General features: G+C 48.0%; 200 protein-coding genes and 6 pseudogenes (2 of these 206 only partly in view). 144 read left to right on the top strand and 62 right to left on the bottom strand.

Annotated elements, in window-relative coordinates; all coding sequences use genetic code 11:
• The 8 genes from M1L66_RS30015 to M1L66_RS29980 form a co-directional block, all read left to right on the top strand.
• Positions 1-3,158: the 3' portion of an alpha-mannosidase gene (locus M1L66_RS30015; RefSeq protein WP_434689278.1), read on the top strand. The gene continues 91 nt to the left of window position 1, outside the view; 3,158 of the gene's 3,249 nt are visible here — the last part of the coding sequence; its start codon lies off the left edge, out of view; the stop codon is at positions 3,156-3,158.
• A gap of 19 nt (positions 3,159-3,177) precedes the next feature.
• Entirely contained in the window at positions 3,178-4,065 is an 888-nt protein-coding gene (locus tag M1L66_RS30010) for a LysR family transcriptional regulator (protein ID WP_187020341.1), read from the top strand.
• Positions 4,066-4,262: 197 nt separating this feature from the next.
• Positions 4,263-5,696, top strand: coding sequence for an amidohydrolase (locus tag M1L66_RS30005; RefSeq protein WP_434689276.1), 1,434 nt, complete (start codon positions 4,263-4,265; stop codon positions 5,694-5,696).
• Between the two features lie 59 nt (positions 5,697-5,755).
• A complete protein-coding gene (locus M1L66_RS30000; RefSeq protein WP_002604902.1) occupies positions 5,756-6,475 on the top strand; it encodes a DUF5058 family protein in 720 nt (239 codons plus the stop codon).
• 27 nt (positions 6,476-6,502) lie between these two features.
• On the top strand, positions 6,503-7,225 hold the full coding sequence (locus M1L66_RS29995; RefSeq protein ID WP_187020338.1) for a hypothetical protein: 723 nt from the start codon (positions 6,503-6,505) through the stop codon (positions 7,223-7,225).
• Between the two features lie 235 nt (positions 7,226-7,460).
• Positions 7,461-7,943 carry a nucleoside deaminase gene (locus M1L66_RS29990; protein ID WP_434689273.1) on the top strand — a complete coding sequence of 161 codons (483 nt, stop codon included), beginning with the start codon at positions 7,461-7,463 and terminating at the stop codon, positions 7,941-7,943.
• Positions 7,944-7,957: 14 nt separating this feature from the next.
• A complete protein-coding gene (locus tag M1L66_RS29985; RefSeq protein ID WP_434689272.1) occupies positions 7,958-9,250 on the top strand; it encodes a uracil-xanthine permease family protein in 1,293 nt (430 codons plus the stop codon).
• Positions 9,251-9,350: 100 nt separating this feature from the next.
• Positions 9,351-10,067, top strand: a complete 717-nt coding sequence (locus M1L66_RS29980) for a GntR family transcriptional regulator (RefSeq protein ID WP_434689270.1) — start codon at positions 9,351-9,353, stop codon at positions 10,065-10,067.
• 58 nt (positions 10,068-10,125) lie between these two features.
• Here the strand turns inward: M1L66_RS29980 and M1L66_RS29975 are convergent, their stop codons facing one another.
• The 6 genes from M1L66_RS29975 to M1L66_RS29950 all read right to left on the bottom strand — a co-directional run bounded on the left by M1L66_RS29975 (position 10,126) and on the right by M1L66_RS29950 (position 14,909).
• Complete coding sequence (locus M1L66_RS29975; RefSeq protein WP_110321793.1) at positions 10,126-10,446, bottom strand: DUF1622 domain-containing protein; 321 nt, start codon at positions 10,444-10,446, stop codon at positions 10,126-10,128.
• A gap of 51 nt (positions 10,447-10,497) precedes the next feature.
• Positions 10,498-11,595 (bottom strand): ABC transporter substrate-binding protein, encoded by a 1,098-nt coding sequence (locus tag M1L66_RS29970; protein WP_187020332.1) that lies wholly within the window; start codon positions 11,593-11,595, stop codon positions 10,498-10,500.
• A gap of 36 nt (positions 11,596-11,631) precedes the next feature.
• The gene (locus M1L66_RS29965) at positions 11,632-12,423 is read right to left on the bottom strand and encodes an ABC transporter permease (RefSeq protein WP_187020330.1); all 792 of its coding nucleotides are present in this window, start codon (positions 12,421-12,423) and stop codon (positions 11,632-11,634) included.
• Entirely contained in the window at positions 12,423-13,235 is an 813-nt protein-coding gene (locus M1L66_RS29960; protein ID WP_187020328.1) for an ABC transporter permease, read from the bottom strand. Before M1L66_RS29960 ends, M1L66_RS29965 begins: the two co-directional genes overlap by 1 nt.
• Complete coding sequence (locus M1L66_RS29955) at positions 13,228-14,304, bottom strand: ABC transporter ATP-binding protein (protein ID WP_055653316.1); 1,077 nt, start codon at positions 14,302-14,304, stop codon at positions 13,228-13,230. Before M1L66_RS29955 ends, M1L66_RS29960 begins: the two co-directional genes overlap by 8 nt.
• Before the next feature lie 71 nt (positions 14,305-14,375).
• Positions 14,376-14,909, bottom strand: coding sequence for a helix-turn-helix domain-containing protein (locus tag M1L66_RS29950; RefSeq protein ID WP_187020327.1), 534 nt, complete (start codon positions 14,907-14,909; stop codon positions 14,376-14,378).
• Positions 14,910-15,118: 209 nt separating this feature from the next.
• On the opposite strand from M1L66_RS29950, the gene M1L66_RS29945 reads away from it, so the two are divergent.
• From M1L66_RS29945 to M1L66_RS29900, 10 genes are all read left to right on the top strand, one after another.
• On the top strand, positions 15,119-16,177 hold the full coding sequence (locus tag M1L66_RS29945) for a lactonase family protein (protein WP_002604891.1): 1,059 nt from the start codon (positions 15,119-15,121) through the stop codon (positions 16,175-16,177).
• A 118-nt stretch (positions 16,178-16,295) separates the two neighbouring features.
• A complete protein-coding gene (aroC, locus tag M1L66_RS29940; protein WP_187020325.1) occupies positions 16,296-17,417 on the top strand; it encodes a chorismate synthase in 1,122 nt (373 codons plus the stop codon).
• 32 nt (positions 17,418-17,449) lie between these two features.
• Positions 17,450-17,905, top strand: coding sequence for a ribose 5-phosphate isomerase B (gene rpiB / locus M1L66_RS29935; RefSeq protein WP_055653318.1), 456 nt, complete (start codon positions 17,450-17,452; stop codon positions 17,903-17,905).
• Between the two features lie 21 nt (positions 17,906-17,926).
• Positions 17,927-19,879 carry a helix-turn-helix domain-containing protein gene (locus M1L66_RS29930; RefSeq protein WP_434689265.1) on the top strand — a complete coding sequence of 651 codons (1,953 nt, stop codon included), beginning with the start codon at positions 17,927-17,929 and terminating at the stop codon, positions 19,877-19,879.
• Positions 19,880-19,886: 7 nt separating this feature from the next.
• Positions 19,887-20,147, top strand: a complete 261-nt coding sequence (locus M1L66_RS29925) for a helix-turn-helix domain-containing protein (RefSeq protein WP_434689264.1) — start codon at positions 19,887-19,889, stop codon at positions 20,145-20,147.
• A 224-nt stretch (positions 20,148-20,371) separates the two neighbouring features.
• Positions 20,372-21,724: an ABC transporter substrate-binding protein gene (locus tag M1L66_RS29920; RefSeq protein WP_434689263.1), complete on the top strand. Its 1,353-nt coding sequence runs from the start codon at positions 20,372-20,374 to the stop codon at positions 21,722-21,724.
• Between the two features lie 79 nt (positions 21,725-21,803).
• On the top strand, positions 21,804-22,688 hold the full coding sequence (locus M1L66_RS29915) for a carbohydrate ABC transporter permease (protein ID WP_434689262.1): 885 nt from the start codon (positions 21,804-21,806) through the stop codon (positions 22,686-22,688).
• Positions 22,689-22,740: 52 nt separating this feature from the next.
• Entirely contained in the window at positions 22,741-23,505 is a 765-nt protein-coding gene (locus M1L66_RS29910; protein ID WP_434689261.1) for a carbohydrate ABC transporter permease, read from the top strand.
• A 14-nt stretch (positions 23,506-23,519) separates the two neighbouring features.
• Positions 23,520-25,235, top strand: coding sequence for a DUF4091 domain-containing protein (locus M1L66_RS29905; RefSeq protein ID WP_434689259.1), 1,716 nt, complete (start codon positions 23,520-23,522; stop codon positions 25,233-25,235).
• An 84-nt stretch (positions 25,236-25,319) separates the two neighbouring features.
• The gene (locus M1L66_RS29900) at positions 25,320-26,273 is read left to right on the top strand and encodes a hypothetical protein (RefSeq protein ID WP_434689258.1); all 954 of its coding nucleotides are present in this window, start codon (positions 25,320-25,322) and stop codon (positions 26,271-26,273) included.
• A gap of 106 nt (positions 26,274-26,379) precedes the next feature.
• On the opposite strand, the gene ilvD is transcribed toward M1L66_RS29900, so the two are convergent.
• The 3 genes from ilvD to M1L66_RS29885 form a co-directional block, all read right to left on the bottom strand.
• Positions 26,380-28,101, bottom strand: a complete 1,722-nt coding sequence (gene ilvD / locus M1L66_RS29895; protein ID WP_187020322.1) for a dihydroxy-acid dehydratase — start codon at positions 28,099-28,101, stop codon at positions 26,380-26,382.
• A gap of 256 nt (positions 28,102-28,357) precedes the next feature.
• Complete coding sequence (locus tag M1L66_RS29890) at positions 28,358-28,909, bottom strand: hypothetical protein (RefSeq protein ID WP_434689257.1); 552 nt, start codon at positions 28,907-28,909, stop codon at positions 28,358-28,360.
• 190 nt (positions 28,910-29,099) lie between these two features.
• Positions 29,100-29,810, bottom strand: coding sequence for a FadR/GntR family transcriptional regulator (locus tag M1L66_RS29885; RefSeq protein ID WP_025530666.1), 711 nt, complete (start codon positions 29,808-29,810; stop codon positions 29,100-29,102).
• A gap of 294 nt (positions 29,811-30,104) precedes the next feature.
• Between M1L66_RS29885 and M1L66_RS29880 the strand changes: the two genes are divergently transcribed.
• From M1L66_RS29880 to M1L66_RS29860, 5 genes are all read left to right on the top strand, one after another.
• Entirely contained in the window at positions 30,105-31,469 is a 1,365-nt protein-coding gene (locus M1L66_RS29880; protein WP_434689255.1) for a GntP family permease, read from the top strand.
• A gap of 24 nt (positions 31,470-31,493) precedes the next feature.
• Positions 31,494-32,312 (top strand): alpha/beta hydrolase, encoded by an 819-nt coding sequence (locus M1L66_RS29875; protein ID WP_434689253.1) that lies wholly within the window; start codon positions 31,494-31,496, stop codon positions 32,310-32,312.
• A 79-nt stretch (positions 32,313-32,391) separates the two neighbouring features.
• Positions 32,392-32,652, top strand: a complete 261-nt coding sequence (locus M1L66_RS29870) for a hypothetical protein (protein ID WP_187020317.1) — start codon at positions 32,392-32,394, stop codon at positions 32,650-32,652.
• A gap of 360 nt (positions 32,653-33,012) precedes the next feature.
• Positions 33,013-34,350: a H2O-forming NADH oxidase gene (gene nox, locus M1L66_RS29865; RefSeq protein WP_434689252.1), complete on the top strand. Its 1,338-nt coding sequence runs from the start codon at positions 33,013-33,015 to the stop codon at positions 34,348-34,350.
• 129 nt (positions 34,351-34,479) lie between these two features.
• Complete coding sequence (locus M1L66_RS29860; protein ID WP_187020315.1) at positions 34,480-35,343, top strand: NAD(P)-dependent oxidoreductase; 864 nt, start codon at positions 34,480-34,482, stop codon at positions 35,341-35,343.
• 141 nt (positions 35,344-35,484) lie between these two features.
• Here M1L66_RS29860 and lepB read toward each other — a convergent pair whose 3' ends face one another.
• On the bottom strand, positions 35,485-36,051 hold the full coding sequence (gene lepB, locus M1L66_RS29855; RefSeq protein WP_187020314.1) for a signal peptidase I: 567 nt from the start codon (positions 36,049-36,051) through the stop codon (positions 35,485-35,487).
• Positions 36,052-36,245: 194 nt separating this feature from the next.
• On the opposite strand from lepB, the gene M1L66_RS29850 reads away from it, so the two are divergent.
• From M1L66_RS29850 to M1L66_RS29835, 4 genes are all read left to right on the top strand, one after another.
• Positions 36,246-37,364: a DUF3810 domain-containing protein gene (locus M1L66_RS29850; RefSeq protein ID WP_434689250.1), complete on the top strand. Its 1,119-nt coding sequence runs from the start codon at positions 36,246-36,248 to the stop codon at positions 37,362-37,364.
• A 251-nt stretch (positions 37,365-37,615) separates the two neighbouring features.
• Positions 37,616-40,411, top strand: coding sequence for a 1,4-alpha-glucan branching protein GlgB (glgB, locus tag M1L66_RS29845; RefSeq protein ID WP_434689248.1), 2,796 nt, complete (start codon positions 37,616-37,618; stop codon positions 40,409-40,411).
• A gap of 35 nt (positions 40,412-40,446) precedes the next feature.
• A complete protein-coding gene (locus tag M1L66_RS29840; RefSeq protein WP_434689246.1) occupies positions 40,447-41,373 on the top strand; it encodes a mechanosensitive ion channel family protein in 927 nt (308 codons plus the stop codon).
• Positions 41,374-41,629: 256 nt separating this feature from the next.
• Positions 41,630-44,467 carry an ATP-binding protein gene (locus tag M1L66_RS29835; RefSeq protein WP_434689244.1) on the top strand — a complete coding sequence of 946 codons (2,838 nt, stop codon included), beginning with the start codon at positions 41,630-41,632 and terminating at the stop codon, positions 44,465-44,467.
• Positions 44,468-44,590: 123 nt separating this feature from the next.
• Here the strand turns inward: M1L66_RS29835 and M1L66_RS29830 are convergent, their stop codons facing one another.
• Together M1L66_RS29830 and M1L66_RS29825 are read right to left on the bottom strand one after the other, a co-directional pair.
• The gene (locus M1L66_RS29830; RefSeq protein ID WP_434689242.1) at positions 44,591-46,519 is read right to left on the bottom strand and encodes a family 20 glycosylhydrolase; all 1,929 of its coding nucleotides are present in this window, start codon (positions 46,517-46,519) and stop codon (positions 44,591-44,593) included.
• Between the two features lie 12 nt (positions 46,520-46,531).
• Complete coding sequence (locus tag M1L66_RS29825; RefSeq protein ID WP_434689240.1) at positions 46,532-47,722, bottom strand: GNAT family N-acetyltransferase; 1,191 nt, start codon at positions 47,720-47,722, stop codon at positions 46,532-46,534.
• Positions 47,723-48,018: 296 nt separating this feature from the next.
• Here M1L66_RS29825 and M1L66_RS29820 point away from each other — a divergent pair, with 296 nt between their 5' ends.
• The gene (locus tag M1L66_RS29820; RefSeq protein ID WP_434689238.1) at positions 48,019-49,551 is read left to right on the top strand and encodes a DUF4127 family protein; all 1,533 of its coding nucleotides are present in this window, start codon (positions 48,019-48,021) and stop codon (positions 49,549-49,551) included.
• A gap of 79 nt (positions 49,552-49,630) precedes the next feature.
• On the opposite strand, the pseudogene M1L66_RS29815 reads toward M1L66_RS29820, so the two are convergent.
• The 4 genes and pseudogenes from M1L66_RS29815 to M1L66_RS29800 form a co-directional block, all read right to left on the bottom strand.
• Positions 49,631-50,266 (bottom strand): annotated as a pseudogene (locus M1L66_RS29815) (Fic family protein).
• A gap of 150 nt (positions 50,267-50,416) precedes the next feature.
• Positions 50,417-51,763, bottom strand: coding sequence for an MATE family efflux transporter (locus M1L66_RS29810; RefSeq protein WP_434689236.1), 1,347 nt, complete (start codon positions 51,761-51,763; stop codon positions 50,417-50,419).
• 23 nt (positions 51,764-51,786) lie between these two features.
• Positions 51,787-52,455 (bottom strand): helix-turn-helix transcriptional regulator, encoded by a 669-nt coding sequence (locus tag M1L66_RS29805; protein WP_187020299.1) that lies wholly within the window; start codon positions 52,453-52,455, stop codon positions 51,787-51,789.
• A gap of 137 nt (positions 52,456-52,592) precedes the next feature.
• Positions 52,593-53,633, bottom strand: coding sequence for a LacI family DNA-binding transcriptional regulator (locus tag M1L66_RS29800; protein WP_434689234.1), 1,041 nt, complete (start codon positions 53,631-53,633; stop codon positions 52,593-52,595).
• 220 nt (positions 53,634-53,853) lie between these two features.
• On the opposite strand from M1L66_RS29800, the gene M1L66_RS29795 reads away from it, so the two are divergent.
• From M1L66_RS29795 to M1L66_RS29740, 12 genes are all read left to right on the top strand, one after another.
• A complete protein-coding gene (locus M1L66_RS29795) occupies positions 53,854-54,795 on the top strand; it encodes an ROK family protein (protein WP_187020296.1) in 942 nt (313 codons plus the stop codon).
• Between the two features lie 50 nt (positions 54,796-54,845).
• On the top strand, positions 54,846-55,586 hold the full coding sequence (locus M1L66_RS29790) for a 6-phosphogluconolactonase (RefSeq protein ID WP_434689231.1): 741 nt from the start codon (positions 54,846-54,848) through the stop codon (positions 55,584-55,586).
• A gap of 245 nt (positions 55,587-55,831) precedes the next feature.
• Positions 55,832-58,216: a glycoside hydrolase family 9 protein gene (locus M1L66_RS29785; RefSeq protein WP_434689229.1), complete on the top strand. Its 2,385-nt coding sequence runs from the start codon at positions 55,832-55,834 to the stop codon at positions 58,214-58,216.
• Positions 58,217-58,459: 243 nt separating this feature from the next.
• Entirely contained in the window at positions 58,460-59,821 is a 1,362-nt protein-coding gene (locus M1L66_RS29780) for an ABC transporter substrate-binding protein (protein ID WP_187020291.1), read from the top strand.
• A gap of 152 nt (positions 59,822-59,973) precedes the next feature.
• Positions 59,974-60,918, top strand: coding sequence for a carbohydrate ABC transporter permease (locus M1L66_RS29775; RefSeq protein ID WP_187020290.1), 945 nt, complete (start codon positions 59,974-59,976; stop codon positions 60,916-60,918).
• Positions 60,919-60,920: 2 nt separating this feature from the next.
• Entirely contained in the window at positions 60,921-61,766 is an 846-nt protein-coding gene (locus tag M1L66_RS29770; RefSeq protein ID WP_187020288.1) for a carbohydrate ABC transporter permease, read from the top strand.
• A 12-nt stretch (positions 61,767-61,778) separates the two neighbouring features.
• The gene (locus tag M1L66_RS29765) at positions 61,779-64,265 is read left to right on the top strand and encodes a beta-mannosidase (protein WP_434689226.1); all 2,487 of its coding nucleotides are present in this window, start codon (positions 61,779-61,781) and stop codon (positions 64,263-64,265) included.
• A gap of 15 nt (positions 64,266-64,280) precedes the next feature.
• On the top strand, positions 64,281-65,396 hold the full coding sequence (locus M1L66_RS29760; protein ID WP_434689224.1) for an alanine racemase: 1,116 nt from the start codon (positions 64,281-64,283) through the stop codon (positions 65,394-65,396).
• Positions 65,393-66,988 (top strand): N-acyl-D-amino-acid deacylase family protein, encoded by a 1,596-nt coding sequence (locus M1L66_RS29755; protein ID WP_434689223.1) that lies wholly within the window; start codon positions 65,393-65,395, stop codon positions 66,986-66,988. The genes M1L66_RS29760 and M1L66_RS29755 overlap by 4 nt, the downstream gene beginning before the upstream one ends.
• Before the next feature lie 35 nt (positions 66,989-67,023).
• Entirely contained in the window at positions 67,024-67,488 is a 465-nt protein-coding gene (locus M1L66_RS29750) for a RidA family protein (RefSeq protein WP_187020281.1), read from the top strand.
• 16 nt (positions 67,489-67,504) lie between these two features.
• On the top strand, positions 67,505-69,655 hold the full coding sequence (locus tag M1L66_RS29745) for a glycoside hydrolase family 3 C-terminal domain-containing protein (RefSeq protein ID WP_434689220.1): 2,151 nt from the start codon (positions 67,505-67,507) through the stop codon (positions 69,653-69,655).
• Positions 69,649-70,920 carry a glycoside hydrolase family 125 protein gene (locus M1L66_RS29740; RefSeq protein WP_434689219.1) on the top strand — a complete coding sequence of 424 codons (1,272 nt, stop codon included), beginning with the start codon at positions 69,649-69,651 and terminating at the stop codon, positions 70,918-70,920. Before M1L66_RS29745 ends, M1L66_RS29740 begins: the two co-directional genes overlap by 7 nt.
• A gap of 232 nt (positions 70,921-71,152) precedes the next feature.
• On the opposite strand, the gene M1L66_RS29735 is transcribed toward M1L66_RS29740, so the two are convergent.
• Entirely contained in the window at positions 71,153-71,905 is a 753-nt protein-coding gene (locus M1L66_RS29735) for an SIMPL domain-containing protein (protein ID WP_434689217.1), read from the bottom strand.
• Positions 71,906-71,982: 77 nt separating this feature from the next.
• Positions 71,983-72,879, bottom strand: a complete 897-nt coding sequence (locus tag M1L66_RS29730; protein WP_434689215.1) for a LysR family transcriptional regulator — start codon at positions 72,877-72,879, stop codon at positions 71,983-71,985.
• A gap of 129 nt (positions 72,880-73,008) precedes the next feature.
• On the opposite strand from M1L66_RS29730, the gene M1L66_RS29725 reads away from it, so the two are divergent.
• The 8 genes from M1L66_RS29725 (at position 73,009) to M1L66_RS29690 (ending at position 80,902) form a co-directional block, all read left to right on the top strand.
• Entirely contained in the window at positions 73,009-73,578 is a 570-nt protein-coding gene (locus M1L66_RS29725; protein ID WP_187020268.1) for a chromate transporter, read from the top strand.
• A complete protein-coding gene (locus M1L66_RS29720; RefSeq protein ID WP_002604847.1) occupies positions 73,575-74,156 on the top strand; it encodes a chromate transporter in 582 nt (193 codons plus the stop codon). Before M1L66_RS29725 ends, M1L66_RS29720 begins: the two co-directional genes overlap by 4 nt.
• Positions 74,153-74,677 (top strand): hypothetical protein, encoded by a 525-nt coding sequence (locus tag M1L66_RS29715; protein WP_434689213.1) that lies wholly within the window; start codon positions 74,153-74,155, stop codon positions 74,675-74,677. The genes M1L66_RS29720 and M1L66_RS29715 overlap by 4 nt, the downstream gene beginning before the upstream one ends.
• Before the next feature lie 412 nt (positions 74,678-75,089).
• Complete coding sequence (locus M1L66_RS29710; RefSeq protein WP_187020263.1) at positions 75,090-76,502, top strand: ABC transporter substrate-binding protein; 1,413 nt, start codon at positions 75,090-75,092, stop codon at positions 76,500-76,502.
• 143 nt (positions 76,503-76,645) lie between these two features.
• Positions 76,646-77,488, top strand: coding sequence for a carbohydrate ABC transporter permease (locus M1L66_RS29705; RefSeq protein WP_002604844.1), 843 nt, complete (start codon positions 76,646-76,648; stop codon positions 77,486-77,488).
• A complete protein-coding gene (locus tag M1L66_RS29700) occupies positions 77,488-78,357 on the top strand; it encodes a carbohydrate ABC transporter permease (RefSeq protein WP_187020261.1) in 870 nt (289 codons plus the stop codon). Before M1L66_RS29705 ends, M1L66_RS29700 begins: the two co-directional genes overlap by 1 nt.
• Before the next feature lie 12 nt (positions 78,358-78,369).
• Positions 78,370-79,848 (top strand): 4-alpha-glucanotransferase, encoded by a 1,479-nt coding sequence (gene malQ / locus M1L66_RS29695; protein WP_434689211.1) that lies wholly within the window; start codon positions 78,370-78,372, stop codon positions 79,846-79,848.
• A gap of 19 nt (positions 79,849-79,867) precedes the next feature.
• Positions 79,868-80,902 (top strand): LacI family DNA-binding transcriptional regulator, encoded by a 1,035-nt coding sequence (locus M1L66_RS29690; protein ID WP_434689210.1) that lies wholly within the window; start codon positions 79,868-79,870, stop codon positions 80,900-80,902.
• 184 nt (positions 80,903-81,086) lie between these two features.
• On the opposite strand, the gene M1L66_RS29685 is transcribed toward M1L66_RS29690, so the two are convergent.
• Positions 81,087-81,143 (bottom strand): hypothetical protein, encoded by a 57-nt coding sequence (locus M1L66_RS29685; RefSeq protein ID WP_434694354.1) that lies wholly within the window; start codon positions 81,141-81,143, stop codon positions 81,087-81,089.
• 283 nt (positions 81,144-81,426) lie between these two features.
• Entirely contained in the window at positions 81,427-82,896 is a 1,470-nt protein-coding gene (locus tag M1L66_RS29680; RefSeq protein ID WP_187020256.1) for a glycoside hydrolase family 5 protein, read from the bottom strand.
• 242 nt (positions 82,897-83,138) lie between these two features.
• Between M1L66_RS29680 and M1L66_RS29675 the strand changes: the two genes are divergently transcribed.
• From M1L66_RS29675 to M1L66_RS29635, 9 genes are all read left to right on the top strand, one after another.
• Entirely contained in the window at positions 83,139-84,572 is a 1,434-nt protein-coding gene (locus M1L66_RS29675) for an ABC transporter substrate-binding protein (RefSeq protein ID WP_434689208.1), read from the top strand.
• 68 nt (positions 84,573-84,640) lie between these two features.
• The gene (locus M1L66_RS29670) at positions 84,641-85,510 is read left to right on the top strand and encodes a carbohydrate ABC transporter permease (RefSeq protein WP_243270191.1); all 870 of its coding nucleotides are present in this window, start codon (positions 84,641-84,643) and stop codon (positions 85,508-85,510) included.
• An 8-nt stretch (positions 85,511-85,518) separates the two neighbouring features.
• Positions 85,519-86,367, top strand: coding sequence for a carbohydrate ABC transporter permease (locus tag M1L66_RS29665; RefSeq protein ID WP_434689206.1), 849 nt, complete (start codon positions 85,519-85,521; stop codon positions 86,365-86,367).
• Between the two features lie 38 nt (positions 86,368-86,405).
• On the top strand, positions 86,406-88,037 hold the full coding sequence (locus M1L66_RS29660) for an ATP-binding protein (RefSeq protein ID WP_434689205.1): 1,632 nt from the start codon (positions 86,406-86,408) through the stop codon (positions 88,035-88,037).
• A 13-nt stretch (positions 88,038-88,050) separates the two neighbouring features.
• Positions 88,051-88,722, top strand: coding sequence for a response regulator transcription factor (locus M1L66_RS29655; RefSeq protein ID WP_187020247.1), 672 nt, complete (start codon positions 88,051-88,053; stop codon positions 88,720-88,722).
• Positions 88,723-88,752: 30 nt separating this feature from the next.
• Positions 88,753-89,694: an aldo/keto reductase gene (locus M1L66_RS29650; protein WP_434689204.1), complete on the top strand. Its 942-nt coding sequence runs from the start codon at positions 88,753-88,755 to the stop codon at positions 89,692-89,694.
• 33 nt (positions 89,695-89,727) lie between these two features.
• Complete coding sequence (locus M1L66_RS29645; RefSeq protein WP_434689203.1) at positions 89,728-92,394, top strand: glycosyl hydrolase 2 galactose-binding domain-containing protein; 2,667 nt, start codon at positions 89,728-89,730, stop codon at positions 92,392-92,394.
• A 258-nt stretch (positions 92,395-92,652) separates the two neighbouring features.
• Positions 92,653-93,996, top strand: a complete 1,344-nt coding sequence (locus M1L66_RS29640) for an FAD-dependent oxidoreductase (RefSeq protein ID WP_349768871.1) — start codon at positions 92,653-92,655, stop codon at positions 93,994-93,996.
• 15 nt (positions 93,997-94,011) lie between these two features.
• Positions 94,012-94,968, top strand: coding sequence for a 2-hydroxyacid dehydrogenase (locus M1L66_RS29635; protein WP_434689201.1), 957 nt, complete (start codon positions 94,012-94,014; stop codon positions 94,966-94,968).
• Positions 94,969-95,247: 279 nt separating this feature from the next.
• On the opposite strand, the gene M1L66_RS29630 is transcribed toward M1L66_RS29635, so the two are convergent.
• Positions 95,248-95,304 carry a hypothetical protein gene (locus M1L66_RS29630; protein ID WP_242840590.1) on the bottom strand — a complete coding sequence of 19 codons (57 nt, stop codon included), beginning with the start codon at positions 95,302-95,304 and terminating at the stop codon, positions 95,248-95,250.
• Positions 95,305-96,400: 1,096 nt separating this feature from the next.
• On the opposite strand from M1L66_RS29630, the gene M1L66_RS29625 reads away from it, so the two are divergent.
• From M1L66_RS29625 to metF, 11 genes are all read left to right on the top strand, one after another.
• Positions 96,401-97,264, top strand: coding sequence for a carbohydrate ABC transporter permease (locus M1L66_RS29625; protein ID WP_002604840.1), 864 nt, complete (start codon positions 96,401-96,403; stop codon positions 97,262-97,264).
• A 74-nt stretch (positions 97,265-97,338) separates the two neighbouring features.
• The gene (locus tag M1L66_RS29620) at positions 97,339-98,241 is read left to right on the top strand and encodes a carbohydrate ABC transporter permease (RefSeq protein ID WP_434689200.1); all 903 of its coding nucleotides are present in this window, start codon (positions 97,339-97,341) and stop codon (positions 98,239-98,241) included.
• Positions 98,242-98,291: 50 nt separating this feature from the next.
• Positions 98,292-98,747: a VOC family protein gene (locus M1L66_RS29615; RefSeq protein WP_187020239.1), complete on the top strand. Its 456-nt coding sequence runs from the start codon at positions 98,292-98,294 to the stop codon at positions 98,745-98,747.
• Between the two features lie 16 nt (positions 98,748-98,763).
• On the top strand, positions 98,764-99,228 hold the full coding sequence (locus M1L66_RS29610) for a VOC family protein (protein WP_434689198.1): 465 nt from the start codon (positions 98,764-98,766) through the stop codon (positions 99,226-99,228).
• Between the two features lie 34 nt (positions 99,229-99,262).
• Positions 99,263-100,669 carry an extracellular solute-binding protein gene (locus M1L66_RS29605; protein WP_434689196.1) on the top strand — a complete coding sequence of 469 codons (1,407 nt, stop codon included), beginning with the start codon at positions 99,263-99,265 and terminating at the stop codon, positions 100,667-100,669.
• Positions 100,670-100,759: 90 nt separating this feature from the next.
• On the top strand, positions 100,760-101,392 hold the full coding sequence (locus tag M1L66_RS29600; protein WP_434689194.1) for an SDR family NAD(P)-dependent oxidoreductase: 633 nt from the start codon (positions 100,760-100,762) through the stop codon (positions 101,390-101,392).
• An 87-nt stretch (positions 101,393-101,479) separates the two neighbouring features.
• A complete protein-coding gene (locus M1L66_RS29595) occupies positions 101,480-102,838 on the top strand; it encodes a GH1 family beta-glucosidase (protein ID WP_434689193.1) in 1,359 nt (452 codons plus the stop codon).
• A 69-nt stretch (positions 102,839-102,907) separates the two neighbouring features.
• A complete protein-coding gene (locus M1L66_RS29590; protein WP_187020230.1) occupies positions 102,908-103,966 on the top strand; it encodes a LacI family DNA-binding transcriptional regulator in 1,059 nt (352 codons plus the stop codon).
• 28 nt (positions 103,967-103,994) lie between these two features.
• On the top strand, positions 103,995-105,161 hold the full coding sequence (locus M1L66_RS29585; RefSeq protein ID WP_434689190.1) for a Gfo/Idh/MocA family protein: 1,167 nt from the start codon (positions 103,995-103,997) through the stop codon (positions 105,159-105,161).
• A gap of 9 nt (positions 105,162-105,170) precedes the next feature.
• Positions 105,171-105,995, top strand: a complete 825-nt coding sequence (locus tag M1L66_RS29580; RefSeq protein WP_434689188.1) for a sugar phosphate isomerase/epimerase family protein — start codon at positions 105,171-105,173, stop codon at positions 105,993-105,995.
• Positions 105,996-106,140: 145 nt separating this feature from the next.
• Complete coding sequence (gene metF / locus M1L66_RS29575) at positions 106,141-107,013, top strand: methylenetetrahydrofolate reductase [NAD(P)H] (RefSeq protein WP_187020225.1); 873 nt, start codon at positions 106,141-106,143, stop codon at positions 107,011-107,013.
• A 6-nt stretch (positions 107,014-107,019) separates the two neighbouring features.
• On the opposite strand, the gene M1L66_RS29570 is transcribed toward metF, so the two are convergent.
• Positions 107,020-107,955 (bottom strand): LysR family transcriptional regulator, encoded by a 936-nt coding sequence (locus tag M1L66_RS29570; protein ID WP_434689187.1) that lies wholly within the window; start codon positions 107,953-107,955, stop codon positions 107,020-107,022.
• Between the two features lie 229 nt (positions 107,956-108,184).
• Here M1L66_RS29570 and M1L66_RS29565 point away from each other — a divergent pair, with 229 nt between their 5' ends.
• Positions 108,185-108,430: a LexA family protein gene (locus M1L66_RS29565; protein WP_434689186.1), complete on the top strand. Its 246-nt coding sequence runs from the start codon at positions 108,185-108,187 to the stop codon at positions 108,428-108,430.
• A gap of 103 nt (positions 108,431-108,533) precedes the next feature.
• On the opposite strand, the gene M1L66_RS29560 is transcribed toward M1L66_RS29565, so the two are convergent.
• On the bottom strand, positions 108,534-109,301 hold the full coding sequence (locus M1L66_RS29560; RefSeq protein ID WP_187020221.1) for a hypothetical protein: 768 nt from the start codon (positions 109,299-109,301) through the stop codon (positions 108,534-108,536).
• A 133-nt stretch (positions 109,302-109,434) separates the two neighbouring features.
• On the opposite strand from M1L66_RS29560, the gene M1L66_RS29555 reads away from it, so the two are divergent.
• The 8 genes from M1L66_RS29555 (at position 109,435) to M1L66_RS29520 (ending at position 120,036) form a co-directional block, all read left to right on the top strand.
• Positions 109,435-109,968 (top strand): HD domain-containing protein, encoded by a 534-nt coding sequence (locus tag M1L66_RS29555; protein WP_187020219.1) that lies wholly within the window; start codon positions 109,435-109,437, stop codon positions 109,966-109,968.
• Between the two features lie 15 nt (positions 109,969-109,983).
• On the top strand, positions 109,984-111,816 hold the full coding sequence (locus M1L66_RS29550) for a sensor histidine kinase (protein WP_434689184.1): 1,833 nt from the start codon (positions 109,984-109,986) through the stop codon (positions 111,814-111,816).
• Positions 111,791-113,431 (top strand): response regulator transcription factor, encoded by a 1,641-nt coding sequence (locus M1L66_RS29545; protein ID WP_434689182.1) that lies wholly within the window; start codon positions 111,791-111,793, stop codon positions 113,429-113,431. Before M1L66_RS29550 ends, M1L66_RS29545 begins: the two co-directional genes overlap by 26 nt.
• Positions 113,432-113,610: 179 nt before the next feature.
• Entirely contained in the window at positions 113,611-115,014 is a 1,404-nt protein-coding gene (locus tag M1L66_RS29540; protein ID WP_434694352.1) for an ABC transporter substrate-binding protein, read from the top strand.
• Between the two features lie 105 nt (positions 115,015-115,119).
• The gene (locus M1L66_RS29535; protein WP_243004975.1) at positions 115,120-116,013 is read left to right on the top strand and encodes a carbohydrate ABC transporter permease; all 894 of its coding nucleotides are present in this window, start codon (positions 115,120-115,122) and stop codon (positions 116,011-116,013) included.
• Between the two features lie 16 nt (positions 116,014-116,029).
• Complete coding sequence (locus M1L66_RS29530; RefSeq protein ID WP_117630625.1) at positions 116,030-116,905, top strand: carbohydrate ABC transporter permease; 876 nt, start codon at positions 116,030-116,032, stop codon at positions 116,903-116,905.
• A 9-nt stretch (positions 116,906-116,914) separates the two neighbouring features.
• Entirely contained in the window at positions 116,915-118,222 is a 1,308-nt protein-coding gene (locus tag M1L66_RS29525) for an FAD-dependent oxidoreductase (RefSeq protein WP_434689179.1), read from the top strand.
• A gap of 38 nt (positions 118,223-118,260) precedes the next feature.
• Positions 118,261-120,036 (top strand): FAD-dependent oxidoreductase, encoded by a 1,776-nt coding sequence (locus M1L66_RS29520; protein ID WP_434694351.1) that lies wholly within the window; start codon positions 118,261-118,263, stop codon positions 120,034-120,036.
• Positions 120,037-120,107: 71 nt separating this feature from the next.
• Here the strand turns inward: M1L66_RS29520 and M1L66_RS29515 are convergent, their stop codons facing one another.
• On the bottom strand, positions 120,108-120,581 hold the full coding sequence (locus M1L66_RS29515) for a methylglyoxal synthase (protein WP_002604825.1): 474 nt from the start codon (positions 120,579-120,581) through the stop codon (positions 120,108-120,110).
• A 253-nt stretch (positions 120,582-120,834) separates the two neighbouring features.
• Between M1L66_RS29515 and M1L66_RS29510 the strand changes: the two genes are divergently transcribed.
• Positions 120,835-122,064, top strand: coding sequence for a polysaccharide deacetylase family protein (locus tag M1L66_RS29510; RefSeq protein ID WP_434689178.1), 1,230 nt, complete (start codon positions 120,835-120,837; stop codon positions 122,062-122,064).
• Positions 122,065-122,111: 47 nt separating this feature from the next.
• Here the strand turns inward: M1L66_RS29510 and M1L66_RS29505 are convergent, their stop codons facing one another.
• A complete protein-coding gene (locus M1L66_RS29505) occupies positions 122,112-123,311 on the bottom strand; it encodes a BTAD domain-containing putative transcriptional regulator (protein WP_187020218.1) in 1,200 nt (399 codons plus the stop codon).
• 176 nt (positions 123,312-123,487) lie between these two features.
• On the opposite strand from M1L66_RS29505, the gene srtB reads away from it, so the two are divergent.
• From srtB to leuA, 7 genes and pseudogenes are all read left to right on the top strand, one after another.
• Positions 123,488-124,252, top strand: coding sequence for a class B sortase (srtB, locus tag M1L66_RS29500; protein WP_434689176.1), 765 nt, complete (start codon positions 123,488-123,490; stop codon positions 124,250-124,252).
• Positions 124,253-124,402: 150 nt separating this feature from the next.
• Positions 124,403-125,755 carry a phosphoglucosamine mutase gene (gene glmM / locus M1L66_RS29495; protein ID WP_187020214.1) on the top strand — a complete coding sequence of 451 codons (1,353 nt, stop codon included), beginning with the start codon at positions 124,403-124,405 and terminating at the stop codon, positions 125,753-125,755.
• Positions 125,756-126,022: 267 nt separating this feature from the next.
• Positions 126,023-126,412: pseudogene (gene tnpA, locus M1L66_RS29490) on the top strand (IS200/IS605 family transposase); the annotation flags it as partial.
• 60 nt (positions 126,413-126,472) lie between these two features.
• The gene (locus M1L66_RS29485; RefSeq protein WP_434694350.1) at positions 126,473-126,763 is read left to right on the top strand and encodes an RNA-guided endonuclease InsQ/TnpB family protein; all 291 of its coding nucleotides are present in this window, start codon (positions 126,473-126,475) and stop codon (positions 126,761-126,763) included.
• A 222-nt stretch (positions 126,764-126,985) separates the two neighbouring features.
• On the top strand, positions 126,986-128,494 hold the full coding sequence (locus M1L66_RS29480) for a 5-bromo-4-chloroindolyl phosphate hydrolysis family protein (RefSeq protein WP_434689174.1): 1,509 nt from the start codon (positions 126,986-126,988) through the stop codon (positions 128,492-128,494).
• On the top strand, positions 128,487-129,653 hold the full coding sequence (locus tag M1L66_RS29475; protein WP_434689172.1) for a toxic anion resistance protein: 1,167 nt from the start codon (positions 128,487-128,489) through the stop codon (positions 129,651-129,653). Before M1L66_RS29480 ends, M1L66_RS29475 begins: the two co-directional genes overlap by 8 nt.
• A gap of 240 nt (positions 129,654-129,893) precedes the next feature.
• A complete protein-coding gene (gene leuA, locus M1L66_RS29470; protein WP_187020208.1) occupies positions 129,894-131,558 on the top strand; it encodes a 2-isopropylmalate synthase in 1,665 nt (554 codons plus the stop codon).
• A gap of 163 nt (positions 131,559-131,721) precedes the next feature.
• Here the strand turns inward: leuA and M1L66_RS29465 are convergent, their stop codons facing one another.
• The 4 genes from M1L66_RS29465 to M1L66_RS29450 all read right to left on the bottom strand — a co-directional run bounded on the left by M1L66_RS29465 (position 131,722) and on the right by M1L66_RS29450 (position 134,641).
• A complete protein-coding gene (locus M1L66_RS29465; protein WP_434689170.1) occupies positions 131,722-132,120 on the bottom strand; it encodes a hypothetical protein in 399 nt (132 codons plus the stop codon).
• A 598-nt stretch (positions 132,121-132,718) separates the two neighbouring features.
• The gene (locus M1L66_RS29460; protein ID WP_187020204.1) at positions 132,719-133,804 is read right to left on the bottom strand and encodes a DUF4179 domain-containing protein; all 1,086 of its coding nucleotides are present in this window, start codon (positions 133,802-133,804) and stop codon (positions 132,719-132,721) included.
• Positions 133,797-134,351 (bottom strand): RNA polymerase sigma factor, encoded by a 555-nt coding sequence (locus M1L66_RS29455; protein WP_434689168.1) that lies wholly within the window; start codon positions 134,349-134,351, stop codon positions 133,797-133,799. Before M1L66_RS29455 ends, M1L66_RS29460 begins: the two co-directional genes overlap by 8 nt.
• Before the next feature lie 74 nt (positions 134,352-134,425).
• Positions 134,426-134,641 carry a DUF6783 domain-containing protein gene (locus M1L66_RS29450; RefSeq protein ID WP_349768885.1) on the bottom strand — a complete coding sequence of 72 codons (216 nt, stop codon included), beginning with the start codon at positions 134,639-134,641 and terminating at the stop codon, positions 134,426-134,428.
• Here M1L66_RS29450 and M1L66_RS29445 point away from each other — a divergent pair.
• Positions 134,561-134,737, top strand: a complete 177-nt coding sequence (locus M1L66_RS29445; protein WP_349768884.1) for a DUF6783 domain-containing protein — start codon at positions 134,561-134,563, stop codon at positions 134,735-134,737. The genes M1L66_RS29450 and M1L66_RS29445 overlap by 81 nt on opposite strands.
• On the opposite strand, the gene M1L66_RS29440 is transcribed toward M1L66_RS29445, so the two are convergent.
• Together M1L66_RS29440 and M1L66_RS29435 are read right to left on the bottom strand one after the other, a co-directional pair.
• Entirely contained in the window at positions 134,670-135,008 is a 339-nt protein-coding gene (locus M1L66_RS29440) for a hypothetical protein (RefSeq protein WP_002604815.1), read from the bottom strand. The genes M1L66_RS29445 and M1L66_RS29440 overlap by 68 nt on opposite strands.
• Positions 135,009-135,025: 17 nt before the next feature.
• A complete protein-coding gene (locus M1L66_RS29435) occupies positions 135,026-135,799 on the bottom strand; it encodes an SDR family oxidoreductase (protein ID WP_038259001.1) in 774 nt (257 codons plus the stop codon).
• Between the two features lie 235 nt (positions 135,800-136,034).
• On the opposite strand from M1L66_RS29435, the gene M1L66_RS29430 reads away from it, so the two are divergent.
• Both M1L66_RS29430 and glf read left to right on the top strand, forming a co-directional pair.
• On the top strand, positions 136,035-137,465 hold the full coding sequence (locus M1L66_RS29430) for a glutamate synthase-related protein (protein ID WP_434689165.1): 1,431 nt from the start codon (positions 136,035-136,037) through the stop codon (positions 137,463-137,465).
• A gap of 156 nt (positions 137,466-137,621) precedes the next feature.
• Positions 137,622-138,725: a UDP-galactopyranose mutase gene (glf, locus tag M1L66_RS29425; protein WP_434689164.1), complete on the top strand. Its 1,104-nt coding sequence runs from the start codon at positions 137,622-137,624 to the stop codon at positions 138,723-138,725.
• A gap of 116 nt (positions 138,726-138,841) precedes the next feature.
• On the opposite strand, the gene M1L66_RS29420 is transcribed toward glf, so the two are convergent.
• Positions 138,842-139,255, bottom strand: a complete 414-nt coding sequence (locus M1L66_RS29420; RefSeq protein WP_434689162.1) for a GNAT family N-acetyltransferase — start codon at positions 139,253-139,255, stop codon at positions 138,842-138,844.
• 182 nt (positions 139,256-139,437) lie between these two features.
• Here M1L66_RS29420 and M1L66_RS29415 point away from each other — a divergent pair, with 182 nt between their 5' ends.
• Positions 139,438-139,902, top strand: a complete 465-nt coding sequence (locus M1L66_RS29415) for a hypothetical protein (RefSeq protein ID WP_187020196.1) — start codon at positions 139,438-139,440, stop codon at positions 139,900-139,902.
• A 146-nt stretch (positions 139,903-140,048) separates the two neighbouring features.
• On the opposite strand, the gene M1L66_RS29410 is transcribed toward M1L66_RS29415, so the two are convergent.
• Entirely contained in the window at positions 140,049-141,896 is a 1,848-nt protein-coding gene (locus M1L66_RS29410) for an aminotransferase class I/II-fold pyridoxal phosphate-dependent enzyme (protein WP_434689160.1), read from the bottom strand.
• A 282-nt stretch (positions 141,897-142,178) separates the two neighbouring features.
• On the opposite strand from M1L66_RS29410, the gene M1L66_RS29405 reads away from it, so the two are divergent.
• Positions 142,179-143,573, top strand: coding sequence for a L,D-transpeptidase family protein (locus M1L66_RS29405; protein ID WP_187020193.1), 1,395 nt, complete (start codon positions 142,179-142,181; stop codon positions 143,571-143,573).
• A 60-nt stretch (positions 143,574-143,633) separates the two neighbouring features.
• Here M1L66_RS29405 and M1L66_RS29400 read toward each other — a convergent pair whose 3' ends face one another.
• A complete protein-coding gene (locus M1L66_RS29400) occupies positions 143,634-144,512 on the bottom strand; it encodes a LysR family transcriptional regulator (protein WP_187020191.1) in 879 nt (292 codons plus the stop codon).
• A 169-nt stretch (positions 144,513-144,681) separates the two neighbouring features.
• Here M1L66_RS29400 and sdaAB point away from each other — a divergent pair, with 169 nt between their 5' ends.
• From sdaAB to M1L66_RS29340, 12 genes are all read left to right on the top strand, one after another.
• Positions 144,682-145,350 carry an L-serine ammonia-lyase, iron-sulfur-dependent subunit beta gene (gene sdaAB, locus M1L66_RS29395; protein WP_434689158.1) on the top strand — a complete coding sequence of 223 codons (669 nt, stop codon included), beginning with the start codon at positions 144,682-144,684 and terminating at the stop codon, positions 145,348-145,350.
• Between the two features lie 55 nt (positions 145,351-145,405).
• Positions 145,406-146,275, top strand: a complete 870-nt coding sequence (gene sdaAA, locus M1L66_RS29390) for an L-serine ammonia-lyase, iron-sulfur-dependent, subunit alpha (RefSeq protein WP_434694347.1) — start codon at positions 145,406-145,408, stop codon at positions 146,273-146,275.
• A 73-nt stretch (positions 146,276-146,348) separates the two neighbouring features.
• Complete coding sequence (locus M1L66_RS29385; RefSeq protein ID WP_434689156.1) at positions 146,349-147,245, top strand: LicD family protein; 897 nt, start codon at positions 146,349-146,351, stop codon at positions 147,243-147,245.
• Positions 147,242-148,546, top strand: a complete 1,305-nt coding sequence (locus M1L66_RS29380; RefSeq protein ID WP_434689154.1) for a lipopolysaccharide biosynthesis protein — start codon at positions 147,242-147,244, stop codon at positions 148,544-148,546. The genes M1L66_RS29385 and M1L66_RS29380 overlap by 4 nt, the downstream gene beginning before the upstream one ends.
• Positions 148,547-148,548: 2 nt before the next feature.
• Positions 148,549-149,238 carry a glycosyltransferase family 2 protein gene (locus tag M1L66_RS29375; RefSeq protein WP_110321880.1) on the top strand — a complete coding sequence of 230 codons (690 nt, stop codon included), beginning with the start codon at positions 148,549-148,551 and terminating at the stop codon, positions 149,236-149,238.
• Positions 149,239-149,277: 39 nt separating this feature from the next.
• Entirely contained in the window at positions 149,278-149,697 is a 420-nt protein-coding gene (locus M1L66_RS29370; RefSeq protein ID WP_434689152.1) for a DUF2304 domain-containing protein, read from the top strand.
• On the top strand, positions 149,678-151,330 hold the full coding sequence (locus tag M1L66_RS29365; protein ID WP_187020183.1) for a DUF2142 domain-containing protein: 1,653 nt from the start codon (positions 149,678-149,680) through the stop codon (positions 151,328-151,330). The genes M1L66_RS29370 and M1L66_RS29365 overlap by 20 nt, the downstream gene beginning before the upstream one ends.
• Before the next feature lie 110 nt (positions 151,331-151,440).
• On the top strand, positions 151,441-152,406 hold the full coding sequence (locus M1L66_RS29360; protein WP_187020181.1) for a glycosyltransferase family 2 protein: 966 nt from the start codon (positions 151,441-151,443) through the stop codon (positions 152,404-152,406).
• Positions 152,407-152,992: 586 nt separating this feature from the next.
• Positions 152,993-153,220, top strand: coding sequence for a hypothetical protein (locus M1L66_RS29355; protein ID WP_434689149.1), 228 nt, complete (start codon positions 152,993-152,995; stop codon positions 153,218-153,220).
• Positions 153,221-154,532: 1,312 nt separating this feature from the next.
• Positions 154,533-155,255, top strand: a complete 723-nt coding sequence (locus tag M1L66_RS29350; RefSeq protein ID WP_434689147.1) for a LytR/AlgR family response regulator transcription factor — start codon at positions 154,533-154,535, stop codon at positions 155,253-155,255.
• Entirely contained in the window at positions 155,252-156,529 is a 1,278-nt protein-coding gene (locus tag M1L66_RS29345; protein WP_434689145.1) for a sensor histidine kinase, read from the top strand. Before M1L66_RS29350 ends, M1L66_RS29345 begins: the two co-directional genes overlap by 4 nt.
• Before the next feature lie 85 nt (positions 156,530-156,614).
• A complete protein-coding gene (locus M1L66_RS29340; protein ID WP_434689143.1) occupies positions 156,615-157,205 on the top strand; it encodes an accessory gene regulator B family protein in 591 nt (196 codons plus the stop codon).
• An 86-nt stretch (positions 157,206-157,291) separates the two neighbouring features.
• Here the strand turns inward: M1L66_RS29340 and M1L66_RS29335 are convergent, their stop codons facing one another.
• On the bottom strand, positions 157,292-158,497 hold the full coding sequence (locus M1L66_RS29335; RefSeq protein WP_434694346.1) for an IS110 family transposase: 1,206 nt from the start codon (positions 158,495-158,497) through the stop codon (positions 157,292-157,294).
• 297 nt (positions 158,498-158,794) lie between these two features.
• Here M1L66_RS29335 and M1L66_RS29330 point away from each other — a divergent pair, with 297 nt between their 5' ends.
• The 8 genes from M1L66_RS29330 (at position 158,795) to M1L66_RS29295 (ending at position 167,229) form a co-directional block, all read left to right on the top strand.
• Entirely contained in the window at positions 158,795-158,908 is a 114-nt protein-coding gene (locus M1L66_RS29330) for a cyclic lactone autoinducer peptide (RefSeq protein ID WP_434689141.1), read from the top strand.
• A gap of 536 nt (positions 158,909-159,444) precedes the next feature.
• Positions 159,445-159,891, top strand: coding sequence for a hypothetical protein (locus M1L66_RS29325; RefSeq protein ID WP_434689139.1), 447 nt, complete (start codon positions 159,445-159,447; stop codon positions 159,889-159,891).
• 46 nt (positions 159,892-159,937) lie between these two features.
• Complete coding sequence (locus tag M1L66_RS29320; protein WP_242867857.1) at positions 159,938-160,273, top strand: double zinc ribbon domain-containing protein; 336 nt, start codon at positions 159,938-159,940, stop codon at positions 160,271-160,273.
• 169 nt (positions 160,274-160,442) lie between these two features.
• Positions 160,443-160,997 (top strand): dTDP-4-dehydrorhamnose 3,5-epimerase, encoded by a 555-nt coding sequence (rfbC, locus tag M1L66_RS29315; protein WP_002604796.1) that lies wholly within the window; start codon positions 160,443-160,445, stop codon positions 160,995-160,997.
• A gap of 17 nt (positions 160,998-161,014) precedes the next feature.
• Positions 161,015-161,824 carry an ABC transporter permease gene (locus M1L66_RS29310; RefSeq protein ID WP_187020180.1) on the top strand — a complete coding sequence of 270 codons (810 nt, stop codon included), beginning with the start codon at positions 161,015-161,017 and terminating at the stop codon, positions 161,822-161,824.
• A gap of 27 nt (positions 161,825-161,851) precedes the next feature.
• Positions 161,852-163,225: an ABC transporter ATP-binding protein gene (locus M1L66_RS29305; protein ID WP_187020178.1), complete on the top strand. Its 1,374-nt coding sequence runs from the start codon at positions 161,852-161,854 to the stop codon at positions 163,223-163,225.
• 64 nt (positions 163,226-163,289) lie between these two features.
• Positions 163,290-164,072, top strand: a complete 783-nt coding sequence (locus tag M1L66_RS29300) for a class I SAM-dependent methyltransferase (protein WP_434689137.1) — start codon at positions 163,290-163,292, stop codon at positions 164,070-164,072.
• Positions 164,059-167,229 carry a glycosyltransferase gene (locus tag M1L66_RS29295; protein ID WP_434689135.1) on the top strand — a complete coding sequence of 1,057 codons (3,171 nt, stop codon included), beginning with the start codon at positions 164,059-164,061 and terminating at the stop codon, positions 167,227-167,229. Before M1L66_RS29300 ends, M1L66_RS29295 begins: the two co-directional genes overlap by 14 nt.
• 110 nt (positions 167,230-167,339) lie before the next feature.
• On the opposite strand, the gene M1L66_RS29290 is transcribed toward M1L66_RS29295, so the two are convergent.
• Positions 167,340-169,040 (bottom strand): AAA family ATPase, encoded by a 1,701-nt coding sequence (locus M1L66_RS29290; protein WP_434689133.1) that lies wholly within the window; start codon positions 169,038-169,040, stop codon positions 167,340-167,342.
• A gap of 242 nt (positions 169,041-169,282) precedes the next feature.
• Here M1L66_RS29290 and M1L66_RS29285 point away from each other — a divergent pair, with 242 nt between their 5' ends.
• The 12 genes from M1L66_RS29285 (at position 169,283) to M1L66_RS29230 (ending at position 183,582) form a co-directional block, all read left to right on the top strand.
• Positions 169,283-169,993, top strand: coding sequence for a nucleotidyltransferase family protein (locus M1L66_RS29285; protein ID WP_434689131.1), 711 nt, complete (start codon positions 169,283-169,285; stop codon positions 169,991-169,993).
• On the top strand, positions 169,990-171,060 hold the full coding sequence (locus M1L66_RS29280; protein WP_002604790.1) for a D-glycero-alpha-D-manno-heptose-7-phosphate kinase: 1,071 nt from the start codon (positions 169,990-169,992) through the stop codon (positions 171,058-171,060). Before M1L66_RS29285 ends, M1L66_RS29280 begins: the two co-directional genes overlap by 4 nt.
• A 52-nt stretch (positions 171,061-171,112) precedes the next feature.
• Positions 171,113-171,700, top strand: a complete 588-nt coding sequence (gene gmhB, locus M1L66_RS29275; RefSeq protein ID WP_187020171.1) for a D-glycero-beta-D-manno-heptose 1,7-bisphosphate 7-phosphatase — start codon at positions 171,113-171,115, stop codon at positions 171,698-171,700.
• Between the two features lie 31 nt (positions 171,701-171,731).
• On the top strand, positions 171,732-172,367 hold the full coding sequence (locus tag M1L66_RS29270) for a D-sedoheptulose-7-phosphate isomerase (RefSeq protein WP_187020169.1): 636 nt from the start codon (positions 171,732-171,734) through the stop codon (positions 172,365-172,367).
• Positions 172,368-172,391: 24 nt separating this feature from the next.
• Positions 172,392-174,272: a hypothetical protein gene (locus M1L66_RS29265; RefSeq protein WP_434689128.1), complete on the top strand. Its 1,881-nt coding sequence runs from the start codon at positions 172,392-172,394 to the stop codon at positions 174,270-174,272.
• 60 nt (positions 174,273-174,332) lie between these two features.
• Positions 174,333-175,733, top strand: coding sequence for a hypothetical protein (locus M1L66_RS29260; RefSeq protein WP_434689126.1), 1,401 nt, complete (start codon positions 174,333-174,335; stop codon positions 175,731-175,733).
• A gap of 25 nt (positions 175,734-175,758) precedes the next feature.
• Positions 175,759-178,149 (top strand): glycosyltransferase family 39 protein, encoded by a 2,391-nt coding sequence (locus M1L66_RS29255; protein WP_434689124.1) that lies wholly within the window; start codon positions 175,759-175,761, stop codon positions 178,147-178,149.
• A gap of 21 nt (positions 178,150-178,170) precedes the next feature.
• On the top strand, positions 178,171-179,748 hold the full coding sequence (locus M1L66_RS29250; RefSeq protein ID WP_434689122.1) for a DUF6056 family protein: 1,578 nt from the start codon (positions 178,171-178,173) through the stop codon (positions 179,746-179,748).
• An 18-nt stretch (positions 179,749-179,766) separates the two neighbouring features.
• Complete coding sequence (locus M1L66_RS29245; protein ID WP_434689120.1) at positions 179,767-180,711, top strand: glycosyltransferase family 2 protein; 945 nt, start codon at positions 179,767-179,769, stop codon at positions 180,709-180,711.
• Between the two features lie 59 nt (positions 180,712-180,770).
• On the top strand, positions 180,771-181,814 hold the full coding sequence (locus tag M1L66_RS29240; RefSeq protein ID WP_434689119.1) for a M42 family metallopeptidase: 1,044 nt from the start codon (positions 180,771-180,773) through the stop codon (positions 181,812-181,814).
• 23 nt (positions 181,815-181,837) lie between these two features.
• On the top strand, positions 181,838-183,025 hold the full coding sequence (locus M1L66_RS29235) for a winged helix-turn-helix domain-containing protein (protein ID WP_434689117.1): 1,188 nt from the start codon (positions 181,838-181,840) through the stop codon (positions 183,023-183,025).
• 266 nt (positions 183,026-183,291) lie between these two features.
• Positions 183,292-183,582 (top strand): hypothetical protein, encoded by a 291-nt coding sequence (locus M1L66_RS29230; protein ID WP_434689115.1) that lies wholly within the window; start codon positions 183,292-183,294, stop codon positions 183,580-183,582.
• A 24-nt stretch (positions 183,583-183,606) separates the two neighbouring features.
• On the opposite strand, the gene M1L66_RS29225 is transcribed toward M1L66_RS29230, so the two are convergent.
• The 11 genes from M1L66_RS29225 to M1L66_RS29175 all read right to left on the bottom strand — a co-directional run bounded on the left by M1L66_RS29225 (position 183,607) and on the right by M1L66_RS29175 (position 198,247).
• Positions 183,607-184,788, bottom strand: a complete 1,182-nt coding sequence (locus M1L66_RS29225; RefSeq protein WP_434689113.1) for a VWA domain-containing protein — start codon at positions 184,786-184,788, stop codon at positions 183,607-183,609.
• A gap of 81 nt (positions 184,789-184,869) precedes the next feature.
• Complete coding sequence (locus M1L66_RS29220; RefSeq protein ID WP_434689111.1) at positions 184,870-187,140, bottom strand: DUF5682 family protein; 2,271 nt, start codon at positions 187,138-187,140, stop codon at positions 184,870-184,872.
• Positions 187,141-188,250, bottom strand: coding sequence for an AAA family ATPase (locus M1L66_RS29215; RefSeq protein ID WP_434694344.1), 1,110 nt, complete (start codon positions 188,248-188,250; stop codon positions 187,141-187,143). It lies immediately after the preceding gene.
• Positions 188,251-188,277: 27 nt separating this feature from the next.
• The gene (locus M1L66_RS29210; protein ID WP_434689109.1) at positions 188,278-190,191 is read right to left on the bottom strand and encodes a hypothetical protein; all 1,914 of its coding nucleotides are present in this window, start codon (positions 190,189-190,191) and stop codon (positions 188,278-188,280) included.
• A gap of 17 nt (positions 190,192-190,208) precedes the next feature.
• Positions 190,209-191,684: an SWIM zinc finger family protein gene (locus M1L66_RS29205; protein WP_434689107.1), complete on the bottom strand. Its 1,476-nt coding sequence runs from the start codon at positions 191,682-191,684 to the stop codon at positions 190,209-190,211.
• A gap of 1,301 nt (positions 191,685-192,985) precedes the next feature.
• Positions 192,986-193,153 carry an accessory gene regulator B family protein gene (locus tag M1L66_RS29200; RefSeq protein ID WP_434689105.1) on the bottom strand — a complete coding sequence of 56 codons (168 nt, stop codon included), beginning with the start codon at positions 193,151-193,153 and terminating at the stop codon, positions 192,986-192,988.
• 223 nt (positions 193,154-193,376) lie between these two features.
• Positions 193,377-194,570: a winged helix-turn-helix domain-containing protein gene (locus M1L66_RS29195; RefSeq protein WP_434689104.1), complete on the bottom strand. Its 1,194-nt coding sequence runs from the start codon at positions 194,568-194,570 to the stop codon at positions 193,377-193,379.
• Positions 194,571-194,576: 6 nt separating this feature from the next.
• Positions 194,577-195,470 (bottom strand): tetratricopeptide repeat protein, encoded by an 894-nt coding sequence (locus M1L66_RS29190; protein WP_434689102.1) that lies wholly within the window; start codon positions 195,468-195,470, stop codon positions 194,577-194,579.
• 291 nt (positions 195,471-195,761) lie between these two features.
• A complete protein-coding gene (locus tag M1L66_RS29185; protein ID WP_003127058.1) occupies positions 195,762-196,955 on the bottom strand; it encodes a tyrosine-type recombinase/integrase in 1,194 nt (397 codons plus the stop codon).
• A gap of 78 nt (positions 196,956-197,033) precedes the next feature.
• A complete protein-coding gene (locus M1L66_RS29180; RefSeq protein WP_002610247.1) occupies positions 197,034-197,237 on the bottom strand; it encodes an excisionase in 204 nt (67 codons plus the stop codon).
• A complete protein-coding gene (locus tag M1L66_RS29175) occupies positions 197,237-198,247 on the bottom strand; it encodes a replication initiation factor domain-containing protein (protein ID WP_003127056.1) in 1,011 nt (336 codons plus the stop codon). The genes M1L66_RS29180 and M1L66_RS29175 overlap by 1 nt, the downstream gene beginning before the upstream one ends.
• 537 nt (positions 198,248-198,784) lie before the next feature.
• Here M1L66_RS29175 and M1L66_RS29170 point away from each other — a divergent pair.
• The 6 genes from M1L66_RS29170 (at position 198,785) to M1L66_RS29145 (ending at position 203,282) form a co-directional block, all read left to right on the top strand.
• The gene (locus M1L66_RS29170) at positions 198,785-199,420 is read left to right on the top strand and encodes a helix-turn-helix domain-containing protein (protein ID WP_005946876.1); all 636 of its coding nucleotides are present in this window, start codon (positions 198,785-198,787) and stop codon (positions 199,418-199,420) included.
• Between the two features lie 350 nt (positions 199,421-199,770).
• Entirely contained in the window at positions 199,771-200,382 is a 612-nt protein-coding gene (locus M1L66_RS29165) for a class I SAM-dependent methyltransferase (protein ID WP_008728833.1), read from the top strand.
• 23 nt (positions 200,383-200,405) lie between these two features.
• A complete protein-coding gene (locus M1L66_RS29160; protein WP_008728836.1) occupies positions 200,406-200,966 on the top strand; it encodes a TetR/AcrR family transcriptional regulator in 561 nt (186 codons plus the stop codon).
• 75 nt (positions 200,967-201,041) lie between these two features.
• Positions 201,042-202,427 (top strand): MATE family efflux transporter, encoded by a 1,386-nt coding sequence (locus M1L66_RS29155; protein WP_008728838.1) that lies wholly within the window; start codon positions 201,042-201,044, stop codon positions 202,425-202,427.
• Positions 202,428-202,618: 191 nt separating this feature from the next.
• Positions 202,619-203,038, top strand: coding sequence for an RNA polymerase sigma factor (locus tag M1L66_RS29150; protein WP_008728841.1), 420 nt, complete (start codon positions 202,619-202,621; stop codon positions 203,036-203,038).
• A 4-nt stretch (positions 203,039-203,042) separates the two neighbouring features.
• Positions 203,043-203,282 (top strand): helix-turn-helix domain-containing protein, encoded by a 240-nt coding sequence (locus M1L66_RS29145; protein ID WP_005946862.1) that lies wholly within the window; start codon positions 203,043-203,045, stop codon positions 203,280-203,282.
• Between the two features lie 401 nt (positions 203,283-203,683).
• Here the strand turns inward: M1L66_RS29145 and M1L66_RS29140 are convergent, their stop codons facing one another.
• From M1L66_RS29140 to M1L66_RS29105, 8 genes are all read right to left on the bottom strand, one after another.
• Positions 203,684-205,000, bottom strand: a complete 1,317-nt coding sequence (locus M1L66_RS29140; RefSeq protein ID WP_434689091.1) for an aspartate aminotransferase family protein — start codon at positions 204,998-205,000, stop codon at positions 203,684-203,686.
• Entirely contained in the window at positions 204,990-206,168 is a 1,179-nt protein-coding gene (locus tag M1L66_RS29135; RefSeq protein ID WP_434689090.1) for an MFS transporter, read from the bottom strand. Before M1L66_RS29135 ends, M1L66_RS29140 begins: the two co-directional genes overlap by 11 nt.
• 37 nt (positions 206,169-206,205) lie before the next feature.
• Positions 206,206-206,628: an RpiB/LacA/LacB family sugar-phosphate isomerase gene (locus M1L66_RS29130; protein WP_434689088.1), complete on the bottom strand. Its 423-nt coding sequence runs from the start codon at positions 206,626-206,628 to the stop codon at positions 206,206-206,208.
• 43 nt (positions 206,629-206,671) lie between these two features.
• Entirely contained in the window at positions 206,672-207,697 is a 1,026-nt protein-coding gene (gene queA / locus M1L66_RS29125; RefSeq protein ID WP_434689086.1) for a tRNA preQ1(34) S-adenosylmethionine ribosyltransferase-isomerase QueA, read from the bottom strand.
• Positions 207,698-207,935: 238 nt separating this feature from the next.
• On the bottom strand, positions 207,936-208,202 hold the full coding sequence (locus M1L66_RS29120; protein WP_434689084.1) for a PqqD family protein: 267 nt from the start codon (positions 208,200-208,202) through the stop codon (positions 207,936-207,938).
• 17 nt (positions 208,203-208,219) lie between these two features.
• A complete protein-coding gene (locus tag M1L66_RS29115) occupies positions 208,220-209,263 on the bottom strand; it encodes an S-adenosylmethionine:tRNA ribosyltransferase-isomerase (RefSeq protein WP_434689082.1) in 1,044 nt (347 codons plus the stop codon).
• A 19-nt stretch (positions 209,264-209,282) separates the two neighbouring features.
• Positions 209,283-209,426, bottom strand: a complete 144-nt coding sequence (locus M1L66_RS29110; RefSeq protein WP_434689080.1) for an exodeoxyribonuclease V subunit alpha — start codon at positions 209,424-209,426, stop codon at positions 209,283-209,285.
• Positions 209,404-209,985, bottom strand: a complete 582-nt coding sequence (locus M1L66_RS29105; protein WP_434689079.1) for an accessory gene regulator B family protein — start codon at positions 209,983-209,985, stop codon at positions 209,404-209,406. The genes M1L66_RS29110 and M1L66_RS29105 overlap by 23 nt, the downstream gene beginning before the upstream one ends.
• Positions 209,986-210,180: 195 nt before the next feature.
• On the opposite strand from M1L66_RS29105, the gene M1L66_RS29100 reads away from it, so the two are divergent.
• Together M1L66_RS29100 and M1L66_RS29095 are read left to right on the top strand one after the other, a co-directional pair.
• Positions 210,181-211,497 carry a sensor histidine kinase gene (locus tag M1L66_RS29100; protein ID WP_434689077.1) on the top strand — a complete coding sequence of 439 codons (1,317 nt, stop codon included), beginning with the start codon at positions 210,181-210,183 and terminating at the stop codon, positions 211,495-211,497.
• Between the two features lie 12 nt (positions 211,498-211,509).
• Positions 211,510-212,262, top strand: a complete 753-nt coding sequence (locus tag M1L66_RS29095; protein WP_434689075.1) for a LytR/AlgR family response regulator transcription factor — start codon at positions 211,510-211,512, stop codon at positions 212,260-212,262.
• A gap of 66 nt (positions 212,263-212,328) precedes the next feature.
• On the opposite strand, the gene M1L66_RS29090 is transcribed toward M1L66_RS29095, so the two are convergent.
• The 3 genes from M1L66_RS29090 to M1L66_RS29080 form a co-directional block, all read right to left on the bottom strand.
• Positions 212,329-212,964, bottom strand: a complete 636-nt coding sequence (locus M1L66_RS29090) for a hypothetical protein (RefSeq protein WP_434689073.1) — start codon at positions 212,962-212,964, stop codon at positions 212,329-212,331.
• A gap of 16 nt (positions 212,965-212,980) precedes the next feature.
• Positions 212,981-213,154, bottom strand: coding sequence for a hypothetical protein (locus M1L66_RS29085; RefSeq protein WP_434694343.1), 174 nt, complete (start codon positions 213,152-213,154; stop codon positions 212,981-212,983).
• 126 nt (positions 213,155-213,280) lie between these two features.
• Entirely contained in the window at positions 213,281-214,174 is an 894-nt protein-coding gene (locus M1L66_RS29080; protein ID WP_434689071.1) for a Cof-type HAD-IIB family hydrolase, read from the bottom strand.
• Positions 214,175-214,456: 282 nt separating this feature from the next.
• Here M1L66_RS29080 and rfbC (M1L66_RS29075) point away from each other — a divergent pair.
• The 7 genes and pseudogenes from rfbC (M1L66_RS29075) (at position 214,457) to M1L66_RS29045 (ending at position 220,712) form a co-directional block, all read left to right on the top strand.
• Positions 214,457-215,187, top strand: a pseudogene (gene rfbC / locus M1L66_RS29075) (dTDP-4-dehydrorhamnose 3,5-epimerase).
• 137 nt (positions 215,188-215,324) lie between these two features.
• Entirely contained in the window at positions 215,325-216,110 is a 786-nt protein-coding gene (locus M1L66_RS29070; protein ID WP_434694341.1) for a glycosyltransferase, read from the top strand.
• 91 nt (positions 216,111-216,201) lie between these two features.
• The gene (rfbF, locus tag M1L66_RS29065; protein ID WP_187020143.1) at positions 216,202-216,978 is read left to right on the top strand and encodes a glucose-1-phosphate cytidylyltransferase; all 777 of its coding nucleotides are present in this window, start codon (positions 216,202-216,204) and stop codon (positions 216,976-216,978) included.
• 58 nt (positions 216,979-217,036) lie between these two features.
• Positions 217,037-218,131, top strand: a complete 1,095-nt coding sequence (gene rfbG, locus M1L66_RS29060) for a CDP-glucose 4,6-dehydratase (protein WP_187020141.1) — start codon at positions 217,037-217,039, stop codon at positions 218,129-218,131.
• A complete protein-coding gene (gene rfbH / locus M1L66_RS29055) occupies positions 218,124-219,470 on the top strand; it encodes a lipopolysaccharide biosynthesis protein RfbH (protein ID WP_434689068.1) in 1,347 nt (448 codons plus the stop codon). Before rfbG ends, rfbH begins: the two co-directional genes overlap by 8 nt.
• 46 nt (positions 219,471-219,516) lie before the next feature.
• Positions 219,517-220,356 carry a LicD family protein gene (locus M1L66_RS29050; RefSeq protein WP_434689066.1) on the top strand — a complete coding sequence of 280 codons (840 nt, stop codon included), beginning with the start codon at positions 219,517-219,519 and terminating at the stop codon, positions 220,354-220,356.
• A 116-nt stretch (positions 220,357-220,472) separates the two neighbouring features.
• Positions 220,473-220,712 (top strand): helix-turn-helix domain-containing protein, encoded by a 240-nt coding sequence (locus tag M1L66_RS29045; RefSeq protein ID WP_002604762.1) that lies wholly within the window; start codon positions 220,473-220,475, stop codon positions 220,710-220,712.
• On the opposite strand, the gene M1L66_RS29040 is transcribed toward M1L66_RS29045, so the two are convergent.
• Positions 220,709-222,286 (bottom strand): BCCT family transporter, encoded by a 1,578-nt coding sequence (locus M1L66_RS29040; protein ID WP_434689064.1) that lies wholly within the window; start codon positions 222,284-222,286, stop codon positions 220,709-220,711. The genes M1L66_RS29045 and M1L66_RS29040 overlap by 4 nt on opposite strands.
• Before the next feature lie 423 nt (positions 222,287-222,709).
• Positions 222,710-223,300 (bottom strand): annotated as a pseudogene (locus M1L66_RS29035) (DUF6783 domain-containing protein).
• Here M1L66_RS29035 and M1L66_RS29030 point away from each other — a divergent pair.
• Positions 223,217-223,414, top strand: a pseudogene (locus M1L66_RS29030) (DUF6783 domain-containing protein); the annotation flags it as partial. The pseudogenes M1L66_RS29035 and M1L66_RS29030 sit on opposite strands and share 84 nt — an antisense overlap.
• A 475-nt stretch (positions 223,415-223,889) precedes the next feature.
• Here M1L66_RS29030 and M1L66_RS29025 read toward each other — a convergent pair.
• Positions 223,890-224,285: pseudogene (locus M1L66_RS29025) on the bottom strand (zinc dependent phospholipase C family protein); the annotation flags it as partial.
• A gap of 320 nt (positions 224,286-224,605) precedes the next feature.
• Here M1L66_RS29025 and M1L66_RS29020 point away from each other — a divergent pair.
• From M1L66_RS29020 to M1L66_RS29005, 4 genes are all read left to right on the top strand, one after another.
• Positions 224,606-225,328: a polysaccharide deacetylase family protein gene (locus M1L66_RS29020; RefSeq protein ID WP_434689062.1), complete on the top strand. Its 723-nt coding sequence runs from the start codon at positions 224,606-224,608 to the stop codon at positions 225,326-225,328.
• A gap of 51 nt (positions 225,329-225,379) precedes the next feature.
• Positions 225,380-226,762 (top strand): alanine/glycine:cation symporter family protein, encoded by a 1,383-nt coding sequence (locus M1L66_RS29015; protein WP_187020130.1) that lies wholly within the window; start codon positions 225,380-225,382, stop codon positions 226,760-226,762.
• Positions 226,763-227,122: 360 nt separating this feature from the next.
• Entirely contained in the window at positions 227,123-227,641 is a 519-nt protein-coding gene (locus M1L66_RS29010; protein WP_187020128.1) for a peptidylprolyl isomerase, read from the top strand.
• 47 nt (positions 227,642-227,688) lie between these two features.
• Positions 227,689-228,498, top strand: coding sequence for a GNAT family N-acetyltransferase (locus tag M1L66_RS29005; protein ID WP_187020127.1), 810 nt, complete (start codon positions 227,689-227,691; stop codon positions 228,496-228,498).
• Here M1L66_RS29005 and M1L66_RS29000 read toward each other — a convergent pair.
• Positions 228,434-229,135 carry a hypothetical protein gene (locus tag M1L66_RS29000; protein WP_187020125.1) on the bottom strand — a complete coding sequence of 234 codons (702 nt, stop codon included), beginning with the start codon at positions 229,133-229,135 and terminating at the stop codon, positions 228,434-228,436. The genes M1L66_RS29005 and M1L66_RS29000 overlap by 65 nt on opposite strands.
• A gap of 264 nt (positions 229,136-229,399) precedes the next feature.
• On the opposite strand from M1L66_RS29000, the gene M1L66_RS28995 reads away from it, so the two are divergent.
• On the top strand, positions 229,400-230,143 hold the full coding sequence (locus M1L66_RS28995) for a YesL family protein (protein ID WP_187020123.1): 744 nt from the start codon (positions 229,400-229,402) through the stop codon (positions 230,141-230,143).
• 167 nt (positions 230,144-230,310) lie between these two features.
• Positions 230,311-230,686 carry the 5' portion of a GTP pyrophosphokinase gene (locus M1L66_RS28990; protein WP_002604752.1) on the top strand. It continues 209 nt past the right edge of the window, so 376 of the gene's 585 nt are visible here — the first part of the coding sequence; its start codon is at positions 230,311-230,313; the stop codon falls past the right edge of the window.

Genomic DNA, 230,686 nt, shown 5'->3' with positions numbered 1-230,686 from the left:
ACTGGGAAGTATTTAAGACGATGGAGCAGCTGAGCTTTGAGGAAGCCGGCGAAAGAACGTATGAGAGGGTGGAACCCGGCTATACCTGGGGAGATACCTACGAATATGCGTGGTTCCGCACAAAACTCACGCTGCCGGAAGAAACTGCCGGAAAGAGAATTGTACTGAACTTATGTCCGGGCGGAGAATCTACGGTGTTTGTGAATGGCTCGGTGTTTGGCACGTACCGGGCTGACTGGGTGAAACAGCCCCACCATTTTCTGGTGGATAATACACTGACCCGGGAGGCGAAACCGGGAGACGTATTTGAGATCTGCATGGAGACATACGCCGGCCATTTCTACGCAGAAGCCCAGGACAGCGGCTGTTCCACCGGTCCGGTTCTTCCCGGACTTTACAGGGACGAGCTGGCTGAGGGAGCCAGAAGGACGCTGGGAGAAGGAACCTATGGAATCTGGGATGAAGACGCATACCAGCTTTTTATGGATGTGGAGACACTTTCCAGCCTGCTTAAGACCCTGGATGAGGATTCCCTGCGGGCGGCCAGAGTCGCGGAGGCGCTGGAACAATTCACACGGCTTGTGGATTTTGAGCAGGAGAAGGAGGCCAGGAGCCGGGATTACCGGAAAGCCCGCGCCATGCTGGAGCCGGTGCTTTCCGCTGTCAATGGTTCCACGATGCCGGTATTTTCCGCGATTGGAAACGCCCATCTCGATCTGGCATGGCTGTGGCCCATGGCGGAGACCTACCGGAAGACGGCCAGGACATTTGCGGCACAGCTGCGTCTGATGGAGGAGTATAAAGACTACAAATTTATCCAGAGCCAGCCGGCGTGTTATGAGATGTGCCGGAAATACTACCCGGAGCTGTTTGAGGAGATCCGAAAAGCGGTGAAAAACGGCCAATGGATCGCTGAAGGAGCCATGTGGGTGGAGCCGGATACGAATATGGCGGGCGGTGAGGCGCTGATCCGCCAGCTTCTGTACGGCAAGGCATACTATAAAGAAATGTTTGACGTGGACAGCAGGATGCTCTGGCTGCCGGATACCTTTGGCTACACTGCGGCGCTTCCTCAGATTCTGAGAAAATGCGGCGTCGATTATCTGGTCACGCAGAAGATCTTCTGGTCCTACAACGAAGGCGAGCAGTTCCCCTACCACTATTTTTCATGGAGAGGAATGGACGGAAGCGAGATAGAAGCCTTCCTTCCTACCAACTACACGTATTATACGTCCCCGGAAGAGATGAACACCGTGTGGAAGAAGCGGGTTCAGAAGCGGGATCTGGATACGTTCCTGATTCCGTACGGCTACGGAGACGGGGGCGGCGGTCCGACCAGAGATCACATCGAGTTCATAGAGCGTCAGAAGGATTTAGAGGGCGGTGTCCGCATCGAGATGGAGAACCCGGTCGATTACTTTGAACGCATGGAGAGCCGGGGGGGCCCGGCCAATACGTATGTGGGAGAACTGTATTTTACGGCCCACCGCGGCACCTACACTTCACAGGCCGCCATCAAAAAATGGAACCGGAGAGCAGAACTCACCATGAGAGACTTAGAACTGTGGGCGTCCGCCGCCGTATCCATGGCAGCAGGGCACGGCACAGAGCGCATTTCCGGGAACAATACGGAAAATGCCGCGGGCAGCGCTTACCAGTACCCCGCAGAGCAGACGGAACGCTTATGGAAGGAAACACTGCTGAACCAGTTCCATGATATTCTCCCCGGCTCCAGTATCCACCGGGTATACGAGGAAGCGGAGCGGTCTCTTGGCCGCGTCTGTGAGGAAGCGGAAAAACTCTGTGGAGAAGCGGTTTCAAGTCTTATAAAAGAGGGCGATGGAATTACCGTGTTTAACTCCCTTTCCTTCCCGCGCATCTGCCTGATCGATGTTCCGGAGGAGTATGAAAAAGGGTGCAGGACTCTGGAGGGAGAGACAATCCCTGTGTATACCGATGGAAAAACAGTTACTGCCAGAGTGGCAGTTCCGCCGATGGGAGCGGTTACGGTTGTTCCATGCGAATGCGATGAGACAATACCTGGGGCGGTGAAAGAGACAGCACCCGCGGCGGTGAAAGAGACCGGATCCGTTCCAGCCCCATTCCCAACTCTGGCCGTAGTCATACCACAGGGGGACGGCTTCGTGATGGAAAATGACCGGCTCCGGGTAACCCTTGCCTCCAACGCGGAGATCACCTCCTATGTGCTGAAGGAGAGCGGAAGAGAATTTGCCAGGACACCGATGAACCATTTCCGCCTGTTTAAAGACGTGCCGAGAAAATTCGACGCCTGGGATATCGATTCCAATTATGCGGAACAGGAAATCGAGGGCGCCTTCGATGTGCACGTAGAGATTGTCTGCGCCGCAGGCGCCAGAGCAGTCCTGAGGGCGGCAGGAAAGATTGGCAGTTCTTCGTTCCGCCAGGATATCACTCTGGCAGTGGGAGAAAGCAGGGTAGAATTTGCGACAGAAGTTGACTGGCGTGAACTGCACAGGCTGTTGAAGGTCAGTTTCCCTACTGTTTTATATGGAGAGTATGGGATCAATGAGATGCAGTTTGGCTATGTGGAGCGCCCGATGCACCGGTCCAGGGCGTATGATAAAGACCGGTTCGAGGTGTGCAACCATCGGTACAGCGCCGTGTGTGACGGCGGCAATGGCTTCGCTGTCTTAAATGACTGTAAGTACGGAATCAGCATGGAGGACGGAGCACTGGAGCTGACGCTTCTACGCGCGGGAGCCTGCCCGGATATGCGGGCGGATAACCGGATTCATACCTTTACGTATGGAGCGGCGGCATGGAATGGAAGCTTCCATGAGAGCGATGTGGTCAGACAGGGGTATGAGATGAATGTAGCACCTCTTGTCGTAAACGGAAGAACAGATACTTTCTCATTGGCAGAGACCGGATCAGACCACGTGGTAATCGAGGCCGTGAAGCTTGCAGAGGATGGAAGCGGAGATGTAGTTTTCCGGCTTTATGAATGCAAGAAACGGATGGATTCAGCCGCTGTAAAGATCAATCTTCCGGTGAAATCCGCATGGCTGTGCGATATGCTGGAGAATAAGGAAGAGGAAGCCGCTGTGAGGGACGGCGTCATCAATCTGGACTTCAAGGCATTTGAGATAAAAACAGTGAGAATTGCTTTAAAATAATGGAAACAGGAGGCATCTCATGACGATTCAACAGCTCCAGTACGTATTGGAAATCAGCAGGACAGGTTCCGTATCGAAGGCGGCAAAGACGCTCTACCTTTCCCAGCCCAACTTAAGCAACGCCATTAAGAACCTGGAAAATGAGCTTGGAATTACCATATTTGAACGGACACCCATGGGGATGCAGCTGACGGCCAGCGGGATGAAGCTGGCGAAAAAGGCCACCTCCATCATGTCGGATATTCAGGAGATTACCAGCGGGATAAGCGCGGAAGAGGACTGTCTGTTCCGGCTCGTATATCCCCGTTACGTGCCTGCCTTCGAGGCATTCTGGGATTTGTGCACCGATTACCAGGAGATGGCTCATCTTCATTTTTCCTGTTATATCGGCGACGGGGAAAAGCAGGTTGAGGCGCTCTACAGAAATCTCTGTGACCTGGTAATCTATCTGGAGACAGGATCGTCCAGCTTTGCAAGGCTCTGTTCCGATCTCCACGTGAAATTTGTAAAGCTGAAGGATGTGTGCTTCTATGTGCAGCTGGCCGAAAACCATCCGCTGCTCCAGAAGCCGCATTTTGATATCGAAGAGCTGAAAAACTATCCCTATGTGGCGTTTTCGGATATCTATGAGAGAGATGCCAACTGGATGCCCTGGCAGGATATTGTTAATCCGAACCGGCTGATCTGCGTCCAGTCCACCTCCTCCCGGGTATCGCTGGTCTCCAATTCCCTGGCATTCAGCATCGTACTGCCCCATTCGGAGGAATATAACCGCGCCCATCACGTAGTCAGCATACCCTTTGACAACCGCCAGCTGGAACTGGGATACCTTTATCCCATGGATCGTGGTTTGAGCGATTATGCCAAAGAGTATCTGGAGTATTTTAAGAAGAGAATCAATTTTTAATTATAAAAACGCTGTGCAGAGACTGTCTGCCGGCGTTTTTATTTTATAAATGTGCAGTCTGTAATACAATGATTTTCAACATTATTCAATATCACCATATAGATTGTTTATATATCTCCATAAATGAATCATATTTCCTCCTAAACCCGAGTATCTGATAATATTAACTATAATAAATGCACAGAAGGAGAGGGAAAATGGAAGAAAAACAATTTATTCATGACATTGTGGCAGAAAAGGCAGATATCATTGCCGGAATCAACCGGGCCGTGTGGGATTATGCGGAATTTGGTTATCAGGAAGATCAGAGTGCGGAGAAGATCAAGGCGGTTTTAAGGCAGGAAGGCTTTGAGGTGGAAGAAGGGGTGGCGAAGATCCCTACCGCATTTGTGGGAAGATACGGAAGCGGTAAGCCTGTCATCGGAATTTTGGCCGAGTATGATGCTTTACCGGATTTAAGCCAGAAAGCCGGATGTGCGAAGCCATGTCCCATCGAAGGAAAAAAGTACGGACATGGATGCGGCCACAGCGCCCTGGGGGCAGGGGCTGCAGGGGCGGCGATTGCGGTGAAGGAGTATTTACAGAGGAGCGGGGTGGCGGGAACCGTGGAATTATACGGATGTCCGGCCGAGGAGACTGGATTCGGCAAGGCATTTATGGTAAAGGAGCACTGTTTTGACGGCATCGACGCGGCGTTCAGTTGGCATCCGATGGACGGCAACATGTCCATGTCGGTGAGAACGGTAGCCTATTATAAGGTCCGGTTCGATTTTAAAGGGACGACCGCCCACGCGGGAGCAGCTCCGGAGCTGGGGCGCAGCGCGCTGGATGCCTGTGAACTGATGAATGTGGGTGTGAATTACCTGCGGGAACACATTATTTCCGACGCCCGCGTGCACTATGCGTATTTAGACTGCGGCGGACAGGCTCCCAACATTGTACCGGATCACGCCTCACTTTTATACTTTATCCGTGCACCAAAGCTCGTTCAGAGCGGGGAGATCCTGGAGCGCATGAGAAAGATCGCGGAAGGGGCCGCGCTGATGACAGAGACGAAGGTAAGCATCAAGGTCCTGGGCGGCTTAAGCGACACAATTCCCAATCCAACGCTTTCCAGGCTTTTGTCCGATGCCTACTTAGAAACCGGCGCCCCGGATTTTGGGGAAGAGGAATTCGCCATTGCGAGAGACTTCCTGGCCGCCATGCCGCAGGAGCAGAGAGCGCGGGTGGTGAAAAACGGAGCAAAGCAGAACGGTATCAGCGAGGAAGAATTTGCGCAGCGGCCTCTCAATACCTTTATTATGCCTTACACGCCTGCCATGAGAGACAAAGTTATGACCGGCTCCAGTGACGTGGGAGACGTGAGCTATCAGGTGCCGACCGCTCAGATTACGGCGGCGGCGGGAATACCGGAGACTGGCGCGCATACGTGGCAGATGACGGCACAGGTAGGAACCTCCATCGGTGATAAGGCCAGCCAGGCGGCAGCGCGTGCGATTGCCCTGGCCTGTGCGAAGATCTATGGAAATCCGGAGATCCTCGATACCGCAAAGAAGGAACTGGAGGAGGAAACCGGCGGAGTATACCTTTCACCGATTCCCGAAGGAGTCCAGCCAGGAGCGATTTCCTAACCAGGAGAGAGTTCCTGACCGGGTGATGATCCCTACCATATAAAAAGGAGAAAAGAATCATGACATTTAACGAAATAATGAACAGTCCGCTTCTCTACGCGTTAGTCGGGGCGGGAATCGTATATATCCTGATATTCTGCGTAATTACACTGAGAAAAGCATACCGTCACGGTCTGGAAATCGGCCTGACAAAAGAGAAACTGAAGACGGCTATTACCTCATCGGCCATCTATTCCATCGTCCCCTCCATTTCCATCGTCATCGGTCTGTTCAGTCTTGCGGCTGTTCTGGGGGTCCCGTGGTCATGGTTCCGCTTATCCGTGGTGGGCTCCGTTACGTATGAACTGATGGCGGCCGACATGGTAGCCACGGGAGCCGGCTATGAATCCATCGCTGCGCTTAACGCGGCGGGAGATGCCTCCATTGTTGGTACAGTCATGTTTGTTATGAGTATTTGTATTCTGGGCGGTATTGTCGGCGTCCTGATCTTTGGAAAACGTGTGCAGACCAGTCTTCAGAAGGCGAAAAACACACATGGAGCGATGGGCGCTCTCCTGACAGGCGTACTGTCCCTGGCCATCATCGAAGCATTCCTTCCGATTCAGATCATGAAGGGACCGGTCTATCTGGCGGTAGTCGTCACCTCCTGCGTGATCGTCATGATACATATGGCTGTTATTAAGAAATTTAAGATTCTCTGGCTGCGAAATTTCGTTATGGCAGATACGCTTTTGCTGGGCATGGCGTCGTCCCTTTTGTGGGTCAGGATACTTGGTTAATGGGGAAAGGGAAAGGAAGGTATTATCATGGATAAAAATTACGAGACAAGCATCCACCGGACCGGGCGTATCGGCGTCATCATAGCAATCGGATTTATGCTGGGAATTCCTGCGGTCATATCCACGGTCTATGGCGTATGGCCGGAGAGCATCGGACAGATATTTGCGGTGGGAGGCGGACTGCTGGCGGTCTTTCTGCCCACAAATATAGCAGAGGTACTGAGCTACACGCCGATCCTGGGCTCCTCCGCGTACTTAACCTTTTTAACCGGTAATGTCATGAACTTAAAGATACCGGTAGTCATCAACGCCCAGGTGCTCACAGACACCTCGCAGGGCACGGATGAGGGAGACACGATTGCGACGATCGGCGTTGCGGTTTCCTCCATTGTTACCACACTGATTATTGTGCTGGGAGTTATTCTTCTGGTACCGCTCCGTCCGCTGCTTACGAGTCCGGCGGTTCAGACGGCGACTCAGTACCTGCTTCCTGCACTGTTCGGCGGAATTCTCTTAAGCTTTGTCAACGACGACTGCGGAGAATACGAAGCAAAGGGAAAATCACTCACCATGATCTTTCCGCTGATTCTGGTGTTTGTCATCAATGCATTTTACCCGTTGGGGGGTAAAGAGGGATTCGTAGTACTTTTGTGTATGGGTGTCACAGTCGTCTGTGCCCTGGTGATGTATAAGGCAGGGATCATCAAAATGACACTGAAGAGCGAATTAAAGGCTCGAAAGAAAAAATAATGAAAATGCAGGGGTGTGAATAATACCCTGATTAAAAAAGAGGATTGTCCACTCATTCGATTGAGCGGGCATTCCTCTTTTTTTGGGAGACATACTATATTTTTGTCTAATTTGTACAATTATTACTCTGTATATCGTATATCCTTCACATAGACATCATATCTTCTGCGTGTTATGATAGGTTCAAATAAAAGGTAATACCTATTACCTAATACTATTTACAGGAGGATTTTATATGAGTTACCAGAGCCATGAATACTACTTAAGACGTGCAATTGAGATATCCAAGGAGGCCCGTGCTGCGGGCAACACGCCCTTCGGAGCGCTGTTAGTGAACAAGGACGGAGACATTGTGATGGAGCAAGGGAATATCGAGATCACAGACAAAATCTGTACAGGTCATGCGGAAGCAACTCTGGCCGCACGTGCATCCCATGAATTTACAAAGGATTTTCTCTGGGACTGTACCTTATATACCACAGCGGAACCATGCGCAATGTGTGCCGGCGCCATCTACTGGGCCAATATCGGCCGCGTAGTTTATGGCATGACCGAGCGCCGTTTGCTGGAGCTGACTGGCAGCAATGAGCAGAATCCAACCTTTGACCTTCCCTGCCGTGAAGTATTTGCCCGGGGACAAAAGGCAATTGAGGTGGTGGGGCCTGTTCCGGAAGTGGAAGTAGATGCAGCCAAAGTTCATGAAGGCTATTGGGACTAGCAGGAGGACTCAATATGGATATGTTTTCAGAGAAAATAAGCCCTGGCAAGAACCTGCTGGTAGGATTTCAGCATGTGTTAGCCATGTGCCCCGGAACCATAGCGGTTCCTCTCATTATGGGCGGCGCCATGGGGCTGGATGCCAGGACCACTGCGTTTCTGGTATCAGCCAACCTTTTTACCAGTGGAATTGCCATTCTGATCCAGGTATTTGGTTTGAGCAAATACATAGGCTCCAGATATCCTATCATTCTGGGCTCCTCCTTTGCACCTCTGGCTCCCATGATCATGATTGGCAATACTTACGGCCTTCCCACCCTGTTCGGAGCCATTATGGTATCCGGTGTCCTGATCTTTCTTCTATCCTTTTTCCTGGATAAGATTCTTATGCTGTTTCCGCCGGTGGTCGTTGGTACTTTCGTTACACTGATCGGCGTCAGCCTGGCCCCTACGGCTATCCAGGATCTGGCTGGCGGAACCGGCAGCAGTACTTATGGATCGGTGCAGAATCTTCTGCTGGGATTTGGCGTTTTAATCTTTATCATCCTGGTGGAGAAGTTCGGCAAAGGAATCTGGCGGGCCATGTCTCTTCTGCTGGGTATTATTGGCGGAACGGTAGTCGGGGCTTTCCTGGGAATGGTGGATATAACACCAATTCAGGAGGCAAGTGCATTCCGGCTGGTGACACCCTTTTACTTTGGTGCACCGCAGTTTGAGGCGGGTTCCATATTGATTATGACCATTTTCTGTATCATAAATATGATTCAGTGCATTGGCGTCTTCTCCGTATTGGATGAGATCGCCGGAACGCATACAGACAATGCCACTAAGATTAAAGGCATCAAGGCGCAGGCAGTATCACAGGTTATTACAGGAGCCTTTAACTCCGTCCCTTCCACCATGTTCAATGAAAATGTCAGCCTGATTGACCTCACAAAGATAAAAAGCCGCTCGGTCATTGCGACGGCCGGAGTGATGATGCTTCTTCTTGGCATATTCCCCAAGGTCTCTGCGGTGATAACGGTTGTTCCGAAGGCAGTTCTGGGAGGAGCCACCCTGGCTTTGTTTGGCGTCATTACTTCGTCAGGAATTTCCATACTGTCCAAGCTGAATTTCTTTGAAAACAATAATTTCACGATTGTAGGAACCAGTATTGCCATCGGCGTTGGTGCCACCTTCGCCTCAGATATCTTTGCAGGTCTCCCCTCCACGCTCAGCATGATCTGCAGCAATGGCCTTTTTATGGTAAGTGCCAGCGCCATTCTTCTAAATCTTCTTTTAAATGGAAGCAAGGGCTTGAAACGTTGACAAAGAGCCTCCTACCAACTATGATTATAGAAAAAGGCAGGAGGCTATCACATGGAGTACCAGAAGCTGAACACACTGACACTTTCCGAGCAGGCAAAGCGTGAAATATATATATATCAAGAACATGGATCTTACCCGTAATAATAAGCTTCCCAGAGAAGAGGTGATGGCTGAGATGATCGGTGTCAGCCGCATCACCATACGACAGGCGTTCAATGACCTGGCCTCAGAGGGCATTATCTTTCGCCGCCAGGGAAAAGGTACCTTTGTAAACGTAGATTCTCTCAATATTAAGGTTAAATTCAATCCCTGTATGGAGTTTACTCAAATGATTGAGAACAGTGGCTATACACCTTCTGTCAGACTGCTGAACATTCAGAAAATCGACCGGGATGAAGCCATCTGTCAGCAGCTGCAGATGGAGAGCGGTGAACAGCTCGTAGTAGCGGAGAAGATGTTTTTGGCCGATGATACGGTATGTGCTTTCTGCCGTGATTATTTTAGTTTATCTCTTATCGGAGGGGAAGAGGCATTTCGAGAATTCAGCAAATATGAGAATTCCATTTTTCAATACATCTACAATCTTTCCGGTGAAAAAATCGAATGGGACAAAGTGGAGATCGATACCATTCTGACGACAGAGATCGAAGGGCTGGACCAATATGCAGATATGAACCAGCTGGGCTGCAAACCTTTTTTATACTTGAAGGGAATAAACTACAGTTCATCGGATCGGCCTCTGATTCATGCCAATGAGTATATAAACACAGCTATTATAAAGTTTAATATGATACGGCAGAAGAATATACGGTACTAAAAAAAGAGGAATTTCAACTCAATGAAATGAGCTGAAATTCCTCTTTTCTATTCCATATTTATTCGGATTCCCGTTCCACCTTGATTTCCCAATGGATCAGGAATGTCAGCGCCGCCCTTAGGGCGATAATCGCGGCCACCACGGCCACTTCCGACAGCTGGCGGACCACTACGGTACGCAGGATCTCGCTTCCCAGCTTAAATTCCAGCCCCAGAGCCATGCCCTGGGCCAGATTCAGACGAATGGAGGGGTTCCTTTTCACGTAATCATAAATCCCGCGGAGCCCTGCCGCGATGATCACCAGAACTCCCATAAATTCAAACAGGAGAATGGTGATATCGACCACCTGCTGTAAAATTGTTTCTAATGCGTTTACCACGATACGTCCTCCTGACTCCTGCGGGTACTGTCATGCGTAAGCGATGCAGCCCTAATTCGATTTCACTTCTTTCCAGTATTCATTATAGATAGAATCTACATCGGTTCCAAGATACTGAAAGACTTCGCAGTTTTTCAGAGAATCCGTATCCGGGAATACAGCCTTGTTGTTCTGAAGATCAGAATCAAGCAGATCAAAGGCGCCCTTGTTCGGTGTCGGGTAGGTGATGTATTCAAAATTCTTCTTGGCGATATCCGGGCGGCAGAGGAAATTGATCCATTTCTCTGCATTTTCCTTATTCGGAGCATTGGCCGGGATTACCCAGGAATCCAGCCAGAGATTGGTTCCCTCCTCGGGGATTACGTATTCCAGCGAGTAATCCAGTCCGAGATCGGCCACCTCCTGCTGAATGTAAAGCATTTCACCGGAGTAGATGACGCCCATGGCAGCTTCGCCGCCGATCATTTTGTCGCGGACCTGATCGATCACATACGCCTGAACCAGAGGCTTCTGCTTGATCAGTAAGTCTCTCGCCTCGGCGATTTCCGCCTCATTGGTGGTATTCATCGAGTAGCCCAGCGATTTTAGTGCCACCATGAATGCATCGCGGACGCTGTCCTGCATCAGGATATTGTCCTTAAATTTCTCATCCCATAGATCGGACCACTTCGTCGGTGCATCCTCCGGAGCCACCATGCTGGTGTTATAGAGAATTCCCACGGTACCCCAGCAGTAAGGCACGGAATACTTGTTGTCCGGGTCAAAGCTCCTGGACATATCCATATACTTGGAATCAATTTCCTTAATGTTAGGAACATTGTCAAAATTGATTTCGGCAAGCATGTTATTCTCGATCATCTTCTGAATCATATAATCGGATGGGCAGACTGCGTCGTATTTCACGCCGCCGGCTTCAATGACGGGATACATCTCTTCATTAGTCTCGAACATATCGTAGATGACCTCAATCCCGGTCTCCTCTTTAAACTGGGCGATGACATCCTCATCGATATACTCCCCCCAGTTGTAAACGTAAACTTCTCCGGCGCCTCCTGCTTTTTCGGCAGATTTGCCGCAGCCGCTCATGGTGACGGCGGATAATGCGGCCACGGCTGCAACGGCCATGATGGAACAAAACCTCTTTTTCATAATCTGTCTCCTTTTAAATGACCATAATAAATGGTCTTAATGTTTCTTCCGCTTCGGTGCAAAATTGGTAATCAGTAAGAGAATCAGCACCGTTAAGAAGATAATAGTGGACAGCGCGTACATGGAGGGCTTGATGCCGCGGCGTACTTCGCTGTATATTAACGTGGATAAGGTGTTGATGCCGGCGCCGCGGGTAAAATGGGTGATGATGAAATCATCCAGCGACATGGTGAAGGCCAGCAGAAAACCGGAGAGCACGCCCGGAAGGATATCCGGAAATACAACCTTGAAAAAGGCGTAGACCGGAGTTGCGCCCAAATCCATGGCGGCCTCATAAGTACTCTTATCCGTTTGTTTTAACTTCGGCATGACACTTAAAATGACATACGGAATGTTAAAGGTAATATGTGCAATCAGAATCGTTTTAAACCCGAGGGAGATTCCGAAGGCGATAAATGCCAGCATCAGGGAGATGCCGGTCACAATATCTGCGTTCAGCATGGGAATATTGGTGATTCCCATCACAATACTGCGGGGAACACGCTTCATATTATTAATGGCGATAGCCGCCGCCGTGCCGATGATAACCGCGATGATCGAGGACAGAAAGGCGATCAGCAGCGTATTGTAAAGCGCCGTCATGATGGTATTGCTGGAGAACAGCTCCGTATACCACCGTGTGGTGAAGCCGCCCCACTGAGTCCTGGACTTGGAGCTGTTAAAAGACAGCACCGTCATGGTCGCAATCGGAGCGTACAGAAATACCAGGATGAGGACCAGATAGAAGTCCTGAACAAAACGTTTGAATATACCAGTCTTTTTGCTCATCAAAATGCAGTCCCCTCCCCATTTTTATCGTATTTGGCGATCAGCGCCATACTGATTAAGATAAATATCATCATGACAAGAGAGAGGCCGGAACCCAGGTTCCAGTTGCTTCCCTTGGTAAATTCCTGCTCGATGACATTGCCGATTAAGAGAATCTTGCTTCCGCCCAGTAAATTGGAGATAACGAAGGTGGTAAGCGCCGGCACGAACACCATGGTGATTCCGCTGACGATCCCCGGGATGCTTAACGGGAGCAGAATACGGAACAAGATCTGAAAAAAGTTGGCTCCCAGGTCCTGGGCGGCATTTATGACGTTGTCATCGATCTTGGACAGTACATTATAAATAGGAAGAACCATAAATGGCAGAAAGTTGTATACCATGCCGAGAATAATGGCTCCCGGTGTGTTGATTAAGCCCTGAGCCGGCAGGTGGAGCGCCGATAAAATTCCGTTGATCACTCCGTTCTTCTCCAGAAGCGTCTGCCATGCCAGTGTGCGCAGCAGGAAATTCATCCACATCGGCAGGATGAAGATGAAGACGATAAAGCTGCCCTGGCCGATGCCCCGCGACCGCAGAATGAGGGCCAGCGGATAGGCGAGGATAAAACAGATAATGGTGCTGATTAAGGACAGCCCGAGGGACAGCCACAGAGCCTTACTGTGTTCTGCCGTGGCGATGGATAAGACGTTCGCCAGGGTGAATGCCCCGCTTCTGTCTGTCAGACCGTAAAATACGATCAAAGCCAGCGGAATGATGGTGAAACCGATCATCCACATGAGATAGGGACCGGATAATAATTTCTTACTCATTGACTCCCACGGCCTCCTCATCCTCTGAAGCCGGCTTGTTCATGATCTGGATGTCGAATGGATCCACGTGGATATCCACTTCCTGTCCGACCGGGAACATATCCGTGCTGTGTACGAGCCATTCGAAGCCATCCGGTGTGGTGACTTCCATCTCGTAGTGAACGCCTTTGAAGATTAAATGGGTTACCACGCCTGAGATCGAGCCCTGTCCGGGAGCCACTAAATCGATGTCCTCCGGGCGGATTACCACGTCGACCGGCTTGTTGTTGCCAAAGCCCTTATCGACACAGACAAACTTCGCGCCAAAGATTTCCACCAGCTCATCCCGGATCATGATGCCCGGAACAATGTTGCTTTCCCCGATAAAATCGGCCACGAAGGCGTTTTCCGGTTCATTGTAGATGTTTTCCGGAGATCCCATCTGCTGAATATAACCCTGGTTCATGACGACGATGGTGTCGGACATGGTGAGGGCCTCCTCCTGATCATGGGTCACGTAGATAAAGGTGATTCCCAGCTCATTCTTTAAACGGATCAGCTCATACTGCATATCCTGGCGGAGCTTCAAATCCAGCGCTCCCAGCGGTTCGTCGAGGAGCAGGACACGGGGTTCATTGACGATGGCCCGTGCAATGGCGATTCGCTGCTGCTGGCCGCCGCTTAAAGAGTCCACGGTACGGTTTTCGAAGCCGTCTAAGTTCACCAGTTTTAAGGCGTACTTGATCTTATCCTGAATATACGTCTTCGGTTTGTTTTTGATCTTCAGTCCAAATGCGATATTTTCCGCAATGGACATATGGGTGAACAGCGCGTATTTCTGGAATACGGTGTTCAGCTGGCGTTTATTTGGCGGAAGGCTGGTGATCTCCTGGCCGTCAAAAATGACCGTGCCCTGATCCGGCCGTTCGAATCCGCCGATAATCCGGAGCGTTGTGGTTTTACCGCAGCCGCTGGGTCCAAGCAGTGTGACAAATGTATTTTCCTTTACGGAAAGATTTAAATCGTCCAGCACAACCGTGCCGTCAAATGCCTTCGTAATGTTTTTTAAATCAATTAATGGCTGACCCATGACCCTTTATCCTCCTCGTTATGAGCACTTAGCGGACGTCTTTTGGCCGCTTACGTGCGATACATGTAATTTTAAAAGCTAGGCGGAGAGCTGACCCAGATTAAGACTGCGCCGGCCTTGCTGCTTAAGTAGTGCTTTTTATCTGAAACAAAGTAAAAGGATTCCCCTTTTTTCGCTTTATATGTCTTGCTTCCTATATGAATGGAGATATTGCCCTGCAGGACATAGCCAAACTCTTCTCCCTCATGCGGATTGTCGGGGTACGTTTCCCCGCCCGGCTCCAGTGTCAGAAGAATCGGCTCCATCATGTTCTTCTGTGCGTTGGGAATGATCCATTTGATATCATTTTTCAGTTCCAGATCGTGCTTTTCAAAGTAATCTGTCTTTCCAAAGACGATCTGCTCCTCCGGAGTCTCGTTAAAGAACTCTCCGATGGAGGTCCCAAGGCACTGCAGGATGTCCATGAGAGTTGCGATGGAGGGGGAAGTTAAGTCCCTTTCCAGCTGGGAAATGAATCCCTTTGACAGCTCCGCACGGTCTGCCAGCTCTTCCTGGGTTAGGCCTTTTAAGATCCGCAGTTCTTTTAATTTCGCACCGATATCCATACGCTCCTCCTTTTAATAAATATAAGCCTGGAGTTTAGCTATACTAACTGACTATAATAATAATCTAAAAGTTTAGTAATAATAAACACACGGCAAAATACATTATACCGGATTTTATCCGTATGTCAATAGTTTCTCCTTAACAAAAATACATTTTTATGATATGATATTTTTAGTTTATACAAGGAACAATCCAGGAGGACGCGAATATGAAAGGAAAGTATATGGCATACGTAGGTTCCTACTCCTACAACGGCCAGGCAAAAGGGATTACGGTGTACGATGTGGACGTGGCCAAAGGCCGTTTTATACCGAGATGCGAGATGGAAGTGGACAACTCTTCTTATGTCATCGCATCGAATGACGGAAAGACCCTGTACTCCATCGCGGACGAGGGTGTCGTATCATTCCGGATTCACGAGAACGGGGCGATTACAAGGCTGAATTCCGCTAATATCAAGGGAATGAGGGGCTGCCATCTGTCTACGGACGCAGAGGACAAGTATATATTTGTATCCGGATACCACGATGGGAAGTCCACAGTGCTGAGACTGAACCCGGATGGAACGGTGGGGGACATCGTAGACGGAGTGTTCCACAAGGGGCTGGGCAGCGTGGCGGAGAGAAACTTCCGGCCGCACGTAAGCTGTACGAGAAGGACTCCGGATGGCCGATTCGTAATGGTGGCCGATTTAGGGATCGATCAGGTAAAGATATACCGGTTCGATGAAAAAGAAGAGAAGCTGATGCTGGTGGATGCACTTCGCTGTGAGCTGGAATCTGCGCCCAGATGCTTCCGGTTCAGCTCAGATGGCAGATTCTTCTATCTTTTATATGAGTTAAAGAACGTGATTGACGTATACTCCTATGAGACGGGCGAGCGCCAGCCGAAGATCGAGAAGATACAGACCATATCCACGACGGGGCCAAAGGCGTTATCCCAACTGACCGCGGCCAGCTCCATGCGCTTATCCACTGATGAGAAGCACATGTTCTGCGGCAACGCAGGCGATAACACGGTAACCGTCTATGACCGTGATCCGAAGACGGGCCTTTTGGATTATATCTGCTGTCTGCCCATCAGCGGAAGCTACCCGAAGGACATCTGTGTATTCCCGGATGACAAGCATATCGCTTCCATTAATCATGAGAACGGCAGTATTACTTTCTTTTCCGTGGACTATAAGAAGGGCCTGCTGATCATGAACGGCAAAGAAATCAGAGTCAATGAACCCAACAGCTGCGTGATCGTAAAGGTCGGAGAGTGATTGCAGAAAATGGTATTTGAGAACCGGGGGCCGGTCCGTTTGCACAATGGACGCGGGCCCCGGTTTTGACAAAACAAGCGTGGATTGAAACAAGAATTGAGATAAGGAGAGATCATACATGGCAGGATCAACACTTGGGACCATATTGAAGGTAACAACCTGGGGAGAATCACACGGAAAGGGTATCGGTGTCGTGGTGGACGGATGTCCGGCGGGGCTTCCGCTTGCGGAAGAAGACATTCAGGCGTATTTAGACCGCAGAAAACCGGGGCAGAGCCGTTTCACCACCAAACGCCAGGAGGCGGACCGGGTGGAAATCCTTTCCGGAGTGTTTGAGGGGAAGACGACGGGAACTCCTATCTCCATGGCTGTGATGAATACGGACCAGAGATCGAGGGATTACGGGAATATCATGGAGGTGTACCGTCCCGGCCATGCGGATTATACCTTTGACGAGAAGTACGGATTCCGGGATTACCGGGGCGGCGGCCGCTCCTCGGGCCGGGAGACCATCGGCCGTGTGGCCGCGGGAGCCATAGCGGCCAGGCTTTTAAAGAGTCTGGGTATCACGGTATGCGCCTATACGAAGGCCGTAGGACCGTACGAAGCAGATCCCGCACAGTTCGATCCGGAGGAGATGTACAGAAACCGTCTCTACATGCCGGATGCAGGAGCCGCTGCTTTAGCCGAAGCGTATTTGGACCGTATGATGTCGGAATGCAACTCTGTGGGCGGCGTGGTGGAGTGTGTGATCGACGGACTTCCCGCCGGAGTGGGTGATCCGGTCTTTGAAAAGTACGACGCATCTCTGGCAAAAGCCATTCTGTCCATCGGGGCCGTGAAGGGCTTTGAGATCGGAGACGGATTCCAGGCCGCGAAGTCGGTCGGCTCGGAAAACAACGACGCGTTTCGCATGGACGAATCCGGTAAGATAAAGAAGGAGACGAACCACGCGGGAGGAATCCTGGGCGGCATCAGCGACGGAAGCCGGGTCGTGCTGCGGGCGGCCTTCAAACCGACGCCGTCTATCGCACAGCAGCAGAAGACCGTGACGCGCGGTATGGAGGAGACGGATATCGCGATCAAAGGCCGTCACGACCCGATTATCGTACCGCGGGCCGTGGTGGTGGTGGAAGCGATGGCGGCGCTGACGACGGCGGACTTACTCCTTCTGTCCATGACCTCCAGACTGGACCGGATTCAGGGATTTTTCGGTGTGCATAGCGCGGAGCATTTATAAACCATACATCTATAAAAACAGGAGAGAAGAAAATGAAAATAGCAATAGGAAATGACCATACAGCCCTTGAGATGAAGAATGAGATGAAGAAGTTCCTGGAAGAAAAAGGATACGAGGTAATCGATTACGGCACGAATTCCACGGAGAGCTGCGACTACCCGGTTTACGGAGAAAAGGTGGGCAATGCAGTGGCAAACGGCGAGGCGGATCTGGGGCTCGCCATCTGCGGAACCGGCGTAGGCATATCGCTGGCCTGCAACAAGGTAAAGGGAATCCGCTGCTGCGTCTGCAGTGAGCCGTATACGGCGAAGCTTTCCAGAATGCACAACGATTCCAACGTCCTCGCCTTCGGTGCCAGGGTGATCGGTGTGGAGATGGCGAAGATGATAACGGAAGAATGGCTGAATGCAGAATACGAAGGCGGAAGACACCAGAGACGTGTGGACCAGGTGATGGATATCGAGAGACGTAACCAGAGCGCGCTGTAGTCCGGTGTATGGTATGAACGGATGAAAAAAGGAAAGATTACAAAGAGTCTCTATCTGTGGGTGCGGTCCTTTATCATCGTATCCGTCGTCATGATCGGCATGCTGGTGGCGCTCACGACCTGGATGGTAAAAGAGTTCTCCGGAGAGATTGAAGAGTTGAATCACGGCCTGACATCCGTGCTTCAGACCAGCATCGATATCCGCCTGAATGATATCGACAGTTTTGCCGCCCAGCTGCAGATGAACGCTGTGAACCTGAAGCTGAGCCGCTCAAAGGAGCTGAGTGAAATTGACAAGGATTTTATCGTTCAGTTTTCACGCCAGCTCTATGATTACAAGCTTTCCAATACCTTTATTAAAGAAATATACGTCTATTATCCCCATTTGAACTATGTGGTCGGTGATCTGGGATACTTTGGTGCGGAAAAATACTATCTGCTGAAAAATGAATTAAAGCTGGACGGATATGAGGAGTGGCTGGAGACTGCCGGCGGCCAGAAGAGAGACGGCTACAGTTTCATGCCTCAGAGCGACGGTAGTCTGGAGCTGTGCCTGTTCCGCCAGCTTCCCTACGACTTATCCAGCGATAAAACAGCCATTTTGATGATTCTCATTAATAAATCGGAGGTGGAATCCATTCTCCGGAACGCAAATGAGGGGATGGGAAACACCATGACCGCGGTAGTTACCGAAGATGATTCCGTCTATGCCAGTTTCGGTTCCGGAATTGACCACGCGGACTTAAAGGAAAGCCTGCAGGCAAACGGCGGAAAGCCCTTATTTAAGATGGAGGGCAACTACGGTTCCGTGATGGACTCGGATTATTACGGCATCAGATACGTCACCTTAATCGAACGGCGCAAGCTGCTGGACTCCGGTTACTTCATACGGAATATCGCCTATGTGTCCATCGGTCTGTGCATGATATTCGGTGCGGTCTTATTTGCACTTCTGGGACGACGCAACGCAAAGCCGTTGAAGGACATTCTGGATAAGGTTGTGAATAAGACGGAAGAGGGTGGCCGTTTCCTGGATGATTACGATTTGATTGACAACGGAATCAGCCGGATGCTGAAAATGAATGTGGAGAGCACCCGGAAGCTGGAGGAACAGAGGGAGGCCATAGAGGCCCTGTTCCTGTGCAATCTCTTAAGCAGCGAGGAACGCAATAATTCCGTGATTTTCGCCTCCATGCAGAAATTCGGAATTCAGATGGAATACTCCCTGTTTCAGGCCGGACTGATCCGAAACCCCATGGGATTCAGCCAGGATGAGATTCGCGACGCGGATGTGCGGATCCGTGGGGTGCTGAAGGAAAAAGAGGATATAGCCGTCATGACCGCCGAGTTTGACGGAAGCCTCGCACTGCTGTTCCATATGGAGCCGGAGTACGGAAAGGCGGAGATGCAGGCCATTGCCGCGGAAATATTAGACAGTCTTCACTCGCTGGTGGAATGCAGGGTTATGCTGGGCGGAATCTATGATTCCATGTCTAACATCATAACCAGCTTTCATCAGGCGCAGATGGTTGCGGAATTCTGTGAAAATGACAGGGGCCGTGTGTTCTTCTATGACGAAACAATGGTGGGAAGGCAGGAGAACGCCGCCTATGTAAGCGTGATGCCGGAGTACGAGATGGCCATGCTGGAGGAGAAGTACGAGGAGGCCGACCGGCTGCTGGATCTTCTTTTTAATCAGTATATCGGCACTGACCGCAACGTCTACACGAGCAGGGCGAAAAAATACGCGGTTATCAATCCCATTCTGATGGCTCTGGAAAACCATGCAGGGAGCTGTACCGAGTACCGCATGGAGGAATACACCAGGAATTTATCTGAAGCAAAGGATGGACAGAAGCTGCTGAAGCTCCTTCACGAAGGCTTTGGCTATCTGATCCGGTGGCAGCAGAAGCGCCAGCTGGACCAGAAGGAATATTGCGGAGCGGGCCAGACAGTACATCAACTTAAATTTTGAAGATCCCATGATTGGACTTTACAGTATTTCCGACATGCTTGGCGTGAGCAATACGTACTTATCCACCACCTTCAAGAAGAAATACGGAATCGGAATCGCACAGTACATCAACAGTCTGAGGATTGAAAAGGCCAAACGGCTCATTGTGAATACGGACGAAAATATAAAGGAAATAGCGCTGTCCGTGGGCTTCTCCAGTGACGCCGCCTTTATCCGGGTGTTTAAACAGTTTGAAAATACGACACCGGGCCGTTATAAGAAGAAATAATGCATAAAAAACTGATTAAAATGGAGATATTTTAATCAGTTTTTTTGATTTCCACCTAAAAAATTGAGAATCAGTGAAAGAAATGTATATCACAGTGCCTCGAAATCTCTATATAAAGCATTTGAGAATTAGAAAAACAGCACAAAAATAGAAAATATACAGGGGGTATTTTCGGTGTTATGATAGGGCCATCATCAAACCGATTGGAAAAGGAGGCAAAAACAATGAAAAAAAGAATGAAGAAATGTCTGAGTCTGGCACTTGCAGGGGTGATGGCCGGGATGCTGGCTGCCGGGTGCGGCGCCAATGGACAGAAGGATGCAGCATCAGCCGGGGGCAATGAGACAGGGGGAACACCTGTTAAGGAACATGCGGCTGCCGATAAGAGCACAGAGGGGGAGAAAGCCAGCGGAGAGAAGACGAAGCTGGTGCTCTGGATGCCGCCCTTCGGCACGGAGGAGTCTCTCGACAAGGAAGTATGGGGAGAGATCTTAAAACCGTTCGAAGAGGAAAACAACGCCCAGGTTTCTATAGAAATCATTCCCTGGAGCAATTACGAAGAAAAGTATTTGACCGGAATTTCATCGGGACAGGGGCCTGATGTGGGATACATGTACATGGAGATGATCAACGATTACATAAAAGCAGGCGCCATCGCACCGTTTGACGACTTTTTGACAGCAGAGGACAGAGACAATTTCTACTATCTCGATAAAGGTGTCATTGACGGAAAGCAGTACGCCATGCCGATCGTGGTGGGCAGCGCCCGCGTTATGTTCTATAACAAGGCAATCTTAAAGGAGGCCGGTGTTCAAAGTGTTCCTGAGACCTGGGATGAATTTAAGGATGCCTGCCAGAAGGTGGCGGCAATCGGCAAGACTCCGCTGCTCCAGCAGTGGGGAGACAAATCCAAGGGTGCCATGAACTCCATCTTCTTCCCCTATTTATGGCAGGCAGGCGGAGAGATCTTCAATGCAGACGGCACAAAAGCAGAGTTTGACAGCGAAGCGGGCATAAAAGCGGCCCAGTTCCTGGCAGATTTACGGTTTAAGGATGGAATCATGCCGGAATCCATTACCTCCATGTCGGAAGACCAGGTATTTGCAGAATTCAAGGCAGGCAACACGGCGTTTGTCATGAGCCCGACGAATCAGGGAGCGGGATTTAAGGAGGCCGGTATCGACTGGGGCTTCTTCACTTCCTTGAAGGATCAGAATATGGGGACATTTGCGTCAGCGGATTCTCTTGTCCTGATCAGCGCCAGCAAGAATAAGGACCTGGCAGTGAAAATGGTGAAATACATGCTGAGCGGCCCTTCCATGACGAAGTTCCATGAGATGGCGGCATTTCCGCCGATCGCCAGGGATGAGGAGTATCACGATGACCCGGCGTTTAAGGCTGTATATGAGGACAACAAGGACGCTCTTATTACCCTTCCTGCCGTACAGGGTTCCGCAGCGGTCTACGATAACCTGTATAAGAACCTTCAGCTTATGATGCTTGGACAGATGACGCCCGAGGAGGCCTTGAAGAATGCGGCCGACTATGCAAACAACACGCTGTCACAGAACAAGTAAGGGAAGAAAGAATCTCGGTGTCGCGGAAACATTCGCAGAAAATGTTCCGCGGCATCTTTTTAGAAAGGGGATCATTCGTTTGAAGGCGATATCTGAATTTATCAAAAAAAACAATGGATTTTTGTATGTGCTTCCCAGCTTTCTTCTGCTGGTGCTGTTTTCTCTTCTTCCGCTGTGCATGACCGGATACTTCAGCTTTACGGAATACAGCGTGCTGAAGCCGCCGGTGTGGGTAGGCCTGGACAATTATAAGAGTATGGCCGGCGATCCGTTTTTCCGTCCGGCAATCCGCAACACTGTGATCTACACGCTTGTGACGGTTCCGGTTCAGACTGTTCTGTCGCTGGTGATAGCCAATCTGCTGGCCTCCCGGTTTCGGGGAAGAGTCGGCAATTTTTTCAAGAGCGCCCTGTTCATCCCGGTGATCTCCTCCATGGTCCTGGTCGGAACCGTGTGGAAGTTCATGCTTGCCACGGAAGGCGGAATCATCAATAACATCCTGGGGCTCGTCGGCATCGGCAAGGTAAACTGGCTGGGCCGGTATAATCTGGCTCTGATCAGCGTGAGCATTGTAGCAATCTGGAAAAATGTTGGGTACTTCCTGGTAATCTATTACGCTGGACTCATGGACGTGCCGAAGAGCCTTTACGAGGCGGCGAAGGTGGACGGCGCGTCTCCACTGCAGCAGTTTCTCTATATTACGGTTCCGGCTCTGAAGCCGATTACGTATCTGGTCATCACGCTGGGGACGATCTGGTCCTTCCAGGTGTTCGATCTGGTCTATACGATGACCGGAGGCGGCCCGGGAACAGCGACAATTACCATGGTAATGTCCATCTATCAGTCCGGCTTTAAACAGTATAAGATGGGGTATGCCAGCGCCATGGCGTTCGTTCTGTTTTTGATTGTCATTGTGATCTCGATCCTTCAGAAGAAGGTATTCAGCGGAAAAGGAGGGGAATAAGATGGAAAAGAAGGTACAGCCCGTTCTCTGAGCGGAAGCGGTTCTCCTTGCAGTGCTGGCACTGGCGGCGTTATTTCCGTTTGTCTATATGGTATTAACCTCCATGCGGCAGACGTATTCGATGGAACTGAATTTCGGTCTGACTGGATTGAATCTTAGAAACTATTCAACCATTTTCAAAAATTTCGAATTTGGCAAATATTTATTCAACAGTGTCTCTGTGGTGGTGATTGCCTGCTTCTTCAACGCCGTGATCTCCTCGACCGCGGCCTACGGCTTCGAAAAAAAGAAATTTGTGGGAAGCGAGCTTCTCTTTGCGGTCTATTTAGCCACGCTCATGGTGCCGTCCCAGGTGATCTTAATTCCGCTGTTTCGGATTGCGCAGAAGCTTCATCTGCTGAACACCTACTTAATCCTGGCGCTTCCGGTGGTCAATGCCTTTGGCGTGTTCCTGATCCGCCAGTTTATCACCAGTGTGCCGGATGATCTGATCGAGGCGGCACGGATTGACGGCTGCAGGGAATTCCGGATCTTTTATTCCATCGTCGTTCCGCTCATCAAGCCGGTCCTGGTGTCGCTGACCGTGTTTACGTTTATCACTACCTGGAACGACTTCGTGTGGCCGTTAATTGCCATCACGAATACGAACCGGAGCACCCTGACGCTGGCCCTGGCCTCTCTCCAGGGAAATTACGCCACGAATTACGGCTTGGTCATGGCGGGCGCTACTCTGACATTTATGCCGCCCTTCATCCTGTACATTTTCCTTCAGAAGGAGTTTGTGGAAGGAATCGCCTTGAGCGGCGTGAAGGGCTGAGAAAGGAAGAAAGTATGGCCAATTATGAATTTATGCTGACAGACAGTCTGGAGAAGGTGTTCCCGGACAAACGGCCGGAGCGGCGCCTAGGCAAAACCATCACGGCCCTGGGTGGAGAGAGAATCTCCATGCAGCTGGCCTATTATATGGAGTATGGCGGCTGCGAACTGAATGAACAGGAGATCACGGTAACCTTTGACTGCCACGGTGACTTGTGCGCAGAGCGCGCGAGTGATCGTTCGGAGATTGCGGACCGCATCCGCATGCGAAAGGTGGAGCTGGTTCCGGCGGCCATGGCGGCGTACCGGGAACAGCTGGATGACAATTACTTATTCACAGAACCGTGCCTCTGCCCCGACCTTCTGACACCGGTGCGCGGCGGAATCCTGCGGCCCTATGCATCACAGTGGAGAGCCGCATGGATCGATCTTTTGGTAACGCCGGAAATGTGCGGCGGCTCTTATCCGGTAACTGTCTCAGTAAAAAGAGGGACAGAGCTTTTATGGTCTGAAACAGTTACGATTTCAGTAGTTCACAGCGTTCTGCCGGAGCAGAGGCTGATCTATACGGAATGGCTGCATGCGGACTGTCTGGCCGATTATTATAAGGTGGAACCATTTTCGGAAAGATACTGGGAGATTCTGGAGCAGTTTGTGCACACGGCGGCGGAGCATGGCGTGAACATGCTTCTGACCCCGGTCTTTACCCCGCCTTTAGATACGCAGGTGGGCGGTGAGAGAACTACGGTACAGCTGGTGGGCGTGAAGAAAGAGGAGGGCGGCTATACCTTTGATTTCTCGCTTCTGCGCCGGTGGATAGCCATGTGCAGGAGAAACGGGATCAAATATCTGGAGATTTCCCACCTGTTCACCCAGTGGGGGGCAAAGCATGCACCGAAGGTGATGGCCCTTGTGAAAGGGGAGAAAAAACAGATATTTGGCTGGGACACAGAGGCGGCAGGTGAGGCGTACCGCGGATTCCTGAGTGCTTTTCTGCCGGAGCTGAAAGGTGTTCTTAAAGAAGAGGGGATGTTTGAACAGACGTATTTTCATATCTCAGACGAACCTCATGGGGAACAGATGGAGACCTACCGCGCGGCGAAGGAGAGTATCTGGCCGCTCCTGGCGGACTGCCATGTGATTGATGCACTGAGCAGCTTTACCATCTATCAGGCCGGAGTGGTGGAACATCCCATTGTCTGCAACGACTTCCTGGAACCATTTCTTGAGGCGGGAGTGGAGGATCTCTGGACGTATTACTGCTGCGTTCAGGGCCGTGAGGTGAGCAATCAATTTATGGCCATGCCGTCCGCCAGAAACAGGATTCTGGGAGTTCAGCTGTACTTGTACCGCATGAAGGGATTTCTGCACTGGGGATACAATTTTTATAATTCCCAGCACTCCGTTTCCGCAGTGAATCCGTATCTGGTCACAGACGCAGGGGGCGGTTTCCCGTCGGGGGACCCATTCGTCGTCTACCCGGCAGAAGACGGGACCCCTTATGAATCGCTGCGCTTTATGGTTTTTACGGAGGCAATGTATGATCTGAGAGCCTTCGAAAGGCTGGAGGAGCTGGCCGGGCGGGAATACGTGGAACGCCTGATTCATGAGGGGCTGGAGTATCAGATTACCTTTAAGAAGTATCCGAAGGACGCGGAGTATCTGCTGCGTCTGAGAGAAAAGGTGAACTGGGAGATACGCATTATTTCCATGCGCTCGGAATTGTGGTAGAATAAAAATATCAAAAAACAAAACCGCATGGGCAGATCCAGCGAGGGCTGAAATCATTTCCTGGATTGCGGAGAGGGTTTGGATATGTGTTCTTATGGACTTGATATGATGAAAATTAGAAAAAGAAACTTTTTAGTGGTGTTTTTTCTAGCTTTAATACCACTGACATTGTTGACTGGTTATCGGTTGTTTTCGCTTATTATAGAGTTAGCAGGCTCGATGAAAGATGGGGATATTATTTCAGGCGTAATAGCTTTTCTTTTGAGGATATTTGTTGAAACGATTGTATTGATAATCATCTCTGTGATATGGATTGCAATCTGTTGCTACATCCCATTAAAAAAGCTGCATAATTTTTATTGTGAAAATATTTTTACGCAGGCGGTTTTGCGCAACTCCGATTACTCCTATGTGCGCTATACTGAGCGATTGTTGAATACAGCGGAACTGGTGAAAGCGAAGATTATACCTCCGTATACCGACTATAAGCAAAAAGAAGCGGAATATCTGGTGGGCAGATACAAGGACGTCGATTTTGAAATCGCGCCGCTCACCTTATCCTATGGAAAAGGTCCCAATGAGGAGATTAACGGCTGCATCGTTGTGTTTACCGGGTTGGCAAGTCTGTTTCATAACGAAGATTTTGTGCAGGTATCTTGCAGCACAGATGAGGATGTCTTTGCCGAATACCTCCCCCAAAAGCGAGGGCTGGAGGTTAAAAAGAAGATTGCCATCAATCATAATAGAAACTGCTTGTTTATCGCACCAAAAAATCAGAGGATTTCCGAGGAACAATTTGTATTGCTGGAGCATCTTGTGGGGGAACTTTCCGAACAGGTGAGAACACATTTTTATATAATATTTGCACAAAGTCAGGTGTACTTTATCAACAATGATAAAACTCTTATTATTAATCTTCCTTTGTGGCACAGCATAGAAAAAGAGATTCAGGAGGTGGAGAAAAACGGGATTGTTAACATAAATCTGTTTGTCAACACATTTATCCGTGCAAAAGACGGGCTATCAGCTTATCGCTGATAGTCCGTCTTTTGGTGTCATATCCCGCTTGCTGGCTGCACAATTTGTATGTTCTTAAATATTGCCTCATTGGGGGCGGCCTTTATGAGGTAATATTTTTCGCATTTTACTCCATATATCCGCCCTTCATAGGCGAAACGGCATGTTCAGAAAAGATCTTCAGCACGCCGGAGGTGTATTTGGCCGGTTTTGGTGTCCAGTTCTTCAGACGCACGGCCAGTATGGCGTCCATTTCCTCCGGTGTTTTCTTCTCGCCTCTGACTCCGATTATCCGGAGAATTCTGGCGGGAATATCGATCTCGATTAAGTCATCCTCTTCGATCAGGGCGATCGGTCCGCCCTCCGCGGCTTCGGGGGATACGTGGCCGATGGCCGGTCCCCTGGAAGCGCCGGAAAAACGTCCGTCGGTGATGAGCGCAATGCTCTTAGACAGCTCTTCATCGGAGGAAATAGCCTCCGTGGTGTAGAACATCTCCGGCATACCGCTTCCCTTCGGGCCTTCATAACGGATGATGACGGCATCTCCTGGCCGTATGGTTTTGTCTAATACGGCGGCGATGGCCTCCTCCTCACAGTCGAAGGGTTTTGCCTTTAACACGGCCTGAAACATCTCTTTCGGAACAGCGGAATGCTTCACCTCCGCACCCTCGGGCGCCAGATTGCCGCGAAGGATTGCTATGGTGCCGTTGTCCCCAATGGGATTTTGGAAGCTTCGGATAATGTCGGTGCGTTTCCTTCCGACCTTCGCCAGGTATTCATCACATTTCTCATAGTAACCGTTTTTCTTTAAGTCTTCCAGATTCTCACCCAGCGTCTTGCCTGTGACGGTTAAGACATCGAGGTGAAGCATACTCTTAATCTCCTCCATGATCCTGGGAACACCGCCGGCATAATAGAAATACTGGGCCGGCCATTTGCCTGCGGGGCGGATATCCAGGAGATAGTGGGCGTTCCGGTGCATACGGTCGAAATAGTCTGCGTCGAGTTCATAACCGAACTCATGGGCCGCGGCCGGTATGTGAAGCAGGGAGTTGCTGGAACCGGATATGGCGGCGTGCACCATGATGGCATTTTCAAAGGACTTCATCGTTACGATATCAGTGGATTTAAGCCCGGTCTCTGCCAGCTTTACCGCCTGTACTCCGGCATCGTAGGCCGCCTTCTTCAAATCTTCACAGGTAGCAGGCATCAGGGCGGTGCCAGGAAGCATGAGACCCAGCGCTTCGGCCATTACCTGCATGGTGGAAGCCGTTCCCATGAAGGAGCAGGCGCCGCAGGAGGGACAGGCGTGCTGCTTGTACCAGGTCAGCTGGTCCTCTGTGATTTCCCCTCTCTGGCATTTGGCGCTGTACATTCCGATCTGCTCCAGCGTGAGGAGGTCGGGACCGGCGTCCATAACGCCTCCGGTTACGACGATAGACGGAAATTTCAGCCTCCCAATCGCCATCAGATGAGCCGGAACCGCCTTGTCACAGCTGGCTATGAAGACACCCGCGTCGAATGTCGTGGCGTTTGCATGGATTTCGATCATGTTGCAGATGGTGTCCCGGGAAGCGAGAGAGTAGTTAATCCCGTCGTGTCCCTGTGCCATGCCGTCGCAGATATCGGTGGCAAAATACCGTGCTCCCTTGCCTCCGCTGTGACCTATTCCCTTCACGGACTCTTCCACAAGTTCCAATAAATGAGCGCTGCCCGGGTGGCTGTCTCCAAATGTACTCTCTACTATAATCTGAGGCTTCGACAAGTCATCCACCTTCCAGCCCATTCCCATGCGCAGCGGATCCATCTCCGGCGCCAATGCACGGACTTCCTGACTCTTTAGTTTCATAGCGTTTCCTCCTGAATTCTATGTTTTTCCTGGCAAAGGCATAATACGTATGATGTATTTTATAAAACCAAAATACCATACTCGCAGGACAAAGTCAACAAGGCGTTGGAAAAATATATGAAGTGCTTAAAATAATAATTCTGTGAAGGAAACTACGCGGGCTTTGACATAAGGGACTTTTGCGGAAACACAGACAAAAAGAGCAGCTGCTGAAGCCAGAAATCTGTGCTTTGGCAGCTGCTCTTTTATACTGGGATCAATTTTTAAGATCTATTAATTCCTTAGCCATGGCCAATAAATCATCTTTGGAAACAGTTTTGTTAATATCCATCAAAATATAATGAATGTCACCATCTGTCCATGAAACAGAATTGGCCTGCTCATTGTTATAGAACAGCTCATGTTCACCGTATTTTGTGACAGAAGCGTTTTCAGGTCCGGAGTAGTATTCGGCCGGCTCGGCTGACAGGCTCACCGTTTTTTCAACGCCATTTTGGGTCTTGACGTATTTGAAACTGATGCCTTTGCGGCGATTGACTGCGGAGCCGTTGCTGTCAATACTAAAGGTTTCTGTTATAGACCCGCTGCTGAACTTATACTCCAATGCAAAACTGTCAATGAGTTTTGGTACAAAGCCCACATCTTCCTTAAGGGTGTCACCGGTTGGAAGACTGGTATAATCTGCGGCAGCAGAGGCTGAGGGAACGCTGACTTTAAAGCTGGGGGCTGATTGGGCGGCATAACAGGGAATGGCGTTCAAAAGCAGCGCGGCTGCAATGAATAGAACAGCGAGTTTTTTCTTTTTCATATAATATCCTTTCTTTTCTGAAGGCTTATAATGAGTTCCTAAATAAAAGTATAGAGAATAAATCTCTAAAAGTCCTCAAAAAACAGGAATATATTGGAATTTGATAAAAAAAGGAAGGTGGATCTTGCTATGCTGCCACGAGCCTTTTTCCTGAATCCCCTGAGCAGGAGTCTGCGTACCTCCCTCCCCTTTATCGAAGAGGCTTCTCTTCTTTTTCTAACTGCCGGAATACTCTCCGGTTGTAGATCAGATGCATGTACATCGCGCATTTTGCGCCTTCTGCATCACGTTCTGCGATGCAGTTTACGATTTCACGGTGAGTCTCGATGGTCTCCTGGCCCAGAGCGCGGTTGGTTACATCGACAAACACGGCGATGGAGGAATTGATGACCGGAATCAGTTTTTCTACTACACTGTTGCCGCTGCAGGAGGCGATCATCGTGTGAAGACGGATATCGGCCTCCATGTGGTCACGGCCGGATTTGATCAGCTCTTCGATCTGATCGCACTGGAGCTTCATCTCCCCGATCTGTTCCGGTGTCGCGTGATCGGCCGCCATCATGGCGATCTCAGGTTCCAGCATCAGACGTACGCTGACTAAGTCCAGCGCCAGCTTGGTCTTGTCTTTTACAAAGGTAAGTCCCAGCGGATCGTCGGTGATTCCCTGCCTCTCGGAGACGAAAGTGCCGGCGCCGCGCCTGATCTCCAGGATCTGCCGGGATACCAGGATCTTGATAGCCTCGCGAATCGTAGTACGACTGACGTTTATCATCTTGCCGAGTTCGAATTCGTTGGGGATCTTAGCCCCTACTTCCAGATTGTTATCTATAATATAGTTTAATATGTAGTCGGCTACCTGCTCTGCCAACGGTTTCCCATTATAAAATTCTAAGCTGCTCACCCATTTTACCTCCCTGTTGAATTGAGTTTATTTTAACATAGAACCGGCGTTTTGTCACCTGATGGCCGTTGAATTTAAGGCGTTGAGGGTTCAGAATGCGTCAAATCGATATCTAATGAAGAGATCATACGTATTTGAAGAAAATATGCACAAAATAGATTGGGATAATTTGTGTAAAAAGTAAAATTATATGAAAATACTTGACATATTTATCCGGTAATGATATTTTATAGAGGCAAAGACATCATACGTATTATGAAAAAAGATAAAATGAAACAGGGAGGTATTTTTATTATGGATTATGTAGCAAATCCGGCGCAGCTGATAACTGCCACACTGGTGGGGTTCGTGGTACTCTTGTTCCTGATTATTAAACTGAAGCTTCATGCGCTTCTGTCGGTTCTCATAGCGGGAGTCATTATCGGAGTTGGAAGCGGTATGCCGTTTTCACTGGTTACTCAGGCTGTCACGGATGGTATGGGAAACACCCTAAAGGGGATCGCGCTGATCGTCGGACTTGGTTCCATGTTTGGCGGCATTCTGGAAGTCAGCGGCGCGGCGCAGGCGATTGCCGACAAGCTGGTTAAGGTATTCGGTGAGAAGAATTCTGCGTTTGCACTGGGGCTAGCGGGCGTTATCATCGGTATTCCGGTATTCTTTGATCCGGCTTTCATTATTCTTATGCCAATCGTTTATTCCATTGCAAAGAAGACGAACAAATCCTTACTATATTATGTTCTTCCGATGACGGCGGGGCTCGGTATCGGATCGGCGATTCCGCCCACGCCGGCTCCCATGCTGATTACGGGAAGCCTTCCTGTGGATCTGGGAACGGTCACGATCCTGGCGCTTGTACTTGTTATTCCGAAATATTTAATCAGCTATGCGGTAGCTGTTCCGTTTGCAAAGAAAATGTATGTACCGGTTCCTGAAAATGCCGTTATGGCTCCTGAAAAGAAAGAGGGCACCGCAGGTGGGCCGTCCTTCGGCCTGGTTATCTCCATCGTGCTTCTGCCGATACTCCTGATTTTAATCAGCGCCTCCGCAGGCATGATGACTGCGGAGGGGGCCGGAATGCAGAGATTCCTGGATTTCTGCGTATTTATCGGCCAGCCGTATCTGGCATTGATCATCGCCAATGTGGCCGGAATCATCTTCCTGTGTGTGCGTAAAGGGATTACCATGGAGACGGTGGAGTCCGTTCTTGCAAAATCCCTTCAGCCTGTGGCCATGATTGTCCTGGTTACCTCGGCCGGCGGCGTGCTGCGTTACGTTCTGGATTATTCCGGGATGGGAACCCTGATTGGCAATGCCCTGCAGAATGCCAACCTTTCCGTTATCCTTGTAGCCTATATTATTTCTACTCTGATGAGAATCGGAGTGGGCTCCACCACGGTGGCGCTGACTATGACACTGGGAATTGTTGCATCGTTTCCGCAGATTTCCACCTACTCTCCAATGTATCTTGCCTGTATCGGTATGTCCGCCATGTTCGGAGCGACCAGCTTCTCTCATGTCAATGATTCCGGTTTCTGGCTGACAAAGGAGTATATGGGAATTGATTTGAAGACAGCGTTTAAATCCTGGACCCTGTATGGAGGCTTCTGCTCCATCCTGTCATTTATCGTATTGTATGCCATCAGCTTTATCTGGGCATAGACGCAGAAAGAAGGGAGAATACATATGGCACTTTTAAATGTAGATTTTTACTCATACTACCTCGGAATGGATTCACCGCTGACTGTTCTTCTTCCTGAAAAAAGGGGGAGGAAGCCGGAGGCGGCTCCTGATAAAAAGTATCCCGTCCTGTATCTTCTGCACGGCCATGTAGACGACAACACTGCGTGGATCAGAAAGAGCGATTTGGAGCTGCTGGTCCGGGATCACGATGTCATCGTGGTTATGCCTTCAGCACACAGAAGCTTTTACACAAATGGAAAACACGGGCACCTGTACTTCGATTACATCACAAAGGAGCTTCCCGTCGTTGTGAGCAATTTCTTCCCGGCATCCACCAGGAGAGAGGATACGTTTATCGGCGGTCTCTCCATGGGCGGTTACGGTGCCTTAAAGGCGGCGCTGTCCTGCCCGGAACAGTACGCAGGTGTCGCTGCAATGTCGGCGGCCAACAGTCCCTTCGAGGCTATGAAGACAGCCGGAACCATGTTCTTAGTTTCTGATTTTATGGACAATGTTTACCGCATTTTTGGCGACGAGGAGGAGTATAAGGGATCGAAGGACGATCTGGAGTATCTGGCGAAACAGACAGCCGCATCCACAGGACCCAAGCCGAAAATCTACCACAGCTGTGGACAACAGGATCCCCTTTACGGTCTGAATGTGGAATTTAAGCAGTTTATGGAAACAAATTGCCCGGAACTGGATTACCATTACTGCGAATGTGAAGGGAACCACAACTGGGGCTTCTGGAATCCACAGCTGAAATGCATACTGGAATATTTCGGACTGATTCCGGCCAGCCGGGAGAAGCCCGGTACGTGAGAGCAGAAAATCGGGAGCCGGTCCGCTGCTTTTGACGAATGAGGCAGCCCGTGGTACAATCGCAGTATGGAGGGGCGCTATGATACATACAATCGATTTTTTATACGAGGTAAGAAAGTCAAAAGAGCTGGAGCGGAGACTGCTGGATAATATGAAAAACCGAAAAGAAGCGCATCTGCTGATTGGCGATTTCTCGCTGAAATTCGATTTCGACAGACGCATGGTGAATATTTCCTGCATGAATCCACAACACCCCTTTTTCCATAAATGCCCTCCGTTAGACTGGACGTTTGAAGAAATGGAAGAGGCTGTGAAGGTTGTTGTGGGAGATAAAAAATAATGAAAAGTTTTTTTGAGAGTATTTAAAATGCTCCTGCCGGATATGGCGGCGACAGGCATTTTGATACTCTCATTTTTGATTCATATGCAGCGGCGGCTTATAAAAAAGAAATTCCCCGGGAAGGTGTACTTTGTCTACCTGAATTTCGATGCAAAAGCCCGGACGGCCGTACGATTCTTTACAGACATCATGGGTTCTAATTACCATTGTGAAAAAAATATTAAAATATTTAATAATAGTTATTGTTATTATTTTAACGGCGTGATATAATGAGACCATATTGGAGATACTCTAATTATCTGAAACATTTTTTAGAACTAAGGTTTTACTCATTTAAATCATGAACAGGAGGATATTCACATGAAAGAAACTATTGTAGTAATCGGGGCAAATCATGCGGGAACGGCGGCGCTCAACACAATCCTGGATAATTATAAGGATAAAGAGGTGATCGCCTTTGATTCCAACAGCAACATCAGTTTCCTGGGCTGCGGTATGGCGCTCTGGATCGGCAAACAGATATCGGGACCGGAGGGACTGTTTTACTCGGATAAGGCGGCGTTTGAGGCAAAGGGCGCCAAAATATACATGGAGACTCCGGTGACCTCTGTCGATTACGATAAAAAGATCGTCTATGCGGCCGACCGCGAGGGCAACACGTATGAGCAGCATTTCGACAAGCTGATCCTGGCGACCGGTTCACTCCCGATTCGTCCGGCCATCGAGGGAATGGAGCTAGAAAATGTACAGTTCGTAAAGCTGTTCCAGAATGCTCAGGATGTGATTGAGCGTTTGAAGGATGAGAGTGTAAAGCGCGTCGCAGTGGTCGGCGCCGGTTATATCGGCGTGGAGCTGGCGGAGGCATTTAAGAGAAACGGCAGGGAAGTGGTTCTGATCGACTGTGCGGAGACCTGTCTGGCCGGATATTATGACAGAGAATTTTCCGATCAGATGGCGGATAATTTGAAGGAGCACGGAGTTACGCTGGCCTTTGGAGAGACTGTGAAAAAGCTGGAAGGTTCCGTTCGCGTGCAGAAGGTAGTCACGGACAAGGGAAGCTACGATGCCGATATGGTAGTGTTCGGAATCGGCTTCAAGCCCAATACTGCACTGGGCGGAGAACAGATCAGGCTGTTTAAGAACGGCGCGTTCTTGACGGATTTATGTCAGGAGACCAGCATTCCGGGCGTCTACGCGGTTGGAGACTGTGCAACGGTTTACAACAACGCGATTCAGGCCACAGACTACATTGCGCTGGCGACAAATGCGGTCCGCTCCGGAATTATAGCGGCTCACAATGCCTGCGGCACGAAGCTGGAATCCGTGGGCGTTCAGGGTTCTAACGGCATCAGTATCTGGGGCCTTAACATGGTGAGCACGGGAATCAGCCTGGCAAAAGCCGAGAAGCTGGGAATCGAGGCGCTCACCACGGATTTTGAGGACTGGCAGAGAGCGGAATTTATGGAAAATGGAAACTATAAGGTAAAGCTGCGCATCGTCTATGACAAAAACACGAGAGTGATTCTGGGCGCGCAGATCAGCTCGGACTACGATATTTCCATGGTGATCCATCTCTTCTCGATGGTTATCGAGGAGCAGGTGACCATCGATAAGCTGAAACTGTTCGATGCGTTTTTCCTTCCTCACTTTAACAAACCTTACAACTATATCACCATGGCTGCGCTGAGCGCGAAGTAAGATGGCCGGGAACGGCAACCGGGAATCCCGAATGACTCCAAAAAGTTTCCGCCGGTAATTTACAACCGCCATGGCTCGTGTTAAAATCGGAATAGAAGATGGACAATACGAGAAGGAGGATAAGGATACATGAAAAAGGTGGGATTTATCGGAATTGGGATCATGGGGAAATCCATGGTGCGCAACCTGATGAAGGCTGGTTTTGAGGTGGCGGTTTACACGAGAACAAAGGAAAAAGCAGAGGAAGTGATCGCAGAGGGCGCAGTTTGGTGTGAGGACGTGAAGACCTGTGCCGCCGGGCGTGACGCGGTGATTACCATCGTGGGATATCCGAAGGATGTGGAAGAAGTATACTTCGGGGACGATGGAATCGTCGCCAGTGCAGATCCGGGCACGTTTCTGATTGATATGACGACGACGAGCCCGAAGCTGGCGGTCAGGATATACGAGGATGCCGCAAAAGCGGGGCTGAAGGCCCTGGATGCGCCTGTAACCGGCGGAGACACAGGGGCGAGAGAGGGAACGCTGACGATCCTGGCCGGCGGAGATGAAGCGGACTTTAACGCGTGCATGCCGCTCTTTGAGGCCATGGGAAAGAACATCAAGTATGAAGGAAAAGCGGGAAATGGCCAGCATACGAAGATGTGCAACCAGATTGCCATAGCCGGCGCGATCTCCGGCGTATGCGAGGCCATGGTCTATGCGAAGGCCACCGGACTCGATGTGGCCCGGATGGTGGATTCGATCGGAACGGGAGCGGCGGGCAGCGCACAGCTCAAGACGGTAGCGCCCCGTATCCTTGTTGGCGATTTTGATCCCGGCTTCTTTATCCGGCATTTTATTAAGGATATGAAGCTTGCCTCCGAGGAAGCGGAGAACGCAGGCGTTCATCTGGGAGTGCTGGATTACGTGCTTTCCATGTATGAAGATATGGAGGCGCAGGGAAAAGGAAGTCTGGGGACTCAGGCGCTGGTTCAGTACTACCAGTGGTAGAGGAAAATGAAGATATAGCAGAAAATGCGGAGGTCTGCCGGGAACAACCGGCGGACTTCCGCATTTTCCATTACTTATTTAGAAAGAGTTCAGCCTTCGCATACGGCAGCCGCCGCCGTATGTGAAGGCTGAACTCTTTCCTTATTCGATTTTTCCGATGCCTGGATAATACCGGAACAGTACTTTTGCAATGATTTTATCACGCTTTACGTATTTATTCTCCCAGCGCCTGGCGTCTGCGGAGAAATTACGGTTATCGCCCATCATAAAGTAGGAATCCTCCGGCACTTCGAAGCGGGCCGGTGGTTCCGGGTCCATGGGCTCCCGAATGTAAGATTCGTCGAGAGGCGTCTCCGATCCGTTTAAATAGACCTTTCCATCGATGATATCTACGGTGTCTCCGGGCAGACCGATAATCCGCTTTACATAGTAAATGGTACCGGTCGGATCATCCGGAAAGTGAAAGATAACGATGTCGCCGCGCTTTGGATCGCTGAATCTGTAAGACAGCCTGGAACCGATGACACGGTCTCCGGTCATGATTGTATTTTCCATGGAGCCGCTTGGAACCTTGCTGTTTGCGATGATGAAGTTGTTCAGAACAAAGGCGATGACGGCCGCCGCTATAATAATTTTAATCCAGCTTATGATCTCGGCCTTCCAGTCAAATGCCTCGCTCTTCTCCAGTCTGTTATCTTCCTTTTTCATTGAAACCTTCTTTTCTATCCATATATTTTGTCCATAACAGAGTTTAAATGAGTTTCCGGGATTCCGCAAGGGGTTTTCTTAAATGGTAAGAAAATATTCACAAACATTCCACGAAATGTCCATAAAAATATGGTACCGTTATTTTAAACAATCCGCTGTGTGGGGCATGGCGGAAGACTTCGGGGGGAAGACGTATGGGAGAGACAATTAAGCAAAAGAGTATGAACAGCGGCGCAGAGGGGAATCCTGCACAGAAGCGGCGGGAGATACGGCTGCTTCTGGCATCTGGCGTCCTGTTTGCGTTATCACTGCTTTTTCAGCTTCTGGCCCGTCTTGTACCGGGATTTGGAGAATGGTATGCAGTAACCGTTTATCCGGTTATCGTGGGAACACTGGGACGATTATCCGGGATTTTTCCATTTTCCGTAGTAGAGTCAGCCGTTTATTTCCTTATAGCATCAGCGGTCTGGTATACGGCCACTCATATCAAACGGATTAAAATGGTGCTTGTGAGGGCGCTGTTTCTGCTGACGGGGATTTTTTTTCTGTTTACATTTAACTGTGGTATCAATTATTATAGAAAACCGTTCTCCAGCTACACCGGTCTGGAAGTCAAAAAGTCTTCAAAGGACGAACTTACGGAACTGTGCGCTGCGCTGACAAAGACCGTGAATCAGTACTGTGAAGACGGCGTCGGTGCGGCCATGGAGATGAAGGATGCCAACCGGGAAGGCGTGGCAGCCATGAGACGGTTGGGAGAACGGTATCCTCAGCTTGCAGGCTACTATCCCAGGCCGAAGCCGCTGGCGTGGTCATATTTCTTTTCCGTTCAGCAGCTGTGCGGCCGGTATTCACCCTTTACCGTAGAGGCGAATTACAACCGGGAGATGCCGGATTACAACATTCCCCACACGATCTGCCATGAGCTGTCCCATCTGCGGGGATTTATGAGGGAGGACGAGGCGAATTTTATCGGTTATCTGGCCTGTATTGGTTCCGATTCTCCCTCCTACCGTTACAGCGGATACTTAACCGGATGGGTCTATGCGACCAACGCCCTGGCGAAGACCGATATGGAGGCGTATCTGGAGCTGTGCGGCGCTCTGGACGAGCGGGCCTGGGTGGATCTGAGAGGAAATAATGAATTCTGGGCAAGATACGACGGGAAGGCGGCGGAAGTGTCCAACCAGCTGAATGATACGTATTTAAAAATAAACAGTCAGGCAGATGGTGTGAAGAGCTATGGCCGCGTTGTTGACTTAATGCTGGCTTATGCCAGGAAACAGGCGGATTCCCTGGAGGAAGAACAATAGGAAAACGTGTAGATTTCGGAGGTTTTTTGTCGGAAAAATACGGAAAGTGCTGTTGGATTCTATTGTAAAATACGCATATGAATGCTAAAATAGACTCAGTCGCAAACCCCGCCGCAGACAGCGGGGAATCAAAAATGCAGCGTCGTGAGCGGCGGGGGTTCCGACCCTCGCGGCAGTCGCCGGATGGACCCGCAAGCGCGTCCGCCCGGCTCGTTGCACGCGGGAATAAACAGGGACCAGGAGGATATTGTATGGACAAAAAGTTGTATGATTTGATGGATTGGGCCGGGATTGAAGAGATTGTATATTCAGAAGCGGCGGACCCCCACAAGCTGCTGGGACCGCATATCACGGACGATGGACTGCTGATCTCCGCATTCATACCGACGGCAGTCATGGTGACGGTCAGACTTGCCTCCTCGGGAAAGGAATTTCCGATGGAACTGGCAGACGAGGCGGGCTTTTTCGCAGCGCTGATTCCGAGAAAGAATATTCCGGAATACACCCTGCTTGTGGTTTACGATAATGGCACGTCGGAGGAGCTTTACGATCCGTACGCATTTTCACCGCTGTACACAGAGTCGGACTTAAAGAAGTTTGAAGCGGGCGTTCATTATACAATCTATGAGAAGATGGGCGCACATCCGATGAGTGTGAATGGTGTGGAAGGTGTCTATTTCTCCGTGTGGGCGCCGTGTGCCATGCGCGTCAGTGTTGTCGGAGATTTTAACTTATGGGATGGAAGACGTCATCAGATGAGGCGCCTGGGCGATTCCGGGATTTTTGAATTGTTTATACCGGGTCTGGCATCGGGACTGATTTATAAATATGAGATTAAGAACAGCCATGGAGAGCCGCAGTTAAAGGCGGATCCATATGGTAATTTCTGCGAGCTGCGTCCGAACACGGCTTCTGTCGTATGGGATACGGGCCGATATGAGTGGCAGGATAACGTGTGGATGGAAAAACGCGCGAAGATGGATTCTAAAAATCAGGCTATGTCCATATATGAGATCCACCTCGGATCGTGGATCAGGAAAGAGACGGAGCGGGATGAGAACGGGAACGATATCACCGGTTCTGAATTCTATAATTACCGTGAGATCGCGGTAAAACTGGCGGAGTACGTGAAGATGATGGGTTACACCCATGTCGAGCTGCTTCCGGTCATGGAGCATCCGCTGGACGCATCCTGGGGCTATCAGGTGACCGGGTATTACGCGCCGACCAGCCGGTATGGCACGCCTGATGATTTCATGTATTTTATGGATTATATGCATGGACAGGGCATTGGCGTGATCCTCGACTGGGTTCCGGCACATTTCCCGAGGGACAGCTTCGGACTGGCTAACTTTGATGGGACATGCGTCTATGAACATAAGGACCCGAGACAGGGAGCTCATCCGCACTGGGGCACGCTGATCTATAACTATGGCCGTCCGGGAGTATCCAACTTCCTGATCGCCAACGCGCTGTTTTGGGCGGACAAGTATCACGCGGATGGAATCCGTATGGATGCTGTGGCTTCCATGCTGTACCTGGATTACGGAAAGAATCCGGGGGAGTGGGTTCCTAATATTTACGGCGGCCACGAGAACCTGGAGGCCGTGGAATTCTTAAAACATTTGAATTCTGTATTTAAAGGAAGGGCAGACGGAGCCGTTCTGATCGCTGAGGAGTCGACCGCATGGCCGGAGATCACCGGCGATATCAAGGAAGGCGCCCTGGGCTTCGATTATAAATGGAACATGGGCTGGATGAATGATTTTACGGGATACATGCAGTGCGATCCCTATTTCAGAAAGCACCATTACGGAGAATTGACATTCAGCATGCTTTACGCATACAGCGAAGATTTTATTCTTGTGTTCTCACACGACGAGGTGGTCCACGGAAAGGGATCCATGATCGGTAAGATGCCGGGAGAGGAACTGGAGACCAAGGCTGCGAACCTGCGTGCTGCGTACGGTTTTATGATGAGCCATCCGGGTAAGAAGCTGCTGTTCATGGGACAGGAGTTTGCACAGGTTCATGAATGGAATGAGAATGCGGAACTGGATTGGGGGATTACAGAACAACCGGTTCACAAACAGATGCAGGAGTATGTGAAGTCCTTAAATGAAATTTATGTAAACTATCCGGCGCTGCACCAGATGGATTATGAGCCCGAAGGCTTTGAGTGGGTGAACTGTACGGATTCGGAAGAAAGCATTGTGGTATTCCTGAGAAGGACGAAAAAGAAGGAGGAGACACTTTTGATTGTCTGCAACTTCGATACAGTACTGCATGAGAAATTCCGGGTTGGCGTTCCGTTTGCCGGAAAATATAAAGAGATTTCCAACAGCGACGCGGAAAGCTATGGCGGCGAAGGACGCACCAATCCGCGTGTGAAGAGCTCGAAAAAGGCAGAGAAGGACGAGAGGCCGGATTCCATCGAAATTACGGTGGCACCGCTCTCTGTGATGATCTTTACCTGCACGCCGGTGGAAGAAAAAGTGGTTAAGAAAGCTGCCGGAGCGAAGGCTACCGCTGCAAAAACCTCCGGAGTAAAGACGGCTGGAACAAAAGCAGCTGTGAAGAAGGCACCGGCGAAAAAAAACGCTGTAACAAAGGCAGTGGAGGTGAAGCCTGCGGCAGAAAAGATCGAGGACAAGAAGCCGGAAACTAAGAAAATCGCAGATAAAAAGGTCATGGCGGAGAAGCTTGAGGATAAGAAGCCCGAGACAAAGAAAATCGCGGATAAAAAGGTTGTGGCGGAAAGAATCGAGGATAAGAAGCCCGAGACAAAGAAAATCGCGGATAAAAAGGTCGTGACGGAGAAGCTTGAGGATAAGAAGCCAGAGACAAAGAAAATCGCGGATAAAAAGGTCGTGGCGGAGAAGCTTGAGGATAAGAAGCCAGAGACAAAGAAAATCGCGGATAAAAAGGTCGTGGCGGAGAAGCTTGAGGATAAGAAGCCAGAGACAAAGAAAATTGCGGACAAAAAAACAGGGGTGAAAAAGATCGAGGATAAGAAGCCTGAGACGAAAACGGCTGAGGACAGGTAACATAAGAATTGATTTGATTGGAGAGATATAAGAATATGATCACTGGCAGTTCAAACGCGAGCATTCCGGAAGAATCTCTGGCGGCCCTGCAGCAGGAGGTTCAGCAGAATTTAGAACAGCTGAAGCCTAACGTTATGCTGGAGACGATGAAAGGCTGGATTCCGGGACTGATCGCATTTGGAATCAAGCTGTTGATTGCACTGGCGATCTTTGCCGTTGGTTCCAGAGTTATTAAAGTTATTTACCACATGCTGAATCGTTCCTTTACAAGGATGGATATGGAGATCAGCTTAAGGAAGTTCCTGCTGTCCGTGCTGAACGCGACCATGTACTGCCTGCTGGGCTTCATCATTGCCGGGCAGATCGGTGTGAACTCCGCTTCCATTGTGGCTCTGCTGGGATCGGCCAGTATCGCCATAGGTCTTGCCGTCCAGGGAAGCCTGGCGAACTTTGCAGGCGGGGTATTGATCCTGATGATGAAACCATTTCGGGTAGGTGACTATATTGTCTCTAAAGACGGAGAGGGAACGGTGCATACCATTGGTCTTGTCTATACAGTGTTGAATACGGTTGACAACAAGCAGGTGGTAATTCCCAACGGAACACTGTCCAACTCGCCTTTAACCAATGTGACAGCCATGGACAAGCGGCGTGTCGATATTAAAATCGGCATTGGTTACAGTTCGGATCTGAAACGGGCAAAGGAGATTTTAGAGCAGATTTATGTAAATCATCCGTCCGTCTTAAAAGAGGAGTCTATTGATGTCTATGTGGACGATCTGGGGGCCAGTTCTGTTACGATCGGCGGCCGCGGATGGGTTGCCGCGGAGGACTACTGGTCTACGAGATGGGATATGATGGAGCAGATTAAGCTTCGCTTTGATGAAGCGGGAATCGAGATTCCCTTTAATCAGCTTGATGTGCATATAAAAAAGGGAAATGTGGAGACGCGGGACAGTTAGATGCGGGATTCGGATTTCTTTTAAGAAAGTAACAGCAGGGGCGCTTCCCGAACGGTGCAGAACCGGCGGGCAGTGCCTCTTTTCTGCATTTACTATGGTGTCCGGGGCGGGAACTGAACTGTTACCGGAGAGTGAACTGTAACCTTCAAAAGATTGCTTTTTCCAGTGCACTTTGTTATACTCGACATAGTATGTTTTTTAATGATTAAATAATTACAGATACTGTCCGGAAGGAAGTTCCGGCGAAGGAGTGCGGATGATGAAACGAGCATCGGTCGTGAAACGGTTCCGGCTTTGTGCTGTGGTAAGCTTTGTGATCATGATAATGACAGCGCTTTGCATTACCTCAATGGCCGCGGAGAGTCAACCGCGGGTGCTTCGGGTAGCATTTAGTGAAGCAAAAGGGATTACGGAAAAAGATGCGGATGGAAGCCGCCATGGACTGGTGGTGGATTACCTTAATGAGATAGCCAAATATACAGGATGGGAGTATGAATATATCGATACAGTTCCGGAGACTATGCTTGAAGAATTTGCCAACGGTGAGTATGAACTGATGGGCGGTAATTATTATCTTCCAGGAATGGAGGAGTATTATGCCTATCCGGATTATAACATTGGTTACAGCAAGTCGGTGATTTTCGCACGGGAAAACGATGATTCTGTACAGAACCATAATCTGAGATCGCTGAATGGGAAAACTATAGGAGTTTATGACCGCGCTGCAGAAAACATCCGTCGGTTAAAAGAATATCTGTCCATGAATGATCTGGACTGTACCTTGATCTACTATTCCTACGACCAGCTGGTGGATGGGAATCTTTATCCGTATTTGATAGAGGGAGAGGTGGACTTACTGCTGGGAAACAGTGTGGAACAGAGACTGGGCATCCGTGCGGTAGCTTCTTATGATTCGCAGCCATACTATATTGTGACGAATGTGGGAAACCAGGAGGTTCTGGATGGCCTTAATATGGCCATGGCGAAAATTGCGGATTCAAATCCTGATTTTGCAGCAAGCCGCTATGCCGCCAATTTTATGAATCAATCTCCTGTTGATATACATCTCACCCGGGAGGAGACAGACTACATTCGGCTGAAGGGCATCGTAACAGTGGCCATGCCGCATAATTTTCATCCATTGGCCTGCGAAAATCCGGATGATATGCATGATGGACTGTCATATGATATTCTAAAAGAGGTCGCTGAATTTACCGGGTTGGAGTTTAAATATGTTTCTGCTGAATCTTATATAGAAGCGCTGGACCTGGTGCGGCAGGGGAAGGCGGATATACTCGGATTTTATCTGGGGGACGAAGCGGATTCGCTGAATCAGAAAATGGTGCTTACGGCTCCGTTTGCCAGTATGAACAGTATTATCGTGCGCAACAAAGCGTCCGGCTTTCCGGGAAGCGAGCTTGTGGGGGCGGTGATTGAAGGAAGGGCGCTGCCAAAGAGCATACGGGCTGCCGAGGTAAAAAGCTATCGCAATATCAATGAGGCGTTAAAGGCGGTGAACCGTGGGGAGGCAGATTTTGCTTACGGTCTGGCCACGTACATGGAACATGAAATTCAGAAGAGTCATTTTGCCAACGTCGTACCTGTGACGCTGATTAATGACCGCATGGATATCTGTTTGGCAATGGCAAGACCGGCGGACCCGGAGCTTCTGACGATTATGAATAAGGCAATCAACAGCATACCCAGCGACAGAAGCGCAGAACTGCTGGATCACAATATGGTTTCCGCGGGGACGGGCGTGCTTTCCATAACAGAACTGATTTATGCCAATCCCATGATGTTTGTGGGGATTTTAACAGCTGTCCTTCTGATTCTGGTTATTGTCATTCTGTGGGTTAACCGTGTCCATGTGAAGGCCGCAGTTATGCAGAGTGAATTAAAAAAGGCTGAGGCAGAGAGCCGGGCGAAGGGCGAGTTTCTCTCCCGCATGAGCCATGAACTCAGAACCCCTATGAATGCTGTGGTAGGGCTGGCGGATCTGGCCGTAATGACAGAAGGGGTGCCACAGAATATCCGGGAAATGCTTGTGAAGCTTCGGGCTTCTTCCCATTATCTGTTGGATCTGATCAATGATATTCTGGATATGAGCCGCCTGGACAGCGGGAGGCTGACCATTGCCAGCGAGCCCTTCTCTCTGGAACGTATGCTGAATGAGCTGCGGACAATGATGGAGACAGACGCGAACAGGCGTGGCCTGAATTATCGTATCGAGACATATATTTCTCATGGCGGAGTGACCGGTGATGTCATCCGCCTGAGACAGGTTCTGACGAATCTGCTTTCCAATGCGTTTAAATTTACTCCGGAGGGGGGCACTGTGATTCTCCGGGTGACGGAGAAGAGGGACCCCGGTGAGCATGTGGACAGTGAGAATGCACTTTATGAATTCCGGGTGCTTGATACTGGAGTGGGCATTGATCTGAAAGACCAGACGCGTATTTTTGATACCTTTGAACAGGTGGGGACGAATTATGCCAAGAGCCAGGGAACCGGGCTCGGGCTGCCGATCAGCCACAATATTGTGCAGCTGATGGGCGGAGAACTGCGGGTGAAGAGCGAACCGGGCCGCGGCAGTGAATTTTACTTTACGCTTACGCTGCCTGTTGGCAGCCCTGTATACGATAGCGTGAGTGTGAACGAACCCCATATCGGAGAAGCGCTGTTGAAGGAAGTCAGGATTCTGCTTGCGGAAGACAATGATCTAAACGCCGAGATCGCCATTCAGCTTCTGGAACTGAAGGGAGCGGTGGTGATCCGGAGTGAAAACGGCAGGCTTGCGGTGGAGCGGTTTAAAGAGAGTGAGCCGGGAGAAATCCAGGTGATTCTCATGGACATTCAGATGCCGGAGATGAACGGCCTGGAGGCGACGCGGGCCATACGGGCCATGGACAGGCCGGACGCAGCCGCCATTCCCATCATAGCCATGACTGCGAATGTATTCAAAGAGGATGTGGACGCAGCCATGGAAGCCGGTATGAGTGGATTTGAAGGCAAGCCATTGGATGTGGAACATCTTTATCTCCAGATTTGCCGGCTTCTGGGACTCGAGGCAGGCGGATTAAAGAGTGAATAGAAGAAAGAACTGAGGCTGGAAAACAGTAAAAAACCCCCGTTTTGGAATGTTGAATTCCCAAACGGGGGTTTTGTTGATTGGAACGTTAGACGGTATCCTCTTTTTACGGACGGTATTTCCCATCTATTTGGCGGAGATTCCGCTTTCTTTCTGCATCTTTTTGTAAAAGAACAGCAGGTGGTTCATGTGAGCTGTGCTTCTCTGGAATCCGCCGCTTCGGTTTCTGGCTGTCCAGAGAGAGTAATGAATCTTCAGTATTTCGTCCAGGTCATCGAAGAGTACCGCCATCTCCCGGGAAAATGCTTCCGGATCGTCCCGGAGTGCGGTCATCGTATGATACAGATGCAGTCCATGGCGAACCATACGCAGGCCATTTGTCATCTCTGCGCGAATCAGTGCGGCATCGGCGCAGCATAGGGAAATATCGGAAATTTCCGTCTCCACCCGGTCCAAATACTCTTTCATAGCTGTAAAATCAATTCGAATAGCCGGTTCTCTCGGCGGAATGGAGTTCGTCCGCGCAATGTTGGCGGAAAGTGTCAGGAGCCGCTCCATTTTTGCATCAAATTCCTCTATGGATTCAAAGGTGTATTTGCTGGACATGACTGCGAACGCCAGCGTCGTGTTGTACAGCGGCGCATGTTCCAGGTGGTAATAATTGCCCAGATCCCAGGCGGCCTGGAAGGCGTTTTCAGCGGGGCTCTCATAGATGAAACGGTTGCAGAACCAGGCCGTTAAATCGGAATCACTTTCGGGGCCAGTCCAGGAGCAGGCAGCAGTATAGGCGAATCCTGGATAGCTGGCACTTAAGTACTGCCAGTGGCCGAGATCGCCCCAGTCAGTTGTGATAATACCGCGCCCGCCATATTGGATGGCACAGGAGGCAGCATCCCGGATATTTTTCGCCATATTGTCGGAACGGCCTGTTAAGGAACCCCAGGAGCTGGTTCCGGGGCAGAGGCAGTAGTTTAAGCCGGTTTTCTGCATCAGTTTGGCGTGGTCCTCAAAATGGGCGTCACCCTCATAGATCCAGTCCAACAGGACCGCATCCTTTGGAAAACGGGATACACAGTCCGGGTGATGAAGAATTTCATCGCCCCACATGAGCATCTTCCTGCCCTGTGAGGTGCAGTAATCATGAAGCTTTTCCACATATTCAAAGTACAGGCTCAGACGGCCTTCCTTTTCTGCGGCCTCCTTGTTTTTTCCCATGCCCAGTTCGAAGGGCTCATCCATGTTGACGTTGATGTAGTTGGAGACGGAGGCCTCCATCAGCGTGCCCAGGAGCGTTTCCGCCAGTTCAAAGCTTCGGCTGTCACGGACATCCAGGGTCATCGGCGGGCGCCAGAAGAGATTTTCAAAGATATAGCCGTCCTCGCATTCAGCCAGGCTGCGAAACTGCGGTTTCTCCAGCCATTTCTCCATGTGTCCCAGAACATTCTGATTGGGGACGAGATCGATAAAATGTGCCCTGGCATACAGGGAGAGTTCCCGGAATTCCGCTGGAGTCATGGGTGTTTCGTTGGTGAAGAGGTAGTGGAAATCCTCGTAATCGAAACTGAATCCCTCCATATACATCTGAAGATGGTTGATTCTCATGGAGGCAAATAAATCGATCAATCCACGAAGTGTCTCCATGGAAGGTATCTTGTCACGACCAATATCCAGCATGATACCCCGGACAGAAAGGACAGGCTCATCTGCAATCTCTGCACATGGAAGGGTACCGCCTGCCTGGGCAGCCAGCTGAACCAGCACACCCAGTGCGTAGAAGAATCCGGCGCCGTCTCCACAGGAGATCCGTATACCGGAAGGAGCGATGTTCAGTTGAAAGCCTTCCGGCGCACACGATACGTACTCGGCTGTCAGTGTGATCCCTTCCGGCGAAAAACCACCTGGAAATACAGAAGCCAGTAGCGGGGCTGGATCGAAGCCGGCAGCCTGGCAGGATTCCTCGATTTCAGGCGCTGTTGTCACGGCGCCGCAGCTGGTGCAGGACAGCGTATTGTGATAAAACGTGCATCGCTTCGGTGATGGGAAAATTCGGTACATTGTAAATACCTCCTAACATTTATCAAGGTGAGAGACGGATAGCGGCAGCGGGAACCAGTTTACGGAAAAAAGTGGGGAGGACGGATCTCGGCCATAGAACGAGGCCGGAGAAAACAGGAGATCCACTGCTTCCACATCGTTCAAACAGAGATCCGGCGTGTCACAGCATGGCTCTATGGTGATAACTCCGGAAGAGACTGCTATGGCAAATGCAGGCCTGCCGCCGATTTTCAGTGCGAGACGGCCGTCAGTTAAAGGCTCTGTCTCCGATTTGATGGAAAGGAAGAACCGAATCGCGTCGCTGTAGTTGAAAATCCGGTAATTATCTTCTTCCCGCACCGAAAAACGCTCATAGAAACCGGACACTCCCCGGATTCGTTCCGTATCATAGGAAGGGACCGCCAGCGTAAATGATTCGCAGCCTTGGAGTGAGGACCATGCTTTCAGAGTCGGGAAGAGCAGTGTTTCATCCGATAGAACCAGTTCGTAGACATGGTCCTTTGTGCCGCAAATGTAACCGGCTGTGGGCTGTGCGGATTTTTGCAGACCCGAGGCGTCTGCCGGATTCTCAGTTTCTTCCATATCCACTGCGTACAGGTTGCTGCCCCAGCTGGTGCAGATATTAAAGAAATCCTGGACGGAGCGGGAGGTGTGTACGGGAAGCTCGGAATACATGCGGCTCAGTACCCCAATCCGTTCGGTATCCCCGGCCGCGACCGGGCGCAGTGTGAGTGGGGGATCAGGATAACGGGCCGCACAGTGGCGGAAGTTATCCTCGTTGAAACGGTATTCCAGATAGTGGCCGCCGGGCTCATAGCCGTAATACTGATAGCGGTGGCGCCTGCCGTCCAGAATGCTTAGGGTGATGCCCTGGCGTTCCATATCTTCGGCAGCCATAGCCATCAGCTGCTTCATATAGCCTTTTCCGCGGCTGTAAGGATGGACCGAGACGCTGCCCACGGTGGCGCAGGTGATCGTATGGCCGCCATGCTCCAGGGTGATGGGGAGAACGCAGACGACGGCCCTTATCTTGCCGTCCTCTTTTGCCAGATAGTGGCACCATTCAGTCTGGCGGTCCGCACCGTAAAGTTTGGGTAAGAGGGTCCGGAAGTTATGAGGGGCCTGGTGCATGCTGAATACCATGTTAATAAAGTCCAGAATCTCCGGAAGTTCTCCCGGCTGGCCCTTGCAATAGACTGTCATGAGGCAAATCTCCTTTCTTGACTGCTGTTATCCTGTTGCTGTTATCAGGTTACACCAAAAGAAAAATATTCCTAAAAGTATGAAAAAAGACATAAAAACAGATTAAAATTTAGATATCATCCATGTTAGCACAATTTAGGATGTAACACAATATAAAAGTAAAAAAATCAAAAATATTAGGAATATTCCATAAGATGAGGCGGGTAAATACGGCATATTGACTATATTGACAGAAACTGGAGAAACGTGTACGATAAAGAAAAATATTAAAAAAAGTATGAAAAAGGAGATGCAATATGTCAAAGATTGTATTTATCCCTTTGGACGAGCGGCCCTGCAATTACATTTATCCGGACTATATTGGAAGAATGAGCGGGCTGGAGCTGAGTATGCCGCCAAAGGAGATTCTGGGAGACTTTAAAAAGGAGGCTGACGTAGAGGCTGTCTGGGAATGGACCAAAGGACAGGTAAAAGGAGCTTCCCATCTCGTGGTATCCATGGATATGCTGTTGTACGGAGGGATTGTGCCGTCGAGGCTCCATCACCTGCCGGACGCGGTCTGTGCTAAACGGCTGGAGCGTTTAAAGGAGATCAAGAGGCTGGAGCCGGGGATTCAGATATACGGTTTTCAACTGATTACCCGGGCGCCGGCCAGGGACGGCAGCGGGGAAGAACCGGATTATTATGAGGATTATGGCTACCGCATTTTCCGTTACGGCGTGATCCGGGATAAGGAGTCGGTGAAGGCGGCGTCTCCGGAGGAACTGAAAGAACTGGAGACCATCTGCCGGGAAGTGCCGGAGGAATACTTAAACGATTTCTTAGAGCGCCGCCGCATCAATTTTAACAACCATATCCGTTCCATCGAACTGGTGGAGGAGGGCGTCATCGATTATATGATTATTCCTCTGGACGACTGCCGGGAGTACGGTTACGCTCCCTCTGAACGGAAAAAACTCAGCTCCGTTATGGCAAAGAAAAATCTGCTTTCCCGTATTGCCATGTATCCGGGGGCTGATGAGATCGGCTGTACGCTGCTTGCCCGGGCGGTCAATGGGCAGAGCGGTCTGGCGCCTGCCGTTTACGTCGATTACTCCTCCCTGCGCGGAAAGACACAGATTCCATCGTATGAGGACCGCAGTATCGGTGAGACGGTTTTGTCCCACCTGCTGGCAGCCGGATGCGGCGAGGCAGAGACGTCTGCGGAGGTGGATTTCGTACTGGCGGTCAATCCGCCTACACCATTCAGCTTAAAGCTGGAAAAGGAAATCCTTACCGACGATATTATTCTGGAGAGTGAGCGAAACCTGTCCGCATTTCTTGCAAGAATCAGGAAATACAGGAAAAAAGGGCTGGCAGTGGGAATTGCCGACTGCGCGATTCCCAATGGGGCCGACCGGGCGCTGATGCAGTTTCTATATGAGCAGGACATGCTGAAGGAGTTGGCCGCCTACGGCGGATGGAACACCTCATCCAATACCCTTGGAACGGTGCTGTCCCATCTGTGCGCGTGGAACGCGGCGGAGAAGCTGGGGCGCTTATCGGAGGCGGTGCGGGAAGCGTCCGAAGAATTCCTGTTCTTCCGGTATCTGGAGGACTGGGGCTATATGGCGGAGGTGCGCAGAGATGTGACCAATCATCTGACGGATATTGATCCGGCTCTGAACCGTCTCGATTTAAGAGATAAGGAGCCGGTCGTTCGGGAAATTGTGAAGAAACGGCTGGAAGAGTTCCAGGCGAAGTATTTTCCGCAGGAACCGTACCGGTTTGACCTTTGGATGCCATGGAACCGGATGTTTGAGGTTGAGATTCAAATATATTATGTATAATTGATATGAAAAGAAGATGCGGTATTTAAGGGAGAGCTGCCCTGGCAGTCAAATCGCAAAAATACGCATCTTCCATCATTTATTTCAATCGAATGTAGCAGGTTGCTTTTCCTGCGCCTTCACGTTTTAATTCACCGTACTTTACCAGCTTTCACAAAGAACCCTCAATGGAACTGATGCTTAGGGACGGGCACAGCTCCCGGATATCCTGCTTATTAAATCTTCCGATTTTGTTTTGAGTTGCTTTTCTTACCATGTCAATCGCAGGTAATTCTGTGCAATTTTAGACTCCAGTGAGATGTACTTTCCAACATAAAAACCATTTCGGTATAAAAGCAGTGTCGTGAGTAAGCGGCTCATTCGGCCATTTCCGTCATTAAAGGGATGGATGCATAAAAAGTCATGAATAAATACCGGTATTGCAATCAAGGGCTCAACTTCCATGTTTCCGATGACTCGATTATATTCTTCGCAAATTCTATCAAGGGCTTCCGGCGTTTCGAAGGGAGCAAGTGGAGTAAATAAAATTTCTGTGTGTCCTGCAATCGGGTTATTCATGTGGCTGTACATGATTTTGTGCAGCTGCAGAATGCAGTTTCTGGAATTCGGAATAACATCAAAACTCTCATGATTCTTTATAGATGGCTGCTATATATCCAAGGATGTCAGAGTCCCATTTTTGTTCTCTGATTTGTGAGTAGTTGAATTCTCTCATTCCCTTAGTCTCCTTTCAATTCCCTTAAATACTAATATAAAATAAGGGAAAGATCAATCTACAAGGATTGCTTTCCCTTAAATCAGGTAAATAAATTTATGCCCCGAGAATTATAAACGGATTCATTCGGGGAGTTTTACGAAAGAAAAATCAGGGCAGCCCGAGGCGCGGTTTGATTTTTTTGCGGTAGTAGATTCCCATACAGACCGCGGCGGTTCCCCAGGTGACGGGATAGCCGAGATACAGTGTGTAGATAGATGGGAAGAGGGGGATCATGATGGTCAGCCACAGGATTCTGAGTCCGCATAAGTTCAGGATAGACAGAAGCATGGTGCTGAACGTATTCCCTGCGCCCCTGGCGGTTCCGATCAGGATCTGGCATGTAATCAGCAGAATATAACCCGGTCCGAGAACCTGTCCCATCATAGCTCCGAAATGGACGACCTCCGGGTCGGAGGTGAAGAGCCGGAGCGGGCCTGCGCTGAAGAAGCAGAGCAGGATTCCCATGACGACTGCGTAGAGGTTGCCGAGCCACAGAAAGCTTTTAAAGCCCTTCTTCACACGGTCAAACTTTCTTGCCCCCATGTTCTGAGCAATGTAGGTGGTCGTGGTCAGGGACAGGCAGTTGGCGGGGAGCAGAGCAAAGCTGTCTACCTTCCCGTAAATGTTGCTGCCAGCCATGGCCAGGGAACCAAAGCCGTTCAAATAACTCTGTACAATGACATTGGACAAGGAGGTGATGGCGGTCTGAAGCCCGGTGGGAATGCCGAATTTTAATATCTTTACCAGCATGGCCCGGTCGGAACGTATCTGTGAAGGTACCAGACGGTATATATCATCGGTATGAGTCAGCTTCCATAACACACAGACAGCCGAGACCAGCTGGGCGATTAAAGTGGCCAGAGCAACCCCAGGCACCGCCATGTGGAAGACGGTGACGAAGAGTATGTCCAGCACCACATTGACTACAGAGGAAAGGCAGAGATAGTAGAGCGGATGCTTCGTATCTCCCGTCGCCTGCAGCGTACCGGCTCCCATATTGTAAAGGATATTGAAGAGTGCCCCGAGGAAATAGATGCGCAAATAGATGGCTGCGTCGGGAATGACCTCGGCCGGGGTGTTCATGGCAGTTAAAATAAGGGGGGAGAGAAGACAGCCTGCGATAGAAACCAGAATTCCTCCCAGGATACAGAACCAGAAGGACGTATGGACGGCTGAGTGAAGACGGGTGCCATCCCCTGCGCCGTAATACTGTGCGATGATGATTCCCGCACCGGTGGTCAGGCCAATGATGAAACCGATGAACAGATTGATAATCTGGGCGCTGGCGCCGATGGCGGCCAGCGCACCGCTGCCTACGAAATTGCCTACGATAAAGGAATCCGTGGTGTTGTAAAGCTGCTGGAACAGGTTCCCGATGATGAGGGGGCCTGTAAACAGCAGAATCGACCGGGTGATGGGCCCTTCAGTCAGTGAAGTTGATGAGCGCTCCTTCATATTACAGTCTCCCGCATGTCCTGTCAGGTCTGGTCGCTGTCAGAAGAATCGGACTGGCTGCGGCTGATTTCGAGGTAATTATAAAAAGTGAATTTGCTGATTCCCAAAAGTTCGCAGATCTGTTCCCCGGATTTTGTGATGAGGAACGCGCCCTTTCGGTCGAGAAAACGGATAAATTCGATCTTCTCGTTTTTGTTCATCTCCAGGGCAGGCTTTCCGATCTGTTCCTGTCCCATCTGAATCAGATGGCTGAGAAGATTGTTCACGTCGGGAGCGAAAATCTCCTCGTCGTTGGAGGTAAAGTTATCAAATTGGTTGAACTGGCGTAAATAGCCTTCAAACTGAAGCGTCTCCGTGATATCCAGATTCACACAGATCGATCCGATGACGTCTCCCTGATCATTTTTAAGATAAATGGATGAGGAGCGCAGGATCTTTCCATCCTGTGTGGTGGTAACATAGTTAAAACGGTCCCCGTCCAGCACGGTGCCCCGAAGGACCTCCAGTCCTAAGTTGCTTCCGCAGCCGCCTATGGAACGGTGCGTAATGTCTCCGTTGCGGATATCGACAATAGTATGGTTGTAATCCTTCGTGAGATCGTGGAGCACGACTTCACATTTGTTGCCAAAGTGCTGTTCCACTAATGTGAGGAGCTGCTGAAGTACTGGCATAATTTCATCAAGGGTTTTCATCGTATCACCTCTCAAATATGAAAAAAAATAAGAATATAGTTCCAAATACTGTTTGTAAATTCAGTATATCATATTAAAAGTTTTCTAACAACAGAAAAATCAGAAAAAAAGTATGAAGGTTACACCGAAACCTAATGCTACAGATGTGACCCGCAGCTTTCACCGATAATCAGTTCCGGGGGGAAGGTGATGCGGGCGTTTTCGGTGGAGCCCTGGACGGCCTGGATCAGGGTGCGGACGACCATCTGTCCCCAGCGGCGGCTGTGATGATGGATGCTGGTGAGGCGGGGGATCGTATAGTCGGCGAAGTAGAAACGGTCGCAGCTGATGAGGGCCACGTCGCGCGGGACTGAGAGACCGTGGTCGGCGAATGCGCGGATGGCGCCGAGGGCCACATTGTCGTTCATGGTGATTACGGCGGTAAATGGCGCATTTCTGGATATAAGGGCTTCGGCGGCCTGGTATCCATCCGGGAGATAGTAGTCGGAGAGGGATATCAAATCCTCACGTACCCCGCGGCCTGATGCGGCAGCAGCTTTTTTGTATGATTCCAGGCGGGTCTCTGTAATGGTGACGCCGGGCTGGCCTCCGACGAAGGCGATATCTTTATGTCCCAGTGAGGATAGGTAGTTGTAGGCAGTCGTGACGCCGCTTCCGTTCTCTGAGTCAATAAAGATGCAGCCGGCGCCGGGAATCTCCCGGCCTGCCGCCACGACGGGGAGCGAGGCTGAAAGCTTGTTCAGTGCCTCTTTATAGGCGGGAGTGATTTCGACCATGTCCAGCTGTCCGCCGATGATCAGAATTCCATCCACCTTTTTATCCATCATCATACGGAAATATCCGGTCTCGTCGATTGGGGCATCTCCGTGGTGAAAACGGGTGTTGCACAGATAGACGGAGTATCCCTCCTCAGCGGCGCATCTCTGGACTTCCTGAAAAATGGTCGCAAAATAAGGATTGGTGATATCCGGCAAAATGACACCCAGCGTCATGGTTCTCTTCGATATTAACCCGCGTGCCAGTGCGTTGGGCGTAAAATCATATTTCCTGACAACCGCTTCGATCCGGGCTTTTTTATCAGCGGAGACCGGTACTTTTCCATTTAAAAAACGGGAGACGGTGGCGACCGAGACGCCGCTTTCCTGGGCGATCTGGGTAATTGTAATCGTTGATTTCATAATCTGCCCCTCCTAAAGATCTGATTGTTTCCCACGAATAAAGAACCGGGGGTCCTCCCAGTATATCACGAACGAAATGAAATTGCAATGAAACCCTTTTCACAAAAATACGGGATCAAATTTATGTGATATCACGAATTGACAAGCGGATAACCGGATGGTATTGTAAAAATATGAAAACCTTTTCATAAAATTCAAGCTTAGAGAGGGAGTAACGGTAATGAATACGTATCTGGGAATGGATTATGGGGGAACGAAGCTCATCATCGGAGAGGTCCGGGAGGATGGAGAGCTTCTGCGCTACAGGAGATATCCGACCGGGCTGACCGGGCAGGAGGAAATAGCGGCTCATCTGCTTCAGTGTCTCGATAACTATGTGGCAGAGGAAGCCCCGGGGGACAGAATCCGGGGAGCGGGTATCGGCATAGTAGGGATCAGCGATTTTAGAAATGGAATCTGGCATTCTGTGAATCATGAAAAAGGAATTCCAATTCCTTTGGCGCAAATGGCTGCCGATCGGCTGGGAGTGCCGGCGGGAATTGATAACGATGTCAGGAGTGCGGCAACGGCGGAGCTTCTGTGGGGCGAGGGAAAGAACTGTTCCGATTTTATCTATGTGAATGCGGGAACGGGGCTGGCTGCCGGATTCGTGATAGACGGAAAGGTGCTGCATGGGGCCCACTGTGATGCCGGGGAAATCGGGCACATGGTTGTGGATTACAGGAGCAGCAGAGAGTGTGTCTGTGGACGAAGGGGCTGCTGCGAACTCACGGCTTCCGGAATCGGAATTCACAAAATGGTCAAAGAGAGGCAGGCGGAGGCTCCGGCGGAACTCCTGGAGCTGGGACGGAACGGGAGATATCCGGCGGCGGCCGTATTCCGGCTGGCCCGGGAGGGCAATGATTTCTGCCTTTCCATTGCGGAGGAAGCCGCTGCGGTGCTCAGCTGTACCATTATGAATCTGGTGCGCATGTCAGATCCCGATATGGTGGTGGCCGGAGGCGGCCTGATGTCAGATCCGTGGTTTTTTAAACGTGTGGAAAATCTCCTGGAGAAAGTGACCATGCGCCACGTATCAAAAGGATTCCGGGTATCCGGCTTCGATGCAGCCTTTTCCGGTGTAATCGGTGCGGCGGCCGTAGGGTGCCTGAAGGCAGAATAGTTGGAAGAAAGGGAACGAATAAACAGCATTTAATGACAGGAGAATAAATCATGAAGATAACTATTGCAGAAAATGAAAAACAATTTGACGAAATCGCTGCCTGGAGAATTATCGGACAGATTCTGAAGAAGAAGAATTCCGTAATCGGCCTTTCCACAGGGCAGACGACTACAAATATGCACAGAATTGTCAGCGAGCTGTATGAGCTCCATCCCTTTGACGTCTCGAAAGCCGTGTTCTTTAACGTAGATGAACTGACGAATCTCCCGCGGAGCTATGCGGGCAGCTGCTATGCCATGATACGCAGCCAGCTGCTGGACCATTTAGGCGTGCCGGATGAGCGCTTTTTAATGCCGCTCACAGAGAGTGATGATTTTGAACTGGAAAGCAGAAAATTCGAGGACAGTATCAGAGAACACGGCGGTGCGGATCTGCAGATACTGGGCATCGGCTGGAATGGCCATATCGGGATCAATCAGCCGGGAACACCGTTTGGCAGCGATACCTGGGTATCTCCTATGGACGAGATATTCGAGGCAAGGGTGAGAAGAGAGACGGGAGTGCCCGACGGGCACGAGCTGGGCGGCCTGACACTGGGGATCAGGACGATCATGCAAAGCAGGCGGATTATTCTGGCGGCAAAGGGAGCACATAAGGCGGAGATTATAAGACAGGCCCTGCAAGGACCTGTGACTGAAGCGGTACCGGCCTCCATTCTTCAGCTGCATCCGAACTGCGAGGTGCTTTTGGATCGTGAGGCAGCCAGTACAGCGTTGCGCAAGTTCCAGTGAATTCTGCACTCGCTATTCACGCCAGGACCACGCCCGCGAAGCTAGACGTAGGGTCCACTACGCCGTCGCTTCGCGGACGCGCCCCTGACGCCAATATCAAGTGCATAATTCACCGAAACTTACGCAATGCTGTACTGGTACAGCATTAGCTTTATAAGTGTTACCAGATTTTAAGCTTTACAGAAATATAAATCCCGGATTCCCGGCGAATTGCGGAGTGATGACAGAAAGGACGGAATATGCGGATGAATGCAAAGTTTCAGCAGGAACTGATGGAGAGTGGTTACATACACAGACCGCTGCCTCTCCACGAGGAAGCATCTCTGGAACAGACGGAGAGAGAAAAAAAGGTGACAGCGAGGCGGGCCGTGTGGAGCGGAGGCGGGGAGGGCTGCTGCGGCAATCCTGTGTCCATGGAGCGCGGAACGGTGGAAACTGTCCGGATAGAAGCGGAAAATATGCTGGCTATGGAGGCCCCTCTCCTGTGCCCGTGCTGGCCCGAAGGGATGCCGCAGGATGGCGACTGCGCATATTACGGCCATATTCATGCGGCATTTCCGGTGAAGGAGGCGGACTGGACGTCGTTTCACCGCGTACGCGCCCTGATCAGGCCGGAGTGCGACGGATCGAGAACGGTCAGTCTCTCCATGTATCTGGAAAATGACGGAGAGCGCAAAGTGCCGGACCGGTACCGTCGACAGGGTTTTCATATGATGAACTTAAATAACCACCAGTGGAACGACTGTATATGGGAGTTCCCGTCTCTGCCGCGGGACTGCGTGAGCGGATTTGGATTTCGCTACCGGATCAATGGCCGGGATACCGCCAGCGGCGAGAACGCTGTCTTCTATGTAAAGGAAATCTGGCTGGAGGCTGTGGAAAATCCGGGAAAGGAAAGCGGCTGGCTCCCGGAGTCAAATCGATTCTGCTATTCCACCTGCGGCTATGAGTCAGGTGCATCTAAGAAGGCGGTGCTGGCTGCGGGAGCGGATACGGATACATTTACAATTGAGGACCGAAAGGGACAGATTTGTCTGGAGAAACGTCTGGAAAATGTGGCCTGGAAGGGAGAAAACTTCCAGATCGCGGACTTTTCAGAGCTGATACAGGAGGGGGAATACCGAATCTGTGCAGGCGGCATGGCCGGAGACTGGTTCCCGATAAGGGACGGTGTTCTGGAGGACGTAACGTGGAAAGGAATAAACTTCCTGTTCTGCGAGCGGTGCGGTTATCCGGTTCCAGGCAAGCATGGCCTCTGTCACATGGACACATACGCGGAGCATAAAGGCCTGAAGCTTCCCTACTGCGGCGGATGGCACGACGCGGGCGACATGTCCCAGCAGACGGTCCAGACCGCGGAGACTGTAGAGAGCCTTCTGGAGCTGGCTGCAGAGCGAAGAGAGAGCACGCTGCTCTGCCAGAGACTGATGGAAGAGGCCATGTGGGGACTTGAATTCATCTTCCGGACGAGATTCGGAGACGGTTACCGGGCCACCAGCCTCGGCCTGATCCGGTGGACCGATGGAAAAATAGGCAATGACGATGACGCTTCCAACGTGCGGGTTCATAACCACGCCCTTGAGAATTTTATCTGCGCCGGAGTCTTTGCGTTGGCCGCCGAGTGTCTGGGCGATTACGACCGGGAGCTGGCCTGGCGGTGTGCGGGGGCGGCAGAGGAGGACTTCGGATTTGCACAGGAACGCTACCGGACCCATGGCATGGAACTGCCTCTTCCGTGGGAGCACACATACTCTTCCTCTGCGGCGCTTTATTATGGAGAGATTGTGACCGCCGCCGCCAGAATCTGGAAAGTGACGGAGAAGGAGGCGTACGCGGAGGCGGCGGCAGAGTATGGAAGGAAACTCCTGGACTGTCAGGAAAAGGATTCCTCAAAGACGGGAATGCGCGGCTTTTTCTACAGGGACGAGACCCATCAGGATATCATCCACTACAATCACCAGGCCAGGGAACACGTTCCGGCCACGGCCCTTGTACTGCTGTGCCGTGTGCTGGAACACCATCCCGACAAGATCTTGTGGGAAGAGGGAATCCGCCTGTACGGAGAATATCTAAAGAATCTGCTGGGGTATGCCTCCCCCTATGAAATGTTTCCGGCCGGACTCTATTCGGAGACAGCGGAGGATCCGGATATTTTCCACCTGCTTCATTTGCAGGCGGATTATGAGACAGAGAAAGATAATCACACGCTTCAGGTGAAAGCGGGAACACGAGTGAAAACGGGCTATGGAGTGCGCCAGTTCCCGGTATGGTTTTCCTTTCGGGGAAATACGGCGGTGATGCTGTCCGCGGCCAAAGGCGCGGCTGCTGTGGGCGGATATCTAAAGGATACATTTCTGATGAAGGCCGCGGCCTCCCAGACGGACTGGCTGTTCGGCAAGAATCCATTCGGCCGCTCTCTTATGTACGGTGCAGGCAGGGGATATCAGCAGCTTTTCTCCACATTTCCGGGTACCTGTGTGGGACAGCTGCCCGTGGGAATCGAGACGGACGGCAATTCCGATGTCCCTTACTGGCCCGGCGGCAACCAGTCTACCTACAAAGAAGTCTGGGTCACATCAGTTGCCAAATTGTTTGGAATAATTGCGGAAATATACAAAAATCAGACATAAAGTATGAAATAGCAAACTAAAAAACATATAAAAAAAGAGGAGGAATTAAAAAAAGTAAGCGGTTAATTAAAAAAAGTGATAAAAAAGCTGAATAAAAAGAAAAAAAATACTTGAAAACTAACAAAAAGTATGATATTCTAAAACCACCAAAAGAAAAAATGATTTGAAAAAGCATAAAAAAAGTTTGAAAAATATGAAGAATATTAATAACTGCTTTTATGCAAAGAAAAGGAGGAGAATTAAATGAAGAAGAGATTTATGTCCTGCCTGCTGGCGACTGCTATGGTGATTACCTCACTGACAGCGTGCGGAGGCGGAAAGAGCACCACAACTGACACCACTGCGGCTGCAGGCGGAGACGCAAAAGAGACAACAGCCGGAGAGGCAGCGGGGGATACAAAGGCAGAGAGTGGTGACAGAAAGAAAGTTGTTTTCTGGTATTCCCATACAGGTGATGAGGCAACCTGTTTTGAGAATGCGATTAAGGCTTATAATGAGAGCCAGGATAAGTACTTTGTAGAGGGGTTAAGCGTATCCGATAAGCAGAAGATCATCGTTTCCATTTCCGGCAATGAGGCGCCTGACGTTATTGAGGTATCCAACCAGGATGTTCTTTCCTACGCCACCAACGGTCTGGTAGAATCCATCTCCGATCTGGCGGCGGCTGATAATTACGATTTGCCGGGCGTATTTTCAAACCAATCCCTGGAAGCCAACACTCTTGACGGCACCGTATACGGCGCCCCGCTGGCATCCATGATTATTCAGATGTTCTATAATAAGGACATTCTTGAGGAGATCGGCTACACAGAGCCTCCGAAGACCATGGAAGAACTGTATGAGATGGCGATAAAGGCCACTGAGGTTGACGATAAGGGGACCATTACAAGACTCGGCTATCCGTTATTCCCGCTGGCAAGTGCAAGACAGGAACTGATTTACGCTTTCGGCGGAAAGTGGTGGTCAGATGACGGATTAACCTTAACACCGGATGATCCGGCGATCCTCGACAGTCTTAAGATGAACATCGACTTCAGAAGCCAGTACGGAATTGAGAAGGTTCAGGAATTCGTAGCAACCGCCAATACCAACCGTTATACAGAGAACGATATGTTCTTCGCCGGAAAGCAGTTATTCCGTTTTGACGGAACCTGGATGGCAGCCATGATGAAGAATTTCAACTCCGATGTGAACTATGGCGTAGCGCTGATCCCTGGAACCGAAGCACATCCGGAGATCGCAGGAACCAGCCGTTATGAGACCAACTCCTTAAGCATTCCGGTCGTAGCGAATGAAAAAGAGGGAGCATGGGACTTCGTTAAGTACTTCACAAACTCTGAGGCGACAAAAGAACTGTTAATCGGTATGGCAAACCTGCCGACACAGCTTGCATTATATGATGATCCGGATATTCTGGCACAGCCGAACTTCGATATGTTTATTGAAGCGCTTAAGACAGAAAACGGCATTCAGTATGCGAAGATTGAAGATCTTGCAAAATATACTTCCTTAATTGAAGAGTATCTTGACTATGCTTACAACGGTATGCAGACGCCGGAGGAGGCCATGAAGGGCCTTGCCGATCAGGCAAAGATGCTTCAGTAACCCATAACTCAGCGGGTCACCGTGACAATCAGAATATCACATATGATGCCGCAGCACATATGTGATATTCGTATTTATTCAGCTATACAGCTGAATAAGTACTGATATCCGGATCGTTTTTGCGATCTCACACATCAGAAAGGAGTAGTCCAATGTCAAAACCGACTGCCAAGAAAATGAGCAAATCAGAACGGCGGGACAATATCAATGGATTTCTGTTTGCACTTCCATGGATTATTGGATTCGTATGTTTCAGCCTGATACCGCTGCTCACCTCGTTTTACTACAGCTTCACGTCCTTTAACCCGGTGAAGCCGCCGGAATGGATCGGCCTTGAGAACTTCAAGTATATTTTCCAGGACCCGCTGGTTTTCAAGAGCCTGAGAAATACTCTGTTCATGGCCTTTGTATCCACTCCCATCAACTTATTCATTGCAATGCTCCTTGCTTCCTTATTAAATAGTAAGTTTAAGGGCAGGGGTGTGGCGAGAACCATTTTCTTCATGCCTTCCATTATCCCGATGGTTGCGGCTACCATGGTATGGATCTGGATGTTCGACCCTACATACGGCTATATCAACCGTGTCCTGGAGATGGTCGGCATCAACGGGCCGTCCTGGCTGGTTAATCCGGCCTACACGAAGTGGGCGCTGGTATTAATGGGTACCTGGTGTACCGGTACGACCATGCTGATCTGCCTTGCGGCGCTTCAGGATGTGCCGAACAGCTATTATGAAGCTGCCGAGATTGACGGAGCCAATGCCTTTGACAAGTTTTTCCGGATTACGATGCCGTGTGTGGCGCCGGTTCTGGTTTATCAGGGGATTTTGAATATCATCAACTCGTTCCAGTATTTTACACAGGTATATGTTATTATTAATGCAAGCTCCGGCGGCGGCGCCAGCAATGCCAGCGGCGGGCCGGCCAACTCGATTTTAATGTATCCTCTGTATCTGTTTAATACGGCTTTCTCCTATATGAAGATGGGGCGGGCTTCTGCGATGGCATGGCTGTTGTTTGTCATTGTATTTGTACTGACGCTGGTAATGACCAGGATCACGAAGAAGGTATCCGAGAATGGCGTAGGGGGTGAATAAGAATGAAAAACAATAGTGCGTATTATAAAAAACGTTTAAAACCGATTCCGAAGTATGTACTTGTCATCGTGCTGAGTCTCGTCTTCTTTTCACCGTTTTTAATTATGGTGACGACGGCCCTTAAGACAAACGCGGACGCCTTTCAGCTGCCGGTCAGACTGTTCCCGAGAGAGATCATCTGGAACAATTTCCCGGAGGCCATGGCGAAGATTCCTTATGTCAGATATATGATGAATACCATTTTTATCACGCTGCTTTCCGTAGTGGGACAAATGATAGCTACCCCTCTGGTAGCCTACTCTCTTGCCAAGATCAAATGGAAAGGCGCTCCCATCATATCCGCTCTGATTATGGGAACGATGATGATCCCCTATACGGTAACCATGATCCCGTTATATAAAATCTGGTCCAGACTGGGCTTCACCAATACATATGTACCGCTGATTCTGCCGACATTCTTTGGCAGCCCGTTCTACATCATTATTATGAGACAGTTTTTTGCGGGTCTTCCCAACTCCTTAATGGAGGCGGCAAAGATTGACGGCGCAGGTGAATTTAAACGCTACATCGCCATTGCACTTCCGCTTTCAAGACCTGCGCTGACAACCGTCGGTATCTATGCGTTTATCAATGCCTGGTCCGATTACCTGGCGCCGCTTATTTATATCAACAAGACAGAAAAACTGACGCTGTCCTTAGGTCTTCAGGGTTTCCTAAACCAATACTCGGTTGACTGGACGCACCTTATGGCGGCGGCGACTATTTTCGTAATTCCGGTCGTAATCTTCTTCCTGTTCTTCCAGAGGAACTTCGTAGAAGGTATTGCAACGTCCGGTATCAAGGGCTAGTAGGAGCAGATTATGGAACATAGAATTACACTGAATGGCACCTGGAACTGGTGCGATATGGAATCGAAGGAATGGCATAAAGGAACTGTACCGGGAACTGTTTTGACCGATATGATGGATGGCGGTCTCATAGAAGATCCCTATTGGCGGACGAATGAGTATGAGACCAGGGAGCTTTCCCGCAGGGATTACCGATATGAAAGAGAGTTTGAAGTGCCGGAAAGCTTTTTCCGGGAAGAAGAACAGTGCCTTGTGTTCGAGGGACTTGATACGATCGCGGACATTTATTTGAACGACGAACTGCTCCTCGCGGTAAATGATATGCACCGCACCTGGAGAATTGATGTAAAGGGAAAGTTAAAGGCTGTAAATCGGCTGGCTGTTGCGTTCCATTCCCCCACCGCCTTTATCGAAAAGGCGGACCGGGAGGGCGATATCTTTTATGCGTCTACCGGCTGTATGAAAGGAAACGGAGCGCTCAGAAAGGCTCATTATATGTTCGGATGGGATTGGGGTCCTCAGCTTCCCGATGCCGGAATCTTCAGAAATGTCTATCTATCCGGCTTTTCAACCGCCCGTCTCGATGATGTGAGAATTCGCCAGGAACACGGAGCCGGCGGGGTGAAGCTGTCGGTTGAAAGCAGTGTAAGGAAGCTCAGCGAAAGTGACACGGCTGGAAGTGGTACGCTTGCATGTAAAATCACAGCACCGGACGGAACCGTGATATCCGTGGAAAAAGAGTTATGCATAAATGATACCATCGAAGCCCTGATCGAAGCCCCGCAGCTGTGGTGGCCGAACGGATACGGCGCGCAGCCGCTGTACGCGGTCCGTGTGGAGTTAAGGACGTCGGATTCTATTCTCGATGTGTGGGAGAGAACGATTGGTTTAAGGACCGTCACGGTCTGCACCGACGCGGATGAGTGGGGGAACCAGTTTGCCTTTGTGGTCAATGGCCAGAAGATATTTGCCATGGGTGCCAACTACATACCGGAAGACAATCTCCTCGGCCATTTGAGTGAGGAACGCAGTGAACGGCTGATCCGTGACTGCGCCAGGGCCAATTTTAACTGCATCCGGATCTGGGGAGGCGGTTACTATCCGGAGGACTACGTATATGACGCCTGTGACCGTTACGGAATTCTGGTCTGGCAGGACTTAATGTTCGCCTGCAATGTCTATAATTTAAACGATGAATTTGAAGCTAATATTCTGGCTGAGACGGCCGATAATGTGAAACGAATCCGCCACCATGCATGCCTTGGCTTATGGTGCGGCAACAACGAGATGGAATGGGGCTGGCGTGACTGGGGCCGTCTGGAGGGACACAGACCGAAATACAAGGTGGATTACACGAAGATTTTTGAAATGCTCCTGCCCCGTCTGGTAAAACAGGTGGATGGCCAGACGTATTACTGGCTTTCTTCTCCATCGTCAGGCGGTTCATTCGATGATCCCAATGATTTCAACCGGGGCGACAACCATTACTGGGAAGTGTGGCATTCAAACAAACCGTTTACGGAGTACCGGGATTTTTATTTCCGGTTCTGCTCGGAGTTTGGCTTCCAGTCATTCCCCGGAAAGAAGACGCTGGATAGTTTCAGCCTTCCGGAGGATCAGAACATCTTCAGTGAGGTCATGGAATCTCATCAGAAGAACGGCCTTGCAAATACCAAGATATTCTCCTATATTTCCGGCTATTATAAGTATCCGAAGGATATGGAGAGCATCGCTTATATTTCCCAGATTCTCCAGCTGAAGGCGATTCAGTACGGCGTGGAACACTGGAGAAGGAACTGGGGCCGGTGCATGGGTTCTATCTACTGGCAGCTTAATGACTGCTGGCCGGTGGCTTCCTGGGCCAGCATTGATTACTATGGCCGCTGGAAAGCGCTGCATTACGGAGCGAAACGGTTCTATGCCCGTTTCATGGCTACTGCCTGTGAGAAGGAAGAACTGAGTACAGAGATTGACTATTACATTCATAATGAATCCTTTGAGGAGAGGAAGGCCGTATTAAGGGTCCGCCTCATCGACCGGGATTTCCATACCCTGTATGAGACGGAAACGGAAATCACGGCGGCGGCCTTCGAAGTGAAGAACGTGCTTCCCATGGACTTCGCCCCCTTCCTGGCAGAGGCCGGGATGAAAAAGAGGGCGGTGGCGGAATACAGTCTGATCGAGGATGGCTGTGCAGTAAGCCGCGGAACCACGCTGTTTGTGAAGCCGAAATACTTTGATTTCAAGACTCCGGAGTACCGGATTTCCGTGACAGAGAAGGCGGATGTATTCTGTATTCACGCAGACGCTGATACGTATGTGAGTTATGCGGAACTAAGCCTGGATGGGTATGATGTGGTATTGGAAGACAATTTCTTCGACATAACATCGGAAGAAGGCGTGGATATAAATGTGGATAAAAAGGAATTCCCGAACCAGGTAACGGCGGAGGAAGTGGCGGCTGCACTTCACATCAGGAGTGTGGCAGACAGCTTTTAAAGGGAGGAAGAACGTATGCAGAAAGAATTACTGGATCAGTTGGAGACACCCTGCATTGTCATTGATATGGCCAGGACGGAGAAGAATGTGATCCGGATGCAGGCGGAAGCGGATGTGGCCGGATGCAGGCTGAGACCGCATATCAAGACGCACAAGATGCCGCTTTTTACCAGAATGCAGCTGGCTCACGGGGCCGCCGGCATCACCTGTGCGAAGGTCTCCGAGGCGGAGGTCATGGCAGATGGGGGAGCGGAGGACATTTTTATCGCTTACCCCATGGTTGGTGATTTCCGCATAAAAAGAGCCATCGCACTGGCCGGGCGTTTAAAACGCCTGATTCTGGCGGTGGACAGCATGGAATGCGCGGTGCCGCTTAATGAGGCGGCAAAGGCCGCCGGTATTACCCTGGAGGTCCGGCTGGAAGTGGACACCGGAGCGAAGAGGACCGGCGTCCAGAGAACAAAGGCCGCAGAACTGGCGAAGGAAGTCTATCAGCTTTCCAATTTGAATCTGACTGGTATTTATACCTTTAAGAGTCTGGTTTATCACGATGAGCCAACCGAGGATAAGGTCATCGCGGGAGCCGAGGAAGGCGATATGATGGAGGCTATAGCGGAAGAGATCAGGAAGGCTGGCGTTCCCATTGCCGAGATCAGCGCAGGCTCCACACCTACGGGCGTGGAGGTTGCGAAGACGGGAAAGGTGGATGAGATTCGCCCGGGCACCTATATTTTCAAGGATCACATGCTGTGCAAGGAGGGGGCTGCTGAGCCGGAAGACATTGCTGTCCGGATCTATGCCACAGTGGTCAGTACGCCATGCAGGGAGTATGCGGTGATCGACGGCGGCACGAAGACATTTCCCATGGATATTCTTCTCGATACGGCTCCCTACTATTACCCCGGATACGCACTGGTTGCCGGAAATGATGATCTTCAGCTTCGCCGTATGAATGAGGAACACGGAATTATCACCAGCAAAAAGGGAGACACCGGACTGAAGGTCGGCGACAAGGTGGAACTGATTCCGATTCACGTCTGCACCGCCATCAATATGCAGAATAAAGTTTATCTCTATGACGGGGAGGCGCTGCGTCAGGAAGTGGTGGCTGCGAGAGGGATGCTGGTATGAGAACACTGATAAAAAATGGACTGGTTTATGACGGAAGCGGCGGTACGCCTTTCCGGAAAGATGTGCTTATAAAGGATGGATTTATCGAGGCGGTGACAGAGAGCACGGAAGCGGCCGCAGCGGAAGTCATCGACGCGTCGGGGCTTGTCGTGACGCCGGGCTTTATCGATACCCACAGACACTGTGATATCGATGCCCTGTATAATCCTGAATTCGGCAGACTGGAGATGGCTCAGGGCCTTACGACGGTCATTGGAGGAAACTGTGGTCTGGCGCCGATTCCGGCACCAAAACAGTACCGCCGGGATATTTATGATTTTATCGAGCCGTGTCTCGGTATTGCGCCTGAGGAGATGGCCATCGAACGGTTTGGCGATTATCTGGAGGAACTGGGGAAACGGGAGCTTCCGCTTCATGTGGGCAGCTTGCTTGCGACAGGGACGTTGAAGGCGGCAATCAAGGGATATGGGAAAGGTCCGTTTACCAGACAGGAGATGGACCAGGCGAAAGCCTATATCCGTGAAGGGCTTGAGGCTGGGGCCGCGGGCCTTTCCATGGGCATTATGTACCAGCCGGAATGCTATTCCGCCCGAGCCGAGATGCAGGAGCTGATTAGCGCAGCCGCACCGTTCGGACGCCCTTTGTCCTGTCACATTCGAGGTGAGGGGGATAACCTGGTCTCTTCTGTGAAGGAGATTATCGAGGTCACAAAGGAAGCCGGGGTCCCCTTGAATATCAGCCATTTCAAGGCAACCGGAGTGAAAAACTGGGGCAAAGAGATCTATCAGGCGATCGAACTGATTGACGCGGCCAGAGCGGCCGGCCAGGATGTGACTGTGGATTTCTATCCCTACTGCGGCGGTTCCACCACGCTGATCAGCCTTCTGCCTCCTTCCGTGATGGAAGACAGCGTGGAGCTGACCTTAAAGAAGCTTAAGACAGAAAGCGGAAAGGAAGAACTGAGGCGGGAGATCTACCGGGAGCATACAGGCTGGGACAACATGGTGACCGCCATAGGCTGGGAGCGTATTCTTCTTAGCTCCGTTACGAAGGAGGCGAACCGCAGGTTCACAGGAAAGAATTTCCGGGAAGCCGCATTCCAGGCCGGATACGAAGAGCCGGCTGATTTCTGCAGCGACCTGCTGGCAGAGGAACAGGGAAAGGTGGGAATCATCGTTCTCTCCATGTCCCAGGAGGATGTGGATACGGTAGCCCGGCTTCCATACTCCATGGTAATTTCGGATTCCCTGTACGGCGTGAGCGACTGTCCGCATCCCAGACTTTACGGTTCCTTCCCGAAGATTATCAGGGAATACGTCAGAGAACGCGGCGTTCTGACAATGGAGGAAGCAGTTAAAAAAATGACGCTTCTGCCTGCGAAGAGGCTTTCCCTCGATGGCCGGGGTATGATAAAAGAAGGTTACCATGCGGATATTAACGTGTTTGACCCTGCAAAGGTAAGGGATTACGCGGTTTACGAAAATCCAAAACAGCTGTGCAGCGGATTTCAGATGATTATGGTAGATGGAACGGTTGCCGTTTCAGACGATAGGATATTGAAAAGAAACTGCGGCAGTGTTATAAAATTATAGTATAACGAAAAATCAGAAGAATGAGGGAATGAATCATGAGTGATGTATATGCAAAGTTAAAAGAATTAGGTCTGGAACTGCCGAAGGCACCTGCAAAAGGAGGCGTTTACTCATCCTCCAGAATGTTTGCAGGCAATCTCGTTTATATCTCCGGCTGCGGCCCGGTAATCGACGGTCAGGTGGCTGGCAAGGTTGGCAAGGAATTTACAAAGGAAGAGGCGTACGTATTCTCCAGGAATTCCATGTTAAATGTTCTGGCTGTTTTACAGGACCGCATCGGCGATTTAAACAAGGTAAAACAGGTTGTGAAGATCCTGGTTTATGTGGCAAGCGAGGATGATTTTTATGAGCAGCCATACGTTGCAAACGGAGGTTCCCAGCTTCTGGTGGATTTATTTGGCGAGGAAGCGGGAGCGCCTACCAGATCTGCAGTAGGCATGAACGTGCTGCCGGGGAATATTCCGGTGGAGACAGAGGCTATTTTCGAAATCGAAGAATAGGTAACAGGAATACGAGATGGAAGCGGTATATTTGGATGAGAGCAGGACAGATGAAGAGAGGGTACGGGATCTGGTGTCACAGATGACGCTGGAGGAAAAGGTATCGCAGCTTCGTTACGATGCCCCGGCGGTAAAACGTCTGGGGATTCCAAGCTATAACTGGTGGAACGAGGCGCTGCACGGAGTGGCCAGAGCCGGAGCGGCTACGGTATTTCCGCAGGCCATCGGATTAGCGGCAATGTTTGATGAGGCGCTTTTGCAGAAAATCGGTGATGTGACCGCTCTCGAGGGGCGGGCAAAATATAACGAGGCGGTGAAGAACGAGGACAGGGGACTCTATAAGGGAATCACCTTCTGGTCTCCCAATATCAATATTTTCCGTGATCCGAGATGGGGGCGGGGTCATGAGACGTACGGGGAGGACCCGTGCCTGACAGGACGCATGGGAACAGCCTACATTAAAGGGCTTCAGGGAAATGGAAAGAGGCTGAAGGCGGCTGCCTGTGTGAAGCATTTTGCCGCCCATTCGGGACCGGAAAAGGGACGTCATTCCTTTAACAGCGTGGTGAGTAAAAAGGATCTGGCGGAGACGTATTTTCCGGCGTTTGAGCGTTGCGTGAAGGAGGCCGGAGTCGAAGGAGTGATGGGAGGCTACAACCGTTTGAACGGCGAGGCGGCCTGCGGGAGCCATCATCTGATCACAGAGATTCTGAGGGAAAAATGGGGCTTTGACGGTTATTACGTTTCGGACTGCGGGGCGATCAAAGATTTCCATATGCATCACGGGCTGACGGACACACCCCAGGAATCGGCGGCTCTGGCGCTTAAGAGCGGCTGTGATTTAAACTGCGGCGCCGTCTATCTTCATGTGATGAGTGCCTGTAACCAGGGGCTGGTGTCTGAGGACGATATCGACAGAGCAGTCACCCACTTAATGATGACGAGGATGAGGCTGGGAATGTTTGACCAGCATACGGAATTCGATGAGATACCCTATGAGGTCAATGACTGTGCCGAACATCACAGTCTGGCCCTGAAAGCGGCGGAGGAATCCATGGTGCTTTTAAAGAATGACGGAATTCTCCCTCTCGATAAGGCGAAGCTTAAGACTGTGGCGGTAATCGGACCCAACAGCGACAGCGAAGAGATTCTGAAAGGTAATTATAACGGCACAGCAACGGAGAAATACACGCTTCTGGAGGGAATACGGGCCGTACTGGGGAAAGATACCAGGATTTTCTGCTCGGAAGGCGCCCATCTTTACCGCGACAATGTGGAAAATCTCGCTGAGGCAGATGACAGGATCAAAGAGGCTGTTTCCATGGCAATGCGGAGCGACGTGGTATTCTTATGTCTGGGCTTAAACGGCACACTGGAGGGGGAAGAAGGCGACGCCAACAACAGCTATGCCGGTGCGGACAAGGTGGATTTAAGTCTTCCTGAGTCCCAGAAGAGGCTCTTAAAGGCGGTCTGTGAGACGGGAACGCCGGTGATTCTGCTCCTGTCTACAGGCAGTGCCATGGCGATAAGCGATGCTGATGAACACTGCAGTGCGATTCTGCATGTATGGTATCCCGGACAGATGGGCGGTCTGGCGGCGGCAAGGCTGTTGATGGGAGAAGCAGTGCCTTCGGGCAGACTGCCGGTCACATTTTACCGGACAACGGAAGAACTGCCGGACTTCACAGACTACAGCATGAAGGGCAGGACATACCGCTACATGGAACATGAGGTGCTGTATCCGTTCGGATATGGTTTGAGCTACGGCGATTTTGAATACAGCAATTTGAAGGCAGAACAGATCGAAACGGGACAGGGGGAAGCCAGACATTTAATGCTCTCTGTGGAAATTACGAACCATTCGATGTTTGAATGCGACGAGGTGGCGGAGGTTTACGTCCGGATTACGGATTCGGAACTGGCGGCGCCTGGGGGATCCCTGGCGGACTTTAAGCGGATTCATTTAAAAGCCGGGGAGTCTGCGGCGGCCACGTTTATCCTTTCTGCCAAAGCATTTATGGTGGTAAATGAGGAGGGAGAGTTTGTATTTGACGGAAGTGCGGCGGTTGTCACCTGCGGAGGGAGCCAGCCGGACGGCCGCAGCGTAGAACTGACAGGAAAGACGCCTTTAAAACTGGAATTAAAGCTGGAGGACATAAGATGGTAGAGCAGTACCAGGCCATATTGTCAGCGGAGGCGGCAGAACTGAAAAAACGTCTGCCCGGGGGCAAGCTGGCGGACATGTTTGAACGGTGTTATTTAAATACAATCGATACAACTGTAAAAGAACTGGAAGATGGAAGCCTGTTTGTCATAACCGGCGATATTGAGGCCATGTGGCTGAGAGATTCGGCGGCGCAGGTGCATCACTACTTACCAGCCGCGGCCCGGCATGAGGAAATCTATGATCTGATCAGACGGGTTCTTCAGAAACAGGTCTATTATATGAATAAAGATCCTTATGCCAATGCATTTAACGTCACAGCCAACGGACGTCACTATGCGCCGGACCGGTCAGGCCAGACAGACTGGACCTGGGAACGAAAATACGAGGTGGATTCTCTCTGCTTTCCGATTGCACTGGCCTTTGAACTGTGGAAGACTACAGGGCGTACGGACCATCTGGATCATGCTTTTAAAAGCGCCTGTGAGAAGGTCACAGACCAGTGGGCCGCAGAACAGAACCATGAGGCAGAATCCCATTACCGGTTTGAACGGGATACGGATAAAGAGACAGAGACTTTAAAACGCTCCGGACTGGGAACACCGGTTGCCTATACAGGCATGACCTGGTCAGGATTCCGGCCCAGTGATGACGCCTGTACTTATGGATATCTGATCCCTTCCAACATGTATGCGGCTGTGGCTCTGGAACAGATGTCTGAAATTGCAGAGACGGTATGGCAGGATCATGCGCTGGCCGGCCGGGCAAAGCTTCTTAGCCAGGAGATTCGGGGCGGAATTGAGCGGTACGGAATCGTGGAGCACGGAAAATATGGGCGTGTCTACGCTTACGAGGCGGACGGATTGGGAAATACACTTTTAATGGATGACGCAGGAATCCCGGGGCTTTTGTCTATGCCGTATTTTGGATACTGTGATGCATCCGATCCGGTGTATCAGAATACCAGGAGATTGGCGCTCAGCAGTGAAAATCCGTACTATTTTGAAGGAACCAGACTCACCGGAATTGGAAGCCCCCACACGAAACCAGGCCACGTATGGCCGATGGCTCTGATTATTCAGGCTCTTACAACGGAAGGCAACGCAGAAATTGACCGCTTGATTACTATGCTGGTGGAGAATGATGCGGGCACGGGATATATTCATGAGAGCATTTATAAGGACGATGAGATGATTTATACGAGGCCCTGGTTTGCATGGGTGAATTCGCTGTTCAGTGAGATGCTGATGAAGAAGGTTATTAGATAAAAAGGGGATTTGAGACAGGCTTGCCTGTCTGGTTGACTGAAAGAAGTCTTCCGGGCGGACAAGCCTGTTTTTTGTTTCATAGGAAAGTGTGCGCTATGAAACAAAAACCCTCCGGGGGGATTCGCACTCCGCGCTAAGGAAGTATAGCCGCTAAAGCGCCCGCGCTCCGGCGCGAGAGTCTGCCATGGCAGACTCTTTATTCGCAATGAAATACAATTGGAAGTCATTTCCCTTACTGAATTTCAAACTCCACCGTCACCCGCGCTTCGACGCTTAACTGTCCCGGTTCGACGCTCATGGAGGCCGCGCCTGCAGCCATATCTTCAACGGCTGCATTCTTATAGGTGGAGTAGCGGGCGATCTGGTTGTCGTTATATTCTTCCACGTGGACGACCGGTCCCAGCGTGCAGCCGCCCGCTTCCGCAATGGCTTCAGCCTTGACTTTGGCAGAGGCGATGGCATTCTTAAGCGCCTGCTGGTACGTCTCGTCATACTTGCTGGAAAGGTAGGTGACCTGGCTGATGCTGTTAATTCCGGCTTCAACGCTGGAAGATATCAGGGTTCCTGCCTGATCGATCGGAATATCGGACACGGTAATGGTGGTATTCATCTCGTAGCCTGTGATCGTTCTTCCCGAATTCCAGTCGTAAATCGGGTCAAGCCCATAGTTGGAGGTCTGAATCGAAGTTTCCGCAATACCGGTACCCTTTAAAAAGCTGATTACATTGTCCAAATCTTTGCTGTTCTGTTCCTGGCATGCCTTCGCGTCTGCCGCCTGAGTGGTCACTGAGAAGACCAGCTCCGCCATGTCGGGGACGACCTTTACCTCCTCCGTACTCTGTACGGTGATTACATTATCTTTTACATTTTCAACTTTAATTGTGTCTGGAATGGGAGCGGTAGTGCTGCCCTGTGTGCAGGCCGTAAGGCCTATGGCCGAAACCGCGGCCAGAATAACTGCTGTCTGTGTGAAATGTTTTCTCATAATAAATCTCCTCCTTATTCTGTCGTACCTTCATTTTACACTAAATGCAAGAGTTTACTATTTCTTTTCTCTTAACATTACAGGTCGAATTCTTGAATTATTTCGTCGGTGTGGCACAACCGGATGAACTCCCTGGCAGACGGCGTTAAATACTTATGTTTGTGGTAAATAATAGAAAATTTACGGGAGAGTGAGATACCTTCCACCTTTTTTTCCAGGATAACACCGTTTCTGATGTCATCGGCGACCAGGAGATAGGGGAGAATGGAAATGCCAAGCCCCTCGGCCACTGCCTTGACAATGGCCTGCGTGCTGACGCTCTCCCAGACGGCATTCAAATGAATCTGAAAGCCGGTTAAGAGACTCTCCAATATCTCACGTCCCCCGCTTCCCGGTTCTCTTAAGATAAAATTGTGCTGCTCCAGTTCCGCCAATGGAACCGCGTCTCTCGATGCAAGAGGATGGGCTTTGCCGCAGATCAGGCAGAGACGGCCGTTCATGAAGGGGTCCCTTACAATTTGAGGAGATTCCGGAATTCCTTCGATCAGTGCAAAATCGATCCTGTTGTTTAAAATACAGTCCTCAATATAAGAAGAGTTATGAACCGATACATTTACATTCATCTCCGGGTGTGTGGTCGTAAACTTCTTTACGAGGCCGGGGAGAAGGAAGTTGCCAATGGTGATGCTGGAACCAATGCGTAGCGTACCCATGTGTTCCCAGTTACGGATCCCCAGCTCCATCTCATCGAACAGGGAGACGATGTGGAGCGCGTAATCGTAGAACATCCTTCCCTGTTCTGTGACATAGAGCCTTCTGGAGATACGGTCAAACAGGCGGATTCCGTAGTAATCCTCCAACTCCCGGATAGCCAGGCTGACGGATGGCTGGGCCAGATGGAGTTCTTCAGAAGCCCTGGTAATTCCATTGTTCTGGTAGACTGATACAAAGATTTTCATATGGCGGAGCGTCATAAAAATACCTCCTTTCGATCGGGTAAATTTGCGATACATAAGAAATATGTTATATATTTGATATAATAATACTATTTTACTTATTAATCAAGTGGAAATATACTGTTGGTAAGAGGAGGGAAGCAAAATATGAAACGAGAAAAAGGAATTTTATTAAAGCTGTTTCTATCCATGATATCGCTTGGAACTTTTACTTTTGGAGGCGGCTACGTGATCGTGACTCTGATGAAAAAGAAATTTGCCGATGAATATCACTGGATTGACGAAAAGGAAATGCTGGATCTGATTGCTATTGCACAGTCCGCACCCGGAGCCATCGCGGTCAACGGTTCCATCGTAGTAGGCTATAAGCTGGCAGGCATACCAGGGATGCTGGTGTCCATACTGGGAACGATTCTTCCGCCGTTCGTGATCCTGTCCCTGGTCTCGATGTTTTATATTGCATTCCGCGATAACATCTGGGTCCATTCCATGCTGACGGGAATGCAGGCAGGCGTCGCGGCAGTCATTATCGCCGTGGTAATCGAGATGGGACATGGAATTCTGGTGGAAAAAAACAGGGTGTCCGTACTTATTATGGCAGCGGCATTTATTCTTACGTTTTTCCTGAACATCAATGTGGTATACGTGGTAATCGGCTGTATCGTATTTGGAGCGGTCAGAACCTGGAGAGCGATGAAGAAGGGGGAGGTACAATGAGTTACATTCAGTTGTTTTTAAGCTTTTTGCAGATTGGAGCATTCAGCTTTGGCGGAGGTTACGCGGCAATGCCGCTGATTCAGAATCAGGTGGTTACGCTGCACCACTGGCTGACGGCGGGGGAATTTAATGATCTGGTTACAATCTCCCAGATGACACCGGGACCGATTGCAGTTAATTCTGCTACCTTTGTGGGGCTTCGTATTGCCGGGCTTCCGGGAGCGGTTATAGCAACCGCCGGGTGCATTCTGCCGTCCTGTATTCTGGTGTCGGCTCTGGCATACGTCTATACGAAGTATAAGAAACTCACGATGCTTCAGGGGATTCTGAATACCTTAAGGCCGGCTGTAGTGGCAATGATTGCGACTGCAGGAATGAGCATCATCATCACCTCTTTCTGGGGGGAGGCCGGATTTTCTCTTCCGGCGGTTATATCCGGACTGAAGGTGGACGCGGTACTGATCTTTGCGGCGGCACTGTTTGTGCTTCGCCGGTTTGATATCAATCCCATTTATGTCATGGTACTGGCAGGTGTCTGCCAGACCGTTATTACAGCGGCAGGAGGTATGATAGGATGAAAATCAGGATTAAAGAATGTGTGGGAAATTCCAGAATTTACGGAGAAGATGGAAGTATGGCAGGAACCATAGAGGGATGGCCCAAGAACGGCCCTGCCCGTGAAATATGTGGAACAGACGGCAATGTCCTTTACCGTGTAAGAAAGGAAAAGGGCGGCTGTCTCATAGAAAACAGGACAAAGCCGCAGATGAAACAGGAAGTTCCAATCTCTTATCAATATGAGGAGAGGAGGGAGAACAGCGGAAGCGGTAAGGGATATGGAGCGGCGGTCCTGTTTCGTGCACCGCTGGCCGTGAAGGCGGTGATTCCCCTGACGGCAGGTGATGTGATGGTACGGCAGAACCGGAAACGGGAAATAGTTCTGGAAGATCAGAACGGACGGATCGGGCGCATTACCCAGATCGCCTCCTTGACAGGACATGAGGTGGAATGGGAGAAAACACTTGATGTATACGAAGCGGCTGTGGTGTTTGCGGTGGCGGAATATATGTATCATGATGATGATATTGACATGGTGTAGAATCAGGATACGTGAAGCTCCTCCAAAGAGGCACAACTCTTAGGGGGAGCTTTTGCTCCCTGTGAAGTAAAACAACTCTTAACTTCAAGCTTTTTCTCAACATCTCCATAATCATACAATTCGACGCTTTTACCAACAATCTCCTCTGCGTTTTTAAATAAAAGGAATAATAATTGTGACATATGCATAAAATTATAAAATAATATTGTGGTATAGTGACAAAAATAGAAAGGGAATTAAAAAAACTCTTGCATCTCCTCGTACACTGTGCTATAGTGAAAACAAGGTTATTGGAAACGTTACCGATACCGTTACCGAGAAGGTTCCCGGTAACAGTTCCAAACGTAACGCAACACATAATATGGTAAGTACCTGCGGCAGAGAACGCAGATACGGAAGGAGGATATATATTATGAAACTAAGAAAACTGGCAGCACTTTCACTGGCAGCCGCTATGGCGGCTGGAACACTGGCTGGATGCTCTTCCAAACCGGCGGAGACAAAACCGGCAGAGACCACAGCGGCTCCGGCTGGCGAGACCACCGAGGCGGCAAAGGCGGAGGACACTACTGCAGCACCATCCGATGCGAAGGGACAGATCTATTACTTAAACTTTAAGCCTGAGGTTGCGGATGTATGGGTAGAGCTGGCTGAGAAGTACACGGCTGAGACCGGAGTACCGATGAAGGTTCAGACAGCAGCAGCCGGAACGTATGAGCAGACATTAAAATCCGAAGTAGCAAAGAAAGAACCGCCGACACTGTTCCAGATCAATGGACCGATCGGATATAAATCATGGGCTAAGTACTGCCGTGATTTAAAGGATTCGGATATTTACAGCCATCTGGTTGATAAGAGCATGGCAGTGACAGACGGCGACGGCGTATACGGTATCCCGTATGTAGTAGAAGGCTACGGCATTATTTATAACGATGCGGTTATGCAGAAGTATTTCGCACTGGACGGTGCAAAAGCAAAATCCATGGACGAAATCAAGAATTTTGATACATTGAAGGCAGTTGCCGAGGATATGCAGGCAAGAAAGGCTGATCTGGGCATTGAAGGTGTATTCGCTTCCACATCCTTCGCACCTGGTGAAGACTGGAGATGGCAGACCCACCTTGCAAACCTTCCGATTTATTACGAATACAAAGATGACAATGTAAGCGATAAAGATGCGATCGACTTCAAGTATTCCGATAATTTCAAGAACATTTTCGACTTATATTTAAATAATTCCTGCACAGATCCGAAGATGGTAGGTGCCAAGACCGTAGAGGACTCCATGGCTGAGTTCGCACTGGGCAAGGCTGCCATGGTTCAGAACGGTAACTGGGGATGGAGCCAGGTAGCAGGCGTAGAAGGTAATACCGTGAAGGAAGAAGATGTTAAGTTCCTTCCGATCTATACAGGCGTAGCAGGCGAAGAGAAACAGGGCTTATGTATTGGTACAGAGAACTTCTTCTCCATCAACAGCCAGGCCAAGGAAGAAGATCAGCAGGCATCTCTTGACTTCTTAGCATGGCTCTTCAGCTCTGATACAGGAAAAGACTATGTGACAAATAAGTTAGGCTTTATCGCTCCGTTTGATACTTTCGCAGCAGACGAGAAGCCAACCGACCCGCTGGCAAAAGAAGTTGACAGATACATGAGCAATACCGATTTATATTCCGTATCCTGGAACTTCACATCATTCCCGAGCCAGACCTTTAAGGATAACTTTGGCGCATCCCTGTTACAGTACGCTCAGGGCGGAAAAGAATGGCAGGCCGTTGTGGACGACATGAAGGCCGACTGGGCTAATGAAAAAGCGATGACCAAATAAGACTAAGGCAACAGACATGAGATGGGTGAGCGTAAGGGAACTTCCTCACCCATTTCTTTACTTATCACGGTGACTCGTGCGCGAAGCGTCCGGGTGATCGTCAATAGCTAAGAATCAGTATGAATGTTCAAGGAGGGTGCGCCATGCAAAAATCCATCAAACGGTATTTTCCGATTTTTGTGCTGCCGACGCTGATTGCATTTATCATTGCATTCCTGTATCCGTTTATCATGGGTATTTATCTTTCATTTACGGAATTTACCACGGTAAAGGATGCGACGTGGGTAGGCATTAGCAACTATAAAAAGATATTTCTGGACCAGAACTTTTTAAACGCATTGGTATTCACTGTGAAATTTACCATAGTGTCCGTTGTTACAATTAATGTGTTTGGATTTTTGATGGCGTATGCTCTGACAAGGGGAATCAAGGGGACGAATTTATTCAGAACCGTGTTCTTCATGCCTAACTTAATCGGCGGTATCGTTCTGGGCTATATCTGGCAGCTGTTATTAAACGGTATTTTGGCGAAGTTCGGAGTTACACTGTCCTTCGATGCGAAATACGGCTTCTGGGGTTTGGTTATCCTGATGAACTGGCAGCTCATCGGATATATGATGATCATCTATATCGCTGGCCTTCAGAACGTTTCTCCGGACCTGATCGAAGCGGCCAAGATTGACGGAGCAACGAAGACACAGACGCTGCGGCGTATCATTATCCCGATGGTTATGCCATCTCTTACGATCTGTCTCTTCTTAACCCTGACCAATTCCTTTAAGCTGTTTGACCAGAACCTTGCTCTTACTGCGGGAGGACCGGGCAGACAGACCAGCATGCTGGCACTGGATATCTACAGCACGTTTTACGGCAGAGTCGGATGGGAAGGCGTCGGTCAGGCGAAGGCGGTTGTCTTCTTCCTGATGGTGGCGATTATCTCTCTGACACAGCTGTATCTGACAAGGCGTAAGGAGGTGGAAAACTGATGAGCGGGAAAGCTAAAAAAGTGGAAAATCAGCAGATGGAAGTCAGCAAATCGACTGGCGCTGTGATGACGGCGTTCTTCAGCGTACTTTCACTCGCATTTCTGTTTCCCATTTTCCTGGTACTGGTAAACTCTTTTAAGAGCAAGCTGTATATCAGCGATGCACCGTTTCAGCTGCCTAAAGCGGGAACCTATGTGGCCCTTACGAACTATTTTGAAGGCGTAAGGAAGACCGGATTTTTCCCGGCGTTTGGACGGTCTCTGTTTATCACGGTGTGTTCCGTGGCGGTAATTGTGCTGTTCACCTCCATGACCGCGTGGTACATTACGAGAGTAAAATCGAAATTTAACAGTATTCTCTACTATGTTTTTGTGTTTGCCATGATCGTGCCGTTCCAGATGGTCATGTTTACCATGTCCAAAACGGCCAATGACTTATATTTAAACTCCATGTATGGACTTGTTCTGCTGTACCTGGGATTCGGGGCGGGGCAGGCGGTGTTCTTGTTCTGCGGATTCGTAAAGGCGATTCCGCTGGAGATCGAAGAAGCGGCCATGATTGACGGTTGTTCTCCCATTCAGACTTACTTTAATGTGGTATTTCCGATGCTCCGGCCAACCGCTGTTACAGTAGCGATTTTAAATGCCATGTGGATTTGGAACGATTATCTGCTTCCGAGCTTGATTCTTCCACAGGAAAAGGGTACAATACCCATGGTTATCCAGAACTTAAAGGGCGGCTACGGTTCTATCGACATGGGAGCCATGATGGCCATGCTGGTTCTGGCGATTGTGCCAATTATTATTTTCTATTTAAGCTGTCAGAAATACATCATTAAGGGTGTGGCTGCCGGCGCAGTAAAAGGATAAAGGAGACACACGATGCGGGAATGTGGTATGTTGCTTCCGGTTGCCAGTCTGCCGTCAAAGTACGGAATCGGAGCATTTTCTAAAGAGGCATATGAATTTATTGATACATTGAAAGAGGCGGGGCAGCATTACTGGCAGATTCTGCCATTGGGACCGACCAGCTACGGGGACTCGCCCTACCAGTCATTTTCTGCTTTTGCAGGCAATCCCTATTTCATCGATCTCGACAGGCTGGTGGAGGAAGGTCTCCTTACAGAAGAGGAATGCGACGCCGCGGATTTCGGAGATAATCCGAGGGATATTGATTATGGAAAGATCTATTTTAACCGCTTTCCACTGCTTCGCAGGGCGTATGAACGCTGGCTGAAGGATGGACACACAGCGGCCGAGGCCAGGGAGAAACTCTGGCCGGAGACCGTAGAATACAGCTTTTATATGGCGGTTAAGAACCATTATAAGGGAAAGAGCTGGACGGAGTGGGATGAGGATATCCGCCTTCAGAAGCGGGAAGCTATGGAACAGCTCCAGTATGAACTGGCGGATGAAGCGGGATTTTACGCCTTCCTTCAGATGAAGTTTGAAGAACAGTGGAGCACGCTGAAATCTTACGCGAATGAAAAGGGAATCCGTATCATTGGGGATATTCCCATCTATGTGGCCTTGGACAGCGCGGATACGTGGTACCATCCGGAGCTGTTTCAGTTCGATGAGAACAGGGTGCCGGTGGCGGTAGCAGGATGCCCTCCTGATGGATTTTCAGCCACAGGACAACTTTGGGGGAATCCGCTGTACCAGTGGGAGTACCATGGTAAAACCGGATATCAGTGGTGGATGAGGCGTATGGAATACAGCTTCCGCATGTATGATGTGGTGCGTGTGGATCATTTCCGGGGCTTCGATGAATACTATTCCATACCGGCCGGGAGTGAAAATGCCATTCATGGAACCTGGGAAAAGGGACCCGGAATTGAGGTTTTCCAAAAAATGCAGGAAAAGTTTGGTAAACTCGATATTATTGCGGAAGATCTTGGATTTTTAACGCCATCTGTGTTAAAATTAGTAAAAGATACGGGATTTCCTGGAATGAAGGTTCTGGAATTCGCGTTCGATTCCAGAGAGGAAAGCGATTATCTGCCGCATAACTATACGACTAACTGTGTTGTTTATACGGGGACTCACGATAATAATACCATCCGCGGGTGGTATGAGGAGATGGACGAGGCCGACAGACAGCTTTCCGTGGACTACATGAACAATGCACACACCCCCGGGGGCGAGATTCACTGGGATTTCGTACGCCTTGCACTGTCGAGTGTGGCGAAGCTTGCAGTGATACCGGTTCAGGACTATTTAGGGCTTGGAGGGGAAGCGAGGATTAACACGCCTTCCACTCTGGGGGAGAACTGGAGATGGCGCATGCTTTCCGGGGAAATAACTGACGAGATCGCGGTAAAGTGCCGGAAGATGGCAAAGCTTTACGGCAGGGTATGACAGGGGATGAGTATTTCTTATGGATTCTATCAATATTAAGGACATAGCCAGAATCTGCGGGGTTGGCGTAAGTACGGTATCACGTGCTATTAATAATCATCCGGATATCAATCCGGAGACGAAGAACATGATTATGCAGGCGATTAAGGAACATAATTATATTCCTAATAACAGCGCCCGGAATTTAAAACGCACGGATTCGAAGGCCATTGCGGTATTGATCAAGGGAATCAGTAATCCGTTCTTCAACAAGATGATCCGCGTTTTTGAAGAGGAAATCCAGAAGAAGAAATACTTGTTTATCATGCAGCGTGTGGACGCCAGTGAGGATGAGGTGGACGTGGCGCTGGAACTGATTAAGGAAAAGAAGCCGAGAGGAATCGTGTTCCTGGGCGGATTTTTCTCACACAGCAGGGAGAAGCTGGAGCAGCTGACGGTTCCCTTCGTACTGAGCACCATCGGAATGACGGATTCTCTGGAGGAATCCTCTTCCTACTCCTGGGTTTCCGTGGACGACTACGCGGAAAGCTACAAGATGACGGATTATTTATGTAAACTTGGACATAAAAGAATCCTGATTCTGGCGGCAACACAGGATGACGAGAGTATCGGAAGACTGCGTCTTGAAGGATATAAAAAGGCCCTGGAAGACAATGGGATCGAGCCTGATGAGGAGCTGTGTGTGTTCTCTGATGCAGGCAGGGACTGTTATACCATGGATTACGGATTTGCGTCTATGAGCCGGATTCTGAGGGAGAATATAGTGGATTTTACGGCAGTCTACGCAATATCGGACAGCATCGCCATAGGAGCCTGCAAGGCGATTACCGAGTGCGGCGGGAAGATTCCGGAAGATTATTCCGTGGCCGGATTCGACGGGCTCGATATCGCTCATTACTACAATCCGACGCTGACTACCATAAGACAGCCGGTGGAGGAGATGGCCGAAAGCACTATAAAGATTCTGTTCGATGTAATCCGCGGGAAGGCGGGCCATCAGAAACGGGTGTTTAAGGGTGAACTGGTGGAGGGAGAGTCGACCAGGAGAGTTTGAGGCTGGTGGGAAACGAACTGTAACATTTATTGTGTATGCTGTACACGGATTTTAAATTGTGATTGACATATCATATTTATAAGGTTTATAATAAAGGTACAAAAGGCAGTCCACTCCACAGAGTGGCTTCCAAAAGATTAATTTCTATTAAAAAATAGTCACTTACCTTTGGGTTGGAGGGTGACTATTTTTTTGTACCATTTTTTCTATCTATGTAAACGAGAATAGCAACGATAAGCATCGCTGCATTTATGATAATCATAAATTCTTCATAAGTAGACATATTATAGAACCACCTCCTTTCGGAGATGGAAGTCACCCGGCAGATGGACTGCCTGATTGCATTATATCAAAATACGGTAAAAAAAACAACTAATTAAAGTGATGAATATTGATACGAGTATGATAAGATTGAATTGGGATTATGTGATATTTCATATATTTTACTGAGGGACAGTGGACTTATATAGAACACTGTCCCCACTTTTTTACATTCTTTTGTCTTATTTGCTTTTTTATCAGAATCAACCGGCCAGCCGTCTTCTTAGCAGTTCCAGATACGGCTCGTTTACCTGACAGTTTAAAAGCGCAAAGGATCTCATGATTCTGGCAATGTCATCGGCGGAACAGTTCTGAAATGCCTTGGCGTATTCCGGCTGCAGGACTCCGGCGCAGAAACTGGTGAGAAGGGCGTAGTTCATGCATTTCTGGAAGGTGCCAAAGGTGTAGTTTGACGACTCGCTTAAAAGTGACATGACGTAGCGGGTGAACTGTCCGGTGACCTCCTTGCCGGGGCAGGCGCTTCGCCAGGCGGTGAAGTTTTCTGCGCCAAGCAGACCTTTCATACGCTGCACATCAGAGACCGTTTTCATGTATTCGCTCTCGGGATCTAAAGTGACCCAGCCCATGGTACCGCAGTCCTTGTACGTCCAGGTGGTCCAGTGAAGCCCCAGTTCATTAAATGCACGGAGCTGATCATCCATGGAGGCCAGCCGGTAAGGGATGTCATCGCCTCCGGTGCAGTACTGGGAACCGAATTCCCCTACCCACAGAGGAACCTGGTGGGTCTCGGAAAACTGCCAGCCTTCCGTCTCCTTTATGTGGCGGATCTGTTGTTCATAATCCCAGTAACAGCCGGCTTCGACGCGGTCGTTGTGAAGCATCTCATACTGGCCGGGATAGGCGCCGGGACCGAAGCTGGAGACAATATAGTCGTGGGAAGAGTATACCAGGTTATCGTCAAACGGAGCCTCTAAGCCGTTAAAATTATGGCCGTAGGAGTCCCCTTCTATGAAGATGATGTGGCGTTTGTCTATCTCTCTGATCCGGTCTACGGCAGTGTGAATGATCCGGTTGAAGTTCTGATAATCGGAGGTAAAGTTTTCATACATATTAAAGGGATAATCTCCGCTGCGGCAGCTTGAACTCGGTTCATTGAGAAGCTCATAGCCAGCCACGGCCGGACAGTCTTTAAAGCGGGACGCAATTTCCTGCATCAGGGCGTAATAGCGCCTCTGGTAACAGGCGTCAGACCAGAACAGGGAGATTCCCCGGTCATTATCGCTGTGCCAGTGGGTGTTCTGCCAGCCCTGAACCGCATGCATGTCAAAGATTACGTAAAGACCGTGTTTTTCACAGAGATTCACGGTCTCCCGGAGAAGACGGAAGCCCTCTTCTCTGTAAACAAATGGAGCGTCATCGGTCTCAAAATGACGGTAGTTCAATGCCAGACGCACCACAGTAGCGCCTGTGGAAGCAATAAATGCCAGGTCTTCCTCTGACAGAAAATTGCGAATCATTTCCTGGAAGAAGTAAGTTCCGTTCTCCTCCCCCAGCCTTTTTTTCATATGCTCGCGAAGCGAGATCTCTGTTCCTGGGAATCCGTTGATAAAATTCTCCATGTTCATCCAACCGCCTACACAGGTGCCCCTCAAGTAAACCGGCGTTCCGGATTCCGTTACAATGTTCTTTCCTCTGGTATTAAGGAATTCCATACAGTATAACTCCTTTCTAAAAACAAATATTTATATAATTTTACTATGAAGAAGTGGTTGGGACAAGATGAAAAAACATAAACATTAACAAAAAAATGAATAATAACGAAACAATAAACGGAAATGTTGATAAAAAATCATACTTATTTTTTCAGGAACGATGTGCTAAGATGCAATCATGAAGTTCAGATGACGCCGGCGCTGGCAGCAGAACTTGTAAATAAAAAATGGAGGAGTCTATCATGAAATTAAAAAAGTATTTAGGGGTTTTACTGAGCGGAATAATGGTACTTTCCATGGCGGCCTGCGCCGGTACGGATAAAGGGCAGACGGCAGCCCCGGAGAGTGGACAGACTGGGGGGACAAAAAAGGAACAGGCGAAAGGGGAAGAGGGAAGCGGCGATATAACTAAGATTACCATGTGGTCCAATGACCAGCATGATCAGGCGGTTTATGAAGAAAGAATTAAAGAGTTTAATGAAACCATTGGAAAAGAAAAAGGAATTTCCGTGGAATACACAGTTTATGGGAGTGATTATTATACGACGCTTGATGTGGCTGTAACTGCCGGAGAGGGGCCGGACATTTTCAAATGCAATAAAATCGGCAATTATGCGGAGGCGGGATACATTATGCCGTGGGAGGATGAAGACGGTTTAAAGGGTCTGGTGGATCGTTTTTCGGAGTATAACGCTCCAGGCTATGGAGAATTTGGCCAGAAGACGTATTCTATTCCGATCCGCGTGACGACGTATGGCCTTGCCTGCAACATGGATATTTTTAACAAATACGGACTTAAGACGCCTGAGACATGGGAAGAAATGAGGGCGTGTGCCAAGGCAATCACCGAAGGGAGCAGGGAATCGACTTACGGATATGCACTGGCCATGGGATATACATCATACAACTATTTCTATTTGAATTTACCGAACGCAGCCAGCGTGGGTGATGAATATTTCAATCACACTACAGGCCGGTATGATTTTGAATCCCTTGGCGGTTTCTTTGACCATCTTCAGGGGATCATCGACGACAAGAGTATGTTCCCGGGCTTTGAGACGATGGATGGGGATACTGCAAGAGCTCAGTTTTCGGCAGGAAATGTAGGAATGATCGGTGTTATGTCTTCAGATGTGACGACATTTAAAAATCAGTTTCCATGTGATTTCGAGTGGGTCGTAATTCCGTATCCGGTTCAGGATGCTTCTAACCGTTATAAGGAACCGATTGGAGTTTCCATGTCCTATGTCATTAATTCCAGGGCGGCAAAGGAGGGATATGCGGACAAGGTTGCAGAGTTTGTAAATTACCTGTATTCCGATGAAATGTTTGTTGCTACAAATGATGCACAGGTGGATATCAGTATTCTGGGTGACGAGATTACCAGCCAGTCGAAGGCAGAGAGTCTCGATCCGAACTGGATTAAATTCTCTGATATGGATGTGTATTGTATCAAGTATCCAAATCCGGATGGTGATTTATCAATTGAAGGCGACAGCTATCAGGACGTTTACAATAAGATTTTGACCGGAATTGTCACAGATGTGGATGGTGCGCTGAAGGATTTGACGGAACGCTATAATAAGGCCCTGGATGAAGCCATTGCCTCTGGAAAGGTGAACATCGACGACTATATTGATTCTAATATTGCCGGGAAAATGAAGTGGGGTCAGTAACAAATATGATAAAAACGAAGAAAAAAACGAAAAAACTGCATTCCGCAAACAAAATTCAGGAAATCCTGATGATTACGCCAATGACGATCGGCTTTCTTCTGTTTTCCGTCTATCCGATTATCTGGGTGCTTCGGTGGTCATTCTTTAAGTATAATGGATACAGTGAACCGATTTTTGTGGGGCTGGGTAACTTTATCCGGGTGTTCACACGTGATCCGGCATACTGGGATTCGCTGAAAAATACGTTCCTGATTGCCGGTATGAAGATGGTATTTGAAATTCCGCTGGCCCTGGTTTTAGCGGTATTCCTGAATAATAAGATTAAGGGAAGCTCTTTCTTTCGCGTGGTATTTTTTCTGCCCTCCGTGTTCAGCATTGCTGTAGTAGGTTTGATTTTCTCTATCCTGTTTGGGGCTTACAATGGAATCGTCAACGCGATACTAAAAAATATGGGGCTGATCACGCAGAATATCAGCTGGTTCAGTGACAAAGGACACGCCATGTTCGTCATAATCCTGGTGTCGCTGTGGACTACCTTCGGATTAAATATGATTTATTTTCTGATGGGGCTTCAGAATATCTCCAAATCGTTGTATGAATGCGCTGCCATTGACGGAGCCAATGAAATGCAGCAGTTCTTTTACATTACGCTGCCCCTGGTAGCCCCTATCCTGCAGCTCGTACTTATGCTGAGCGTATTGGGGACCATGAAAATGACGGATTTAATCCTGGTGCTCACGAATGGAGCGCCGGGAGGTTCCACCGAGGTGGTTATGACGTACATCTTTAAGTATTTCTTTTCTTATGGGGAAAGCGCCGCTATGGAAGTGCAGTTCGGTTACGCTTCCTCCATGGCGGTCGTCACGGCGGTGATTCTGGGCATTGTCACGCTGATCTACTTAAAGGTATCGAAAAAAATGCAGGAAGTGGAAGAATAGGAGGCGCTATGAGAACAGTCAGTAAGAGCTTCTGGAAAGCAGTGATCTACGCGTTTCTCCTGGTGATTGCCGCATTTGCACTGTTTCCGGTTATTTACATTTTACTAAGCTCCTTTAAGTCCAATAAGGAGATTCTGGTTGGAGGACTCGGAATCCTTCCGACGGAGTGGCATTTTGAAAACTATATACAGGCATGGAAGCTGGCGGATTTTGGAAGGCTGACCTTTAACAGTTTTTTTTATGCGGTTGTGGTGGTAGGCGGATGTGTCGTTACATCGATTACGGCGGGGTATGTATTTGCCAGGGGGACGACCCGGTTTTCCAAAGTGGTGAACACCATGGTGCTCTGCTCCATGTTCGTATCCATTGGAACTCTGTCGCTCTATCCGCAGCTCAGTCTGGCCAAGGTGTTCGGGCTTAGCGGGACGTTGTGGGGACCCATCATCATCCGCGTGTTTGGCATGAATGCGACACAGGTTTTTATCGCTACCGGTTTTGTGAGGCAGATATCCAGGGAGATCGATGAGGCAGCACAGATTGACGGATGCAGTTTTTTTAAAATATTCTGGAGAATTATTTTTCCGCTCTGCAAGCCGCTGGTGGCAACTACAGGCCTGGTAGCATTTCGGACAGCCTGGAGCGATTATCTCCTGCCTTACGTATTTACCATTGCGGCAAAGGACAAATGGCCGCTGGTCGTCGGTGTTGTCAGTCTGAAATCCAGCGGCGAGGCTGTGTCCTCCTGGAATCTGATGCTGGCGGGAATCAGCATTTCCATTTTACCGATGCTTATTGTATACTTATTTTTAAACAAGTATTTTATTTCAGGTTTGACGGAAGGCGCCATAAAAGGATAGGTGACTGTTAAGCCGGACGGGGATTGTGGGGGAAGAAGATGTTTTATACAATTGGATTGCTGGTGGCGTTTTCTGTCATACTGCTTATTTTTGACCATAAGAGCAGATACTCCTATTTATTTGTTCTTATGGCGACAGGAGCGACCCTGGCCTTCTTCTCCATCATTCTCCATATTAACATGTTTGCCAGTTATGGAGAATACTACGGCAGAAATATTTATTACCGGCTGGACTATATGATCTATAAAGTAATAACCGCCAGGCTGGCGCTTCCCATCGTCATGAACATCCGGCTCATGAACGTGGGGATCGCCCTGTTCCTTCTGGCTGAGACGATTTTTAACTATGAATTTCAGAAAAACCTGGGAAGAGGGAAGACGAAAACAGAAAAGGATAGCTGGACGAAGCGGCCGCGCTCCGGCGCGCGCTTCCGACATGCCGGACTCTTTATTCTGGTCCCCCTACTCTCCCTGATTCTTTATGATCCGGTAACTTCCACAAAAATGTATATTTTGTACCATACCAGCGGGAACAAGCCGCTTGTGTACGCTTTGTTCTGTTTCTTAAATGTTGTATTTAAGCTGGTGGTTCTGCTGTTGCTGCTGCGTCCCATCTGTGTTCTGATCCGGTATGTGATGGTGACGTCAGTGCGGTTTTTGCGCAAACGGATACTCCTGTTTTCCATGGGGCTTCTGCTTGCCGACGCAATCTTTTATGTGTTCTTTTATATCGGGCCGTTCAGCGTGTCTGTGGATAAGGTAATCCGCAGCGGTTTCTGGATTTTTGAAAATGTCCAGGCCCGGATTCAGAAGGTCTATTTGACCGCCCCGTCACTGGTACTGGTGGTGATTTCTTTTTGCATGTTTATCCTGCTGAGTTTCCGGATGGACATGTCGGCGACGCCGTTTGTGAAGCGGAAGATCCAGAAGAATTTAAACATTATGAACGAGGTGCTGGGAGAAACGCTTCACTCTCAGAAAAATCTCTTCTTTTCCCAGCAGATTCTAATCACGAAGATCGAAAATAAGGTGGAGAATAAGGAGGCGATACCGGAAATCGGGCGCATGAGAAAGCTGATCGACGAGTCGCTGGGACGGACGACGCAAATGCTGGATGAATTGAAAGAGATTAAGTACCACTACTTAAATAACAGCGTTACCAGCATCATCGATGAGGCGTTAAATGAGGTTACGCTGCCTTCCTACATCACGGTGGAGTGGAGCAGCGAGGGTTACGAGGATATTTGCGGAATGTACGACCGGTATCATCTGTGCAAGGCGCTTGTTAATATTTTGAATAATTCAGTGGAGGCCATTGAACAGTCGGGAAAGGAAGAGGGGAAAATCGCAATCCGGCTGGAATTTCTGTTCCGGTGGCTGATTATCATGATCCAGGATAATGGGAAAGGAATCCGTTTCCGTGACCGCGGCCGCATATTTTCACCGCACTATTCCGGAAAACAGGGGAAGATGAACTGGGGGTTGGGTCTTCCTTACGTATACAAGGTGATCAGGGCACATCTGGGACAGATTAAGATTGACAGCAGATACGGAGTGTATACGTCGGTGTTTCTTCTCCTGCCCATGAGCAGAGAGGAGAAGGCTGGTCCTGCATTGCAGAATGCAGCGCTAGTGCCTCCGAAGGCATTGGCGCCTGGAGACACCAAGTAAAAGGGGGAGGAAAATGGAGAAGATTAAGCTGGTCATAGCGGATGATATGGAGGAGATCAGAATTCATCTGGCGGAGGAGATTGCCGCCCACTCGGACGATATCGTGGTGGTGGGGCAGGCGGCTACCGGCCATGAGGCGTTTATCATGGTGGAACGGCTGCTTCCCTCTGTTGTTCTCATGGATATTCAAATGGAGACCAGAACATCCGGCATTACGGCGATCGGCAAAATTCACGAGCGTTATCCGGGGGTGAAATGCATCGCGCTGACCATTCATGAGGACGAAGAATTTATATTTCAGGCATATCTGGCCGGAGCGGTCGATTATATCATAAAGACCAGTTCGATTGAAAAGATAGTCAAATCCATTCACGATGTGATTGACAATAAGCTTCTGGTCCGACCGGAGGTGGCGAAGAAACTGATCGACGGGTACCAGAGAGTCTACGAGAAGCAGAGCCGGTTAAAGGAGACCTTTCAGGTCATGCTTCTGATTAACACGACGGAATATGAGATTCTTAAAATGGTATATGAAGGCTTTACTTATAAGGACATTGCATCAAAGCGTTTCGTGGAGGAAACCACGATACGGTCCCAGGTCAACCATATTTTAAAGAAATTCGGCAAGAAGCGGATGAAGGATGTGGTGGCACAGTTAAGGGAACTGAATATTTTTGACGAGTGATTTTACAGATAGAAATGGGGATGGATAACGATGGAATACAATATATTTGGCAGGACCGGCATGAAGGTGTCGGATATCGGATTTGGCGCCTGGGCGATCGGCGGGAAAGGCTGGGGTGATGGAAGCAGTGACAGGGATGCGGTCGAAGCTTTAAATGTTTCATGGGAAAAGGGGGTCAACTTATACGATACGTGCGACGCCTATGGAGATGGGCACAGCGAAATACTGATCGGAGAGTTTTTGAAGGGACGAAGAGAGGCGTCCGTTATCGTGACCAAGGGCGGTACGAACTACCGTCTGCCGGAACGCAGCAAGAATTTTAACAGAGATTATCTCATGATGTGTCTGGAGGAGAGTCTGGGACGGCTTCAGACGGATTATGTGGATGTCTATCTCCTGCATGTCCCGGATGCGGATTGGCAGGACAGAGCCGCGGTAATGGAGACGCTGAAAGAGATGAAGCAGTCGGGTAAGGTGCGGTTTGCAGGACTGGCGATGTGGGGAGCAGGAGATACGATGCACGCTCTGGAACGCGACCATGACCGCGTGATCGATGTGCTGGAATGTCCGTTTAATATCCTGAACAAATCCAATCTGGAGGTCGTGAAGCTGGCAAAGGAGCGGAATATCGCGGTGATGACCAGTCAGCCGCTGGCCAGCGGAATACTGACTGGAAAGTACCGGGAAGGCGCCCGTTTTGCGGAAGGCGACAACCGGAGAGGATTCTGGTCAGAGGAACGTTTCGAGGCGGTAAGACCGGACATGGAGATTGTGGAGGCGTGTACCGCGGAGACGGGACTCTCCATGGGGCATCTGGCGCTGGCGTATAATATGACGTATCCGGGTATCAGTTGTGTGATTCCGGGAGCGAAAAATGCGGCCCAGGCACTGGATAACGCAGCGGCCACAGGACTGCGTCTAAGCAGTGAGATTATGGAGCGCTTAAGCAGTACAAAAGGCTTTGTTTTTTAGTCTGGTGCCGCATAAAGCTTGAGGGAGACTGTCATGAAGAAAATAAATTTGCGGGAGGGCTGGCTCCTGAAGCGCTTTCCCGCGGGAACGGAGTATCGTCCGGAGGAATTGGAAGCTGCTTTTGGAGCGCCTGGCAGCGGGAAGGACCGCAGTTTTTCTGTCAGGGATTTTCCGGAGCAGGTACACGATGTGCTTCTGGATTACGGTGTGATAGAGAATCCCAATGAGACGGGGATTAACCGTGATTTATGGATTGATGAGTACGACTGGGTATACCGGCTTGAATTTACCGGCGGTACTTTTGCGGGAGCAGGGGGATCAGTCTATCTCAATTTGAAGGGAACAGATACCTTTGCTTCGGTCTATTTAAATGGAACGTTAGTTGGCACATGCTGCGATGCATTTCTGGATTACCGGTTTCCTGTGGAGGGAGTGAAGGCGGAAGAAAATGTGCTGCTTATCTGGTTTCGGTCTGCAAAGGAAAAAGTGAACGGGGTCAGGCTTCCGGAACGGTATGAGGGGCGTGTACCCACTATCTCCGCAGTGCGGGCATTCCGCTCTGGTTTTCATGAGTACTGCGGCCCGGTTCCGAGCCTGATCCGGTGCGGGATCTATGGTGATGTGACTCTGGCGCGGGAAGATCCTCTTCTGTTTGATGAGGTGACCGCGGACAGCAGGCTTTCTGAAGACGGGGAAACAGGTATGGTTGCGGTTACAGCCTCTTTTCTGGGGGCTTTGGAGAAGTACCGGGGAGAACTGCTGCGGGCCAGGATTCTTGATGGGGACGGCTGTGTGAGGGCGGAGGAAATACGGCCAATCACGAAGCGGTCAGAGACCGTGGAACTCATGGTACCGCATCCCAAACTCTGGTGGCCGTGGACAATGGGCGAACCGGCGGTATACCGGCTGGAGCTTACGTGCGGCAGCGGGACGGTGGATTCGTGCGGCAGCGGAATGGCGGATTCGGTGGAAAAGGTGATCGGATTCCGCAGAATATCCATGGTGGGGGATATGGATTTCCAGATCAATGGAAAGCCGCTTAAGCTGTGGGGAGCCAATCTCGTCCACCCTGATACACGGAGCAACCGTTACCGCCCGGAGGTGATGGAACGGCTGTTTAATCTGGCGGAGCTGGGGAATTTTAATATTCTGCGGGTCTGGGGGGAGAGCGAACGTTATCCTGAGGCATTTTATGAGGAGTGTGATAGACGGGGGATACTTATCTGGCAGGATTTTTATTTCTGCTATTCGGCATACCCGGAGGAACCGGAGTTTCTGGAACTCTGCCGCAGAGAGGCAGAGCAGATGACGAGACGGCTGAAATCCCATCCGTCCATACTTCTCTGGTGCGGCGGTAATGAGACACTCTTATGGAGAGATTATGATAATCCCGGCGGTCCCTGTTTTGGTGAGGAGATCGTTTGCCGCGTACTTCCACAAGTATGTGCGGAACAGGACCCGGATCGGTACTACCATCCGTCTTCTCCGTGCGGCGGGGACTTTGCCAATGATCCTTCCGCGGGAGATACCCATGGCTACACCCATCTCTGGTTTGTGCCAGGGAGGGAATTCCCCGTCTTCTTAAGTGAAAACTGCCGTGTCTCTACACCATCCATGAAGTCCATGAGACGGATGATGAAGCCGGAAGAACTCTGGCCCCCCGGATATACGGGGTGTGTTAGCCGGAGGCAAAGGAAAGAGTGGCCGGAAAGCTGGGAGCTTCACAACACGAATCAGGGCGTTATAAAGCTTGGGCCTGTGGAACATTATTATGACGCGGAGACGGCAGAGGAACTGGTCTATCGGATCGGCGCCGCTCATGCGGAGTATATTCACGGGCAGGTATGCCGGTTTCGCAGGGGCTTCCGGGGAGATGAAGCGTCTTCCACCGGCACAGTCAGGAGGACGAACGGCCATATACTCTGGAAATTTAACAATAACAGCAATATTATCTCCTATGGAATTGTGGACTACTATCAGGAACCCTACTATCCCTATTACGAGCTGAAACGGTGTTACTCGCCATTTCTTGTGTCGTGTGAGCTGGGGGATCATGGGTACATCTGGGTGACGAATGATACGGGGTGCGCCGTAAGCGGACGTCTGGAAATATTTCTGTTTGACATAGTAAAGAATGAACGGCAGGCGGTATTTTATGAGAACTTTCAGGCGGAACCGGATGAATCGAAACCGGTCTGTACGATTGACCGATTCGGTCAGTTTAAAAAAACCAATCTGGTCTGTGCCGTCGCATATTCCGTGGAAGGCAAAATTCTGGGAATGTGTGCAGAGCCGTGTGAGATTGAACGAAGAATGGAGTACCCGGAACATACGGGGCTTCAGATCAAGCAGGAGGGAGATGACCTTGTCGTCACTGCGAGCCGGTTTGCCAGATGTGTAGAGCTGACCGGGGATGAGGACGGCGATGAATTTGGCTGGCTGTTTGAGGACAATTACTTCGATTTGCTCCCCGGAATGAAAAAAAGAATCCGGGTTCTGGGGCGCCATGAGAGGGGAACGGTGAAGGCGAAAGCCATCTATGATGACGATGAGGGGAAAACAGAATATCAATTACTCATGTCTTCTACCTCAAACGTTGGCTACAATAGGCTGATTGATAGCAGCCTGCCTGCTTCGGACATGCCTGACAGGCCTCTGCAAACAGAGTATTATATCCTCCCCTCCATAGCGGGACTATAGTTTTGGTACGATTACCGGACCAAAAACATACCTGCTCCATACCGTGAGATAAGTGCCTTTGTAACTGTGCAGTTAAAATAAAGTAAATAGCAAGCGAAAATTTTGGAGACTATTATTGTATCATTAGTTGGAAAAGAGAGGAGGCTAAGTGGAGATCACGAAAGAGTCAAGAGGGGTACAATTCCTCTCATGTCTAAAGATATGAATTTCCATGTACATTTTATGAAAAGAGAGATAGAGGAGCACAGGAAGACTCCGGTGAGATATGACTGTGATGTGGTCGTCTGCGGGGGCGGAACTGCAGGCTTTACGGCGGCGCTGGCAGCAGCCAGAAACGGAGCGGATACCATACTGGTGGAACGGTTTGGCCATGTAGGGGGAACTCTTGTGAATGGGGCCGGACCGCTGCACAGCTTTTTTAACCTGTATAAGGCCTATGCGGATGCGGCAAAGACTCAGGTGGTCCAGGGAATTCCGCAGGAAATTGTGACGCGCATGATGGAGGCATCGGGATCGCCGGGGCATCTGGAACAGGATAAGGGCGGGAACTACGATTCTGCTATTACGCTGATAGACTGGGAGATTTTTAAGGATGTCGCATTTACCATGCTGGAAGAGGCAGGTGTGAGGATTCTGCTTCATACGGTGATCGCAGACGTGATAAAAGACGGCGGGCGGCTGGAGGGGATTATCATCGAAGGGAAGTCCGGAAGAGAAGCCATACTTGCCCGCACCGTGATCGATTCCACCGGCGACGGCGATGTGGCGGCGCTGGCTGGAGCAGGATTTGTTAAAAAGCATGATACAACCTCAGTGGGAATGCCCTTTGGCATGACAAATGTGGATATGCCCCGGCTGGTGGAATTCTGCCGGGAGAGGGGCCTTGTCAACCAGCTGATTGAGGGGGATAAGGGGAGCGTGACCGACCATGTGATACGGCTTGGCTTTGAACTGAAAAAGGTGCCTGAATTTACGGAGTTTATGGAGCAGACAGGGATGTGGGGACCCCTTGGGTTTTCTCTTCATGAGGGAGAATTCACCTACATTAATTCGGCGGCGCTGCCCAGTGTGGATACCACCGACACGGAGGCTTATTCAAAGGCGGAGATCGCGCTCCGTCATCAGATTATGAAACTGGCGGCAATGCTGAAACAGTATATTCCAGGCTTTGAACACGCTTATGTGAGTTGGACGCCGGCCAGTATCGGCGTGAGACTTACGAGAATCGTGGAATGTGAGTATGACCTGTCCCTTGAGGAGATTGTATCCGGAAAACGGTTTGGGGATGAGGTGTATTTATATGGATTCCATGACTGCGCCCCAAGAATTACCATTCAGGGAGGCGGATATTACGGCGTTCCATACCGGGCGCTGCTTCCAAAGCATGTGGAGGGACTGCTGGTGGCGGGAAGATGCATTACCAGCACCTGGGAGGCACATATGTCCACGAGAAACACCGTGTCCTGTATGGCTCAGGGCCAGGCAGCAGGAACTGCGGCGGCGATGTGTGTAAAGGAAAATATCCTGCCGAGAGGTCTTAATGCGGAGAAACTGCGAAAAACGCTGAGGTCGCAGGGTGTATTTTTGGGTGATGCTTCATAAGAAAGGAGAACAGGGATGAAAATTAAATTACTGGAGCCTATAGGGGTTCCCGCGGAAACAATCGAGGAATATGCCCGGAAACTGACGGAGATGGGGCATGAGTTTGAGTGGTTTGACACCGTGGCGACAGATCCAAAGGAGCTGGCTGTTCGATCTGCAGGGAGTGATATTGTCATGATAGCCAATCATCCCTACCCGGAATCGGTGATTCTGTCTGATCAGGATTTAAAGATGATATCCGTGGCATTTACGGGAATTGACCATGTAGCAGCGGAGGCTTGCAGGGAAAAAGGAATCATGATCTGCAATGCGGCCGGTTATTCCAATCAAACCGTGGCAGAACTCGTTATCGGGATGGCGGTGAGCGGACTTAGAAATATAAGGAAGGCGGATATCCAGCTTCGCAAAGGCGGGACAAGCGCGGGAATCGGCGGCCGGGAGATCTGCGGCAGAACGGTGGGAATCATCGGTCTGGGACGCATCAGCCTGATGACCGCAAAGCTGTTCCTGGCATTTGGGGCGAGAGTGATCGCCTATGGGAGAAGCCGTTCGGAAGAGGCGGAGAAGATGGGGATTACCTACTGTTCCCTGGAAGAGGTTCTGGCGGAGAGCGACATTGTGTCACTGCACCTTCCGCTCAATGGAGAAACCAGAGGCTTTCTGAATGCGGACTGCATCGCACTTATGAAAAGAGATGCCGTGTTTATCAATTGTGCCAGAGGTCCGATTGTGGATAATCAGGCACTGGCCGACGCACTGAATGAAGGGCGTCTTGGCTATGCGTGCATTGACGTCTACGATATGGAACCGCCGCTTCCGGAAGATTATCCTTTGCTGTCCGCAAAGAATACGCTGCTGACACCTCATCAGGCGTTTATTTCGGAAGAGTCCATGCTTCGGCGGGCGGAGATCGTGTTTGAAAATGTCTTTGCCTGGCTGGAGGGGAAGCCTCAGAATGTTTGTAAGATATAAATTTGCAGGATAATAAAGGGATTATAAAAATGCAGGCTGATGCAGATCGGCCAGATATGTATAATTTTCCGCATATTGACATCTCTTTCAGCGTAGAGAGGATCTCTGCACAGATATATTTCTTATCCAGTTAAGCGCCAGAGCAGAAAAAATTCTAATTGACACGATGGAATAGATAGGTTTATAATAAAGGTACAAAAGGCAGTCCACTCCACAGAGTGGCTTCCATGCGATTAGTTGCTATTAAAAAATAGTCACTTACCTTTGGAGGGAGGGTGACTATTTTTTTGTACCATTTTTTCTATCTATGTAAACGAGAATAGCAATGATAAGCATTGCTGCATTTATGATAATCATAAATTCTTCATATGTAGACATAATATAGAACCACCTCCTTTCGGAGATGGAAGTCACCCGGCAGATGGACTGCCTAAATGAATTATATCAGATGGTAGTTGGAAATACAATAAAAAATGGTGAAAAGTAATTCGCTTGAAGTTACATGGATCAACGATGAGAATATACAGGTTGTATGTGAAACGAAGATGGTAAATGGGAAACAACGCCTGATTTAAGAAATAGTTTTCAATTCTCCATAATCAAGACAGTACTTATTATGTTAACTATATATATCAGATTAACCTCATTCATCAGATGCAGAAAGCCTGACAGGTGAGAAAATGTGTTTGACACATTAATTAGGTCCAGATGGTTTATAATAAAGGTAGAAAAAGGCAGTTCACTCCACAGCGTGGCTTCCAAAGATTCGTTATATTTTAAAGAAAATAGTTGCTGCTTTTGGAATGGTGGGCGACTATTTTTTTGTACCGTTTTTTCTATCTATTTAAACGAGAATAGCAATGATAAGCATTGCTGCATTTATGATAATCATAAATTCTTCATAAGTAGTCATCTTATAGAACCACCACCTTTCGGAGATGGAAGTCACCCGGCAGATAAACGGCCCAATAAAATTATATCAGAGAAAAATTCTGACATAAGGAAAAAGTTGATATAATCCTGTAAAATGATATGGATTTCAATCGTAGCCCAATGTATATACAACTTAACATAGGCGTGACTAAAGACGAAGATAGAAGATAGAATAAAAAAATCGAATGGTACAATACGCATTCATAACGTGGAGACAGCGGTTTATAGAAGCCGCTGTCTCCACGTTTTTTATGTGAAAAATATCATACCACAGCCACCTTACAAAATGTAAGTATATATAAACTTACAAACTTGTGACATGTGTGCAAAACAAAGCGCTTGTGTTTGTGGAAAAGGTAAAATAACATAATAAAGCACCGAAAATGGAAAATTAATATTGCATATTGCATAAAAGTATAGTACCATGTAACTATCAAAGGAAATAAAATGTATGCATACAAAAATGACCGTATCATGAATGAAGTAAGAGGAGGGGCTTATGGAAAAATTAAAGGCAAAGGAGAAGGACAGGCGGATCAAGCGAAGCACGATTGAGGTGGCGGCCGAGTACCTGATTATAGCGATTCTGGCACTGGCGTTTATCGTTCCGTTTATCTGGCTGATTCTGAGTTCTTTTAAGACGAGTCAGGATTTATTCCGGACACCGCCGAAGTGGCTGCCTGAAACATGGACGATAGGGAACTATATCCAGGGATTTACCGGATTTCCATTTCTCAAGTATCTGGGAAATACGCTGTTTATCATTGTATTTAACGTGATCGGCGGACTGTTCTCCAACTCTCTTGTGGCCTATGGATTTTCCAGAATCAAATGGAAAGGAAGAAACGCGGTGTTCTATCTGGTGCTGATGACGATGGTTCTGCCGTTCCAGGTAACCATGATTCCGTTATTCCTGATGTTTCAAAAGCTGGGCTGGATCGGAACCTTTCTTCCGCTGATCGTTCCGTCGTTCTTTGGTAATGCCTTCTTTATCTTTCTGCTGCGGCAGTTTCTGGTCGGGGTGCCGTATGATATCTCGGAATCCGCCAAGATAGACGGGGCAAGCGAATTTACTATTTTTTACCGGATTATTATCCCACTGGCGAAACCGGCGCTGACGACGGTGGCGATCTTTACCTTTATGAACTGCTGGAATGACTTTATCGGACCGCTGGTATTTTTGACGGATAACAAGCTGTATACCCTGTCCATTGGAATTCAACAGCTGATGAGCACGAACGACCCGAGGTGGCCTCTGGTTATTGCGGTTGGAGTGTCGATGACACTGCCGATGCTGGCGATTTTCTTTATCCTTCAGAAATACTTTATCGAGGGAATTTCATTTTCCGGTATCAAGGGGTAATACTGGATTTGATGCGTAAGGTTTGATGCATAAGGTTAGATGCGTGAGAGGTGACACGCAGATAGGAGTGAGATATGAACAGGAAAAAAACGAGGAGCAGATCGAAGGCGGACAGACGGAGTCTTCTGACGGGCCTGGCGTTTATCAGCCCGTGGATCGTGGGATTTTTATGTTTTACTTTATATCCGATCATTAATTCTTTGCGGTATTCGTTTACGAACTATTCCGCACTTAAGGCCCCCAGATTCGTAGGCCTCGATAATTATAAGACGCTGTTTACCAGTGATCCTCTGTTTATCAAGTCCATTTTGAATACAGGGTATATGATGGTGGTGGGCCTTCCCATAATTATCATCGTAACATTTATCATTTCAGCAATTGTAAATGACCGGAGACTGAGAGGCGTTTCTTTTATCAGGACATTATTTTTCATGCCGACGCTGGTGCCGATGGTGGTGCTTTGCATTCTGTGGATCTGGCTCCTTAAGGACAATGGGGCGGTAAACCAGGGGCTGGCACTGATCGGGATCGACGGACCGGGCTGGCTGGCCAGTCCACGGTGGGCGAAGCCGGGCATGATTCTGATGAATTTATGGTGCTCCGGTAATCTGATCATTATATTCCTGGCCGGTCTGCAGGATGTACCGACGAGCCTTTATGAGGCAGTGGAGATCGATGGAGGCAATATCCTACATAAGTTCCGGTACATTACCATTCCTTTTATGAAGCCGATTATTGTGTACAATGTGGTCACTTATATGATCAAGCTGCTGCAGCAGTTCACAGAATCCTTCGTTATGACGAACGGAGGTCCCAATGATTCGACGACCTTCTTCGGATATTATCTGTATAACAATGCGTTCAAGTTTATGAAGATGGGGTATGCATCCGCGATGGCCTGGATCATGCTGGTGGCTGCGATGATTTTGACCTTTGTCATGCTGAAGGTAACCGGTTTTGGCAAAGAAGAGTCTTAACATATTTAATAAGAAGAAAGATAAATTTAAGGAGAAAGCGAGGAAGTAAAATGGGAAGCGTAATAGAAACAAATGTGGTGTGTCAGATTGGACTGGTAGTCAATGATGTGGAGAAGACAGGGCAGGCCTTTGCAGATTTCTTTGGAATCGAGAGGCCGGAGGTTGCGGATTCCGGCCCCGATGAGATTGTAAAGGCGGAAGTCTGCGGGGAACGGTCCACGGCCTCCTGCAAGATGATGTTTTTCGATACGCCAACGGTACAAATTGAGCTTATTGAACCGGATGAGAAGCCCAGCGCTTGGCGGGATATTCTCAATGAAAAGGGGGAGGGACTTCATCACATCGCCTTCCAGGTAAAAGATGCCGAGGGCAAGATAAAGACTCTTGGTGAAAAAGGATTTCCGCTGATGCAAAAGGGCAATTACGGAAATGGTTCGGGAATGTACGCCTATATTGATGCAAGAAAAGATCTAAAACTGATTTTTGAGCTTCTGGAAAGCTTTTAAGAGAAGGAGATACGAGATGGGGAAGAGAAAAGGAATCATTAATCCAAAGACCTGCTGTCAGGTAGGACTGGTCGCCAGAGATATTGAAAAGACGGCGGCGCTGTACGCGGAAGTGTTCGGAGTCCCTATGCCTGAGATCAATTCGATGCCGCCGGTGGAAATAGCGCAGACGAAATTCAGGGGAATCGCTTCAGGCACGCAGGCCAGGCTATGCGGATTTGACATGGGCCAGCTGTTCCTGGAGATCATGGAACCGGATGAATGCGACAGCTCCTGGAAGGAAGCACTGGGGGATAAGGACGTGGTATTCCATCACGTGGGCTTTATGGTCGATGATCTGGAGGAAGCCGTCGCATTTTTCGAAGACAGGGGCTGCCCGGTCAGACACCATGGAAAATATCCGGGGGGCGAGTATCCGCTTCCGGAGTCCATGGAGAAGTATGGAATCCTGTTCAATTTAAAATATGAGCCGGAAGGCTGAAATGAATCATTAAAATAAGAAGGAGGAGCATTTCATGAGAAAAAGAGGAGTAGCACTGGTTCTTACAGCGGCAGTAGCGTGCAATCTGGCCGGATGCGGCGGTACAGCGGCCACAAAGAATGAAACCACAAAGAGTGATACCACACAGAGCGAGACCACGAAGGAGGCCGGAGCACAGACGGAGGAGAGCAAATCGGAAGCAGCGCAGATGCCGGCGGAAGGAGAGGTTGTAATCAAATACTGGTATCCGTGGGGTGGAGATTCGGAGACCTGGGATCTGTGGCGTATCGAGGAATTTGAAAAGAACAATCCGGGCATAAAAGTAGATGCTACGTATGTGCCGCCGGATGCGGGAATTACCAATGGAAAGCTGATGGCGGCCATCGCCTCCGGCAATGTACCGGACGTCATCTGTGCACCGAACCTTCTGACCTATCCTATGGCGGCCCAGGGCGCCTTCGAGGACGTGTCTGCGGCTATGGAGAAGCTTGGCCGATCCAGAGACGACTATCAGCCCAGCGTTCAGAGCCTGATGGATATCGATGGAGCATGGTACATCATGCCGATGGAGACGGACACGCAGATGCTTTTCATTAATAATGAAAAAGCGGCTGCGGCCGGCCTGGACGTGAGCAATCCGCCGAAGAGCATATCGGAACTGGATGAGTGGGCGGATAAGATGACGGTGAAGGAAGGCGACGACTATACGACAATGGGCTTTATCCCATGGATTGACGGCGCGGAGACCGACGTTTACAATCAGGCATGGTACTTTGGCGCTCAGATTTATGAGGATGGGAAGATCAACCTTACCGATCCGGACCTTGTCGAGATGATGAACTGGCAGAGAAAGTATGCAGAAAAATATAACCCGGAGAAGATTAAATCCTTCGCTTCCGGTTTTGGAGGCGCATTCTCGCCGGATCACGCGTTCTTTACGGGAAAAGTGGCCATGACGATGAATGGAAACTGGTTTAACAACGCGATTAAGCAGTATGTGCCGGATATGGACTATACGGTAGTGCCGATGGTAGTAAGCGACAGCCATCCGGAGCTGTACGGCGGTTCCGTTTTGGGCGTCAATACGTACTGCGTGCCTAAGGGGGCAAAGAACATCGATGCGGCTGCCCGGTTTGTCGATTACATTGCCAACGCATATATTGCGGATGACAACAACAAGACATGGTACAGCACACCTACCAGAAAAGACGTTATCGACGAGCTGACTCTGGTAAAGGAGAATGACGAACGCTATTCAGTTATTAAGAATATGGTCTTTAACGAGCACTCCAATACTCCGGCGCTGTGCAGCATTCGAAGCGTCATGGGCCAGGAACTGATCTCCGTCCGTGATAAGTGCCTTTATGAAGATAAGGACCCGGAGCCGCTGCTGGCGGATCTGCAGGGAAGAATGGAAAAGGAATTGCAGAACACGCAGTAGAGCAATGTTTAAATACGCTCTGGTGAAAAACGGGGCTGCTGCACTGAATCAGTGCGGCGGCCCGTTTGTACGCGGATGGAGGTAGAAGCGATGGATGTATTGGTATCGGGGGCGCTTATGGGACTGGGCGCCGCGTTATGCAGAAAATTTTTAAGCGAGGGACACCGGGTTTTCGCAGGTGTGCTGCAGACAGAAGATTTGATGGAGCTGGAAGAACTGAAGGGCAATCCCCGGCTGATTCCCGTCTTGCTGGACATTTCGGATAAAGACAGTATTGAGGCGGCGAGAGCGGCAGTCGGGAAATACACGGACCGTCTGGAAATCCTGATCAATGTGGCCGGAGTGCTCTTAAACAGGGAAGGAACCATTCTGACGGACCGCTATGAGGAGCTGGAGAAGACCTTTAAAGTAAATACCATAGGTCCTGTCTATATTTGCAGCCGCTTTTTCGACCTGCTGACGGAGAGCGGAGGAGGAACCGTGATTAATATTTCGTCTGAGGTGGTCTCGATTGACGGAGTGGGGCCAAAGTACGCCGCCTACTGTATGAGTAAGACGGCAATTGCACAGTATGGCTTTATACTGAAGCAGACGGTTGCTGCGCTGGGTATACCGACCCGCGTCTTTTCCGTTCACCCGGGGCGTATGAAGACGGCCATGGGGGCGGAGAACGGCCAGATTGAGGCGGCTGAGTCGGCCGAGGAATATATCGTCTGGCGGTAGGGGAAGTGCTTGCGGATAACAAGGAAATCTATGTGGATTACCGTGGAACTGCTATGCTGCATCAGGCTGGAAGAAAGGAGTGACAGGATGGGATTTAAGGATGGATTTGTGTGGGGAGCGGCAACGGCTTCCTATCAGGTAGAGGGGGCTGTGACGGAAGGCGGCAGAGGTTTAACCGTATGGGATGAATTTGCCCGCATGCCGGGAAAGACATTTTCCGGGCACACGGGGGATGTGGCGGCGGACCACTATCACCGCTATGCGGAGGACGTGGCGATTATGAAGGCGCTTGGGTTAAAGGCCTACCGCTTCTCCGTGGCCTGGAGCAGGATTCTGCCGCAGGGATACGGGGCGGTGAATGAGGAAGGCCTCCGCTTTTATAAGAACCTGGTGGATGAACTCGTTAAGAATGGGATTGAGCCGTATGTGACACTGTTCCACTGGGATCTGCCATACGGGCTTTACCGGATCGGCGGTTGGCAGAACCCTGCGATCACAGATTATTTTGCAGAGTATGCGCGGATCGTGGCGGAGTATCTGGGCGATAAAGTGAAACACTATATTACGTTTAATGAGCCTCAGTGTTTTATAGGTCTCGGCCACGTGACCGGCGAGCATGCCCCGGGAAATATCATGTCCCGGAGAGCCGTTCTGGAGATGGCTCATCATGTGCTTCTTGCCCATGGAAAAGCCACAAAAGTATTGAGGAAAGTGGCTCCGCATGCTAAAATTGGGTATGCGCCGACGTGCAGCGCCCATTATCCGTATACGCAGAAACAGGAGGATGTGGAGGCTGCGAGAAAGGCAACTTTTGATTTATGTCCGGATCCGGATAATTTTATGTGGAATATTCCCTGGTGGAGCGATCCTGTTCTCTTCGGGAAATACCCAGAGGAAGGGGTTCGCCTGTACCGGGATATTATGCCGGAGATCGGGGCAAAGGACATGGAAGTGATCTCTGAGCCGATCGATTTCTACTGTCAGAATATCTATAACGGGAGCGCGGTACGCGCGGATGGAAACGGCGGATACCGCTATGTCCCGCGTGAGCCGGGATACGCCCGCACATCCATCGGATGGCCGGTGACGCCGGAGAGTCTGTACTGGGGTCCCAGGTTTTTATATGAGAGATATCAGAAGCCGTTTTATATCTCAGAAAATGGGATGGCGGCTCACGACAGTGTTTCGCTGGATGGAAAGGTCCATGATCCGAACCGGATCGATTTTCTGCAGCGGTATCTGCGCTGCTTAAAGAAAACGGCGGAGGAAGGGACTCCTGTTGAGGGATATTTTTTGTGGTCCCTGATGGATAATTATGAATGGTCAAAGGGTTACTCTGAGCGTTTTGGAATCGTTCATGTCGATTACAAAACACAGGTGAGGACTATCAAGGATTCCGGATACTGGTACAGAGACGTAATTGCCGGCAACGGTGTTCATTTGTGATAAAAGGTTACTGTGCACAGCGTGAACCGTAACAATAAAAGAGATTGTCAGAACCCAGGGGGTACGAAGATGAGGACAACACAGCAAGACATAGCAGATTATTTGAAAATATCCAGACTGACTGTTTCCAAGGCGTTAAATTATGCCTCGGGAGTCAGCGAGGAGACGCGGAACCTGATTTTGAGCACGGCAAAACAGCTCGGATACCGGCATATTTCTGAGAGACAGATGCAGGAGGCAGAAGTCCCTTCGGAACAGGAGGGAAATGTGACGATGTCGGATTTAAAACAGATTTGCCTTTTTTCAAACTTAAACTGTACAACGGACTCTTACTGGGCGCCTGTCATCAGCGGAATGGTCAGGACTCTGACGAAACGCGGCTATAATCTGAATCTGTGTTTTCTGGATCTGTCGGAGGATACGGATTTTGAGTTCCCGATTAACTTTAATCCCAGGACGGCCAGCGGAATCATTCAGCTGGGGAATTTTAAGAAACACCATATCCGCCGGATCAGGGAGTGCGGACTTCCGGTGGTGGCTGTGGATACGGTGGAAGACGCGTGGACGGAAGGGCTTTTCTCAGATGTTATCATGGGCGTAAACGAAGAGCCCATGAAGGTGCTGATCGGCCATCTGGCAGATCTGGGACATACGAGAATCGGTTATGCCGGAGCCATAAACGGCCAGCTGACGAATAAGGAGCGGTGGCAGGGCTACCGCCGGGGGCTGGCGGCCGCGGGGTTAAACGTGGGATCGGAGGACTGTTTTATCGGAGAGTTCCAGGAGATCGTACAGAAGATTGAGGCAGAGGAGCGGCTTTCGCATTTGAAGAATTTCCCTACGGCGGTGGTGTGTTTTAATGACGTGCTGGCCATTTCGTTGATGCGGTATTTCCGCGCAGCGGGGGTAAAGGTGCCGGAGATGGTGGCGGTGGCCGGTTTTGATAATCTGAGCGAATCGCTGGCCGCGGATTTGACTACGGTGAGTGTGAACCGGGAGGAGCTGGGGATGAGCGCTGCGGAGACGATCCTGTGGAGAATTGAGAATCCGGAACGCCCGTACCGGGTGATCCGGATATCGGGGGCGGAATTGATCGTTAGAAACAGCACCAGTGCAAAGCTGTACTAGAGCGTGGGGGAAAGAGAAAATAGAACTTATGGATAGAGTGAAAACAGGTATTTTAGGCTGCGGTGTGATCAGCAGTACCTACATAAAGAACATACAGGAGCTGTACCAGCCTCTGGAAATCGTGGCGTGTGCAGACGTGGATACCGGGAAGGCAGAGGCGCGTGCCAGAGAGTTCGGGATAGAAACGTGGTCCGATCCGGACCGTTTGCTTGAAAATAAGGACGTTTCCATGATTATCAATCTGACGCCGCCTAAGTTCCATTATGAATTAAACCGCCGGATTCTGATGGCGGGTAAGAATTTATTCTGCGAGAAGCCATTTGCCTTTACCTGGGAACAGGCGAGGGAGCTGACGAAGCTGGCAGAGGAGCGGGGAGTGCGGATCGGCGGTGCTCCGGATACGTTTTTAGGACCGGGGCTGCAGCGGACCAGACTGCTTCTGGAGCGGGGAGCCATAGGACGGCCGCTCTACTTAAACGCGGCGATGATGTCCTGCGGAGTGGAAACGTGGCATCCGGCGCCGGCTCAGTTTTACCAGGAAGGGGCCGGGCCGCTTTACGATATGGGACCATACTATATAACTGCTGTCGTGGCCTTGTTTGGACCTATTGCGGAGATCAGAGCCATGGCGGCAACCGGATTTGAGAAGCGGAAGATATACAGCCAGCCTTTGGCGTGCGAAGAGCTTACCGTTGAGACTCCCACTTATTATACGGCCCTTTTAAAGCTTACCGGCGGGCTGATTGCCAATCTGACCATCAGCTTCGATATCTGGAAATCTACTCTGCCGATGTTTGAGATATATGGAACAGAGGGGACGCTGTCTGCACCGGATCCCAATATGTCGTCGGGAATGCCGGAGGTCACCAGGAAAGAGACAGTGCTGGCGGACCGTACGGCCGCAGCAGAGCCGTTAAACCGCAGTTTCCCGGATGAAGAGGAACTGAGACGGCTCTATCCCGAGACTGCGGAGTATATAAGAGGAGGCGGGGCGCTGGATTTAGCGATGGCCATAAATGAAAACAGGCCTGCAAGAGCCGGAATGGATTTGGTCTGCCACGTGTTGGAAGCTATAAACGGAATCATGGAAGCTGCGAAGAGCGGCGGGTGCTATTATATGAAGACAACCTGCGGGAGGCCGGAGCCTCTGATGGAGGGGGATTCTGCGGGAGAAGTCAGACAGGACAGAAAGTGAGAATAGAATATGAGGCTGGGATTAGCGTCGCCGCTGAAACATGAGACTCCAAAGGAGTGGGCGGCCAATATGAAAGCCATCGGCTGCGGCTGTGTTGTATTTCCTGTGGATTATATGGCGGGAGAGGCGGTTGTCGGTGCGTATGCCGAAGCCGCAGAGCAGGAAGGGCTTACAATCGCTGAGGTAGGGGCGTGGTCCAATCCGCTGTCACCGGATGAAGATGTGCGGAGTGAGGTTTTCACCCGCTGTGTCCGGCAGCTTCAGCTGGCAGACCGGATTGGCGCGTCATGCTGCGTCAATATAGCTGGAAGCGCGGGAAGCCGGTGGGTTGGGGCTTACAAGGAGAATTTTACAGAGGCGCACTGGAAGAAGACGGTGCGTTCCATTCAGAATATTATTGATGAAGCAATGCCGGAGCGGACGTATTATACGCTGGAACCGATGCCCTGGATGGTACCAGCCGGTCCGGAGCAGTATCTGCGGCTGCTGGAGGATGTGAACCGGGAGCGGTTTGCCGTGCATATGGATCTGGCAAACTGGATTACAAGCCCGGATAAGTATTTTAACAATCATGAATTTATGGAGCAGTGCTTTGCGATGCTGGGAGACCGGATAAAAAGCTGCCATATTAAGGACGTATCCCTGCGGGAGGAATTTACGTTCCAGTTAAAGGAGACGGCCTGCGGAGACGGGACGCTGGATTTAAGGAATTATATCAGGCTGGCAGAACACGTCAATCCGGATATGCCGATTATCATTGAGCACCTCAAAGGGGATGAGGAATACTTAGAAAGCCTGAAGTATGTCAAGTGTTTTGGTTCTGATATCCCATAGGAAATACCTATATAATACAATACAAAATCTATATTTCCCTATGCTTTCGATCTATGCTATGATTATGTTCATAAAATCAGAGCCGCCAAAGGCGAAAGGGGCAGCTGCCCTTTGCATATGGCCCAACCGGCAGGGAGATAGAAACATGAAAACAACAGATATATTTGCAAAGAAACCGGTGCTGTCCTTCGAGGTCTTTCCTCCGAAGAGAACCAATCCGGTCGAGACGATATACGAGACACTGGACAGTTTAAGAAAACTGAATCCGGATTTTATCAGCGTTACATACGGGGCGGGCGGCAGTGAAAACTGTAAGGCGACGACGGAGATTGCCTCCAGGATCAAGAATGAATACGGGATCGAGAGCGTGGCGCATTTGCCATGCATTGGCCTTAAGAGAGACGATGTAATCAGCCTGCTGGGCGGATTTAAGAGAGCAGGAATCGACAATATTCTCGCTCTGCGCGGGGATATCCCCGAGGGAGGCCGCCCGGACGGCGACTTCGAGCATGCCAGTGACCTGATCTCCTTTATAAAAGAACACGATGAGTTCAGGGAATTCAATGTGCTGGCGGCCTGCTATCCGGAAGGCCATACGGAATCGGAAAACATCCTGACTGATATCCGCAGCTTAAAGACCAAGGTGGACGCAGGCGCCGACCATTTGATTACACAGCTCTTCTTTGACAATGACTGTTTCTACCGGTTCCGGGAACGCGCTTCTCTGGCGGGAATTCACGTCCCGGTGGAGGCGGGGATCATGCCGGTTACCAACAAAAAGCAGATCGAGCGTATGGTATCTCTCTGCGGCGTAAGCCTGCCTTCAAAATTTACCGCAATGATGGAACGGTATGAGCATAATCCCGAGGCTATGCGTGACGCCGGTATCGCCTACGCGGTGGACCAGATCGTGGATCTGATTGCGCGTGGCGTCGACGGCATTCACCTTTATACCATGAACAATCCTTACGTTGCGGCAAAGATTCACGAGGCTGTCTGCCGCCTGCTGGCCGCATAAGTAATCTTACCGGCCGGCCTCCGGCAGAATGGTGAAACCTTCTTCCAGAATCAGCTTCTTCAGTTCGCTGATATAGGAAAGTGAAATCGGGCTTAAGGGGAATTTATCGCTGCAAATATAGCCCACCCGCATCCATTCCTCCGTTTGAAGCGGTACGGACACGATGTTATCACCATTTAGATTGCTGTTTAGTATTCCGCTGCAGATCGTGTAGCCGTTCAGACCAATCAGCAGGTTAAACAGAGTCGCCCGGTCGCTTAAGTGAATGGTCTTCTTATGCGGGGCGGTGCTTAAGATCTCCTCTGAGAAATAAAAGGAATTATAGGTTCCCTGTTCAAATGCAAGAAACGGATAGTCCTCTAAGTCATCGAGAGTGACCGCCTCCCGTTTGGCGAGCGGATGGGCGGAACTGATAAACACGTGGGGAGCCGCCTCGAACAGGGGCACAAAGGCCAGATGATGCTCCTTCAGCAGCTTTTTCAGCACCTTTTCATTAAACTGGCTGAAGTAGAGAATCCCCACCTCACTTCGGAAATTTGCCACATCTTCTATGATCTCGTACGTTCGTGTTTCCCTTAATGTAAACTCATACTCATCCGTATCGATCCGGGAAATTAAGTTGACAAAGGCGTTGACCGCAAATGCATAGTGCTGCGTGGATACGGAGCAGAGCCGCTTCGCCGGCTTTCCATTTGTATAGCGCTGCTCTAAAAGCTGCGTCTGCTCAATGATCTGGCGCGCATACGATAAAAATTCCGTGCCTTCGGCTGTCAAGGATATCCCTTTCGCTGTCCGGTAGAAAAGTTCAATTCCAAATTCTGATTCCAGTTCTTTTAAAGCCGCGGAAAGGCTGGGCTGCGATATGTACATCTGCCTCGCCGCCTCCGTGATCGATCCGCATTCTACGATTTTTATGATGTATTTCAGCTGCTGAATCGTCATAGGACACCTCCCATAGTTTTTTTCTATAATATACTGTATTTTTACCAAAAGTGCAAATAGTAACGTAAAAATGAGCTTTCCGGGCGATTTTTCGACCCATCAAAACTGTAGAATCCGTCCGTCGGTCCCAAATTCCGACAAAAAATGACTCTGGAAAAAATTACCATTTTTGGAAATTACCAAAATATGGTATGATGAAATAAGGTTTTTAAATTCAGGAGGAGAAAAATTGAGAGGCTTACGATGGGATTATGACTTGCAGGAGAGAATTTATCAATTTATCGTGTACTTTGTTTCTGAAAATCTGTATTCTCCCACCATCCGCGAAATCTGTGACGGTGTGGGAAAAAACTCAACGGCTACGATCAGTCTTTATCTGGAAGGACTGGAGGATATCGGGAGGATTATTCTCGGCCATGGACCGCGGACGATTAAGCTGGTAGGATTTAAGGTCGTGGAGGAGTGTGAGCATTAAAACTGTATGAGAACTGAGGGGGGAGTCAAAAACCCGGGAGAGTATTTCAACTGATGGATTCAGCTGAAATGCTCTCCCGGGTTTTTGTATGGCAGTTATGTTGTTATTCTGCTGTTTCCAGATTGGCGTCGTTCTCAGCGCTGTCACCGGCATCCGCATCACTGGCCTGGGCTGCTTCCTGGCTGGCCTGGGCAGCCGCTTCCTCCGGGTCCAGATTCTCGCCCTGAGGTGTGATCGTTACACGGGCCTCGTTGCCGATTAAGTCCTTTACACAGATGGTCAGATTCTCCTTCTGCATATCGAACGTGACGAGTCCGGTGCTGCGGTCGATAGAGAGCGGAAGAATCTCCGGCGTGTCATCATCGTATGCGTATATGGTGTCATAATTCACTCCGGACTGGGTATCCTCCAGACGGAAGGAAAGAACGCCGTCCTCGATGATGGAATCCTTTATGCTTGGCGGAGTGTCGTCCAGGACATTGACCTGTTCGGAAAATATATTTTTCATGCCGTTAAAGGCAGTTAAACTCACTTTTACGGTTCCGTTGGAGCCGAGCGTCGCCGCGTAGGTCTTGGAGGCGGTTTTGGTGAGCTCCACTGCGTTGCCGTCCAGCGTCACAGTCAACTCCTTGATGGGAAGCAGTGATTTTATCTTTAATTCCATGGTCGTTGTCGTAAAATTGGTGGCCTCCCCGATGGTCAGATCGCCCTTCGGAGCCGCGGTGACGAGAATAAAGATAATGGAATTGACGACAATAAATGGAAGCACGTAAAACAGGAGGACCGTCATAAAGTCACTCCGTCCGGAATCGTGCCGGTTGGAGCCTCCTCTCCCTCGGTTCTGCCTGGAATTGTTGGTATATGGACTCATATTGATTAAGGTTCCTCCTCATGTTTTTTACGTTTCCTAGCATAACAGAAAAAAGCGTTTCTTACAAGATGATCTGTTAAATCGTAATAAATTGTGGTAATATATTAAGAAAGAGCTTAGAAGGAGATGCCATATGGTTGACGAGGCCGTTGCATTTGCGATGAAGGCCCATGAGGGGGCCTTCAGGAAAGGAACCAGAGTTCCTTATATCGTCCATCCGCTGGAGACGGCAGTGATCGTTTCCATGATGTCGGAGGACGAAGAACTGATTTGTGCGGCGCTTCTCCATGATGTAGTGGAGGATGCGGGAGTATCGGAGCAGCAGCTGGAGACCTTATTTGGTCCGCGGGTAGCGGCGCTCGTGATGGCGGAGACGGAGGACAAGACGAAGTCCTGGAAGGAACGCAAGGCGGCGACCCTTGATCATCTGGATACGGCTCCGAGGGAGAGCAAGATCCTGATTCTGGGGGATAAGTTAAGCAACCTGCGGTGCACGGCCAGAGATTATATGGTAATGGGCGAAGCAATCTGGGACAGGTTCAATGAAAAGAGGAAGTCGGAGCACGCCTGGTATTATAACGGAGTGGCGGAACGGATCAGGGAACTGGCCGGGTATCCGCTGTGTCAGGAGTATTTTGAACTGTGCCGGAAGGTGTTTGGAAGCTAGTGAGTGGTAGCGGGGATGAAAAGACTGTTTGGGGGAATATCAAAGTTTTCGGTTAAGATGTTTTTGCTGATTGTGATCTGCGTGGTGATCCCGTTCGCGGGCGTATGTCTCTATATACGGATTAACATGGAGAACTTTATTCAGGAAAAACTGAGCGAAAGGATTATTCAGGATATATCGAGAGGAGAGCGCAATATTACAGAGGGGCTGGAGGAACTGGCCTCTCTTTCTGATGTCTTCGTATTCGATAAGGAACTGATCGAACGCATAGGGGATGAAAACAGAACGGAATTTGAAAATGTAGTCTATTTCAACCAGCTTCTGGATCAGCTCAGCATTTACAGAGGAAGAGCCGGCATGGAGGATGTAAAGGTCATTCTGTTTGACAACTATGGGCGTGTCTATTCCAACTGGAGCCTAAACTATAGAAATTATGAATTCCTTCTGAAGCAGGACTGGGTTGCCGAGAGTATGAACCAGTGGGGCCATGTGACGTGGTCCATGTTCAGTCCGCCGTATATTGCGGAGGAAAAGGATAAGGGAGAGACGTACATATCGCTTGCAAGATCCCTGATGGAAGACGGAACGACAGGGGACCGGGCAGGTACACTGATACTCAGTATGGAACAGTCCCGGTTCAGCGAGATGATGATGACCTATGCCTATGAGGATGATGTCGCTTACGTATGTGTGGATGACGGCCAGATTCTGCTGAACAATGACAAGGAGAGAAAGATTGGTGAGGACGCTTTAGATGCGCTGTACCGGCAGACCACTGGTAAAAAAAGCGGGAATTTACGATGCAGCGCCAATGGAACAGAGTATCTGCTGAATTTTTATACAATACCGAGGCCCTGGGTATTTAACGGGCAGCAGATGAAGGTTTTTCATTTTACCGGGTATCAGGAAGTGCTGAGTGAGGTCAGCATGGTGACGAAGCGGATTAATGCCGTAATTTTAGTCATGCTGGTGTTGATAACAGCAATCTCTTATGCCGCGGTGCGGCTCCTGGTGAGGCCAATCGTGGTTCTGACGAAGAAGATGGGAGACTATACGATCGAGAGCGAGATTTCCGGGATTGATACGGAGCGGAAGGATGAGATCGGCCATTTAAACCAGGCATTCTGCCGTCTGGATGGCAACATTAAGCAGTTGTTCGCCCGCCTGCAGGAGGAAAACAAGATCAAAGAGCAGTACCGCTATGAATCGTTGAGAGCGCAGTTGAATCCGCATTTTCTGTTTAATACCCTGACCACAATCCGTTGGATGGCGATGATACGCGGCGCTCATAATATTGTGGAAAGCATCGACGCCCTGGCCAGCGTGCTGAATTACAGCATGAGCCGGGATGACCGCCTGGTGACATTGGAAGACGAGCTGGACAATATCCGTAACTTTGTATACATTCACAATTACCGGTATCAGGACTATTGCAGTCTTGACATTGATATTCCGGATGAGATGAAACAGCTTCGAATGATGAAATTTATTCTTCAGCCTGTGGTGGAAAACGCGCTGATTCACGGGTATGACAAACAGCGGGAACAGATCACCATCCGGATATACGGATACACGGAGGATCAGATACTCTATCTGTTCGTAGAGGATGACGGCATCGGAATATCAGACGAGGTGATTGAGCAGTTTGAGACGTTTCGCCAGACTGCTGGAAAGGGAGATAGTCTGACGGGGATTGGCCTGACTAATGTAGACTCCTGTATCCGCATCACCTTTGGCGCGCAGTACGGACTGACACTGGAGCGCGTGGCGACACATGGAACATCGGTAACATTTACACTGCCGGTCATAGAGGGGGAAGACGATGAAAAAGGTCATGATTGTGGATGATGAGGTACTGGTGAGAATCGGCATAAAGTCCATGACATCCTGGGAACAGTATGGATATACGATTGTAGCAGATGCCTCAGATGGAGAAGAGGCGCTTAAAAAGATCCGGCAGTATGAGCCGCATATTATTTTGACAGATTTGAAAATGCAGCCTATGGATGGATTTGACCTGATCGCCAAATGTGCGGCGGACTATCCAAGAATACGGTTTATCGTTCTGAGCAATTACAATGATTTTGAAAATGTCAGAAAAGCAATGAAGCTGGGGGCTTATGATTACATTTTTAAACTGACAATTCATGTAGATGAACTGCTTAAGATTATGGATGAAGCCAGTATGGACCTGGATGAGGAGGAGATGAAGCCGAGGAGCGATACGAGCGAGGTGGTTTATAAGAACCTGGATGCCATCAAAAATAATCTTGTCAGGCAGGCATTAACGAAGAAAGACGGCTTTCTCGGCGGTGTGCAGAAGGGCTTCGATGATATTCACTTAAAGATCGATTTCCGCAGACCATACTGTGCTGTGACAATACAGCCGGACAGTCTTGAGATTGTTAGAAAAAGAGGAGATTTTCTGGAAAATGATCTCTTTGTGTTCTCCATGGAAAATATTATCACCGAAATTTTAGGCCGGGGCGGCCGGGCCGAGGTGTTTCTGGATCCGGACCAGGACTTTCTGGTGGTGATAAACCAGGGAGAGGCCCAGGACTGGAAGGGATTTTTTGAGATCCTGGAGCTTAAATTCGGCACGCTTGTAAAATATATTAAGCAGTATTACGGGATAGGAATCAGCGGCGCCGTGAGCGGAGAACTGTGCGGCATCGAGAAGCTGAAAGCAGCGGCAAAGCGGAACAAAAAGCTTCTGGGAGAGCGGTTTTTCCGGCAGACAGGAGAACTGGCCGCCGGACCAGTACGCGAATATGAAGATATGGTACTTCCGGAGGAGTACCGGACCGCCCCGCTGGAGCAGCTGCTCTTAAATGGTGATTTCCATGGAATGGAAGATTATATGGAAAAACTGCTGCTGTTTTTTGAGGACAAGGGCTGCTGGCGCCCGGAGGATATTCGAAGACGACTGATGAAGGCGTATAAAAAGCTGAACCTGGGACTGTCAAGGTATGGGATTGACGTAGAGAGCATCAGAGATGAAAACGGGGCGAATCTGGAAGATGCCATCGGCGGCTATGCGTGTTATGGAGATATTGAGTGCGCGGTGCGTGAGCTGCTTACACTCTATCGGAAGGAATATGAGAGTATGACAGGCAAGCCGTGCAGACGGGAGATTGCCCGGGTCAAGAGCTATGTCTGTGATCATCTGTCGGAGGAACTGTCCATTATCAGGATTGGGGAGGTGGCCGGAATGAGCGAGAGCCGTTTTTCCCACGTATTTAAAGAGGAGACGGGAATCAGCTTCATGGAATATGTCGGCATGGTACGGATGGAGAAGGCGAGAAAGCTTTTGCAGAATACGGATTTGAGAATCAATGAGATCGCAGAGCAAATCGGTATTTCCAATCCCAATTATTTCAGCGCCCAGTATAAAAAAAGGACGGGACAGTCACCGAATGAGTTCCGTAGATCCCTGATGGAGCAGAATATGAAAGAAAAATAGCAGGATATGAGAGAACGTGGGAGAAGAAACACGTCTTAGATTTGCCGGATGGCAGAAATCGGTAGAAAGACAGCAGGCAGGAATATGGTTCCTGCCTGCCTTTTTTGTTATAGTATAGACAGAAACAAAAGGCCGGCCAGAGTATGATAATAAACAAGGAGGACGTAATCGTGAGAAATATGAAAAAAGTATGGGCGTTGGTTTTAACTACAGCAATGGCACTGTCCGTATTATCGGGCTGCTCCGGTTCCCAGAAGCCGGAGGATGCAGCAGCATCCGGATCCCAGGAACAAAAAACAGAGGAACAGAAGACAGAAGGAGAGAAAACGGAGGCTGCGGGAAACAGCGAGAAGGAGACGGTCATTCTGAGAATGTGGGGCGGCGTTCCTGCCGAGGCAGGTCCTCAGGCGGCCTGTGATAATTTCAATGAGCTGTATAAAGACAAGGGAATCCAGGTGGAGTACGAGCGGTTTGTGAATGACGACACCGGAAACCTGAAGCTGGAGACAAACTTACTGTCCGGCACTGGCGTGGACCTTTATATGACCTATGCCACAGACGTTCTGGCCAAAAGAGCAGGCGGCAATATGGCGCTGGATCTCACCGATCTGATGGCGAGAGACGGATTTGATTTGAAACAGTATTTCGGCAATATGGCGGAAGCGTACTTTGTGGACGGCAAGCCTTACTCCATCCCGACGAAACTGGACCAGTATGGAATCGTTATCAACAAAGACATGTTTGATGCGGCCGGCATTGAGATTCCGACCGAATGGACATATGAAGAATTTGCAGAGACCGCCAGAAAGCTGACTCATGGAGAGGGACAGGATAAAGTGTATGGAATGTTCTGGAATTCCCAGCAGGATCTCACATATTTGTTTACCTATCTGGTAGCGCAGACGAACGGCGGGGATCCGATGTATTTAAGCGGGACGGAAACCAGCTTTACCGATCCGGTCGTTGTTAAATCAGTGGATTTAATCAACAGCATGATGAATGTCGATAAGACATCCCCGACCCATACGGATTCCGTGACACAGAAGCTTTCTCAGGAGGGAATGTTCCTTACCGGAAAATCGGCTATGACAGTCGGCCCGTGGATGGTCCGGAGCATTAAAGACACTGCCACGTATCCTCATGATTTTACCACGGCATTCGCACCGTATCCGGTGGTGGAAAAAGGACAGAGAAACTATACCCAGGGCGGTTACGGCGATCATTTATGCATCAATCCGAAGTCGGAGAATATTGACGCGGCATGGGAATTTGCGAAATGGTACGCAACGAAAGGCATGATTCCGGTCGTGGAAGGCGGAAGAGTACCCGCAGCCAATACGTATAATCCGGAAGAGGTAGCAAAAGCATTTTTAAATGGAGCCGAAGATCACATTGACTTAGATTCCGCCATGAAGATTTTAATTACACCGGCCGATAATTACGCGGTTCCCTCTATTACGAACCATATCGCCGAAGTGAAGAAGGTTGCAACGGAAGAGCTTGAGAAGATCTTTATCGGACAGCAGACTGTAGAAGAAGGAATGGCAAAGGCCAAGGAACGCGCGGATGCCCTCTTGAAGTAGAGGCGGACTACGCAGATTTCTGAAAGCGGCCGGAGGCTGGAAAGCCGGTCTCCGGCCATTCTGCGCAAAAAATCAGAGAAAGTGAAGGAAAGGAGGAAGGAAACCGTGAAAAGAAAGATGAGCAGACAGTTAAAAACAGATCTGGTGGGATATTCCTTTATCCTTCCCAATATTATCGGTGTTCTGTTGTTTACGCTGATTCCCATGGTATTTTCACTGGTGATCAGCTTTACGGACTGGGATTACACGCAGGGCCTGGGAAACTGGACATTTGTTGGAATTCAGAACTTTATCGATATGTGGAAGGATGAGTGGTTTATCAGTTCTCTGATCAATACGATCATCTTTGCGGTTACAGTCGTTCCGCTGACCATTTTCCTGGCATTAATACTGGCTGTTGTGATCGACAAGTACTGTGTCGGCAAGCTTCCAATACGACTGGCCCTGTTTATGCCTTATATATCCAATATTGTGGCGGTTGCCATTGTATGGGTGATGATGTATTCTCCCTGGGGACCATTTACCCAGCTGGTTAAATTCTTCGGAGTGGAGAATCCGCCGCAGTGGCTGGGAGACCCGAAGTGGGCGCTGCCCGCGTTAATCATAATGACCATATGGTCGGGTGTAGGCTATGCCAACATGATTTATACCTCCGCGATCCAGGGGCTTCCGAAGGATGTCTACGAGGCGGCCGATATAGACGGTGCGGGGGAGATTACCAAGTTTTTTAAACTGACGGTACCGTTTCTGTCTCCAACCACATTTTTCCTGGTAATTACGACGTTTGTCACGTCTTTCCAGGTATTCGCACCCATTCAGATCATGACGAGAGGCGGCCCGGGAACGGCTACGAATGTGCTCGTATATTATATCTACACGTCTGCGTTTACCTTTTATAAAATGGGATATGCGGCGGCCATGTCATGGATTCTCTTCCTTATCCTGTTTGCAATCACCATCATACAGTGGAAGGGGCAGAAGAAATGGGTAAGTTATTAAGAGGGGAGGCGGAAATATGGAAAAACAGGTACAGTTTAACCGGGATAAAATGAAACGGACCGCTGTGAAAATCTTTTTCACCGTGTTGATTGGACTGGTGGCGCTATCCATGGTCACTCCGTTTATCTGGATGGTGTCCGCTTCCATGAAGCTGCCGCTGGATGTTATGAAGCTGCCGATCAAATGGATACCAGAGTATTTTTATCCGGATAACTATAAAAAAGTATGGAACATAGGAGGAGTTGCTGCGCGGGATTACCATTTCGGACTGGCGTATTTCAACTCGATCAAAATCGCTGTCATCAACCTGACGGGCTCTGTCATCACAAGCACTCTGGCCGGATATGCGTTTGCAAAAATTAAATTCCGCGGAAGCAACGTGTTGTTTCTCCTGTATTTAGCGACGATGATGATTCCGAGTCAGGTGACGCTGATCCCCAAATTTGTGCTCTTTAACAAAATGGGGCTGACGGGCACGCATCTGACCCTGATTCTTCCCGGACTCATTACGATCACGGGAACCTTCCTGATGCGTCAGTACTTCATGCAGATTCCGGATGAACTCCGGGAGTCCGCACGGGTAGACGGGGCAAATGAGTATGTAATATGGGCGCGGATCATGGTGCCGATCGCAAAGCCGAGTATGGCGTCACTCGCCATGGTGGTATTTTTATGGAACTGGAACAGCTATCTGGAGCCGCTGGTATTTTTAAGCGACTGGAGATTGTATACAATTCCGATCGCATTGACGAACTTTATTGAAGAAAGCGTAACAGAATATAATCTGGTAATGGCAGCGGCCTCCTCCGCCCTGATACCGGCGTTTCTGGTGTTTGTTCTGGGTCAGAAATTCCTGGTAAAGGGGCTGGTGGCAGGGGCCGTTAAGGGATAGGAGGTATCCATGAACTACATAGAAGAACCGAAGAGAGAGATTCCGGTCGCTTGGGAAACACAGGTGCTGGTGCTGGGGGCAGGACCGGCCGGAGTGGCGGCGGCCATAACGGCAGCCAGAGAAGGTGCCCGCACTGTACTGATTGAACAGACCGGGGATGTGGGCGGAATTGCCACCGCAGGACTGATGAGTCACTGGACGGGCAATACAGAGGGCGGTATTTATGAGGAAATTCTGGACCGTTCTGCGGAGTGTATGGAGCGGGAAGGCCATCTTTTCAACGGCGGAGCCAGGCAGATCATCAATCCCGAGAGGCTTAAGACTGTGCTTCTGGAAATGCTTGTGGAAGCCGGAGCCAAATTGCTCCTATACACCTTTGTCAGTGATGTGGTCATGGAAGGCGATATAATTAAGGGCGTTATTGTGGAGAGCAAATCGGGCCGTCAGGCAATTCTTGCAGATATCGTGATTGATGCCACCGGAGACGGTGATGCAGCAGTGAAGGCAGGAGTCCCCTGCTTTAAGGGCCGCGAGACGGATGGAAAGATGCAGCCCGCCTCTATCATGTTTAAGGTAGCTGGCGTCGATGTGGAACGGGGAGTATTTCCCGGTGGCTTTGAAGAGACGTTCCAGATTCCCGCCGGGGACTTACAGACGCTGGGCCGTCAGTATCTGCCGGAGCCGGCCGGCCACGTACTGCTTTACAAAACCACTCTTCCTGGAGTAGTCACCTGTAACATGACAAACTGTACCGGAATTGACGGAACGAAGGCAGAGGATTTGACCAGGGCCACATTCGTTTGCAGGGAGCAGATGGACCGTATCGTCGAATTTTTGAGGATGATCGTTCCGGGGTTTGAAAACTGCTATTTGATCAGCTCCGCCTCGCTGATCGGAATCCGGGAGACGCGGCATTTTGAAGGCGAAAGCACCATCACGGAGCAGGATATTCTGGAGGCCAGAGTATTTGACGATTGGGTGGTGGCAAGGGCGAGCTTTAACTTCGACGTTCACAATTTGACGGGGAACGGCCTGGATGAAACGGGAAGCCAGAAGACATTTAAGCAGAAAAAGGGATATACCATTCCCTATGGCTGCTTTGTTCCGAAGAAGGTGGACGGTCTGTATCTGGCAGGGCGTGATATATCGGGCACACATATGGCGCATTCCAATTACCGTGTCATGCCAATTTGTGCCAATATGGGGCAGGCAGTGGGAATCGCAGCAGCGCTCTGTGTAAAAAATAAAAAACTGCCCAGGGAGCTGAAGGCGGCACAGGTACAGGAACGACTGTTGGAGCTTGGAGTGAGACCGTGACCGCGCGGAAACTATAAGGAGGGAAAGCTTTGGAACGGATGCTTGAAAAACAGTATGATTTCGTCGTCGTTGGGGGCGGACTCGGTGGAATCTGCGCCGCCATAGCGGCGGCCAGAGGCGGAATACGGACTGCACTCGTACATAACCGGCCGGTACTGGGCGGAAATGCCAGTTCGGAGATGCGTATGCATATCTGCGGGGCGGACCACCATATGAGCCGCCCTGATGCCAGGGAAACCGGCATTTTAGAAGAAATCCTTTTGGAAAACAAACGGCGGAATCCGGAGATGATCTACCCGATCTTCGATGCGGTTCTGTGGGAAAAAGTCCATTATCAGGAGAAGCTGGAACTCTATCTGAATACACAGATGACGGATGTGGTCTGTGACGGGGAGAAAATTACGGCCATCTGCGCGGAGCAGCTGACGACCGAAAAGAAGTTTTATATAAAAGCGAATATGTTTATGGACGGAACGGGTGACGGTGTTCTCGGAGCGAAGGCCGGAGCTGAGTACCGGATCGGCAGGGAAGCAAAGGGGCAGTACGGTGAGGAATTGGCGCCGGAGGAGGGGGATCACTGTACCATGGGAAATTCCCTGATGTTCTCCGCACGTGATATGGGCCATCCCGTCCCATTTGTCAAGCCGTTCTGGGCGAACACCTATACAGAAGAACAGTTGAAATTCAGGGATCACTGCGATGTGACCTCCGGATACTGGTGGATCGAGCTGGGAGGCGGTGTGAAACGTACAATTGAAGATGCAGAACTGCTCCGCGATGAGCTGTTAAAGGCTGTCTACGGTGTGTGGGACCACATAAAAAACGGCGGCAGCCACGGCGCGGAATGTATGGAACTGGAATGGGTTGGCTTCCTTCCTGGAAAGCGGGAGAGCCGCCGCCTCATTGGTGATTACGTGCTGACAGAGCATGACTGCCTGGGGGAACAGGATTTTCCCGATACCGTTGCATACGGCGGGTGGCCCATGGATATCCATACTGTCGAGGGCTTTTTAAATGAAGAGGATGATCCGACGGTCTGGAACAAGGTAAACGGGATCTATCCGATTCCATACAGATGCCTGTATTCCAGGAACATAAAGAATCTGTTTCTGGGCGGAAGGGCCATAAGCTGTACCCATGTGGCATTTTCTTCGACCCGGGTGATGGCTACCTGCGCTGTAGCAGGCCAGGCGGCGGGAGTGGCGGCAGCGATAGCTTTGAAAAGGGGCTGTACTCCATCCGGTGTTCTGGAGTTTATAGATGAACTGCAGCAGGAACTGTTAAAGCAGGACTGCTATCTGCCTGGGGTGAGGAACACAGACCCCAAAGATCTGGCAAGAACGATGAAGGTGAGTGCTTCGAATCAGACAGAGGGCTGTCCGCCGGAGAATGTGGTAAATGGAACTGCAAGAAGTGAAGGCGGGGCTTCCAATTGCTGGAGAGCGCCTATAGAAGGAAAGCCGGTCATCACGCTCACGGCAGAACAGCCGATGCTGGTGAAACAGATCAGGTTGACACTGGATTCCAATTTAAGCAGGGAGATCACACCTTCGATTAACCGTGCGGTCCTGGGAAGACAGGAGATGAATCCGCCGTCGGAGCTGATCAGGAAATTTACTGTGGAATTTTTTCTAAACGGAAATTTCGTTAAAAGGCTCAGCAGGGAATCCATGGGCCAACGGCTTCAGATCATCGGATTAGAAGACGAAATACGGTGTGACAGCGTCAGTATCAGAGCGGAGTCGACGTACGGAAGCCCTCTGGCCTGTATTTTTGAAATTCGCCTGTATGACGGGGAAGAATGCGAAAAATAACAAAATGGTATGGTCTGCCCTGAAACTGTGATATCAGGACGGCACCATACCATTTTTTTTCGGTGGAACCATTACAGCGTGTTCGCTCGATCTGCGACATTTTTGTTGAAATTAATCACCTGATGCTCATAGGTTGCGCCCATCAGCGGAGAGGTGATAATAAAATCCGCGGTCGCCCTGGTATTGGCGATGGGAATATCATAAACCTGAGCGATACGGAGCAGGGCCTTCACATCGGGGTCGTGGGGCTGTGCGGTCAATGGATCGGAGAAGAAGATGACCAGGTCAATTCTTCCCTCCACGATTTTTGCGCCGATCTGCTGGTCACCGCCTAAAGGACCGCTGTTGTAGCCCTTCACCGACAGGCCCGTCTGGTCTGTGATCATGCGCGCTGTGGTGCCGGTTCCGCATAAGGTGTGCTGGCTTAAGATGTCTTTATGTTCCTTGCACCACTCGATGAGGGAATGCTTTTCATTGTCATGGGCGATGAGAGCAATATTTTTCTGTTTCTCCAGTGTCAGTGTGATAAAATCTTCCTGTATCATAAGATTCCTCCTGTAAAATATAGATTCTGATGTCTTATCTGGTGGTATTTTCCTTTTTCAAACTCCCTTTTATCATAAATGATTTTTAAACAATTGAATAGTGTAAAATGGTAAAATTCTTTAAAAGAATGGAATTGTAAGGGGATATCAACCGGTATTGTAGGAAAGATTTAAGGAATTCAGGAGTTATTTGCCCGGAATCTATGCTATACTTAATATATCAAAATTGAAGATGCTTGCGGAGGTGGGAGAAATGAAGAGTATTAAATGGAAGATTCTGAGAAGAATCGGGGCGTTTGTTCTGGCAGCCGCGCTGGTGGCCGGTGGACAGCCCTTCTGTTCCTGTGCGGACGAGGCTGCGGCAGAAGAAGAGATCGGACCGGGAATCATCCCAAAGGTGAATCCGGAGGATTTGACGCTTCTGGTGGTGAACTACAGCGCCTATCAGGACAGCGTGGGCTGGAGTGAGGTTAAGGCCGACAACGACCCGCTGAAGGTTCAGACGGGAAGCTTTGCCAGCGCCATCCGCATGACGGTCTCCGGACAGCCGGAGGTCCTGAAGGGAACGCTCGCCTATCAGGTGAATATCATCGGCAAGGGCTGGCTTGACTGGGAAGAGAATGATGTGGAGATCGGAGCGGCTCCGGAACAGCTTCCGATTGAGGCGGTTGCCATGAAGTTTACCGACAGACTGGCTGAGTATTACGATATCTATTATTCCGTATGGGAAAATGGCGCATGGACCGAATGGGCCATGAACGGCGCAGCGGCGGGAGCGGAAGGCTCCGGTATCCGTGTGGAAGGCTTAAGGGCCGCGGCTGTGATCAAGGGGGCCGCTCCGCCGGAGATAAAACCGGAGGGAATCGATCCTGCGAAGCCCATGGTGGCCCTTACTTTTGACGACGGGCCAAGCACGCCTGTGACCACGAGGATCTTAAACAGCCTGGAAGCGAATGGAGGCCGGGCCACCTTTTTCATGGTGGGCAACCGTGTCCCCGGAACGCAGGCGGTGGTTCAGCGCATGAATGCCCTGGGCTGCGAGGTGGCAAACCATACATATGAACACAAGTACTTAACAAAGGTGGGGGACTCAGGAATCCGTTCTCAGGTAGGGCTGACGAATCAGAAGATCGCCGAGGCATGCGGCGTGACTCCGACTCTGGTAAGACCGCCGGGTGGCTTTTATAATCAGGCGTCACTGGACACACTGGGCTCCATGGGAATGGCGGCTATTATGTGGGACATCGATACGCTGGACTGGAAGACGAGAAACGCGCAGAACACGATCAATGTTGTATTGAATCAGGTAAAGGATGGGGATATTGTGCTGATGCATGATATTTACAGCACTTCGGCGGATGCCGCGGAGGTGATTATTCCGGAACTGGTGAACCGGGGATATCAGCTGGTGACAGTCAGTGAGATGGCCCAGTACCGGGGCGGAATTCAGGCCGGACACGTATATAATCGTTTCCGGCCCTGAGAATTTAGTACTAGTACAGCATTCACTGGAACTTGCGCAACGCTGTACTAGCTTGGTATAATGCTCTGAAGTGAATACGTAATGGATAAGTCTTTTCTGGAATACGCTTTTTTAAAATTCTGGATAATCCGCTTTAATACCATCTCTCCGTTTTCATAGGTGGCTGTCGGAAGCAGCATAAGGTACTGGCTGACGCTGTACCGGCTGTAGATGTCGCCCCGGCGGAGAGAGGTGCGGATGGACTCACCCAGCTCATCCATGGCCCTCGTCTGTACGGAGGGCTTTAATAATTCTCCCTTTAAGTTGCTGATGGTGATCAGGCATAAGAAGATGGAGTCGCCGGTACGCTCGATGGCGCGGGTCTCCAGCTGATAGACATCCCGGAATACGGAAGGTTCACAGCAGAATGCGCCTTTTTCCTTGGCTCCTTCCATCAGTGTCTCCTGGATCGTGCTTAAATCCATGGTGATGCCGTGCTTCTTGTCGCTGATCAGCTTATAAAGCTCTTTAAACCGCGCGGACGGAGTGATGGCGAACTCATTATAAAACATGTCATTGACATGCTGATAGTGTTCCATGGCCATATACTGATTGCCGCTCTGGTAGAGGGCGTAGATCAGATAGTAATGGGCATCCTCCTCATACTGGTCGATCGCGATGGCCTGCTGGCAGACGTCGATGATCGTCGGATAATCCTTCTGCTCATCAAGCAGCAGCAGTGTGCGGTGAATCAGGTTCTGATAGAGGGTATGGTAATACGTATGGATCGGTACGACCCAGGATTCCCACTCAGATTTTGGAAGAAAATTACCCTTATAGATGGCTACCGCCTCCAGACAGAGGGAGAGGCATTCCTCGCTGTTTATATCCGTCGCTTCGGAACGAAGGCATAAATCCTCAAAACGATCCGTGTCGGTGATGGTAGTCAGTTCTTTGGTCCAGCCGTAGGCCTTCCTGTTCTGAGTAATTAAGTCCTGAGGCGGAACTCCCAATGGCTCTAAAAGCTTCCTGACACGGAACATCAGGGTCTTCAAAGCGCCGGCCGGGTTATTGCTGGCCTCATCCTTCCAGAATAAATCGATCAGTTCCTCAACCGGGATGTTTCGGTCGCGGAAGGTAATTAAATACTCTAACAGGCTCCAGGGCTTTTTGGACTGATTGTTCCGGTCCATGATCGTCTGGCTGCCTATCGTTATGGAGAATTCCCCCAACATATTTACATATATGATTTCATTCTTGTTATTCATGAGTATCTCACACTCCCATTTTCTAATATTAGTATAAAGAATAAAAGGAAAAATGTCCAGTACTGCTTGTGAAACATTTTAAATATGAAGGGTGGGAGCGGAAAAAAGATTGAGATTTCACCAGAAATCATATATACTGTAGGAAAAAATACATAAAACCGAAGGAATGTGACAGTATGAAGAAAAAACGTATTGCATCGGTCCTCCTACTGCTGGCCGTGGTGCTGGCGGCGGTAGCGGGAATAAAAACTTATGTGGATTACCAGGTGCGGGCTGCGGCTGAGCGTGAGTATGAGAGTCTTGCGGAAATGGCCAGAGAGACAGAAGCACCGACCGAGATTTCGACCGAGGCCGAGACGGAAGAGACAGAGGCGCCTTACGTGTCGCCCATCCAGTTTGACGAGCTGCGAAAGATCAATCCGGACATCGTAGGTTGGCTTAAAGTCGAGGGGACTGAGATCGATTACCCTATCGTCCAGACCGGAAATAACGAAACTTACTTAAATACGGACTTCGAGGGCAAAAAAAGTGTGGCCGGAGCCATATATCTTGATTATGAGAGTGAACCTGATTTTTCCGGCAGGCATAATATAATTTATGGGCACAATATGAAAAATGGAAGCATGTTCAAAGACATCGTAAAGTATAAGGACGAGGAATATTTCAAGGAACATCAGGATATCACCGTCTATACTCCGGAGCGCGAATACCATTTACGCCCCATGTCTGTGCTTTACACGGAACCGACCGGCATGAGACGGAAGACGAAGTTTGCCACGGAGGAGAGTTTCCAGGCGTATGTGGAAGAGATGACGAAGGGCTGTGATTTTGCACAGATCCCGGAGAAACCGCTGGAGCAGCTCTGGTCCTTCATCACCTGCAGTTATGAATTTAACGACGCCAGAACGATTCTGTACGCATATGAGGTCGCGGAAGAATAGTCTCAGCGGCGGTCTGTAAAATTATAACAGTTCAGACGTGGATCGAAATAAGAGAAACTTAATTGAAAAATGGGAACATGTGTGCTATAGTACATTCTGATTCTGGAAAATCAGTTAGCAGTACTCGTATTGAAAAGAGGAGATAAAAATATGGGCAAGTATTTTGGAACTGACGGTTTCCGAGGGGAAGCCAACGTAACGCTGACAGTAGAAGATGCTTTTAAGGTAGGACGGTTTCTGGGCTGGTACTACGGACAGAGGAAGAAGAGCGATGTATGCAGGATCGTCATCGGAAAAGACACGAGAAGAAGCAGCTACATGTTCGAGTATTCCCTGGTGGCGGGATTAACCGCATCCGGAGCGGATGCCTATCTGCTTCACGTAACGACGACTCCCAGTGTGTCTTATGTGGTCCGCACAGAGGATTTCGACTGCGGCATCATGATCTCAGCAAGCCATAATCCTTATTACGACAATGGAATTAAGGTAATTAATGGAAACGGAGAGAAGCTGGAAGAGAGCGTAATCGTTGAGATCGAGAAATATCTGGATGGGGAGACTCCTGAGGTTCCGCTGGCTAAACGGGATAAGATTGGAAGAACCGTTGATTTTGCCGCTGGCAGAAACCGCTATATCGGATACTTAATTTCCATTGCTACCCGTTCTTTTAAGAATAAGAAGGTGGCGTTAGACTGTGCCAACGGCAGCGCTTCTGCTATTGCCAAGAACGTGTTCGACGCTCTGGGAGCGGAGACTCATGTAATCAGCAACAGTCCCGACGGCCTGAATATCAATACAAACTGTGGTTCTACCCATATCGAGGTACTGCAGGAGTTCGTGAAGGAGATCGGAGCCGATGTGGGATTTGCCTACGACGGCGATGCGGACCGCTGTATCGCGGTAGATGAGAACGGAAATGTCGTGGATGGCGATGTGATCATGTTCGTCTGCGGCAAGTACATGAAGGAGCAGGGCGCGTTAAAGAATAACAAGGTGGTTACCACCATCATGTCCAACTTCGGCCTATACAAGGCGCTGGACCGCGAGGGAATCGGCTATGAAAAGACGGCGGTCGGTGACAAGTATGTTTACGAGAACATGGTAACTTATGGAAACTGTCTGGGCGGCGAGCAGTCCGGCCATATCATATTCAGCAAGCATGCCACCACGGGCGACGGCATCTTAACGTCCTTAAAGGTGATGGAAGTCATGCTGGAGAAGAAGGAGAGCCTGGCGAAGCTGGCTTCTGAGATTGAGATTTATCCGCAGGTGCTTAAAAATGTCCGCGTGAAGGATAAAGCAGCGGCTCAGGACGACTCCGTGGTGAAGGCAGAAGTTTCCAGGGTGACGGAAGCTCTCGGAGACAGCGGAAGAATCCTGCTTCGCCAGTCCGGCACGGAGCCGGTAGTCCGTGTCATGGTCGAGGCGGCCGATTTGGAGACGTGTGAGAAGCACGTGGATCAGGTGATCGAAGTGATGAAACAGCAGGGGCACATCCTGTAAGCGCATGTGACCGGAGGGGCGGTGCCCCGGAGGCCCGCGGCCCGGGGGAGAGGAAGAAAAAGTTTGTTCCTCTCTTCCGGGCCGCGGGCTTTCTGTTTTTCCGGGAAGTGGCCTGATTTTAACAGATTTTAGCCGAGAACTCCCCCGTCCTCTTAGGCGGTGGGGTGAATCGGCTTCGGTTGTAAGGTGTGGTTACGTTCTTTGTAACTATATCGCAACAGCCGATAAACAAAGCTTGAATAGAACGGATAAAAAAGGTATTATATAATGGAGTTGGACAATAATGCGCACTCAGTATTCTTGCGGCATTATCACCCGGTTCTTGTTGTAAAATAGCGGAGAAAAGTCTTTGATGATATTGTTTACGAAAGAACAAAATCCATTTTTGAGTATATTGCTCCTAAATATCATAACACATTGATGGAATGGAATCATGACCATGTGCATGTGCTTGTGCTTTTCCGGGCACATCCTAAATCTGAAATCAGCAAATTCATCAATGCCTGTAAAAGTACATGCGGCAGGCTGATTAAGAAAGTGTTTCCGAGCATAAAGACAAAGCAGTGGAAAGAGTATTTCCGGAGCCAGAGTTTTTGCCTTATTACAGCAGGCGGTGTACCGCTTTCTGTCATAAAGCAATCCATAGAATCGCAGGGAGGTAAGCAGAGCCGGCAGATAACCAATGCTTACGATGCCGTTGTGGTGGAAAATCTTAACATGAAAGAAATGTATGAGGCATTACGGTTTGGAAAATCTGTTCACGATAATGGATGGGGGAGGTTTATCCGGTTCCTGCAGTACAAGCTGACAGAAGCAGGAAAACAGCTTGTAAAAGTAGATAAATGGTTTCCGTCAAGCAAAACCTGTTGTGTGTGTGGAAAGAAAAAAGATGAACTTGCCTTGTCAGAACGAGTGTATCTATGCGAGTGCGGGAACATCATGGACAGAGACCAGAATGCAGCAATAAACATAAGGCAGGAGGGGCTAAGAGTGTTAGGCATAGCCTGAAACCTTATAGCAACCGTGGGACACACGGGGATAGCTTGTTGATACTGTCGGGATTACCCGGCTTGAACAGGAAGCCCCCACTTCAAGAGAAAATCATCCAGTGAATGATTTTCTCTAAGTGGGGGGAGTATGTCACATTGTAAACGGGCTCAATTCATGATATGATAGGTAGTGCTATGAAGGATGCAAATGTTGAATGCATATGGAGAAAGGCCATTGTTTATGGATAATAAAGACTTTTTAAATTTAGGAGATCAAATCAGGGATTCTGTGCAGGATGCCATAGATTCCATGGATTTTAAACAATTGAACAGAACGATTTCGGACACGGTGAATTTCGCGCTCGATGAGGCCAGAAGCCAGATGCGGGGAGGGATGGACGCAGCCCGAAGGATGGATACCGGCAGCAACGGACGAAAAGGACAGGGCACAGGGCCGGATACAAACGCAGGCGCTTATGATACGGCCGCAGCTGCGGACGCAGGAAGATATGCGGGGAGAGACCGCGGCAGCTGGACGGGATCGGCAGCCGGCAGCGGCCGTACCGGGGAAAGAAGGCGGACAGGCTATGAGAGCCGCCGCTACACCACGGAGAGAACCACCACACGCGCGGAAAGTCCGGGGTACCGCGCCTTTCAGACCAGCGAGACGGCAGGAGAAGACCAGAGGGCATACCGCGTTAGAAAAATGGCTCCCAGCCCGGTTGCCATAAAACTGAATCAACCCGGGCGCATTTCCGGGATTCTGTTTACTGTGTTCGGTGGAATCGGGCTGGGCGTGGTTGGAATCCTGTTTCTCGTGACATGGATTCTCGCCCTCGTGGTAAAACCATTTTGGGGAGCTATTCTGGGATCGTCAGGACTTCTTCTGGTGCTGGGCTGTGTCTTCGGCACCATGCTGGGGACCGGCATCTCAACGAGAGGCCGTTTAAAACGGGCCGGCCTCTATTTAAAGCAGGCGGGCAGCAGGATGTTCTGCGATATCGAGGAGCTGGCGCGCAGCATTGGGAAGTCAAAAAGATTCGTTGTCCGTGATTTACAGAAGATGATTGAAAAGGGGATTCTGCCGGAGGCCCATATCGATGAGCAGAAGACCTGTCTGATGTTAAACGAAGAGACGTACAAACAGTATTTAAGCGCCCAGCAGTCCTTAAAACAGAGGGAGAAGGAGATGGCTCTTCTGGCTGAATCGGAAAAGAAGCAGAAGAAGAGTACAGCGGCTCCTGAAGGAAAGAAAAAGGTAGAGGAAGATGAAAAACAACTTCCGGAGGGCTTAAGAGAGATGATGGCCCAGGGCCATGAGTATTTAAGAATTCTGCGGGAAGCCAACGATGCGATTCCGGGAGAGGCGATATCCGGGAAGATATCCAGGCTGGAGAATGTCATCAGAAGAATCTTCGAGACAGTGGAGCGTCAGCCGGACCAGATGGAGGAGATGGAGCGTTTTATGGAGTATTATCTCCCAACCACGGTGAAGCTGGTAACTGCGTACCGCGATTTCGACAGAATTGAGATAGAGGGCGACAACATCGTCTCGGCGAAGCATGAGATTGAGGAGACTCTGGATACGATCAATACGGCGTTTGAGCGCCTTCTGGATGATTTATACCAGGACGCGGCGATTGACATCACCACTGACGCATCCGTGCTTCAGACGATGCTGAAAAAAGATGGATTCGCAGAAAGCGATTTTAGTAAAAGCGACTTAACAGGAGGGAAGAATCATGAGTAAAGACATCGAAACGATGATAAACGAGGCGCCGGTGCTGACCCTGGACCCATTCAGCACATCGGCGCTTCCGGCGGAGAGCAGCCAGGCGGTGCCTGCGGAGATGAAGGAAGAGAGCTTGACAGAGTCCATTCCCGAGGCGGAGCTGACACCGGAGGAGCGAAAGATGATCGACAGTTTCGCGGCGAGAATTGATTTGACGGATTCCAACCTCGTGCTTCAGTACGGAGCGGGAGCCCAGAAAAAGATCGCCGATTTCTCTGAGGCGGCGCTGGATAACGTTAAGACAAAGGATTTGGGCGAGATCGGCCAGATGTTAAGCAGCGTGGTGACGGAGCTTAAAAGCTTCGAGGCGGAGGACGAGGATAAGGGCTTCTTCGGCTTCTTTAAGAAGAGCTCAAACAAGCTGGAAAGCATGAAGGCAAAATACAACAAGGCTGAGATCAATGTGAATCAGATCTGCAAGATTCTTGAGAACCATCAGATTCAGCTTTTAAAGGATATTGCGCTGCTGGACAAGATGTACGACTTAAACACGACTTACTTTAAGGAACTGAGCATGTACATTCTGGCGGGCAAGAAGAAACTGAATGAGGTTCGCGGAAGCGAGCTGCCGGCTCTCATGGACAAGGCTCATAAGACCGGCCTTCCGGAGGATGCGCAGGCGGTCAACAATATGGCGTCTCTCTGCAACCGGTTTGAGAAGAAGATCCATGATCTGGAGCTGACACGTATGATCTCCATTCAGATGGCTCCTCAGATCCGTCTGGTGCAGAATAATGATACACTGATGTCGGAGAAGATCCAGTCGACCATCGTCAATACGATCCCGCTCTGGAAGAGCCAGATGGTTCTGGCTATCGGAATCAACCATTCCGAACAGGCAGCCAGAGCCCAGAGAGAAGTCACCGACATGACGAATGAGCTGCTGAGAAAGAACGCGGAGGTCTTAAAGACGGCTACCATCGAGACGGCCAAGGAGTCGGAACGCGGAATCGTGGATATGGAGACCCTTAAGATTACCAATGAATCCCTGATCACCACGCTGGACGAAGTGGTCCGTATACAGACGGAAGGCCGCCAGAAGAGGAGAGAGGCGGAGACGGAGCTGGCCCGTATGGAAGGCGAATTAAAGCAGAAGCTTCTGCAGCTGAGCAATTAAACTTAACGAAGATTTTTGTTGTAACTCAATTCTGAACGTGCTATAATAGTATAACACTTTACCTCGGCAAATTCCGGGAGGGTGATTCTTATAGTAAAGGAATGATGAAGATGGGGTTAGACCTGTAAAAACCACGTTGTTCATTGTCAAGAAGTATAGCGTGATTTATCGACTCCAAAGCCCTGGATGAAGATAAAAGGGAATGAATCGAATAAAAATTATAATTTGGAGGAGAAAGACATGTTAAACTATCAGAGATATAAGCGGGTACCAGTAATCAATTATCCGGAGAGACAATGGCCGTACAAAGAGATTGAAAAAGCACCGATCTGGTGCAGCGTTGACTTAAGAGATGGAAACCAGGCGCTCATTGAGCCCATGGTTGTGGAAGAGAAGATTGAGATGTTCAACCTTCTTGTGAAGCTTGGTTTTAAGGAGATTGAGATCGGATTTCCGGCCGCTTCCCAGATTGAGTTTGATTTCTTAAGACAGCTCGTAGAAAGGAAACTGATTCCTGATGATGTGGTAGTCCAGGTTCTGGTTCAGTGCCGTGAGCATCTGATTAAAAGGACATTTGAGGCTATTCAGGGAATTAAGAAGGCGATTGTACATATTTATAACTCCACCTCTACTCTGCAGAGGGATGTGGTATTTCACAAGAGCAAAGAGGAGATCAAGGACATTGCCGTAGAAGGCACAGAGATGGTAAAGAAGTACATGGACGGGTTTGACGGGGAAGTGATCCTCGAATATTCACCGGAAAGCTTTACCGGAACGGAACTTGATTTCGCGCTTGATATCTGTACGGCAGTACAGGATACATGGGGAGCGACTCCCGAGAAGAAGATCATTATCAATCTTCCTTCGACCGTGGAGATGACGACTCCTAACGTTTACGCAGACCAGATTGAGTGGATGGATCGTCACTTCAAGAACCGTGACAGCATCATTTTAAGTGTTCATCCCCATAACGACCGCGGTACCGGTATCGCGGCCACGGAGCTTGCGCTCCTGGCAGGCGCTGACAGGGTGGAGGGAACTCTGCTCGGCAACGGCGAACGGACCGGCAACGTGGATATTCTGACCGTGGCATATAATATGTTCTCCCAGGGCATCAATCCGGAGTTAAATCTGGAGAATATCCGCGAGATCGTGGACGTATGTGAGCGGTGCACCAAGATGGAGGTCGAACCGAGACATCCGTACGCAGGAAAGCTCGTCTTTACCGCGTTCTCCGGTTCCCATCAGGATGCCATCAACAAGGGCATGCAGGCCATGCACGAGAGAAACCAGGAACACTGGGAGGTTCCGTACCTTCCGATCGATCCGGCGGATATCGGCAGACAGTACGAACCAATCGTGCGCATCAACAGCCAGTCCGGCAAGGGCGGCGTGGCGTTCGTCATGGATACATTCTATGGTTTCAGGCTTCCGAAGGGAATGCACAAGGAATTTGCCGATGTCATTCAGGCAATTTCTGAGAAGCAGGGTGAGGTTGCACCTGAGCAGATCATGGATGAGTTCAAGAGAAACTACAGCGAGCGCAAGGAACCGATCCATTTCCGTAAGTGCCAGATTACAGAGGCCGAGGATGATACCGAGTTCTCAACACTTGCCAAGGTCCGTTATACCGACCACGGCGTGGAGAAGGTCTTTGAAGGCGTCGGAAATGGTCCTATCGATGCGGTACAGAAGGGACTTGAGAAAGAGCTGGGAATTGAAATCCGGGTACTGGATTACAACGAGCACGCACTTACTTCCGGTTCAGGAGCACAGGCGGCTTCCTATATCCACCTGCTGGATGTGAAGTCCGGACGCGCCACATACGGCGTGGGTATCAGCTCCAACATCACCAGAGCCTCAATCAGAGGTATCTTTAGTGCGGTGAACCGTCTGTTTTATTAAAAAGAAACGAAATAGCAGCAGGGTTGCTGCAGAATGGCTGAGTGATCAGTTGTTTTGCAGTAGCCCTGCGAGACTTTAAGAGTAAGCGATAGCCGTCGCTTCGCAGACGCATATCTGACGCGGATATCAGGCACTATTACTCAGTTATTTATGCAATGCTGTACTAGCCGGATTTAGCGCGCAGTTCGCTATGGGTCGGATATGCATGGAGGGCAGAGCTGCCCTTATAATCCAGGTCAGGAGTCACCAGGAGAAGCTTTGATTCGTACTCCATCCATTCATGCAGAGGAGAAGGAACCAGAATATCGGAAAATTTGCTTCCATCCTCCGTAATCAGTGTGATCCACACGATTGTGCTGGCCTTTGACCGGAAGTAACGTTCTTCTTTTTTCCAGACACAGATGGCATTCTGTACGTACAGCATGTTCTTCAGAAGCCGGCATTTTTGCAGATATGCATTACAGCAATACAGGCCATAAAAGATCGATATAGAAAGGTTGCCAAATATGTAGGGAGATACGGCAGGTGCGGTACTGCCCGCCATGATTAAAGAATTTATCAAAAGAAAGGCTGCAAAAGCCCAGTACAATCCCATGACATATCTGTGTTTCAGTATTTGTTCTTCCATCCTGCATATATGATAATATTCATTTCGATGGATAGGTCTCCACATATCACTTACCCCCAAGAATGGGAATCATATCAACAGTATTCTTTCGCATAATAAGGTCTCCTTAATAGTTAATAAGTTTATTATGCAATAAAATGGCTAATAATGGAAGCATTAATGTTATTACAGATGGAAAATGCAGCAAATGATAAAACTTTTGGAATTGAAGTAAAGCTGGCAGGTCCGAAGGTAAAACAGCACAGTTGCTGTTGGCTGACGGAAAAGTAGAGGCTGTATATTTCCTAAAGGGAGATGCTTATGGGGGGATAGCGGGCAGAAAAATCACAGTGTCTGTTTATCTGGCTAACAGAGTGAAGTTTGATTATCAGAGAGATGATAAAAACCAGAAGCAAGGCGGATATTAAAGCTGAGGATCAGAGTACCGGAGAATTGGAATGAAATATAATGCAGAGACTGCGGCAGCCTGTTAGGAAAGGCGCCGCAGTCTTGCTGTTATTGCTCTGGAATATGATCCAAGGTGTATGTTTGTTTACTTTAACGGATACTCTGTACCGTTGACTGAAATGGACTGTATCTCGGATACCAGGATAATCCGGCCGAATTCACCGGCTATTGCAAGCTTTCCGCTGGGATTTCTCTGCCCGTATGTGGTGGTGACAAGCGGTCCGGTCATAGGATCTTCTCCGATGACAACGCCGCCGCCTCCGGTTATTGTACCGCCTTCGCCGGAGTCGAAGGACATGGGCGTGATTAAATCTTCCTGTGATCCGTCCTTAAAGGTAAGGCTGATGGAAGGCGTGGGAAGCCCACCGGAGGCAGCGCCTTCACTTCCAATTACCAGGAAGCCTAAGGGGGAGATCTGGAGCGTCTCAATCGTCAGACTGTTGTCGATGGCCTGATTGATGGTAAGCTCTGCAGCGGCCGCTGAGCCTTTGATATCCGATTCCAGAGTCAGGTTTCCCAGACTTTCGGACAGGGAGACTTTGATATTCCAACCGGTACAGTCGGTTAGGGAATCCAGCTGAATGTGGTAATAATGCTGGCTTTTCGATGAAAATTCCGTCAGTTCCGTGCAGGTAAAGGCCATGGTTTGTTCCTCCTGCTCAGAACCGGAGACGGGAGGCTGAAGCTCTACCTGGAACAGATTGAAAGGATCTGTTTTTTCGATGTCTTTGTCGGCCTTGCCGGATACGGTCTTCAGCGATACAATAAGGTTGATCTTGTAGCCGTCTGTCAGCATGCTGTCCAGCGCCATTTGCCGGGTGCCGTCCGTGACGGTGATTTCAGGTGTCAGAATATCCTGTCTGGCATTGTCAACCGTGTCTCCGTAGATGGAGCGGAAATACTCGAATCCTCCTGCCATGGCAAACGCAGTCGTTGCAAACAGGCAGAAGACAGCGGCGATCGCCGCAATTTTCCATGCCTTCTTTTTCATATTTACTCTTTTCCCGGCTGGTGCGGCCGTTTTCTGTTCTGGATGCAGCTTCTGAAATACGATATCTTCTATTCGCTGCTCCGAGGGGTGTAAGTCTGTCATATTGGTCACTTCCAGGTCTTCCATATATTGCGGGTTCATCCGGGAACATAAATCACTGATTTTTATCTTTTTATTCATATTGATATCCCCTTTCTTCAAAGATCCCTTTTATCCGTTTGCGGCACCGGTGCAGCTTTGTGCGGATTGTCGACTGGTTCATGGCCAGCCGTCTGCCGATGGCCTCGATGCGCTCACCCAGAAAGTAAAAACGGATAAAGATTTCCCTGTCTGGCTCGCCGAAGGCCTCCACTGCCGAATTGATAATCTGTGTCTGTTCCCGTTTGATGGCCAGTTCATCGGGATTTTCCCCGGCCTGCAATGTGATGATGTCATCGTCGAAGGGAAGGGCAGCTTCTCCGCGCTTTCGCAGTCTGCTGATCGCTGTATTGCGGGCGGCCTGAGCCAGATAGGGGCGCAGCGGCCTGTCCTCCATGAGGCCGGCCGCATGGTTCCAGACGGACAGAAACACATCGGCGGACAGTTCCTCCACATCCTCCACGCTCAGAATCCCCTGGGAAATGTTGCAGACAATAGCCGCTACATAGCCGGAATACTGCTTCATTAACTCCCGGAGGCCGTCCTCCTCCCTGCGCTTTAGCTTTTGGATGATTTCGTAGTCATTCATGATATCCTCCTTTTTATGTATCTCACCTATCAGTACGCAGTCTGTCAGAAAATGTTTCAGTTTATTCAAATTTTTTATTTCCGCGCAAGGCAGAAACGCAGAGACCGCGGCAGCCTTCCGAGAAAGGTGCCGCGGTCTCCAAATGGGTTAGCTGATCCAGGGCCTGTTTGATAATTCATTTCTGCCATCTGCACGCCCCATTTTGCGGTATATTTACCCCTCATTCGGTCAACGTAGCCCACTACGCGTCCCTTATTCGGGGCAAATCTCCCACAAAATGTGACGCACATCTGACAGAAAGCAATTTTCAAACATGCCCTATAGCGGATAGATGTTCAGCCGTTTTATTTTGCCGTTCTCATCCGTCTCGGATAAGAAGGCGGTAACCGGTACGACGTGATCGTGGTAGGTAATAAAGTACCATACGGTATTATCCCCCACGTATTTTACACTGTGAATGGGAAATGGTCCCCCGTTGAATCCGAATTTGTGGTGGAACATCATTTCCACGGCCATCCTTCCTTCCAGGTGGATGGTGTCCATGCCGGCCTTTATAACGGACGAATCGTGAAGAACACCGTACTCATTAAACAGATCGGCCAGTGCCACTTCATCGCCCTTTTTCATGCATTCAATATACTGCTCTAAGATTGTCATCGCTTTATCCTCCTTATTTAAATCTGCTCTGAACGAAGCAGGGCGTCAATACCGCCGTCAACGAACAGAATGACTCCGTTGATGCCGCTTGCCAGCGGAGAAGCCAGGAACACAATTCCATTGGCGATCTCCTGGGCGTCCAGGAATTCCCTGCGCCCGTAGCGGGTCGGTATCGGGATTAATAAGGCGGCTTCCATCTGGGCGTCTGTCATACCCTGGGTCATCGGTGTCGTCGTGTTGCCGGGGGCCACAGAGTTGATTCTCAGTCCGTCTACGGCCCAGGAAGGAGAAATCCGGCGGACCCAGCGGGCGAGTGCGTGTTTGGAGGAGCTGTAGCAGGACGGTGTCTGATTCCTGGGGATATCGTCCGCCAGTTCCAGAATTCGGTCTTCATCCATGACATTGGAAAGCATATCAACCCAGTCCATACGCACTGTCATGTTGGTGATGGAGTTGGAGGAGGTGATGACACAGTTGCCGCGTTTCTTCTTAAGTAATGGTCTTAAGCCTTCCGCCAACTGAATGCTGGCAAAGAAGTTCAGGGCAAATATCATCTTGGGCGGCGCGGTCGGGCCGACGCCTGCATTACAGATCAGAACGTCGATTCCATCGGGATACTTCTCAAAGACCGCCTCGATGGCGCCCTGGCGTCCCTCCTTCGTGGACAGATCGGCCAGGTAGTCTCCGCCCTTATAATCAATGTTAAATACCTCATGGCCCTGGTCCAGTAATGTCTTTCGTACCGCTGCTCCGATTCCGGTTGTTCCGCCGGTAATTACATATGTACTCACTGTTCTTACCTCTCTTTCTCCCATCTGTTTCATGGTGATACCTAAATAATAGTAATTATTATTAACTTATGAAAATAGCATATCATGTCATGAATTGATTGTCAATTAAAATAAATATTTCACAATCTACGGTTAAAAAAAGGACAAATAGGTATTGTTGTTGCACAAAAATGGTGGTAAACTGGGACTATAAAAAATCCTGCATAAGAAAAGCGGGAAAGAAAGGAGACAGAATATGGTGAGATTTCAGTGTGGTGTGTGCGGATTTGTTTATGATGAGGAAAAAGAAGGGAAACCTTTTGAAGATCTGAAAGAATGTCCGGTGTGCAGGCAGCCGGCCTCCGTGTTTGCCCCGTTAAAGGAAGCAGAGGAGGAAGCTGCATTGACGAAGGAGGAGGCAGTATCCGCGGAATCTGTGGATATCGGTGAAAATCGGCCAAAGGGCCTGGAATACGATCCAAAGTATGCGAGACAGGACAGCACCTGCCGCTATATGAAAGAGATCCATGAGATGGCGGTGAGCGGGAAGACGATTATCGATGCCATGGGCACAAAGATGGCCATGCCAAATTGGGATGATATCCTGATTCTGGGTGCGCAGCTGAATCCGCCGCCTTTGATGGAGCACGATCCGGTGAATATCACTACGGTGATTGGCAAGCGCGCGAAAAAGCCCATGGTGCTGGACGGACCGGTCTACATATCCCATATGTCCTTCGGAGCGATGTCAAAGGAGATGAAGGTGGCGCTGGCAGAGGGAAGCGCTATAGCCAGGACTGCCATGTGCAGCGGCGAGGGCGGAATACTGCCGGAGGAGAAGGCCGCGGCTTACAAGTATATCTTCGAGTACGTACCCAATAAATACAGCGTGACGCCTGAGAATCTCCAGGAGGCGGACGCCATCGAAATCAAGATTGGCCAGGGAACGAAGCCCGGGATGGGCGGCCATCTGCCGGGAGAAAAGGTAACTCCCGAGATTGCTGCGATCCGTAATAAGCCGCTGGGCAAGGACGTGATCAGCCCTTCCAAATTTGAAGATATCCGTAGCAAAGAGGATCTTAAGGACCTGGTAACCCAGCTGCGCCTTGCGTCTGACGGACGGCCCATCGGGATCAAGATCGCGGCGGGAAGAATTGAAAAGGATTTGGAGTACTGTGTGTTCGCAGAACCTGATTTTATCACCATAGACGGCAGAGGAGGCGCTACGGGAGCCAGTCCGAAGCTGGTACGGGATTCCACCAGCGTTCCCACGGTCTTCGCCCTGTCGCGGGCGAGAAGGTATTTAGATGAGGCAGGAGCCGACATTGATCTGGTGATCACAGGCGGACTGCGGGTCTCCTCCGATTTTGCAAAGGCCATTGCCATGGGCGCGGATGCCGTGGCGGTAGCGTCTGCGGGCCTGATTGCGGCGGCATGTCAGCAGTACCGGATCTGCGGAAGCGGAAACTGTCCGGTGGGAGCGGCCACGCAGGACCCGGAACTGAGAAAAAGGTTTAATGTCTGCGCTGCGTCTGCACGTGTCGGAAACTTTTTAAAATGCAGCTTTGAGGAACTGAAAACATATGCGCGGATTACCGGTCATGAAGATATCCATGATATGACGGTGGACGATCTGTGCACGATTAACCGGGAGATTTCGGAATTTACGGATATCCGGCATGCATAAGCCGGAAGACACATGAGATACATAAGATACGGTGACACGATACGGCCGCCGGGGCAGGGAACTGAAAGGACTCTGCTCCGGCGGCCGTTGTTTACATTTCCGGGCAGATATAGTACAATGATGGGCAGATGATTACAGAACAGGAGAACACAAAACATGAAAAAGTATGATTACGTCCTGGTAGGCAGCGGACTCTATTCCGGAGTCTTCGCATATCTGGCGGGAAAAAAGGGCAAGAAGTGTCTGGTGGTGGAAAAACGGGATCATATCGGCGGCAATATTTACTGTGAGGACGTGGAAGGCATCCATGTTCATCGTTACGGCGCGCACATTTTCCATACCAGCAACCGGGAGGTCTGGAAATTTGTGAATGAACTGGCAGAGTTCAACCGCTACACCAACAGCCCGGTGGCAAATTATAAGGGTGAAATGTACAATATGCCCTTCAATATGAATACCTTCAGCAGGATGTGGGGCGTATCCACTCCGGCGGAGGCGAAAAAGAAGATTGAGGAACAGAAGGCTTCCGTAAAGGGAGAACCGAAGAATCTGGAAGAACAGGCCATCAGTCTGGTGGGCATGGATTTATACCAGAAGCTGATCAAGGGCTATACGGAGAAACAGTGGGGCCGTGACTGCAAGGACTTACCGTCCTTTATCATCAAGCGGATTCCGGTGCGTTTTACGTATGATAATAATTATTTTAATGACTTGTTTCAGGGAATTCCGGTAGGCGGCTATAACGTAATTATAGACAGGCTGTTTGAGGGATGCGACATCGAGACGGGAGTGGATTACCTGGAGAATAAGGAGCGGTATGACGGTCTGGGCGAGACGGTAGTCTATACGGGGACCATCGACGCTTACTTCGGATACCGTTACGGAAAGCTGGAGTACAGAAGCCTGCGATTTGAGAGCGAAACGGTGGACACCGATAATTATCAGGGTGTCGCTGTGGTAAACTACACAGACAGGGAGACTCCGTATACCCGGATTATCGAGCATAAGCATTTTGAATTCGGAACCCAGCCTAAATCGGTGATCACCCGGGAGTATCCGGTGACCTGGAGTGAGGGCATGGAACCGTACTATCCGGTCAACGATGAGAAAAATCAGGAGCTGTTCCAGAAATATGCGTCCCTGGCAGAGGGCGAAAAGAACGTGATCTTCGGCGGCCGGCTGGGCGAATACAAGTATTACGATATGGATAAGGTGATTGAATCGGCGATGAAAAAGGCCGGAGAGGTGCTGGGAGTATAAATGGAATCTCGGCGGAATAATATAGAACGTGATAAAAATTCAGAGTGGAGGCCGCAGGAAACTGCTGCCTCCATTTGACACATTCGGGCAGGAAGCAGTTTCGATCCGCCTCCATTTTAAAGAGTTTTGGTAAGATAATACCGTTTTCCCGTGAGTGGATATTCTTCCAGCGCAAACACTTCACGATAACCGTGTTTTTTATAAAAATCCGGCGCCTGGAAGCTGAACGTATCCAGAAAGGCGTATTTGCAGCCCCTTTTCCTGGCTTCTATTTCTGCTTCCTCCAGAATCCGGCTGCCGATATGCCGGCCTCTCAAGGATTCAGCCACCCATAAAAACTTAACCATAAGCCAGTTGCCATGGGTCTCTCCAATCAGCCCCGCCTGTTTCCTGCCCTGCTCATCTTCCAGATAGATGCCCAGTTCCTTTGGATTTCTGTCCTCGATTCTGTCCAGATTATATTCCAGCAGTCCCTGAAAGATTTCCGATCTGTCCTTTTCTTCTATCTTTTCTGTTATTTTAAAATTCATTCTAATCCCCTTTTCTGATGTATGCTCCGCCTTCTGTGAGGCGGAATGGAAGTGCGGTGTGGGAGGTACCCTTACAGTATAGGGGAAAGCCGGGCGGAGTGCAATGGTCTTTCTAAAGAATTCATGACATTTCCAGATGGCTATGGTAAACTGTATATATCAGCGGAAATGGAGGTGAGGCCATGCCTGAGAAAGGACCATTGCATGCAGCCGCGATACCAATTGAGTACTCAGCAGTAAGGGGGGAAACGATGAAAAGAAATAAAAACTGTTTCATAATTTTTTACACGGTTGTAAACATAGCTCCAGTTGTATTAACGATTCTTACAGATATGATACTCAGAGCATACAAACGGTATGCTTTTCCCGCTATGCCTGTCTATTACATGTATATTTTTACTCCAATCGTAATTTCAATTCTGTCTTTTATAAAGATAAAAATGCAAAGCGGAATGCCGGTTAAGCTTAGCAGACTTCTTAATATCATAGTCATTATATTTTTTGTTATTGCGGTAAAGCTTTTTTATCATACGCTGGGATTCATGCATTTTATCAGCACGTACGTCTTCACTTCATTTGTCTTTTATTTACATTTGTGTTCCCTGGCCTTTGATATTTTCATTCGAAAAAGTGAAGATAATAAATGAATTGATTATTTGTATTCGACGTAATGAAAGAGAGCAGTATCTTTCCTGCCGGAGGCCCAGCCCGGCAAGAAGATTCCCTGCATAAAACGGCCGGCGGCATGGAACCATTGAGTTCATATGCCGCCGGCCGTTTTATTCCTTGCAATTTACAAGGCTTCTGCACCGTCTGCCATCGTCTTAAGCGCCGTGATAAGCCTTAAGTTATCTTCTCCATTTCTGACTGCGATCCGCACATACTGTCTTCCGTTATGCAGCTTTGAGGTCAGATCCTTGATGAAAATATCGTGTTTCAACAGTTCGCAGGCAATCTCCCTGCTGGTACGGCCTTCCATGACCTCACACATCACATAGTTGGCCTGAGAAGGGATCGGCCGGAGAAATGAAACAGAGCTTAACTCCTTCATCAGCCTTCTTCGATCTGCAGCCAGTTTTTTTAAGGATTCCCGGTAGTCTTTTTTATACTTTTCGCTGTTCTGCATAAAGAATTCGCCAAAAGAGTTGATGTTCCAGATCGGCGCCTCTTTCTTTAACAATGCGATCGCGGCCTCGTCGGAACTTGCCAGAACACCGAGGCGGATTCCGGGAACTCCATAGGATTTGGAGATGCTCTTTACGACAAAAAGACCGCTGTAGGACTGCAGCACCTCCTCGTTAAGCAGGGATAAGTCCAGAGCCTGCGTGTCTCCCGGCAGCTCTGCAAAGTCAGAAAAGCTTTCATCGATAACGAGGCGTATGGAACTTGTCCTTGCCCAGTCAATCAGCTTTTTAAGGCCTTCGCAGTCGATGTAATTGCCGCTGGGATTATCAGGGTTTATGAGAACCAGCGTACCGACCGTGTGGCCAGGACTGTCGTAATACCGGATTAAATCTTCCGCCGTGTAGGAGAAATCTTCATTATCCGGTGTAAAGACAACCGATAAAGCGCTGTCATAGCGATTGGGATATTCTTCAAAGGTCGGGCGGATAAAGCCTACAGGACCTTCCGTGTGTTCCATGAGTACCTTAATCAGTTCCGCGGCACCATTGCCGATCACGATGTGCTCCGGCCGTACGCCGAAGTTTCTGGAGGCCAGCAGGCTGTTGATCCGCATGCCGGAGGGATATTCCGAGATCAGGATCTCAAAATTGGATTTCATCTCGTCGAGCATCTTCTGAGGCGGAAAATAGGGATTGACGAGATAGCAGAAGTCCAGCAGCTTCGGATAACGCCAGTGGCCGCCGTAGCGGGAGGCAATGGCGTCATACCGCTCCTGGATGGTGCCGGCAAAAAGGCTTTCCGCAATATCCAGATCCTGAATGTCGTCGATCTCATACCAGACCTCGCCGCTCAGCCTTTTAGCCTTGATCTCCTTTGTCTCCAGAAGAGCGATGAGTTTGATGACGGATTCGTAGTATTCGTTGTTGCCCATGGCTTTCGCATACGCTTCCAGGAAGGGAACGTAGGTGTTGGCGGAAAAATGCTGACTGAATTTATAGATATTGACGGTCTTATAGTAACCGCCCTTGTCTTCGAACTTTAAGTATTTGCCCGGGATAAAATCCTTGATGGAATCGTCGTTATCCAGCACCATACAGGTTCCGTCCATCCAGCTGGCGAACTTGTCCACCAGAGCCAGGGTCTCTCTGGAGTCTTCCATCAGAATATCTACCAGGGCTTCCTCAAAAATGATATCGGATTCAAAGAGCAGCGTATCCTCGGATACGAGATACTGTTTGGCCAGAGCCAGGGAGTAGATATTGTTCGTTTTGTCATAGACCTCATTATTGATAAAGCAGACGGGAGTCTGTATGGCCAGCGTACCGATATAGTCCATGAGCTTCCGGCCTTCATAGCCTGCCACAATGACAATTCTGGAAAGCTGTTTTTTATCGAGAATGCGCAGCGCGCGTTCAATTAAAGTGGTTCCATTCACCTTTACCATACATTTTGTATTTTCCGCGGTATATTCCTTCAGTCTCTTTCCCATACCTGCGGCCAGGATGATTGCCTGCATCGCGTTCCTCCAATCTGCGCCCGTCGCGGGCACTTCAAAATTCAGCTTCATTTTATCACAGGCAAGAGATGATTACAATGCGGAAACGCTGGGAGTGGGCTGAACTGTTACATGAATGCATCTTAAGATATTAAGAATTCTTACGATTTTCTTATAAAATTACGATTTTTCCGGATGCTTTACTTTTAAAAATCGCTATAGTATAATGATACTATCTGCTTTTTAGAGTATGGAAAGCCCGTTTCTTTCGGGAAAAAACGGATGTATCAGGAGGATAAGGATATGTTACAGGCATTGAAAAAGGTAGCAGGTGCCGTAGCGCTTGCCGCTTTCATGGTGTTAGGATGCATGACGGCATTTGCCGACGATGAGGTACAAAATCCACCGTCTCCACATGTTGTATATCAGGTATTTACCGATGGTCAGTGGAAGAGTGAAGCCATGGACAAGCAGTCGGCATCAGATTCAGCATCGCCGGTGGAGGGCCTTAAGGTATGGCTCACCGGTGTGGACGGGAGTATTTCCTACCGCGTATACTTACACGACGGCGGCTGGCAGGGCTGGGTTTCTGACGGCGCTGTGGCAGGCGGAGAGAATACCGGGAATCAGATTGAAGCGATTCAGATGAAGCTTTCAGGATACGCAGGACAGGTATTGGATGTCTGGTACCGGGCTACTGTTTCAGGCAAAGAAAAACTTGGCCTGGCCATGACAGGAAGTCCGGCCGGAACCGTAGGAGAGGGAAAACCCTTGACGAGCCTGGAGGCGTACCTGACAGAAGTGAATCATAACGAGAGCGACGGGACACCGTCTGTCAGAACGAATCTTCCATTTGGATTCTATGATGACAACGGCGTAACACGCTACACGGATGTTCCGGGCGGTATTTATACCGGTTGGATTGATCATGACGGAGCACGTTACTATGTCCGGGACAACTCCTTCTTAACGGGCTGGCAGTATATAGACGGACTGAAGTTTTACTTTGATGAACAGGGAAAACTGGTTCAGGATCTGGATCCGATTATTGGAATTCAGAGCTCTTACGTGATTAAGATCAACAAGCAGTTAAATACACTGGTTCCATACGCCAAGGATGGCGATAACGGATACATAATTCCGGTTAAAACGATGTTATGCTCCGTGGGAGACGATACTCCGCTGGGGACCTTCCACACACCGGAAAAATACCGCTGGCGTCTTATGGTGAATGATACTTATACACAGTATGCGACCAGAATTACCGCTGGACAGGGATTCCTGATCCATTCGGTCTGCTATGACAAACCTGATATTTACACGATGCAGTCCGTCGGATATAACGGACTGGGCGTGGTACGCTCTCTTGGCTGTATCCGTCTGACCGCGGAGAATGCCAAGTGGGTATATGACAACTGCGCGATCGGCACTACGATCGAGATTTTCGAGGACCCGGTAAATGTAGGACCCTACTATAAACCAACCATTACTCCGATTCCGGTTGAACAGACATGGGACCCGACCGATCCGCTGGTAAGCGATGAGGTAAAGAATCAGGCCGCAGCGCAGCAGCAGGAAGAAGCTGCACGCCGTCAGGCGGAAGAGCAGGCAGCGGCACAGGCCGCAGCCGAGCAGAAGGCAGCAGAAGAAGCCGCAGTGAAGGAAAGACAGGAAGTCGGACCGGGCTTTGGACTGTAAAAGATGAAAGAAGTGCAGCATCAGAATCTGTTTAAGGCAGATTCTGATGCTGCTTTTTCGTTACTCCATCATGGCCAGCCGTATAAATTCGTCCATTTCCCGCGTCTTCCATTTATCCTTGTGGTAGAAGATCTGGCGGTACATGGAGGCGTGAAAATCGGTGACATCGAGGACACAGGTCTGCCCCTTTGCGGCGCTTTCCATAACGGCGAAGCGTGGAAGGAAGGAGAGACCCTTGTTCTCCTCGATCATTTTAATGATAAATTCGGTATTGCTGATCTCCAGAAATGGGGTCAGCAGTATATTCTTCGTTGCCAGATAGCGGTCAAATGCGCGCCTGTAATTGGCATTCTTCTCCGTCAGGAAGAAGGGCTCATGAAGCAGCTCCTCCAGTTTAATCCCTTTCTTTCCGGCTAAAGGAAAGGAGGGCGAGGAGAGGAAGACCACCTCTTCCTTCTGTTCCATGGCCTTATACCAGTTGCTGTCATAGCGGGGCTCGTCCAGAATATAGATAAGATCCAGCTGGTTGTGTTCCATCATTTCGATCAATTCTTCCGGCGGCGCGGTGGTGATCCGTATCGCTACCTTCGGGTGATGTTCCCTGAAACAGCGCAGGATAGAGGGGAATTTCGAAAAACAGAGGGACTCTATGGTGCCGATATGGAGGGGATTTTTGAGTTCCGTTTCATCGCTGACGGACAGCTTCGCCCGATTGACCTCATAGAGGATATCGTAAGCGCTGGTCAAAAACTGCCTTCCCTGTGGTGTGAGTGTGACCTTTCTTCCGATCCGGTCGAAGAGTCTGGTGCCCAGCTCCTCCTCCAGCAGCCGGATCTGCACCGTGACAGCGGACTGAGAATACCCCAGGCTCTCGGCTGCCTTTGAAAAGCTCTGAAGCTGTGCCGCCCGGATAAATGTGCTCAACTGACGCAGTTCCATTTGATTTATGCCCCTTTCCAAGGATGATTCCGGAATATAATCTATTAAAAATATTCAATAAGTACATAAAATATATGAATTGGATTCATACATAATGCCATGATATAATGAGACCATAAAGATGTCAACCGTGAAATGAAAAAACAGGAAACGGTGCAGGGAGGTTATCATGTCGTTTATCAGTGTTTTTGATGTATTGGGGCCTAATATGATCGGCCCATCCAGTTCCCACACGGCGGGAACCGCTGTCATTGCCTATCTCGCCCAGAAGATGATCAATGGGCCGCTTAAGAAGGTAGAATTTACCCTTTACGGGTCATTTGCCAAAACCTACAAAGGCCACGGTACGGACCGGGCTCTCTTAGGCGGAATTATGGGATTTTCCACGGATGATACCAGGATCCGGGAATCATTCCGTATTGCTGACGAGCGGGGCCTTGAGTTTCATTTCATTGTAAATGATACGGAAACCGATATTTACCCAAACACCGTGGATATTCGCATGGAGAATGAGGCTGGCCAGGTTATGACTGTGCGCGGGGAGTCTCTGGGGGGCGGAAAGGTGCGGATCGTGCGCATCAACCAGGTGAAGGTGGATTTCTCCGGCGAGTACAGCGCCGTCATCGTCGTCCATCAGGACAAGCCGGGTGTCGCCGCCCATATCACAAAAGTATTGAGCGACTGCAGCGTCAATATTGCCTTTATGAGAATATTCCGCGAGGCGAAGGGACATACGGCTTACACCATTGTGGAGTCTGACAGCCGCCTGCCCGAAAATATAACTGAAACCTTAAGAGAAAACAGCCACGTTCATGATGTGATGATCGTACAGTCATAGGAATGGCGCCGCCGTGTATCTGAAGCAGGCGGCACAGGTGAGGAGAAGAGAAATGATGGATTTTAAAAATGCCAGAGAGCTTCTGGATTTATGCAGTGAAAATCATTGTCCGATATCAACGATTATGCGGGAGAGAGAATGTGACCAGGGAGAGACGACATCCAAGGAGGCGGACGGCCGTATGAGGCGTGTCCTGGAGATCATGCGCTCATCCGCCACAGAGCCGATTGAAAAGCCAGGGAAATCCATGGGCGGCCTGATCGGCGGAGAGGCCCGGAAGCTGGCCGTACGCCGGGAACATGGACAAGCCGTATGCGGCACAGTCATGAGCCGGGCGATCACCCACGCCATGGCTGTCCTGGAGGTGAACTCCTCCATGGGACTGATCGTAGCGGCTCCCACAGCCGGTTCTTCCGGCATCGTCCCGGGACTGCTGCTGGCCCTTCAGGAAGAGTACGGCCTTACTGACGAACGGCTTATTGACGCCCTTTACAACGCCGGAGCCGTCGGCTACCTGGCCATGCGCAACGCCACGGTGGCGGGAGCCGTAGGGGGCTGTCAGGCCGAGGTCGGAATCGCCTCCGCCATGGCCGCGTCAGCCGCTGTAGAGCTGATGGAAGGAACCCCGGAACAGTGCCTGTACGCCGCCTCCACGGTTCTCATGAACATGCTTGGCCTCGTCTGCGACCCCGTAGGCGGCCTTGTAGAATATCCCTGTCAGAACCGCAATGCATCCGGCGTGGCTAATGCCCTGATCGCCGCAGAGATTTCCTTGAGCGGAATCAGGCAGCTGATCCCCTTCGATGAGATGCTGGCTACCATGTACTCTGTGGGCAAAAAGCTTCCCTCTGAACTTCGCGAAACCGCTTTGGGAGGCTGCGCCTCGACTCCATCGGCCTGTCAGTTGTGCCATTTATCCAGTTAATTGAGAGGCTTTACTTTTCCGCCCCAATATTGTAGAATAAAACGGAACATTGTTAGAAATTGGAGGCAGACGGATGGCAGGTTTTTATGAACCGGAGATCCTTTCCCGTGTACAGCAGATGGAATTGGAGATACTGAAGGATGTCATGGATATCTGTGACAGCCACGGGCTTCTCTGCTTCGGCATGGCGGGAACGGCGATCGGAGCGATTCGGCATAAGGGATTTATTCCGTGGGATGACGACATTGACGTTGCCATGCCAAGGAAGGATTTTGAGTGCCTTTTAAAGCTGGTGGAAGAAGAACTCGGCGATAAGTATTACGTCCTGAACTGGCGGACCAGTGAGAATTATCCGTTGATGACGACGAGGATCTGCCGCCGCGGCACCAGATTCGTGGATTCTCCCATGAGGGATGTGGACAGCCCTCTCGGAGTATTTTTAGATATGTATGTATATGACGATATACCGGATTCCGGGTTTCTCATGAAGCTTCAGGCATGGGAGGCCTGGTTTTTCAGTAAACTTTTAATTCTGCGGTCGATTCCCCGGCCGTATCTGGCCCAGACCGGCTGGAAGGCCAGGGTGATCACCGCCGTCTGTATTGCGGTGCATAACGTGCTGAAGGGGCTTCGCATCTCAAAGCGGGGACTGGCGGCCCGCTGTGAGAAGATCTGCCGCCGCTACGAGGGGAAAGATACAAAGCGCATGGCCTTTTATCCGGATACGAACCCGTTCTGGAATGTAGTGGAAAAGGCGGCGTTTTCGCCGGGCATGAAGCTTGATTTTGAGGGCTTCAAGCTGGTATTTCCAAGAACAGAGCATGACATTCTCACCTATATGTATGGGGACTATATGCAGATGCCTCCAGTGGAGAAGAGGAAGACCCATTATCCCTACATTCTTGATCTGGGCGACGGAACAGTACTGTCGGGAGAAACGGTCACAGACAGAGGAATGAAGAAGACATGAAATGGCTCAGACAAAGGATGTTCGGCAGTCTCCGTACAGGAACTGCCGAGGTAGAACGGCAGAATATTGCCTGGAACATGATCGGGAGCCTGATTTATGCCGGCTCCAGCATGATTCTGACTGCTCTGGTCAATCATTTAATCGGCCCGGAGCAGGGCGGTATCTTCGGATTTGCGTTCAGCGCATTCGGTCAGCAGATGTTTCTGGTGGCCTATTTTGGTATGCGTCCGTTTCAGAGCACCGATGTAAATCAGACCTACACCTTTGGAGAGTACCGGCGTGTCAGGCTTTATACGTGTGTGGCGGCCGTTATATTCGGCATAATCTATATTTTCGTTAATTCGTTTATCGTACCGGATGGATATTCACGCCAGAAGACGGTGGTGGTTTTTCTGATGGTAATTTATAAGGTTCTGGATGGCTTTGCCGATGTCTATGAATCGGAATTCCAGCGGGAAGGACGTCTCTATCTGACCGGGAAAGCCATGGCATACCGGACGATTCTGTCGGTAATCCTGTTTCTGGGCGCGCTTTATGCGACACAGGATCTGGTATTTTCCTGTGTAATCGCAGTACTGGCCCAGGCGGCCGGGATTCTGTTATTCGACTGGAACACCATGAAGCTGGTGCCTGGCGTGAACCTTTCGCGGGCGGCAGGAAAATCCCTGGCTCTGATCCGGGAATCCTTTCTTCTGTTTCTGTCGGTCTTCCTCGACGGTCTGATCTTTGCTATGGCGAAATATGCGGTGGATGCACAGATGACCTCGATGGACACCGCCATTTTCGTGGCTGTCTTTATGCCGACCTCTGTCATCAATCTGGCGGCCAACTTCGTAATCCGGCCGTTTCTGACGAAGATGTCTTATCAGTGGGAGGAAAAGAAGTTCGACGAATTTACCCGGGATTTAAAGAGACTGGTGGCCATTATACTGGTCCTGACAGTCATCGCACTGGCCGGCGCCTGGGCGATCGGTGTGCCGGTGCTGGGAGCGATCTCCAATGTGGAACTGGCGCCATATAAGTCCGGACTTCTGTATATTATTCTGGGAGGCGGGTTCTTTGCGGTTATGAATCTGTTTTATTATGTGCTAGTTATTATGAAATGCCAGCGCAGGATCTTCTTTGGATACGTTCCTGTGTGCCTCCTGTCCGTGGTTCTGTCGTTTCTTCTGGTTAAGATCGGTGGAATCAACGGAGGGGCATTTTCTTATATGCTGGAAATGCTGGTGCTCATGATGTGCTTCATGGGTCAGGCATTCTATGTATTTCACAGAGCGAAGAAAAGACAGGGAGGGGGTTGACCATGGACAAGGTGCTGGTGATCATACCTGCATATAACGAGGCGCTCAATATTGAGCGTGTCGTGACGGGGCTTCAGGAGGAATATCCCATCTTCGATTACGTGATTGTCAATGACGGCTCTGCGGATGAGACTGCGGCTGTCTGCCGGCGCTGCGGATTTCATCTGATCGATCTGCCTGTAAATCTGGGGCTGGCCGGGGCATTTCAGACAGGACTCAAGTATGCGTACCGTAAAGGATACCGCTACGCGATCCAGTTTGACGGCGACGGACAGCACAGGCCGGAATATATTGAGGCAATGCGGGAAAAAATGGATGAGGGATACGATATTGTGATCGGGTCCCGTTTCGTCACGGAGAAGAAGCCGAATTCCATGCGTATGCTGGGAAGCAGGCTGCTGTCGGCGGCGATCCGGCTGACAACTGGAGCTTCAGTCACGGACCCGACCTCCGGAATGCGCATGTTTAATGAACGCATGATCCGTGAGTTTGCAGAAGGCTTAAACTATGGCCCGGAGCCGGATACGATTTCCTATCTGCTGAAGCAGGGCGCGCGGGTGGCGGAGATTCAGGTGACGATGGATGAGAGAATCCTCGGAGAGAGTTACTTAAAGCCTGTGAGCGCCGCTCGTTACATGGGGAAAATGATGTTTTCCATCCTGCTGGTGCAGAATTTCAGGAAACGCGACTGAGTTTCCGAGAGTACTCAATAAGAGAAGGGAGAATGTACGATGACCGTTATACTTCGGTGGGTACTGATAATAGTTTCCATACTGCTGACATTTTTTGTGCTGAGAAAGATCCGTCAGTCCAAGGTAAAGATTGAGGACTCCATATTCTGGGTGATGTTCGCTCTGATGATGGTTGTGTTCAGCATATTCCCGGGATTAGCCGACATTCTGTCTGATTTCGTCGGAACGTATTCCACCTCTAATTTCATCTTCATGTTTGTGATCTTTATTCTGCTTGTGAAGGTGTTCTTTTTGTCTCTCAAGATCTCACAGCTGGAAAGCAGGGTGACGGAGCTGATCCAGCAGATGGCGCTCGACAGAAAAGAAGATGCAGACAGAAAGGAAGATGGAGACAGAAAGGGCGTGGAAACCTATCCGGATAAGAAGGGAGAAACGCGCGATGAACGCAGATACTGTTAAAGTCGGAAAGAAGAGAAATCTTCAAACTGCAAAAAAGATTGCGGGACAGAGCGGTCTGTGGATGGCGGCGGCCGCAATCCTTTTTCTTCTCATCGTCTTCGTAAAGCCGTATCACAATGTGATTGACGCCATTCCTTCTCCGGAATACGAGTCTGTGCGTCTTTTTTATATCTGGGTTTTGCGGCTGGGGATCGTGTTTCTGGCAGTTCTTGCCGGAATACTCTGGATATACGGGAAGAAACCTGGCTGGTTGCTTCCAGCTACGGTCATCTGCCTGGGACTCTTTTACATGATGATTTTGCCGCCGTTTTCGGCTCCGGACGAACCGCGCCATTTTGTCAGCGCATACCGGCTGTCAAACCAGATTATGGGGAAACAGGCAGTGGCGGACGAGGTATTTCTTTCATCGGCGTCGGATAAGGAAAAGGAATACATTGCCCGGGGCGGCAACGTTCTGGTGCGGGAGCAGGACGGACGGGAGGAACCGTATTCCAGCGTGGGGCGGGATTCCTATGCGCTGATGCTTAGGGAACTGTTTACGAAGGATGCAGGCAGCGGCACGACGGTTCGTTTCGAGGCGCCGGTGAATACGACGCCGGTGGTCTATTTACCGCAGGCGCTGGGCATTTCCTTTGCAAGAGTACTGCATCTGGGATATATTCCGCTCATCTATATGGGGCGTCTGTTCAACCTGCTGGCATTTGCCGGCATGGCATGGCTGGCTGTCCGCATTATGCCATTTAAGAAAGAAATGTTCATGGCCGTGAGTCTTCTCCCCATGACCCTCCATCTGGCTGCCTCCTTATCGTACGATACGTCGCTTATCGGCCTGTCTCTCCTGTTTTTCGCATGGTGCTTTTATCTGGCCTACGAGAAGAAACAGATCGGAATCCGTGATACGGTGATCCTTGGACTTCTTCTTGTCCTTTTAGAACCATGTAAAATTGTATATCTGCCGCTGGCGGGGATCTGCCTTTTGATTCCGGCATCGAAATTTGGTGAGAAGAGACGGTACTGGATCTCGGTAGCCGCAGTCATTGGAGTGATGGCGCTGGCTATCTTCTTAATCAACAATGTGGTACTGTCCGCCTGGATTCAGGATACGGAAAATATAATCAGCTGGGAAGGCGGATCGGCCGGATATACGATCCAGGATATCTTAAAGGAGCCGTACCAGGCGTTCCTGATTTATTATGAGACACTGGTGACACAGTTTGACTACTATCAGGCCACCATGCTGGGCGGGTATCTGGGAAATCTGGATCCCAATCTGACGGTTCCGTATTTCTGTCTGTATCTGTTGTGGGGAATATTGATTGTAAGCTCTGTCAGGAGGACTGGGGAATATACTCCGTTTAAGTCTGGTCAGAAGGTGTGGATCGCGGTTCTTACATTACTGAGCTTCTGTCTGGTGCTGACCTCCATGCTTCTGGGCTGGACGCCAAAGGGCTTCACCTATATCGCGGGAATCCAGGGGCGGTATTTCCTGCCGATTCTTCCGCTGATTCTGCTGATGATTTATGGAGACAATCTGACTATTAAGAGGGATTATTCGAAGGGGATTTATTATCTGGAGTGTTTTGTCAGCATCTATGCGCTTGTGAGAATCTGCACTGTGACGTGTATCAGATGATGGTAGACTGTAGACAGATGATGGATAGCAAACAGATGGTAGATAGCAAACAGATGATAGATAGCAGACAGATGATAGATAGCAGAAATAAATAACAGAAAGGCTGGACTATGGCAGTAGAAACGATTGAAAAAAAACGAACGGTGGATGTCATTATTCCGGTATATAAACCGGATGCGGTATTTGAAACGCTTTTAGAGCGGCTGGGAAAGCAAAACTATCCGATCCGGCGTATTATTATTATGAATACAGAACAGTCTTTCTGGAAAGAAGATATTTATGAGACTGTCCCAAATCTGGAAGTACACCACGTGACAAAAAATGAGTTTGATCATGGCGGAACGAGAAACCAGGGAGCTTCATATTCGGAAGCCGATATCATGGTATTTATGACGGACGATGCGATCCCCGCGGACAGGGAGTTAATCGGAGCGTTGGTAAAGGGGCTGAGTCAGAAAGGGCCGTCAGGGGAATACGTGGCGGCGGCCTATGCGAGACAGCTGCCAAACCGTGACTGCGCTCCGGCGGAAAAATATACCAGATCCTTTAACTATCCGGCGGAAAGCTATGTGAAGACGAAAGGCGATTTAGAGGAACTGGGAATTAAGACATTCTTTGCTTCCAATGTCTGCTGTGCCTATGACAGAAAGCTTTTTCTTGAGGCAGGCGGATTCACGAACCAGACGATCTTTAATGAGGATATGATTTACGCAGGAAATGCAGTTCTCTATTGGGGGCAGGCGATTGCCTATGTTGCAGAGGCCAGGGTGATTCATTCTCATAATTATGGGTGCAGCGCTCAGCTAAAGCGCAATTTTGATCTTGCAGTTTCCCAGACAGACCACCCGGAAGTATTTGACGGGATCCGCTCAGAGAGCGAGGGAATCCGTTTGGTGAAGAAGACGTGTAAATGGCTCGTAGAACAGAAAAAGCCATGGCTGATCCCCGGAGTGATTGTAAAAAGCGGATTTAAGTATCTGGGATATCTGATGGGGAAACGGTATAGGAAGCTTCCGAGGTGGGTGATTATGAAAATAACGATGAATCGGGAATATTGGGGGAAAGTATCGGGATAATAAGGAAGTAAATAAAAATAGAGTATATAATACCGCTTTTTATTGTAAAACATTGCTATATATGTTAATATAAAGTTGGGTGCTGCCAAAACGGTAAGCGGTTCACCTTTCGCCGAAATGAGTACATTTTGAGAACTTCCCGTATTTTCGGAGGTGATACATATGTGGAAAATAAGAACGAAAGGGACAGATGATGCCAGTACTCCATCCAGCCAGTAATCATAGTTCCAGCACTGCCTATTTTGCCATCTGCCGCGTTGTCGTCGGTCAGCGGAGGAACCACTCCGCTTCCCTCCTCCGCCTTGCAGACTGACAAAATATTCAGCACTGGAATTATGATTACTGACTGGATGGAGCACTGGGTATTGTTGTCGGAATTGTCGGTATCATCGTGACTGTGATCAGTATTGTAGTAACAGTCGTGAGTATCAGACATGATGACAAAAAAGACAGAATAAATTGACATCAAAAAAGCAACCGCTCGACTTCCCAAAGTAGTAGTTGCTTTTTTTGATAGTAACTATTAACCAAGGTGAACCGTTTGCTATGGCAGCACCTTTTTGTAATTACATTGTAGCAGAGTAGAATGATTGTGTCAAGGATTCTAAAATATAAAGTGGAAAAAATAAGAACGAAAGGACAGATGATGTTAGGTATTGTTGTTGGGATTGTCGGTATCATCGTGACTGTGGTCAGTATTGTAGTAACAGTCGTGATTATCAGACATACTGACAAAGAAGACAAGAAAGACTACTATCAAAAAGCAACCGCCCCTTCACCAAAGTCGTGGTTGCTTTTTGATAGTAACTGTTAACCAAGGTGAGCCGTTTGCTATGACAGTACCTTTATGTGTTTACATTGTAGCAGAGTAAATATCATCTGTCAAGATGGGAAGATACACGAAGTGTTCTGTTATGGGAAGCCTGCTACGGCATCGGATCTATTTAAATAGCTTGATGAGAATGTAATGATTGCCAGCATAATTCACCTGTTTAAGTAAGAACTAAACATGCCGTGCTGTCAATCCATTCTTAATCTGGATATACCTTTCAGGGCGAAAATATTGTTGGAAGAGACATTTATATTCGTAGGGGTAAGATGAAATAGAGACTTTAAAGCTCTGATATGCTCCTTCTTATTAAGCTTCTGCAGACCGGTAATGAGAGTGTGCTTAAATTAGTAATTTTGCCGCCGATGATATCAAGAATATAGATAAATCTGATTGCCGTTACAATAATACATTTTTCAATAGCCCAACAGATTACTCTTTTGATTTATTATTTTCTTAACTGTTAACAGATCTTTTTTATCAGATACCATATATGCTTAATCTATAAGCAGGTATTCCTAAGTAGTCACATAGAAAAATATTATGTTAGTGATTCGAAATTCAATAGAAATTAGTATATACGAGGATAACAGTCATAAGATGCATATTTAAGGGACATAAGCCATATATACAATGAAAATGTGGTATATTCTTTAGAAAAAATAACTGTATGTGGTGGAAATGTAAGCTTCTATGGTGCTGATACTAAAACTGTGGAATTAATACAGGTGGATACAGGCAAATACATAAAAATGCAAGCTAATATCTAAATAATATGCAATAAGAGCATTCAATGTAATTGGTTTATTAAAACGTATCAACCTATGAAAGGTATTAACTATGTTAATTAAAGGGCAAAAAGATCTTCCTACCGGTATTAATTCATGCAATTTTAAATTATCCTTATGAAAAGCAATCTACAGGTATATACCTTACAGTCATTCTTACTATATAGTTTGCTACTTCTGTTTATTAGTACATATTATGAAGTAAGTGCGAAAGAGAAAAAAACTGATATATAAATCATCACTATTTTATAATATGGTATTTAAGCAGGGACAGTCGCGTTAAAGCATTGTTAGTATACCATATCTTTCATAGCAACAGTATTATTGTCTTTCAGTTGGACATTTAATGTCCTTATTTTACCTTGTACCAAGCTGCAAGGCATTGTTTTAGATATTAAGAATAAAGCGTTCTGTCATATTTATTTCCTGATATGATTGAATACTTGTTGGTGAGAGACTATAATTATCTGAAATGGATAGAAAAATAAATTTGTTGAGCTGGAGAGAAAATGTACAGAATTGCAGTGTGCGATGATGATGAGAATTTTTTAAAAGATATTACCCAAGATATAACCGCTTATTTTGAAAAAGAAGGGGTATATCATAAGTGTGTCGAATATAAATCAGGATTGGCTTTACTGGCGGATATAGAAGATAAGAAACTATATGATATTTATATTTTGGATATTGAAATGCCTGTATATTCAGGCATCGACATAACAAAGGAAATCACACAATATGATCCCACTCCTTTCATTATTTTTGTGACCTCCCATTTGAAATACGCTGTAGATTCCTACAATTATAACATATTCAGATTTATACCAAAGACTGAGTTAAAGGGCAGGCTTACTCTCGCCCTCAGAGCAGCATTTTCTAAACTGGATGAACAAAAAGAAAATTATTATTTTATCAGTAATAACCGGAGATTTGAGAAAATATCTTACAAAGACATTTTATATATTTATAAAGATGGAAAAAATTCTGTTTTTGTTTTATCGGAACAGGGGATAAAAGTAAGAAAGACACTGGAAATGGTATATAGGGAACTGGGAACTGGGGATTTCATTTTTATAGATAGGTGTACAATTGTAAATATTCAGTTAATTAAAAAAATTGATTGTAAAGCGGCAAAGATTAAGATGAAAAATGGCAAAGAGATCGATGTTGCCAGAATTAGAATACGTGAATTAATGAAAGAACTGAATTCCTATTGGGGGAAGCATATATGATGGCATTATTCTGGATAATCGAAGGTGTAGCTACATATTGTGAAAGTTTTGTTTGCTATTATTTGGGAAATGCTCTGTTTGATAACGAAGGACTACGAAAACATGGCTGGAAGTTGGCTGCTGTATTAACTTTTTTTATTTTATTGTTAAATCATGTCAGACTTTTTACTATATTTACACTACTGTTTGCGGTATTATTTGTTTCGTTGACAGAACATATTATATTTAAGATAAAGTTTATTGAAGCACTGGAAGTGGCCGGAGTTTATGTGGTATTTCTAAATATCATAGATTCATTTTCCAATTCTTTGTTAGGAGTTTTATGGGATGACTCTGCCTTTTTGGCAAATATAATCTCGGGTTTTTCCATGCAGCGGGTTGTTAGTATACTAGTATCAAAAGCGATATTGGTGCTGTTTTATCTATTACTCAAGCGGTTTACAAGGAAGTTTTTACCTGTGATTAGGACAAGAAAAACATTTGCAATTATAATAGGTGGCATACTTGGCTGGGGGTGTTTGAGAAACCTGTCGATAAAATCTATCAGTATTTCTACAACAATAAACTGGGCTATGTTCTTTTTTGTGGTGTGCACTGTTTGTTGCATATTATACGTCTCTATATGCTATAGAGACGAAAAGAATAGCAGAAGTTTTATTCAATTTTATAATTCGGTATTTACGGAGCAATATCGCGAACTGATGAAAAGCTATGAGAAAAATTCAAAAAATTTTCATGACATGCAGAATCATATGCTGGCTATAGACTGTCTGTTGGAGAAGCATGAGATTTCAAGAGCACAAGAGTATGTGAAGGCGTTGACGGATACAAACGATTTTTTAGAAACCAGTTGGACCGGAAATGAAATTATGGATCACATTCTTAACATAAAAAAGTTGAAGGCAGAGGAAGCACAAATTAATTTTACCATTGATGCGGATATTATTAGATACCAAAAGCTTAATGATCAGGTACTATGTATAGTTTTGGCAAATCTTTTGGATAACGCGATTGAAGCAAACTGCAGAATTAGTACCGGGGAGAGAGTTATCTGTGTGGTCATACGGTCAATTAATGATATGCTGGCAATAAAAATTATAAATGCCGCGGAAAAACCTAAAAGACAAGGCAATATACTGATGACTGCAAAATCTGATTCAGAAAGGCATGGCTGGGGGCTGAAAAGTGTTGAGGAGGCAGTGAAAAGTCATGATGGAGAGATTTCCTGGAAGTTTGAACAAAAGAGATTTATTGTGAATATAATATTTGTTTAGGCGATATTTTAGGTGCCAGATCCTGGGCGATTGAAGGATATTTACTAATATTAACATTATTTTATGGTATATGGGTGACAATATTATGTTAAGAAGAGTTGCAATTTATTGGACAGAATGTATGATTTCAGATGGGATCGTAGAGCGGAATAGGGAAGCGATTTATATATATGGAATTGAATTATTCTTGTCTACTATGGGTACTGTACTGAGTATGATTTTAATTTCTATACTTACGGATAATTTTCTGAATGGCATTCTTTTTTTGATAGTATCTATGTCACTTAAAATGACTGCTAACGGTTACCATGCAAAGACATATTTAGGCTGTTTCTTATTAACAAACGGCATTTTTATTTTTTACATCTACCTAATTAGCTTATATCCTATAAAGGGAGCAGGGCAGGTGCTGACAGCTTTCTTTGTAGTATCTGTGGTCTATATCTACACAAAAGCTCCGGTCGAACACCCAAATCATATATTGACAGAAGAAAAAAGAAAGAAGAACAGACGATATGCACATATAATACTAGCAATAGATTGCATGACAACGATTTTTCTATATGTTTTGGGACAAAAAAAGACAGTATATTCCTTATACATAACCATAATACTTTCGGCGTGTATAATGATGATAAAAAATAAGCCTGCAAATAAAAAGTCAATAGGAAAATGAAAAAAATTAAAATTTCTTATTGATTGAGTTTCAGGCACAACAAATAGACCACCGTTATCCGCTGGCCTGAAAGTATGTAGTATTCCTTATTCCGGAAGGGACATAAGATATTCCTTTACTCTTCCGTAATAGATACGCAAAAACTTATTGGCACCTGCAGTCATGTAGATATAGTAAGGCTTTCCCTGAGCACGTTTCTTATCTATAAACGCATATACAGGGTCATCTTGAGGTTTCGTTTTGACGAGACAGTCCATGACCTGAAACAAGGTTTTTCTAAGAGACGATGAACCGCGTTTGGAAGTTGGAACACTTTTTTGTTCATAGTTTCCCGATTCATTGACTCCCAGATCTACGCCAACAAATGCAGTGATAGCACTTTTGTGTGTGAAACGTGTGACATCTCCAATCTCAGCCATAAGCTGAGGACCAAGAGACGGACCAACACCCTTCATGCCCATAACAACGGGATATTCAGGCAGCTTGGCGGCTGTTTCATTCATCAGGGTACGGAGTGCTTCCACGGCCTTGGAGGCAGTGTTCAATTGTTCTATGGCCTGTTTCACAATCAGCTTGGTTAAATCATCTTTTGGAAGTACAGGAACAAGCTCCTTGGCAGCTCCATAGATTTCTTCAGCTTTGTCTTTGCTGAAGTAGTACTTCCTGCGTTTGCACCATTTCTGATAATGGTCGACAAATGCGTTTAATGACAGTTTACGAACACCGTCCACATGCCAGTATGCAGTGGCAAAATCAACCCACTTCTGGCTGCCGTCCTCACGTGCAGGACTATCAAAGTAAGTATTAACACCAGGGTAAGTCTGATCGAGGATGCCGATGAGGTTATTCTTCATAGCTGTTCTATGTTTCATATAGAAGCCAAACTGACGGTTCATGGTCTTTAATTGATTACGTATTTCGTCCATAAGACTATACTGTTTCAATTCCGTCCAACTGTCAAGAGTGTAACGGGCAATTTTTACAGCATCAGCTTTATCAGATTTTACTTTGCGGAGAGAATTATCTCCAAAATCTTTAATGAGCTTAGGATTTATGGCAGTTACAAAAAGCCCAGCCAGGGAAAGCTCACGGGCGAGTGGTTCGTAGTAACGGCCAGTGTGTTCCATAACAATGCGGGATTCACCTTCAATCGATTTGATCATTTCAATTAAGGATTGGATATTACCGGAAGTATGCTCGATATCAAAGGGAGAAGAAACGATTTCTCCATAAGGCCTTAGAATGAAGGCCATACTTTTGCCTTTGGAAACATCAATACCAACTGCGTTTATGTTCATAAATAAATCACTCCTTAAGATTATTGCAATAGATAGGTACCAGTTTTACTCATTGCCTATTCAATCTACTGTGGTGTGACACGAACGTACCGGAGGCAGTTCAACCTGCATAAAACGAACGCTGCAAATGAGGAGCTGGTTATCAGTCTTATTTACGGACGCGAAGTCCAGGGAGGAAACCGATATACCGATTGCTCCATCATTATAACAGCTTAAGCAACAAGATGGATAATTCCTTACTGGCTGTAAGGGATATTAACCATAAATACATTGTAGTAGGAGGAATGAAGGGTGAGGATTTTAAATGTTTTAGCACATATCGCAGAATTTTTTGCTATATCAGGTGCAGGGTTGGCATCATGGGGGGATAATTATCAACCAGAGGTCCCAGAGGAACTGAAATAATTCTTATAAAAGTCACCTTTATCCTTGTACTAGGAATAAAGGTGACTTTTTTATCGAATGGGCTGTTTTTATAAATTTGATTTTGAATTTAGCAATTTATAAGCGTTATAAATAGCTCGATTAAACAATTACTATTTTAAGCAGTGATTAATATTATGAATAATAAGAACTTAAGAAAGTAAGGAATGCATTGAGGTGTTAGGAGAAGAAATGTTTTGATTATTGTTCACGGACAAATTAATAGTGTTAGAAGGGCATTTGTTAACGAACAAAGATTCTTGTGATAAATTAGAAACAGTTATTTGTATCTTTTGTATTCAAAAACAATATAGGTCAAATAGAAAATGAAGATTGTTTAAATGTAATTAAACTAAAGAGGTGATTCCAATGGGACTCTAAGAACATATAATTACATTTTGTAAAACTTTATAAAGTTACTTTATACCCTACTGCATTATTGCTGTAGGCTACATAGATCCTAAATCTTTAATTAATTAGTTTGAGGATCAGATTCACTTTTGAAAGGAGAATATACTATGAAGATAGCAAGAAAGTTTTTAATGCCTCTTATTATGATCTGTATGGTAATGATACAAGTATTTCCTTCGTTTGCATCAGAAGATATTAATGCAAATGAATTTATTCCTTTGGAAACATTAAAAGGTATAACAACTTTTATAGATGAACCTGTAAAAGCTGTGAATCAAAATGTTAGTGCATTAGCCTCTAAAAGTAAAACAGCCAACATTGTTGGGAATTATGGTGGTAAAAAAGTAGGGACTATTACGCTTAACTATCAGACACAAATCATTGGAGGAAGACCGCAGTTTATATATGATACATGCGAATACGAAATCAGTTCGGTAGGTTTAAACGTGATAACAATAACTGACGTAGTATATTCAAATGATAATATAAGAATCACATTTTCTATAAGGCTTGGTCCGTCATATGATGTTGCAACAGTTAATTTTACACCGTAATTCAATCATCACATATTTTAATAATTGAGATAATGAGGCGTTGAAAATGATAAAGTGCAATTATTGTAAGTTTGAAAATCTAAATGGTACCAGATATTGTCAGAAGTGCGGGAAGAGACTTTCCGGTCACACCTCATTATTTGGCTGGAAGGCGTTGCAACCACTGGCTGGAACCGGTGCGCGAGGTACATCGATAGCTCCTATTGCGGCGCTTACAATTGATGAACAGGCTCAAGAACTGGGGGTTGATAAAAGCCCTGCGAATGTACAAAGAGTCAACGTTATACCACTACCGGATGGATCATGGTTTTGTCCTGAATGTGGAGACCATAACAAACCTTATTCACGGATATGCAGTGGCTGCGGTAGAGACTTTGAATAACTGAATAGATTAGGAAAATATCACTTTTTGTTCTGATACAAAGGCAAGAGGTGATATTTTTTTACGTAAACTATAGTAAAAATCCCCCATCCAGTGGAAATCCGGTCCGAGTTGTGATAGAATGCTACAAGACAAGAAATGACAAAGTGATGTAAAGGAGCATGAAAATATGGGAAAGATAAAAGTAACACCGTGTGATATTAAAGGGCTTTATGTGATTGAACCGTCTGTATTTCCGGATTCCAGGGGATATTTTATGGAGACTTATAACCAGAATGATTTTAAGGAAGCAGGACTTAACATGGTATTTGTGCAGGACAACCAGTCCATGTCTGTGAAGGGTGTGCTTCGCGGCCTTCATTTCCAGAAGCAGTTTCCACAGGGAAAGCTGGTGCGGGCCGTGCGCGGAAGCGTCTTTGATGTGGCAGTGGATCTTCGTTCTGATTCCGAGACGTATGGGAAATGGTTTGGCGTTGAACTGACTGCAGAGAATAAAAAGCAGTTTTATATCCCGGAGGGCTTTGCCCACGGTTTCCTGGTTCTGTCCGATGAGGCGGAATTTGCTTACAAATGTACGGATTTCTATCATCCGGGCGACGAGGGCGGAATTCTCTGGAGCGATCCGGAGATTGGCATCGACTGGCCGATTGAGGAAGGTATGGAACTGATCATTTCCGATAAGGACCAGAAGTGGAGCGGTATTCGGGATACATTTAAATTTTAACCGGAGAGGAGCGGACCATGGATTATCTGGTTTCCTTATGTAAAGAAATTGTACACAAGAGAAAATTGATTCTGGATCTGGCAAAGGCGGACTTTAAGAAGCGGTTTGTAGGTTCTTATTTCGGTATCGTGTGGATGTTTTTGCAGCCGCTTGCGACTGTGATCGTCTATTTTTGCGTATTCCAGCTGGGATTTAAGAGTGTGCCGCCAGTGGACTACCCTTACGTGTTGTGGTTGATTCCAGGCATTATGCCATGGTTTTACTTCAGTGAGGTGTTAAACTCGGGAACTAATTGTTTGCAGGAGTACAGCTATTTGGTCAAGAAGGTGGTGTTCCGTGTGGAGATACTGCCAGTTATCAAGATGCTGTCCTGTATGATGGTACATGGAATTTTCGCCATTATCATGATTGTTGTCTTCCTGGCATACCGTATACCGCCCAGGTTCAGCTGGTTACAGATTATTTATTATACATTTGCATGTTCCATGCTCTCGCTGGCTGTGACGTATTTCACCAGCGCTATCAATGTATTTTTCAAAGACATGGCGCAGATTATAGGAATTATGCTGCAGTTTGGAATGTGGATGGTACCCATTATGTGGGCGCCGGAGATACTACCTAATGCGCCTGCGTGGCTGACACCACTGTTAAAATTTAATCCATTCTACTACATCGTGGCCGGTTACCGCGACAGCATGCTGACCGGGGACGGATTCTGGATGCGGCCGACACTGGGAATCTACTTCTGGGCGGTGACCATCATTTTGATGCTGATCGGACTGAAGGTATTTAAAAAGCTGCGGCCGCATTTTTCCGATGTACTGTAAGAGGCCCGAAATGGAGGACTAAGATTCGTGAAATCAAAAAATAGTGCGATTTCGGTAAAGGATGTTACAAAGATTTACCGGCTATACGAAAAGCCCATCGACCGTTTAAAAGAGACGATGAGCATTACCCATAAAAATTATCACAGAGATTTCTACGCGCTAAACGGAATTTCCTTTGATGTAAATAAAGGCGAGACGGTGGGAATCATTGGAACAAATGGTTCCGGTAAGTCCACCATCTTAAAGATTATTACCGGGGTTCTGACCCCGACGACCGGCGAGGTGGAGGTGGACGGAGTGATTTCCGCCTTACTGGAGCTGGGAGCCGGATTCAACATGGATTACACTGGCATTGAAAATATCTTTATGAACGGCACCATGATGGGCTTCTCCAGAAAGGAGATGGAGGCGAAGCTTCAGGATATTCTGGAGTTTGCCGATATCGGAGATTTCGTCTATCAGCCCGTTAAGACGTATTCCAGCGGTATGTTTGTTCGGCTGGCTTTTGCGCTTGCTATTAATGTGGAGCCGGAGATTCTGATCGTTGACGAGGCGCTGTCAGTGGGCGACGTCTTCTTTCAGGCCAAGTGCTACCGCCGTATGGAGGAGATCAGGAAGAACGGCACCACCATTCTGATGGTTACCCACGATATGGGCGCTATTATTAAGTATTGCGACCGCGTCGTGGTGCTGAACAAAGGCGCATTTATCGCCCAGGGAGAACCGGGGAAGATGGTTGATTTATATAAGAAGATTCTGGCGAATCAGATGGATCAGCTGGAAGACGAGCTGGTGGAACTGAATTCAGAGGAGATGAGTGATTTCTCGGGAGACAGCGCTGCCGGACAGAGGCGGAAGGCGGAAGCCCACAGCGGCCTCATGAAGGAAAAACTGACGATCAATCCCGCAAAGACAGAATATGGCGACGGACGGGCGGAGATCGTGGATTTCGGCCTTTTTGACGAGCGGGGTAATTTGACGAACCTGCTTTTAAAGGGCGAGATGTTTACGATTAAAGAACGGATCCATTTTAACACCAGTCTGGATACCCCGATTTTTACGTATACGATCAAGGATAAACGGGGAGCTGATTTGACGGGAACCAATACCATGTATGAATCGGCGGATGTGAAGCCGGTGAAGAATGGCGACGAATACGAGGTGGAATTCAGTCAGAAGATGAATCTTCAGGGAGGCGAATATCTGCTATCCATGAGCTGTACCGGATTTGAAAATGGGGAGCACGTGGTATATCACCGCCTGTATGATATTGCAAATATAACGGTAATTTCCAATAAGAACACAGTGGGCGTCTACGATATGGAATCGGAAGTGAAGGTGGCCCTGAAACGGGGAGTCGCTGTACTAAGCGGTCAAAGAACGCCCGCTAAGTACCAGTGACATGTATCGCACGTAAGAGACCAAAAGACGGTCTCTAAGTGCTCATAACAAGGAGGAAAATGATATGGGGAGCATCAGTTCCGAAATAAAAGATCTCCTGATAAAGTATCACGGCGACACGAAGCTGGCGATTAAGGAAGAGCCGGAGCCCGCATACTTTTATGCGTTATCGGATACCCGGGAAAATGTACTGGAATGGTTTGATTTCAAACCGGAAGCCTCTCTTCTGGAGGTCGGATCCGGCTGCGGGGCTTTAACCGGCCTTTACAGCAGACGGGTGAAGGACGTGACCGTTCTGGACGAAGATCTGGAGGATCTGGAAGTGAACCGCCTCCGCCATGGCGCCTGCGGGAATATTCAGTATGTGAAGGGCAGCCTTGACACGTATGAGGGCGGCGCATTCGATTACGTGGTGATGGCCGGATCCCTGAAAATGCCGTATGAAGCGCAGATTAACAGGGCTAAATCTCTGCTGAAGCCGGGCGGAACCCTGATGGTAGCGGTGGATAACCGTCTTGGCCTCAAATATAAGTCGGGCGTGAAACCGGATGAGACCTGCCTGCTTAAGACGGAGCTGACGGAGCTTCTGTGCAGCGCCTCTGACGGAAAATGCGGCAAACTCGAGTACTATTATCCCATGCCGGATTACCGTCTGCCCGTGACCATCTATTCGGATGAGCATCTTCCTGCGAAGGGAGAGCTGGCTCACGCGGTTCTCGCTTACGATTATCCGGAGTATATCCGGTTTGATCCGGGAAAATTTTTCGACGAAATATGTGAAGCCGGACTGTTTGAAGCGTTTGCAAACTCATTTTTAGCCATATGGAGCAGCTATGAAGAATACTAAGTATATTAAATACAACAGGACCCGCCGGGAAGAGTTTCAGATACGGACCTGTATCGTGGAAGAGGACGGGAAACAGTATGTGGAGAAAACGGCTTTAAACGAGCAGGCAGTCTCCCATATCCGGTCGATGAAGGAAAAATATGACCGTCTGACCGATCAGAGTCCTCTGGGCGTGGCCCTGGTGACGCTGGATCAGGAGGGACGCACTGCACGTTTCCCATTTCTGAAGGGGGAGACCATGGCCGAGATCCTGGGCCGCAAAATAAAAGAGGAACGTGTCCCGGTGGAGGAACTGAAGAAAGCCATGGAACTGGTCCTGGAGGTTCGGGAAGGTTTCTTAAGACCGTTTGTGGAAACCGCTGAGTTTGTCACGGTGTTTGGCCGGTATACGGGTTCAGAAGGGAAGGCAGAAGCGGGCTTCGACGGGAAATCAGTAGCTGATTCGAGTGTGGAACAGGACGAGGCATTTGTTGCTTCCAATGTGGACTGCCTGTTCGAGAACATCTTGGTAACCGAAGACGGCCCGTGCTGTCTCGACTATGAATGGGTGTTCTTTTTCCCGATTCCGGTGCGCTTTATCCGTTACCGTATGCTGTATTATTTCTATGAGCAGTACAGAAGCCTTCTGGGAGAGACGACTCTGCCGGAGTTTATGGTGAATTTCGGCATCCGGCCGGAGATGATTCCGGTTTATGGAGAGATGGAACACCATTTCCAGGAGTATGTTCATGGAGAGAACCAGAAGATCTATCTGACGAATTACATGCACGATGTCCATATAATTCCGGAAGACATGAACGAGGTAAAGCGGGCGGTAGAAAAGCAGCGGGAATGGGTAAAACAGCTCCATCTGGAGATTGAGGAAAAGGATTTGTCCATCCGCAAGCAGATCGAGCTGAAGCGTCTGACGGACAATCATGTGACGAATCTGGAAGTGATGATCGGTAATCTCCGCCAGGATAACGAGAACATGGCCCAGACGATTGCAGTCTTAAACCGCCATGAAGCCATCATTTTCAAGGTGAAGAGAAAGCTGGGAGAGAAATTCAACCAGAAGTTTCCCAAGGGAACCAGAAAAAGGAAGATCCTGGGATATGTGAAGAATACATTCCGCCATCCGGTGAAGTCCTTTCACTTATACACCACTCCCGAGGGGCGGAATCTCATTGAGGGAGACATGAAGATCGGCGAGGGGTACCGGATTCATGGAAAACTCAGGTTTAAAGAAGAGAACGAGCCGATGGTATCCATCGTCATTCCGGTATACAATCAGATTGATTATACGTATGTCTGCCTGGCCTCTATTTTGGAACACACCACGGATGTATCGTATGAGGTGATTATCGCGGATGATGTCTCGACGGATGCCACTATGGAGCTGTCGAAATTTGTGGAACACGTGACCATCTGCAGAAATGAGACGAATCAGGGATTCTTACGCAACTGCAATCAGGCGGCGAAGGCGGCCCGCGGAAAATACGTGATGTTCTTGAATAACGACACCCAGGTCACACCGGGATGGCTTAAGAGCCTGGTGGACTTAATCGAGCGCGATCCGTCGATTGGTATGGTGGGGTCCAAACTGGTTTATCCGGATGGGCGGCTTCAGGAGGCGGGCGGAATCATCTGGAGCGATGGTTCCGGCTGGAATTACGGCCGTCTGGACGATCCGGATAAGCCGGAATATAATTACGTAAAAGATGTGGACTATATTTCAGGAGCCGCAATTCTCTTATCCAACAATCTGTGGAAACAGATCGGCGGTTTCGACGACCGGTTTGCGCCTGCGTACTGTGAAGATTCCGACCTTGCTTTCGAGGTGAGAAAGGCTGGTTACCGGGTGGTATATCAGCCGCTTTCGAAGGTAATCCATTTTGAAGGCATTTCCAATGGAACCGATGTGAGTGGCAGCGGCCTTAAGCGGTACCAGGTGGAAAATTCCGTGAAGTTAAAGGAAAAATGGGCGGATGAATTCAGGAAGCAGTGTGTAAACAACGGTAATCCAGACCCATTCCGGGCACGCGAGCGGAGCCAGGGAAAGGATATTATCCTGGTGATCGATCACTACGTTCCTACATATGACAGGGACGCGGGGTCTAAAACCACCTTCCAGTATTTAAAGATGTTCCTGGAAAAGGGATATGTGGTAAAATTTTTAGGCGACAATTTCCTTCACGAGGAGCCGTATTCCACTGTACTGATGCAGATGGGTATAGAAATCCTCTATGGACGCGACTATCAGGTGAAAATCTGGGACTGGCTGAAGGAGCATGGGGGTGACATCACAGCCGCCTATTTAAACAGGCCTCATATTGCGGAAAAATACGTGGACTTTATGGAGGAACACACCAATATCAAGATGATTTACTACGGCCATGATCTTCATTTCCTGAGAGAGGGCCGTGAATACCAGCTGACCGGGGACGAAAAGAAGCGGGATGCGTCGGAATACTGGAAAGCCATCGAATTCCGCATCATGCGGAAGGCGGCGGTATCGTATTATCCGTCCTATGTGGAGCGCGACGCGATCCATATGATCGATCCCACAATCCGGGTAAAGGCAATCGTAGCCTATGTATTCGAAAAATTCTTAGAGTCGGTCCCGGATGACTTTGAGAAGAGGGAAGGGCTGCTGTTTGTAGGCGGCTTCGCCCATCCGCCGAATGCGGATGCGGTTCTCTGGTTCGCGCGCGAGATATTCCCTAAGATCCGTGAAAAACTGGAAGTCCCCTTCTACATCGTCGGATCAAAGGTGACAGAGGAAATCCAGTCCCTGGAGCAGCCGGGAAACGGTATCATTGTGAAGGGCTTCGTCTCTGAAGAAGAACTCTCCGAGCTGTACCGTACCTGCCGGATCGTGGTAGTTCCCCTGCGCTACGGCGCCGGAGTCAAAGGCAAGGTCATCGAGGCGCTTTATAACGGCGCGCCTGTCGTTACAACCTCGATCGGCGCGGAAGGAATCGCGGAGGCTGAATCGGTCATGTGCATCAAGGACGCCCCGGAAGAATTTGCCGAAGAGACGGTCTGCCTCTACCAGGACCCGGAGAGTCTCCGTGAACTGAGCCGGAAAACGCAGGATTATATTCGCGAGTATTATAGCGTGGATGCGGCGTGGAGTGTGGTGGAGGAAGACTTTAGAGGAATGGAAAAGATATAGCGTAAGTATATGCGTAAGAAGATGTGAAGTATAAAATATTATAAAAAGCCAGTGACTCCTGTTATTTAAGAGCCACTGGCCTTTTTTGCGGTCAGACAGGCGCTTTACAGTCAGACAAGCGTTTTGCGGACTGATTTTACGCGGCACTGTTTTTTGAAAAATGCAATTCCATAGTTAAGAACTTCTGTGTAGCCTTCCTCTGGCAGCCAGTCGTTGTAATGGTTTGCTTCGATCTGTTTCAGAGCGGCGTCACAGGCGGTCTCCATACCTTTGTAGGTATCGGACACCTTCAGCTCCAGAATAATGGGGGGCTTCGATACATTGAGACTGCGTATCGCAATGTCGTATCGCCCAAGTCCGGCCTCTCTGTTAGACGTTACAAGGTATTCCTTCAAATTCTCTAAAATTCCCAGAAAAAAACCGTGGTAGAATGCTTCGCCTCCATCCATATAGCTGATGGAGTTTATTAGCAGCTCCGACAACTCCTTCTGGAAGCTTTCCGCCTCACCGCTTAAAAGTGCCTGATAAAGAGCGGTCATATCCCTTGTTTTTATCAGATCACGAAACCAGTTCATAACTGTGCTGTTATAGATATACCGTACCTCTCTGTTGGGAATGGCCAGGCGGACATATGGGATATCCTCTTCCAGCCTGACGGAAATCTGTTTCAGGTAACCGGTAAAGAACAGAAAATTCCAGAGATTATCCTCAGAATCATAGATATCTCCGTATGTGATGTCTTCGTGAACCGGTTTTTCTATGGTGCCGTCGGCTATAAGATTTTCGATTTCAGCTTTTACCTGGAAGTCCGCCCGCTCTACCAGGTCCTTTACTATGGCATTGGAACTGGTATTTTTCCAATAAGGGGACGGAAATGCTGCCGGGTTTATTGACAGAGCTTTTACGTAATTAATCACGCTCCAGGGATTATAAACTTCGGCATTCCCGAACAGGTATCCATCGTACCATTCCTTTAGTTCCATCTGCTTTTCCGCTCTGTGATAATCCTGGAGCATCTGATCGGCTTCCTCCTGCAGGAAACCAAAATGTTCTCCGTAGGCATCAGACAGAATGGAATGAATCTCCAGATTGTTCAGACCTGTAAAAATGGATTCTTTCGAAACCCTTAAACAACCGGTCATCACTGCAAATTCCAGGCATGGATTTGTCTTGAGCGCCGATTCAAAAACGGAACGGATAAAACTTATCATCTGGTCATAAAAACCCGCGAACCAGGAGTTTTCCAGAGGTACATCGTATTCATCGATGAGGATAACGGTTTTTGCATCATAACATTTCGTCAGACATTCAGAGAGAAAACGGATTGAGGTAGCGTATTCCTGTTCACTGCCTTCTTCTTTTGCTATTCTCATATATTTATCCTTTTCCAGCTCTAATTTTCCGCTGTCAAGAATCGATATATGGCGTTTGTATTCTCTGGCGATTTCTTCACGCAGGCAGCCGAAGGCCAGTTCATAGGAGGGCTGTTTTCCTGATTTTAAGGAGAGGTTTATGACTGGATACGCATTCATTTTTGCCAGATAAGTGTCGCCGGCTTCCATAATTTTCATTCCATGAAATAAAAAACGATTGCGTTCATTCCATTCAGCTTCCCCTGTATTTTCAAAATAGTACTGGAGCATGCTTATATTCAGGGTTTTGCCGAATCGGCGGGGACGGGTAAATAAGTTCACTTTCCCCCTCAGATCGAGCAGTTCCTTTATGAACCAGGTTTTATCTACGTAGTAGTAGCCACCGAGAATTAATTCATCAAAGCGGTCAATTCCGACAGGCAGTGGTTTATATTTCATAAAGACGACCTCCTTTTGCCAAGTCAATGGTATCGTATCCTTTGCTAATTATATCAGAAAGCCAGGGGGTTCTCAATCGTTTCAATCAGGTATTATGTAGAAGTACACTGCAAAATTATTTCAAAATCCTTAAGATGGTGGATTGTTCCCCGCAATCTATGGTATAATGTGATGCAAAATGGATTATTATGCAGTTTTGCAGCTGTTACAGATATTTTTATATAGCAGGAGGAAATCATACGATGCAGGCAGTATTACTGGCAGGTGGACTGGGAACCAGGCTTCGTTCCGTGGTGGCTGACCGACCGAAGCCCATGGCGCTCATTGGGGATAAGCCGTTTATGGAGTATGTGGTGCGGGAGCTGAAGAATCATGGAATCACGGAAATCGTTTTCGCTGTTGGATATAAAGGCTCTATGGTGGAAGAATATTTTGGTGACGGAGAACGTCTGGGAATCAAGGTTTCCTATGCGTATGAGGAGACTCTGTTAGGCACTGCAGGTGCCATTAAGAATGCCGGCCATCTGGTGACGGATGAGCGTTTTTTCGTCTTAAATGCGGATACCTTTTATCAGATTCAGTATGACCGTCTGGTGAAGATGAGCCAGGAGAAGAATCTGGACATGGCGCTTGTACTCCGTGAGGTACCCGATGTGTCGCGGTATGGCCGGGCTGTCCTGGAAGGAGACCGTCTGACTGCGTTTGATGAAAAGACGGAAGGTGCCAGTCCGGGGACGATAAACGGCGGGGTTTATTACATGAAACGCGCCCTGCTGGACGAGATACCGGAGGGAAAGGTTTCCTTAGAGCATGATATGATTCCAAAATGGCTTTCCGGCGGGGAGAAGGCTCTCGGCGGAATTGTAAACGACGGATATTTCATTGATATCGGAATTCCGGAGGACTATTACCGTTTCATAGATGATGTGGAGAAAGGGGCAGTAACTGTATGATAATCAGAGGAAGAGCGCCGCTTCGGGTCAGTTTTGGCGGCGGAGGCACGGATGTGGCGCCGTTCTGCGTGGAGCAGGGCGGAGCGATCATTGGAAGCACGATCAACAAGTATGCGTATTGTTCCATCGTTCCCAGGAATGACGATCAGATAATCGTCCATTCGCTGGACTTCGATATGACGGTGAAATACAATACAAAGGAAAACTACGTTTACGACGGCCGCCTGGATCTCGTAACGGCGGCGTTAAAGGCCATGGACATCAAGCAGGGATGCGAGGTATACCTGCAGTGCGACGCACCTCCAGGATCCGGTCTTGGAACGTCTTCGACGGTTATGGTGGCGCTGCTGATTGCCATGGCGAAGTGGAAGGGCGTTTATTTAGACGGTTATGCCCTGGCCGATCTGGCATACCAGGTGGAACGGGAAGACTTAAAGATTGACGGCGGCTATCAGGATCAGTACGCGGCTACCTTCGGCGGATTTAACTTCATTGAATTCCATGGACGCAACAATGTGGTGGTGAATCCGCTGCGCATTAAGAAGGAAATCATCCACGAGCTGCAGTATAATTTACTGCTGTGCTATACGGGAAATATCCATGTGTCCGCCAATATCATCAAGGATCAGGTGAAGAACTACGAGAAGAAGGACGCGTTCGACGCCATGTGTGAGGTGAAGGCGCTGGCTTATGCCTTAAAGGACGAGCTTTTAAAGGGGAACTTATACAGCTTCGGCAAGCTGCTGGACTACGGATGGCAGAGCAAGAAGCGCATGAGCAGCAAGATCACCACTCCGCAGATCAACGAACTCTATGATGAGGCGCTGAAGGCGGGGGCTCTTGGCGGGAAGCTGCTGGGCGCGGGCGGAGGCGGATATCTGCTGGTATACTGTCCCTACAATGTGCGCCATAAAGTGGCGGCCAGGCTGGAAGCGGCGGGCGGTCAGCTGACGGACTGGAATTTCGAACTCAGAGGCGCCCAGGCATGGGTGACGGATGAGGAACGGTGGAATTACGACAGTGTGAAGGTGCACATGCCTAACGGAGACTACACATTTAATCTGTAAAACGGGAACCTATGTAATTTGAATAAAAAAATATATTACAGGAAGACGATGCATGGACAGAGTTATTTTTTTAGACCGGGATGGAACCATTAACGAAGAGGTGGAGTATTTACACAGGCCGGAGGATTTAAGACTTCTTCCCGGTGTGGGAGAGGCCATCCGGCGTCTGCGGGAGCATGGATTTGCCGTCGTTGTGGTGACGAATCAGGCGGGAGTCGCAAGAGGGTATTATGAGGAAGAAGACGTAACTGTGCTCCATGACTTTATGAATGAGCAGTTAAAAGAGCAGGGCGCCTGTATAGACCATTTTTTCTACTGCCCCCATCACCCGGTTCACGGAATTGGAAAATACCGGGTGGCATGCCATTGCCGTAAACCGGAGACCGGAATGTTTCTCATGGCGGAGCAGTTCTATCAGGTGGATAAGGCCAATTCCTATATGATCGGCGATAAGCTGCTGGATGTGGAAGCAGGCCATAACTACGGCGTGAAATCCGTGCTTGTGGGGACCGGATACGGCGCAGAGACTGTGGCAGACATGACGGAGGAGGAACAGAAGAACGCATTCGAACACTACTCCCCGAATCTGCTGTCTGCGGCGGACTGGATAATCGGAGAAACCACGACAAAACGCCCATAACAAAATGCCCTTAAAAAGGAGGAACGATAAGATGGAACCTATGAAGTATTTAGAGGAACTGGTGGAGCGGTATCCGGTACTTGATGCGGTAAAAGATGATGTGCAAAAAGCGTATGAACTGCTGGAAGCCTGCTATGAACAGGGCGGGAAGCTGCTGATTGCCGGTAACGGCGGAAGCTGTGCCGACGCGGAACACATTGTCGGTGAACTGATGAAGGGATTCGTGAAACGCAGAGAGGTATCCGATTCTTTTGCCGAATGCTTAAGAAACGCTGATGAGGTCCGGGGAGCGGAACTGGCGAAGAAGCTGCAGGGCGGCCTTCCGGCCATTGCCTTAACCGGCCACGCAGGACTTTCCACCGCCTATTTGAATGATGTGGACGGGGATCTGATCTTCGCCCAGCAGACGTACGGATACGGAAGGCCTGGCGATGTGCTGATCGGTATTTCGACCTCCGGCAATGCGAAGAACGTGATGTATGCCATGACCGTTGCAAAGGCCCTGGGCATGAAGACCATCGGACTCACTGGAAAAGACGGCGGAGCGCTGAAGAGAGAGGCCGATGTTTCTGTCGTCGTGCCTGAGACGGAGACATTTAAGATTCAGGAGCTGCATCTTCCTGTTTATCACGCCCTGTGCCTGATGCTGGAAGAACGCTTTTTCTAAATTCGGGACAGATTGGAGACTGCTATGACAGAAAAGCACTTTATGGATGGAATCGGTAAATGGAAGGATGAGATCATTGCTGCGGGACTTCTTATGGCGTTTGCCTTCTTCATAAACAGAGGAATTGAAATAAAGGGGCTTTATATGGATGACCTCTATCTGTGGTCCTGTTACGGAGAGCAGACCTTTGGGCAGTTTATATTTCCCATGGGGAGTACGCGGTTCCGTTTCCTGTATTATCTGGCCGCATGGCTGGAGCTGGCGGTAATCGGTAATCATATCGGATGGTTTGTACCTCTGAACATCATCTTAAACGGCTGTATCGCCTATTCGGTATACCGGTTTGGAAAGCGGCTGTCGAGAAGCTATCTGATGGGACTCGGATGCGGGTTTCTGTACCTCTTATCCAGAATGTCCTACTACCAGATCAGCCAGGTGTACGGGCTGATGGAGAGTCTGGCTCTGTGGGCGGCGCTGGGGATTCTTTACTGTCTGCTTCGTTACGTGGATGAGAAGGGGGAGGGAAAGAAGTACTTAATCCGGTCGTGCGTGCTCTATTTTGCAGTCTGCTTTATTCATGAGCGCTATCTGGCGCTGCTTCCCCTCATTTATCTGGCGATTCTTTATAAAAAGGGAAAAAAGAAGGCGTTCTGGTTTCTTCCTGCTGGAGTGTTCGCAGTGGTCATGGCGATCCGTGTGCTGACGACCGGAGGTGTAGCGCCTGCAGGCACGGGAGGGACCAATGTCGCCGAGACGTTCAGCGTGATGACCTCCATACGCTATGCGATCGACCAGATCCTGTATATTTTCGGCATCAATGCCGGACCGGGCCATCTAAGCGGCGCCAGCTGGACCGAGTCGCCGTCATGGATCCATGTGCAGATCATTGCCGCGGACCTGGTGCTGCTGGTGCTTGTGATACTGGCAGTCATCCGTTTGATCCGGGATAAGGAAGGCCGCCTTAAGTATCTCCGTGATATCAGCCTGTTCCTTGTATTTATCGCCCTCTGTATCGGCGCATCCAGTGTCACAATCCGTGTGGAGACGAGATGGATCTATGTGTCCATGACAGCTGCCTATCTGCTGGCCGCCTATTTATATGGGATGATAACGGCAAAGCCGGAACACGGCAAGGTCGTTGATATCAAGCGGGAAGCGAGAAAGGCAGCCGATAAAAAAGCGGGACGCCAGAGCGCGGTTCTCTGCGGCGGCCTGTTTCTGGTCTATATTATCATCATGTTTCCCGTGGAGAATTACTACCGGGGACAGTATCCCAACCTCTATTTCTGGGCCGACCAGCAGCGGTATAATTCGCTGGCGGAGGAGACGTATGGAAAATACGGGGATGATATCTTCGGCCGGAAGATCTATATCATAGGTAATTCATACCAGATGAGCGATTTCACGGCGAGGACCTTCTTCAAGGAGTTTGACCGTGACAGGAAGGCGGAAGGAACGGAAGTTCATTTCATCGATTCCATCCATAATATCGGCCTGATCACCAATAATATGCTGGTGCTGAAGGAAGATCCGGCCCACAACGCGTTCCAGGATGTCACCGACTTTGTACGTAATTTAAAATGCGAGGCGGTATACGGATATTACCGGGATGGCTGGATGGACGAGAGCGCCGAAGTCAGGGTTATGACAGGAACCAGCGGAGTGATCAAATTGGAGATCTATTACCCGGGAGAACTGACGGGATTGGAGATTTCGAAGATTTCCCTGAATGGGGAACCGGTCAAAGATCTGGTCATCAATCAGAATACCATGAAGCTGGAGATTGAGGCGGAACCGAATCAGATCGCCTGCCTCCGGTTTGATAATAATTTTTATTTAAAGGACGCGGGAGAACAGAGAGGGGAGAAACGTTTCTCCATGATTGTGAATTTTGCCGCAGACTAGTGCCGCCGGGAGGCATTAATACAGCATTACATTAGAATGAATTACCTGGAAAGGAACTTTATGAAACGCAGATACTATTTATCCATCCTTCCCCTGGCCGGAATCCTGTTCGGCATGTGGTATATCCATATTGCGGCTTCCGATGTGATCTATTCCGATTATATCAGACTGGTGAACAGTTATCTTCCGGATGTGTGGAACCCGGCCAAATTCTTTGTGCCGGATGTTCTCACCAGAATTCCGGTAAATTATCTGTCCCGCATCATCAATGTGGCGTTTTTCGGATTCAACACCATGTTTGACCGGGTGCTCGGCGTTCTTGCGCTGGGACTTTCCGGATTTGTCCTGGGAAAATACTGCCGGTTAAGAAAGGTGGGGGCCGTCTGGTTTACTATCCTGATGGCGCTGATGTTCAGCCTGAATAAATGGGAGATGCTGATCAATGGAAGCGGCTGGGCCCATTTCCTGGCTTTTGCCGGATTCTATTACCACTACCTCGTCATGGACAGGCTGTGGACCGGGGACGAGAAGCCGGGAGACAGAAAGCTTCTCGTGATCCTTCCGTTTGCCATAACTATCCTGACGGCCGGTCCGTACTGCGCTGTCTATTCTGTGGTGGTCATGATGGCATATGGCTTCATGGCGATTCTAGATTACCGGAAAACGAAGCGGTTTGAGAAAACGTATCTTCTCTATGCTCTGTGTACACTGGCGGCTCTGCTCCTTTATATGTGGAGTAATTCGCTTACGGTGGAGGATCATGCCGCGGCGGCCGAGGTGGGGCTGTTCACACAGCTTGCGCAGACTCCGGGCTTTTTTGTCCGGTTTATCCTGATCTCCTTTTCCTCCATGGTCGTTGGAATCGAGGAGGCAATTGCCGCATTCAAGGGGAATATCGTCCCGTTTGCGATTCTGGGATTCCTTGTGATAGCGGCTTACTTATACGCGCTGTATTTAAATTTCCGGTACCGGCTGTATGAAAAGTCAATGGTGCCGCTCATACTGATTGTATCGGGAGGGCTGGGCCATGTGCTGATTCTCCTGTCACGGTGGATTTTTCTGGTTGATGACTATGGCGCCAGCTCGAGATACGCCCTGCAGTTTCAGGCGGGGATATTTGGAATTATACTGACTTTTGCGCTGTGCCGGAACGAAATGGTGATGAAAAAAATGGTGCGCGGAAAATACAGGCTGTTCTCTGCAGCGGTTGTTTCTTTCTGCCTGCTGTTTCTGGCCGGTAATGCGTATACGACATACCATGAACTGAAAAAGGCTCCAGATCGGAAAGGAACCTTTGAGATACGGGCGCAGATGGCGCTGAACTTCGAAGAGATGACGGATGATGAACTGAGGGCCGGGTTTGAATACCGGACGACCCGCCCGGAAAGCGGGGCGCAGGTCAGGGAGGCGCTGACGATCTTAAAAGACAACGGGTGGGGTGTCTTTAGGCCAAATAAATAAATTTGTAACTGAGGTGGAGAAACTAATGGAACGGACTCATAAATCTCCCCGCGGGAGGCGGGGCGGCTGCTTTCTGCAGAGCATAGGGCTGGTTTTACTTCTGTGGGTGTGCGCCCTGGGGGCGATCGCGTATTCCGCGGACCAGTTGTTCGTAAAGGGAATCCTGTCATGGCACAGGCAGCAGAAAGAATATTACGATATGATGGCAGAAGTAACTGCGCTCTTCTGCGTTTTTACTGTCCTGTATGGACTCATAAGAAGCCGGATTTTAAAGGCGGTCGGGACCGTAGCAGTTCTGTCCGTCTTTTTCTGGGGGCATATGGTATTTCTCCCGGTGGTGACGGCAGGCGTCTATCTGGCCTACTTGACTGTATTGGGAGAATTTTTTTGCAGAAGGGTCCTGAGGTTTAAGGCGTCCGACGGCGCAGCGGTACATTTCCTATGCGGCTCTCTTCTTGTGATCCTGGTCTTCTGCCTGATGTCGGCCGTGGGAATCGGCGCCATCGGGTATCTGCAGGTATTTGTGGCAGCCAGCGGAATTCTTCTGGTGTTCTGGCGGTGTGCGCGGTGCGGTAAGAAAAATGTGGAAGAACCGGCTGGAAATGGACGGGGAAATAACTGGAAAAATAGCTGGGGATATAGCCGGAGGGCCGGGAGGGAGAGTGAGAGCGGAATTTGGCTCATGGCGCTCTGCTTTGCGTTTATCGTGACCATGTTCTGTATACAGGCCGGGCGCATGAATACCGCTCTGGATTTTGACAGCCTCTGGTACGGCGTCCGCTCCCGGTACGTGCTGGACAATGGAAACGGAATTTACGAAAATATGGGGACCATCGGAATCGTCTACACCTATTCCAAGGGCTGGGAAGTGATGACGCTTCCCCTCGCAAATCTGCCCTCATACAGCTTCCTTCTTGCTTTTAATCTGTGGCTGACGGCGAGCGTCATATTTATGGCGTACCAGATTGCCCGTTTCTATATGGGAAAAGGCCACTCGACCGTATTTGCCGCTCTTTTAGCCGGTGTGCCGGGTATCATGAATATGGCCATCACTACAAAGACGGATATTGCCACGCTTCTCTTCCAGGAAATCATGATCTGTTATCTTCTCAAGTATTTGAAGGAGGGCAGAAGGGAGTGGAGATATCTGGCATATGGATTTGCCGCCTTCTTTCTGACGTGGACACTGAAGCCGACGGCTCTCGTATTTTCTACCGCTATTCTCGGTATGAGCGTGCTGTTTCTGTTGTGGAAACGCCTGCTTCCGTTGTGGGGCAGGAAAAGAAAGGCTGGACAGGCCGGTGGGAAAGGGAATGCTGGACAAGGCGGCGCTCTGGGGCTTTTTCTGCTGTCGATTCTGGCACTCGCCGGAATCTGGGCTAGAACGGTAATCATCACAGGGCTTCCGGTGACCTCGGTGTTCTCCTCCATTCTTACGAAGCTTGGGCTGGAGATGAAGTATCCCTTCAATGTCAATAAAATTCCTAACAGCGGGGCGGAGCTGCCTCTTGGCGAACAGCTTGTGAATTTTATCGAGCGGGCCTTCGGCTTCCTGCTTCGGCCGCTGGGCGTGGATATGGACCATGTGATTCTGGCCTGGGGTGGATTTCTGCTGTTTATCCTGCTTCTTTTGTGGATATTCAGTTTGTTTTACAGAAAAAATGTGGAAAATGATAGTGAAAGGCTGCTTTCGTCCTGGCTGAACGTTGTGTTTATCCCCTTTTTGATCGTCTGCGTAGTCAGTCTCTATATGCTGGTCCAGGTGGACGGAAATTACTTTATGCTGCTGTATGTCCTGGCTGCGCTTTACGTGATGCGGCTTGTGGTCCGGATCTCGGATAAGGCGGTGAGAAATGGGCTATGCGGTATACTGGTTCCTGTCATGTGTTTCTGTGCGGTGGTGTCCTCCCTGACAAACTGGAGCTGGGTCGTAGGATTTTCGCCGGTTTCCTGGAATCATCACGGGTACTACGACCACCAGGAGGCGAAGCACCAGGAAATGGTGGAAAAAGGAAACGGGCAGATCTGGGATATTCTTGCGGAAGACCCCGAAAACCGTCTGATTGCGGTGGGAGACCATCCCGGAGTGCTGGGATTCCCCTGCAATGCCCAGTCGTACGATGATATCACCGGTTCCTGGGGAAATGTGGTTCTGGTGAAAACCATGGATAATTTCGTGGAATTTATGGACTATGCGAAGACGGATTACGTCTACACAGAGGCGGGATATATGGAAGAGGAACAACGGTGTTACAGCCTCGTTCGCACGCTCATTGAATATGGCAAGCTGATTCCTGTCTGTTATGAGGAGGGAAACATGCTGGCGCGGGTGGATATCGACGGAGAATATACGGAAACCAGCCGGGCAGCATTGACAGAATTTGACAAATGTTATATAAAGAAGAATGTGGAATAGGCGGAAAGGTTGGAGTAGGAAATGAAGAAAGAAGTTAAAATAGGAATCGGGCTGGTATTTCTGGCGTTTTACGTGTTTCTGATCATGCAGTTTGGCAAGGTATTCGTGTATTATGACGACTTCGGATATTTATCGCTCAGCTATGGAAACACGGTGCCGGATGTGATTGGTTCCAATTATACGTTATCCCAGCTGCTTTCCTTTATGGGGAAACACTACTTCTATTCGAATGGAAGGCTGTTCTATTTATTCCTGTTCAGCTTTTTAAATATGATAGGCGGACTGGCTGCGGTCCAGGCCTTTATGGCGACCAGTGTTCTGACGATTCTGATTCTGGTCCATTACGTGGTAATGCGCCATATAAAGCCTGCGGGATGGCGCCCTGTGTTTCTGGCTGCTTTTATCTGCCTGCTCTATGGAACCATCGGAATTCTGATTCAGCGTCTGGGAACGTACTGGTATGCGGCCAGCTTTCTGTATGTTGTACCTACGGTTACATTTCTGGTACTGGCGGTTCTTTACTATGAGACAATTGGGGAAGAACCGGAGACCTGGAAAAAGGCAGTCTGCATCGTGCTGGCATTCTTCGCAGCATTTTCTCAGGAAGAGTGGCTGGTGGCCGTGATCGGATATATCTGCATGGTGATCGCCTGGAAGACTTTGAAAAAATACCGCGTCCGCGCTTACGATTTCGGAACGCTGGCAGCGGCTGTGGCCGGGGCGCTTCCGATTCTGACCTCACCGGCGGTAAAGTTGCGTATGGACAACAACAGTGAGTTTTCCAATCTGCCGTTTATCCAGAAGGTAATGACCAACTTAAGAAATTTGATGAACCTGTTTTTTTCTTCCGATAATCAGAATTACCTGGCAGTGCTCTTAATGGCTCTGATGGGGCTTGGAGCCTATATGATCTGGAAGAAGATGAAGCTGCCTGTTTTAAATATCGTTTATCTGGCATTTTCCGCGGCCATCACCGTGTACCTGTTCCTGAAGCTGAACCGCCATGTCCTGGGGGCTGGCGGCCATTCTCAGGCGATGATATGGGTTCTGTTTCTCTACCTGATCGTGACTGCGGTACAGGTGATCCGTATTTTATATGACAGAGACCAGATTTTGATGGGAATGATATTCCTGGCGGCGATTCTGACACTGGCTTGCCTTGTGGTGGTGCCGGAGCTTCCCCAGCGGGTGCTCCTTCCGTTTATCTATCTGTCCTATACACTGTTCGGGTACTTATTCTGCCTGATCCTGCTGGAACGGAAGAGTGTGGTATGGGGGCTGGCCGGGCTCGTCTTCGTGGCGGCCGTCAGCATTCCCAACCTTAAGAATATTTACCGGGGGTACAGCATCAACTATGAAGTGCTCATGTACAATGACGGTGTCATCCGGGATGCCGCGGCGCGAATCCGCGGAGGAGAGGAGATAAAGAAATTAACTCTTTATCAGAATCCCGACCGTCTGTGCAGCTGTGAGATGGTTTATGATGAGAATTTTAAGTATATGATATACTGGATGGACGAGTATTACGATTTGCCGTCCGAAGTGGAACTGGAGTATGAGCCAATCACTGATTTGAGTGCATGGCAGCAAACACACTGACTTAAAGGAGTATAAACTGTGGAGAAAAAATTATCGGTCGTCGTATCCTGCTATAATGAGGAACTGGCGCTGCGCCAGTTTTACGCGGAGACGTCGAAGGTACTGAAAAGCTTAAGCTGGGATTATGAACTTATTTTCGTCAATGACGGAAGCCAGGATGGCAGCATTGAAATTCTGAAGGAACTGGCGGCTGGGGATGAGAAGGTGAAGGTGGTGGATTTTTCCCGCAATTTCGGCCACGAGGCCGCTATGATTGCGGGCATGGACTACAGCAGCGGGGACGGAATCGTCTGTATGGACGCGGACCTTCAGCATCCGCCGGAATGCCTGCCTGGAATCATTGCAAAGCTGGACGAGGGGGACGATGTCATCAATATGGTCCGTACGAAAAATGAGTCTGCCGGCTGGTTTAAGAACTTTGCCGGAGCGGCGTTTTACCGGCTGATTAATATTCTCTCCGATGTGAAATTTGAACCGAACGCCTCCGATTTCTTTGCTGTATCGAAGAAGGCGGCAAAGGTGCTTAAGACAAATTACCGTGAAAAGGTTCGTTTTCTTCGCGGCTATGTGCAGAATATCGGATTCAGACGGACAACCATTGAATACGAGGCCAGAAACCGTGTGGCCGGGGAAAGCAAGTACAGCATCAAGAAGCTGATAACATTTTCCATGAATACGATCATGTGCTTTTCCAATCTGCCGCTGAAGCTGGGCATTTACGCCGGCGGATTTGCGGGAGTCCTGGGAATTATTATGATGATCTACACGATTTGGAGCTGGGCGGAAGTTGGAACACCCAGCGGCTATGCGACAACCATCGTGCTGATCTGCTTCATGTTTGCAATTCTTTTCCTTATTGTCGGAATCATCGGGAATTATATTGCGATTCTGTTTGCGGAGTTGAAGGACAGGCCGATCTATATTGTGGGTGAGACGAAGAATTTCCCGGACGAGAAGGAATAAGAAAAGATATAAGTGTTTGAACAGTTCTGCGAAAATAGAGAAAAGCGGGGAAAGTAAAGATGACATGTAAAAAAGTGGATACGATGAACTATGTAGTGGCGTTTCTGGAAAAACTGGTCAATACGCCGAGTCCCAGTGGATTTACGGATGAAGTGATGGCTCTGGTGGAGAAGGAGGCGGCCGGTTTGGGGTTCCTGTCCCATTACAGCAGAAAAGGCGGTCTCATCATTGAGGTTCCCGGGAATACGGATGCGGTTCTGGGGCTTTCCGCCCATGTGGACACGCTGGGGGCTATGGTCCGTTCCATCAGCTCCGAGGGAATGCTGCGCATCGTTCCGGTGGGCGGCTTTATGATGGAGAGTATTGAAGGAATGTACTGTAAGGTGCATACCAGAACCGGAAAGGTATATACCGGTACGATTCTCACAAAGGAACCGTCGGTTCATACGTATGATGATGCCAAAACCCTGGAGCGAAAACCGAAGAATATGGAAGTTCGCCTGGATGAGAGAGTGAAGAGTGAAGATGATGTCAAAGCGCTGGATATCTCCGCCGGTGATTATATCAGCTTTGATCCGATGTTTGTCTATACGGAAAACGGTTTTATCAAATCACGCCATCTCGATGATAAGGCCTCCGTGGCTGTGCTGATGGGGGTATTGAAGGAGCTGGGGGAATCCGGTGTGAAGCCGGAGCGCACACTTAAGATCGTAATCAGCAATTATGAGGAAGTCGGTTTCGGCGCAAGCTGGATTCCGGAAGATATCGAGGAATTTATCGCAGTTGATATGGGAGCGCTGGGTGATGATCTGGCTGGGGATGAATACCGGGTATCCATCTGCGCACTGGATTCTTCCGGGCCATACGATTACAAGATGACAAGCCGTCTGATCGAGATCGCAAAGGAGCGGGAGATCGGGTATGCCGTGGACATTTTCCCGCATTATGGCTCTGACGTGGGAGCGGCTCTGCGCGGCGGTCACAATATCCGCGGCGCGCTGATCGGACAGGGTGTTCATGCGTCGCATGGAACGGAGCGGACGCATGTGGAAGGGCTGGAGCAGACACTTCGGCTGATTGAAGGGTATCTTGGACTGAACTAGGACGTGCAGATGGGGAGGTCAGAATGAAGATGGTTACATTAACCAGGGAGCAGGCGCGGCGTTTTTTGCTGCGGAGACATGGCCTTTTGGGCGGATACCGGTTTGAAGGAAAACGGGGAGTCCTGGAGTTTGTAAAACAGGAGGGATGTATACAATTCGATCCGGTAAACGTATGCGGAAGGAGTCCGGAACTGGTCCTGTTGTCCCGGGTAAAGGGATTTACGAAGCAGATGCTTTATGAGCTTCTGTACCAGGACCGGGTGCTGATTGATTACTTCGATAAAAACCTCTCCATCTTTGCCACGGAGGACTGGCCCTATTTTGAATGCTACCGCGACCAGCACCGGCAGTGGGAACGGAGCCATGCCGATATCGAGACGGTGAGTGAGCAGGTGAAAGGGATCATTGCGGAGCGGGGAGCGGTCTGTTCCGCCGACTTGGATATGCCGGGGAAGGTGCACTGGTACTGGAGCGATACGAAGCTTTCCCGGGCGGCGCTGGAACATCTGTATTTTACCGGTGATCTGGCTGTTCATCACAAAAAGGGTACGGTAAAATATTACGACTTGATCAGCCGCTGTGTCCCGGAGGAAATTAGAAACCGGAAGGATCCGCTGCCGAATGAACAGGAACACCAGAAATGGCGCATTCTGCGGAGAATCCGTTCCGTCGGTTTCTTATGGAACCGTCCGTCAGATGCATGGTTGAATATTACAAACTTAAACGCTGCCGGCCGCCGGACTATTTTCGAAAGCCTGCTGAAAGAGCATGCCATCGTTCCCGTTTCGATAGAAGGAATCCCGGAAACTTTTTATATGGCTAGCGAGGATCTGGAACTGGCGGAAGCGTGCGGAGCAGGGAAGATCTGGAAGAAAAGGTGCGAGTTTCTGGCGCCGCTCGATAACCTGCTGTGGGACCGGAATTTGTTTCGCATGATCTTTGACTTCGATTACAAATGGGAGATTTATACTCCGGTGGAGAAACGGAAATACGGCCATTACGTGCTCCCGATTCTCTACGGCGACCGCCTGATCGGACGTATCGAAGCACCATACGACCGGAAGGAAAAGCAGCTGAATGTGAAAAATATCTGGTATGAGCCGGGAGTCAGGAAGACGACAGAGATGCAGAGGGCGCTTAACGGTGCAGTGGAGCGGCTGGCTGAATTAAACCGGGGAGAAGTTAGCGGTTTTACCTTTCCGCCGCCGTAAATATATTTGCGATTCAGAATCATCTATAGTATAATTATATTTATGAATAAATATCAATGGTTCCTATAATGGCACTTATGAGAAGCGTATTTTCTTATAGGTGCTTTTTTTCATCAGATCTGATTCCGCCAGATCTGTATTTTTTTGGAATTTTCCGAAAATTCCTGTTAATTTTCCGCACGTTGATAAACATAAGTGCCATTATAGGAAAAATATCCAATAACGGCGTTTTTATCAAACGTTTTGTGCGAAAGGAGCTCCTCAAAATGACTGAGAAAGTATGTTTTACCAATCTGGAGACAGATGAAAAGTTAAATTATCTTTATGATGAGATGAGAGGATTGGCAAAGAGGCAGGACCAGATGATGGGGGATTTGGAATACATAGGAAAGCAGCTCAGACGGATAGAGATTATTCAGGATGACAATATTGCGGACAGCATTGCGGCCATGGTATCGAATTTTTCGGACATATCAAAAAAAATGGATCGTTTCATTAACATGGAAGCGGTCCTTCATACAATAAAGTCAGATGTGAAGATCATAAAAGAGCTTTAGAGTGTGTTCCTAATGCAGGGCCGGCTATTTGCCGGCCCGCTCCAGGTCTTTCTGAAATACGTTGAGATCCTGTCCCTTCAGAGCCCGTTCCAAAAGCTGGGGAACCTTCTGCGGATTGCACGCAAAGCAGGGGATACCCATGGAGGCGATCCGTCCGGCGATCTGTTCGTCGTAGTAGGGACGGCCGCCGTCAGCAATGGCGAGAAGGCAGATGACTGACACCCCGGAATCCTTCATTTCGCCCAAACGGCGCAGAAGGCCGGCGCGGCTTCCGCCTTCCATCAAATCGCTGATAAGGAAGAACAGGGTTTTCTTTGGGGTATCAATCAACTGTTGGCAGTAGGCCACCGATTTCTCGATGTCGGTGCCTCCGCCTAGCTGGAAGCCAAACAGAAGATCCACCGGATCATCGCATTTTTCTGTTAAGTCCACCACATTCGTGTCGAAGGCTATGATATGCGTTTTTAAGGACCGGAGACTGGCCAGAATGCAGCTGATCACGGAGGAGTAGATCACCGATTCTCCCATGGAGCCGCTCTGGTCCACATCCAGGATCACTGTGTAGCGGTTGGACATATTTTTGGATGTCCTGTCATAAAAGTAAAAGCGTTCCGGGACCAGCTTCTTCAAATCGGGATTATAGTTCTTCAAATTCCGGCGGATTGTTTCCTTATAGTCGAGGGCAGCGGCTGATGGGATCGGGCTGTGGCGCCTCCGGTCAACCGCGGCGGTAACGGCTCTGCGGATATCGTCTGCCAGCAGGCGGTTAATCTCTTCCACGATCCGTTCAATAAAGGAACGGACCTGCTCCTTGGAGCGTTTTGGTATCTGATCCTTCAGGGTCAGCATCATGGAAGCCAGATTTAAGTCCGGTTCCAGCTTTTCCAGGAGCTCCGGCTCGAACATCAGCTGTTTTAAGCCGCAGCGTTCCATGGCATCTGCCTGGATGATCGATACCAGTTCCTTGTCGAAAAGCAATCTCACATCGCCCAGCCATTTGGAGACAACGGGGGCCGAAGGGCCTTTGCCTGCGCCGCGGGCGCCGAAGCCTCCGCCGGAGGAGGTATTGTCATAGATGGCGGCAAGCGCCTGATCCATCAAATCCTGTTCCCCGCTTAAGGAGGTGTCGCCCATAGCAGAAAATCCGGCCTCACTCTCTTCACCCAGAATTAACCGCCACCTTTTGATTCTATCTTCCAGTTCCATATATGTCACCTCCCATGTAACTTTTGAGCACTCTCGGAAACTCCTGTTCAGACGGCTCATCTTCCTGGCCGAAAAAGCCGGTCATATTCCGTCAAAGTCAAAATCATCCAGCGAATCTATCATTTCCAGTTCTTCCGTCTTTAAGGCGCGGGTCACGGTTTCGGAGACCTGATCCTTGTTCACCTGCCAGATTTCTCCCAGATTCTCTGCCACATCGGCTTTTTCGCCTGGAGTAAAATCAGAAAATGCCCGCCGGAGAAAAAGTAGCGCCCGTTTAAACTCTTCCTCATCCAGAGTATCTAAGTAGCTGCTTAGTTCCTTCCACAGGCTGAGCCGGGCGATAAGGGCGTATCGATTCTTTTTCGACAGCCCTGCAAACCATCCGGCCCCCAGTTCGGCCGGAATTCCCTTTGAAAGCCGTCTCTGGACTTCCCGACCCAGCTCCTCATCCTGCATGCGGCTGCGTTCCAGAAGAACAGCCGTGCAGAAACCGGAGATTCTGGTGTTTAAATCATCCCGCGAGGCGATCTCCTCCATGAGGCGGACGAAACGCTCCTCATCCAGAAAATCGTGGTGAAGGCAGACAGAATTTAACCGATCCACACTTCTTACAATCTGTTCCGCGGCGGGATCGTCGCAGAAACAGGCAGAGACCAGCAGCAGGCAGGCGCGCAGGAAAATCTGTTCCAGAACGGGAACCAGCGGGGATGAATCGAGCCGCCGGATATCTCCAAAACGCATGACCACGGAGATGCTTTCCGCCGAAGCCGCAAGATCGGTCAGAGCAGAAGAGTCCGCGGCCAGGTGCTGCAGAATATCCGTGATATAAGCGACCATCTCCGGCATGCCGCAGAGGTAAGATTCCTCCAGAAGCTTTGCGGCGGCGCTGATTTCCGTGGCTTCCCTGGCCCGCTCTCTCATGGAAAAGGAGGCGGCCCCTGTGACCGTGTCCCCCTTCAGCGTGGCTTCAACCAGCTCGATCTCGACCTCCGGCGTCCATTTTAGTGTCCAGGCCTCTGCCCATGTGGCGTCCTCCTGCCTGAGCGGCTGCAGCGTACCGAAGCCGACATTTAACACCCTTAAACGGTGCAGAAAAAAAGAACGGTTCAAGTCGCGGAATGCGGCCGCTTCGGATTTTACATTTAGATTTTCGCGAAGGTCCAGGGATATGCTTTCCGCCACCTCGGACCGGTATTTCTCCAGCTTTAAATCCCGCAGATTCCGGTAAAAATCATCCTGAAGGCTGGTGCGGCTCACCCCCTGGGGAAGGGAGCCTGTCACAGTCCCGATCTCCGTGGCTGCGGCGGCGAGGGCGATTTCAGAAAAATGTCCATGCCCCATGCAGGTTACGGCAGCGTCGCGCAGATCACAGAGGGCAGGCAGACTGTGTCCGCCTAAAGCGGCCAGAGATTTGGAAAGTTCGACCGCTTCGATGACTTCAGCGGACGAGACCATGAAGCCATGCTCTCTCTGGTAGGTGGAAATGGAGGTCAGGTACGTATAGAGCGCCAGCTCCCGGTCCTGTTCCAGGAAAGAGCGCCAGACCATTCCGTAATAGAAGGGGGCCTTGTTACCGGCGCCGTATCCGGATCGGGAGGAGAGGCGGTAATAGGAGTAGGGCATCAGCGTCACGCTGCACTCCACGGCCGGAAGCTCTCCCCGCTCTTTGTCGGTCATGGCAGGGGCGTCGCTTAAAAGGCCTGCCGTATGGTACGCTCCGGTGACCACCACCGTGCGTTCCGGCGCGAAGCCTTCTGCGGCAGCCCGGGCAATCTGGCGGCGCATGTAAGCCTCGCGGACGAGGATTTCGGGCCAGTCGCTGTCATTTCCCGCGGTCAGGCTGCGCAGCTCTTCACCGAATACCGCCGCCCCGGCCATATATTCCTCCGGAGTCTGGCTGTGCTCCATGGTATATTCCCAGAATGCCTCATGACCGCCTTCTCCGCACTGGGAATCCAGCAGCCGGTATACGTCGCCATAGCCCTGATTCTCTGAATCATCGGAAAGAGTGGTCTCCGTCACCGGTCTCTGAATGCCCAGAAATACGCCTGAAGGCAGATCGATGAAACGGCAGGGGACGCCATGGTCCTTCGCCCAGAGCACCGCCTGATACTCCGGTGAATATTCTGCAAACGGGTACAGGATCGTGCGGATAGGCGACTCTTTTGTGTAGGCCATGACCGCGATCGGCGGTTTTGTCTTGGCCCCTGCAATGTCGCCAAGGAGAGCGGTAAAATCGGAGGGGCCCTCCACTAATATCAGTTCCGGTTCCCTTTCGTCCAGGAGCCGTCTCAAATGGTATGCGCCGGCGGGCGAAAGATGACGGATTCCAAAACAAACCGGATGCTCCATCTATTTGTTCAACTCCTTACACTCTTTGTAAAGGCCAAGCCACTGGCTGCCGCGTTTTTTCATGATGTTTTCCAGATACTCCTTAAAGACCATGCTGTCCTTGTCCTCGTCCTTTACGATGGCGCCCTGCAGAGCGGCCGCCAGATCGTAGTCGGTAATCGTTCCGTTTCCGAAGCTTCCCGCCAGAGCCATGCTGCCGGCAAGAAGGGAGATGGCCTCAGCCGTGGAGAGTACTCCGGAGGCCGGCTTTAGTTTCTGTTTTCCATCCAGCGTCATCCCGCTCCGCAGTTCACGGAAAATGGTGCAGACCTTTTCCACCACGTCTGCTTCCGGGAGTCTGGCGTTTAATTCCAGATTGGCCGCCATCTGATCCACCCTGGTTTTTACGATTTCCATTTCAGAGGTTAAGTCTGAGGGCGTCGGAAGGACCACGATGTTGAAACGCCGTTTCAGGGCGGCAGACATCTCGTTGACACCTTTATCGCGGGTGTTGGCCGTTGCGATAATGGAGAAGCCTTTTTTTGCCGGCAGCTCGTAGGCCAGCTCCGGTACCGAAATCCGTTTTTCGGACAAAATGGAGATCAGCGCATCAGAAACCTCGGAGGCGCAGCGGGAAATCTCCTCAATTCTGGCGATACTTCCGGTTTCCATGGCGCGGTAGACCGGACTTTTGATCAGCGCCTCGTCGGAGGGCCCCTGGGCGATCAGCATGGCGTAGTTCCAGGAATACCGTATGTGTTCCTCCGTGGTGCCTGCAGTTCCCTGTACTACCTTCGTAGAATCTCCGTTAATGGCGGCCGTTAAATGTTCCGACAGCCATGATTTGGCCGTTCCCGGTTCGCCGATTATAAGCAGGGCGCGGTCGGTGACAAGCGTGGCGATGGCGATTTCCACCAGGCGTCTATTTCCAATATATTTCGGTGTGATTTCTATTCCGCCGGCCCGGCCACCTGTGATGTAGGTGAGCACGGAGCGGGGGCTCATACGCCATCCGGACGGCACCGGATCTTTTTCCGATGCGATCAGGGCGTCGATCTCTCTCTGATACATTTCCTCGGCGGGCATACGCTGTACATTGTCGTTGTCTTGTCTGTTCTTTTCTGTTACCATCATTTACCTCCCGGCAGTTTGGTACTGCTATACAAGCCCAGCTGCCTCATCAATCATTTTTCTCATCATGCTGCTGGAATCCCAGTTTTTACGGACCGCGCTCTTCACGGGATACGTGCAGATAAAATTGTCGATTTCCCGAAATTCCTGCCGCTTTTCTTCTTCTGTCATGGGTAGTTGGTCGATCAGCTGTCTGACACGCCAGAAGCTGATGCCGGAATCCTCATTTTTTTCCACGTAACGGGCCACCAGTCCTTTAAAATCAGTCCAGCCGCACTGGATAAGCGGTCTGTAGAGGACGCTGTTATCGGACACGATAAGAGCCTTTTTATAGAGATGACTTCCCAGAAGAGGCCGAACCTCGGGAGCGGCCATCTTGGCAAGCAGATGATCGCTGTCCAGCTTTTGCGGCGTTCCATTTTCGGCAACGCAGCTTATGCCTTCCCGGACTGGAACCATACTGCCGGTAAAGAATTCAAACCATCGGGGATCTAAGTTTTCTTTCAGCGGCCGCTGAAGCTTTATAAGTCGCTGCCGTCCGCCGCCTTCTCTCAGGGGAATGAAATACTCGTGGCGCCCGGAGCGTTCCACGTAATTGATCTGACCGAACACTGCCATCAGAGCAGTGGTGGCACGGCTTTTCTCCTCTTTCCCGATGCCAAGAATACTGGTCTTAGGGAAACGTTCCCGATACTGGTCGTAAACTGTTTTTGCTGGCATGGTCAGCAGATCTGCTGTCAGCGAAGCGGGATACCAGGCTTTTCCGTGTGTTTCGGCCAGCGCGCGGGCACAGGTTATGAGCCGCTCATCGAGGCCGCGGGCGATGGATTTCGATAAAAGCTCCGGGAATCTTCCATAATAGCTCTTCTTATTCCAATCGGCTGCGGCTGCACGTTCATACAGGGACAGGACAGAAGAGTCCGCTTTGCCGGTCAGGGCCTCGAGGAGAAGCTCCAGATGCTCTTTCTGTTCCTTTTTTTCTTTCTGCTCCTTCGTCTTATTTTCGGAACTGAGGTCAAGCTCATCAAAGAAGGTATGGGCTAACGCTCCAAGGCGGCCCGAAAGGTGGTCGGAGCGTGAAAAATTTAAATATTTCATGGCCTCCCAGGGAGTGCTGTCCAGAAGTGTTTCTAAATACTGTTCTGACTCTGCGGTATCCATATGAACCAGAACCTGTCGGGCCACCTCGAGGCTGCTGCCTTTTTCTGTCTTCAAAAGGTCGAGAAGCAGGCCGGAATTCCTCTTGTCGAAAAGGAGTGCGGATACAGCCTCCTCCCTCAAGTCCTTTTTTGCCCAATCCAGCAGGCTTATGTAGAAATCATTTTCCTTCTCTCCGGAGATCGCCTCGATGACACGAAGACGGCGTACCCGGCCTCCGTCACTGCACTCTGCAAAGCCCTGTTTCAGGAGAGGGAGGAAGCTTTCACCCTGATGGGAGAGCCAGTCCTCCGCCAGAGCCGCAATCTCATTGTAGCGGTCAGACAGGGCAAGAACCATGGCGGCCTGTACACGGTAATCGTCAAAAAGCTCCGGTGTGTTTTGAAGCGCTTCTGAAATGACGGCATATCTCCCGCCTCCTGTGCCTGTGAGGGCCTCCAAGAGAGGTTTTACTGCACGGAAGGGCTGGCAGGGGGAGAATGGCCGCACGGCCAGCTCCAAAGGAACGAGCGTGCCGGGAACGCCGCACCCGGCCTGCGTGCAGAGAATGGCTTCGGACAGCGCCAGCGTATCGAGCAGGGTCCCCGCCCGGTCTTTGCAGTCCGGGGAGATGGTCTGGGCGGCCATCAGATAAAGCTTTTTAATTACCGGTGATGCGTCGGCCAGAGGGGCGATGCTGTCTACGGCTCTTTTCAATCGAAAGTCTTCTCCGGCAAGCCGGACGCCTGCCGCCGCCGCGGCTTCCAGCCGTTCCTGAAGATCATATAATGCCTGAAGTTCCATAATTGTTCCTCCCCATATTAATAAAGCAGACGTACGACAGTCTGATCTGTAATGACCGCATACGGGTGCAGACAAATGGCATGAAGTTCTGTGCTGTGCCATAAGACACCGAAAAGTACCTGATTTTCTAAAAACCCGGGATCGGGAAGCTGGTTAAGTCTGAACACTCCCGGCTGGTCGCCGGGACGGTCCGCCAGCCGGATGACAGTATTGTCGTGGTCCATTAGTCCCAAGGTGGTCTCGTCGGCACTATGACCAATCAGAGCATAAGAAAGCAGACAGCCGTACCGTCCGGAGGAGAGTGTATTTTTCAGTTCATTTTTGGCAGCCTTAACCGCTTCTTTGACGGATGCACAGGCATGGGCCCGGACTTCACTCATAACGGCACTGGTGACCGGTCCGAATTCCTGACGGTCCCAGCGAATCCGGCGGTTTCCCGTACCCGGATAGTAGGAGAGGCAGGGAACCCGCACCATATCGGATACCGAGTCTTCTTCCTTTACATATTTTAATGCCTTCAGCGGGCGGTAATGACAGGTAACGGATAGCTCTCCGCTGTCTAAGTCGATCCACCAGCCCTGGTCTACCAGTTCTTTTCGGGCCATGTCGCAGGATTCCTGGAAGGAAAGCTGCAGGAGACGAGCGTTCTCCTTCTTTAAGCCCAGTTCATTTAAACGGTCAAGGGTCCAGATTCCGCCAAGTTCCTCGTAAAGGACGCTGTTCTCGTCTTCCACATTTCCCTGTTCCAGCTTCTCGGTCAGCCATGCTCTGGATTTCCGGATCAATGCGCGCAGCCGTACCAGCGTTCCGGCGGATTCAGCGATACCTCTTTCCCGAATGCCGTTTTCCACACCTGCCTTTTCCAAATCCTGCATTTGCAGAATGAGCGTGCGGATCAGGCGCTCCGGGCCGGGCAGATAGTAGTCACCCAGCTGCTTTGCCAGATCCTGATACGTCTTTAAGGAACTGCCTTTTAATGTGGCAAGTCCGGCATCCAGAAGTTCGTTTACCATGGATTCCGCCATGGCGAGGCCGTCCAGCTGTTTTTTCAGTTTCTTTGTGCGGGCTGCAAGACTCGCTGGTTTTGAAGCTTTCGTGGACTTCTTTGCCTCACCGTCCGTGCGGCCTTTCTCTTCTTTTTTCTCCTCGCGGGCCTCTTTCCTGGCGCGTTTGTCGAGGATGGTCTGCGGAATCTCACAAGTTTCCCACGGCTCATCTTCCAAAAGCTTAAACATCAGAGCCAGGCCATGTTTACAGGGAAACTGACGGCTGGGACAGCTGCAGCGGCAGACAGGCGCTGCTTCATCTATGAAATCGACGGATACGCTGTAAACGGAACTTCCGCTTCCCTTGCAGTCTCCCATGTAAAAGGTGTCGTCGGCGGAACGGGCCAGGTGTGTAAATCCGCCGCTCTTTACAATCTTCTTTGCATTGGCCACAGCACTCGCGTTCGGCGCCATGGCTGCGATCTGTTGTTCGGTCAGATGCTTCATGATGCGGTCCTCCTGATTGGTAGATTCTTTTATTGAAAATTTATCGCAGTGAATGAAAACGACAAAGATGGCAATGGCTTATAGAAATATTCTAATTAATATTGACTTCATTGTCAATAAGAGTTGAAATAGACCAGATGAGATATAGAAAGTCTGAATTCGAAAAAAATAAACAACGCTGTAATCCTTTCTGGAGAGAGGTTACAGCGTTGTTTTTGGTGATTCCATGGGGGACTGTAATACCGTAGTTATATCCAGGCATTATAAATTCTTGGTTAGTTTCAGAATAGTTGGCGATTATTTTTACAATAGTCCTAACTTCATCGACCCGGAAAATAGAAACTTTTAAATCCTGATAGCAGCTCACAGTATTGCTAAGATTTACTGCCTGAGTATATCATAATTTCCAAAATGATATTGCGCAATATGTTTTGACTAAATCAGGTTTTATTATGGTCATTTTTATTCTGAACTTTCTTTTATCTTTTCCAAACCAATATACTATTCACAAATTTGCTGAGAAAAAGGGTAGAACATATCAGTGCTTCGGGTTGAGCAAAGATATTGGTATGAATTTTTTTTGATATTACAAATAAATATATGACCACCACAAAGGTTGTTATACCATCTACAATTACTCTGAAAATTAGGGTAACTTTCTCCCGGAAGTGTTGACGGAAGAATAGTAAAAGTCCTAAACTACAGGGAAAGAGCAACTTTATAGTCATAATTTGATATGCATAAGGCTGCAGGTATTGCTGATAAAGCCGAGTAAAATGTTTTACTAACTCTGTACCACAAATCAAAATGATCAAACACGCTAGTGAAATAAGAAAATAGAGAAATGTGTAAGATGTATTCTTTTTCATTGATGCCCCCTATGGTGTAATGCAGTTCCTGCAATAGCAATTTATAAAGCATGGTTCTCAAGAAGGTATGATTGAGAACTGCCGCCAGGTCTTCACACCTGACAAAAAATGTTAGCACCTGCGGTTGAGACTCCCGTGGGTTCCATAATAATTTCCTTCCAATAAGATGGCGGAGTTATCGTCCGGGGATTAGAACCACCGAAAAGATTGTAACTTTGTTGTTGATTACCCATAAATCCAGATCCATCGGCAGCATTACCAGACTGTATGATTGTCATAGTCCATCCTTCTGATATAGTGCCGTTAGAAACCGTTAATCCGGCATTCACAGAAGTAATTCTTATAGCTGGGAAATCAAATTCAGGGACATTGCGAGTTGAAAAATAAACAGTGGAGTACATATAAGCAGACGAGCCTAAATAATAATCTTCTCTATAATATTATTTCTACAGTACAAATAGCAAAAATGAATCCAAGTATTGGAAGAGAAAAAGTAATATAATGATTGGTGGTCAGAGAAATGCCCCATATTCCGGTCATGCACAGAGTACAACCGATATTACTTTTAACATGTCGGCCTCCGGCTTGTAAGCGGAACATATAAGTGGATGAATATTATAATTTTCAGAGCGATATTACGCAACATATCATGAATAAATTAGGCATTATGGTCATCTTTATTCTGAACTCTCTTATATCTTTTCCAAAACAATATACTATTCATAAAAGTGTGGAGAAATAGGGCAGTGCATAACATTGCTTCAGGGGAGCAAAATATTATGGTGATAAATAATATTTTCATACTTGTTCTCAATGTAACACATCATATTGGGGAACTTTTAATACTTTTACATTTATTAAAAAAGGCAAATTTTATTAGAGCTTCATTAAAATACTCTTTAAAAATGGAGGAGGGGTGAGAAACACCTGCTTCATACCAAATATGTTTAAAGTTGAGTATTTTTCTTTTTTTATCAACAATAAGTTCAATGCGGCCTATAAAATTATTACCATAAATAATTGGTAATACGTAGTAACCAAATTTTCTGTTAGCTACAGGGGTATATACTTCCCATTTATAATCAAAATTAAATATTGCTTGTATAAGTTTTCTATCCCAAAGAAGATTATCAAGAGGGGCTATGAATTCACAATGCTCATTTAACTCTTTACCATGCAATATACTATTAAGCAGATTTAATTCATCAACACAGCAATATAATATATCTTTTATGCCATCTACCAAAACTTCGGCAATGACATTTTCTTCCAACAATTGTATAAAAATGTTGTTTCTTATGCGCGAATTAAGCCCCCAAATATTAAGCCATGCGTCTGAAGAACGATTCCATAAAAGACCAATAGAACGAATTCTTCTTATCATACGCCATTTCTGATGTTTAAATTCATCGTCAAAAGGATCTTTTATATTCCAAAGCTCATGATTAATATAATTTGATGCTAAATCATAATATTTTCGATTCCCATCTTTATGATGAATAATTAAAGTGCCCATTGAATATAATTGCTCTAATACTGCTCTGGATAAGTTATTACTATTACTCCAGTGAATAGATGATTCCCAATAGATATTCCCTTCAAATTTCAAATCACTTGAACAAATTGCACCATTTTTTTCTATAAAAGAAATAGTTTTTTTCATTAATACTTCCATTCCTGGATAACGTGCAGCATTAAATTGAGCAGCTATCCGATAACGTGAAAAATAGGGCCAATCTTCAGTAAGTATAATAGATAAGTTTTTGTCAGGATAATCGATTAGAGCCCGATCTGAATATAACAGTTCATAAAGTATATCTTTGTTAAAATTTTTTATTCTCGATTGACAAACTAAGTCCGCATTTTTTCCACAGATATCAATTGGATCATATTGAATACAGCCGGCTTGATGAATAAAATCAAGTATTCCCTGCTTTCCGGTAAATATATAGTCTCCACTAAGTCCCTGCCTAGATAATAAAAAATCTCTGGCCTGCCTGTTTGTAAGCTTTATCATGGTAACTTACGTTCCTTTCAAATTAAGTCTTAATGTTTTGAGAATATTTGCTTTTCTATCTTTATCCCATGTTAGGTTTAGTCCGTTATTAACTGCTTTTAGAGCTTCAGGATCTTTGATACTGGAATATATACAAGATAAACCCAGAAGAGCCTGATAAGATATTACATTCATTTTAACTGCTTTTAGCAAATAATGCATAGCCTTATCATAGTTATTTGTATAAAAATATATTAATCCTAAGTTGCAATTTACATTCACATTACCAGGATGTATATTCAATTGTTCTTCAAGTAATGATTTAGCGCAATCGAATTGACCTAACTCTATAAGTAAAGTAGCATAATCATTTGTTATTATAAGATGATCTTTTACTAACATATAGGATTTATCGTAATTGTATAATGCACGTTTAAAATCATTGTTTTGGCGTAATAATTTAGCTAAAATAAAATATAGACTGGGAAAGGCAAAACCTTTTTTTTCCAAAAGAATTAGCTCGTCGATACATTTGACGGAGTTATTAGGAATATTATTTATTTTGTATTGAATATCGAAAAAATTATTTAATGATGATGGATATTTTAATTTTGACTGTTGTATGTATTGTATGCTGTTTTGGTACTTAGATATATATGTCCAAAAATCATTTCTGGCTTTTTTACTAATATAGCCACCCTGATAAGATAAAGAAATATATATATCTGAGATTCCCCTTTTCTCAGCAGTATTTAGAATGTAATCAATTTGCGGACCAATTGGCAGATTATTATCAAAGTAATCCAAATCTACTGTTAAAATATACTTATTAGGATCAACAATAGAATTAAAATTAAAATTCTCCCCTGGTAATTCCCATCTTAAGCCATATGATGAAAAAATTAAATTATTATCTGGCAATGAATAAACGTAATCACTATTATTAATACCTCCCCTCTGTGAAAAAAAAGCATACGAAATTTTATCGCGAACAACTGGATTATTAAAATCTTTACGACACCAAATAATGTGATTAATTGTATAAAATTATATATGTCTTTTTGACTATCTTTTTATATCTTCTTAAATGTCCGCAAAGCCTTATTTTATAGGCTCTACGGGCATTTTTCTTTTGTGGTAAACCTCACATATCTAGGTCTATCTTCTTATATTTTCGCTATCAAGCGTGGTTAAAATCGTGGTAAATACTTCTTATGCGATTAGACGCTGAACCTCTGATTTTGCGGTATCTATGGACGCATGAGCATACCAGTTCATTGTGATACTGATATTTGAATGCCCCATGATATACTGTAAATCTTTCGGGTTCATGTTCTTGCTTGCCAGCCTTGTGCAGAATGTATGGCGTAGCGTATGCGGTGTGATATGTGGCAAGGGATTGTCCTTGTGGTGCTTGTTGTATTTCTTTATCATACGGACAAATAAGGCGTTGTAATCAATCGCAACTTTGGGCTTGCCTTTATGATTGACAAATAGGAAATTGCTCCGTCCGTCTATCACAAATGGTTCTGCCTTTGGGTGTTTCTTCATAACCCGTTGAAATGCCTGTATTGTTTCTCTGCTTAATGGCACTTGCCTTATTCCGCTCTTTGTCTTAGGCGTTTCAATATAATAACCCTGTTCCTTGCTCTTTAGTAACTGGTGGTCGATAACCACAACCTCATGGATAAAATCAACGTCCATGATTGTCAGTCCGCACAGTTCCGAGATACGAAGTCCTGTCTTTAACAGTATCAGCACATCATCATAATACTTGTGATACACATTGTCCGTCTTGATGAATGAGAGTAGGGCTTGTTCCTGTTCCTCTGTCAATGCGACTTTCTCTTTGGTATCATTTTCTAGGACTTCACTTAACTTGAAATCAAAAGGGTTTTTCCTTACACAATCGTCTTGTATGGCGATATAGAATGACGCTTTTAACGAGCGTTTATGGTTGTTAATGGTGTTATAGGAAAAGCCTTTGTCTTTCATGCGTAATGCCCATTCCTTAGCGTCAGAGGGTTTTATCGTATCAATGCTCCTAGCACCTAACTTGTCCTCTTTCAATAACCGCATGAGCTGTTCCCGTTGTTTCTGTGTGCTTTTCTTCACGTTTGCCCTCTGTGTGTTCTGTTTAGCGTAGAGTTGGCAAAGCGTCATTTTCTTGCCTGTGCTGTCGATACCGTCCTCAATATCCCGTCTTATCTGCTGTTCCAGTTCACGAAGTGAGGGTTTTTCCCGTTTTCCCTTTGGTGTCGGGTCTGTGGGTGTCAATCTCCAAGCATACACATATTTTGTGTTTCCAAATGCGTCCACATATTTATATAAGTATTTTCCGTCTGTTCGTTGGCTCTCTCCAGTATGCAGGATACGTTCTTTGCTATCCCGTCTTTTTTCTTTCATGGTGTCTGCTCCTTTCCTTGTTGGAAAGAGCCTTGATATGACTTGTGTTCATCATAACACATACAAGGCTCATTTGCATTAGATTGCGTCCAATTTGTCAATGACCTTTTCAAATTGTCGGCGTTTAATCTGTATGCGGTTGCCATTCATAATGAGCCAGCCAGCGTCCTTGTTTTCCTCTGCCAATCGTCTTAACTTGTTTTCTCCGATACGGAAATATTTTGACGCTTCTTCAATGGTAAGGGTGTACTTTTCCCATACAGGAATATCGTTGTTATTCATTAGATACCCCCTTTCCCTTGTTTTGTGTCATACTGGATATAGGGGATAAGGTCGGTGCGGTTTATCCTCTGTAAGTGGGCGGTTAGTTTGCTGGAAAGGGAATTACTGTATCTTGCCTTATCAAGCATAGTTCCCACTTTTTCCAGTCCACCTAATGCGTCATGTTCTTCTAAGAAGTAAAAACTTTTGACAGCGGAAATCACGCCACCCTCTGTGAGCCATTGCTGTGTTTCTTCAAGAGAATTATGTAGTTTCGGTACTTGCACTTTCAAGACTTCCACAGCCCCTAAAAAGCGTTCCCAAAACCGACACGTTTTCCATCTGCTCTTATTACTTTCATTTCTGTTTGGCACGACAAAGCGTAGGTTGTTTGCCAATAGCCCGAAAGCCAGTTCCCCAAGTTCCAGCGGTCTGTCTTTGAATGTCATGGCAAAAGCATGAGCCTTATCATCACGCAGTTGCATTTCTGTCCGTTTCCAACTGCCAACTTCATCAAGTGTCTTATTATGTTTTGAACAGACTTCCTTATCTTTATCATAAAAGCGGTAGGACAATCCCGATTTACCAGCACCGATATAAACAGTCTTTGCGGTGTCGAAATCATCAAACTTGCTTTCGTCAAAGTGGTAGCCCTCACTATTAGAAATAAATTCCTCTTTTTCGCATTTCTTCTTTATCTGCTCTATGGTAAAGAATGGCTTTTCGTTCTTATCATCAATGGCAATATCAAGTCTTGTAAAATGGAAGTTATCCAGTCCGTATCTTCGCTCACAACGTCGGAACATATCTCCAAAGGTACAATTCCTACTATCGAGAATACGGAAAATATCATCACAACCTCTGCCAGTCATAACAAGATAACAGCCTAGCCCCTGTGGGTTGTCCTCTGTCTTTCTTGCGTCCCCCGATACATAAATATCTCCAATCTGCCAGCGTGCTTGATAAGTCTTGAATTTTATCGTTGCTGGATAAACATTGAAAATGTCAGTCGGTAAACCTAAAATGTGCATGATTACATCTTCAGCGGTTGCAGTATCAAATACAATGCTGATGTAATCAATCTTAACGGATAAATTTTTGTGTGTAGTTATAGTGCATTACTCCTTTCGTACTTCCCGTTTTTTTGCGGGGTAAAAATCGTGTTTTGTCCTTTATTTATCACAGTTTCTAGGTACTATGACATGTATGCGCAGGGCGGTGTTACATATACGCCCTCTGCGAACGCCTTTAGGCGTTCCTTTTCCAAAAGGAACTGTCTGTCCGAACACGTCTGGGGGACGTGCCCCGTCCAGCCAGCCCCTTTTGGAAACCACTATTTTCGGTCTGATAGTCCATGCTTATTCATGCTATCAAAGTGAAAATATATCTTCTCTATACTTACTCAAGCGTGTGATTGACCTTATCGTGCTTAATCACTCTATCTGATACGATAATAACGCCATTAGAATTACTTGTCAAGAAGTTTTTGTTGACTTTTAGATGTAGATTAAGTATGATATGCTTATAAATACCAAGAAAAGCAACGAAAGGAGCGGTTATACTAAGTTATGGAGCATTACGAAAAGAAAATCAGTTTCTTAGGAGAGAACATACAGACCATAAGAAAACACAGAGGAATGAAACAGCAGGAACTTGCGGATAAAATCGGTATCAATATGCAGAGCCTTTCCAAGATTGAACGAGGTGTGAATTTTCCTACCTTCGATACATTAGAAAAGATAATGGACGTGCTGGGTGTAATGCCCAATGAATTATTATCGGGAGAATGGAAGTATGTTAATCAATCCGAAAAGGAAGTCTGCCAGTTTTTAAGAATTGAAGAACGATTAAATGCAGAACTAAAACATGGACATTATGACAACTTCTTTGACAGCGAGGAAGAATGGCTGGAATATGAGTTGGAAAAGTTACGGGAATATATTACCGACTACATCAACGGGAAAAGTATTGTAGCGTCCGACCTTTATCCAATCAAAGAATTTATCCAGCATTTGAAGTTTCAAAAACTGTTAGACCGCTATGATGATTTATACAGCATGGATATGTTCGGGGAAAGCATAGAGGGACATAAATATAGGACACCTTATCAAGTCGTAAAAATGATAAACCCCAATTCAAAAGAAGATATGGAATTATTACGGGAAGTATTGAAAAATAACCATTTTGATGATGAGGACGAATAACTTTTTCCCTCTTTGTAGAAGATACAGCAAACAAAAAGCCCAGTAAAGAGTGCAAAGCACCACCAATGGTGGCAAGGCTCTTGACAGGGCTTTTTCTTTTCTGTGGAGGGTAATCAAGAGGAAGAAAAGATAAAATTTGATTTGTGGTAAATCGGATAATATCAATGAAATTGTCACGGTACAAATTTGGGCTATATAAGGAATAGTAACTGGAAGATTGTAGGGTAATCAAAAAGGCGTGTATTTTAAATCAGAGATACACGTCTTTGAAATGAATGAAATTCAATGAATTTTATTCATTGACAATCGTTCATTCACGAGATATAATTTTAGTGAAAGGAGTTGATTACATGAATATTACGAAACAAAAATCACAAAAGACTTTTGATAAGCAAGCTGCCGATTATGATACAAATATTCAGGGGGAACATGCTCGAAAACTCTATAAGCCGATTATAGAAAATTTAAAAAATAAGAATATACATTCTATATTAGATTTAGGTTGTGGAACGGGTGCGTTACTTAAAGAAATAAAAGAATTAAATATAGCAGAACAACTATTTGGAATAGATATATCTCCCAATATGCTTGAAATTGCAAAAAATAAACTAGGAAATGATGCAACACTTATCTTAGGCGACTCTGAGAGATTACCTTTTGAAGATAGTTCTTTTGACGCCATTGTATGTAATGACTCATTTCATCATTATCCACAACCAGATATTGTAGAGAAAGAAGTGTCTAGGTGTTTAAAGCAAAATGGAGTTTTCATTATCGGTGATTGTTGGCAACCAATCGGAGCAAGACAGATAATGAATTACTATATGAAACACAGCAATAGTGGAGATGTAAAGATTTATTCAAAAAAGGAAATGTTGTTATTATTATCAAAAGACTTCCACGAAATTGAATGGAAATCTTTTGGCACAAGATCTTGTTTAATTATAGCATACAATAATTAAACCGCAAGAAAGGAAAGAAAACAATGCGTATTTCAAAAGAACCAGAGGAACGTAAACAAGAAATTTTAGAAACAGCCATTAAATTATTTAGTGTAAATGGGTTTGAAAAAACTTCAATATCAGACATAGCAAAAGAAATTGGAATAGCACAAGGATTATGTTATAGATATTTCCCATCAAAAGATGTACTTTTTCAGTCTGCTATCAATGAATATTCAAATATTTTAGTCGCCAATATGACAAAAAATATAAATATAAAAAAGGATAGTTTAAAAGATATTTTGCGGAAGATGATACTTTTTGCAGAACAAGAAGATGATACATATTATCCAGTTTTTCATAATAACCAAAATAAAAATTTCCATAATTTATTAACATTGAATGTATGTGAAAAACTTTTTCCTATTGTATCTGAAATTATTGAAAGAGCAAATTACACAAATGAAATACAAGTCAATGATGTTGAAATGTATGCCAGTTTTTGCATATATGGACAACTAGGAATTATTTTAAATACCGATATATCAATTAAAGAAAAGAGTTCACGGATAAAGGCATTTTTTAGGGACTTGTTTAGGCTTTAAATCTTCCCCTGCCAAAAGGCAGGGAATATTTAAATAAATTAAATGAATAATTTTCATTCAATAGGAGGAATTAAAATGAACAAAAATATTGATTTTGTAAACGGAAACACAAAAAAATGTTTACTTGAAATGACTGTTCCTATGATAATAGCTATGTTTTTAAATATGGCATATAATCTCGTAGACAGTCTTTGGATTGGAAATTTGTTAGGTGAGCAGGCATACGCAGCGTTAACAAACTCGACACCTATTATTTTAATCTTAACTTCAATTGGTATGGGAGCAACAAACGGGTTAGCCATTCTATTATCACAGGTAATTGGTGCGAAAAATGAGCAAAAGAAAAAGAATATTATAGTTACTTCTTTTTTTGTATCTATAATTCTTTCAGTGTTTATGACAATTGTGTTGGAGATTTTTTTAGAGCCTATTTTGATAGTTTTAAATACACCGACTGAAATTTTTGATATGGCAAAAAATTACTTATCTATATATGCTTTGGGATATGTAGCAGTTTATTTGTATTTATACTTTACAGCCATTTTAAGAAGTTTTGGCAATACTATGTTTCAAGCAGTTGCAATGCTTGTGTCTACTTTATTGAATGCTATTTTAGATCCTATTTTCATTAACATAATTGGATTTCACGGAGCGGCAATCGCAACCTTAATATCACAGATTATTTGTTTGGCGTTTATGTGCATTTATATTTATCGTAAAAAATTATTTAACCTTTCACTATCTGATTTTGATACAAAAGAGATTATGCCGTTTGTAAAAAATGCTGTGCCGTCTGTCATTCAACAAAGTATTCCTGCTATTAGTACAACATTTTTAACTGCTATTGTTAGTACTTATAGTATTTCTGCTATTGCTGGCTACGGAGTTGCTGGAAAATTAGAAATGATATTATTTTATCCTGCTATGGCTCTTAATATGGTGTTGACTTCAATCGTAGGGCAATGTATTGGAGCACAACGTATCGACAGAGCAAAGAATTATCTGAAATTGGCGTTAAAATATGGTATTGTTGTTTCAAGTGTATTATCAGCAGTTGTTATTTTCTTCTCTAAACAGTTGGCAAAATTGTTTGTTTCCAACGTAGCTGTAACAAATGTTGTCAGCCATTATTTTTTAATTGTTAGTATCGGTTATGTTCTTTACACTATTACTAGTTGCTACTTAGGTACTTTAAATGGTATAGGAAAACCAACAAAAAGTATGATACTAATGATATTCTACTATATTATTATTCGTATTCCTTTTGCCTATCTATTATCTTGGCTGGCAGAAAATTTAAATGGTGTTTGGATAGCGATTTTAATCAGTCACATAGTCGCCTGCATTATAACTATTTTAACAAGTAATCAAATTATTAAGCGGTTATATGGAAAACTTTATGATAGGACTAAAAAAGCAAGATATAAAAGCATTGAAAGTAACTGCTGTGGAAAGTTTTAGGAATAATCTTATACGATTATGCACTACCTAACAGCATTTTATCAACAACTAAATATTTTACAATATTAAAAGTTCGTACAGACGGTATATTTTGTACGGACTTTTTTCTTGTTCTTCTTTTTGTATTTTCCAAAGATATAGACGGTATCTCCGTTTATATATTTCAGCGTATGCGGAAAGGAGGTGAGATTATGAACCCATCTTCTTTCGAGCATATCGTTAGAATACAGTTTAATGCTTTGATGATGACTGTTATTAAATGCACAGTAAAAAACAGAAACAGACAGTTTGCAAGACGTTCTAAGCGTGAAGTTTTATTCTGTGAATTATCAGATACGAAAAATGTTGAATGTGTAACTAAGGATAACTATTCTTGTGATTACATTTCGTTTGAAGTCTTGAATTTTACAATTCAAATATCAAATGAGAAACTTGCTGTTGCTTTATATAAGTTATCGAATAAAGAGCGTGATGTAATTCTATTACGCTATTTTCAAAGTATGAGCGACCAAGAAATAGCCGAATTATATCATGTATCACGTTCTGCTATTTATCGCAGAAGAAGTAACGGATTGAAGAAACTAAAAACAGTATTGAAAGAAAGGAATTGAACCAATGAAAAAAGAATATGGCTACCCTACATTAAAAGTAATATGTCAAGCGTCTGCTGGAAATGAAACTGCCATAAGAGAGATTTTGAAGTTTTATGACGCTTATATATGTAAATTATGCTTGCGTCCGTTTTACCACTCTGAAAGTGGTAAAATCATTATGCAGGTTGATGAAGAATTAAAAGGTCAAATCCATACAGAAATGATGAAAGCAATCTTGAAATTTGAAATCAGAGTAAAATAATCATACTACATGAATGAAAAACGGGAGATACACAGATATTTGTGCTATCTCCCATGTTGTTTTTGTGTCATATCAAGGCTCATTCAATCGTGGTAAATTCGTGGTAAAATGAATAGTTTTCTATACTTCAAAATGTTTGAAAGTATAGTGTTTATGCGGATAATCAAAAATCAGATATAAAATTTATATCTAATTTCCCCATTACATTTACATAATCACTTAAACTATAATTCCCTTCACTCAAATAACAAACAGCATCAGTTTCTATAAGAGTATTATAATTATTACTGTAGATTATATCTGCATCAGGATGTGCATCATATAATAATAGAGTTTTATTTTTCAACCCTTTATCAATTAAAATTTGAAGTATTTCACAATGACGTTCAAACAAATAAAGATTAATAATAATCCTCCTTTCTTATTTGAGAGAGAGCACAATCTATTCGCCAGCAAAGATCTTCAATTTCGCGATATGTGATAATAAACGGAGGACCTAAATTAATTTGATTTCCGACACGAGTTATAACACCATGATTAAGCAGACTTAATTTTATATCATCTGCAAACAATGCTGGCATTCTTTCCTTTGTCTCTTTGTTTTTTACTAATTCTATTGTACCCAAAAGGCCAAATGTACGTATTTCACCTACAAAACTATATTTAGATATTGTTTCTTCAAGTAGTTGTTTTAAATATATGCCTTTTTCAAAAACTGATTCAACTAATTTTTCATCTTCCAGTATCATAAGATTTTTTAGTGCAGCCGCACATCCAATAGGATGTGCGGAATAGGTATACCCATGAACGAAACCAGGAGTGAAAAGGCGTTCATAAATTGTATTGGATACAGTTAACGCAGATAATGGGGCATATCCACCAGTAAGTCCTTTGCCTAACACGATAATATCCGCATCAATATTCCATTGTTCATATCCGAACCATCTGCCAGTCCTTCCAAAACCAGTAATTATCTCATCCAGTATAATAAAAATATTATTTTCGTGGCAAAGCTTTGTGACTTCTTTCCAATACTCGCGGGGTGGGATTGCAGTACCGGCTGACATGGAAACCGGTTCAGCTATAAAGGCTGCAATTGTGTCGGCTCCTTCTGCCTGAATGATTTTTTTCATCTCAGTAACACAATAAAGATCACACGTTCCTGTTACATCATTTTTATGCACACATTTATAACAATAAGGATGTGGTGTATATCGAGCACCTGGTACACCCTTCCCAAAGGGATATCTCCACCCGGTTATTCCGGTAAAGGTCATTGCTCCAAAGGTCGCTCCATGGTAAGAATGCTGACGGCTTAATATTTTGTTCTTTTTATAGTTACCTTCCATAAAATAGAACTGTTTTACAGCTTTCACAGCACTTTCAATACTTTCTGATCCACCACATGCAAAAAGACAATTTGTAATTTTTCCTGGTAACATTTGAATAATTTTTTCTGCCAGATTTTGAGCGGGTTCATTCACATATCCCTCTTGTAAAATATATCCCAATCGCATTGCCTGTTCTTGCATGGCATCAGCAATTTCTTTACGACCATGCCCGGTATTAACTACCCATGCTCCCGACATTGCATCAAAATATTGCTTGCCGTTTGTATCATACAGAAATACCCTATTTCCATAAGCAATATTAAGAGGGCCTATTCTACTCAGTAAATCACCACTGATACTTGCGCTCCAAAGTGCATTATTCTTCATAGCCATCTTCCTTTATAAGTCTATTAATATTTTTCAATATAATTATTCCTGTCACTATAGTGATAAATGCACTTATTTCGACTACATAACCAACGTATAAAAAATCTGTTAGCAGTGGGGCGCCTATTGATCCCAGCAAATAACCTATAGTGCCAATAGAGCTAATTATACTAATACATTTTCCGAGATACTTTTCTTCCGGTAATGTCTGTTCCAATGTCTCTTCAATTGTATTGGAAAACCCATAACCAGTTGAATATGCACATAAAGCCACTATAATTAGAACAATGTTACTAATACTACCCATAATACATAACGCAATTCCACCTAAAACATACCCTGATCCCATTAATAGTATTTCTTTTCTTTTGGTTATCAGTATATGCACAGCATAAGGAGCTAAAAGATATCCCAAAATGTTACCAACAGATATAATTGCTTCACTATATCCTACATAATGTTCTGGTAAATGCAAGGCTTCTGATACGAATAGTATTTGTATTGAAGAAAAACTACCAAGTCCTAACCAAATCAAAGCTACAACAAATGCTAATACTAATAAATATTTATTGGTAATCAAATACTTCCAGCCATCAAAAGTTTCTTTCCAAAAACCTGTCTCTACTTTAGGAAATTCTGTAATTTTATATATTGGATTATACTTTTTACGTTCAATTGGTAGAATAATCAGTAAAACGATAGTACCGGCAATCAATAAGCATATAGTTCCAAATATATTCAAAAATATATTTGCATTAGCAAAAATACTTCCTATTAAAATACTTGCAGTTATTGTAGTGATTTCTTCTATAACCATAATAACAGAATTTACTTTTAGTAAGGTTCTTTCGTTCAGCATGATTGGTTTTACCACACTTTGAGCTGGTTTATAAAATGAATGAACCACCATATACAGAAAAACAATTATGTATATGTCAATCGCATGTTTGGCAAAAAGTAAAGAAAAGGCCAAAATAGCTTGTACAATCAGGCTAAAGCCTATTAAAGCACTTTTTTTTGTATTGTCCACTATTGTACCTGCAAAGATTCCAATAACAATAACCGGAATATTCTTAAGTGCCAATAATACTGCGATTCCTGCGCCGGATTGTGTAAATTGGAATACAAGGATGTTGGCGACAGTTGCAAATATACAATATCCCAACATATAAAAACCACGTGATATCGCTAAGGTATAGATTATTTTACTTTCCTTCGAACATTTGCAGTACATCAATAGCGATTCCTACCTCTCCATTCCCGTAAGGGGTTTCCAACCAGCTTTCTACGATTTTAAACATTCTTTCTTCATTCATTTCTTCTAAAGGAATTACTAATATATTAGCATGATTATAGAACTTTGCATATTGTGACATTAATGGTGAAGTGCAAAGTGCCGCCCTGCATCCCTTCACTTTATTAGCTGCTATAGACATACCTGTTCCAGATGAACACATTAATACTGCTTCATGATACTCTTGTGTAGAAACTTTATATGCAACTTTTAACGCTACCGATGCCCAGTTATTTTCTTTCATTACCTCAGCAGTAATACTGTGGTTTTCTAAATAGTCACATAACTTTCTTACCAGGCAACTTTCCTGGTCAACACCAATAATATATTTCATAGGTAATCCTTCCTCATTAATACGTTATCTACTGTTACTAAAATTATATTATGCATAGGCTATCGCCATATTCTAAAAAGTGATATTTTCGTATAACAGCTTCATTATAGGCTTGCATTATCAGTTCAGTTCCTCCAAAAGCACATGCCAGAATTAGTGTGGTAATTCCGGGACTTTGGAAATTAGTGATTAAGACATCGATTGCTCTAAACTTAAATCCTGGATATATATATGTTTTAGTCCAACCTGTACCCGGGTGAATAATACCATTATCGTCAACAACAGTCTCTAACGTTCTTGTTACGGTTGTTCCTACACCAATAATTTTATGGCCATTCTTACGGGAAGAGTTAATTATTTCAGCAGCTTCCGGAGTAACATTATAATATTCTTCATACATTTCATGCGACTCAATGTTGTCTATGGGTAAGCGATTATCCAGACGGCCTACGTGCTGTGTTATTTCTACTATCTTAACTCCTTTCTGTTTAAGCGATTCAAAAAGTTTATATGTAAAATGCATTCCTCCCGTGGGCGGTTGCAATGATCCTTTTTCTGCGGCATAAACAGTTTGATAATCTTCCTCATCAGTCATTGATTGCGGAAGATGCAAAGGGATAAACAGCTTACCATATTTATCTAATACTTCATCTATACTAATGTTTTCAGAAGAAAATTCTATAATCCAGCCGGTATCACACCAATTTCTTTTGATAACTCTGCCAACCATTTCATTATTACCGAAAATAATTTCGTCATTAGGTTTTATTTCTCGTAAAGTCTCCACAATACAATCCCATGTGTGGAGATCCTTTCGTGATACCATCTTTATTTGTATATTTCCACCACCGATTTTCTTTCCATTAAGGACAGCATGGATTACTCGGGTATTGTTAATTACTAATACATCACCTGAATCCAAAAAATCGGGTAAATCGTAAAAATGATAATTTGATATAGATTTATCATTACGTCTGGTTATCATTAATCTGCTACAATGACGGGGTTTAATAGGTTGCTGTGCAATAAGGTTTGCTGGCAGATCATAACGGAATTCATCTAATCTCATAACTGGTCTCCTTTAAAAAATCCATAGCCATATGCAGTAATCAGGCTTATATCAAGTTACTTTATAAAAATTGTATTATATTAACACTTTACAGAACTATAATAGTATTCTTCTTAAATGAACTATTAAATGGAAATAGCACGTTGATATAATAACTCTGTCCAAAGCGGACGTGCTGTCAATACGGGTTTTGTATAAACTTTCCTCATCTGAATACCTCCTTTTGTTCTGCACATGTCTATGGATTTACGCTTTCAATTAAATCATATTCCAACATGCTATTGATCATTTCTTCTACATCCCTTTCCGCGACATCTTTTGTAACAGCAAAGCATCGTGTTATTTCCTGTATAATATCCTCTTTTTCATTAACGCCATCAATCATATCCCATATAAGGCTCCCAACATCATTAAGAGGAAAAAAAAAGCCTGAAGCTTCATCTTTTATTGTTACTTTATTTTCGTTAAATGCCCAGCTAAGGCTTTCTCTTTTTGTATATAGCATTATAGACTCCTCCTTTCCTATAAATATAAAGCACAATCACCAAATTCTAAAAATCCATATTCTTTTTTAACAGCTTCTCTATACATATTTAAAACGCCTTCCACACTTTTTCCAAATGTACAGGCCAATATTAGGTTAGTTGTTAAAGGTGGCTGAAGATTACTTATCATAGCATCTGAAAAGAATGGTGAATAACCGGGGTAAATATATAAATCTGTCCAATCTGCTTCAGCAACTATCTTTCCATTATGCTTTTTCGCAACACTCTCGATTGTTCGCATGGCAGTTGTGCCAATTGCAAAAACTTTTTTACCACTTGCTTTAGTTTTATTTAGTATTTTAGCTGTTTCATCATTAATGCAGTACCATTCTTCATACATTTTATGTTCGGCCACGCTAACCCGCTCATGTATGACATCCATCTTGTCTAGCCTGCCTACATGCAGGGTTACAAAAACAATATTAACACCCATTTTACGTATCCGCTCAAGCAATTCATTTGTAAAATGCATTCCGGCTACAGGCGGTTGCATGGATCCCCATTTTGTGGCGTAAATCGTTTGATAATCTTGTTCCTGATTTAACTTTTGTGGTAAGTATAATGGAAGATAAAATTCTCCATTCCTGTTGGCCCAGTCCTCAAATTCCTCTATCTCATCGAATTGAAACAAATAACCTGTTCCAAATGAATTCTTTTCAATTACAGTGGCTTTCAATTTTTCGTTTTTTCCGAACAAAAATAGAGTCCCGGGTTTTATTGAGCGGACACTCTCGATGCTACAATCCCAAAGAAGCCTGGACTTCCTTGATGTTAATTTTATCTCTAACTGGGCTCCTGTTTCACAATTAACTCCACGCAGTACACAGGGAAATACTTTTGTATTATTTAAAACAATACAGTCTCCTGGTGAAAGATATTCTACTATATCACTAAAAATTCTATGTTCTATTTCCTGGGAATCACGATGGTACACTATCATTTTTGCGGTATCTCGCGGCTCGCAAATCTGTTTGGGAACGAGATTTGTGGGTAGGTTGTATGTGAAATCTTTAATATTCATTTTTGATTTTTCAGCCTCCTTATTTTTTAGATAAAGCGAATTTAATTACCTCATCTGGAATTTTCCTTTCATGCATATTTACCGGGAAACTCCTTCCAACGGAATCCGTGGAAATTTGCTGTAACATTTTTTGAATACTTTCAACAATTTTTTCTTTCATCATTTTGCACCTCTTTTTCTTTATGTTTAGGAAGCAACGTTATCGCTTCAAGAATAACTGGAGATATGATCACTCCTCTTAGATCAGGGAAAAGAGCAGAAACCAGTAAAATACAAAATAAAAATGTGAATGAATATAGTTTTTTCTGAATTATTTCTTTACATGAAAAATATTCGATATTGATGCTTTGAGGTACCCATAATATTATTTCTACAGTACAAATAGCAAAAATGAATCCAAGTATTGGAAGAGAAAAAGTAATATAATGATTGGTGGTCAGAGAAATGCCCCATATTCCAGTCATACACAGAGTACAACCGATATTACTTTTAGCATGCCGGCCTCCGGCTTGTAAGCGGAACATACAAAATGTAAACAATATTACAAGCGTTTCTCTGCCTTTCCCAATTAACAGGCCAGCAATGGAAATGATAAGGAGCTTGATTGAGTTTTCTAAGAACAGCTCCATGCCATATTTTATTACTGCTGTTTCTTCGACTGATTTTGGATTTATGCTATTCAGCCATAAAATGAGTTTTGAGGACATGGTTGAAATATTCACTTATATCACCTCTTTGTTATTACTATATCAAAAAAATATATATAATAATATTTTCTCAGCGAATGTAGAATTTTTCTGCCTCAGCGAAAACTGTGTTAAAAATAAAAACAACTCGACAAAAAATAAAAATGTATTTTCTTTACATTTCAGAGGGAAAAAGATAGAATAAAAAATATGAAGGGGCTGAGTTAAGGAGTGGACTATATTATTTATTTAATTAGCGGTAGCTTATGTAGTTATTTTTCGTGTGTATTTTTGTTGCCACACCAATTGCAGATGAAACAACGGCTGGCAGTTTTTGCATATATTTATATAATTAACAGTTTTTTTTATTGGATAATCGGACAAACTGTCACTTTTTTGGCTGTTGGAGGTGCAGTGCTGTTGATCCTGGTTTTTACCAAAGGTGATCTCTTTAGCATTATTTGTTCCTTATGGGGATACTTGTATTCTGTTACTTTTAATTATTTGTTTCAATGGTTGATAAGTCTTATTTTTAATTTGAATATAAAAACGGTGCTGTCTAACGAAGTTCTGGCTATAGGTTTTGCTGTTTTTTACTGTATTTACTGTGGCATAACAATAAAGCTTTTAGGGAAGTTTATGCGTCCAAAGCTGAAAAAAATTAAAAATGCATTACAGTCAGACCGGGAGCTGACGATGGAAGTATTTCTTTATATGATATTACTTACGTTTTTGTTTATTCTTAATATTTCATACGGTGATTATCTGGGCTATAGTTACGGTATGATTGCTTTATCTGGGATTATATTCCTCATGTTATTTCTGATGACAGGTTTAGTGGTGTTTACTATATACAAGAAGACTTTATTAAACCAACAAATGAAGAGTAGAGAGGCACAGTATGAGAATTCGCAGCGCTATACAAAAAAACTGGAAGAATCCTATAGGGATATGCGGAGATTTAAACATGACTATCTGAATATTCTGATAACCTTGGAATGTTTTATCAATGACAACGATATGCCTGCTCTGAGCACATATTTTTACAATAAAATCATGCCGACGGGACGCAGACTGGAGGGAAAGGATACCAAACTTGATTCTTTAAGCAGGATAGAAAATATGGAATTAAAGAGTCTGATTTCTTCAAAACTGATTTACAGTGTTGAGCTTGGAATCTATACAAAAATTGAGGTAAAAGAGTCAATTGCAGAACTTTTTATGGATTCTATGGATCTGGCAAGGGTCCTTGGGATTTTTTTTGATAATGCTATTGAATCTGCGTTAGAAACCGATGAGAAACTCTTGAGATTTTGTATGACCTATAAGGAAAATAGTTTAGTGATCCTGATTCAAAATACATCAAATTCTTTGCATGTAAGTATATCGGAGATTAATCAGCCGGGGATTTCGGGTAAGGGCGAGAACCGGGGAATTGGCTTATCAAATGCCGCAGAGCTTCTGGAAAAGTATACAAATGTTATCTGGGATACCGATTTTAAAGAACCTTTTTTTACACAGTGCCTGACGATAGAGAATCCTGGTTGATGAGGGAAAACTATGATAAATATTTACTTGTGCGAGGATGATGACGCACAGCTGAAGCATTGGAAGGATATTATTAATAAGTATTTGATGATGCATGATGTGGATATGGAATTGTTTTGTTGGACAACACGACCTGAAGAGCTTCTGAGATATTTGAAAAGGGCTGATTCTGTAGGGCTTTATTTCCTTGATATTGATTTGAATACGGAGATGGATGGACTGGAGCTTGCCCGAAAGATACGCATCTATGATCCACGCGGTTATCTTGTATTTATTACTACTCATGATGAAATGACCTCTATGATATTTAAGCTTAAGGTCGAAGCTATGGATTTTATATTAAAAGATGAACCGGAAAATCTGGAGGAAAGAATGAAGTCCTGTATGGTGGCGGCTGTTAACAACTATCAGAGTTATTTAGCGGCGAGTAACAGAAGACTGGTCATAAAGGCGGACCATAGTTCTATTCAGATGGACCAGGATGATATCATTTATATAACAAGCGGGAAAAATTCCCATACGGTAGAAATTTATACATGGAATGGTGTCCGGCGGCTGTCAGGTACGCTGAAAGCAGTAGCCATTCAGCTAAACAACTGGTTCTGCTTCTGTAATAGATCCACACTGGTGAATGTAAGGAATGTGAAAGAATATTGTGCAGAGAAAAGGACAGTGATCATGAAAAACGGTGAAAGCATTCAAGTTTCATATCGACTGGTAAAGAGTATTTTGCGGATTTTAGAGCAGCAGGACAAAAGTATATAGAGATTAGCGGAAATAAACTGAAACGGTCAGTTTATTTCCACTAATCTCTGCACATATGTTCAGCGATCAGAACGAGTTGTCCAGTATCTTCATTGATTTTAACCTGCCTAAAAGGAGGAAAATGAAGATCGTGGCAATTCCAAAATAGAAATACGTCTGCACGATTGATAAAAATGGAAAGATCATTGCCAGCAAGAAAGAGCCGACAGGGATTGAGGAGCATGCGATGGCATTGAAAATACTACCCACTCTTCCAATATATCCATCCGGAGTGCTGGACATAAAAGCAACCTGTACCGACATGCCTATTAAGGAATTAATAAATCCGAAGATACCCAAAATAGCGGCATAGGCCATATAACGCATCGGTATAAAGGAAATAAGGCCAATATACATTAGGCTGAAATATAAAACGCCGATCAATGCTCCGCAATAAATCAGAATTTGCTTTGTCGTAAATTTTTGGCTTATGTATACAAATACAATTGTTCCTGACAGGAGACCGCAGGTCATGAAGATACTGCCTACTGACATTGCATTTACCCCAAGACGAAGACACTCGTTTACATAGGCTGCCTGCAGCTTTTCTAAAGGTACTGCGGTAATATTCAGTAAAAATCCAATAATACAGATGACAAAAGCAGCATGATTTTCTTTAAAATACAGGATACCGCCATACAGATCATTAAAATAGTTTTTCACACTGATATTTTTTCGCTCAGTGTTTTCTGAGCGATATCACATAATATAACCGAGGTTTTTTATCAAAAAATTCTACCAGCGCACCGGCTAACGGCTGAAAGAGAATGGTGGGTATGGAATTAACACCATAAATGACGGCCAGCCATGATTTTGAGCCGGTCAGCTCATAGACCATCCAGCCATAGGCAATCGAGTCGATGGAATCGCCAAAACGTCCAATGATGTTGGAGAGTATAATTTTTAAATACTCCCTTTCTGTTTAAAAAATGACCTGTATACATTCACTTTTTCCATGATATCCCCCTTTATTACTATTTTATCTGTCAGTCAGCCTGTCCGTTTCCTCCTCCCCAAACACATACTTCCGTATTGCCCAGGCCACGCCGTCTTCAGCATTGGATTTCGTTACATATTTGGCCCGCTCACGGATACAGTCCATGGAATTGTCCATAGCCACGGTCCAGCCGAATTCCGGAGTAAACATGGAGATGTCATTGTCGCTGTCGCCGAGAACCATGACGTCATCCAGGGAGATTCCCTTTGCCGCAGCGTAAGTCTTCAACGCGTTGCCCTTCTGGGCGGCAGTGTTGGTCAGTTCGATATTATTGGGAAATGAGGAGGCAGCAGCTAAATCCGGGTAGTTTGTAAATGCCTCTTTCATGCGGATTACCAGATCGCAGTCCAAGTCGTTCCCACAGATTTTGTAGATATCCGCATCTGCGGGAATTTCACCCAAGTCCTGGACGAAGGTCATGGTGTCCATGCGCTCTTTGGCGGCAGCCCGGATTTCGTCAGGAATTTCTCCAGAAAATGGAGCGCGGCCATTTAAAAAGTCGTAAAGCTCCAGGATTTTTCTCTCCGGATCGGCAGTGGAGTAGCGGCCATGAGAGGTCAGAACATCCATAGCAGCCCCGAACTCTCCGAAAACGTGGCTGATATCCTTTAAATTCTGTTTGTTCATTGGAAGATTGACCATTTGTGCTCCGGTCTGGTCATAAATGACGGCCCCGCTCAAACAGATATAGCCACAGGTAATGCCGCAGCTGTCCATCATTCCTTTTGCATCGTGGTGGTCACGGCCGCTGCAGATTAAAAATTCTACGCCATAGTCGGGCAGACGGTGAATTGCGTCGATGTTGGCCTGAGAAATATTTGTATATGGGTCAAGAAGGGTGCCATCCATGTCGGAGGCAATCAGTCGAATGCTCATTGGTACATGCTCCTTTATTGGTAAATGCTGATAAATAAGATTCCTTTCCATAGCTTATACTAAAAAGAGATATTCGTCAATGAAGAAACTGGTTCTGGCCTCAGCCATAGAAAAAACAGATTACAATTCAGAGGCCGGCAGGGCCGTGAACGGCAGTAAAAAATAGTGCTTGACCGTGACCTGACGTCACCCTGTATACTCCAGTTAGCAGAGTAAATGGTTAGCCACATAAAGGGTTAGCTGAGTATAAGCCTGGCTATGTAAAAATCAGGAGGAAAAGGAATGGCCGGTTTTAAGTTTGAGCAGTGCGGGAACATAGAAGGGCTTTATCTCGTGGAGCCTCAGGTGTTCTCGGATGAGAGAGGATATAACCTTGAGGCATACCATGCAGGCAGCTTCCGGGAGGCGGGGCTGGACATGGTATTTGTGCAGGACAATTTATCCATGTCTGCGAAGGGGACACTCAGAGGGATGCATTTTTAAAAAAAACTATCAACAGGGAAAGCAGGTCTGTGTCGTGAGCGGAGAGGTGTTTGACGCAGTGGTCGATATCAGAGACGGATCCAGGACGTATGGCCAGTGGTTCGGCACCGTACTTTCCGCAGAAAAGAAGAATATGCTGTATGTACCGGAAGGTTTTGTACATGGCTTTCTGGTGCTTTCAGATACTGCTGTTTTTTATGGTTTCATAGGAAAGGGCATCCAATGAAACCATAACCCTTCGGGGGATGTGCACTCCGCGCTAAGGAAATAGAGCCGCTGAAGCGACCGCGCTCCGGCACAAGAATCCGGCAAGCCTGATTCTTTATGCTAAGCTGTCCGATTATTACCATCCGGAGGATGAGAGCGGCATTCCGTGGAATGATGAAACCATTGGAATCCGGTGGCCCATTCCGGAGGACATGACGATTCTCACCTCGGAACGGGACAGCCGCCATCCGGCTTTTGGTGAAGGAAGCGCTTTGAAACCGAAAAAGAACCGGAAAACAATGGCGGCGGCGGTCCATGCATAAATGTAATGGCTGAGACAAGCTGTGGCAGGAATTAGAAATTCTTTCAAAATAATGAATAGGGTAGATTGTTTGAGGATGTTTATGGTATACTAGGAACACTTAGTGAGGTAGAAAACCACGCATAGAAAGAGTAAAATATAATGAATCCACATACATTTGCAGTCTGCGCATACCGCGATTCTCCATATTTAGAGGCGTGTATCCGTTCCCTGAAGGGGCAGAGCGTGCCGTCGGATATTATTCTCTGTACTTCCACACCCAGCCCCTATATTATGGATATGGCGGACAAGTACGGCATTCCCGTTCATGTGCGCGAAGGAAAGAGCAGGATTATGGATGACTGGAATTTTGCGTATCACATGGCAGATTCCCGTTTCGTGACCATTGCACATCAGGACGATATGTATCAGAAGGATTATGTAAAGCTGCTTCTGGAGTCCTGGAAGCGGTATCCCGATATGACGCTGTTTACCGGCGGGTATACGGTGGTGAAGAAGGATACGCTTGTAAAGTTTGAAAAAGTAGAGTTCATCAAGCGTTTTCTGCGGCTGCCGCTGCGGCTCCGTCCGCTCAGCCATCTGCGGGCTGTCAAGAGGAGCGTGCTGCTGTTTGGAAACTCCATCTGCTGTCCGGCATGTACGTACAACAAGGAACTTCTGGGAGAACCGCTCTTTGATTCGCCGTACCAGTTCGCATTGGACTGGGACACGCTGTGGAAGCTGGCGGAGCGGGGCGGCCGCTTTATCTGTATAGAACGGCCGTTAATGTATTACAGGGTCCACGAGGAGGCCACAACGAAGGCCTGTATTAAGGACAACAGCCGGGCGCGGGAGGAAGCGGAGATGTTTGCAAAGATGTGGCCTAAGCCCGTTGTGAAGCTTCTCATGCATTATTACCGCAGAGCATATGAGGAATATGAGTAACAGCAATGAACCACTAAGTGGAGATGACATGTATCGCACGTAAGCGGCCAAAAGACGTCCGCTAAGTGCTCATAACAAGGAGGATATACAGATGAAAGTAGTACTGCTGGCCGGTGGATTAGGAACCAGAATCAGCGAAGAAAGCCATTTAAAGCCGAAGCCTATGATCGAGATCGGGGGCAGGCCGATTTTATGGCATATTATGAAATACTATTCCGAATTTGGCTTTCACGATTTTGTGATCTGCCTTGGATATAAGCAGTATGTGGTGAAGGAGTTTTTTGCGGACTACTTCCTTCACACATCGGATGTGACCTTCGATCTTGCCAATAATAAGATGGAGGTTCATAATAACTATTCTGAACCGTGGAGGGTGACTCTGGTCGACACGGGCTTAAACACGATGACAGGCGGAAGAATCAAGCGGATTCAGCCGTATATCGGCGATGAGCCATTTATGATGACGTACGGCGACGGTGTGTGCACCGTGGATTTGAATGCCCTTGTGAAGTTCCATAAGGAGCATGGAAAGACGGCCACCATGACGACGGTGAACATCGCGCAGATGAAGGGGGTTCTGGACATCAGCGATGACAACGCGGTCCGTTCCTTCCGTGAGAAGGATGAGAAGGACGCCAGCCTCATCAACGGCGGTTTCATGGTCCTGAATCCGGACATATTCTCCTATCTGGAGGATGACACCACGGTATTTGAGAAAGAACCGCTGCAGCGTCTGGCCGCAGAGGGACAGCTGATGAGTTTCCATCACACCGGGTTTTGGCAGTGCATGGATACGCAGCGTGAGATGCAGAAACTGGAGGCCTTATGGCAGACAGGAGCGGCACCCTGGAAGATCTGGGAAAACTGATACAGGGGAATTGAATACATGTGGGAGAATCGAATTGATACAGGAGAATAGAATTCATATGACAGAATGGACAAAGGAAATGTGGCAGGAATTCCGCACATTTTATAAAGGAAAAAAAGTACTGGTGACAGGACACACCGGTTTTAAGGGCTCCTGGCTTGTCCGGATGCTTGAGGAAGCAGGGGCAGCGGTGACGGGATATTCTTTGGAGCCGCCGACAGACCCCAGCCTCTTTTACGTCGCAGGGCTTCATAACACCATGGATTCGGTGATCGGGGATATCCGGGATCTGCCCCATCTGATGGAGGTGTTTGAGAGAACACAGCCGGAGCTGGTGTTTCATCTGGCGGCACAGCCCATCGTGCGGGATTCCTATAAAGAACCCGTATATACGTACGAGACGAACGTGATGGGCACGGTTCACGTGCTGGAGTGCATCCGGAAGAATCCGTGTGTGAAGTCATTTTTAAATGTGACTACGGACAAGGTATATGAAAACAGGGAATGGGAATACGGCTATCGGGAATGCGATCCCTTAGATGGATTTGACCCCTACTCCAACAGCAAATCCTGTTCCGAGCTGGTGACACACAGCTACGCGAAGTCATTTTTTGCGGACGGCCATACGGCGGTGTCCACATCCCGGGCGGGGAATGTCATCGGCGGAGGTGATTTCGCCAACGACAGGATCATTCCCGACTGCATCCGCGCGGCGACGGCCGGCAGAGAGATCGTAGTCAGGAATCCATACTCCACGCGGCCATACCAGCTGGTGCTGGAGCCGCTGGCGATTTATATGGCTATCGCCATGAAACAGTATGAAGATATGAACTTTCAGGGATACTATAATGTGGGCCCGGACGACAGGGACTGCGTGACCACCGGTGAACTGGCGGATTTATTTACGGCTGCCTGGGGCGGCGGCATCACGTGGGTGAACCGGTATGACGGAGGCCCTCATGAGGCCAATTTCCTGAAGCTGGACTGCTCCAAGATTAAAAAAACCTTTGGCTGGAGCCCCCGCTATGGCGTGAAAGAGGCCGTGGAGAAAACGGTGGAGTGGACAAAGGACTATCTGGCAGGTGAAGATATGCTGGCTGTGATGGACAGGCAGATAAGAGAATTTTTTAGAGAGGAAAGATACCATGTTTGAAAATAAGACAGAACAGGAAGCGAGACAGCAGATTCTGGAGATGGTGGGAGCTTACTGCGATACTTACCATAATAAAAAGGAGCCATTTAAAACGGGAGACAGGATTCCCTACGCGTCCCGCGTGTATGACAGAAATGAGATGGTGAATCTGGTAGACAGTTCCCTGGAGTTCTGGCTGACTTCCGGCCGGTATACGGATGAATTTGAAAAGGAGCTGGCCGGATATCTGGGTGTGAAGTACTGTTCTCTGGTGAATTCCGGTTCTTCCGCGAACCTTGTGGCCTTTATGACACTGACGTCTCCGCTTCTTGGCGAACGCCGGGTGAAACGCGGTGATGAGGTTATTACAGTGGCCGCCGGTTTCCCAACCACGGTGACGCCGCTCATCCAGTACGGCGCTGTGCCGGTATTCGTGGATGTGACGATTCCGCAGTATAATATTGATGTGACGATGCTGGAGGAGGCGTACTCCGAGAAGACCAAAGCCGTAATGATTGCCCATACCCTCGGCAATCCCTTCGATCTGGCGGCGGTGAAAGCATTCTGTGACCTCCATAATCTGTGGCTGGTGGAAGACAACTGCGACGCACTTGGAACGAGATACACCATAGACGGACAGGAACGGCTGTCAGGCACCATCGGAGATATCGGTACCTCCAGCTTCTACCCGCCTCACCATATGACGATGGGAGAGGGCGGCGCTGTTTACACGAATAACCCAATGCTGAACAAGATCATCCGGTCGTTCCGTGACTGGGGCCGTGACTGTGTCTGCCCATCGGGAAGAGACAACATGTGCGGTCACCGTTTCGACCGAAAGTTTGGAGAGCTTCCATTGGGGTACGACCATAAGTACGTTTACTCGCACTTTGGGTACAACTTAAAGGCGACAGACATGCAGGCTGCCATTGGATGTGCCCAGCTAGGGAAGTTCCCGACCTTTGTGGAACGCCGCCGCCATAATTTTGACCGGCTTCGTGCCGCGCTTTCAGCGGTGGAAGAGCAGCTGATCCTTCCAGAGCCGTGCCCGAATTCAAAGCCAAGCTGGTTTGGTTTTCTTATTACCTGCCGGGAAGGCGTGGACCGGAACGGAATCGTGCAGTATGTAGAGTCGCACGGTGTGCAGACCAGAATGCTGTTCGCGGGCAATTTGACAAAGCATCCATGCTTCGACGAGATGCGTGCGGAAAAGACCGGATACCGGATCGTCGGAGAGTTAAAGAACACTGACCGGATTATGGCCGATACGTTCTGGATCGGAGTCTATCCGGGAATGACGGATGTGATGATTGATTATATGGCCGAGACTATTATAGAAGCAGTAAAGAAAAACAGTTAAACGAAAGAAGCCCGGACGTGGGGATTCATGGGGAGAAGGAAACCAAATGGAGAATTACGATCTTAAAAAAGTCCATGAGGCGAACCTGGCTATTTTGAAGGAAATTGACCGGATTTGCCGGAAATACAGGATAAAGTATGTCCTGGATGCGGGAACTCTCTTGGGTGCGGTGCGCCATAAGGGCTTCATCCCGTGGGATGATGATGCGGACGTGGCGTTCACCAGGCCGAATTACGACGCATTTTTGAAGGTGGTTAAAAGAGAACTGCCGGAGGGAATGACGTTGGTGGAGCCGAAGGATCTGCGGGACGGGAAGGCATTTTTCGATTTTACGGCCAGGATAATCTATGAGAAGAGCCAGATGCATGAGGATACGGAGGAGATGCAGTATTACGGAGGTAAGCTGAATCACCTTTGGGTGGATTTATTTACGATTGATGAGCTTCCAGCCAACAAGGCGGCATCCACCTGGACTCTGTTTCTGCACACGGCGATTTACGGACTGGCCATGGGACACCGCTATAAGCTGGACTTCGGAAAGTACGGCGTGATGGGAAGAATCTGCGTGTGGATACTGTCCACCGTGGGCAGGCTGACTCCCATGAGCGTCATCAGAAAGCTGCAGCATATGGCAGCGGTGAAGGACAGAAAAGGAAAGAGCCCCCTGCGCTATTACAGCAACTACCAGCCGGATTACCTGTATGTGACGCTTCAGAAGGAGTGGTGCGAGGAGACGGTGGATTTGCCGTTCGAGGACACCTTGCTCATGGCGCCTAAGGGATGGCATGAGGTTTTGACCTGGGTCTACGGAGATTATATGACCCCGCCGCCAAAAGAGAAACAGATACCCTCTCACTCCAGCATGAAAATAAAAATCATGGATTGATTACTTAATGTCTACTGGGCGTATAGATTGCTGGAAAATATTTCCAATCGGACATTATATCGACCGAATTCTACAATTTTTTTAGTTACACTAAAGAAAAAAGGAGGGATTCGGTCATGACGATATGTGAAGCAACCAGTAAGAGGATTGAACAGCTATGCAGGCAGAAGCGTCTGACGGGATATTCTCTGACCTTTCAGGCAGGGATACCGCCATCAACCTTTAAGAGTATTATGAATGGAAAGAGCAAGAACCCCGGAATCTGCAACATTAAAAAAATCGCCGATGGCTTTGGGATGACCATCCGCGAATTCTTTGATTCCGATATATTCAATGATCTGGACCAGGACGATTAATTCGCCCTGGTCTTTTCTTTTTCGATTTCATTTCCAGGTATCTCTCCGCTTTCACAGTGGTCTAAATATTCCCTCGCATCCTTAAAGAAGCTGAAGAGTATCAACAGAATAATGATTCCGATGGGGAATGCCGCGATGATGGATACGGTCTGCAGATTCGCCATCGAGTTCTCTGAAAAAATGAGGGCAATAGGGAACAGCATCAGCAGTATGGCCCAGAACAGCTTCACGTGCTTATCGGGTTGGGCGTCGGACGGCAGTTCCTTGTAGGAATAGGACGAAGCCACCATGGTAAGGGCATCGAAGGAGGTGGCATAAAAGGCGATCATGGTGACTGCCAGCAGGATAAGCCCCAGCTTCGCCAGCGGAAGCGTCTCGAAGATGGCCATGATAGTCTGATATAAATCCCCGGTGGCTGCGTAGATGCCCATGACATCCAGATGTCCCTTCGTCTGCAGCGCCAGGCTGTAGTTGCCGAGTATGATAAAGGAGGTAAATGTTCCCGACAGTCCGAAGCAGTATCCGCCGAGCACTGTCTGGCGGATGGTGCGTCCCTTGCTGATGGTACCGATGAAGAACGGGGTGGCTACGCACCACACCATCCAGTAAGCCCAGTAGAAGATGGTCCAGTTCTGCGGGAAAGACGAGGTGCGCAGCGCGTCGGTCCATGTGGATAAGCCGATAAAATTCTGCACCATGTTGCCGATAGCCGTAACTCCCGTCTCAATGGTATAGCGGGCTTCTCCGCCGCCGATCAGTACGTAGAGCAGCAGGCCGACGAAGAGCCAGGTACAGGAGGCCGCCAGCTTGGCGATGCCCTTCATACCGAAATAAACGGTGATGGTGTAGACGACACAGATGATGACAAGGATTACAATTGTCAGCATGTTGGACTCCGGGATCCCGGTTACGCGGCTGACCGCCATGGAGAGCAGCGGAGTGGCCAGGGAAAATGTGGTAGCCGTCCCTGCCAGCAGCGCGAATACGGCAATCAGGTCGATGACTTTTCCCCCGATCCCATCCACGTGTTTTCCAAGGATCGGGCGGCAGGCCTCAGAATACTTCTGTTTGGTGCGCTTCCTGACGTGAAGCATGAAGCCGAAAGCCACGGCCAGCACCATATAAAAGCTCCAGGGAATCGCTCCCCAATGGAAGAGGGGGTAGGTGGAAGCCCAGTCCTGAAATGTTCCCATGTCTGCAATGTGCGGTTCATTGGCATAGAGCACCCACTCGCAGAGCGAGTAGAAGAGAATGTCGGCCGCAAGGCCTGCCGTAAACATCATGGTTCCCCATTTAAAATTGGAGTACTGCGGCTTTTCTATATTTCCCAGCTTAATCTTTCCGTATCTGGAAAATGCCATGTAGAGTGAGCAGAGAAAGACGCCGAGTCCGATCAGTAAGTAGTAGCTGCCAAATTCATTGCCGAGGAAGAAACGGATCGACGAAAGCGTATCGGTCGATTTCTGCGGGAACACCATAAATAAAAGACAGAGTATAAGAACACAGACGAACGGGACGATGGTCGTAACCCAGTCCAGCTTCTTCATCAAGTATTTTTTTTCATCCTGGTCCATGATAGTACCTCCTAAATGTTCAAAAAAGTAAAAATAAATTTGATATTGAACATAATACCATGGTTATCCAGAAAATGCAAGAATTAATTGTGAAGATTTTCTGACTTTTTTCCAAAACCACTACAAAAATGAAGCCGCATCCGATATAATAGCCTCGTGCAGAAAAAAGGAGGACTGAAATTGATCATGAAGAAAAAAGTGTTAATTATATGTGGAATTACGGCAATGCTGCTGGCTGGCTGTACCAAAAGCAATATTGTGACAGGAGGGCCTGCGGAGCCGGTATTTGAAACTCAGGAAGGGATTGTGCTGGACTGGGGACAGATCGGAGATGATCTGGATGAAGAGTACTTAAATAACGAGGATTACCCGAAGGCGGTGAGCGTCAATTACAGTGTGGATCCGGATAAGAAGACTATCGATTTAACGCTGATGATGAACGCGGGAGCCACCCCGGAGGAGGCCGTGGCCTTTGCCAATGCGGTTGTGAGAACGATCAACGATGAGGCAGCAGTACAGGACTTCTCCATTGAGACCTCTACCGAGGATTCCTATGGCGGATTCTTCCAGGACTATACGCTTAATCTTATCGTTATGCCGGACGGCATGATGACGGATAAGTCCGTATGGCTGGTGAATATGACGATCCCGGCCGGTTCCAACGAGGCTATTGTGCCGGTAGAAGGCGCAAAGATTATGGAGCCAACGTCTGCAGAAGAGGACATGGGAGAAGAAGTGGAAGACAGCGATGAGGAAAACCAGGAATAATCGATTTACCGAGACCGTACAGATACGAGAAATAAAAGGTGCAGCAGCGAATTCCCTATTCGCGTCTGCACCTTTTAACATCCTGAGAATCCCAGAGCGTGTTTGAAAATTCATTCCCGCCATCTGCCCGCCCCACTTCGCGGCATATTTGCCCCCAATTCAGTCAGCGTAGCCCACTACGCCTCCTTCATCGGGGGCAAATCTCCCACAAAGTGTGACGCACAGCTGACGGAAAGCAATTTTCAAACGCGCTCTAAGATACTGCCAGGCCGCTGTGGTAGGAGTAGTTGCCCAGTTCCTTTAACAGCGCTCCATGGTCCTGATGAGAGAGCGGAATGGTTGATATCAGCTCTTCATTAAATAAGTAGAATACGTCGCTGCATTTCCGCATGGACTGGTGGAAGAGATCCGGGAACGATGCCTGGGAAGCCAGACGTTTATCCCATGGATTACACCAGGTCTCGTGATCTAAGTTCATGGCTCTGACCGGATCCGGCGGTATGTCGGTTACCAGCTTTTTGGAAGCGATGGGATTCTTCAAAAGCAGATTTTCTACCACGGCGATGCTGTTTCTTTTGCGGCTCCTGGGATCGGCCAGTGTGCGGCATCCGATGCGCATGGCCAGAATGGAGCGGGACACCATCCGGGGCGTTACGCGGAAATTGTTCCGGTAGTTGATCGGATAGTAGGCTTCATTGATGCAGGACGAGAGGAAACCGGAGATAAACTGCATTTCCAGTCCGTTTAAACAGATCGTGGCCGCCTGGTTAAACTGGGACGGCTTTTTCTTTTTGTATTTCATAAGAAGAAGGGCGTCGATGTCATTCTCCAGCGTGGCGTGAAGGCCATGGTAATAATTACCTGAATTCTTAATGTCGTATTCGATCCGTCCATACACGTAGGGATGGCAGATGGAATCCGCAACGTAGTGACAGAAATAGCCGCTTAAGTAGGAGATAGCCTGCTCTCGCTGCTGCTTCGACTCGATGGTGGCCAGATGGTTTAAGCAAACGGCGAAAAAGGCGCTCACGTGGTTCTCGTGCATGTAAGAACCTACGTTTCGGTAGTCACGGTGGCGCAGGATTGGAATGTTGTAGAAAAACATATCGGGGCCCTGCAGCCCTAACTGATAGAGCCAGCGGTATTTGGAGATGATTCTTCTTAGCTGGTTGTTCGGAAGATCATTGTATGCTTTGACGCCGAGTAGATAATGGGTGGTAAATCCAGGCATTTGATCACCTCTTGATGGAGTATTTTGGGGGATAGTCAGCGAAAACCGGTGAGTGAATCGAAGAGACTGACGATCCCGGGCAGAGAAGCTGAAACGCAGAAATTTCAGATGCCCTGCCCTATACGCACATTATACCACATCCCGCCTCGCATGGTGTAATATATAGTGTGATTTTTAATGGAAATTTTATTCCTGTTTATTTTTTATTATTATATTCCGTGATCTCTGCCTGGGAAGAGGAATAAATCACGGGAAACAGGTGCTCACTCTGCAGTATTGTGATAATATTACTTTTGAATAAGAGAAAGGGGTGTGAGACCATGTTTCATGGAAAAATGAAGGCACTGACCTTCAGCTACGATGATGGCGTGACACAGGACCGGCGGCTGGTGGAGCTGTTTGACCGCTACGGGTTAAAGGCGACCTTCAACATTAATTCCGAACTGCTGGGAAAATCCGGTACTCTGTGGCGGGAAAATATGTGGGTAAATCACAATAAGATCCGGCCGGAGGAGGTCGGTGAACTTTACAGGAATCACGAGGTGGCTGTGCATACACTGACCCATCCGCATTTGACGGAGCTGGAGGAACCGGAGATCATCCGTCAGGTGGAGGAGGACCGGATAAACCTGGAGCGTCTTACCGGAAAGGCGGTTGTGGGAATGGCTTACCCTGGCGGCGGTATCAACAACGACGAGCGGGTGGCGTCAGTCATAAGAAATCATACGACTATGAAATATGCCAGGACTATTACCTCCTGCTGCCGCTTTGATGTGCAGCAGGACCTTTACCGGTTTCAGCCATCCGTTTATCATATCGAGTTTGACCGGATGACAGAGCTGGGAGAGGCGTTCCTGAAAATACAGCCGGATACGCCGCAGATATACTATATCTGGGGGCACAGCTACGAGTTTGACTACCATGACACCTGGGGGAAATTCGAGGAATTCTGCCGGATGATGAGCGGCCGGGATGATATTTTTTACGGGACAAATTGTGAGGTACTGCTGTCCGATGTAACCGACAGCCTGTACCATGCATAGAACGTTGTCTCTCCGAATAAGTCTTAATAAAAGCAAATTGGAGCGGCATCGATGATACATAGAATTCATGAGCTTGTCTGGGGGCCATGGCTGCTGGTCCTGTTTCTGGGGATCGGCATTATTTATACGGTGAAGTCCGGTTTTTTCCAGATCAGAAGGCTGCCGTACTGGTGGAAGATGACCATCGGAAGCATACGGGAAGAGGAACTGGAAGAGGAAGGCGCCGTGACAAAGTTCCAGACGGCCTGTACGGCTCTGGCGGCTACCATCGGGACCGGAAATATCGTGGGAGTGGCGACCGCACTCACCGCAGGGGGGCCGGGAGCACTCTTTTGGATGTGGGTGTCCGCCGCCATCGGCATGATGACAGGCTATGCGGAGACCATGCTTGGTATCCGTTACCGTTACCGGGATAAGAAGGGCAAATGGATCTGCGGTCCCATGGTTTACCTGGAGCGCGGAATGCATATGCCGTGGCTGGGAATGCTGTACAGCTTCTTCTGTGTCATGGTATCGCTGGGGATGGGGAGTATGGTACAGTCCAATTCCATCGCGGAAACCTTCCAATATACGTTTGGGAGCCGCCCGGAGGTGGTGGGAGTAATCCTGACCGGCATCGTCTTTCTCGTGATTTTTGGCGGAATCGGCCGGATCGCCATGGTTTCCGAACGGCTGGTTCCCATTTCAGCCGGGATTTACATGCTGTTTTCCATGGTGGTCATCATGTCGTGCTACGACCAGATCCCCGCTATTTTCGCCTCGATTTTTCACGATGCGCTGAAGCCTGGTGCGGCTGTATCCGGGGCTGCGGGATATGGAATCTCCAAGAGCCTTCAGTATGGCATGTCCAGAGGCGTGTTTTCCAATGAGGCCGGACTGGGCAGCATGGCTGTTCTGCATGGAGCGGCTGAGGAGACGACGCCGGAGCAGCAGGGCATGTGGGCCATGTTCGAAGTGTTCTTCGATACCATTTTGATCTGTACTATGACAGCCCTTGTCATCCTCTGCATGACCGGCGGAGACGCGGCAGGCTCCGGATACGATGGAGCGGCTCTCACGGCCTACTGTTTTTCCAAACGGCTGGGCGGCCTAGGAGAGTATCTCGTGTCGGCAGCGATGATGCTGTTCGCATTTGCCACCATTATCGCCTGGTACTATCTGGGACGGCAGGCGTCGGGCTATCTGGCCGAACGGCTGAAGGAGCACGGTCATTTCCTGCTTCTCTCTCGGATTCTGCGGGGAAAGGCGTATACGTTCCTCTATCTGGGAGCGGTGTTCTTAGGCTGTGTGGCCAGACTGGAAACGGTGTGGGAGCTGTCCGATATCTGGAACGGCCTGATGGCGCTGCCCAATATTGCGGCTTTAATCTTTTTGATGAAGGAAGTAACCTTTCCCAAGGGAAAAGAGGAGGAAATACAGACCGGAAAAAACTGATATGGCAGCAGCCGAAAAGAGCCTCTCCGCAGCGGAGAGGCTCTCTTTAATATATTTGTTTGAAAAAGGGAGGAGAGCTGATAATAAATTATCAGCTCGAGTATTATGAAAAAAATCTTATAAGCTATTTATTTGTTTACAATTAAAGTATATCCACGAATCATGAAGAAATCATGTTATTTGTGTAAAAGGTTTTTGAATGAAATTTAAACAAAATGTGAACAAAAGCCTGGCATGGCCTTTACTGTTCCGAAAAGAATTGTAAATACTGTCAACCGTCTTGAAAAGCCGGGACAGATTTGGTAAAATACTTTCAGGTTGTACAGAATGCATGGTACAGAGAAAGGAAGTAATAATAATATGAATAATCCGGTTGTTACAATAACCATGGAAAATGGCGATATCATGAAGGCCGAGCTCTATCCTGAGATTGCTCCGAACACAGTAAATAATTTTATAAGTCTGGTAAAAAAAGGTTTTTATGACGGACTGATTTTCCACAGAGTCATTAACGGCTTTATGATCCAGGGCGGCTGCCCGGACGGAAACGGAATGGGAGGCCCGGGATATTCCATTAAGGGTGAGTTCAGCCAGAATGGATTTAACAACGCGTTTAAGCACACCGAGGGCGTGCTGTCCATGGCCAGAGCGATGAACCCGAACTCCGCAGGCTCCCAGTTCTTTATTATGCACAAGGTTTCCCCGCATCTGGACGGTTCCTACGCGGCATTCGGCAAGATTACCGAGGGAATGGATATTGTGAATAAAATTGCCGATGTGCGCACAGATTACAACGACCGCCCGATGAAAGAGCAGAAGATCAAATCCATGACAGTGGAGACTTTCGGCACAGAGTATCCGGAACCGGAGAAATGCTAATTAGGAAGTACTAATAAGAAGTACTGATTAAGACAGAGGATGATTGTATGACAGAGAAACGAACCGTATTCATCAGCGGTACGCCGTATACTGTCACCATTTCCAGCGAACAGGAGGTCCTGTCGGCCGCGTATGCGGCTGGCGGGGCCATCATTGGTTTATGGGACAAAAACAGAAGCGGCCAGAGCCTTGCCCCTGCGGACTACGTTGTGGAGTGTGCGGAGGATGCCGATGAGGAGTTTCTGGAGCGGGTGGTGAGAAGAAGGCTTCATATGCCCTGGATCATCGCAGAGACGGAGCGGCTGGTGATCCGGGAATTCACGGCGGAGGATGCCGCGCACATGATTTCGGAAGATGCGGGGCCCGGTGATACGATTTTTTACAGCAGAGAGAAACTGGCCGCATATATCGACAACCAGTACCGGTTCTTTGAATACGGAATCTGGGCGGTGGTGGAAAAGGAGAGTATGACCGTGATCGGAAAGGCCGGGCTGTTTCAGCCAACCGCAGAATTCCTGAATGGGGAAATCCAGCAAACAGAGTCCTGGCAGGCAGAAATCCAACAAACAGAGTCCCGGCAGGCAGAACCTTCTCCGCCGCAAAAAAAAGAGGATACCCCGCTGGAACTGGGATATCACATCTTCACTCCCTGGCGACGCTCCGGCTATGCGAAGGAGGCGTGCAGGGAAATCTTAAATTATGGTACCGACCGGCTGACCGGTTGTATCTGCGCGGTCATTGAGGAAGGAAATACGGCCTCCATACGTCTGGCCGAATCACTTGGCTTTCGTCTTACTGCTCAAAAATGTAGCGAATCAGCTGGATTGCTGTATCTGTATGAGGCGAGTTGCTCATAATGGTGAGAACCGGATTTTCCAGGATCAGGCCGGTCTTCTCGCCAAAGGAGGTATCTCCGATGCGGATGCCGCAGAACGCTTCTTGGCCGGTCTCGGCATTGGTGACCGGATAGAGGTAATCCTTTATCTGCTCGTATAAATCCGCCGGGAGGGCTTCTTCCAGATTGAGAAATCCGTCCATCTCTCCGTAATGGTCAATGACATCCGGGCGTCCGATCATGACGTCCAGTCCCTTGCTGGAGATCATGGCAGTCAACTTTGCCAGCTCCGCGTAGGAGTACTCGTTCATGGCCGATTCATCAAAAGAAGGGGACATGGAATAGTCCACATCGATCTTCGTATTTTCGTCGAGTCCGATAAAGGCGCGGAAGCCCTCGTTGAAATACTGGTCCACGGTCAGCGTCTCACTGTCATAGCGGCTGTTTAAGACGGCACAGCTCAGCGCGGTGTCAAAACGGTTGTTATACATGGCGCCTCCGATGGAACCCACCAGAAAAACCGCGATCACAACCCCGATGATAGGAAACTTATAGTATTCCCAGATATACCAGAATTTGTCTCTGAAAGACATCTCTTTAAGCTTGGCGGCTTCCTCATGCAGCCGTTCTTTAAAAGTAACATTTTCATAAGGTGTCATGGATAGTCAAACCTCTTTCGTGAATTAGTCGGCCCGGATTAATCCGGTTCCGGTTGAGCGGGGGCCAAAGGCCCAGGCAATTGCTCATTGTATACCACATTATACCACAACCCCGGCATAATAATTGTGAAATTTTCATGAAATAAAGAAGAATGTTTGCTTTTTGGGACAGGATTCGCTATAATACTTTGTAATGCTACTAGAGCGTGTCTGTATACTCATTTCCACCGGACACACTCAAAGGAAAGAGAAGGGGTACGACTTATGCTGTCTGGTTTTTTTAATTATGATAATCCTGTCTGGCGTTTTATCGGAAAGTTTGGAGATCTGATCATACTGAACGTACTGTGGTTCGTGTGCAGTATTCCCATTTTTACAATCGGGGCGTCTACGACCGCTGTATATTACGTAACGCTGAAGCTTGCGAGGAATGATGACGGATACACAATCCGGTCCTTTTTCAAGTCCTTTAAGGAGAACTTCAGGCAGGCGACTATTATCTGGCTGATCATGCTGGCTGTGGGCCTTATTCTGGGCTTTGACATGCTGTTCTTTACAAGGGGCGGGTTTAACATGTCCCAGCAGTTTAAGACAGTCATGGTAACGATTTTCCTTGCGATGTCCATTATTTATCTGGCGATTATAACCTACATATTCCCGCTACAGTCCAGATTTTATAATACCATAAAGAGAACGTTTTTCAATGCGTTTTTCATGTCCATCCGTCATTTGTTTCAGACAATCGCGATCATCGTCATCGATGTGGCTGTGGTTGTGGCGATGGTGATGATTCCGCAGATCATGATGTTTGGCGTGCTCTTTGGATTCCCGCTTCTTGCATTTATCAACTCCTATATCTTATCTCCGATCCTTCAGAAGTATATGCCGAAGGAAGATCGTGAAGACGGCGATATGAGACCGATCTTTGCCGATGAGGAAGAGGCATTAAAGGCAGTGGGAACGGTAAAAGAGGAGGAAGTTAAGAAAGAAGAGCCGGCAGAACAGTAATCGTTGATAAGACCGGCTATATTATATAGAAGAAAGCGTTGTGATTCTGATCAGAAAAAGTTCAGAAAGCACAACGCTTTTTTTAGAATTTGGACATGGGATGGACACAAAAATGAGGTATAATAATCCCCAGTATGGTTGGTTTTGAAAAATCCGGGAGGTGGCATATGACGGAAGAGGAGTATGTTGTGTTTATCCAGCCTTATGAGGACGCGCTGAAGAACATTCGCGTCCGCGTCGAAGTGTTGAATGACGATTACCGGCGCAAATACCAGAATTATCCCATTCACCATGTGCAGGACAGAGTTAAAAAGAAAGAAAGCATAGAACAGAAACTGATCCGCAGAGGCTACGAGAGCGACGTGGAATCCGCCAGGGACTGCCTGACTGATATTTCGGGAATCCGCGTAATCTGCTATTTTGTGCGTGATATTTACGCTGTGGTGTCTTTGCTTAAGAAACAGACCGATATCGTAGTGATCAAGGAGTGTGACTACATCAGCAATCCCAAGCCTAACGGCTACAGAAGCTATCACATCGTGT

The organism is Hungatella sp. SB206, assembly GCF_051132295.1.
GTDB classification, from domain to species: domain Bacteria; phylum Bacillota; class Clostridia; order Lachnospirales; family Lachnospiraceae; genus Hungatella; species Hungatella effluvii.
The sequence above is the reverse complement of the archived record's forward strand: the minus strand, read 5'-3'. Positions and strand labels throughout refer to the sequence as shown.

Excerpts from the sequence above, each read along its gene's own strand:
- M1L66_RS29800 (WP_434689234.1), bottom strand. The coding sequence starts at position 53,633 with ATGAAATCAACGATTACAATTACCCAGATCGCCCAGGAAAGCGGCGTC.
- M1L66_RS29595 (WP_434689193.1), top strand. The coding sequence starts at position 101,480 with ATGGGATTTAAGGATGGATTTGTGTGGGGAGCGGCAACGGCTTCCTAT.
- M1L66_RS29770 (WP_187020288.1), top strand. The coding sequence starts at position 60,921 with ATGAAAAACAATAGTGCGTATTATAAAAAACGTTTAAAACCGATTCCG.
- M1L66_RS29905 (WP_434689259.1), top strand. The coding sequence starts at position 23,520 with ATGGCCAATTATGAATTTATGCTGACAGACAGTCTGGAGAAGGTGTTC.
- M1L66_RS29440 (WP_002604815.1), bottom strand. The coding sequence starts at position 135,008 with ATGACAATCTTAGAGCAGTATATTGAATGCATGAAAAAGGGCGATGAA.
- M1L66_RS29900 (WP_434689258.1), top strand. The coding sequence starts at position 25,320 with ATGTGTTCTTATGGACTTGATATGATGAAAATTAGAAAAAGAAACTTT.
- M1L66_RS29925 (WP_434689264.1), top strand. The coding sequence starts at position 19,887 with ATGATTGGACTTTACAGTATTTCCGACATGCTTGGCGTGAGCAATACG.
- M1L66_RS29670 (WP_243270191.1), top strand. The coding sequence starts at position 84,641 with ATGATTACGCCAATGACGATCGGCTTTCTTCTGTTTTCCGTCTATCCG.
- M1L66_RS29730 (WP_434689215.1), bottom strand. The coding sequence starts at position 72,879 with ATGACGCTCCGCCATATGAAAATCTTTGTATCAGTCTACCAGAACAAT.
- M1L66_RS29455 (WP_434689168.1), bottom strand. The coding sequence starts at position 134,351 with ATGAATGACTACGAAATCATCCAAAAGCTAAAGCGCAGGGAGGAGGAC.
- M1L66_RS29145 (WP_005946862.1), top strand. The coding sequence starts at position 203,043 with ATGAAAAAAGAATATGGCTACCCTACATTAAAAGTAATATGTCAAGCG.
- M1L66_RS29740 (WP_434689219.1), top strand. The coding sequence starts at position 69,649 with ATGGTAGAGCAGTACCAGGCCATATTGTCAGCGGAGGCGGCAGAACTG.
- M1L66_RS29485 (WP_434694350.1), top strand. The coding sequence starts at position 126,473 with ATGAAAGAAATGTATGAGGCATTACGGTTTGGAAAATCTGTTCACGAT.
- M1L66_RS29280 (WP_002604790.1), top strand. The coding sequence starts at position 169,990 with ATGATAATCAGAGGAAGAGCGCCGCTTCGGGTCAGTTTTGGCGGCGGA.
- M1L66_RS29095 (WP_434689075.1), top strand. The coding sequence starts at position 211,510 with ATGATAAATATTTACTTGTGCGAGGATGATGACGCACAGCTGAAGCAT.
- M1L66_RS29795 (WP_187020296.1), top strand. The coding sequence starts at position 53,854 with ATGAATACGTATCTGGGAATGGATTATGGGGGAACGAAGCTCATCATC.
- M1L66_RS29635 (WP_434689201.1), top strand. The coding sequence starts at position 94,012 with ATGAAAATTAAATTACTGGAGCCTATAGGGGTTCCCGCGGAAACAATC.
- M1L66_RS29765 (WP_434689226.1), top strand. The coding sequence starts at position 61,779 with ATGGAACATAGAATTACACTGAATGGCACCTGGAACTGGTGCGATATG.
- M1L66_RS29790 (WP_434689231.1), top strand. The coding sequence starts at position 54,846 with ATGAAGATAACTATTGCAGAAAATGAAAAACAATTTGACGAAATCGCT.
- M1L66_RS29300 (WP_434689137.1), top strand. The coding sequence starts at position 163,290 with ATGGGGAGCATCAGTTCCGAAATAAAAGATCTCCTGATAAAGTATCAC.
- M1L66_RS29625 (WP_002604840.1), top strand. The coding sequence starts at position 96,401 with ATGGAAAAATTAAAGGCAAAGGAGAAGGACAGGCGGATCAAGCGAAGC.
- M1L66_RS29805 (WP_187020299.1), bottom strand. The coding sequence starts at position 52,455 with ATGAAAACCCTTGATGAAATTATGCCAGTACTTCAGCAGCTCCTCACA.
- M1L66_RS29370 (WP_434689152.1), top strand. The coding sequence starts at position 149,278 with ATGACCGTTATACTTCGGTGGGTACTGATAATAGTTTCCATACTGCTG.
- M1L66_RS29385 (WP_434689156.1), top strand. The coding sequence starts at position 146,349 with ATGGCAGGTTTTTATGAACCGGAGATCCTTTCCCGTGTACAGCAGATG.
- M1L66_RS29510 (WP_434689178.1), top strand. The coding sequence starts at position 120,835 with ATGAAGAGTATTAAATGGAAGATTCTGAGAAGAATCGGGGCGTTTGTT.
- gmhB (WP_187020171.1), top strand. The coding sequence starts at position 171,113 with ATGGACAGAGTTATTTTTTTAGACCGGGATGGAACCATTAACGAAGAG.
- M1L66_RS29920 (WP_434689263.1), top strand. The coding sequence starts at position 20,372 with ATGAAAAAAAGAATGAAGAAATGTCTGAGTCTGGCACTTGCAGGGGTG.
- metF (WP_187020225.1), top strand. The coding sequence starts at position 106,141 with ATGAAAACAACAGATATATTTGCAAAGAAACCGGTGCTGTCCTTCGAG.
- M1L66_RS29990 (WP_434689273.1), top strand. The coding sequence starts at position 7,461 with ATGAGTTACCAGAGCCATGAATACTACTTAAGACGTGCAATTGAGATA.
- M1L66_RS29605 (WP_434689196.1), top strand. The coding sequence starts at position 99,263 with ATGAGAAAAAGAGGAGTAGCACTGGTTCTTACAGCGGCAGTAGCGTGC.
- M1L66_RS29775 (WP_187020290.1), top strand. The coding sequence starts at position 59,974 with ATGTCAAAACCGACTGCCAAGAAAATGAGCAAATCAGAACGGCGGGAC.
- M1L66_RS29810 (WP_434689236.1), bottom strand. The coding sequence starts at position 51,763 with ATGAAGGAGCGCTCATCAACTTCACTGACTGAAGGGCCCATCACCCGG.
- M1L66_RS29260 (WP_434689126.1), top strand. The coding sequence starts at position 174,333 with ATGAAACGCAGATACTATTTATCCATCCTTCCCCTGGCCGGAATCCTG.
- queA (WP_434689086.1), bottom strand. The coding sequence starts at position 207,697 with ATGAGATTAGATGAATTCCGTTATGATCTGCCAGCAAACCTTATTGCA.
- M1L66_RS29360 (WP_187020181.1), top strand. The coding sequence starts at position 151,441 with ATGGCAGTAGAAACGATTGAAAAAAAACGAACGGTGGATGTCATTATT.
- M1L66_RS29650 (WP_434689204.1), top strand. The coding sequence starts at position 88,753 with ATGGAATACAATATATTTGGCAGGACCGGCATGAAGGTGTCGGATATC.
- M1L66_RS29010 (WP_187020128.1), top strand. The coding sequence starts at position 227,123 with ATGAATAATCCGGTTGTTACAATAACCATGGAAAATGGCGATATCATG.
- M1L66_RS29415 (WP_187020196.1), top strand. The coding sequence starts at position 139,438 with ATGCCTGAGAAAGGACCATTGCATGCAGCCGCGATACCAATTGAGTAC.
- M1L66_RS29215 (WP_434694344.1), bottom strand. The coding sequence starts at position 188,250 with ATGGTAACAGAAAAGAACAGACAAGACAACGACAATGTACAGCGTATG.
- sdaAA (WP_434694347.1), top strand. The coding sequence starts at position 145,406 with ATGGATTTTAAAAATGCCAGAGAGCTTCTGGATTTATGCAGTGAAAAT.
- M1L66_RS29515 (WP_002604825.1), bottom strand. The coding sequence starts at position 120,581 with ATGATACAGGAAGATTTTATCACACTGACACTGGAGAAACAGAAAAAT.
- M1L66_RS29320 (WP_242867857.1), top strand. The coding sequence starts at position 159,938 with ATGATAAAGTGCAATTATTGTAAGTTTGAAAATCTAAATGGTACCAGA.
- nox (WP_434689252.1), top strand. The coding sequence starts at position 33,013 with ATGAAAGAAACTATTGTAGTAATCGGGGCAAATCATGCGGGAACGGCG.
- malQ (WP_434689211.1), top strand. The coding sequence starts at position 78,370 with ATGCGGGAATGTGGTATGTTGCTTCCGGTTGCCAGTCTGCCGTCAAAG.
- M1L66_RS29450 (WP_349768885.1), bottom strand. The coding sequence starts at position 134,641 with ATGTGCGTCACATTTTGTGGGAGATTTGCCCCGAATAAGGGACGCGTA.
- M1L66_RS29890 (WP_434689257.1), bottom strand. The coding sequence starts at position 28,909 with ATGAAAAAGAAAAAACTCGCTGTTCTATTCATTGCAGCCGCGCTGCTT.
- M1L66_RS29705 (WP_002604844.1), top strand. The coding sequence starts at position 76,646 with ATGCAAAAATCCATCAAACGGTATTTTCCGATTTTTGTGCTGCCGACG.
- M1L66_RS29400 (WP_187020191.1), bottom strand. The coding sequence starts at position 144,512 with ATGGAACTGCGTCAGTTGAGCACATTTATCCGGGCGGCACAGCTTCAG.
- M1L66_RS29365 (WP_187020183.1), top strand. The coding sequence starts at position 149,678 with ATGAACGCAGATACTGTTAAAGTCGGAAAGAAGAGAAATCTTCAAACT.
- M1L66_RS29550 (WP_434689184.1), top strand. The coding sequence starts at position 109,984 with ATGAAAAGACTGTTTGGGGGAATATCAAAGTTTTCGGTTAAGATGTTT.
- M1L66_RS29270 (WP_187020169.1), top strand. The coding sequence starts at position 171,732 with ATGGAACCTATGAAGTATTTAGAGGAACTGGTGGAGCGGTATCCGGTA.
- M1L66_RS29110 (WP_434689080.1), bottom strand. The coding sequence starts at position 209,426 with ATGATGAAAGAAAAAATTGTTGAAAGTATTCAAAAAATGTTACAGCAA.
- M1L66_RS29250 (WP_434689122.1), top strand. The coding sequence starts at position 178,171 with ATGAAGAAAGAAGTTAAAATAGGAATCGGGCTGGTATTTCTGGCGTTT.
- M1L66_RS29130 (WP_434689088.1), bottom strand. The coding sequence starts at position 206,628 with ATGAAATATATTATTGGTGTTGACCAGGAAAGTTGCCTGGTAAGAAAG.
- M1L66_RS29430 (WP_434689165.1), top strand. The coding sequence starts at position 136,035 with ATGGTGAGATTTCAGTGTGGTGTGTGCGGATTTGTTTATGATGAGGAA.
- M1L66_RS29585 (WP_434689190.1), top strand. The coding sequence starts at position 103,995 with ATGGATAGAGTGAAAACAGGTATTTTAGGCTGCGGTGTGATCAGCAGT.
- M1L66_RS29555 (WP_187020219.1), top strand. The coding sequence starts at position 109,435 with ATGGTTGACGAGGCCGTTGCATTTGCGATGAAGGCCCATGAGGGGGCC.
- M1L66_RS29420 (WP_434689162.1), bottom strand. The coding sequence starts at position 139,255 with ATGAATTTTAAAATAACAGAAAAGATAGAAGAAAAGGACAGATCGGAA.
- M1L66_RS29950 (WP_187020327.1), bottom strand. The coding sequence starts at position 14,909 with ATGGATATCGGTGCGAAATTAAAAGAACTGCGGATCTTAAAAGGCCTA.
- M1L66_RS29220 (WP_434689111.1), bottom strand. The coding sequence starts at position 187,140 with ATGGAGCATCCGGTTTGTTTTGGAATCCGTCATCTTTCGCCCGCCGGC.
- M1L66_RS29955 (WP_055653316.1), bottom strand. The coding sequence starts at position 14,304 with ATGGGTCAGCCATTAATTGATTTAAAAAACATTACGAAGGCATTTGAC.
- M1L66_RS29120 (WP_434689084.1), bottom strand. The coding sequence starts at position 208,202 with ATGCTATATACAAAAAGAGAAAGCCTTAGCTGGGCATTTAACGAAAAT.
- M1L66_RS29645 (WP_434689203.1), top strand. The coding sequence starts at position 89,728 with ATGAAGAAAATAAATTTGCGGGAGGGCTGGCTCCTGAAGCGCTTTCCC.
- M1L66_RS29345 (WP_434689145.1), top strand. The coding sequence starts at position 155,252 with ATGATGGCATTATTCTGGATAATCGAAGGTGTAGCTACATATTGTGAA.
- ilvD (WP_187020322.1), bottom strand. The coding sequence starts at position 28,101 with ATGAAACTAAAGAGTCAGGAAGTCCGTGCATTGGCGCCGGAGATGGAT.
- M1L66_RS29265 (WP_434689128.1), top strand. The coding sequence starts at position 172,392 with ATGACAGAAAAGCACTTTATGGATGGAATCGGTAAATGGAAGGATGAG.
- M1L66_RS29140 (WP_434689091.1), bottom strand. The coding sequence starts at position 205,000 with ATGAAGAATAATGCACTTTGGAGCGCAAGTATCAGTGGTGATTTACTG.
- M1L66_RS29000 (WP_187020125.1), bottom strand. The coding sequence starts at position 229,135 with ATGACACCTTATGAAAATGTTACTTTTAAAGAACGGCTGCATGAGGAA.
- M1L66_RS29720 (WP_002604847.1), top strand. The coding sequence starts at position 73,575 with ATGAGTTACATTCAGTTGTTTTTAAGCTTTTTGCAGATTGGAGCATTC.
- M1L66_RS29850 (WP_434689250.1), top strand. The coding sequence starts at position 36,246 with ATGGGAGAGACAATTAAGCAAAAGAGTATGAACAGCGGCGCAGAGGGG.
- M1L66_RS29930 (WP_434689265.1), top strand. The coding sequence starts at position 17,927 with ATGAAAAAAGGAAAGATTACAAAGAGTCTCTATCTGTGGGTGCGGTCC.
- M1L66_RS29875 (WP_434689253.1), top strand. The coding sequence starts at position 31,494 with ATGGCACTTTTAAATGTAGATTTTTACTCATACTACCTCGGAATGGAT.
- M1L66_RS29165 (WP_008728833.1), top strand. The coding sequence starts at position 199,771 with ATGAATATTACGAAACAAAAATCACAAAAGACTTTTGATAAGCAAGCT.
- leuA (WP_187020208.1), top strand. The coding sequence starts at position 129,894 with ATGTTAAACTATCAGAGATATAAGCGGGTACCAGTAATCAATTATCCG.
- M1L66_RS29380 (WP_434689154.1), top strand. The coding sequence starts at position 147,242 with ATGAAATGGCTCAGACAAAGGATGTTCGGCAGTCTCCGTACAGGAACT.
- M1L66_RS29525 (WP_434689179.1), top strand. The coding sequence starts at position 116,915 with ATGAACTACATAGAAGAACCGAAGAGAGAGATTCCGGTCGCTTGGGAA.
- M1L66_RS29375 (WP_110321880.1), top strand. The coding sequence starts at position 148,549 with ATGGACAAGGTGCTGGTGATCATACCTGCATATAACGAGGCGCTCAAT.
- M1L66_RS29080 (WP_434689071.1), bottom strand. The coding sequence starts at position 214,174 with ATGAGCATTCGACTGATTGCCTCCGACATGGATGGCACCCTTCTTGAC.
- M1L66_RS29340 (WP_434689143.1), top strand. The coding sequence starts at position 156,615 with ATGTTAAGAAGAGTTGCAATTTATTGGACAGAATGTATGATTTCAGAT.
- M1L66_RS29785 (WP_434689229.1), top strand. The coding sequence starts at position 55,832 with ATGAATGCAAAGTTTCAGCAGGAACTGATGGAGAGTGGTTACATACAC.
- M1L66_RS29530 (WP_117630625.1), top strand. The coding sequence starts at position 116,030 with ATGGAAAAACAGGTACAGTTTAACCGGGATAAAATGAAACGGACCGCT.
- M1L66_RS29735 (WP_434689217.1), bottom strand. The coding sequence starts at position 71,905 with ATGAGAAAACATTTCACACAGACAGCAGTTATTCTGGCCGCGGTTTCG.
- M1L66_RS29655 (WP_187020247.1), top strand. The coding sequence starts at position 88,051 with ATGGAGAAGATTAAGCTGGTCATAGCGGATGATATGGAGGAGATCAGA.
- M1L66_RS29225 (WP_434689113.1), bottom strand. The coding sequence starts at position 184,788 with ATGGAACTGGAAGATAGAATCAAAAGGTGGCGGTTAATTCTGGGTGAA.
- M1L66_RS29620 (WP_434689200.1), top strand. The coding sequence starts at position 97,339 with ATGAACAGGAAAAAAACGAGGAGCAGATCGAAGGCGGACAGACGGAGT.
- M1L66_RS29580 (WP_434689188.1), top strand. The coding sequence starts at position 105,171 with ATGAGGCTGGGATTAGCGTCGCCGCTGAAACATGAGACTCCAAAGGAG.
- aroC (WP_187020325.1), top strand. The coding sequence starts at position 16,296 with ATGGCAGGATCAACACTTGGGACCATATTGAAGGTAACAACCTGGGGA.
- M1L66_RS29690 (WP_434689210.1), top strand. The coding sequence starts at position 79,868 with ATGGATTCTATCAATATTAAGGACATAGCCAGAATCTGCGGGGTTGGC.
- rfbC (WP_002604796.1), top strand. The coding sequence starts at position 160,443 with ATGGGAAAGATAAAAGTAACACCGTGTGATATTAAAGGGCTTTATGTG.
- lepB (WP_187020314.1), bottom strand. The coding sequence starts at position 36,051 with ATGAAAAAGGAAGATAACAGACTGGAGAAGAGCGAGGCATTTGACTGG.
- sdaAB (WP_434689158.1), top strand. The coding sequence starts at position 144,682 with ATGTCGTTTATCAGTGTTTTTGATGTATTGGGGCCTAATATGATCGGC.
- M1L66_RS29700 (WP_187020261.1), top strand. The coding sequence starts at position 77,488 with ATGAGCGGGAAAGCTAAAAAAGTGGAAAATCAGCAGATGGAAGTCAGC.
- M1L66_RS29545 (WP_434689182.1), top strand. The coding sequence starts at position 111,791 with ATGAAAAAGGTCATGATTGTGGATGATGAGGTACTGGTGAGAATCGGC.
- rpiB (WP_055653318.1), top strand. The coding sequence starts at position 17,450 with ATGAAAATAGCAATAGGAAATGACCATACAGCCCTTGAGATGAAGAAT.
- M1L66_RS30000 (WP_002604902.1), top strand. The coding sequence starts at position 5,756 with ATGACATTTAACGAAATAATGAACAGTCCGCTTCTCTACGCGTTAGTC.
- M1L66_RS29290 (WP_434689133.1), bottom strand. The coding sequence starts at position 169,040 with ATGAAATATAAACCACTGCCTGTCGGAATTGACCGCTTTGATGAATTA.
- M1L66_RS29210 (WP_434689109.1), bottom strand. The coding sequence starts at position 190,191 with ATGGAACTTCAGGCATTATATGATCTTCAGGAACGGCTGGAAGCCGCG.
- M1L66_RS29185 (WP_003127058.1), bottom strand. The coding sequence starts at position 196,955 with ATGAAAGAAAAAAGACGGGATAGCAAAGAACGTATCCTGCATACTGGA.
- M1L66_RS29965 (WP_187020330.1), bottom strand. The coding sequence starts at position 12,423 with ATGAGCAAAAAGACTGGTATATTCAAACGTTTTGTTCAGGACTTCTAT.
- M1L66_RS29195 (WP_434689104.1), bottom strand. The coding sequence starts at position 194,570 with ATGATAAAGCTTACAAACAGGCAGGCCAGAGATTTTTTATTATCTAGG.
- M1L66_RS29600 (WP_434689194.1), top strand. The coding sequence starts at position 100,760 with ATGGATGTATTGGTATCGGGGGCGCTTATGGGACTGGGCGCCGCGTTA.
- M1L66_RS29255 (WP_434689124.1), top strand. The coding sequence starts at position 175,759 with ATGGAACGGACTCATAAATCTCCCCGCGGGAGGCGGGGCGGCTGCTTT.
- M1L66_RS29150 (WP_008728841.1), top strand. The coding sequence starts at position 202,619 with ATGAACCCATCTTCTTTCGAGCATATCGTTAGAATACAGTTTAATGCT.
- M1L66_RS29725 (WP_187020268.1), top strand. The coding sequence starts at position 73,009 with ATGAAACGAGAAAAAGGAATTTTATTAAAGCTGTTTCTATCCATGATA.
- M1L66_RS29540 (WP_434694352.1), top strand. The coding sequence starts at position 113,611 with ATGAAAAAAGTATGGGCGTTGGTTTTAACTACAGCAATGGCACTGTCC.
- M1L66_RS29880 (WP_434689255.1), top strand. The coding sequence starts at position 30,105 with ATGGATTATGTAGCAAATCCGGCGCAGCTGATAACTGCCACACTGGTG.
- M1L66_RS29780 (WP_187020291.1), top strand. The coding sequence starts at position 58,460 with ATGAAGAAGAGATTTATGTCCTGCCTGCTGGCGACTGCTATGGTGATT.
- M1L66_RS29480 (WP_434689174.1), top strand. The coding sequence starts at position 126,986 with ATGGATAATAAAGACTTTTTAAATTTAGGAGATCAAATCAGGGATTCT.
- M1L66_RS29180 (WP_002610247.1), bottom strand. The coding sequence starts at position 197,237 with ATGAATAACAACGATATTCCTGTATGGGAAAAGTACACCCTTACCATT.
- M1L66_RS30005 (WP_434689276.1), top strand. The coding sequence starts at position 4,263 with ATGGAAGAAAAACAATTTATTCATGACATTGTGGCAGAAAAGGCAGAT.
- M1L66_RS29830 (WP_434689242.1), bottom strand. The coding sequence starts at position 46,519 with ATGTACCGAATTTTCCCATCACCGAAGCGATGCACGTTTTATCACAAT.
- M1L66_RS29840 (WP_434689246.1), top strand. The coding sequence starts at position 40,447 with ATGATCACTGGCAGTTCAAACGCGAGCATTCCGGAAGAATCTCTGGCG.
- M1L66_RS29325 (WP_434689139.1), top strand. The coding sequence starts at position 159,445 with ATGAAGATAGCAAGAAAGTTTTTAATGCCTCTTATTATGATCTGTATG.
- rfbF (WP_187020143.1), top strand. The coding sequence starts at position 216,202 with ATGAAAGTAGTACTGCTGGCCGGTGGATTAGGAACCAGAATCAGCGAA.
- M1L66_RS29285 (WP_434689131.1), top strand. The coding sequence starts at position 169,283 with ATGCAGGCAGTATTACTGGCAGGTGGACTGGGAACCAGGCTTCGTTCC.
- M1L66_RS29170 (WP_005946876.1), top strand. The coding sequence starts at position 198,785 with ATGGAGCATTACGAAAAGAAAATCAGTTTCTTAGGAGAGAACATACAG.
- M1L66_RS29680 (WP_187020256.1), bottom strand. The coding sequence starts at position 82,896 with ATGGAATTCCTTAATACCAGAGGAAAGAACATTGTAACGGAATCCGGA.
- M1L66_RS29710 (WP_187020263.1), top strand. The coding sequence starts at position 75,090 with ATGAAACTAAGAAAACTGGCAGCACTTTCACTGGCAGCCGCTATGGCG.
- M1L66_RS29040 (WP_434689064.1), bottom strand. The coding sequence starts at position 222,286 with ATGGACCAGGATGAAAAAAAATACTTGATGAAGAAGCTGGACTGGGTT.
- M1L66_RS29760 (WP_434689224.1), top strand. The coding sequence starts at position 64,281 with ATGCAGAAAGAATTACTGGATCAGTTGGAGACACCCTGCATTGTCATT.
- M1L66_RS28995 (WP_187020123.1), top strand. The coding sequence starts at position 229,400 with ATGCTGTCTGGTTTTTTTAATTATGATAATCCTGTCTGGCGTTTTATC.
- M1L66_RS29050 (WP_434689066.1), top strand. The coding sequence starts at position 219,517 with ATGGAGAATTACGATCTTAAAAAAGTCCATGAGGCGAACCTGGCTATT.
- M1L66_RS29520 (WP_434694351.1), top strand. The coding sequence starts at position 118,261 with ATGCTTGAAAAACAGTATGATTTCGTCGTCGTTGGGGGCGGACTCGGT.
- M1L66_RS29235 (WP_434689117.1), top strand. The coding sequence starts at position 181,838 with ATGAAGATGGTTACATTAACCAGGGAGCAGGCGCGGCGTTTTTTGCTG.
- M1L66_RS29750 (WP_187020281.1), top strand. The coding sequence starts at position 67,024 with ATGAGTGATGTATATGCAAAGTTAAAAGAATTAGGTCTGGAACTGCCG.
- M1L66_RS29970 (WP_187020332.1), bottom strand. The coding sequence starts at position 11,595 with ATGAAAAAGAGGTTTTGTTCCATCATGGCCGTTGCAGCCGTGGCCGCA.
- M1L66_RS29200 (WP_434689105.1), bottom strand. The coding sequence starts at position 193,153 with ATGTTCCGCTTACAAGCCGGAGGCCGACATGTTAAAAGTAATATCGGT.
- M1L66_RS29590 (WP_187020230.1), top strand. The coding sequence starts at position 102,908 with ATGAGGACAACACAGCAAGACATAGCAGATTATTTGAAAATATCCAGA.
- M1L66_RS29405 (WP_187020193.1), top strand. The coding sequence starts at position 142,179 with ATGTTACAGGCATTGAAAAAGGTAGCAGGTGCCGTAGCGCTTGCCGCT.
- M1L66_RS29835 (WP_434689244.1), top strand. The coding sequence starts at position 41,630 with ATGATGAAACGAGCATCGGTCGTGAAACGGTTCCGGCTTTGTGCTGTG.
- glgB (WP_434689248.1), top strand. The coding sequence starts at position 37,616 with ATGGACAAAAAGTTGTATGATTTGATGGATTGGGCCGGGATTGAAGAG.
- M1L66_RS29960 (WP_187020328.1), bottom strand. The coding sequence starts at position 13,235 with ATGAGTAAGAAATTATTATCCGGTCCCTATCTCATGTGGATGATCGGT.
- M1L66_RS29155 (WP_008728838.1), top strand. The coding sequence starts at position 201,042 with ATGAACAAAAATATTGATTTTGTAAACGGAAACACAAAAAAATGTTTA.
- M1L66_RS29615 (WP_187020239.1), top strand. The coding sequence starts at position 98,292 with ATGGGAAGCGTAATAGAAACAAATGTGGTGTGTCAGATTGGACTGGTA.
- M1L66_RS29985 (WP_434689272.1), top strand. The coding sequence starts at position 7,958 with ATGGATATGTTTTCAGAGAAAATAAGCCCTGGCAAGAACCTGCTGGTA.
- M1L66_RS29045 (WP_002604762.1), top strand. The coding sequence starts at position 220,473 with ATGACGATATGTGAAGCAACCAGTAAGAGGATTGAACAGCTATGCAGG.
- glf (WP_434689164.1), top strand. The coding sequence starts at position 137,622 with ATGAAAAAGTATGATTACGTCCTGGTAGGCAGCGGACTCTATTCCGGA.
- M1L66_RS29560 (WP_187020221.1), bottom strand. The coding sequence starts at position 109,301 with ATGAGTCCATATACCAACAATTCCAGGCAGAACCGAGGGAGAGGAGGC.
- M1L66_RS29295 (WP_434689135.1), top strand. The coding sequence starts at position 164,059 with ATGAAGAATACTAAGTATATTAAATACAACAGGACCCGCCGGGAAGAG.
- M1L66_RS29115 (WP_434689082.1), bottom strand. The coding sequence starts at position 209,263 with ATGAATATTAAAGATTTCACATACAACCTACCCACAAATCTCGTTCCC.
- M1L66_RS29825 (WP_434689240.1), bottom strand. The coding sequence starts at position 47,722 with ATGACAGTCTATTGCAAGGGCCAGCCGGGAGAACTTCCGGAGATTCTG.
- M1L66_RS29005 (WP_187020127.1), top strand. The coding sequence starts at position 227,689 with ATGACAGAGAAACGAACCGTATTCATCAGCGGTACGCCGTATACTGTC.
- rfbG (WP_187020141.1), top strand. The coding sequence starts at position 217,037 with ATGACAGAATGGACAAAGGAAATGTGGCAGGAATTCCGCACATTTTAT.
- rfbH (WP_434689068.1), top strand. The coding sequence starts at position 218,124 with ATGTTTGAAAATAAGACAGAACAGGAAGCGAGACAGCAGATTCTGGAG.
- M1L66_RS29355 (WP_434689149.1), top strand. The coding sequence starts at position 152,993 with ATGATTGTGTCAAGGATTCTAAAATATAAAGTGGAAAAAATAAGAACG.
- M1L66_RS29015 (WP_187020130.1), top strand. The coding sequence starts at position 225,380 with ATGATACATAGAATTCATGAGCTTGTCTGGGGGCCATGGCTGCTGGTC.
- M1L66_RS29505 (WP_187020218.1), bottom strand. The coding sequence starts at position 123,311 with ATGAATAACAAGAATGAAATCATATATGTAAATATGTTGGGGGAATTC.
- M1L66_RS29745 (WP_434689220.1), top strand. The coding sequence starts at position 67,505 with ATGGAAGCGGTATATTTGGATGAGAGCAGGACAGATGAAGAGAGGGTA.
- M1L66_RS29020 (WP_434689062.1), top strand. The coding sequence starts at position 224,606 with ATGTTTCATGGAAAAATGAAGGCACTGACCTTCAGCTACGATGATGGC.
- M1L66_RS29175 (WP_003127056.1), bottom strand. The coding sequence starts at position 198,247 with ATGCACATTTTAGGTTTACCGACTGACATTTTCAATGTTTATCCAGCA.
- glmM (WP_187020214.1), top strand. The coding sequence starts at position 124,403 with ATGGGCAAGTATTTTGGAACTGACGGTTTCCGAGGGGAAGCCAACGTA.
- M1L66_RS29660 (WP_434689205.1), top strand. The coding sequence starts at position 86,406 with ATGTTTTATACAATTGGATTGCTGGTGGCGTTTTCTGTCATACTGCTT.
- M1L66_RS29475 (WP_434689172.1), top strand. The coding sequence starts at position 128,487 with ATGAGTAAAGACATCGAAACGATGATAAACGAGGCGCCGGTGCTGACC.
- M1L66_RS29715 (WP_434689213.1), top strand. The coding sequence starts at position 74,153 with ATGAAAATCAGGATTAAAGAATGTGTGGGAAATTCCAGAATTTACGGA.
- M1L66_RS29675 (WP_434689208.1), top strand. The coding sequence starts at position 83,139 with ATGAAATTAAAAAAGTATTTAGGGGTTTTACTGAGCGGAATAATGGTA.
- M1L66_RS29240 (WP_434689119.1), top strand. The coding sequence starts at position 180,771 with ATGACATGTAAAAAAGTGGATACGATGAACTATGTAGTGGCGTTTCTG.
- M1L66_RS29995 (WP_187020338.1), top strand. The coding sequence starts at position 6,503 with ATGGATAAAAATTACGAGACAAGCATCCACCGGACCGGGCGTATCGGC.
- srtB (WP_434689176.1), top strand. The coding sequence starts at position 123,488 with ATGAAGAAAAAACGTATTGCATCGGTCCTCCTACTGCTGGCCGTGGTG.
- M1L66_RS29945 (WP_002604891.1), top strand. The coding sequence starts at position 15,119 with ATGAAAGGAAAGTATATGGCATACGTAGGTTCCTACTCCTACAACGGC.
- M1L66_RS29160 (WP_008728836.1), top strand. The coding sequence starts at position 200,406 with ATGCGTATTTCAAAAGAACCAGAGGAACGTAAACAAGAAATTTTAGAA.
- M1L66_RS29870 (WP_187020317.1), top strand. The coding sequence starts at position 32,392 with ATGATACATACAATCGATTTTTTATACGAGGTAAGAAAGTCAAAAGAG.
- M1L66_RS29755 (WP_434689223.1), top strand. The coding sequence starts at position 65,393 with ATGAGAACACTGATAAAAAATGGACTGGTTTATGACGGAAGCGGCGGT.
- M1L66_RS29610 (WP_434689198.1), top strand. The coding sequence starts at position 98,764 with ATGGGGAAGAGAAAAGGAATCATTAATCCAAAGACCTGCTGTCAGGTA.
- M1L66_RS29820 (WP_434689238.1), top strand. The coding sequence starts at position 48,019 with ATGTCAAAGATTGTATTTATCCCTTTGGACGAGCGGCCCTGCAATTAC.
- M1L66_RS29230 (WP_434689115.1), top strand. The coding sequence starts at position 183,292 with ATGACTGAGAAAGTATGTTTTACCAATCTGGAGACAGATGAAAAGTTA.
- M1L66_RS30010 (WP_187020341.1), top strand. The coding sequence starts at position 3,178 with ATGACGATTCAACAGCTCCAGTACGTATTGGAAATCAGCAGGACAGGT.
- M1L66_RS29460 (WP_187020204.1), bottom strand. The coding sequence starts at position 133,804 with ATGAATAAAAAGATAAAAATCAGTGATTTATGTTCCCGGATGAACCCG.
- M1L66_RS29135 (WP_434689090.1), bottom strand. The coding sequence starts at position 206,168 with ATGTTGGGATATTGTATATTTGCAACTGTCGCCAACATCCTTGTATTC.
- M1L66_RS29860 (WP_187020315.1), top strand. The coding sequence starts at position 34,480 with ATGAAAAAGGTGGGATTTATCGGAATTGGGATCATGGGGAAATCCATG.
- M1L66_RS29310 (WP_187020180.1), top strand. The coding sequence starts at position 161,015 with ATGGATTATCTGGTTTCCTTATGTAAAGAAATTGTACACAAGAGAAAA.
- M1L66_RS29410 (WP_434689160.1), bottom strand. The coding sequence starts at position 141,896 with ATGCAGGCAATCATCCTGGCCGCAGGTATGGGAAAGAGACTGAAGGAA.
- M1L66_RS29570 (WP_434689187.1), bottom strand. The coding sequence starts at position 107,955 with ATGACGATTCAGCAGCTGAAATACATCATAAAAATCGTAGAATGCGGA.
- M1L66_RS29205 (WP_434689107.1), bottom strand. The coding sequence starts at position 191,684 with ATGAAGCATCTGACCGAACAACAGATCGCAGCCATGGCGCCGAACGCG.
- M1L66_RS29665 (WP_434689206.1), top strand. The coding sequence starts at position 85,519 with ATGAGAACAGTCAGTAAGAGCTTCTGGAAAGCAGTGATCTACGCGTTT.
- M1L66_RS29350 (WP_434689147.1), top strand. The coding sequence starts at position 154,533 with ATGTACAGAATTGCAGTGTGCGATGATGATGAGAATTTTTTAAAAGAT.